General features: G+C 55.9%; 216 protein-coding genes, 2 tRNA genes, 1 pseudogene and 1 riboswitch (1 of these 220 running past the window's edge). Of the genes and pseudogenes, 123 read left to right on the top strand and 96 right to left on the bottom strand.

Going from position 1 to position 225,856, the window contains the following annotated elements:
* The 4 genes from PUV47_RS06485 to trpS all read left to right on the top strand — a co-directional run.
* Nucleotides 1-33: the 3' end of a helix-turn-helix domain-containing protein gene (locus PUV47_RS06485; protein WP_274217695.1), read on the top strand. It extends 339 nt beyond the left edge of the window; 33 of the gene's 372 nt are visible here — the last part of the coding sequence; the start codon falls outside the window, past its left edge; it ends in the stop codon at nt 31-33.
* A gap of 90 nt (nt 34-123) precedes the next feature.
* Nucleotides 124-2,952 (top strand): [protein-PII] uridylyltransferase, encoded by a 2,829-nt coding sequence (locus tag PUV47_RS06480; RefSeq protein ID WP_274217694.1) that lies wholly within the window; start codon nt 124-126, stop codon nt 2,950-2,952.
* Nucleotides 2,953-2,961: 9 nt separating this feature from the next.
* The gene (gene murJ, locus PUV47_RS06475) at nt 2,962-4,530 is read left to right on the top strand and encodes a murein biosynthesis integral membrane protein MurJ (RefSeq protein ID WP_274217693.1); all 1,569 of its coding nucleotides are present in this window, start codon (nt 2,962-2,964) and stop codon (nt 4,528-4,530) included.
* Between the two features lie 113 nt (nt 4,531-4,643).
* Complete coding sequence (gene trpS, locus PUV47_RS06470) at nt 4,644-5,732, top strand: tryptophan--tRNA ligase (protein ID WP_274217692.1); 1,089 nt, start codon at nt 4,644-4,646, stop codon at nt 5,730-5,732.
* Nucleotides 5,733-5,793: 61 nt separating this feature from the next.
* On the opposite strand, the gene PUV47_RS06465 is transcribed toward trpS, so the two are convergent.
* Together PUV47_RS06465 and PUV47_RS06460 are read right to left on the bottom strand one after the other, a co-directional pair.
* On the bottom strand, nt 5,794-6,921 hold the full coding sequence (locus tag PUV47_RS06465; protein WP_274217691.1) for an HlyD family secretion protein: 1,128 nt from the start codon (nt 6,919-6,921) through the stop codon (nt 5,794-5,796).
* Entirely contained in the window at nt 6,921-7,271 is a 351-nt protein-coding gene (locus PUV47_RS06460) for a DUF3302 domain-containing protein (protein ID WP_274217690.1), read from the bottom strand. Before PUV47_RS06460 ends, PUV47_RS06465 begins: the two co-directional genes overlap by 1 nt.
* Before the next feature lie 270 nt (nt 7,272-7,541).
* Between PUV47_RS06460 and trpA the strand changes: the two genes are divergently transcribed.
* The 3 genes from trpA to PUV47_RS06445 all read left to right on the top strand — a co-directional run bounded on the left by trpA (nt 7,542) and on the right by PUV47_RS06445 (nt 10,809).
* Nucleotides 7,542-8,372 (top strand): tryptophan synthase subunit alpha, encoded by an 831-nt coding sequence (gene trpA / locus PUV47_RS06455; protein WP_274217689.1) that lies wholly within the window; start codon nt 7,542-7,544, stop codon nt 8,370-8,372.
* 77 nt (nt 8,373-8,449) lie between these two features.
* A complete protein-coding gene (gene accD / locus PUV47_RS06450; RefSeq protein WP_274217688.1) occupies nt 8,450-9,391 on the top strand; it encodes an acetyl-CoA carboxylase, carboxyltransferase subunit beta in 942 nt (313 codons plus the stop codon).
* A 77-nt stretch (nt 9,392-9,468) separates the two neighbouring features.
* Complete coding sequence (locus tag PUV47_RS06445) at nt 9,469-10,809, top strand: bifunctional folylpolyglutamate synthase/dihydrofolate synthase (RefSeq protein ID WP_274217687.1); 1,341 nt, start codon at nt 9,469-9,471, stop codon at nt 10,807-10,809.
* A 63-nt stretch (nt 10,810-10,872) separates the two neighbouring features.
* On the opposite strand, the gene cysK is transcribed toward PUV47_RS06445, so the two are convergent.
* The 3 genes from cysK to dut all read right to left on the bottom strand — a co-directional run bounded on the left by cysK (nt 10,873) and on the right by dut (nt 13,165).
* On the bottom strand, nt 10,873-11,835 hold the full coding sequence (gene cysK, locus PUV47_RS06440; protein WP_274217686.1) for a cysteine synthase A: 963 nt from the start codon (nt 11,833-11,835) through the stop codon (nt 10,873-10,875).
* Nucleotides 11,836-12,040: 205 nt separating this feature from the next.
* Nucleotides 12,041-12,703, bottom strand: a complete 663-nt coding sequence (locus PUV47_RS06435) for an HAD family hydrolase (protein ID WP_274217685.1) — start codon at nt 12,701-12,703, stop codon at nt 12,041-12,043.
* A 12-nt stretch (nt 12,704-12,715) separates the two neighbouring features.
* A complete protein-coding gene (gene dut / locus PUV47_RS06430; protein WP_319622936.1) occupies nt 12,716-13,165 on the bottom strand; it encodes a dUTP diphosphatase in 450 nt (149 codons plus the stop codon).
* A gap of 202 nt (nt 13,166-13,367) precedes the next feature.
* On the opposite strand from dut, the gene PUV47_RS06425 reads away from it, so the two are divergent.
* Complete coding sequence (locus PUV47_RS06425) at nt 13,368-14,168, top strand: DODA-type extradiol aromatic ring-opening family dioxygenase (RefSeq protein ID WP_274217684.1); 801 nt, start codon at nt 13,368-13,370, stop codon at nt 14,166-14,168.
* On the opposite strand, the gene mutS is transcribed toward PUV47_RS06425, so the two are convergent.
* On the bottom strand, nt 14,165-16,900 hold the full coding sequence (mutS, locus tag PUV47_RS06420) for a DNA mismatch repair protein MutS (protein WP_274217683.1): 2,736 nt from the start codon (nt 16,898-16,900) through the stop codon (nt 14,165-14,167). The two genes, PUV47_RS06425 and mutS, sit on opposite strands and share 4 nt — an antisense overlap.
* A gap of 140 nt (nt 16,901-17,040) precedes the next feature.
* On the opposite strand from mutS, the gene PUV47_RS06415 reads away from it, so the two are divergent.
* The 4 genes from PUV47_RS06415 (at nt 17,041) to PUV47_RS06400 (ending at nt 22,044) form a co-directional block, all read left to right on the top strand.
* A complete protein-coding gene (locus PUV47_RS06415; RefSeq protein ID WP_274217682.1) occupies nt 17,041-19,317 on the top strand; it encodes an NADP-dependent malic enzyme in 2,277 nt (758 codons plus the stop codon).
* A gap of 176 nt (nt 19,318-19,493) precedes the next feature.
* Nucleotides 19,494-20,144, top strand: a complete 651-nt coding sequence (locus PUV47_RS06410; protein WP_274217681.1) for a phosphoribosylanthranilate isomerase — start codon at nt 19,494-19,496, stop codon at nt 20,142-20,144.
* Nucleotides 20,145-20,161: 17 nt separating this feature from the next.
* Nucleotides 20,162-21,376 (top strand): tryptophan synthase subunit beta, encoded by a 1,215-nt coding sequence (trpB, locus tag PUV47_RS06405; RefSeq protein WP_274217680.1) that lies wholly within the window; start codon nt 20,162-20,164, stop codon nt 21,374-21,376.
* Nucleotides 21,377-21,447: 71 nt separating this feature from the next.
* A complete protein-coding gene (locus PUV47_RS06400; protein WP_274217679.1) occupies nt 21,448-22,044 on the top strand; it encodes a glutathione S-transferase family protein in 597 nt (198 codons plus the stop codon).
* Nucleotides 22,045-22,134: 90 nt separating this feature from the next.
* On the opposite strand, the gene PUV47_RS06395 is transcribed toward PUV47_RS06400, so the two are convergent.
* Together PUV47_RS06395 and PUV47_RS06390 are read right to left on the bottom strand one after the other, a co-directional pair.
* A complete protein-coding gene (locus PUV47_RS06395) occupies nt 22,135-23,046 on the bottom strand; it encodes a methylated-DNA--[protein]-cysteine S-methyltransferase (RefSeq protein WP_274218295.1) in 912 nt (303 codons plus the stop codon).
* Nucleotides 23,047-23,184: 138 nt separating this feature from the next.
* On the bottom strand, nt 23,185-23,646 hold the full coding sequence (locus PUV47_RS06390) for a DUF2244 domain-containing protein (protein WP_274217678.1): 462 nt from the start codon (nt 23,644-23,646) through the stop codon (nt 23,185-23,187).
* A 114-nt stretch (nt 23,647-23,760) separates the two neighbouring features.
* On the opposite strand from PUV47_RS06390, the gene nth reads away from it, so the two are divergent.
* Nucleotides 23,761-24,525, top strand: a complete 765-nt coding sequence (nth, locus tag PUV47_RS06385) for an endonuclease III (protein WP_274217677.1) — start codon at nt 23,761-23,763, stop codon at nt 24,523-24,525.
* 40 nt (nt 24,526-24,565) lie between these two features.
* On the opposite strand, the gene irrA is transcribed toward nth, so the two are convergent.
* On the bottom strand, nt 24,566-24,997 hold the full coding sequence (gene irrA, locus PUV47_RS06380; RefSeq protein WP_274217676.1) for an iron response transcriptional regulator IrrA: 432 nt from the start codon (nt 24,995-24,997) through the stop codon (nt 24,566-24,568).
* A 379-nt stretch (nt 24,998-25,376) separates the two neighbouring features.
* Between irrA and fabA the strand changes: the two genes are divergently transcribed.
* From fabA to fabI, 3 genes are all read left to right on the top strand, one after another.
* On the top strand, nt 25,377-25,892 hold the full coding sequence (fabA, locus tag PUV47_RS06375) for a 3-hydroxyacyl-[acyl-carrier-protein] dehydratase FabA (protein WP_274217675.1): 516 nt from the start codon (nt 25,377-25,379) through the stop codon (nt 25,890-25,892).
* A gap of 120 nt (nt 25,893-26,012) precedes the next feature.
* Complete coding sequence (gene fabB / locus PUV47_RS06370; protein ID WP_274217674.1) at nt 26,013-27,230, top strand: beta-ketoacyl-ACP synthase I; 1,218 nt, start codon at nt 26,013-26,015, stop codon at nt 27,228-27,230.
* A gap of 62 nt (nt 27,231-27,292) precedes the next feature.
* Nucleotides 27,293-28,099: an enoyl-ACP reductase FabI gene (gene fabI, locus PUV47_RS06365; RefSeq protein ID WP_274217673.1), complete on the top strand. Its 807-nt coding sequence runs from the start codon at nt 27,293-27,295 to the stop codon at nt 28,097-28,099.
* 88 nt (nt 28,100-28,187) lie between these two features.
* On the opposite strand, the gene PUV47_RS06360 is transcribed toward fabI, so the two are convergent.
* A complete protein-coding gene (locus PUV47_RS06360) occupies nt 28,188-28,679 on the bottom strand; it encodes an SH3 domain-containing protein (RefSeq protein WP_274217672.1) in 492 nt (163 codons plus the stop codon).
* 292 nt (nt 28,680-28,971) lie between these two features.
* Between PUV47_RS06360 and PUV47_RS06355 the strand changes: the two genes are divergently transcribed.
* Nucleotides 28,972-29,958, top strand: coding sequence for a 2-hydroxyacid dehydrogenase (locus tag PUV47_RS06355; RefSeq protein WP_274217671.1), 987 nt, complete (start codon nt 28,972-28,974; stop codon nt 29,956-29,958).
* A 37-nt stretch (nt 29,959-29,995) separates the two neighbouring features.
* On the opposite strand, the gene dnaQ is transcribed toward PUV47_RS06355, so the two are convergent.
* Genes dnaQ through PUV47_RS06330 form a run of 5 tightly spaced genes read right to left on the bottom strand, consistent with a single transcriptional unit; the run spans nt 29,996 to nt 33,626 of the window.
* Nucleotides 29,996-30,700 carry a DNA polymerase III subunit epsilon gene (dnaQ, locus tag PUV47_RS06350; protein WP_274217670.1) on the bottom strand — a complete coding sequence of 235 codons (705 nt, stop codon included), beginning with the start codon at nt 30,698-30,700 and terminating at the stop codon, nt 29,996-29,998.
* A gap of 14 nt (nt 30,701-30,714) precedes the next feature.
* Nucleotides 30,715-31,302, bottom strand: a complete 588-nt coding sequence (gene coaE, locus PUV47_RS06345) for a dephospho-CoA kinase (protein ID WP_274217668.1) — start codon at nt 31,300-31,302, stop codon at nt 30,715-30,717.
* Nucleotides 31,302-32,135: a shikimate dehydrogenase gene (locus PUV47_RS06340; protein WP_274217666.1), complete on the bottom strand. Its 834-nt coding sequence runs from the start codon at nt 32,133-32,135 to the stop codon at nt 31,302-31,304. Before PUV47_RS06340 ends, coaE begins: the two co-directional genes overlap by 1 nt.
* On the bottom strand, nt 32,132-32,728 hold the full coding sequence (locus PUV47_RS06335; protein WP_274217665.1) for a Maf family protein: 597 nt from the start codon (nt 32,726-32,728) through the stop codon (nt 32,132-32,134). The genes PUV47_RS06340 and PUV47_RS06335 overlap by 4 nt, the downstream gene beginning before the upstream one ends.
* Nucleotides 32,729-32,780: 52 nt before the next feature.
* Nucleotides 32,781-33,626, bottom strand: coding sequence for a pyruvate, water dikinase regulatory protein (locus PUV47_RS06330; RefSeq protein WP_274217664.1), 846 nt, complete (start codon nt 33,624-33,626; stop codon nt 32,781-32,783).
* A 428-nt stretch (nt 33,627-34,054) separates the two neighbouring features.
* Between PUV47_RS06330 and hemE the strand changes: the two genes are divergently transcribed.
* From hemE to PUV47_RS06310, 4 genes are all read left to right on the top strand, one after another.
* A complete protein-coding gene (gene hemE / locus PUV47_RS06325) occupies nt 34,055-35,086 on the top strand; it encodes a uroporphyrinogen decarboxylase (protein WP_274218294.1) in 1,032 nt (343 codons plus the stop codon).
* A 25-nt stretch (nt 35,087-35,111) separates the two neighbouring features.
* Nucleotides 35,112-35,540 carry a protoporphyrinogen oxidase HemJ gene (gene hemJ / locus PUV47_RS06320; RefSeq protein WP_274217663.1) on the top strand — a complete coding sequence of 143 codons (429 nt, stop codon included), beginning with the start codon at nt 35,112-35,114 and terminating at the stop codon, nt 35,538-35,540.
* 254 nt (nt 35,541-35,794) lie between these two features.
* Nucleotides 35,795-37,060 (top strand): transcription termination factor Rho, encoded by a 1,266-nt coding sequence (gene rho / locus PUV47_RS06315; RefSeq protein WP_274217662.1) that lies wholly within the window; start codon nt 35,795-35,797, stop codon nt 37,058-37,060.
* Between the two features lie 87 nt (nt 37,061-37,147).
* Entirely contained in the window at nt 37,148-37,723 is a 576-nt protein-coding gene (locus PUV47_RS06310) for a GNAT family N-acetyltransferase (protein ID WP_274217661.1), read from the top strand.
* A gap of 123 nt (nt 37,724-37,846) precedes the next feature.
* Here PUV47_RS06310 and PUV47_RS06305 read toward each other — a convergent pair whose 3' ends face one another.
* A complete protein-coding gene (locus PUV47_RS06305; protein WP_274217660.1) occupies nt 37,847-39,844 on the bottom strand; it encodes a thioredoxin domain-containing protein in 1,998 nt (665 codons plus the stop codon).
* Between the two features lie 98 nt (nt 39,845-39,942).
* Between PUV47_RS06305 and mnmE the strand changes: the two genes are divergently transcribed.
* The 5 genes from mnmE (at nt 39,943) to PUV47_RS06280 (ending at nt 45,963) form a co-directional block, all read left to right on the top strand.
* A complete protein-coding gene (mnmE, locus tag PUV47_RS06300) occupies nt 39,943-41,304 on the top strand; it encodes a tRNA uridine-5-carboxymethylaminomethyl(34) synthesis GTPase MnmE (RefSeq protein ID WP_274217658.1) in 1,362 nt (453 codons plus the stop codon).
* Nucleotides 41,305-41,560: 256 nt separating this feature from the next.
* Nucleotides 41,561-43,441 carry a tRNA uridine-5-carboxymethylaminomethyl(34) synthesis enzyme MnmG gene (gene mnmG, locus PUV47_RS06295; protein ID WP_274217657.1) on the top strand — a complete coding sequence of 627 codons (1,881 nt, stop codon included), beginning with the start codon at nt 41,561-41,563 and terminating at the stop codon, nt 43,439-43,441.
* Nucleotides 43,442-43,445: 4 nt separating this feature from the next.
* Complete coding sequence (gene rsmG, locus PUV47_RS06290) at nt 43,446-44,117, top strand: 16S rRNA (guanine(527)-N(7))-methyltransferase RsmG (RefSeq protein WP_319622955.1); 672 nt, start codon at nt 43,446-43,448, stop codon at nt 44,115-44,117.
* Nucleotides 44,114-44,941, top strand: coding sequence for a ParA family protein (locus tag PUV47_RS06285; protein WP_274217656.1), 828 nt, complete (start codon nt 44,114-44,116; stop codon nt 44,939-44,941). Before rsmG ends, PUV47_RS06285 begins: the two co-directional genes overlap by 4 nt.
* Before the next feature lie 125 nt (nt 44,942-45,066).
* Entirely contained in the window at nt 45,067-45,963 is an 897-nt protein-coding gene (locus PUV47_RS06280; RefSeq protein WP_274217655.1) for a ParB/RepB/Spo0J family partition protein, read from the top strand.
* Nucleotides 45,964-46,110: 147 nt separating this feature from the next.
* Here the strand turns inward: PUV47_RS06280 and holA are convergent, their stop codons facing one another.
* Genes holA through leuS form a run of 3 tightly spaced genes read right to left on the bottom strand, consistent with a single transcriptional unit; the run spans nt 46,111 to nt 50,358 of the window.
* Nucleotides 46,111-47,145, bottom strand: coding sequence for a DNA polymerase III subunit delta (gene holA, locus PUV47_RS06275; protein ID WP_274217654.1), 1,035 nt, complete (start codon nt 47,143-47,145; stop codon nt 46,111-46,113).
* Between the two features lie 14 nt (nt 47,146-47,159).
* Entirely contained in the window at nt 47,160-47,756 is a 597-nt protein-coding gene (lptE, locus tag PUV47_RS06270) for an LPS assembly lipoprotein LptE (RefSeq protein WP_274217653.1), read from the bottom strand.
* Nucleotides 47,743-50,358, bottom strand: coding sequence for a leucine--tRNA ligase (gene leuS, locus PUV47_RS06265; RefSeq protein ID WP_274217652.1), 2,616 nt, complete (start codon nt 50,356-50,358; stop codon nt 47,743-47,745). Before leuS ends, lptE begins: the two co-directional genes overlap by 14 nt.
* A gap of 223 nt (nt 50,359-50,581) precedes the next feature.
* Between leuS and PUV47_RS06260 the strand changes: the two genes are divergently transcribed.
* Nucleotides 50,582-51,265, top strand: a complete 684-nt coding sequence (locus PUV47_RS06260) for a YggS family pyridoxal phosphate-dependent enzyme (RefSeq protein WP_274217651.1) — start codon at nt 50,582-50,584, stop codon at nt 51,263-51,265.
* Here PUV47_RS06260 and PUV47_RS06255 read toward each other — a convergent pair.
* The gene (locus tag PUV47_RS06255; protein ID WP_274217650.1) at nt 51,262-52,242 is read right to left on the bottom strand and encodes an alpha/beta hydrolase; all 981 of its coding nucleotides are present in this window, start codon (nt 52,240-52,242) and stop codon (nt 51,262-51,264) included. The genes PUV47_RS06260 and PUV47_RS06255 overlap by 4 nt on opposite strands.
* A gap of 400 nt (nt 52,243-52,642) precedes the next feature.
* Here PUV47_RS06255 and ffh point away from each other — a divergent pair, with 400 nt between their 5' ends.
* From ffh to rimM, 4 genes are read left to right on the top strand one after another with little or no spacing between them, the layout of a single operon-like run.
* Nucleotides 52,643-54,184: a signal recognition particle protein gene (ffh, locus tag PUV47_RS06250; protein WP_274217649.1), complete on the top strand. Its 1,542-nt coding sequence runs from the start codon at nt 52,643-52,645 to the stop codon at nt 54,182-54,184.
* Nucleotide 54,185: 1 nt separating this feature from the next.
* Entirely contained in the window at nt 54,186-54,509 is a 324-nt protein-coding gene (locus PUV47_RS06245; RefSeq protein ID WP_274217648.1) for a chorismate mutase, read from the top strand.
* 11 nt (nt 54,510-54,520) lie between these two features.
* Nucleotides 54,521-54,916 (top strand): 30S ribosomal protein S16, encoded by a 396-nt coding sequence (rpsP, locus tag PUV47_RS06240; protein ID WP_274217647.1) that lies wholly within the window; start codon nt 54,521-54,523, stop codon nt 54,914-54,916.
* A gap of 34 nt (nt 54,917-54,950) precedes the next feature.
* Nucleotides 54,951-55,502, top strand: coding sequence for a ribosome maturation factor RimM (gene rimM / locus PUV47_RS06235; RefSeq protein ID WP_274217646.1), 552 nt, complete (start codon nt 54,951-54,953; stop codon nt 55,500-55,502).
* A 4-nt stretch (nt 55,503-55,506) separates the two neighbouring features.
* Here rimM and PUV47_RS06230 read toward each other — a convergent pair whose 3' ends face one another.
* On the bottom strand, nt 55,507-55,965 hold the full coding sequence (locus tag PUV47_RS06230; protein ID WP_274217645.1) for a hypothetical protein: 459 nt from the start codon (nt 55,963-55,965) through the stop codon (nt 55,507-55,509).
* Nucleotides 55,966-56,169: 204 nt separating this feature from the next.
* Here PUV47_RS06230 and trmD point away from each other — a divergent pair, with 204 nt between their 5' ends.
* The 6 genes from trmD to PUV47_RS06200 all read left to right on the top strand — a co-directional run bounded on the left by trmD (nt 56,170) and on the right by PUV47_RS06200 (nt 62,523).
* Nucleotides 56,170-56,874, top strand: a complete 705-nt coding sequence (gene trmD, locus PUV47_RS06225) for a tRNA (guanosine(37)-N1)-methyltransferase TrmD (protein ID WP_274217644.1) — start codon at nt 56,170-56,172, stop codon at nt 56,872-56,874.
* Nucleotides 56,875-57,080: 206 nt separating this feature from the next.
* Nucleotides 57,081-57,542, top strand: coding sequence for a 50S ribosomal protein L19 (gene rplS, locus PUV47_RS06220; RefSeq protein ID WP_274217643.1), 462 nt, complete (start codon nt 57,081-57,083; stop codon nt 57,540-57,542).
* A 123-nt stretch (nt 57,543-57,665) separates the two neighbouring features.
* Nucleotides 57,666-58,547 (top strand): metallophosphoesterase, encoded by an 882-nt coding sequence (locus PUV47_RS06215; RefSeq protein WP_274217642.1) that lies wholly within the window; start codon nt 57,666-57,668, stop codon nt 58,545-58,547.
* A 245-nt stretch (nt 58,548-58,792) separates the two neighbouring features.
* Nucleotides 58,793-60,199, top strand: a complete 1,407-nt coding sequence (gene leuC / locus PUV47_RS06210) for a 3-isopropylmalate dehydratase large subunit (protein ID WP_274217641.1) — start codon at nt 58,793-58,795, stop codon at nt 60,197-60,199.
* 256 nt (nt 60,200-60,455) lie between these two features.
* A complete protein-coding gene (locus PUV47_RS06205) occupies nt 60,456-61,013 on the top strand; it encodes an HNH endonuclease (protein WP_274217640.1) in 558 nt (185 codons plus the stop codon).
* Between the two features lie 115 nt (nt 61,014-61,128).
* Nucleotides 61,129-62,523, top strand: coding sequence for a pilus assembly protein TadG-related protein (locus PUV47_RS06200; RefSeq protein WP_274217639.1), 1,395 nt, complete (start codon nt 61,129-61,131; stop codon nt 62,521-62,523).
* 86 nt (nt 62,524-62,609) lie between these two features.
* On the opposite strand, the gene acs is transcribed toward PUV47_RS06200, so the two are convergent.
* The 3 genes from acs to PUV47_RS06185 form a co-directional block, all read right to left on the bottom strand.
* A complete protein-coding gene (acs, locus tag PUV47_RS06195) occupies nt 62,610-64,556 on the bottom strand; it encodes an acetate--CoA ligase (protein ID WP_274217638.1) in 1,947 nt (648 codons plus the stop codon).
* A gap of 235 nt (nt 64,557-64,791) precedes the next feature.
* Nucleotides 64,792-65,208, bottom strand: a complete 417-nt coding sequence (locus tag PUV47_RS06190) for a DUF1761 domain-containing protein (RefSeq protein WP_274217637.1) — start codon at nt 65,206-65,208, stop codon at nt 64,792-64,794.
* Nucleotides 65,209-65,228: 20 nt separating this feature from the next.
* Nucleotides 65,229-65,873 (bottom strand): glutathione S-transferase family protein, encoded by a 645-nt coding sequence (locus PUV47_RS06185; RefSeq protein WP_274217636.1) that lies wholly within the window; start codon nt 65,871-65,873, stop codon nt 65,229-65,231.
* Between the two features lie 517 nt (nt 65,874-66,390).
* Here PUV47_RS06185 and yiaY point away from each other — a divergent pair.
* Nucleotides 66,391-67,539 carry an L-threonine dehydrogenase gene (gene yiaY / locus PUV47_RS06180; protein WP_274217635.1) on the top strand — a complete coding sequence of 383 codons (1,149 nt, stop codon included), beginning with the start codon at nt 66,391-66,393 and terminating at the stop codon, nt 67,537-67,539.
* A gap of 85 nt (nt 67,540-67,624) precedes the next feature.
* On the opposite strand, the gene PUV47_RS06175 is transcribed toward yiaY, so the two are convergent.
* Nucleotides 67,625-68,044, bottom strand: coding sequence for a lysozyme inhibitor LprI family protein (locus PUV47_RS06175; RefSeq protein ID WP_274217634.1), 420 nt, complete (start codon nt 68,042-68,044; stop codon nt 67,625-67,627).
* Nucleotides 68,045-68,370: 326 nt separating this feature from the next.
* Here PUV47_RS06175 and PUV47_RS06170 point away from each other — a divergent pair, with 326 nt between their 5' ends.
* Nucleotides 68,371-69,810 (top strand): D-alanyl-D-alanine carboxypeptidase family protein, encoded by a 1,440-nt coding sequence (locus tag PUV47_RS06170; protein WP_274217633.1) that lies wholly within the window; start codon nt 68,371-68,373, stop codon nt 69,808-69,810.
* Nucleotides 69,811-69,842: 32 nt separating this feature from the next.
* Nucleotides 69,843-71,084, top strand: a complete 1,242-nt coding sequence (locus PUV47_RS06165) for a CobW family GTP-binding protein (protein WP_274217632.1) — start codon at nt 69,843-69,845, stop codon at nt 71,082-71,084.
* Nucleotides 71,085-71,153: 69 nt separating this feature from the next.
* Here the strand turns inward: PUV47_RS06165 and PUV47_RS06160 are convergent, their stop codons facing one another.
* From PUV47_RS06160 to PUV47_RS06125, 8 genes are all read right to left on the bottom strand, one after another.
* Nucleotides 71,154-72,035: a 3-hydroxybutyryl-CoA dehydrogenase gene (locus PUV47_RS06160; protein ID WP_274217631.1), complete on the bottom strand. Its 882-nt coding sequence runs from the start codon at nt 72,033-72,035 to the stop codon at nt 71,154-71,156.
* Between the two features lie 144 nt (nt 72,036-72,179).
* Nucleotides 72,180-73,109: an electron transfer flavoprotein subunit alpha/FixB family protein gene (locus PUV47_RS06155; protein WP_274217630.1), complete on the bottom strand. Its 930-nt coding sequence runs from the start codon at nt 73,107-73,109 to the stop codon at nt 72,180-72,182.
* 25 nt (nt 73,110-73,134) lie between these two features.
* On the bottom strand, nt 73,135-73,884 hold the full coding sequence (locus PUV47_RS06150) for an electron transfer flavoprotein subunit beta/FixA family protein (protein WP_274217629.1): 750 nt from the start codon (nt 73,882-73,884) through the stop codon (nt 73,135-73,137).
* A gap of 307 nt (nt 73,885-74,191) precedes the next feature.
* Nucleotides 74,192-74,767, bottom strand: coding sequence for a cob(I)yrinic acid a,c-diamide adenosyltransferase (locus tag PUV47_RS06145; RefSeq protein ID WP_274217628.1), 576 nt, complete (start codon nt 74,765-74,767; stop codon nt 74,192-74,194).
* A gap of 47 nt (nt 74,768-74,814) precedes the next feature.
* Nucleotides 74,815-75,006 carry a twin transmembrane helix small protein gene (locus tag PUV47_RS06140; protein ID WP_274217627.1) on the bottom strand — a complete coding sequence of 64 codons (192 nt, stop codon included), beginning with the start codon at nt 75,004-75,006 and terminating at the stop codon, nt 74,815-74,817.
* A 30-nt stretch (nt 75,007-75,036) separates the two neighbouring features.
* Nucleotides 75,037-75,558, bottom strand: a complete 522-nt coding sequence (locus tag PUV47_RS06135; protein ID WP_274217626.1) for a TspO/MBR family protein — start codon at nt 75,556-75,558, stop codon at nt 75,037-75,039.
* Nucleotides 75,559-75,584: 26 nt separating this feature from the next.
* Entirely contained in the window at nt 75,585-76,448 is an 864-nt protein-coding gene (locus PUV47_RS06130; protein ID WP_274217625.1) for an SDR family oxidoreductase, read from the bottom strand.
* Nucleotides 76,449-76,488: 40 nt separating this feature from the next.
* The gene (locus PUV47_RS06125) at nt 76,489-77,700 is read right to left on the bottom strand and encodes a ubiquinone biosynthesis hydroxylase (RefSeq protein WP_425313747.1); all 1,212 of its coding nucleotides are present in this window, start codon (nt 77,698-77,700) and stop codon (nt 76,489-76,491) included.
* Nucleotides 77,701-77,843: 143 nt separating this feature from the next.
* On the opposite strand from PUV47_RS06125, the gene tesB reads away from it, so the two are divergent.
* Nucleotides 77,844-78,719: an acyl-CoA thioesterase II gene (gene tesB / locus PUV47_RS06120; protein ID WP_274217623.1), complete on the top strand. Its 876-nt coding sequence runs from the start codon at nt 77,844-77,846 to the stop codon at nt 78,717-78,719.
* 36 nt (nt 78,720-78,755) lie between these two features.
* Here the strand turns inward: tesB and tlpA are convergent, their stop codons facing one another.
* Nucleotides 78,756-79,415, bottom strand: a complete 660-nt coding sequence (gene tlpA / locus PUV47_RS06115; RefSeq protein ID WP_274217622.1) for a thiol:disulfide interchange protein TlpA — start codon at nt 79,413-79,415, stop codon at nt 78,756-78,758.
* Nucleotides 79,416-79,445: 30 nt separating this feature from the next.
* Here tlpA and argH point away from each other — a divergent pair, with 30 nt between their 5' ends.
* The 4 genes from argH to PUV47_RS06095 all read left to right on the top strand — a co-directional run bounded on the left by argH (nt 79,446) and on the right by PUV47_RS06095 (nt 85,193).
* Nucleotides 79,446-80,843: an argininosuccinate lyase gene (argH, locus tag PUV47_RS06110; protein ID WP_274217621.1), complete on the top strand. Its 1,398-nt coding sequence runs from the start codon at nt 79,446-79,448 to the stop codon at nt 80,841-80,843.
* 144 nt (nt 80,844-80,987) lie between these two features.
* A complete protein-coding gene (locus PUV47_RS06105; protein ID WP_274217620.1) occupies nt 80,988-81,215 on the top strand; it encodes a lipoprotein in 228 nt (75 codons plus the stop codon).
* Between the two features lie 51 nt (nt 81,216-81,266).
* Nucleotides 81,267-82,538 (top strand): diaminopimelate decarboxylase, encoded by a 1,272-nt coding sequence (lysA, locus tag PUV47_RS06100; protein ID WP_274217619.1) that lies wholly within the window; start codon nt 81,267-81,269, stop codon nt 82,536-82,538.
* Between the two features lie 99 nt (nt 82,539-82,637).
* Nucleotides 82,638-85,193, top strand: coding sequence for a TIGR02302 family protein (locus PUV47_RS06095; protein WP_274217618.1), 2,556 nt, complete (start codon nt 82,638-82,640; stop codon nt 85,191-85,193).
* 72 nt (nt 85,194-85,265) lie between these two features.
* On the opposite strand, the gene PUV47_RS06090 is transcribed toward PUV47_RS06095, so the two are convergent.
* The 3 genes from PUV47_RS06090 to PUV47_RS06080 are packed head-to-tail and all read right to left on the bottom strand — an operon-like array spanning nt 85,266 to nt 87,121.
* The gene (locus PUV47_RS06090; RefSeq protein ID WP_274217617.1) at nt 85,266-85,664 is read right to left on the bottom strand and encodes a response regulator; all 399 of its coding nucleotides are present in this window, start codon (nt 85,662-85,664) and stop codon (nt 85,266-85,268) included.
* A 12-nt stretch (nt 85,665-85,676) separates the two neighbouring features.
* Nucleotides 85,677-86,222, bottom strand: a complete 546-nt coding sequence (gene hpt, locus PUV47_RS06085; protein WP_274217616.1) for a hypoxanthine phosphoribosyltransferase — start codon at nt 86,220-86,222, stop codon at nt 85,677-85,679.
* Nucleotides 86,219-87,121 (bottom strand): MJ0042-type zinc finger domain-containing protein, encoded by a 903-nt coding sequence (locus tag PUV47_RS06080; protein WP_274217615.1) that lies wholly within the window; start codon nt 87,119-87,121, stop codon nt 86,219-86,221. Before PUV47_RS06080 ends, hpt begins: the two co-directional genes overlap by 4 nt.
* 282 nt (nt 87,122-87,403) lie before the next feature.
* Here PUV47_RS06080 and ftsE point away from each other — a divergent pair, with 282 nt between their 5' ends.
* The 5 genes from ftsE (at nt 87,404) to PUV47_RS06055 (ending at nt 91,387) form a co-directional block, all read left to right on the top strand.
* Nucleotides 87,404-88,063, top strand: a complete 660-nt coding sequence (gene ftsE / locus PUV47_RS06075) for a cell division ATP-binding protein FtsE (RefSeq protein WP_274217614.1) — start codon at nt 87,404-87,406, stop codon at nt 88,061-88,063.
* Nucleotides 88,064-88,067: 4 nt separating this feature from the next.
* Nucleotides 88,068-89,123, top strand: a complete 1,056-nt coding sequence (locus PUV47_RS06070; RefSeq protein ID WP_274217613.1) for a cell division protein FtsX — start codon at nt 88,068-88,070, stop codon at nt 89,121-89,123.
* A gap of 122 nt (nt 89,124-89,245) precedes the next feature.
* Nucleotides 89,246-89,998 (top strand): YdcF family protein, encoded by a 753-nt coding sequence (locus PUV47_RS06065; protein ID WP_274217612.1) that lies wholly within the window; start codon nt 89,246-89,248, stop codon nt 89,996-89,998.
* An 83-nt stretch (nt 89,999-90,081) separates the two neighbouring features.
* A complete protein-coding gene (locus PUV47_RS06060) occupies nt 90,082-90,879 on the top strand; it encodes a lysophospholipid acyltransferase family protein (protein WP_319622889.1) in 798 nt (265 codons plus the stop codon).
* 124 nt (nt 90,880-91,003) lie between these two features.
* Complete coding sequence (locus PUV47_RS06055) at nt 91,004-91,387, top strand: hypothetical protein (RefSeq protein ID WP_274217611.1); 384 nt, start codon at nt 91,004-91,006, stop codon at nt 91,385-91,387.
* Here PUV47_RS06055 and PUV47_RS06050 read toward each other — a convergent pair.
* Entirely contained in the window at nt 91,363-91,935 is a 573-nt protein-coding gene (locus PUV47_RS06050) for a gamma-glutamylcyclotransferase (protein WP_274217610.1), read from the bottom strand. The genes PUV47_RS06055 and PUV47_RS06050 overlap by 25 nt on opposite strands.
* A 63-nt stretch (nt 91,936-91,998) precedes the next feature.
* On the opposite strand from PUV47_RS06050, the gene PUV47_RS06045 reads away from it, so the two are divergent.
* The gene (locus PUV47_RS06045) at nt 91,999-93,057 is read left to right on the top strand and encodes a DUF2125 domain-containing protein (RefSeq protein ID WP_274217609.1); all 1,059 of its coding nucleotides are present in this window, start codon (nt 91,999-92,001) and stop codon (nt 93,055-93,057) included.
* Here the strand turns inward: PUV47_RS06045 and PUV47_RS06040 are convergent.
* The gene (locus tag PUV47_RS06040; RefSeq protein WP_274217608.1) at nt 93,054-93,521 is read right to left on the bottom strand and encodes a GNAT family N-acetyltransferase; all 468 of its coding nucleotides are present in this window, start codon (nt 93,519-93,521) and stop codon (nt 93,054-93,056) included. The genes PUV47_RS06045 and PUV47_RS06040 overlap by 4 nt on opposite strands.
* 206 nt (nt 93,522-93,727) lie before the next feature.
* Between PUV47_RS06040 and PUV47_RS06035 the strand changes: the two genes are divergently transcribed.
* The 4 genes from PUV47_RS06035 (at nt 93,728) to PUV47_RS06020 (ending at nt 96,996) form a co-directional block, all read left to right on the top strand.
* Nucleotides 93,728-94,621, top strand: a complete 894-nt coding sequence (locus PUV47_RS06035) for a DMT family transporter (protein ID WP_274217607.1) — start codon at nt 93,728-93,730, stop codon at nt 94,619-94,621.
* A gap of 79 nt (nt 94,622-94,700) precedes the next feature.
* On the top strand, nt 94,701-95,597 hold the full coding sequence (locus PUV47_RS06030; RefSeq protein WP_274217606.1) for an HpcH/HpaI aldolase/citrate lyase family protein: 897 nt from the start codon (nt 94,701-94,703) through the stop codon (nt 95,595-95,597).
* Between the two features lie 134 nt (nt 95,598-95,731).
* Entirely contained in the window at nt 95,732-95,938 is a 207-nt protein-coding gene (locus PUV47_RS06025; protein WP_274217605.1) for a DUF1737 domain-containing protein, read from the top strand.
* A 131-nt stretch (nt 95,939-96,069) separates the two neighbouring features.
* Nucleotides 96,070-96,996 carry an AEC family transporter gene (locus tag PUV47_RS06020; RefSeq protein ID WP_274217604.1) on the top strand — a complete coding sequence of 309 codons (927 nt, stop codon included), beginning with the start codon at nt 96,070-96,072 and terminating at the stop codon, nt 96,994-96,996.
* A gap of 4 nt (nt 96,997-97,000) precedes the next feature.
* On the opposite strand, the gene folE is transcribed toward PUV47_RS06020, so the two are convergent.
* From folE to PUV47_RS05995, 5 genes are all read right to left on the bottom strand, one after another.
* Entirely contained in the window at nt 97,001-97,639 is a 639-nt protein-coding gene (gene folE, locus PUV47_RS06015) for a GTP cyclohydrolase I FolE (protein WP_274217603.1), read from the bottom strand.
* Between the two features lie 138 nt (nt 97,640-97,777).
* The gene (locus tag PUV47_RS06010) at nt 97,778-98,818 is read right to left on the bottom strand and encodes an ATP-dependent carboxylate-amine ligase (protein WP_274217602.1); all 1,041 of its coding nucleotides are present in this window, start codon (nt 98,816-98,818) and stop codon (nt 97,778-97,780) included.
* 65 nt (nt 98,819-98,883) lie between these two features.
* Entirely contained in the window at nt 98,884-99,552 is a 669-nt protein-coding gene (locus PUV47_RS06005; RefSeq protein WP_274217601.1) for a LolA family protein, read from the bottom strand.
* Between the two features lie 111 nt (nt 99,553-99,663).
* Nucleotides 99,664-102,672 carry a DNA translocase FtsK gene (locus PUV47_RS06000; RefSeq protein WP_274217600.1) on the bottom strand — a complete coding sequence of 1,003 codons (3,009 nt, stop codon included), beginning with the start codon at nt 102,670-102,672 and terminating at the stop codon, nt 99,664-99,666.
* A 4-nt stretch (nt 102,673-102,676) separates the two neighbouring features.
* Complete coding sequence (locus tag PUV47_RS05995) at nt 102,677-103,873, bottom strand: aminotransferase class I/II-fold pyridoxal phosphate-dependent enzyme (protein WP_274217599.1); 1,197 nt, start codon at nt 103,871-103,873, stop codon at nt 102,677-102,679.
* 198 nt (nt 103,874-104,071) lie between these two features.
* Here PUV47_RS05995 and PUV47_RS05990 point away from each other — a divergent pair, with 198 nt between their 5' ends.
* Nucleotides 104,072-105,058, top strand: a complete 987-nt coding sequence (locus PUV47_RS05990; RefSeq protein ID WP_274217598.1) for a CorA family divalent cation transporter — start codon at nt 104,072-104,074, stop codon at nt 105,056-105,058.
* A 28-nt stretch (nt 105,059-105,086) separates the two neighbouring features.
* Here PUV47_RS05990 and PUV47_RS05985 read toward each other — a convergent pair whose 3' ends face one another.
* Nucleotides 105,087-105,353, bottom strand: coding sequence for a DUF1674 domain-containing protein (locus PUV47_RS05985; protein WP_274217597.1), 267 nt, complete (start codon nt 105,351-105,353; stop codon nt 105,087-105,089).
* Nucleotides 105,354-105,578: 225 nt separating this feature from the next.
* Here PUV47_RS05985 and htpX point away from each other — a divergent pair, with 225 nt between their 5' ends.
* The 7 genes from htpX to PUV47_RS05950 all read left to right on the top strand — a co-directional run bounded on the left by htpX (nt 105,579) and on the right by PUV47_RS05950 (nt 115,101).
* Entirely contained in the window at nt 105,579-106,559 is a 981-nt protein-coding gene (gene htpX / locus PUV47_RS05980) for a zinc metalloprotease HtpX (protein ID WP_274217596.1), read from the top strand.
* 217 nt (nt 106,560-106,776) lie between these two features.
* Nucleotides 106,777-108,198, top strand: coding sequence for an RsmB/NOP family class I SAM-dependent RNA methyltransferase (locus PUV47_RS05975; RefSeq protein ID WP_274217595.1), 1,422 nt, complete (start codon nt 106,777-106,779; stop codon nt 108,196-108,198).
* 128 nt (nt 108,199-108,326) lie between these two features.
* A complete protein-coding gene (locus tag PUV47_RS05970) occupies nt 108,327-110,045 on the top strand; it encodes a heparinase II/III family protein (protein ID WP_274217594.1) in 1,719 nt (572 codons plus the stop codon).
* Between the two features lie 149 nt (nt 110,046-110,194).
* A complete protein-coding gene (gene purH / locus PUV47_RS05965) occupies nt 110,195-111,811 on the top strand; it encodes a bifunctional phosphoribosylaminoimidazolecarboxamide formyltransferase/IMP cyclohydrolase (protein WP_274217593.1) in 1,617 nt (538 codons plus the stop codon).
* Between the two features lie 267 nt (nt 111,812-112,078).
* Nucleotides 112,079-113,488, top strand: a complete 1,410-nt coding sequence (locus PUV47_RS05960; protein WP_274217592.1) for an ArnT family glycosyltransferase — start codon at nt 112,079-112,081, stop codon at nt 113,486-113,488.
* Between the two features lie 75 nt (nt 113,489-113,563).
* A complete protein-coding gene (locus tag PUV47_RS05955) occupies nt 113,564-114,067 on the top strand; it encodes a hypothetical protein (protein WP_274217591.1) in 504 nt (167 codons plus the stop codon).
* 590 nt (nt 114,068-114,657) lie between these two features.
* On the top strand, nt 114,658-115,101 hold the full coding sequence (locus tag PUV47_RS05950; RefSeq protein WP_274217590.1) for a GNAT family N-acetyltransferase: 444 nt from the start codon (nt 114,658-114,660) through the stop codon (nt 115,099-115,101).
* Between the two features lie 1,140 nt (nt 115,102-116,241).
* Here the strand turns inward: PUV47_RS05950 and acnA are convergent.
* Nucleotides 116,242-118,920: an aconitate hydratase AcnA gene (acnA, locus tag PUV47_RS05945; protein WP_274217589.1), complete on the bottom strand. Its 2,679-nt coding sequence runs from the start codon at nt 118,918-118,920 to the stop codon at nt 116,242-116,244.
* 646 nt (nt 118,921-119,566) lie between these two features.
* Here acnA and ccmA point away from each other — a divergent pair.
* The 7 genes from ccmA to PUV47_RS05910 all read left to right on the top strand — a co-directional run bounded on the left by ccmA (nt 119,567) and on the right by PUV47_RS05910 (nt 124,498).
* Nucleotides 119,567-120,250: a heme ABC exporter ATP-binding protein CcmA gene (gene ccmA, locus PUV47_RS05940; RefSeq protein ID WP_274218291.1), complete on the top strand. Its 684-nt coding sequence runs from the start codon at nt 119,567-119,569 to the stop codon at nt 120,248-120,250.
* Between the two features lie 8 nt (nt 120,251-120,258).
* Nucleotides 120,259-120,918 (top strand): heme exporter protein CcmB, encoded by a 660-nt coding sequence (gene ccmB, locus PUV47_RS05935; RefSeq protein ID WP_274218290.1) that lies wholly within the window; start codon nt 120,259-120,261, stop codon nt 120,916-120,918.
* A gap of 119 nt (nt 120,919-121,037) precedes the next feature.
* Nucleotides 121,038-121,799: a heme ABC transporter permease gene (locus PUV47_RS05930; protein ID WP_274217588.1), complete on the top strand. Its 762-nt coding sequence runs from the start codon at nt 121,038-121,040 to the stop codon at nt 121,797-121,799.
* Nucleotides 121,800-121,811: 12 nt separating this feature from the next.
* A complete protein-coding gene (gene ccmD, locus PUV47_RS05925; RefSeq protein WP_274217587.1) occupies nt 121,812-121,994 on the top strand; it encodes a heme exporter protein CcmD in 183 nt (60 codons plus the stop codon).
* A gap of 4 nt (nt 121,995-121,998) precedes the next feature.
* Nucleotides 121,999-122,601 (top strand): DsbE family thiol:disulfide interchange protein, encoded by a 603-nt coding sequence (locus PUV47_RS05920; RefSeq protein WP_274217586.1) that lies wholly within the window; start codon nt 121,999-122,001, stop codon nt 122,599-122,601.
* Nucleotides 122,602-122,730: 129 nt separating this feature from the next.
* The gene (locus tag PUV47_RS05915; protein WP_274217585.1) at nt 122,731-123,474 is read left to right on the top strand and encodes a DUF1223 domain-containing protein; all 744 of its coding nucleotides are present in this window, start codon (nt 122,731-122,733) and stop codon (nt 123,472-123,474) included.
* A 136-nt stretch (nt 123,475-123,610) separates the two neighbouring features.
* Nucleotides 123,611-124,498: a cation diffusion facilitator family transporter gene (locus PUV47_RS05910; RefSeq protein WP_274218289.1), complete on the top strand. Its 888-nt coding sequence runs from the start codon at nt 123,611-123,613 to the stop codon at nt 124,496-124,498.
* Nucleotides 124,499-124,602: 104 nt separating this feature from the next.
* Here PUV47_RS05910 and PUV47_RS05905 read toward each other — a convergent pair whose 3' ends face one another.
* The 3 genes from PUV47_RS05905 to PUV47_RS05895 all read right to left on the bottom strand — a co-directional run bounded on the left by PUV47_RS05905 (nt 124,603) and on the right by PUV47_RS05895 (nt 127,188).
* On the bottom strand, nt 124,603-125,922 hold the full coding sequence (locus PUV47_RS05905) for an ammonium transporter (RefSeq protein ID WP_274217584.1): 1,320 nt from the start codon (nt 125,920-125,922) through the stop codon (nt 124,603-124,605).
* A gap of 28 nt (nt 125,923-125,950) precedes the next feature.
* Complete coding sequence (locus tag PUV47_RS05900; RefSeq protein WP_274217582.1) at nt 125,951-126,289, bottom strand: P-II family nitrogen regulator; 339 nt, start codon at nt 126,287-126,289, stop codon at nt 125,951-125,953.
* A 344-nt stretch (nt 126,290-126,633) separates the two neighbouring features.
* Nucleotides 126,634-127,188, bottom strand: coding sequence for a DUF924 family protein (locus tag PUV47_RS05895; RefSeq protein WP_274217581.1), 555 nt, complete (start codon nt 127,186-127,188; stop codon nt 126,634-126,636).
* A gap of 121 nt (nt 127,189-127,309) precedes the next feature.
* Between PUV47_RS05895 and PUV47_RS05890 the strand changes: the two genes are divergently transcribed.
* A complete protein-coding gene (locus PUV47_RS05890; protein ID WP_274217580.1) occupies nt 127,310-127,549 on the top strand; it encodes a sulfurtransferase TusA family protein in 240 nt (79 codons plus the stop codon).
* On the opposite strand, the gene PUV47_RS05885 is transcribed toward PUV47_RS05890, so the two are convergent.
* Nucleotides 127,546-127,836 carry a 4a-hydroxytetrahydrobiopterin dehydratase gene (locus tag PUV47_RS05885; protein ID WP_274217579.1) on the bottom strand — a complete coding sequence of 97 codons (291 nt, stop codon included), beginning with the start codon at nt 127,834-127,836 and terminating at the stop codon, nt 127,546-127,548. The two genes, PUV47_RS05890 and PUV47_RS05885, sit on opposite strands and share 4 nt — an antisense overlap.
* A gap of 302 nt (nt 127,837-128,138) precedes the next feature.
* Here PUV47_RS05885 and PUV47_RS05880 point away from each other — a divergent pair, with 302 nt between their 5' ends.
* Entirely contained in the window at nt 128,139-128,606 is a 468-nt protein-coding gene (locus PUV47_RS05880) for a low molecular weight protein-tyrosine-phosphatase (RefSeq protein ID WP_274217578.1), read from the top strand.
* 9 nt (nt 128,607-128,615) lie between these two features.
* Here the strand turns inward: PUV47_RS05880 and PUV47_RS05875 are convergent, their stop codons facing one another.
* Nucleotides 128,616-129,383: a phosphatase PAP2 family protein gene (locus PUV47_RS05875; protein ID WP_274217577.1), complete on the bottom strand. Its 768-nt coding sequence runs from the start codon at nt 129,381-129,383 to the stop codon at nt 128,616-128,618.
* A 163-nt stretch (nt 129,384-129,546) separates the two neighbouring features.
* Here PUV47_RS05875 and PUV47_RS05870 point away from each other — a divergent pair, with 163 nt between their 5' ends.
* The gene (locus PUV47_RS05870; protein ID WP_274217576.1) at nt 129,547-130,170 is read left to right on the top strand and encodes a 2-hydroxychromene-2-carboxylate isomerase; all 624 of its coding nucleotides are present in this window, start codon (nt 129,547-129,549) and stop codon (nt 130,168-130,170) included.
* Between the two features lie 246 nt (nt 130,171-130,416).
* On the top strand, nt 130,417-131,379 hold the full coding sequence (locus PUV47_RS05865) for an AEC family transporter (RefSeq protein ID WP_274217575.1): 963 nt from the start codon (nt 130,417-130,419) through the stop codon (nt 131,377-131,379).
* Here the strand turns inward: PUV47_RS05865 and gluQRS are convergent.
* The gene (gene gluQRS, locus PUV47_RS05860) at nt 131,376-132,233 is read right to left on the bottom strand and encodes a tRNA glutamyl-Q(34) synthetase GluQRS (protein WP_274217574.1); all 858 of its coding nucleotides are present in this window, start codon (nt 132,231-132,233) and stop codon (nt 131,376-131,378) included. The genes PUV47_RS05865 and gluQRS overlap by 4 nt on opposite strands.
* A gap of 83 nt (nt 132,234-132,316) precedes the next feature.
* On the opposite strand from gluQRS, the gene PUV47_RS05855 reads away from it, so the two are divergent.
* Together PUV47_RS05855 and PUV47_RS05850 are read left to right on the top strand one after the other, a co-directional pair.
* Nucleotides 132,317-132,958, top strand: coding sequence for a DNA-3-methyladenine glycosylase family protein (locus tag PUV47_RS05855; RefSeq protein ID WP_274217573.1), 642 nt, complete (start codon nt 132,317-132,319; stop codon nt 132,956-132,958).
* A 14-nt stretch (nt 132,959-132,972) separates the two neighbouring features.
* Complete coding sequence (locus tag PUV47_RS05850) at nt 132,973-133,626, top strand: alpha/beta hydrolase (RefSeq protein WP_274217572.1); 654 nt, start codon at nt 132,973-132,975, stop codon at nt 133,624-133,626.
* An 11-nt stretch (nt 133,627-133,637) separates the two neighbouring features.
* On the opposite strand, the gene PUV47_RS05845 is transcribed toward PUV47_RS05850, so the two are convergent.
* The gene (locus tag PUV47_RS05845; RefSeq protein ID WP_425313739.1) at nt 133,638-134,543 is read right to left on the bottom strand and encodes a polyprenyl synthetase family protein; all 906 of its coding nucleotides are present in this window, start codon (nt 134,541-134,543) and stop codon (nt 133,638-133,640) included.
* A 211-nt stretch (nt 134,544-134,754) separates the two neighbouring features.
* Between PUV47_RS05845 and PUV47_RS05840 the strand changes: the two genes are divergently transcribed.
* Nucleotides 134,755-136,002, top strand: coding sequence for an SAM-dependent methyltransferase (locus PUV47_RS05840; protein ID WP_274217571.1), 1,248 nt, complete (start codon nt 134,755-134,757; stop codon nt 136,000-136,002).
* Between the two features lie 62 nt (nt 136,003-136,064).
* On the opposite strand, the gene PUV47_RS05835 is transcribed toward PUV47_RS05840, so the two are convergent.
* Nucleotides 136,065-136,586, bottom strand: a complete 522-nt coding sequence (locus tag PUV47_RS05835; protein WP_274217570.1) for a carboxymuconolactone decarboxylase family protein — start codon at nt 136,584-136,586, stop codon at nt 136,065-136,067.
* A gap of 91 nt (nt 136,587-136,677) precedes the next feature.
* The gene (locus tag PUV47_RS05830; protein WP_274217569.1) at nt 136,678-137,229 is read right to left on the bottom strand and encodes a peroxiredoxin; all 552 of its coding nucleotides are present in this window, start codon (nt 137,227-137,229) and stop codon (nt 136,678-136,680) included.
* A 248-nt stretch (nt 137,230-137,477) separates the two neighbouring features.
* On the opposite strand from PUV47_RS05830, the gene PUV47_RS05825 reads away from it, so the two are divergent.
* The 3 genes from PUV47_RS05825 to rpmF all read left to right on the top strand — a co-directional run bounded on the left by PUV47_RS05825 (nt 137,478) and on the right by rpmF (nt 139,437).
* Nucleotides 137,478-138,401: a hydrogen peroxide-inducible genes activator gene (locus PUV47_RS05825; RefSeq protein ID WP_274217568.1), complete on the top strand. Its 924-nt coding sequence runs from the start codon at nt 137,478-137,480 to the stop codon at nt 138,399-138,401.
* Entirely contained in the window at nt 138,398-139,114 is a 717-nt protein-coding gene (gene mtgA / locus PUV47_RS05820; RefSeq protein ID WP_274217567.1) for a monofunctional biosynthetic peptidoglycan transglycosylase, read from the top strand. Before PUV47_RS05825 ends, mtgA begins: the two co-directional genes overlap by 4 nt.
* 137 nt (nt 139,115-139,251) lie before the next feature.
* Nucleotides 139,252-139,437 (top strand): 50S ribosomal protein L32, encoded by a 186-nt coding sequence (rpmF, locus tag PUV47_RS05815; protein WP_274217565.1) that lies wholly within the window; start codon nt 139,252-139,254, stop codon nt 139,435-139,437.
* A 170-nt stretch (nt 139,438-139,607) separates the two neighbouring features.
* Here the strand turns inward: rpmF and phbB are convergent, their stop codons facing one another.
* Both phbB and PUV47_RS05805 read right to left on the bottom strand, forming a co-directional pair.
* Nucleotides 139,608-140,336, bottom strand: coding sequence for an acetoacetyl-CoA reductase (gene phbB, locus PUV47_RS05810; RefSeq protein WP_274217563.1), 729 nt, complete (start codon nt 140,334-140,336; stop codon nt 139,608-139,610).
* Between the two features lie 112 nt (nt 140,337-140,448).
* The gene (locus PUV47_RS05805) at nt 140,449-141,633 is read right to left on the bottom strand and encodes an acetyl-CoA C-acetyltransferase (RefSeq protein WP_274217562.1); all 1,185 of its coding nucleotides are present in this window, start codon (nt 141,631-141,633) and stop codon (nt 140,449-140,451) included.
* A gap of 287 nt (nt 141,634-141,920) precedes the next feature.
* Here PUV47_RS05805 and phaR point away from each other — a divergent pair, with 287 nt between their 5' ends.
* Entirely contained in the window at nt 141,921-142,532 is a 612-nt protein-coding gene (phaR, locus tag PUV47_RS05800; protein ID WP_274217561.1) for a polyhydroxyalkanoate synthesis repressor PhaR, read from the top strand.
* A 77-nt stretch (nt 142,533-142,609) separates the two neighbouring features.
* On the opposite strand, the gene PUV47_RS05795 is transcribed toward phaR, so the two are convergent.
* The gene (locus tag PUV47_RS05795; protein WP_274217560.1) at nt 142,610-143,044 is read right to left on the bottom strand and encodes a GlcG/HbpS family heme-binding protein; all 435 of its coding nucleotides are present in this window, start codon (nt 143,042-143,044) and stop codon (nt 142,610-142,612) included.
* 126 nt (nt 143,045-143,170) lie between these two features.
* On the opposite strand from PUV47_RS05795, the gene ggt reads away from it, so the two are divergent.
* Nucleotides 143,171-144,766, top strand: coding sequence for a gamma-glutamyltransferase (gene ggt, locus PUV47_RS05790; RefSeq protein WP_274217559.1), 1,596 nt, complete (start codon nt 143,171-143,173; stop codon nt 144,764-144,766).
* A gap of 74 nt (nt 144,767-144,840) precedes the next feature.
* On the opposite strand, the gene PUV47_RS05785 is transcribed toward ggt, so the two are convergent.
* From PUV47_RS05785 to PUV47_RS05775, 3 genes are all read right to left on the bottom strand, one after another.
* Nucleotides 144,841-145,221, bottom strand: a complete 381-nt coding sequence (locus PUV47_RS05785) for a hypothetical protein (protein ID WP_274217558.1) — start codon at nt 145,219-145,221, stop codon at nt 144,841-144,843.
* A 191-nt stretch (nt 145,222-145,412) separates the two neighbouring features.
* Entirely contained in the window at nt 145,413-145,961 is a 549-nt protein-coding gene (locus PUV47_RS05780) for an IMPACT family protein (RefSeq protein ID WP_274217557.1), read from the bottom strand.
* Between the two features lie 17 nt (nt 145,962-145,978).
* Nucleotides 145,979-147,076: a 2'-deoxycytidine 5'-triphosphate deaminase gene (locus tag PUV47_RS05775; protein ID WP_274218287.1), complete on the bottom strand. Its 1,098-nt coding sequence runs from the start codon at nt 147,074-147,076 to the stop codon at nt 145,979-145,981.
* A 195-nt stretch (nt 147,077-147,271) separates the two neighbouring features.
* A riboswitch (SAM riboswitch) is annotated at nt 147,272-147,350 on the top strand.
* Between the two features lie 97 nt (nt 147,351-147,447).
* Here PUV47_RS05775 and PUV47_RS05770 point away from each other — a divergent pair.
* Both PUV47_RS05770 and PUV47_RS05765 read left to right on the top strand, forming a co-directional pair.
* Nucleotides 147,448-148,638 (top strand): O-succinylhomoserine sulfhydrylase, encoded by a 1,191-nt coding sequence (locus PUV47_RS05770; protein WP_274217556.1) that lies wholly within the window; start codon nt 147,448-147,450, stop codon nt 148,636-148,638.
* Between the two features lie 280 nt (nt 148,639-148,918).
* A complete protein-coding gene (locus tag PUV47_RS05765; protein ID WP_274217555.1) occupies nt 148,919-149,356 on the top strand; it encodes a glyoxalase superfamily protein in 438 nt (145 codons plus the stop codon).
* Nucleotides 149,357-149,414: 58 nt separating this feature from the next.
* Here the strand turns inward: PUV47_RS05765 and PUV47_RS05760 are convergent, their stop codons facing one another.
* The 7 genes from PUV47_RS05760 to gloB form a co-directional block, all read right to left on the bottom strand.
* Nucleotides 149,415-150,383: a glycosyltransferase family 4 protein gene (locus tag PUV47_RS05760; RefSeq protein WP_274217554.1), complete on the bottom strand. Its 969-nt coding sequence runs from the start codon at nt 150,381-150,383 to the stop codon at nt 149,415-149,417.
* Complete coding sequence (locus tag PUV47_RS05755; RefSeq protein ID WP_274217553.1) at nt 150,380-152,011, bottom strand: hypothetical protein; 1,632 nt, start codon at nt 152,009-152,011, stop codon at nt 150,380-150,382. Before PUV47_RS05755 ends, PUV47_RS05760 begins: the two co-directional genes overlap by 4 nt.
* A 15-nt stretch (nt 152,012-152,026) precedes the next feature.
* The gene (locus PUV47_RS05750) at nt 152,027-152,839 is read right to left on the bottom strand and encodes an FkbM family methyltransferase (RefSeq protein ID WP_274217552.1); all 813 of its coding nucleotides are present in this window, start codon (nt 152,837-152,839) and stop codon (nt 152,027-152,029) included.
* 153 nt (nt 152,840-152,992) lie between these two features.
* Nucleotides 152,993-154,345, bottom strand: a complete 1,353-nt coding sequence (locus PUV47_RS05745; protein WP_274217551.1) for an anti-phage deoxyguanosine triphosphatase — start codon at nt 154,343-154,345, stop codon at nt 152,993-152,995.
* Nucleotides 154,346-154,488: 143 nt separating this feature from the next.
* Nucleotides 154,489-155,721, bottom strand: coding sequence for an argininosuccinate synthase (locus PUV47_RS05740; protein ID WP_274217550.1), 1,233 nt, complete (start codon nt 155,719-155,721; stop codon nt 154,489-154,491).
* 474 nt (nt 155,722-156,195) lie between these two features.
* Nucleotides 156,196-156,630 (bottom strand): cupin domain-containing protein, encoded by a 435-nt coding sequence (locus PUV47_RS05735; RefSeq protein WP_274217549.1) that lies wholly within the window; start codon nt 156,628-156,630, stop codon nt 156,196-156,198.
* On the bottom strand, nt 156,630-157,403 hold the full coding sequence (gloB, locus tag PUV47_RS05730) for a hydroxyacylglutathione hydrolase (protein WP_274217548.1): 774 nt from the start codon (nt 157,401-157,403) through the stop codon (nt 156,630-156,632). Before gloB ends, PUV47_RS05735 begins: the two co-directional genes overlap by 1 nt.
* A 189-nt stretch (nt 157,404-157,592) precedes the next feature.
* Between gloB and PUV47_RS05725 the strand changes: the two genes are divergently transcribed.
* Nucleotides 157,593-158,378 carry a methyltransferase domain-containing protein gene (locus PUV47_RS05725; protein WP_274217547.1) on the top strand — a complete coding sequence of 262 codons (786 nt, stop codon included), beginning with the start codon at nt 157,593-157,595 and terminating at the stop codon, nt 158,376-158,378.
* Between the two features lie 19 nt (nt 158,379-158,397).
* On the opposite strand, the gene metW is transcribed toward PUV47_RS05725, so the two are convergent.
* Complete coding sequence (gene metW, locus PUV47_RS05720) at nt 158,398-159,024, bottom strand: methionine biosynthesis protein MetW (RefSeq protein WP_274217546.1); 627 nt, start codon at nt 159,022-159,024, stop codon at nt 158,398-158,400.
* A 50-nt stretch (nt 159,025-159,074) separates the two neighbouring features.
* The gene (gene metX, locus PUV47_RS05715) at nt 159,075-160,301 is read right to left on the bottom strand and encodes a homoserine O-acetyltransferase MetX (protein ID WP_274217545.1); all 1,227 of its coding nucleotides are present in this window, start codon (nt 160,299-160,301) and stop codon (nt 159,075-159,077) included.
* Nucleotides 160,302-160,491: 190 nt separating this feature from the next.
* On the opposite strand from metX, the gene PUV47_RS05710 reads away from it, so the two are divergent.
* From PUV47_RS05710 to PUV47_RS05690, 5 genes are all read left to right on the top strand, one after another.
* Complete coding sequence (locus PUV47_RS05710) at nt 160,492-161,379, top strand: chorismate mutase (protein ID WP_274217544.1); 888 nt, start codon at nt 160,492-160,494, stop codon at nt 161,377-161,379.
* Nucleotides 161,380-161,384: 5 nt separating this feature from the next.
* Entirely contained in the window at nt 161,385-162,488 is a 1,104-nt protein-coding gene (gene hisC / locus PUV47_RS05705; RefSeq protein ID WP_274217543.1) for a histidinol-phosphate transaminase, read from the top strand.
* Nucleotides 162,489-162,499: 11 nt separating this feature from the next.
* Complete coding sequence (locus PUV47_RS05700) at nt 162,500-163,435, top strand: prephenate/arogenate dehydrogenase family protein (protein ID WP_274217542.1); 936 nt, start codon at nt 162,500-162,502, stop codon at nt 163,433-163,435.
* Nucleotides 163,436-163,602: 167 nt separating this feature from the next.
* Nucleotides 163,603-164,196, top strand: a complete 594-nt coding sequence (locus PUV47_RS05695; protein ID WP_274217541.1) for a hypothetical protein — start codon at nt 163,603-163,605, stop codon at nt 164,194-164,196.
* 190 nt (nt 164,197-164,386) lie between these two features.
* Entirely contained in the window at nt 164,387-165,355 is a 969-nt protein-coding gene (locus tag PUV47_RS05690; RefSeq protein WP_274217540.1) for a sterol desaturase family protein, read from the top strand.
* Nucleotides 165,356-165,413: 58 nt separating this feature from the next.
* Here PUV47_RS05690 and typA read toward each other — a convergent pair whose 3' ends face one another.
* Together typA and PUV47_RS05680 are read right to left on the bottom strand one after the other, a co-directional pair.
* Nucleotides 165,414-167,237: a translational GTPase TypA gene (gene typA, locus PUV47_RS05685; RefSeq protein WP_274217539.1), complete on the bottom strand. Its 1,824-nt coding sequence runs from the start codon at nt 167,235-167,237 to the stop codon at nt 165,414-165,416.
* Between the two features lie 207 nt (nt 167,238-167,444).
* On the bottom strand, nt 167,445-167,825 hold the full coding sequence (locus tag PUV47_RS05680) for a hypothetical protein (protein WP_274217538.1): 381 nt from the start codon (nt 167,823-167,825) through the stop codon (nt 167,445-167,447).
* A 175-nt stretch (nt 167,826-168,000) separates the two neighbouring features.
* Between PUV47_RS05680 and PUV47_RS05675 the strand changes: the two genes are divergently transcribed.
* From PUV47_RS05675 to PUV47_RS05650, 6 genes are all read left to right on the top strand, one after another.
* Nucleotides 168,001-168,945, top strand: a complete 945-nt coding sequence (locus tag PUV47_RS05675; protein WP_274217537.1) for an AraC family transcriptional regulator — start codon at nt 168,001-168,003, stop codon at nt 168,943-168,945.
* An 89-nt stretch (nt 168,946-169,034) separates the two neighbouring features.
* Nucleotides 169,035-169,493 (top strand): MarR family winged helix-turn-helix transcriptional regulator, encoded by a 459-nt coding sequence (locus PUV47_RS05670; protein ID WP_274217536.1) that lies wholly within the window; start codon nt 169,035-169,037, stop codon nt 169,491-169,493.
* The gene (locus PUV47_RS05665) at nt 169,493-170,716 is read left to right on the top strand and encodes a multidrug effflux MFS transporter (RefSeq protein ID WP_274217535.1); all 1,224 of its coding nucleotides are present in this window, start codon (nt 169,493-169,495) and stop codon (nt 170,714-170,716) included. The genes PUV47_RS05670 and PUV47_RS05665 overlap by 1 nt, the downstream gene beginning before the upstream one ends.
* Nucleotides 170,717-170,828: 112 nt before the next feature.
* Nucleotides 170,829-171,677, top strand: a complete 849-nt coding sequence (gene folP / locus PUV47_RS05660; protein WP_274218286.1) for a dihydropteroate synthase — start codon at nt 170,829-170,831, stop codon at nt 171,675-171,677.
* Nucleotides 171,667-172,158: a 2-amino-4-hydroxy-6-hydroxymethyldihydropteridine diphosphokinase gene (folK, locus tag PUV47_RS05655; RefSeq protein ID WP_274217534.1), complete on the top strand. Its 492-nt coding sequence runs from the start codon at nt 171,667-171,669 to the stop codon at nt 172,156-172,158. Before folP ends, folK begins: the two co-directional genes overlap by 11 nt.
* A gap of 120 nt (nt 172,159-172,278) precedes the next feature.
* On the top strand, nt 172,279-174,714 hold the full coding sequence (locus tag PUV47_RS05650; protein WP_274217533.1) for a heavy metal translocating P-type ATPase: 2,436 nt from the start codon (nt 172,279-172,281) through the stop codon (nt 174,712-174,714).
* A 120-nt stretch (nt 174,715-174,834) separates the two neighbouring features.
* On the opposite strand, the gene PUV47_RS05645 is transcribed toward PUV47_RS05650, so the two are convergent.
* The 5 genes from PUV47_RS05645 to xth form a co-directional block, all read right to left on the bottom strand.
* A complete protein-coding gene (locus tag PUV47_RS05645) occupies nt 174,835-175,302 on the bottom strand; it encodes a translation initiation factor 3 (protein WP_274217532.1) in 468 nt (155 codons plus the stop codon).
* Nucleotides 175,303-175,484: 182 nt separating this feature from the next.
* A complete protein-coding gene (gene rlmN / locus PUV47_RS05640) occupies nt 175,485-176,738 on the bottom strand; it encodes a 23S rRNA (adenine(2503)-C(2))-methyltransferase RlmN (protein ID WP_274217531.1) in 1,254 nt (417 codons plus the stop codon).
* A 266-nt stretch (nt 176,739-177,004) separates the two neighbouring features.
* Nucleotides 177,005-177,559, bottom strand: coding sequence for an invasion associated locus B family protein (locus tag PUV47_RS05635; protein WP_319622839.1), 555 nt, complete (start codon nt 177,557-177,559; stop codon nt 177,005-177,007).
* A gap of 527 nt (nt 177,560-178,086) precedes the next feature.
* Nucleotides 178,087-178,635, bottom strand: a complete 549-nt coding sequence (locus tag PUV47_RS05630) for an RNA methyltransferase (RefSeq protein ID WP_274217530.1) — start codon at nt 178,633-178,635, stop codon at nt 178,087-178,089.
* Between the two features lie 114 nt (nt 178,636-178,749).
* Nucleotides 178,750-179,553: an exodeoxyribonuclease III gene (gene xth, locus PUV47_RS05625; protein ID WP_274217529.1), complete on the bottom strand. Its 804-nt coding sequence runs from the start codon at nt 179,551-179,553 to the stop codon at nt 178,750-178,752.
* 173 nt (nt 179,554-179,726) lie between these two features.
* Here xth and PUV47_RS05620 point away from each other — a divergent pair, with 173 nt between their 5' ends.
* Together PUV47_RS05620 and PUV47_RS05615 are read left to right on the top strand one after the other, a co-directional pair.
* The gene (locus PUV47_RS05620) at nt 179,727-180,101 is read left to right on the top strand and encodes a hypothetical protein (protein ID WP_274217528.1); all 375 of its coding nucleotides are present in this window, start codon (nt 179,727-179,729) and stop codon (nt 180,099-180,101) included.
* A 53-nt stretch (nt 180,102-180,154) separates the two neighbouring features.
* Nucleotides 180,155-180,580: an SH3 domain-containing protein gene (locus tag PUV47_RS05615; RefSeq protein WP_274217527.1), complete on the top strand. Its 426-nt coding sequence runs from the start codon at nt 180,155-180,157 to the stop codon at nt 180,578-180,580.
* A 9-nt stretch (nt 180,581-180,589) separates the two neighbouring features.
* On the opposite strand, the gene PUV47_RS05610 is transcribed toward PUV47_RS05615, so the two are convergent.
* Complete coding sequence (locus PUV47_RS05610; protein WP_274217526.1) at nt 180,590-182,578, bottom strand: methylmalonyl-CoA mutase family protein; 1,989 nt, start codon at nt 182,576-182,578, stop codon at nt 180,590-180,592.
* A gap of 153 nt (nt 182,579-182,731) precedes the next feature.
* Here PUV47_RS05610 and PUV47_RS05605 point away from each other — a divergent pair, with 153 nt between their 5' ends.
* The 9 genes and pseudogenes from PUV47_RS05605 (at nt 182,732) to PUV47_RS05565 (ending at nt 192,500) form a co-directional block, all read left to right on the top strand.
* Entirely contained in the window at nt 182,732-183,229 is a 498-nt protein-coding gene (locus PUV47_RS05605; RefSeq protein WP_274217525.1) for an RrF2 family transcriptional regulator, read from the top strand.
* Between the two features lie 29 nt (nt 183,230-183,258).
* A complete protein-coding gene (locus PUV47_RS05600) occupies nt 183,259-183,714 on the top strand; it encodes a carboxymuconolactone decarboxylase family protein (RefSeq protein ID WP_274218284.1) in 456 nt (151 codons plus the stop codon).
* A gap of 252 nt (nt 183,715-183,966) precedes the next feature.
* Nucleotides 183,967-185,256: a crotonyl-CoA carboxylase/reductase gene (gene ccrA, locus PUV47_RS05595; protein ID WP_274217524.1), complete on the top strand. Its 1,290-nt coding sequence runs from the start codon at nt 183,967-183,969 to the stop codon at nt 185,254-185,256.
* 437 nt (nt 185,257-185,693) lie between these two features.
* Complete coding sequence (locus tag PUV47_RS05590; protein WP_274217522.1) at nt 185,694-186,719, top strand: ABC transporter substrate-binding protein; 1,026 nt, start codon at nt 185,694-185,696, stop codon at nt 186,717-186,719.
* A gap of 250 nt (nt 186,720-186,969) precedes the next feature.
* Nucleotides 186,970-188,001 carry an ABC transporter substrate-binding protein gene (locus PUV47_RS05585; protein WP_274217521.1) on the top strand — a complete coding sequence of 344 codons (1,032 nt, stop codon included), beginning with the start codon at nt 186,970-186,972 and terminating at the stop codon, nt 187,999-188,001.
* Between the two features lie 72 nt (nt 188,002-188,073).
* Nucleotides 188,074-188,943 (top strand): ABC transporter permease, encoded by an 870-nt coding sequence (locus PUV47_RS05580; protein WP_274217520.1) that lies wholly within the window; start codon nt 188,074-188,076, stop codon nt 188,941-188,943.
* A gap of 10 nt (nt 188,944-188,953) precedes the next feature.
* Nucleotides 188,954-190,093: pseudogene (locus PUV47_RS05575) on the top strand (quaternary amine ABC transporter ATP-binding protein); the annotation flags it as partial.
* Nucleotides 190,094-190,364: 271 nt separating this feature from the next.
* The gene (locus PUV47_RS05570; RefSeq protein ID WP_274217518.1) at nt 190,365-190,874 is read left to right on the top strand and encodes a CAP domain-containing protein; all 510 of its coding nucleotides are present in this window, start codon (nt 190,365-190,367) and stop codon (nt 190,872-190,874) included.
* Nucleotides 190,875-191,468: 594 nt separating this feature from the next.
* Nucleotides 191,469-192,500 (top strand): ABC transporter substrate-binding protein, encoded by a 1,032-nt coding sequence (locus tag PUV47_RS05565; RefSeq protein ID WP_274217517.1) that lies wholly within the window; start codon nt 191,469-191,471, stop codon nt 192,498-192,500.
* A 63-nt stretch (nt 192,501-192,563) separates the two neighbouring features.
* On the opposite strand, the gene PUV47_RS05560 is transcribed toward PUV47_RS05565, so the two are convergent.
* Nucleotides 192,564-193,691 carry a GNAT family N-acetyltransferase gene (locus PUV47_RS05560; protein ID WP_274217516.1) on the bottom strand — a complete coding sequence of 376 codons (1,128 nt, stop codon included), beginning with the start codon at nt 193,689-193,691 and terminating at the stop codon, nt 192,564-192,566.
* On the bottom strand, nt 193,688-195,097 hold the full coding sequence (locus PUV47_RS05555; RefSeq protein ID WP_274217515.1) for a lipopolysaccharide biosynthesis protein: 1,410 nt from the start codon (nt 195,095-195,097) through the stop codon (nt 193,688-193,690). The genes PUV47_RS05560 and PUV47_RS05555 overlap by 4 nt, the downstream gene beginning before the upstream one ends.
* 243 nt (nt 195,098-195,340) lie before the next feature.
* Between PUV47_RS05555 and PUV47_RS05550 the strand changes: the two genes are divergently transcribed.
* From PUV47_RS05550 to PUV47_RS05540, 3 genes are read left to right on the top strand one after another with little or no spacing between them, the layout of a single operon-like run.
* Nucleotides 195,341-196,342, top strand: coding sequence for an ImuA family protein (locus PUV47_RS05550; protein WP_274217514.1), 1,002 nt, complete (start codon nt 195,341-195,343; stop codon nt 196,340-196,342).
* On the top strand, nt 196,227-197,792 hold the full coding sequence (locus PUV47_RS05545; RefSeq protein ID WP_274217513.1) for a DNA polymerase Y family protein: 1,566 nt from the start codon (nt 196,227-196,229) through the stop codon (nt 197,790-197,792). Before PUV47_RS05550 ends, PUV47_RS05545 begins: the two co-directional genes overlap by 116 nt.
* A gap of 15 nt (nt 197,793-197,807) precedes the next feature.
* Nucleotides 197,808-201,173, top strand: a complete 3,366-nt coding sequence (locus tag PUV47_RS05540) for an error-prone DNA polymerase (protein WP_274217512.1) — start codon at nt 197,808-197,810, stop codon at nt 201,171-201,173.
* A 5-nt stretch (nt 201,174-201,178) separates the two neighbouring features.
* Here the strand turns inward: PUV47_RS05540 and PUV47_RS05535 are convergent, their stop codons facing one another.
* The gene (locus PUV47_RS05535; RefSeq protein WP_274217511.1) at nt 201,179-201,592 is read right to left on the bottom strand and encodes a YchJ family protein; all 414 of its coding nucleotides are present in this window, start codon (nt 201,590-201,592) and stop codon (nt 201,179-201,181) included.
* 221 nt (nt 201,593-201,813) lie between these two features.
* Between PUV47_RS05535 and PUV47_RS05530 the strand changes: the two genes are divergently transcribed.
* On the top strand, nt 201,814-202,983 hold the full coding sequence (locus PUV47_RS05530) for an FAD-dependent oxidoreductase (protein ID WP_274217510.1): 1,170 nt from the start codon (nt 201,814-201,816) through the stop codon (nt 202,981-202,983).
* Here the strand turns inward: PUV47_RS05530 and PUV47_RS05525 are convergent.
* The 3 genes from PUV47_RS05525 to PUV47_RS05515 form a co-directional block, all read right to left on the bottom strand.
* Nucleotides 202,970-203,494 carry an AAA family ATPase gene (locus tag PUV47_RS05525; protein WP_274217509.1) on the bottom strand — a complete coding sequence of 175 codons (525 nt, stop codon included), beginning with the start codon at nt 203,492-203,494 and terminating at the stop codon, nt 202,970-202,972. The genes PUV47_RS05530 and PUV47_RS05525 overlap by 14 nt on opposite strands.
* A gap of 107 nt (nt 203,495-203,601) precedes the next feature.
* Nucleotides 203,602-203,676: transfer RNA gene (locus PUV47_RS05520), tRNA-Gly, on the bottom strand.
* Between the two features lie 66 nt (nt 203,677-203,742).
* Nucleotides 203,743-203,817: transfer RNA gene (locus PUV47_RS05515), tRNA-Gly, on the bottom strand.
* 261 nt (nt 203,818-204,078) lie between these two features.
* Between PUV47_RS05515 and PUV47_RS05510 the strand changes: the two genes are divergently transcribed.
* The 4 genes from PUV47_RS05510 (at nt 204,079) to PUV47_RS05495 (ending at nt 206,655) form a co-directional block, all read left to right on the top strand.
* Nucleotides 204,079-204,597 (top strand): prolyl-tRNA synthetase associated domain-containing protein, encoded by a 519-nt coding sequence (locus PUV47_RS05510; protein ID WP_274217508.1) that lies wholly within the window; start codon nt 204,079-204,081, stop codon nt 204,595-204,597.
* Between the two features lie 114 nt (nt 204,598-204,711).
* Nucleotides 204,712-205,701 (top strand): thioredoxin, encoded by a 990-nt coding sequence (trxA, locus tag PUV47_RS05505; protein ID WP_274217507.1) that lies wholly within the window; start codon nt 204,712-204,714, stop codon nt 205,699-205,701.
* A gap of 40 nt (nt 205,702-205,741) precedes the next feature.
* Nucleotides 205,742-206,422, top strand: a complete 681-nt coding sequence (locus tag PUV47_RS05500; RefSeq protein ID WP_274217506.1) for an LON peptidase substrate-binding domain-containing protein — start codon at nt 205,742-205,744, stop codon at nt 206,420-206,422.
* 41 nt (nt 206,423-206,463) lie between these two features.
* Nucleotides 206,464-206,655 carry a Trm112 family protein gene (locus PUV47_RS05495; RefSeq protein ID WP_274217505.1) on the top strand — a complete coding sequence of 64 codons (192 nt, stop codon included), beginning with the start codon at nt 206,464-206,466 and terminating at the stop codon, nt 206,653-206,655.
* A 1-nt stretch (nt 206,656) separates the two neighbouring features.
* Here the strand turns inward: PUV47_RS05495 and PUV47_RS05490 are convergent, their stop codons facing one another.
* From PUV47_RS05490 to PUV47_RS05475, 4 genes are all read right to left on the bottom strand, one after another.
* A complete protein-coding gene (locus tag PUV47_RS05490) occupies nt 206,657-206,980 on the bottom strand; it encodes a DUF167 family protein (RefSeq protein WP_274217504.1) in 324 nt (107 codons plus the stop codon).
* Nucleotides 206,981-206,985: 5 nt separating this feature from the next.
* Nucleotides 206,986-207,276: a YggT family protein gene (locus PUV47_RS05485; protein ID WP_274217503.1), complete on the bottom strand. Its 291-nt coding sequence runs from the start codon at nt 207,274-207,276 to the stop codon at nt 206,986-206,988.
* 257 nt (nt 207,277-207,533) lie between these two features.
* The gene (locus PUV47_RS05480; RefSeq protein ID WP_274217502.1) at nt 207,534-207,869 is read right to left on the bottom strand and encodes a hypothetical protein; all 336 of its coding nucleotides are present in this window, start codon (nt 207,867-207,869) and stop codon (nt 207,534-207,536) included.
* A 475-nt stretch (nt 207,870-208,344) separates the two neighbouring features.
* Nucleotides 208,345-209,469, bottom strand: coding sequence for an NAD(P)/FAD-dependent oxidoreductase (locus PUV47_RS05475; protein ID WP_274217501.1), 1,125 nt, complete (start codon nt 209,467-209,469; stop codon nt 208,345-208,347).
* A 59-nt stretch (nt 209,470-209,528) separates the two neighbouring features.
* Here PUV47_RS05475 and mnmD point away from each other — a divergent pair, with 59 nt between their 5' ends.
* A complete protein-coding gene (gene mnmD, locus PUV47_RS05470) occupies nt 209,529-210,230 on the top strand; it encodes a tRNA (5-methylaminomethyl-2-thiouridine)(34)-methyltransferase MnmD (RefSeq protein ID WP_274217500.1) in 702 nt (233 codons plus the stop codon).
* An 18-nt stretch (nt 210,231-210,248) separates the two neighbouring features.
* Here the strand turns inward: mnmD and PUV47_RS05465 are convergent, their stop codons facing one another.
* Nucleotides 210,249-211,661 carry an L-serine ammonia-lyase gene (locus PUV47_RS05465; protein WP_274217499.1) on the bottom strand — a complete coding sequence of 471 codons (1,413 nt, stop codon included), beginning with the start codon at nt 211,659-211,661 and terminating at the stop codon, nt 210,249-210,251.
* A gap of 389 nt (nt 211,662-212,050) precedes the next feature.
* Between PUV47_RS05465 and PUV47_RS05460 the strand changes: the two genes are divergently transcribed.
* On the top strand, nt 212,051-212,839 hold the full coding sequence (locus PUV47_RS05460) for a MipA/OmpV family protein (RefSeq protein ID WP_274217498.1): 789 nt from the start codon (nt 212,051-212,053) through the stop codon (nt 212,837-212,839).
* 46 nt (nt 212,840-212,885) lie between these two features.
* Here the strand turns inward: PUV47_RS05460 and PUV47_RS05455 are convergent, their stop codons facing one another.
* The 3 genes from PUV47_RS05455 to PUV47_RS05445 form a co-directional block, all read right to left on the bottom strand.
* Nucleotides 212,886-213,704, bottom strand: a complete 819-nt coding sequence (locus PUV47_RS05455; protein WP_274217497.1) for a pentapeptide repeat-containing protein — start codon at nt 213,702-213,704, stop codon at nt 212,886-212,888.
* Nucleotides 213,705-214,399: 695 nt separating this feature from the next.
* Nucleotides 214,400-215,422: a patatin-like phospholipase family protein gene (locus PUV47_RS05450; RefSeq protein WP_274217496.1), complete on the bottom strand. Its 1,023-nt coding sequence runs from the start codon at nt 215,420-215,422 to the stop codon at nt 214,400-214,402.
* 39 nt (nt 215,423-215,461) lie between these two features.
* Nucleotides 215,462-216,244, bottom strand: coding sequence for a 3-hydroxybutyrate dehydrogenase (locus PUV47_RS05445; RefSeq protein ID WP_274217495.1), 783 nt, complete (start codon nt 216,242-216,244; stop codon nt 215,462-215,464).
* 211 nt (nt 216,245-216,455) lie between these two features.
* Here PUV47_RS05445 and PUV47_RS05440 point away from each other — a divergent pair, with 211 nt between their 5' ends.
* From PUV47_RS05440 to PUV47_RS05415, 6 genes are all read left to right on the top strand, one after another.
* Nucleotides 216,456-217,472: a UDP-glucuronic acid decarboxylase family protein gene (locus tag PUV47_RS05440; protein WP_274217494.1), complete on the top strand. Its 1,017-nt coding sequence runs from the start codon at nt 216,456-216,458 to the stop codon at nt 217,470-217,472.
* A gap of 23 nt (nt 217,473-217,495) precedes the next feature.
* Entirely contained in the window at nt 217,496-217,657 is a 162-nt protein-coding gene (locus PUV47_RS05435) for a hypothetical protein (protein WP_274217493.1), read from the top strand.
* A gap of 5 nt (nt 217,658-217,662) precedes the next feature.
* The gene (locus tag PUV47_RS05430; RefSeq protein ID WP_274217492.1) at nt 217,663-217,905 is read left to right on the top strand and encodes a hypothetical protein; all 243 of its coding nucleotides are present in this window, start codon (nt 217,663-217,665) and stop codon (nt 217,903-217,905) included.
* A gap of 105 nt (nt 217,906-218,010) precedes the next feature.
* Nucleotides 218,011-219,300 (top strand): flavodoxin-dependent (E)-4-hydroxy-3-methylbut-2-enyl-diphosphate synthase, encoded by a 1,290-nt coding sequence (ispG, locus tag PUV47_RS05425; protein WP_274217491.1) that lies wholly within the window; start codon nt 218,011-218,013, stop codon nt 219,298-219,300.
* Nucleotides 219,290-220,207 (top strand): bifunctional hydroxymethylpyrimidine kinase/phosphomethylpyrimidine kinase, encoded by a 918-nt coding sequence (locus PUV47_RS05420; RefSeq protein ID WP_274217490.1) that lies wholly within the window; start codon nt 219,290-219,292, stop codon nt 220,205-220,207. Before ispG ends, PUV47_RS05420 begins: the two co-directional genes overlap by 11 nt.
* A complete protein-coding gene (locus PUV47_RS05415; protein WP_274217489.1) occupies nt 220,200-220,937 on the top strand; it encodes a DUF429 domain-containing protein in 738 nt (245 codons plus the stop codon). Before PUV47_RS05420 ends, PUV47_RS05415 begins: the two co-directional genes overlap by 8 nt.
* A 7-nt stretch (nt 220,938-220,944) precedes the next feature.
* Here PUV47_RS05415 and PUV47_RS05410 read toward each other — a convergent pair whose 3' ends face one another.
* The 4 genes from PUV47_RS05410 to PUV47_RS05395 form a co-directional block, all read right to left on the bottom strand.
* Nucleotides 220,945-221,964 carry a class I SAM-dependent methyltransferase gene (locus PUV47_RS05410; RefSeq protein ID WP_274217488.1) on the bottom strand — a complete coding sequence of 340 codons (1,020 nt, stop codon included), beginning with the start codon at nt 221,962-221,964 and terminating at the stop codon, nt 220,945-220,947.
* Nucleotides 221,965-222,154: 190 nt separating this feature from the next.
* Nucleotides 222,155-223,369 carry a L,D-transpeptidase family protein gene (locus PUV47_RS05405; protein ID WP_274217487.1) on the bottom strand — a complete coding sequence of 405 codons (1,215 nt, stop codon included), beginning with the start codon at nt 223,367-223,369 and terminating at the stop codon, nt 222,155-222,157.
* A gap of 241 nt (nt 223,370-223,610) precedes the next feature.
* Complete coding sequence (locus PUV47_RS05400) at nt 223,611-224,567, bottom strand: acetyl-CoA carboxylase carboxyltransferase subunit alpha (RefSeq protein WP_274217486.1); 957 nt, start codon at nt 224,565-224,567, stop codon at nt 223,611-223,613.
* Nucleotides 224,568-224,735: 168 nt separating this feature from the next.
* Nucleotides 224,736-225,566 (bottom strand): DUF3108 domain-containing protein, encoded by an 831-nt coding sequence (locus PUV47_RS05395; RefSeq protein WP_274217485.1) that lies wholly within the window; start codon nt 225,564-225,566, stop codon nt 224,736-224,738.
* Nucleotides 225,567-225,856 lie beyond the last annotated feature (290 nt).

Genomic DNA, 225,856 nt, shown 5'->3' with positions numbered 1-225,856 from the left:
CTCCGTGTGGTTTCTGCGCGCGATAACGTTTAGGGTGAATCGCCTCAGCTTTTTGAAACGATTTTGCGTTGAGTTGAGCTAAAGCGTCATTTTCTGCGTTGCTCGCTCCATGGAAGTTTAAAGATGACACCACGCGACCTTGAGATCGAACATCTGGTACCGGTCAACGACGTTCTCGTCTCTTTTGAGAACGTGATTTCCGAGCATGGTGGAGACCCATCAAGCCCCAAGGTGCGGAACGCCATCCTAGGTCGGCTGAAGGAACTGAACAGCGATGCCCGAAAGACCATCGAGCAAATGCTGTTTGCAGATGGGAGTGGGCGCCACTGCGCCGAGCGCCTGAGCTTCGTTCAGGATCTCCTCATCAAAGTGATTTACGAGTTCGCCACAAAACGCGTCTACCCCAACCCGACCCCCAGCAAAGCGGAGCGCCTCTCCGTGATTGCCGTTGGTGGTTATGGCCGAGGGACACTGGCACCGAAGTCAGACGTGGACCTGCTTTTCCTGTGGCCGTACAAACAGACCCCCTGGGGAGACCAGATCGTGGAGTACATTCTCTACATGCTCTGGGACATGGGGCTGAAGGTAGGGCATTCCACCCGAAACCTTGACGAATGCATGCGTCAGGCAAAGGCAGACATGACCGTGCGCACGGCGCTGTTGGAATCCCGCCTTGTCTGGGGCGATGCAGAACTGTTTGACGAGCTGGTCAAACGCTTCGACAAGGAAATCGTTGCGCAGACCGGCAAGGAGTTCATTGAGGCCAAGCTGGCCGAGCGGGATGAACGCCATGAGCGGCAGGGGTCCTCGCGCTATCTGGTAGAACCCAATGTGAAGGAAAGCAAAGGCGGTCTTCGCGACCTGAACACGCTGTTCTGGATCGGAAAATACTTCTACCGAGTGGATAATGGAGCCGATCTTGCAGAAATTGGCGTTTTCTCTCGGGGGCAGCTGAACCGCTTCCGCAAGTCTCAAGATTTTCTCTGGGCAGTGCGGTGCCATCTGCATTTTCTCACCGGGCGAGAAGATGACCGTCTGTCCTTCAACGTGCAGCGTGAGATTGCCGAGCGCCTTGGCTACAAAGACCATCCCGGAATGCGGGACGTTGAACGCTTCATGAAGCACTACTTCCTCGTGGCCAAGGATGTGGGGGACCTGACCCGCATTTTTGCGGCTGCGTTGGAGGAACAACATGTAAAGTCCGCACCGAGTCTGTCGCGTTTCTTGAACGTGATGGTACCGGGGCGCAGGTCGCGCAAGACCGCCATCAAGGGCACCAAGGACTTCTTCATTGAAAATGGCCGATTGGTGCATGCCTCCAAAGAAGTATTCAAAAGCGATCCCGTGAACCTCATCCGGGTGTTCTATCTGCTTGATCGCAACAATCTGGACATGCACCCCGAGCTGTTGAAGCTGATGCGCCGCTCTTTGCGGCTGATCGACAACACACTGCGGGAGGACGAAAAGGCGAACCGGTTGTTCCTGAAGGTGCTGACCTCACGCTCCGATCCTGAAATCGTGTTGCGCTCGATGAATGAGGCGGGCGTGCTGGGGCGTTTTCTGCCGGAGTTTGGCAAGATCGTCGCCATGATGCAGTTCAACATGTACCATCACTACACAGTGGATGAGCACTTGATCCGCTCTATTGGCGTGTTGTCCGAAATTGAGCGGGGCCTTGGCAGCGAAAACCACCCGCTTTCAACGGACCTGATCAAAACCATTCCGAACCGCACCGTGCTTTATGTGGCCACGCTGCTGCACGACATTGCCAAGGGCCGACCTGAAGACCATTCCGTGGCCGGTGCCCGCATTGCCCGTGCCTTGTGCCCCCGGCTTGGCCTAAGCCCGTCCGAGACCGATACGGTGGCCTGGTTGGTTGAGATGCACCTTGAAATGAGCAACGTTGCCCAGTCTCGGGATCTGAATGATCCGCAAACGATCCGAGACTTCTGCAACAAGGTACAGAGCCTTGAGCGCCTCAAGCTGCTGTTGATCCTGACCGTGGCGGACATCCGCGCGGTGGGGCCCAACACCTTCAACGGGTGGAAGGGGCAGCTGCTCAGAACACTTTATTACGAGTCCGAAACAATCATGAGTGGCGGCCATGGTCAGCTGTCTCACCGGCAGCGGCTCGACTATGCCAAACAAGAGGTTTTGGAACGTCTGGAGCACTGGCCGGAGGAAGAAAGGCAGGCCTACCTTGGACGTCATTACCCGGCTTACTGGTTACGGGTGGACCTGGACCGCAAACTGCGCCATGCCGAGCTGATCCGCACAACCGACCAGAAGGAAGAGCACCTGGCCACCATGGTCCAGCCGCACGCCTTTGAGGAAATCACCGAGATCACCGTGCTGGCACCTGACCATCCACGTTTGCTCTCCATCATCGCGCAGGCCTGTTACGCCGCTGGCGCCAACATCGTTGATGCGCAGATCGACACCACCAAGGATGGCCTCGCCCTCGATACCATTACCATTCGCAGAGAATTGCCGCTGGACGCTGATGAGATGCGACGCGGCAAGCGCATTACCGAGATCATCGAGAAAGCCTTGCACGGCACCAAACCGATTCCAAAGCCTAGTCGCAAGCAACAGAACGCCTTGCAGAAAAACGAGGCGTTTGATGTGCGCACTTCTGTGAGTGTCAGCAACTCCTGGTCTGAGCATTTCACGGTGGTGGAAGCCTCCGGCCTCGACCGCCCCGGCCTGTTGTTCAGTCTGACGAATGCGCTTTCGGAACTGAACTTGAACATTGCCTCCGCCCATGTGGTGACCTTTGGCGAAAAAGCGGTGGACGTCTTCTACGTGACCGACCTTACCGGGCAGAAAATAAGCAATGTTGGTCGTCAGGATGCCATAAAGGCGCGGATAACGGAGGCTTTCGACGGTGAAGCCGTCAAGAAGCCACGCCAAACCCGCCATCGCCGTCGCCGAGCGCGACTGGCCAGCTAGTGATACAAGATGCTGTTCAGAAACTTTGCAACCGTTGGCGGGGCAACCCTGCTCAGCCGTCTTCTCGGCTTTCTGCGTGATGTGATGCTCGCCGCCTTTGTCGGGGCCGGGCCGGTGGCGGATGCTTTTGTGGTGGCGTTTCGGCTGCCGAACCTGTTTCGCCGCCTGTTTGCGGAAGGGGCCTTCAACTCTGCCTTTGTGCCGCTTTTTGCCCGCTCCCTCGAAGAAAAGGGAGAGGAGGGCGCGCGCCAGTTTGCCGGGGAGATTGCAGCAGCGCTTTTCTGGACACTGGTGGTGGTCACGGCGCTGGCTGAAATCGCCATGCCGCTGTTGGTGTACGTGCTGGCACCGGGGTACTTCAGTGATCCGGCAAAGTATGACCTGACCGTGTTGATGGCGCGGGTGGCCTTTCCCTACCTTTTGTTCATGTCGCTGCTGGCCTTCATCAGCGGTATCTTGAACACCTTCCAGCGCTTTGCTGCGGCAGCCATGGCACCGGTCATGTTGAATGTGGTGATGGGCTTGGTGCTTGCCGGCATTGGGCTTGCCGGGCTGGAACCTGATGCCACAACAGGCGTTATTCTGGTAGCGGGTGTCGCCGTTGCGGGTGTGGTTCAGCTGGCGTTTGTGGCGGTGGACCTGAAACGCTTGGGCTTCAAAATCCCACTGTTTCGCCCGCGCTGGACACCCGGCGTCAAGCGCCTTCTGGCCCTTGGCCTGCCTGGCGTTCTGGCTGGAGGCATTACCCAGATCAACATTACCGTTGGCACCATTATCGCCTCCATGCAGGAAAGCGCCAACTCTTTCCTTTACTACGCGGACCGGGTCTATCAGCTGCCGCTTGGCGTGGTGGGCATTGCCATTGGCGTTGTGCTGCTGCCCAGCCTGACGCGCTCACTGCGTTCCGGGCAGGATGAAGAAGTGCTGCGCATCCAGAACCGATCCATGGAATTTGCTCTGGCGCTGACCTTGCCCGCCGCAGTGGCGCTGGTACTGATCCCACGAGAAGTGATCAGTGTGCTGTTTGAGCGTGGTGCATTTGGCCCGGAAGCGGTGGACCAGACCGCATGGGCCTTGATGGCGTTTGCCGTTGGCCTGCCTGCCTTTGTGCTGAACAAGGTTCTTTCGCCGGGGTACTTCTCCCGCGAGGACACCAAGACGCCCATGTACTTTGCTGGTGTTGCCATGGTGATCAACGTGGGTCTGGCGTTGGCCCTGTTCCCATTCATGGCCCATGTGGGCATTGCGGTGGCAACCTCTGTGGCCGGATGGGTGAACACGGCGCTGTTGGGCCTGCTGCTTTACAAGCGGGGGCACTTCAAGCTGGACGCCGCTGCAGTGCGCCGGGTGCCTTTGCTGCTGTTGGCGAGCGTGCTGATGGGCGGTGTCGTGCTGGGCTTGTCGACCTATGTGCCGGGGGCAACCTCGCCGCAGTTTCTGGTCAGGGCCGGGCATCTGGCGCTTCTGGTAACTGCAGGTATGATTTCCTTTGGTGTATTTGCCCAAGTTACCGGGGCGGTGAACTTTCTGGGATATGCCAAGCGGTTTGCAGGGCGGAAAACCTCCGGCACCAGCTAGTTTCGCCGTTTGAACACCTTGCCAGCACGAGGGCGAGCCGCTAACAGTGCATGCGCATATTGCATGCCCATCAGGCCCTTCCAACAGGCCGTAGTATCTAGGGAAACTTTCTAATGACGGCGTTTCAGCCCCGCGTTTTCTCCGGTGTTCAACCCACCGGCAACCTTCACCTTGGCAACTATCTTGGTGCCATCTCTCGCTTTGTTCCGCTTCAGGACCAGATGCCAGCGCTTTATTGCGTGGTGGATCTGCACGCCCTTACCGTGTGGCAAGACCCTGAAGACCTGACCCGCGCCACCCGTGAAGTCACGGCTGCCTATCTGGCAGCGGGCATTGATCCGAAGAAAGCGATCATCTTCAACCAGAGCCAGGTGAAGGAACACGCCGAACTGGCATGGGTGTTCAACTGTATCGCGCGCATGGGCTGGCTGAAGCGCATGACACAGTTCAAGGACAAGGCAGGCAAGAACCAGGAAAACGCAAGTGTTGGCCTGTTCGCCTATCCAAACCTGATGGCCGCTGACATTCTGGCTTATCGTGCAACCCACGTGCCGGTTGGCGAAGACCAGAAACAGCACCTTGAGCTGACCCGCGACATCGCACAGAAGTTCAACAACGACTATGCAGAGCGGATCAAGGAACTGGGCCTTGGCGTGCCAAACCCTGAGCCAAATCCGGAAATGCCGGATGAGCTGTACTTTCCGCTGACAGAGCCAATGATTGCAGGCACCGCGACCCGCATCATGAGCTTGCGGGACGGTACCAAGAAGATGTCCAAGTCCGACCCTTCTGATCTGTCCCGCATCAACCTGACCGATGATCAGGACGCCATTGCCAAAAAGATCAAAAAGGCGAAGACGGACCCGGAACCACTGCCAAGCGAAGTGAAGGGCCTTGAAGAGCGTCCAGAAGCCAACAACCTGGTTGGCATCTACGCAGCGCTGTCAGGCCAGACCAAGGATGAAGTGCTCGCCGAGTTCGGTGGACAGCAGTTCTCCGCGTTCAAGCCTGCGCTCTCCGAACTGGCTGTGGCAAAGCTTGCGCCCATGTGTGAGGAGATGAAGCGTCTTGTGGAAGATCCTACGCACATTGACGCCATTCTTGGCGAAGGTGCAGAGCGTGCAGCAGAGATTGCGGAGCCAGTTCTGCATGACGTGCGCCGCATTGCGGGCCTTCTTGAAGCGCGGTATGGCCACCGCTGACCTCAAGAAGACTACCAGTTGAGACAGAAAAGCCCCGGAAAACGCTCCGGGGCTTTTTGGTTTAGTGGTCGAAGGAGAGGTAGTGCAGCCAAGACTGCATGCGCAGCAGCACCTTGCGAATGATCGACACGTGGTGGAAGTAGTCGGTGTAAACCGCCACCTGCCCATATGAGCCGCCCGGCAAGGCGTACTCCCGCATGTCTTCGTCAAGATCGATGATCACATTCATGCGACCCGGATCACCCCTGTCTTCCGGGGAGATGATCTCGCCGCTGGGAGCGACCTGGCCTTCAGGAATGTACTCGATGACAGCCGAGATCTTGCCTTTGAAGATGCGGCCGGGAATGCCGAGGAACGCAACCTCCGCTTCATCGCCCACTTGAAGGCGCTGCATGTGAACCTGCAGGAAGCTAGCGATGACCTGATTGGGCTGCTCTTCGATGAACACCATGCTGGGGGCAATGCGCCGGGCCATGAAGCCGGGGCGGACCGCCAGACTGGTGACATAGCCATCTGCCGGAGCCTTGATCGTGGCTTGATCCAGCTCCCACTTGGCCTGCGCCAATTGGGACTCGATTTCTGCGATCTGGGCAGACTGACCGGAGGCGGTTTGGGCCCCCACATCAAGTTCGGCGCTGCGCAGGGCCGCTTCTGCGCTTGCCAGGCTGGCCTGCGCGGTTTCCAACTCACGGTCGCGGAATTCCAGAGAAGCAACGGACGCCACATCCCGTTCCACGAGAGTAGCGGCATCATCACGGCGGGTTTGCGCCAACTGAAGCGCGGCGTTGGCAGCCTGCACGTTTGCCTGCGCTTCTTTGACGGCTTCCTGCTTGGCATCAAAATCTGCCACGACCAGCGCCTTGCGGGCTTCCAGCTCCTGAACCCGGTTCTGGACCTCCGTGTCGTCCAGAACCAAGAGCGGCGTGCCCTTTTCAATGCGGACGTTGGGTTGGACGGGGACCTCGACAATGGGCGCGCGCAGGTAGGAAATGATGGGGGTGGTGCGGTAAAACGTGGTGGCGATGGTTGTGGCCGGGTGGCTGTAGTTCATCAACAAAAGCAGGCCGGCGATCAAAAACACGCCGCCAAGGCCGGCGGTGGTCAATGACCACTCGTTTACCGGGATGCGAAAGACCTTAAAGATGACCGTGCAAATGGCCACATAGGTGAGAATGAGAAGAAGGTCCATCAGTTGCCCCCCTGCTTTGCGTCATCAAACGCCTGCAGCCTTTGTTGCATGGCCGCGATCTGAGCAGTGAGTTCATCAACCTTGGCTTCCAGCTCCTCTTCTTTGCGCTTGAGGGTGCCAAAGCCATAGCCACGGTCCTTCTGGTACATGGTTGCCCAGATCCAGAGAAATGGCCAAATGGCATGAAGCGTGAACAGGGACACCCACCCGGCCGCATAGATGGCGTCCTTGTGGGGGTGTTCGCGTTTCTCGGCGATCTTGTAGGGAATGTCGTGGATGTAGACGATGCCGTACACCACAACCAAAATCACAAAGATGATGAGAAACAAGGCAAAATAGTTCAGAAACACTGCCAGCTCCTGTTACTTCAGGATTGTTTTTCTTTGATTACGTTAGGGCAACATCTTCCGCGAAAGGTGTAAACAAACCGATACTCTCTGTGACTTGCTATGGATGACCCTTGGGTTTTGGCCCGCGCATTAACCGCCAGTGGTAAAAAATCAGCCAAAACACCTCGTTTGACCGAGCTGTTTGTTGACAGCGCATAGGTCTCACCCCTACATCCATGTGCAGCGAATTCGTGGAGAACTTTCTCCAAGCACACCAATTGGTCGGGGTAAATGACAGAGACGCGTATTGATCGGCGATTTGCCAAACTCAAAGCCGAGGGTCGGCCAGCCCTCGTGACCTTCATCACGGCTGGCGATCCAGATCTGGAAACGTCCCAAGAGATATTGGAGGCCCTTCCAGCGGCTGGCAGCGATGTGATTGAGCTGGGCATGCCGTTCTCTGACCCCATGGCCGAAGGTGTGCCAATTCAGCTGGCAACGCAGCGTGCGTTGAAGGCTGGCCAGTCCATGGACAAGACCTTGGACATGGTGCGCAAGTTTCGCGAAAAGGACGATGAAACCCCAATCATCCTCATGGGTTACTACAACCCGATCTACGTTCGTGGCTCTGACAAGTTTGTCGCCGAGGCGAAGGAAGCCGGTGTCGATGGCTTGATCGTCGTGGACGTTCCTGCTGAGGAAGATGAGGAACTGTGCATTCCCGCCCTGAAGGGTGGTTTGAACTTCATTCGCCTTGCAACGCCGACCACTGATGAAAAACGTTTGCCTGCTGTGCTAGCCAACACTTCCGGTTTCGTTTATTACGTCTCAGTGACAGGTGTCACGGGGAGCGCCAGTGCTGATACGCAGGCTGTGGCGAGCTCCGTTTCCCGGATCAAACAGCATACCGATTTGCCGGTCGCCGTTGGCTTTGGCGTGAAGACTGCTGAACAGGCACGAGACATTGGCCGCCACGCAGATGGCGTTGTTGTTGGCTCGGTGCTTGTGGAAGCTATCCGCGAAAGTCTGGATGCAGACGGCCGGGCCACAAATGGAACAAAAGATGCTGTTATCGGGACCGTGCGCGCACTACGTGAGGGTGTAGAAAGCGCTCGGGGCTAAGCATTTACTTTTGCTGGAGCAGGGTCTGTTCCAGTCAATCAAATCGATCATAACATCAACAACTGGCAGGGTTGCCCGTGAACTGGATTAATAACGTCGTTCGGCCAAAGATCCGCAGCTTTTGGGAAAAGCGCGATGTGCCGGAGAACCTCTGGATCAAGTGCCCGGAAACCGGGGAAATGGTTTTCCATCGGGACCTGGAAGCCAACCAGTGGGTCGTGCCGAACTCAAACTTCCATATGCGCATCACCGCGAAGAAGCGCCTAGAGTACTTCTTCGACGAAGGTGCGTATACCAAGATCAAAACACCAGAAGTGGCTCAGGATCCTCTGAAGTTCCGCGATCAAAAGAAATACGTGGACCGACTGAAGGACGCCAAGACCAAGACTGAGCTGGACGATTCCGTTCTGGTGGCTCAGGGCAAGGTGCATGGCACTGACATGACCGTTGCCGTGCAGGACTTTGCCTTCATGGGTGGGTCTTTGGGCATGGCCGCTGGTGAAGCGATCATCAAGGGCATGGAAACAGCCGTTGAGAACAAGACACCGTTTGTCATGTTTGCTGCTTCCGGCGGCGCGCGTATGCAGGAAGGCATCCTTTCCCTGATGCAGCTGCCGCGCACAACCGTTGCGGTGCAGATGCTGCGCGAAGCAGGCCTGCCATACATCGTGGTTCTGACCAACCCGACGACTGGCGGCGTGACGGCGTCCTACGCCATGCTGGGTGACGTACATCTGGCGGAGCCGGGTGCGCTGATCGGCTTTGCCGGCCAGCGTGTGATTGAGCAGACCATTCGCGAAAAGCTTCCTGAAGGCTTCCAGCGCTCAGAATACCTGCTTGACCACGGCATGGTGGACAAGGTGGTGCATCGCCATGAGATGCGCGATACCATTTCCAACCTCTGCAACATCTTCATGAAGCGCGAACCTGCGCTGCCGAAGCTGGACGCAGCGGAGGACGAACCAAAGGCCCTTGAGGCTCCCGCAGAAAAAGAGAGCGCAGACGCTGCCAGCGCCTGACCTCGAAGCTGCCATTTGAAGCTTTAAAAGTCCGGCCTTTTGCCGGACTTTTTTGTAAGGCAGGAGTGTTCCCTGTGATGACGAAAGTGCAGACCCGCGTGCAAGACGCCCTGAAGCGCCTGATGACATTGCATCCTGCCGAGATTGACCTTTCGCTGGATCGCATTCTTCGGCTTCTGGAAAAGCTCGGCAACCCGCATCTCGCGCTGCCGCCGGTGTTTCATATCGCCGGAACGAACGGCAAGGGCTCCACGGGCGCGTTTGTTCGCGCGCTGCTGGAGGCGGAAGGAAAGCGGGTTCACGTCTATACCTCACCACATCTGGTGCGGTTCAATGAACGTATCCGCCTTGGCGAAAAAGGCGCGTTTGTGAGTGATCGCAAGCTTCTTGAAGCGCTGGAGGCGGTGGAGACCGCAGCAGACGGGCAGGCCATCACCTTTTTCGAGGCGACCACGGCAGCCGCGTTCTGGCTGTTTGCCAGAGAGCCGGCGGATGTTGTGGTGCTGGAAGTAGGGCTGGGCGGTATTTTGGACGCAACCAACGTCATCCCCGATCCATTGGTCAGCATCATCACGCCAATTTCTCTGGACCACGAAGACTTCCTCGGCAACGACCTTGCAGGCATTGCCAAGGAAAAGGCGGGCATCATCAAACCAGAGCGTCCGGTGATCAGCGCAACCCAGCAGGAAGCAGTTCTGCCAGTGCTGGAGCGGCAAGCAGCGCGCAACAAGGCACCTTTTCAGCTGTTCGGGCAAGAGTTCAGTGCCTATGAAGAGCGCGGCCGCCTTGTTTATCAGGATGAGAACGGTCTGTTCGATCTGGTACTGCCCAAATTGCCGGGAAGGCACCAGCTGGAAAACGCTGGAGTGGCTCTGGCTGCCGTACGGGCGGCAGGCTTTTTGCAAGATCCAACCGCGTTCTCACCCCAGGTTGAAAAGGCCCTGCGCAATGTGAACTGGCCAGCGCGCATGCAATCCCTTACCGATGGCGGCCTGGTGGACGAATTGCCACTGCTCACTGACATCTGGGTGGATGGGGGCCACAATCCGGGAGCGGGGCAGGTTGCCGCCACGTTCATGGCGGACCTGGAAGAGCAAAGCTCTCGTCCGCTGTTTCTCATTGCCGGAATGATGAAGACCAAGGACCCGGTTGGTTTCTTTGCCAATTTTGAAGGCTTGGCCCGCCATGTACTCACCGTGCCGCTGACAACCACCTCACTGGGACGCAGCCCCGCTGAGCTGGCACAGTACGTTCGGCAGGCCGGTATGGAGGCAACACCTTGCGAGACGCTGGATGAAGCGCTGAGAGAGCTGAAGGGCCATCTGGCGGATCAGATGTCGCCTGGGCGCGTTCTCTTTTGCGGTTCGCTTTATCTGGCAGGCGAGGTGCTTCAGGAAAACGGTACACCGCCAACCTGAGCCCCAAACGCACAAGGGAGGCCAATGGCCTCCCTATTTCACGTGAATCATCAATCCGTTGGCTTATTCGAGGCCTTCAAAAAGAGCGGTTGAGAGATAGCGCTCAGCAAAGCTTGGGATGATGACAACGATGTTCTTTCCTGCCATGTCCTCACGCTGACCAACGCGAACCGCGGCTGTAAGCGCTGCGCCGGATGAGATCCCAACCGGTACACCCTCCAGCTTGGCCACTTCACGGGCGCGGGCAAAGGCATCGTCATTGCTTACCTTGACAATCTCATCGTAGACCTCAGTGTCCAGAACACCCGGGACAAAGCCCGCGCCGATGCCCTGGATCTTGTGGGGGCCGGGCTCTCCGCCAGAAAGAACCGGGCTGTCTTCCGGTTCAACCGCGACAACATGAACGGAAGGCTTCTTTTCCTTCAGTACCTGAGAAACGCCGGTGATGGTGCCGCCGGTGCCAATGCCGGAGATGAACACATCCACTTCACCGTTGGTGTCGTTCCAGATTTCCAGCGCCGTGGTGTTGCGGTGGATCTCCGGGTTGGCCGGGTTTTCGAACTGCTGCGGGATGATTGCGCCGGGAATTTCTTCCACCAGCTCGTTGGCACGCGCGATCGCGCCTTTCATGCCCTTTGGCCCTTCCGTGAGCTCCAACTCGGCGCCCATCAGCTTCAGCATCTTGCGACGTTCTATGGACATGGTTTCTGGCATGACGAGGATAAGCTTATATCCTTTCGCAGCCGCAACGAATGCCAGCGCGATGCCGGTATTGCCGGAGGTTGGCTCAACAAGCGTGGTCTGGCCGGGCGTGATTGTGCCTTCCGCTTCCATGGCTTCGATCATGGCAACCCCGATGCGGTCTTTCACGCTGGCGATCGGGTTGAAGAACTCAAGCTTGGCGAGGATGTTGGCTTTGACGCCATACTTTTCGGAAAGGCGGTCGAGACGAACGAGTGGCGTGTTGCCGATGGTCTCGGTGATCGAACCAAAAATCTTACCGCGGCCAACTTCTGGATTGCTCATGACGGATCTCCAAGGTGTGAAACGCTGCGTTACTGCAACATTAATTGTCTTGGAGATCAATCTAGTGATTCAGAATGCAACCTGCGAGGTTTACGGGCGCGTCAGAGTTTCTATTTTGGAAAAACGAGATTAAATTTTCGCAGCTCCATAGAAATTCATTCCAATATGCGCGCTGATTAGAACCATCTTGCAGAACAAATGCGCTTTACGCGCCGGGCAGGCCGAGCAGGGCTGGCAAATCTTCCATGCGCTCGAAGGGGGTTGCCCCCAGTGCGCGAACCTTTTCCGGATTGGAAAGGGGATCGGCCACATAGCCAAACGCCGCCATGCCCGCATCTCGAGCAGCCTGAAGGCCAGGCAAGCTGTCTTCGATCACGATGCAGTCCTTCGGGTCGACTTTCATGCCCTTAGCCGCATAAAGAAAAATGTCAGGAGAGGGTTTGCCGTGTGGCACATCCTGCGCCGAGTAGAGCACATCCTTGAAGTAGTCGAGCAGACCCGCACTTGCCAGGGTCATGTTCATCTTCTCATATTTGCCGGAGGACCCAACGCAGTAGGGAATGCCGCTGGCGCGCACCTGTTCCACTACATCCTTGATGCCGGGGATGGCCTCAATGCCGCTCTGGAACGCCTCGAGATCGGCGGCGCGCACCTGATCGGCCCAATCCTCTTCCAGATCAAGACCTTCTTCTTCGATGAGAAGGCTCCGGATGGTGTCCAGCGTGCGGCCCGTGAAGCGCAGGTGGCACTCGTCCGGCGTAATGGTCAGGCCGGCTCGGGCGATGAAGCCGGAAAGCACCTCGTTGGCGACCTTTTCCGTGTCCACCAGAATGCCGTCACAATCAAAGATGATCAGTTTCGGTGTCATGCCTCTTGTTCCCTAGTGGGTGCCTGAAGAACCAAAGCCGCCGCCGCCACGCTCGGTGTCATCGAGATGGGCAACTTCCAGAATGTGGGCCTGTGTGACCGGCGCGATGATAAGCTGGGCAATGCGCATGCCGCGCTCTACCACAAACTCTTCCTGACCCAGATTGATCAGGATGACCTTCACCTCACCGCGGTAGTCTGAATCGATGGTGCCTGGCGTGTTGAGCACAGTGACGCCATGCTTGGCAGCAAGGCCTGAACGTGGCCGCACCTGACCCTCAAATCCATGGGGAATGGCCATGGAAAGGCCGGTGTCGATGAGGGCCCGCTCACCCGGCTTCAATGTAAGGGTGCTCTCGATGGCTGCACGCAGATCCATGCCCGCTGCTTCGCGAGACTCGTAGGCTGGCAGCTGCAAACCTTCTGCATGGGCCAGTCGCTTGATTTTCAATGATGGTGTCATGTGTCGCCCGGTCAGTTATTCGACATAGGTCTAACAGCAGACCCTGCATAATTCCAGAGGGCAAAACACGATGTTTGGAGCCCTCCAGATTGTACATATATAGTGAACAGTGATTTCAAAAATAACTCTATTAACTTATATTCAGAGACAATTGTAGAGTGGAGGCAAGTGATTTAAGAAAATATGGAAGCGCAGGTTTCACATGAAACAGAACCCTCTGTTCCTTCCCCATGGAGCACCTGATCTGGTCTTGAAGCCCGGACCTGCTACTGAATTCTTGAGCGGGATCGGAGACCGCATTCGAAGCGCCGCCTCTGTGGTGATGATTTCTCCCCATTGGCAGACCGATACGCTGAAGGTTTCCGCGCCCGGCGTGCTGGACACGATACATGATTTTCGCGGATTTCCCGATCAACTCTACAAGATCAAATATGCTGCAGAAGCAAAGCGTTGTCTGGTAGATCATGTGCTGCGCACCACCTGCCGGGCGGGCCTTGCCATTCAGGAAGACAGCGGCTGGGGCCTTGATCACGGCGCGTGGATTCCGTTGTCCTTGTCCAACCCCGAAGGTGGCATCCCCGTTGTACAAGTTTCGCTTCCGAAACATTATGATCTGATGGACAGCTACGAGCTCGGCAAGGCGCTGGCGCCGCTTGCGGAAAATGACATTCTGATCATCGGCACCGGTGCCACAATCCATAACTTCAAAGAGCTTGGAAGCGATGAAACCCCTACACCGCAGTGGGCGCTGGACTTTGATGAGCATGTGAAAGAAGCCATGGAGCGGGCGGACGCGAACTCCGTCATCAACCTGTCCAGCCATCCGGACTATACCCGCGCTCTACCAACGGACGAGCATTTGCTGCCGCTTGCGGTGGTTTGCGGGGCCGCAGGCGCCAATGCCCGCGGCCGTCGTATTCATCACAGCTACACCTACAGCACCCTGAGCATGAGCGCCTACGAGTTCGGCTCGTTTGAAGCCCAGCGCTCCAAAGCCGCTTAGCTTCCCAGTTCGCGCAGCTTCTGCTTCAAGGCGTAGAGGCTGTCGTGAGCTTGGCGAGGGGTCATGTCGTCTGGATCAAGTGCCTTGATCATCTCCTCCAGCTCCACAGCAGCAGGAGGAGGCGCTGGCGGCGTCTCCGGGATTTGATCCAGTGGCTTTGAGATGCCCGCAAACAGCGGCAGGTCGTCAATCAGCGCCTCGGAAGGGGCCTTGCGGTCCTGCTCTTCCAGCTGCTTCAAGACACCTTCGGCACGATGCACCACGCTCGCGGGCAGACCAGCAAGCTTAGCCACCTGAATACCGTAGGAGCGATCGGCCGCGCCGGGTACGATTTCATGCAGGAACACCACGTCGCCGTTCCATTCCTTGACCCGCACCGTCGCATTGTTAAGGCGGCTCAGCTTTTTGGAGAGCACCGTCAGCTCGTGGTAGTGGGTGGCGAAAAGCGAACGGCAGCGGTTTTGCTCGTGCAGGTGCTCAATGGCCGCCCAAGCGATAGAGAGTCCATCAAACGTTGCGGTGCCACGGCCGATTTCATCCAGAATGACAAGCGACCGCTCGGTGGCCTGGTTCAAAATGGCTGCCGTTTCAACCATTTCCACCATGAAGGTGGAGCGGCCCCGGGCCAGATCATCTGCTGCACCCACGCGGGAGAAAAGCCGGTCCACCACACCAATGTGGGCAGAGCTTGCCGGGACAAACGCACCAATCTGCGCGAGGACGGCAATCAACGCGTTTTGGCGCAAGAACGTGGACTTACCGGCCATGTTTGGACCGGTGATCAGCCAAATCTGCCCCAGATCTGCGCCATCCTGCGGTCCCAGCTGAGCATCGTTGGCGACGAACGGCTCGCCGGAGGACTTGGCCAGCGCCTGTTCCACGACCGGATGACGGCCGCCGACGATTTCGAAGGACAAGCTGTCATCAATCACGGGGCGGGTGTAGTTCTCAGCCTCAGCAAGCACAGCCAGTGAACTGGAAACGTCCAACATGGCGAGCGCATCGGACGCAGCCTTGATTTCCGCCGTCGCGGCAACGACCGCCTTGGACAGTTCGGCAAAAATCTCCAGCTCTATGGCGAGGGCGCGCTCGCCGGCATTGGCGATTTTGGATTCAAGCTCTGCCAGTTCAGTCGTGGTGAAGCGCATGGCGCCCGCCATGCTCTGGCGGTGAATGAAGCGCTCCGGATTGTTCTTCATGGCGTCGCACTGCGCCGTTGGCGCTTCGATGAACCAGCCAAGCACGTTGTTGTGCTTGATCTTCAACGAGCGGACATCCAGCTCCTGCGACAGATCGGCTTGCATCTGAGCGATCACCTTGCGGCTCTCATCGCGCAGGGCTTTCAGCTCATCCAAATCGGTGTTGTAACCGCGTGCCACATAGCCGCCATCCCGCTTCAAGAGTGGGGGATCTTCGGCGATTGCCTGATCAAGCTTTTCACCCAGAGCATGAGGCGCGGCTTCCAGAGCGGCAAGGCCACGCTGAAGCTCTTCCGGCAGCGCGCTGCTGGACGCGATAAGCCCGGCAATGTCACGGGCGGACTTCAAGCTCTGAGAAATGGCCTGAAGGTCGCGCGGCCCGCCGCGATCCACAGCGAGGCGGGAAAGAGCACGGGACATGTCCGGCGCGGCTTTCAAGAGGCCACGCACATCGTCCCGCAACATTGTGTCGGCCACGAAATAGGCGAGGGATTCCTGCCGCTGATGGATCTCAGAGGGGTTTGTCAGCGGGCTGGCAAGACGGCTGGTCAGCAAACGGGAGCCCGCCCCGGTGATGGTCTTGTCGATCGCAAACAGCAGGCTTCCTCGGCGGTCACCCGCAAGGGTGCGGGTCAGCTCCAGATTGGCGCGGGTCGCCGGATCGATCAGCATCTGACCGCTGGAGGATTCCTTTTGCGGCGGCTCGATGGGCGGGCGTTCGCCAAGCTGTGTCTTTTCGATGTAAGCCAGAATGCCAGCGGCGGCGCTAAGCTCGGCGCGTGAATAGTTGGCAAAGCCATCGAGTGTGCGCACGTTGAAGAACTGGGCAACGCGATCCGCAGCGGTGGAGCCTTCAAAGAAGGTGCGTGGTACCGGAGAGAGCGCCCCTGAGGCCTGTTCAAGGACCACGCGCAGTTCCGGCTCCTGCAACAGGCCGTCCGCCACAACAATTTCCGAGGGATCGATGCGCGCTAGGTCCGCGCCGAGGCGGACATCATCGGTTTCCGCCACGCGGAATATGCCGGTGGAGATGTCAATCCATGCCAGACCAAAGAGGCTTGCTTCACCAGAAGCGCCAAGCTTGGTGCGGGAAATGCCACAGAGGAAATTATGTTGGCGGGCGTCCAGAAGGCGGTCTTCGGTCAAAGTGCCCGGCGTGACAAGACGAACAACGTCACGGCGTACCACGGATTTGGAGCCGCGCTTTTTTGCTTCTGCCGGGTCTTCGGTCTGTTCACACACAGCAACCCGATGCCCCAAGCCAATCAGCTTTTGCAGATAGTCATCGGCAGCATGAACCGGCACGCCGCACATGGGAATATCGTCACCCTGATGTTTGCCGCGCTTGGTCAGAGTGATGCCCAGCGCCTGAGAGGCAATCTCCGCGTCTTCAAAAAACAATTCGTAGAAATCGCCCATCCGATAGAACAGAAGGCTATCTGGATTTGCGGTCTTTATTTCGATGTACTGAGCCATCATAGGGGTTACGCGCCCCTTGTCGCTCGCGGAGGTATTTGCTTCTGCTGTCGTCATGGCGCCGACACTAGCAAAACGAATTGTGCCTTTCACGAGGCTGCTTCCCTATATGACCTTGTTACCCGTTATTTCCGGGGATAATGTCACGGGCCAAACAAGAGTGAAAAGCTGCGAACAGGGTCGGGGGGACGTACCGAATGTCGGAAAAGTCGACGGGAAATAATGTGAGCTTCACAGATCAGGATGCATTGTTGTTCCATCAGGAAGGCAAGCCCGGAAAACTGGAAGTTGTACCAACCAAACCCATGACAACGCAGCGGGATCTGTCTCTGGCTTATTCGCCCGGTGTGGCGGTGCCAGTGCGGGCCATTGCAGAGGACCCCAACCGCGCCTTCGATTATACAACGCGTGGCAACATGGTTGCGGTCATCTCCAACGGCTCAGCGATCCTGGGGCTTGGCAATTTGGGGGCACTGGCCTCCAAACCGGTGATGGAAGGCAAGGCGGTTTTGTTCAAGCGCTTTGCGGATGTGGACTCCATCGACCTTGAAGTCGACACCAACGACGTGGACGAGTTCATCAACTCCGTTCGCTTTCTTGGCCCGTCCTTCGGTGGCATCAATCTGGAAGACATCAAGGCTCCGGACTGCTTCATCATTGAACAGAAGCTGCGCGAAGTGATGGACATTCCGGTGTTCCACGATGACCAGCACGGCACGGCGATTATTGCGGCCGCAGGCCTGATCAATGCGCTGCACCTGACGAACCGCGATGTTAAAGACATCAAGGTGGTGTGTAACGGCGCTGGCGCAGCGGGCATTGCCTGTATTGAGCTGATCAAGGCCATGGGCGTGCCCCATGAGAACGTGCTGTTGTGCGATACCAAAGGCGTGATCTACAAGGGCCGCGCAGAGGGCATGAACCAGTGGAAGAGCGCACATGCGGTGGAAACCGATCGCCGCTCATTGGCTGAGGCGCTCAAGGATGCGGACGTGTTCCTCGGGGTGTCCGTGAAGGGCGCACTGACGGCCGAGATGCTGAAGGGCATGGCACCAAACCCGATCATCTTCGCCATGGCAAACCCGGACCCAGAAATCACCCCGGAAGAAGCCCACGAAATTCGGGATGACGCCATTGTGGCCACGGGCCGGTCTGACTATCCGAACCAGGTGAACAACGTTCTTGGCTTTCCCTATATTTTCCGTGGAGCGCTGGACGTTCACGCCACGACCATCAACGACGAGATGAAGATTGCCTGTGCAGAAGCACTGGCGCAGCTCGCGCGCGAAGATGTGCCGGATGAAGTGGCCGCCGCCTACCGGGGGACCCGCCCCCGGTTTGGCCCGGAATACATCATTCCTGTGCCGTTTGACCCACGTCTTATCTCCACGATCCCGCCTGCTGTGGCGCAAGCTGCCATGGACAGCGGCGTGGCCAAGCGCCCAATCGTCGACATGCAGTCCTATGCAGCGCGCCTTCAGGGCCGCCGCGATCCGATTGCCGGAACCTTGCAGCGCATCGTTTCCAAAGTTCGCCAAGCGCCAAAGCGCATTGTGTTTGCCGAAGGGGAAGAGGATGCGGTCATCCGCGCCGCCTCTACCTTTGTGAACCAAGGGTTGGGGGAAGCGATCCTCGTAGGCCGTGAAGATGAAATCCGCGCCAATGCCGCCTCTGCGGGCGTGGACATCAACCGCCCGGGGATCAAGATCGAAAACGCGCGGGTGTCAAGCAAAGCCGGTTCTTATGCCGAGTTCCTGTATTCCCGCTTGCAGCGCAAGGGCTACCTGCAGCGCGATTGCCAACGCCTTGTCAATAACGACCGCAACTACTGGGCTTCCATCATGGTGGCGCGAGGTGATGCGGACGGCATGGTAACGGGCCTTACCCGTAACTACTCCGTGGCGCTGGAGACCATTCGCAAGTGCATTGACGAAAAGCCCGGTCATCGCGTGATCGGTGTTTCTCTGGTGATCAATCGCGGCCGCACGGTTCTTGTGGCAGATACGGCTGTGCATGAGATGCCAACCTCCGAGGAGCTGGCGGACATTGCCGAAGAAGCCGCCCACGTTGCGCGCCGCCTCGGCTATGAGCCGCGCCTTGCCATGCTGGCCTATTCCACGTTTGGTCATCCCGCCGGGGAGCGCACCACGCGCCTTCAGGAAGCGGTGAAAATTCTGGATCGCCGCCGGGTGGACTTTGAGTACGACGGGGAAATGGGTGCAGACATCGCGCTCAACATGGACAAGATGTCGAACTATCCGTTCTGCCGCCTGACCGGACCAGCAAACGTGCTGGTGATGCCGGCGTTCCACGCCGCCTCAATCTCTACACGCATGTTGCAGGAGCTGGGTGGCAGCACCTTGATTGGGCCGTTGCTTGTTGGTCTCGATCGTCCGGTGCAGATTGTACCGATGGGTGCGAAGGACAGCGACATCTTCAACATGGCGGCCATTGCGGCCTATAATGTGACCTGAACAATGCCAAGGGCGGCCGCGCGCCGCCCTCTTGGCCAGCGCTTTGTATGCTGCCGACGCGATACCCCTTAAAAATCTGAGTGATTTCGGGAGCATTGTTGAGGTCAGCACACCGTGACTTTGCTGGAAGTCTGGTCTAAGAGGCCTATATCGAGAAGACTAATCGGGATAAATCCATGACACCGCCTTTAATCAAGATCTGTGGTCTTTCGACGCCTGAGACCGTTGATGCAGTCGCCGAAGCGGGTGCAGATATGATCGGATTTGTCTTTTTCCCGAAAAGCCCGCGTAATGTTTCCACTGAAGCCGCGGCGCACCTTGCGGAGCCTGTGCGCGGTAAGATGCAGATTGTGGCGCTGACCGTGAACGCCAGCAACGAAACGCTTGAAGACATCGTCTCCACATTGAAGCCGGACCTTTTGCAGCTTCACGGTTCTGAAAGCCCAGAGCGGTGCGCGGAGGTACGCGAGATCTTCAAAACGCCCGTGATGAAAGCATTTGGCATCTCGTCCAAAGACGACCTGGACGCGGTGACACCCTACGACAGGGTGGTGGACCGGCTGCTGTTTGATGCCAAACCGCCAAAGGACGCAAACCGCCCCGGCGGCAACGGGGTTTCCTTTGATTGGCACCTATTGGAAGACTTGAAGCTGGATACGCCTTATATGCTGTCTGGCGGATTGACGATTGAAAACGTGGCGGATGCGCTTCGCATCACCCGCGCGCCCGGAGTGGATGTTTCCTCCGGTGTTGAACGCGAGAAGGGTGTGAAAGACGTCGCCCTGATAAAAGAGTTCGTGCAGCGCGCACGGACAGCACTTTCTTGAGAATTGGGATCGAGCCGATGAACCAACAGGTAAACACACTGCGTTCCGGACCAGATGAAGATGGTCACTTTGGAATTTACGGCGGTCGTTTTGTAGCCGAAACGCTTATGCCGCTCATTCTGGATCTGGAAAAGGCTTACAACGACGCCAAGAACGATCCCACGTTTACGGAAGAGATCAAGACGCTGAACACCCATTACACCGGGCGTCCGTCTCCGATGTATTTTGCAGAGCGCCTCACTGAGGAGCTGGGCGGCGCGAAGGTCTACTTCAAGCGCGATGAGCTGAACCACACCGGGTCTCACAAGATCAACAACTGTCTGGGCCAGATCTTGCTGGCAAAGCGCATGGGCAAGACCCGCATCATTGCCGAGACTGGCGCTGGTCAACACGGCGTGGCAACAGCCACGGTTTGTGCGCGCTTCGGCCTGCCTTGTGTTGTTTACATGGGCGCGACCGACGTTGAACGTCAGAAGCCAAATGTATTCCGCATGAAGCTTCTGGGTGCGGAGATTGTTCCTGTGACGGCAGGGGCAGGCACGCTGAAAGACGCCATGAATGAGGCGCTGCGTGACTGGGTGACCAACGTGGAAGACACCTACTACCTGATTGGGACAGCGGCAGGCCCGCACCCTTATCCGGAGATGGTGCGCGATTTCCAGTCTGTGATTGGTGATGAAGCCAAGAAGCAGCTTATGGAAATGGAAGGTCGTTTGCCAGACGCCATCGTGGCTGCTGTTGGCGGCGGCTCCAACGCCATTGGTCTTTTCCACCCGTTCCTTGACGACGATTCCGTCAAGATCTACGGCGTTGAAGCAGGCGGCAAGGGCCTTGAGGGCGAAGAACACTGCGCCTCCCTGAATGCAGGCAAGCCAGGTGTTCTCCATGGCAACCGGACCTATCTGCTTCAAGATGACGACGGTCAGATCCTTGAGGGCCACTCCGTTTCTGCCGGTCTTGATTATCCGGGCATCGGTCCTGAACACTCGTGGCTGCGGGATACGGGCCGGGTAACTTACGTGCCGATCACCGACAGCGAAGCACTGGACGCGTTCCAGATGTTGACCCGCGTAGAGGGCATCATTCCGGCACTGGAACCGAGCCATGCGCTGGCCCAGGTGATCAAGATGGCACCGCAGATGGACAAGGATCAGATCATCGTGATGAACCTATGCGGGCGCGGCGACAAGGACGTGTTCACGGTTGGCAATCTTCTGGGCTTTGATCTTTAAAAGATCACCGAGTTTTAAGCGGGGTTTTCGAGCCCCGCTGTTTTTTCGAGTATTTGATTAGCTGGCTTATTATGACCATTACACTTTACAGTGCTCTTGGGTCCAACAGTTCGGAACGCGTTGAATGGGTGCTTTCGCACAAGGCGCTTGAATGGGAGCGCGTAGAGGTTTCCAACGAGGCCTTGAAGACCACCTACCGGAACCAGATCAATCCGTTTGGCTTTGTGCCCGCCCTTGTTCATGAGGGGCATACCCTCGTCGAATCCATGGCGATCATTGAATATCTGGAGGAGTGCTTCCCGGAGAAACCCGTCCTCGGCTCAAGCTCCAGCGAGCGCGCAGAAATTCGGGCGATCTGCTCTCATGTGGGCTCGACCATTCACAGTCCGCAGAACCGGACTGTGCTGAAGTTTCTGCGCCCCGACCTTGCGGAGGCAGACAAGAAACAGCTGCGGGCAGGGTGGATTGGCGGCCAGCTACAGGCAATGACGCCCCTCTTGTGGCGCAAAAGTGCGTTCTGCTGCGGTTTGTCTTTCTCCGCCGCAGACGTTTTTGTGGCTACCATCTACCGAAAATATCTACAGCACGGCGGAGAGCCTATTGACCGTTTTGAAAGCCACCGCATTCATCTTGCCCATAAGGGACTGATCCCGGATTTTCTGCTTTGAGCGGTTTTGCCAAGGCATCGGTTTTTTGAAATTTGTTTGAGGTCACCACACAGCCAGGAGCTGGTGATCTCTCATCTCCATCCTCGCCTCTTAGAACGAAAACTGACCCTGAGATTCCATTTCAAGGACGGCACCACTCAGGCCAGCTTCCCAGCCCAGAATGGCGCGTTTTCGGGTGACGCCCCAGTGGTAGCCACACATATCGCCAGAGCGCCCGAGGACGCGATGACAAGGCACCACAAACGAGATCGGGTTCTTGCCAACAGCCGTACCTACCGCACGGCTGGCAGACGGTTTGCCAATGTTTGCAGCGATATCTGAATAGGTGGTGGCCTTGCCCATGGGGATCTTCAGAAGGGTTTGCCAAACGCGGACTTCAAAGTCTGTGCCTATGAAGACCAGCCGCAAGGGCGTCTCCGGCGACCACATATCCGGATTGAACACCCGATCGAGATAGGGTGCTGTCTTCTCAAGGCTTTCTTCATAGGCCGCAGCAGGCCAGCGCCGCGTCATGTCCTCAAGGGCGGTCTTCTCTTCACCCGGGTCGGCAAATGCAAGCCCTGCAAGGCCTTTATCCGTTGCCATGAGAAGTACATAGCCGAACGGGCAAGGGTGAAAGCCAAAGTGGATCACAAGGCCTTCGCCGCGCTTGCGATAATCACCGGGGGTCATGGCTTCGTGGGTGACGAACAGATCGTGAAGGCGTGAGGGGCCGGACAAGCCCACCTCATAGGACGTGTCGAGCACAGAAGCGGCATCCCGCAAAAGGGAGCGAGCATGGTCCAACGTGATCGCCTGAAGGAACTGCTTCGGGGTAATGCCAGCCCAGCGAGAAAACACCCGCTGCAGCTGAATTGGCTGGAGCTGAACATCTGCGGCGAGTTGCTCCAGAGATGGCTGACTGCGCCATGTTTCCGTGATGGTCTTCAGGGTCTGGCGCACGACCTGATAGTCCTCAAAGGTCTGATCAAAGGACACTTGCTCCAGGGCTTCCTTGTCCAACGCGCCTTGTTTCAACACCGAAGATACTCCTATGCCCCTGTTGGGTCGCTTCCCGTTCTCTTGAAGGAATGTGAGAGTAGGGGCATGGCGGGTGAATAGCCACCCGAAATGCGAGCGCGCCTTAACGCCGGGCCAAGCTCAACCGGCGTAGACCGAAAGCCCGTCGCGCTTTGCCATTTGGATGGCCTTCACAAAGGCATCGGCAAAACTGGCCTTGTCTGCGGGATTGAGGAATGCGCCGATGGAAAGCTGCTGAGCGCCGGCGATCAGTGAAATCGCCGTCACACCCTCATCCTCAAGCCTGCGGATCACAATGCGGGTGTGAATGGGGTTGAGCCTGAACTCTGCGGTTCGGCCCCGGCCACAGACACGGCGCACATGGATTTCGACCGGAGAAACCTTTACATGCTCATAGGCTTTGCCGGACTTGGTGCTGGAGGCAAACGCGATCCAGAGCGCCAACACCGGCACAGCCAGAAGGAGCGGTGCAAACCAGAGGCCGACAGCGGCCAGAAACACGGCATAGATGCTCGCAAAACCAGCGGCAACAAGAGTGACCCGAGAGAGCCCCAGGGGCGACATCGACCTGTGAGGGGTCAATACCGCCTCAAAAAAGGGGGGAAAACACTCATTAGGGTCGCTAACTTCCACCCGCTCGCGCTGTTGCGATTGGTAGTATTTGTCCCTCGTCATGGGGTGAAGTATAGAGGTTTTATGGCATACGAAAAGACCCTTACAAAGGCCGAGCCGACCAAAGCTCCCGAAAAGGCAAAAACGCCGGCAAAGCCACGCCGTAAAACGCTCTCTCGATCCAAGTACAACAAGGCAGAGATTGCGGCCCTGTTTGAGCGCTTTCACGAAGACAATCCGGAGCCCAAGGGCGAACTGGATCACGTCAACGACTTTACGCTGCTGGTGGCGGTGGTGCTTTCAGCGCAGGCAACAGACGTGGGCGTGAACAAAGCCACACGGCACTTGTTCCAAATCGCAGATACGCCGGAAAAAATGGTGGCTTTGGGCGAAGACCGCATTCGCGAGGAAATACGCACCATCGGTCTTTACAAGAACAAGGCAAAAAACACGCTTCTGCTCTCGCAGCAACTCATCGAAAAGCACGGCGGCGAGGTGCCTCAGACCCGCGAAGAACTGGAGGCGCTGCCAGGGGTGGGGCGCAAGACCGCCAATGTGGTCCTGAACATTGCCTTTGGCCATCCCACGATTGCGGTAGATACGCACTTGTTCCGGATTGGAAACAGGCTGGGGCTCGCGCCGGGAAAGACGCCGCTGGATGTAGAGTTGAAGCTGGAGAAGATCATTCCGCCGCAATACATGCGGCACGCCCATCACTGGCTGATCCTGCATGGGCGCTACATTTGCAAAGCGCGTGCACCGGAATGCTCCCGGTGCATCATCTCAGACCTGTGCAAAAGCCCCGAAAATTTCGTAGGCAACCCCGGCGCAGCCAAACCCAAGAAGTGAATCCCCAAAAGTATTCACAGGGTTTTTCTGCCCGTGTTGTTTAATGGGTGCGAGTCTTTCTGACGCGCACGACAACTTCCACTCGGGAAATTTCCATACCTTCCGGAGGGGTCGGCAAGGATTCCAAACGCAGGCCACTATCCGGAATATCAACTACACGGTTTTCATCTTCCAGGAAGAAGTGGTGATGCTCGTGGGTGTTGGTGTCGAAATATGTCTTGGTGCCTTCAACAGCTACTTCGCGCAAAAGGCCCACTTCCGTGAACTGGTGCAGGGTGTTGTATACCGTTGCAAGAGATACCGGCACGCTTGCCACGATGGCTTCCTCGTGCAGGACTTCAGCGGATATGTGTCTGTTTCCTTTAGAGAAAAGCAGCTCAGCCAGTGCCACACGCTGACGGGTTGGACGCAGTCCTGCTTCGCGAAGCATGTTCACTACGTCAAATTCATGGTTTTCTTCGATCGCGTTCATAATAACCCTGCAGTCAATCTCCCTTGTCAGAAGACTGCTTTCAGTTGGTCGAGAATGTCGCCACACATCGAAATCTCGACTCGTCGTCCTAAAGAACCCCGAGCCCTCTGCTGAAACCTGTTCAACACACGGAGCGTCCGGCGCGAATAGCTGGAATTCCGAATTGGTCCAGTTGCGCTTTACAATAATAATAAGAACAGTCTTGTGTGAACGCAACTGCGGACATTAGGCACACGCATTCTCCCATACGCTGGTCTTTCGTTGGCCGAAAGCGTGTGTTAGGAAAGCGCGAACAGAAAAAACTAAACCATCGTTTAGGATCGCCGCGCCGATACACGGCATGGTGGCCGATGACAGCGATTAAATATGCGGGAATGGGATGCATACAGGGCGTTCGAGCTTCGACTACGAAGACCTACTGAAATGCGGACGTGGAGAGCTGTTTGGCGCGGGCAATGCCCAGTTGCCTCTGCCTCCAATGCTCATGTTCGATCGGATCTCCGAGATCTCCGAGGAAGGTGGCGAATACGGCAAGGGCCTGATCCGCGCCGAACTGGAAATCAAGCCTGACCTCTGGTTCTTCGAGTGTCACTTCAAAGGTGACCCGGTAATGCCAGGCTGCCTGGGCCTTGACGCTTTGTGGCAGATGACCGGTTTCTTCCTCGGCTGGCTGGGTGAGCCAGGCCGCGGCCGTGCTCTTTCGGTTGGCGAGATCAAATTTACCGGTCAGATCACACCAGAAGTTAAGAAGATCGAGTATGGTGTAGACCTGAAGCGCGTCATGCGCTCCAAGCTGAAGCTCGCCATTGCGGATGGCTGGGTTAAGGCTGACGGTGAAAAAATCTACGTTGCCAAAGATCTGCGCGTTGGTCTGTTCCAGGACGACGCCAAGTAAACCTTCCTTTGCAAGGTAGCTACGAGAACAATAAGAGGCCTGAAAACAGGCCTCTGTCATGTGCAGTGATCGATGGGCGCCCTTGAGCGCCTCGTCGTGTTTTAACCACGGGAGTCCTTCATGAGGCGTGTGGTCGTTACCGGTATCGGTATTGTCTCTTCTATTGGTGATAATGCAGCTGAAGTGCAGCAGAGCCTTTACGATGGTAAATCCGGCATCGTTCGTGCTCAGGAATATGCAGATCTTGGCTTCAAGTGTCAGGTTCACGGTGCCCCAAAGGTGGACCCTTTTGAAGCGCTTGGCCGCCGCACAACCCGCTTCATGGGTGCAGGCGCCGCATGGAACTACATTGCCATGGAGCAGGCGATTGAAGACGCCAAGCTCTCTGAAGATCTGGTGAGCAATGAACGTACCGGCCTCATCATGGGGTCTGGTGGTCCATCCACCCCGGCGATTGTGGAGGCTGCGGACATTACCCGCGCCAAAGGCCCACGCCGCATTGGACCAACCGCCGTGCCGAAGGCAATGAGCTCCACCAACTCTGCGACACTGGCTACGCCATTCAAGATCCACGGCGTGAACTACTCCATCTCCGCAGCATGCGCGACCACCAACATCTGTATTGGTAACGCGGCTGAGCTGATCCAGTGGGGCAAGCAGGACATCGTGTTTGCCGGTGGCGGCGAGGAACTGGACTGGACACTGTCCAACATGTTCGACGCCATGGGCGCCATGTCCAGCAACTACAACGAAACCCCAGAGAGCGCTTCCCGCCCATACGACAAGAACCGCGACGGGTTCGTGATCGCTGGTGGCGCAGGCGTGCTGGTTCTGGAAGAGCTGGAACACGCAAAGGCCCGCGGCGCGACCATCTACGCTGAAGTTGTTGGCTACGGCCAGACCTCTGACGGCTACGACATGGTGGCTCCGAGCGGTGAGGGCGCTGCACGCTGCATGCGTCTTGCCATGGAAGGCCTCGACTGCGAGATCGACTACATCAACCCGCACGCGACCTCCACTCCAGTGGGCGACATCAAGGAAATCGAAGCGATCCGCGAAGTGTTTGGTGAAAAGATCCCACCAATCTCCGCGACCAAAGCGCTGACCGGTCACTCTTTGGGTGCTGCTGGCGTTCAGGAAGCAATCTATTCGCTGCTGATGATGAAGGGCGACTTCATTGCCGCTTCTGCGCACATCGAAGAGCTGGATCCAGAATTTGCTGACATGCCAATCGTTCGTGAGCGCAAGGACAATGCCGGACTGAACTGCGTTCTGTCCAACGGCTTTGGCTTCGGCGGCACCAACGCTTCCGTCGTGTTCAAGCGATACACCGACTAGTCTTATTGGGAACGGGTTGGACCTTATGAAACTCCAACCCGCTCCGACAACAGGAGTTTCATATGAGCAAGCTGATGCAGGGCAAGCGTGGTCTTGTGATGGGCATTGCAAACGACCATTCAATTGGCTGGAGCATTGCGAAAGCGCTTGCTGATGCGGGCGCTGAATTGGCCTTTACCTATCAGGGCGATGCCTTTGGAAAGCGCGTGAAGCCGCTTGCCGAGAGTGTTGGCGCTGATCTGGTGCTTCCATGTGATGTGGAAGACATTGCCACTGTTGATGCGGTGTTTGACCGCCTGAAGGAAGAATGGGGTTCCATCGACTTCCTCGTGCATGCCATTGCGTTCTCTGACAAGAACGAGCTGAAAGGCAAGTACGGCGATACCACGCGCGAGAACTTCTCCCGCACAATGGTCATCTCCTGCTTCTCTTTCACTGAAGTTGCCAAGCGCGCAGCAGAGCTGATGACCAACGGCGGTTCCATGCTGACCCTGACCTATGGCGGCGCAACCCGCGTGCAGCCGAACTACAACGTCATGGGTGTGGCCAAAGCAGCTCTGGAAGCCTCTGTACGCTATCTGGCGTTCGACTATGGTGAGAAGGGCATCCGGGTGAATGCGCTTTCTGCTGGCCCTGTGAGAACACTTGCAGGCGCAGGCATTGGCGATGCACGCATGATGTACAACTTCCAGCAGGTCAACTCCCCGCTGAAGGCCTCGGTAACCTCTGATCAGCTGGGCGGCTCTGGCCTGTACCTGCTTTCCGATCTGTCAGGTGGCGTAACCGGTGAAGTTCATTTCGTGGACGCTGGCTACAACATCATGTCCATGCCACGCCTTGAAAGCCTGAAGACGCTCGACAAGGCCTGATTGGGCCCAACATCCTTAGCATTCAACATGAAAAAGCGGCCTTTCGATCATCTCGAGAGGCCGCTTTTTTGATTGATACCGTCGTTTTTTAGAGGTCTTCGTCGGGATAGACGCCGAACAGGCGGGTTTGATCCACCCAGCCCTCAAAGTCTTTCCCGGAGATGCGGCAATAGCCATCCTCACATTCCAGAACACCTGCCAACACCAGCGGCTCCATGTAAGCGATGATGCGCTCGTTTGGACCGGGGCTTGCGCGCAGCGGAGTCGTTTCAGACTTTTCGGCCCATGGCGTTACAAGCGCTGAACGGTAGCCGGACAGCAGTGTCCTGAACACCCAGCCCGTGTTGCCTTCCCAATCGCGAATACGGCGCCAGTTCTCAAACTCCTGAATGATTTCCACCGGCACCCGACTCTTCACAAACGACCAGGCAATGTCGTGGTCGCGGCTTGGACCCACACGCACATTGACGCGGTCGGACTTGATGCTGACGTAACGGGGGATCGGCAAGCCGCTTGCACCGGTGCCTGAAGACTGTGCAAGAACGGGGGCAGAGACAGAACCCAGTGACGCCGCGATCATGAGGGTACTCAAGAAAAGACGAACAGCTCGGAATCTGTTATTTGGCATGGCTTTATCGGGACTTTCCAACAAGGAGTTTGGCGTTTGGGTTGTATGAGTGAGACTGAAGTATCATTCTACTCATGCTACAAAATCACTAAGCGGCTGCTAGAGTAAACAGGCTTGATTGACAACACTTGTTTTACACGGGCCATCTGCTTATGAAAACAGGTGGGGGCTACGGATTTCCAGTAGCCTATGGTGGACATCGTAGAGTTAACAAACTCTCAATTAATTTCAGAAGGCGGGGATCATGCCCAAAAAGAAGCCCGTTGTGGTGGTTACGCGTAAGCTTCCTGATGTTGTTGAGACGCGCATGCGCGAGCTGTTCGATACGCGGCTGAATGAGACAGACACGCCCTTTAGCCAGGCGGAACTGGTTGAGGCTGTGAAGACCGCCGATGTCCTGGTGCCAACGGTCACCGACCGCATCGATGCGTCCATTCTGGCGCAGGCGGGACCCAACCTGAAAATGATTGCGAATTTTGGCAATGGTGTCGACAACATTGATGTTGTGACGGCAAATAATCGCGGCATTGCGGTGACAAACACCACAGGCGTGATGACCGAAGACACCGCCGACATGACCATGGCGCTGATACTTGCAGTGCCACGCCGCCTTATGGAAGGCATCAAGAAGATCGAGAACAAGGAGTGGGAGGGCTGGTCGCCGCAGTGGATGCTGGGTCACCGGATCTGGGGCAAGCGCCTCGGTATCATCGGCATGGGCCGCATTGGTCAGGCTGTTGCCCGGCGCGCTAAGGCGTTTGGCATGTCCATCCACTACCACAACCGTATTCGCGAACCTCTGGACGTGGAAGAGCGGCTGGAGGCCACCTACTGGGAAAGCCTGGACCAGATGCTGGCGCGCATGGACGTGATTACAATCCACTGTCCGCACACGCCTGGCACTTATCACCTGCTTTCAGCGCGCCGCCTGAAGCTGATGAAACCGGAAGCTTATCTGGTCAACACAGCGCGCGGCGAGATTGTCGACGAGAACGCGCTGATCCGTCAGATTGAAGCCGGAGAACTGGCCGGCGCTGGCCTTGATGTTTTCGAGCATGAGCCCGCAGTGAACCCGCGTCTTGCCAAGTCTGACAAGGTGCTGCTGATGCCTCATATGGGCTCAGCGACCATCGAGGGCCGTATCGACATGGGTGAAAAGGTGATTATCAACATCAAAGCGTTCATGGACGGCCACCGTCCGCCTGACCGGGTGCTGCCTTCCATGCTGTGATGAAGAACCGGCCGCTTTCGAGCGGCCGTTTTTGGTCTCACTTCAGATACTTATTCCACATGGGTTCGCCCTTCATGCCTGCCAGAAAGTCCGCGTGGGCTTTTAGCTCAGCTTCAGTGGGCATATGAACCAGTGGGGCAGATCGCTGCTTTGCCGGTTTGCGCTGGCGCGGGCCACCGCCGTCTTCACCTTCGTATTGGTCATCCTCGTCCGAAAGGATCAGGTCGCGCTGTTTGCCGCCATTAAGCTCCAGATAAACCTCAGCCAAGAGCTCAGCATCGAGCAGCGCACCGTGCTTGGTTCGCTTGGAGTTGTCGATACCGAAGCGGGAACAGAGCGCATCCAGCGAGGCAGACCCGGTTGGGTACTTTCGCCGCGCCATGGTGAGCGTATCCAGCACCTGCTCGTTCGGGATGTTGGGCAACCCGCAACGTCCCAGCTCCATGTTGATGAAGCCCATGTCGAAAGGAGCGTTATGGATGACCAGACGGCCATCCCCCACAAAGTCGAGAAACTCCTGAGCGATCTCTGCAAATTTGGGTTTGTCGGAAAGAAACTCTTCTGAGAGCCCATGGACCCGGAAAGCCCCTTCCGGCATGTCCCGTTCCGGGTTGATGTAGACGTGATAAACGCGCCCGGTTGGAATAAAGTTGATCAGCTCCACGCCGCCAATCTCCACCAAGCGGTCGCCATCAAGAGGATTAAGGCCGGTCGTTTCGGTATCGAAAGATATTTCGCGCATACGTCTGATCCAGTTCAGGCCATGTAGGCCAACGTGTTCATTACCTTGGAGACATCAAAACGTGCGGTCTCCAATCCTCGCCCGCTATCAACGATGAAATGAGCGCGTTTCCTTTTGTCCGCATCGGGCATCTGCTTTGCAAGGATAGACTGGAACTTTTCCTCGCTCATCCCCGGTCTATCAAGGACGCGCTGGCGCTGAACTTCAGCGCTGGCAGAGACCACGCAGACAGCGCGAACCCGGTCCGGGACCCATTTTTCAAGCAGGAGCGGGATATCCAACACGGCAACGCGGCGACGCTCCTCACGGGCGCGCTGCAAGAAGGCAAGCTCTTCTTCATGCACCAAAGGGTGCACGATGGCCTCTAGCTGAGCCATTGCCGCCTTGTCGGACAAGACAATCTTGCCCAAAGCAGCCCGGTCAATGACGCCGTTTTTGGAAACGCCAGGAAACGCCTGTTCTACCGGCGCAACGGCGCGCCCAGAATAAAGACGATGAACAGCTGCATCTGCGTCATAAACGGCCGCACCCGCCTCAGCAAACATCTTTGCCGTGGTGGATTTTCCCATGCCTATGGAGCCGGTGAGGCCGAGTACGATCATCAGAGCAGCCCCATGTCCTTCAAAATGACCTCACGCAGCTCCTCTGTCACTTCCGGGCGCTTGCCGAACCATTTTTCAAATCCGGGAACTGCCTGGTGAAGCAACATGCCAAGGCCATCGACCACGCGATTGCCCCGCGCTTTCGCAGCAACGAGAAGGTCTGTCATCAACGGCGTGTAGACGATGTCTGTGACCACCGCAGTTGAGGGAAGGAGGTTTAGTTCGATTTCCAAGGGGCGCTGCCCCGCCATGCCTAGCGCGGTTGTATTCACAAGAAGATCACAGCGTTCCAGAGCTTTTGAACGACTTTCCCACAGTTCGCAGCGGACCGGTTCGCCAAAATGGCTTTGTAATCCTTCAGCTTTTTCCAGTGTTCGGTTTAGCAAGAGGATCTCTTGATAACCTCGGTGTTGCAAAGCCCACAGGATTGCACGGGCGGCACCACCGGCACCCAGAACAACGGCCTTGCCCTTGCGGTCATCCCACCCCGGCGCGCGCTGGTCCAGATTTCCGAGAAAACCAAGGGCATCGGTGTTGGAGCCATTCAGGCGTCCCTCATCATCTAGCCAGAGCGTGTTGACGGCACCGATCTGCCTTGCCGCACCATCAAGGATTTCTGCCGCCTCAAGCGCGGTTTCCTTGTTTGGAATGGTGACGTTGACGCCGACCAGTCCGTTTTCCTTCAAATTTTGAAGGAAGGAGAGGGCATTTTCTGGAGGCAAATCAACACGCCCATATTCGCCTTCAATGCCGTAGGTCTTCAGCCAGAAGCCGTGAATGAGGGGGGAACGCGAATGTTTGATCGGATGCCCGGTGACTGCAGCCTTCCTCATTTCAAGAGGCTTCCCTGTTCGCGCAGGAAATTGAGTACCGGCAGCAAAGGCAGGCCGAGGACAGTAAAGTAATCGCCGTCGATGCGGTCAAAAAGCTGAACGCCGAGGGACTCCAACTGATAGGCGCCAACGCTCGACAGGATTGGTTCGCCTGCGCGGGCGATGTAGTCATCCAGGAAAGCGTCTGACAGGTGTCGAACGCTTAAAGTGGCAGTGGACAGGTCCTCCCAGACAACTTCTCCATCTCGTGAGATGCAAACGGCAGAATGGAGGCTGTGGCTCTTGCCCGAGAACGCGGCAAGCTGTGCACGAGCCGCTTCAAGATCAGCTGGTTTTGTCAGGCGCTTTCCTTCAAAGTCCAGAATCTGGTCTGCCCCGATGACAAGAGCGCCGGGACGGCGAGAGGAAACCTCACAGGACTTTGCACGTGCCAGTTCTGCAGCGATCTGCGTTGGTGAAGCACCGCTTTCCAGCATGGGTTCTTCAAGGGCGCGTTCATCAACCTTTGCCGGATCAACATCAAAGGAAAGGCCGGCGTTTTTCAAAAGCGTGGCACGCACCGCACTACCGCTCGCGAGGATCAAATCGGTCATCTGTCACCTGAGGTTTGGCTCAATGGGTCTTCGGTTTTTCCTTAGATAGCGATCAGGGCGCATAATGTCGATCATGACCTTTATGCTCACGCAGCAAGCTCATGATTTCAGCGGCAGTTTCTTCAATGGAACGGCGCGTGACATCAATCAGCGGCCAGCCTTGCTCCTTACACAGTTTCTTGGCGCGAATGATTTCCTGAGCTATGAGTTTCCTGTCGATATAGCTGTCATCATCCGTTGAAGAAATTGTGGAGAGAACTCTGTTTTGGCGGATGTCGCGAATGCGCTCCGCGCTGGCTGTAAGCCCGACAACCAGCGGTTTTCTCAGCTTCATGAGCTGCCGTGGCGGCTTTATTTCGGGAACGAGAGGAACATTCGCAGCCTTGATGCCTCTGTTTGCGAGATAAATACAGGTAGGGGTCTTTGAAGTGCGGCTGACACCCACAAGAACCACGTCCGCCAGCTCCAGATCCTCTTTGATCTGACCATCGTCGTGCAACATGGTGTAATTCAGCGCTTCCATTCGCTCGAAATATTCATCGTCCAGCGCGTGTTGGCCGCCAACGCGCGGAGAAATGTCCACGTTGAGGAAAGAGCTGAAGACGTTATGGACCGGCCGCAGGACATTTACGCAAGGCGTGCCAATTCTCTGGCAGGCCCGCTCCAACTGGTCGGCGAATTTGGGCTCTACCAAGGTGTAAAGCACGATGCCGGGAGCACTCTCTATTTCGGAAATGACACGATCGAGCTGCCGTTCCTGCCGAATGAGCGGATAAACGTGCTCAATCGGCCTAGTGTTTTCAAACTGGGCGGTCACAGCGCGGACAACAGTCATCAAAGTTTCGCCTGTTGAATCCGAAATCATGTGTAAATGAAACACGTTAGCCTGGTTTCCCATATTGTAATCCCCACGGTCGTGAATGACTTCAGGATAACTCGCCCATTCGTTGAGTCGGCATGAAATTCATACCCGCAAAGCAAAATCGATCAACAGATGGAAATTCGTGGAACATCTCTCACGAAATGATCTTGGAACTCTGGATTGCACAACGAGCTCTTCACGTATTCACAGGATTCAAAAAAAATAATTCCTCGGTTATTCAGGGTAGGCCATTTTTCAAGCTATTGAAATTTCAAATTTTTCTCCCTTATTGACTCCATGGCAAACTTTTCCACGGACCTCGCGGTTCTGATTGTTCTTTCTCGATTGAGCTCTGGGTGAATTGTGGATGTGGTTTGATCCTTGTAATTCACTCCCTAATAGAAAAAACAGAGTCCTCATAAATGAGGATTCTATTAGAACTGGACTTGGATAAGGGTAAGGCGATGAAAGCTCAGGACAGGGCGCTCGTAAGAGTGTTGAACGGCGAAAAACTCGAACGACCGCCCATTTGGATGATGCGACAGGCAGGACGGTACCTGCCGGAGTACAGAGCAGAGCGGGCCAAGGCACCAAACTTTCTCGATTTTTGCTACAATCCGGACCTAGCCACTGAAGTCACTCTCCAGCCGATCCGCCGTTTTGGCTTTGATGCAGCCATTTTGTTTTCCGACATCTTCGTTGTGCCAGATGGCTTAGGCTATCCAGTTCGCTTTGAAGAGGGACGTGGTCCTGTTCTGGAACCCTTGTCAGCAAAGCTGGTGAACAAGCTCGATCAAGCGCGCACCATGAAGCACCTTGAGCCGGTCATAGAGACCGTTTCACGCCTGCGTGCTGAGCTGCCTACGGAAACAACCCTGTTGGGCTTCTGTGGCGCTCCCTGGACCGTTGCCTGCTATTCCGTGGCCGGTCACACCACCCAGGACCAAACGGCCGCCAGAATAGGCTCCTACACCGATCCGGTTCTCCTGCAGTCCTTCATCGATCATTTGGTGGACGCTTCCGCGACATACCTGATTGCCCAACACGACGCGGGCGCGGATGCACTGCAGATTTTTGACACCTGGGCGGGCGTTCTCGACGATCTTGGCTTTGAGCGCTGGTCTATCGCGCCAACCAAGGCCCTGATTGCAAAAGTGAAGGCTGAACGCCCTGAAGCCAAGATCATCGGTTTTCCAAAGGCCTCAGCAGCACGGCTGCATCGTTTCGCCGATGAAACCGGCGTTGATGCGCTTGGTCTAGACTGGAGCGTGCCGGCAGATGTTGCACAGGCTCTTCAACAGAAGCTTCCTGTACAAGGCAACCTGGATCCAATGCGTCTGGTTGCTGGTGGGCTTGCGCTTGATGAAGGGATTGACTATGTGCTCGATACCTTCAAAAACGGACCACATATCTTCAATCTGGGTCATGGCGTTACACCTCAAACAAATCCGGATCATGTTGCTCACATGGTCAAACGGGTGCAGGGCCGCGACTAATCACAGTTGTTAGGGGCCTCTCACCATGGCTGATCTTTATCTTTGGATGAAGACGCTGCATATCGTTTCGGTTATCGCGTGGATGGCCGGCCTGTTTTATCTGCCGCGCCTGTTTGTCTATCACACGGGCGCGGAGGTTGGCTCTGAAATGAGTGAGACCTTCAAGGTGATGGAACGGCGGTTGCTCAAGGCAATCATGGGGCCTGCTATGCATGCTTCATGGGTATTTGGTTCGATCACCGTCTACCTGCTTCATGCCTACCTGGACCTGTGGTTCCTGCTGAAACTATCATTAGTTCTACTAATGACCGTATTTCACGTGAGATTAAGTTGGCATGTTCGTCGTTTTGCTGAGGACAATAATAAGCATTCCGAGCGTTATTTCAGGATTATCAACGAGGTACCGACAGTTCTAATGATAGGAATTGTGATCCTCGTAATTTTTAAACCTTAGAGTTGTTTCAGTTTCACACCAAATCTCAGATATTTCTGAGTTCTTCGTGATTTTTAGGCCTTGAAGGAAGGCCTAATTGCCGCTATGTTCGATCCAACTTCAATCAGAGCAGTTTGGTAATCAAGCCTCAAAGGGAGGTCGCCGCAGTTTTCCGCGGTCCTGCCATTCTGTTTATTCCCCACCCATTAAAGTGTTCATTCGTTCTTGAGACTTCTCATCAAGCACAGAACCATTAGAGAAAACGACCCCAGTTGATGCGGGAAATGAAACTCAAAGATCTCAAATCTAAAACACCGACCGAACTTCTCACATTTGCTGAGGAGCATGAGGTCGAAAACGCAAGCACCCTTCGTAAGCAGGAGCTGCTGTTCGCAATTCTCAAGCGTCTTGCTGAGCAGGACATTGATATTGTGGGCGAGGGTGTTGTTGAAGTCCTTCAGGACGGTTTTGGCTTTCTGCGCTCTCCGGACGCAAACTACCTGCCGGGCCCGGATGACATCTACGTCTCTCCTTCGCAGATCCGACGATTTTCTCTTCGAACCGGTGATACCGTCGAAGGTCAGATCCGAAGCCCGAAGGACGGCGAGCGCTACTTCGCTCTTCTCAAGGTCAACAAAATCAATTTTGAAGACCCAGACAAGGCCCGCCACAAAGTTCATTTCGATAACCTGACACCTCTTTATCCAGAGGATCGGTTCAACCTCGAAATTGAAAACCCAACGAAGAAAGACTTGTCAGCGCGAGTAATTGATCTCGTCGCACCGTTGGGTAAAGGCCAGCGCGCCCTGATCACCGCGCCGCCACGTACTGGTAAGACTGTTTTCCTTCAAAACATTGCCCAGTCCATCACCACAAATCATCCTGAGTGCTATCTGATCGTCCTTCTGATTGATGAACGTCCAGAAGAAGTGACAGACATGCAGCGCACCGTGAACGGGGAAGTGGTTTCTTCCACGTTTGACGAACCTGCCGCGCGCCACGTTCAGGTGGCTGAGATGGTGATTGAAAAGGCCAAGCGGCTCGTTGAACACGGCCGCGATGTTGTGATCCTGCTGGATTCCATCACACGCCTGGGCCGCGCTTACAACACGGTTGTTCCTTCCTCCGGTAAGGTTCTGACCGGTGGTGTGGATGCAAACGCTCTGCAGCGTCCAAAGCGCTTCTTCGGTGCTGCCCGAAACATTGAAGAGGGTGGCTCGCTTACCATCATCGCAACGGCGCTGATTGATACCGGCAGCCGTATGGATGAAGTGATCTTCGAAGAGTTCAAGGGCACAGGTAACTCCGAAATCATCCTGGATCGCAAGATCTCTGACAAGCGTGTGTTCCCAGCCGTTGATATTCAGCGTTCTGGTACCCGTAAGGAAGAGCTGTTGGTTCCAGCGGACAAGCTGAAGAAGACCTTTGTTCTGCGCCGTATCCTCAACCCAATGGGTACAGTGGATGCAGCGGAGTTCCTGATGGACAAGCTGCGGCAGACCAAGTCCAACGAAGAGTTCTTCGATTCAATGAACACGTAGGCTTTGTACTGCGATCACGTGAAACAGGCCGGTCTCAGAAAATGAGGCCGGCTTTTTTGTTGGTGTACTATTGGGGAGGAGGGGGCAATGCCCATTCAATTGAAAAGTCCTGTCATTGAGACCGAGCGTCTGATCCTGAGGCCGTGGAAGCAGGAGGACCGAGAACACTACTTCACCTTGAGTAGCGATGAAGACGTGATGGCGTACTTTCCAAATGCGCAAATGCAAGAAGAAGCTGATTCAGTTTTTGCGCGTATCTTCGCGCGGCAGGAAGAGGTTGGGCAATGCTTCCCGGTGGTGGAAGAAAAGACCACAGGCGCGTTTCTTGGCTTTTGCGGTCTGAGTGTTCCACGTGGTGATTTGGGCTTGCCTGTGTGGCCTACCGTTGAAATCGGCTGGCGACTACACAAGGCCCATTGGGGCAAGGGCATCACCCTGGAAGCTGCAAAGGTTTGGCTCGAGTTTGCCTTCCATGAGCTGAAACTGGAAGAAGTGATTGCCTACACGGCTCACAACAACATGAAGTCTCGTCGCGTGATGGAGAAACTCGGCATGTCCCGTAATCCATCCGAGGATTTTCGCATCACCAGTTTGGATCGAGATCATCGCCTGAACCCTCACGTTCTTTACCGGCTTTCGGCTGAGGTTTGGCGGGAAGATTGATTTCTCAGGAAATCTTGTTTCACGTGAATCCTGATTGCGATGGTAAGTTTCACGTGAATCCTCCAAATTTGGAGAGGGGAGCAGGGGCTTATTATGCCTCTGCTCTTTGTTTTTCGGGACCATTCAGGAGACGCGCTGCATCTCTTCTTCAATGGCCTCAGCTGTTACGAGAGGAATACTGCAACCGTTTTCAGAACAAATCAAAACCTCTGATGCAGCTGCATCGGCTTTCGTCGTGACAGTGGCGAACCACGCGGGATCACCACTTTTCCAAGCAACGGAAACCTGTTCTGTCTCTCTATCAGGAGAGAGGGTGATCTCTGCCTTTTTGAACCGTGTGCGGGTGTCGAGGGCATTGAGCAGGGCGGCGGTTCCAAAGATGTTGGCTCTGATCTCTCCGGTGAAGCTGGCGATCAGCTTGTCTGCGCGCTCGCGATAGGCCGCATCATCAGTCAGCATCCAGTATTCGACCAACGCGTTAGCGGCGACCGCGTTATAGTTCGGGATGGCTTCATCCATCGCATGATAGGGCCGCACGAGAAGATCATCAGCGCTCTCTGAGGTCATATAGTAGCCGCCTTGAGGGTGGGCATAGCGCGCATCCAATTGATCGAGAAGTGCCTTTGCTTTGCCAATCAGGGCGCTTTTCTTTTCCGGTTCATCCTCTATCCGAGCCAGAGCAAGGGCTGCACGGGCGAGGTGGGCATAGTCTCCCGCAAAGGCGGCTGGGCCCTTCACTCCTTCCCGAATGGAGTGGATCATGGAGCCATCAGTCTCGCTCATGTGCGTTTCGATAAACTCAAAAATTCTGTGAGCTAAAGTCCTCAATTGGCTCTTCAACGATTCACGTGAAACAATTTGGTAACCATGCGCGAGGGCTGAGATCAGCATGGCATTCCAGTCGAGAAGCACCTTGTCATCTCGATGGGGACGGATCCGTTTTGCACGCTCCTCTAGCAGCAGAGCAAGACAGGCTGAGAGCTGACCTTCCTCTTCCTCCGTCAACGGGCGGGGCAGGGGGCGTGATCGGTTCAAAATGGTTGTGCCTTCCCAGTTGCCCTGTGGCTGAACATCATAGACAGCGCGGAACAGCTCGATGCTGTTCTCTGGGAGAAGGTTGGAGAGTTCCTCATCGGTCCAGACATAGAACTTGCCCTCAACGCCTTCGCTGTCAGCATCGAGCGCAGCTGAGACACCGCCTTCCGGCAGCACCATCTCACGCTCGATCCAGTCGACCGTTTCAGATAGGCGACGAATGAAGAGCGGATCCTGTGTGTGGCAGTAGGCCCAGCACAGATGATCAATGTACTGGGCGTTGTCGTAGAGCATCTTTTCAAAGTGGGGGACGAGCCAGTTCTCATCGACCGAGTAGCGGGCAAGGCCGCCGCCCACATGGTCGTAGATGCCGCCCTGGCTCATCATGCGCAGGCTTTCGGCATGAAGATCAATGAGGTCTTTGTTGTGCTCGCGATAGCCGGTTCTCAGAATGAGCTCCATGACAGAGGCTTGAGGGAACTTCGGCGCCCCACGCATGCCGCCAAGCTCGCGGTCTATCATTGAGGAAAGACGCTCTCCGGCTGCGCTGACTAGCCCCTGATCAACCGCGGAGGGTTGCTTGGGGCGTTCGTTCAGCACCATCAAAAGGGATTGCCGATTGGTCTCGACGGTGTCCTGATCATTGGCGAAAGTGTTGGCCACGGCGTTCAATACTTGCTTGAACGAGGGGCGTCCGTAGCGCGCTTCCTTTGGAAAGTAGGTGCCGCCCCAAACGGGTTCTGCCTCTGATGTGAGGAACATGGTCAAAGGCCAGCCGCCTTGTTCGCCCAAGGCATGAAGGGCGCGCATGTAAACCAGATCAACGTCGGGGCGTTCTTCCCGGTCAACCTTGATATTGATATAGAGATCGTTCATCAGCTCTGCGGTCTCATCGTCCTCAAAGCTCTCATGGGCCATCACATGGCACCAATGGCAGGCAGAGTAGCCGACAGAAAGAAGAATGGGCTTGCCCGTCCGCTTGGCTTCTGCCATTGCCTCAGGACCCCATTCCCACCAGTGTACAGGGTTATTTTTATGTTGAAGAAGGTAGGGGCTTGAAGTGTTTTTTAAGCGGTTCTCTGGCATAGCGAAAGCCTGTCCTGACACTGGTAGATGGCAATTGAAGTTCCTAGTTCTAGGGTAATGACAGTCCGGGCGAGAACAAGGTTTTGGAAGAAGATAATATGAATAATTTGAGTGCTGGCCGCAGAGATACGATTTTCGCTTTGTCCAGTGGGGCCTTGCCATCCGGCGTTGCTGTCATTCGTCTTTCAGGACCACAGAGCCGGGATGCGTTGCGCCTCCTGATAAAAGGTAAATTTCCTGTTTCACGTGAATCATCACTTCGGAAACTTTATCACCCTGTGGATGGAAGCGTTCTCGATGAGGCCTTGGTGCTGTGGTTTGAAGGCCCAAACAGCTTTACCGGTGAGGATACTGTTGAGCTCCATTGCCACGGTGGTCGGGCTGTGGTCTCTGCCGTGCTGCGGGCCCTGTCAGAGATGGAGGGCCTTCGTCCGGCAGAGCAGGGGGAATACACCCGCCGCGCCTTTCATAATGGCAAGCTGGATCTAACAGAGGTTGAAGGGCTTGCGGACCTCATAGACGCGGAAACAGAGGCGCAGCGACGCCAGGCTCAGCGACAAATGTCCGGCGCGCTGGGTGAGCTTTACAACGGATGGCGCGAGAGCTTGATCCGATGCCGAGCCTTTATCGAGGCGGAGCTGGATTTTGCTGATGAGGAGGATGTACCAGACTCCGTCTCTGATGAAGTGTGGAGCAAGGTCAGCACCTTGAAGGCTGATATAGAGGCGCACCTGAGCGACGCCCGACGAGGTGAACGCTTGCGAAGCGGTCTCGTGGTGGTTCTGCTCGGGCCACCCAATGCGGGCAAGTCCAGTCTCATGAACAAGCTGGCGCGAAGAGATGTGGCGATTGTGACCCCTGAAGCTGGCACGACCCGCGATGTGTTGGAAGTACATCTGGATCTGGGCGGCTATCCTGTGACCCTGATTGATACCGCAGGGCTGAGAGAAAATGCCGGTTTAGTTGAAAGGGAAGGGATTAAACGAGCGCTGGCTTCGGCCGAGAATGCGGACCTTATCTTATGGACGCAAGGCCTTGATGGCATCTCAGAGCCGTTACCTGAGCATTTGAAAGATGGTGCGGCAAAGGTCTGGATCGTGAAGACGAAAGCGGATCTGGCGGCAGAGGTGGGCCCCGTTGAGGGAGAAAATTTACCTTTTGTTTACTCTAGTACTCGCAGTGATGATGGCATGGATGCGCTTCTGGCGAAGCTGACAGCGTTCGCAGAAGAGAATATTGGCAATTTCGAAAACCCTCTGATTACTCGGGAGCGCTACCGTTCTCATTTGAGTTCGTGCGTTGAGGCGTTGGATCGGGCAATTGCTGGCGCGCATTTGCCGTTGGAACTGCGAAGCGAAGAGCTTCGCATGGCCGCAGAACAGCTCGGGCGCATCACTGGGCGGATTGACGTAGAAGATCTTCTGGACGTGATTTTTAGGGACTTCTGCATAGGTAAATGAGCGAGCCTGTTTCACGTGAAACCATCACATGTCAAGGCGCGTTGATTATCGTGGATAATTCAGTGGAGAATGTTGCCCGGTAAAACGAGTGTCACAGCACTGCGAATCGACTGCATCAAAGCTTTGACCTTAGGCACGGGCTCATGTATTTATCCTCCAACTTGTTGCAAGTCCGAAGCATATAAAGAGCCGGTCAGAAATCAGCGCCGACCAAGCGAGCTGCACGATAAACCGAGCCAACTTTAGGAAGAGAAGAGTGACCACAGATACTCTGCGCTTTGACGTGATTGTCATTGGCGGTGGCCACGCTGGTTGTGAAGCCGCGGCCGCTGCGGCCCGCACAGGCGCCAAGACCGCTCTGGTGACCCACCGGTTCGACACCATCGGTGTTATGTCCTGCAATCCTGCTATTGGCGGTCTGGGTAAGGGCCACCTCGTTCGCGAGATTGACGCTCTTGATGGCCTGATGGGGCGTGTTGCTGATGCCGCGGGCATTCAGTTTCGCATGCTGAACCGACGCAAGGGGCCAGCAGTGCAGGGGCCGCGCGCTCAGGCGGACCGCAAGCTTTATCGTAAAGCCATGCAGCGCGAGATCTCTGCGATTGAGGGTCTTGAAGTGGTTGAAGGGGAGGCGGATACGCTGATCCTGGACAGCGGCGTGTTGCATGGCATCTTGATGGCGGATGGGCGTCGGCTGGAAGCTTGCGCGGTGGTTCTTACCACCGGTACTTTCTTGCGCGGCATGATTCACGTGGGATTGGAGAAAACGCCAGCCGGACGTGATGGTGAAAAACCAGCCTTGGGCCTGTCTGCCTCGTTGGAAGCAATCGGCCTGCGTCTTGGACGCCTTAAAACCGGCACTCCAGCGCGTCTCGACGGCCGCACCATAGACTGGGACCAGTTGGTCGAGCAGCCGGGTGATGAGGCTCCTGAGCCTTTCTCTACGCTGACGGACAAGATTACAGTGCCGCAGGTTTCCTGCTACATCACCCGCACGACTATGGAAACCCACGACATCATTCGCGCGAACCTTGACCGCTCGGCGATGTACTCCGGTGAGATCAAGGGAAGGGGGCCACGCTACTGTCCTTCGATTGAAGACAAGGTGGTGCGTTTCGGGGATCGGGATGGCCATCAGGTATTCCTTGAGCCCGAAGGTCTTGATGATCATACAGTTTATCCAAACGGTATTTCTACCTCTCTTCCCGTGGACGCCCAGCTTGCGTTCCTGAAGACAATTCCCGGCCTTGAAAAGGTTGAGGTGATCAAGCCCGGTTACGCCATCGAGTACGACCATATTGACCCAACTGAACTGCGCCCGACACTGGAAGTGAAGAAGCAGAAAGGGCTGTTTCTCGCTGGTCAGATCAACGGGACGACGGGCTACGAGGAAGCAGGTGCCCAGGGGCTGTTAGCAGGCCTGAACGCGGCTCGGCTGGCAAAGGGTGAGGAACCAATCATTGTTGGCCGTGCTGATGCCTATATCGGCGTAATGGTTGATGATTTGGTGACCCGCGGCGTGACAGAGCCTTATCGGATGTTCACCTCACGGGCGGAATATCGCTTGTCCCTGCGGGCGGACAATGCTGACCAGCGGTTAACCCCTTTGGGGCTTGAATGGGGATGCGTTGGCGGGGTGCGACGCGATGCGTTTGCGACCAAAAAGGCTGCGCTGGACGAAGTGACAGCCTTGATGAAATCCCTTGTGATTTCTCCCAATGAGGGGCGCAAGTATGGCCTGCCGATAAACCAGGATGGGGTGAAACGCAGTGCCTTTGACCTGTTGGCCTATCCGAACATTACATTGGACATGCTGCTGGATGTTTTCGAGGAGCTGAAAAGCGTTGATCGGGCGATTGCAGATCAGGTGGCGATTGATGCCATGTACGCTGTTTACCTTGAACGCCAGTCTGCGGATATCGAAGCACTGAAGAAAGATGAAGCACTGAGCATTCCTGCGGATCTGGATTACAGCGTCATGGCGGGTCTATCTAATGAAGTTAGACAAAAGTTGGAGGCGGTGCGGCCAAGTACGATAGGGCAGGCATCGCGAGTGGATGGGGTGACCCCTGCAGCGTTAACCTTGTTGCTGGGGCATGTGCGCCGTAATGGCTTGCGCGCGGCACAAACTGGATAGTCTCGTGGCAATCGAAACAGACAAAGAACAAATTAAGGCAGTGCAGGCGATGTATCCGGATGTTTCACATGAAACATTCGAGCGCCTGTCCATTTACGTTGATTTGGTTCGAAAATGGCAGCCGGCACAGAACCTGATCGCGCCAAAGACAATGGATGAAATCTGGCTGCGCCATGTGGCCGATTCGATTCAGATCCAAAAGGCGCTACCGGAAGCCCGCCGCTGGATGGACTTTGGCAGCGGGGCAGGATTCCCTGGTCTTGTGACAGCAATATTGCTGGCAGATGAGCCGGATGCAGTTGTCCACCTCGTGGAGAGCAATCAACGCAAGGCGGCGTTCCTGCGCACGGTGGCGCGGGAGACGGGTAGCACTGTTAAGGTTCATGCCGGAAGAATCGAAGCCGTTACAAAGGGATGGACCGATCCCATTGATGGTGTTTCAGCGCGTGCCTTGGCTAATTTGCTGGTTTTATGCGGGTTTTCTGCCAGTTTGATTCAACAGGGTGCTACCGCTGTTTTCCACAAAGGACAAGATTTTCAGAGGGAGATTGAAGAAGCTTCTCACGAGTGGACCCTAGATCTGGTAGAACAGAGAAGTCGAGTAGATCCGCTAAGTCGCGTTCTGATTATTCGGGGTATAGAACCTGCGACGGCTGGACGGGGACCTGTCTCATGAATTTATTGCCTCAATCACCGCGGGTTTTGACGCTTGCCAACCAGAAGGGCGGCGTTGGGAAAACCACTACAGCCATCAATTTGGGTACGGCTTTGGCCGCCATTGGTGAGCGTGTGCTGGTTATCGACTTGGATCCGCAGGGGAATGCGTCCACGGGTCTGGGCATTGACCGGCAATCCCGTGAGTACTCTACCTATGATGTTTTATGTGGCGATTGCTCGCTTCAGGAGGCGCTTCAGGAAACAGCTGTGCCGCGCCTTTGGATCGCGCCATCGACCATGGATCTGTTGGGTGTGGAGCTGGAAATATCTTCCGCGTCTGACAGAGCGTTTCGGTTGCGAAACGCAATTAACGGTCTTGCCAAGATGGCAGAGCAGGGACGGGCGCAAGGGTTCTCTTACGTGCTGGTGGATTGTCCGCCATCCCTGAACTTGCTCACCATCAATGCGCTGAGCGCTTCGCACTCCATTCTGGTGCCGCTGCAATGCGAGTTTTTCGCGTTGGAGGGGTTGAGCCAGTTGCTGAGTACGGTGGAACAGGTCAAGCAGACGCTCAACGCAGAGCTGAGCATCCACGGCATTGTTTTGACCATGTATGACAGCCGGAACAACCTTTCCAGTCAGGTTGTTCAGGACGTTCGGGAGACAATGGGTGACGCGGTGTATGAAACCGTGATCCCGCGCAACGTGCGTGTTTCCGAAGCTCCGTCCTATGGCAAACCCGCGCTGCTCTACGATTTGAAGTGCTCTGGGTCTCAGGCGTATCTGCGTCTGGCCTCTGAGATCATTCAGCGTGAGCGGGATATGCGTATGGCAGCGGCCTGAGCCTGAGGGCAACAAGGCAGCTGCAGGTTTCGTTGAAAAATTAATGCGTAGTTTGCAAGGGCTGCGCAAAACAGGGGCGTTTGCGCGGCGCTTCGCCCCTACTGGCATCAATTAGGTGAAGAAGAATGGCTAAGTCTGAAGAAGGCGGTCGGAGCAACAAGCGTTTGGGGCGTGGTCTTGCGGCTTTGATTGGGGATGTAAACATCGAAACCGCAAGCCCTTCAGAACGGCCACGGGATGTGCGCAAGGTTCCGATTGAGAACATGCGCCCAAACCCGCGCAATCCGCGCAAATCCTTTGTCGAAGAAGACCTCAGCAGCCTTTCTGAATCGATCCGCGAAAAGGGTATCGTTCAACCAATTCTGGTGCGTCCTCAGCCGAATGTTCCCGGCCACTACGAAATCATTGCTGGTGAGCGCCGCTGGCGTGCCGCGCAGCGCGTGGGTTTGCATGATGCACCGGTGGTGGTTCGCGATGTGACGGATCAGGAAGCACTTGAGCTTGCGATCATTGAAAATGTTCAGCGTGCGGACCTGAACCCGATCGAAGAAGCATTGGGTTATGACCAGCTCATCGAAGAGTTTTCCTACAGCCAGGTTGAGCTTTCAAAGGTGATCGGCAAAAGCCGTAGCCATGTTGCAAATACCTTGCGCCTTCTGAAATTGCCGAACTCCGTCAAGGACTATCTGGCGGAGGGCCTGTTGACCGCAGGGCACGCGCGCGCGCTGATCACTGCAGAGGATCCTGCGGCGCTTGCTGATCTCATTGTCGAGAAGGGCCTGACGGTTCGCGATGCGGAACGCCTCGCTCAGGATCCGTCTTTGTTCGAAAAGAAAGATAAGGCGCCTAAGCCAGAAAAAGATGCAGATACCAAGGCTTTGGAAAAGCGCCTTGCTGATGGTCTGGGTCTGAAAGTGGCGATTGCTCACAAGCCTGAGAAGGGCGCTGGAGAGCTGAAGATCAAGTATGCATCGTTGGAGCAGCTTGATGAGGTTTGTCGCCTGCTGGGCATTGAAAACTGATTTAAACGCTATCTCTTAGCTCTAGGAAGCCGGTCTGTTTCACAGGTCGGCTTTTTTGTTTGCTCTCGCGTCTAGCCACTCAGTCCAAATATGTTTCGAATACGAAACGAATTAAGAAGAAAGTTGCGGCTGTGGTTTGGACAAGTCCTAGCGATTGGCACGATTGGCGTATTGGCCAATCATGAGGAGGGCGTGAGAGAGAATGGCAGGGCCCAGAACCGGATTCAAACGCGCTGCTTTTACTGTATCATTGAGACGCACCAGGGCGCGTTCAAGTTGCTCGGCAGGCCAGATCTCCACCTGACGGATCATTTTGGATTTGCGTTTCCAGAAAACGGGAGGACGTAGCCCCCCCACCACATCTTCGGCGCTGCGGCGCTTCATCACCTCCAGCTTGCAAAGGTGCAGGGTCTGAAAATGGCGCAGGGCCTGAGAGGCGATAACGCCTGCATCCATACCGCCCGCCTCTAGGCGCTCCAGGCCCTGGTCCAGTGTTTTCAGCTGACCTAACGAAGCGGCATCAATCAGTTCGTCCATAGCGAAGGCGGACGCGTCGCCAATGATCTCTTCAACATGGCGGCTTTCAATGCGCTGGTCTTCCATCGCATAAAGGCACAGCTTCTGGAGTTCACCACGGCTTGCCCGTCTATCGGCCCCCAGAAGGCTTTTGAGCGCCATTTTTGCTTCGCGGCTGATGGTGAGGCCAGCGTTACGCGTTTCCTCGTCAATAAGCCTGTCAACGTCTTTGTCGGTATCTGGAAAACAGGGCAGAGCGACAGCAAGCTTGTCGCTTTCAAACTTCTTGCGCAGCGGCGCGGTCTTTTTCAGATCACCCGCTTCGATCACGATGAAAGAGGGCTGATCGGGATTTTTGAGGAGCAGCTCGACGGCCGGAACAATATTCTTCGAGCTGCCGTCCTTCACCCATATGGTTCGGCGCCCGCCAAACATGGGGATCGTAAGCGCCTCATCAATCAAACGATTTGGATCGTTGCTGATATCGGAGCCGTCCAATTTGACCTGAGAGAACGGATCGTCGTTCTCTCCGGCCACCTGTTTGATCAGCTGACCCGCGCGTTCACTGACAAGGCCGGTGTCTGGTCCATAGACAAGCACAAGAGACACGGATTCTGGCGGTTTGGCGACAAACCGATCGACTTCCTGTGCTTTAAGCGCGACCATAACCGACCTGTCCGTTAAATTTGGCTGGCAAAGTAACCAGCCAGACGGGCCTGAATGTCCGCTGCCACCACCTTGGCCGCACGGTCTTCTGCATCGCGTTCCGCACGCAGGTTGGCAAAACGCTGGCTGGAGAAGTCATAGGATGCAGAGGCGAAGGAGCGGCCCGTGTAGAGCGTCTTTTCGTTTGCTGCATCAGACAGGATAAAGCTGGCATTCAAGGTCAGATTATAAGCGGAAGGCACGTCTGCCAGTTCTTCAACGCCGACTTCGCTCTCGATCTTGTTGACGAGGATCTTGATGCGATACTGGGTAGGCAGACCATCGCCGCCACGGCGCAGGTTGAACAGCAGTTCATTGCGCAGGAACTGGTTGACGCGTGAAAGGCTTTCACCGCCGATGTCCGCCACTTCCACGTCAATTGATGCCAGCTGCTGTTGAACGGATGTCTCGACCTCTTGACCGTCCGCAGTAAGTGTCACGGCTTTTACGCCATACAGCGGACGAACCTGACAGCCAGCAAGCAAAAGAGCACTTGCAACAACGGCAACACCGCCGAGCAGGGCCCGGCGGTTTGCAAAGGCAGTCTTCGCCTTTAGATCAAACAACGACATTCACGATCCTCTGGGGTACCACAATGACTTTGCGCGGGGCTTTGCCCTCAAGTGCCCGCTGCACAACCTCGTGTGCCAGAGTAGCCGCTTCGACCTCCTCTTTGGAAGAGTCTCTTGCAACTGTTAAGTCACCTTTTTTCTTGCCGTTGATCTGGATCGGCAAGGTGATGGTGTTTTCAACAAGCAGGTCTTCCTCCAGATTTGGCCAGTTGCTCTGGGAAATCAGAGTTGTGTTGCCCAGAACTGCCCAACATTCCTCAGCAAGGTGCGGCGTGATCGGCGCCATCATATGCAGAAGGTACTCGGCGCTTTCACGCAGGGCGAACACCATGTCTTCACCGGAGAGATCGCTCTGGGATGCTTTGCTGATGGCGTTGAGGAACTCATAGATCTTCGCTACAGCACGGTTGAAGCCCAGTGAATCGAAGTCTTTTTGAACACCGGCAAGCGTCTTGTGTGTTGTGCGACGCAGGGCCAGCGCATCATCACCGAAGGCGCCAGGCTTGGTCGCAACTGCCTCTGTTTTTTCTGCGATGTCGTTGATCACGCGCCATACGCGTTGAACGTGGCGCCATGCGCCGAGAACACCGTCTTCGGTCCAAATGATGTCGCGCTCTGGCGGGCTGTCGGACAGAACGAACCAACGGGCAGTATCAGCGCCATAGGTGTCGATGATGTCGGTCGGATCAACCACGTTCTTCTTGGACTTGGACATCTTCTCGACAGAGCCGATCAGAACGTCTTCGCCGGTTTCAAGAAGCGTTGCCTTGCGGCCGCTTTCCAGCTCTTCAATCTTGATGTCAGCCGGGGAAACCCAGCGGCCATCCGAGGAGGCCTTGTAGGTTTCGTGGTTCACCATGCCCTGAGTAAAGAGGCCCTTGAACGGCTCTTTCAGGTCCAGATGCTTGGTGATCTGCATGGCACGGGTGAAGAAGCGGGAGTAGAGCAGGTGCAGGATCGCGTGCTCAATGCCGCCAATATACTGGTCCACCGGCAGCCAGGCGTTTGCGGCGGCGGGATCGGTCGGATTACTGTTCTTCGGATCGGTGAAACGCGCGAAGTACCAGGAAGAATCCACGAAGGTGTCCATGGTGTCGGTTTCGCGCTTGGCGTCCTTGCCACAGCATGGGCACTTCACATCACGCCAAGTAGGGTGACGGTCCAATGGGTTACCTGGACGGTCAAACGTTACGTCTTCCGGCAGGGTGATTGGCAGGCTATCAACAGGCGCTGGCTGAGGGCCGCAATCATCACAGTGAATGACCGGGATCGGGCAGCCCCAATAACGCTGACGGGAGATGCCCCAGTCACGCAAACGATAGTTGATCTCGCGGGTGCCCTGAGGCTTGTCGCCAACCTTCTGTGCTTCCAGCTTTTCAGCAACGGCGTTTTTCGCATCAGAAATGCTGAGGCCGTTCAGGAAGTCAGAGTTAAAGATGCTGCCTTCACCTGTGTAAGCTTCATCTGCGACTTCGAACGTATTCGGGTCTTCGCCCTCAGGCAGAACCACAGCCTTGGCTGGCAGCCCGTACTTGCGTGCAAAATCAAGGTCGCGTTGGTCATGAGCCGGGCACGCGAAAATCGCGCCAGTGCCGTAGTCCATGAGGATGAAGTTAGCCACGTAGACCGGCAGCTCCCAGCTTGGATCAAGCGGGTGCTTTACGCGCAGGCCGGTGTCAAAACCCAGCTTGTCTGCGGTCTCAATGGCTTCTTCCGTTGTTCCGATCCGGCGGCACTCAGCAATGAAGGCCTGAAGCTCTTCATTGTCTTCTGCCAGCTTCTGCGTGATCGGATGATCCGGAGAAAGGCCCATGAAAGACGCACCAAACAAGGTGTCCGGGCGGGTGGTGAATATCTCCAGTGCGGTATCGCCGGTCGGTGCAGCCTCTGTGAACTCGAAGAAAACCTTCAGGCCTTCAGAGCGGCCAATCCAGTTCTTTTGCATGAGGCGTACTTTTTCCGGCCAGCGGTCGAGCGTGTCCAGACTGTCCAGGAGATCCTCGGAGAACTCGGAGATCTTGAAGAACCACTGGGTCAGCTCTTTCTGTTCGACAGTGGCACCAGAGCGCCATCCCTTGCCGTCGATCACCTGTTCGTTTGCCAGAACGGTCATGTCGACCGGGTCCCAGTTCACCTTGGCGTTCTTTCGGTAGATCAGACCGGCATTGAGAAAATCGATGAAAAGCCGCTGCTGTTGAGCGTAGTAGTCCTCATCACAAGTAGCGAACTCACGGCTCCAGTCCAGAGACAGACCCATGGACTTGAGCTGGCCACGCATGGTGGCGATGTTGTCATAGGTCCAGCCCTTTGGATGGACCTTCTTCTCCATTGCCGCGTTTTCCGCTGGCATGCCAAACGCATCCCACCCCATTGGGTGCAGCACGTTGAACCCGGTTGCGCGCTTGAAACGAGCTACCACATCCCCCATCGCGTAGTTGCGCACATGGCCCATGTGGATGCGGCCGGAGGGGTAGGGAAACATTTCGAGTACGTAGTACTTGTCCCGCGGATCATCGTTGTCCGTGGTGAAAACTTCCTGCTCTTCCCACTTCTTTTGCCAGCGCGCTTCCGTATCGCGCGCGTTGTATCGCTCCGTAGCCATCTATTCCGCCGTATGTTTGCCGTACCCGAAGGGCATTCAAATTCGATTGACCGGACTGTCACCAGAAATTGGTAGTCTGGTCAAGCTTCTGACTGCGGAAAAAACATCAATTGCCAGCGACAAAAGCTTCAGTAGTCGGTATTCATGGATAACCGACGCCAATCACTGTCGCTTCTCATCTGGAAGCGGTTCTAAACCCATTGGAAAAAATCAGAGGATCAAAATGAGCATGGAAGCCGAAACCCGTCTGAACTCGGTACGCGAGGCGATTGCCAAAGCGGAAAAGGACGCGGGCCGCGAGGCAGGGTCCGTGACTCTCATTGCTGTGTCGAAAACATTTGATGCGGACCACATTCGCCCGGTTCTCAGCGCCGGTCAGCGCGTCTTTGGCGAGAACAAGGTTCAGGAGGCCATGAAAAAGTGGCCTGAACTGCGCGATGAGTTTGACGCCGTGGAGCTGCACCTGATTGGCCCGTTGCAATCCAACAAGGCGAAAGAGGCGGTTCAGACCTTCGACGTCATTCACAGCGTGGACCGGGACAAGATTGCCAAGGCCTTGAAAGCCGAAATGGAAAAGCAGGGGAAGCACCCACGGCTTTACATTCAGGTGAACACAGGTGAAGAGAACCAGAAAGCAGGTATTGCGCCGCAAGATGCGGATGCCTTCATTGCCAAGTGCCGCGATGAATATGGTCTTACCATCGAAGGCCTGATGTGTATTCCACCCGTCGACGAAGCACCGGGCATGCACTTTGCGCTGCTTGAGAAGATTGCCCGGCGCAATGGCCTCGACAAGCTCTCTATGGGCATGTCCGCAGACTATGAGATTGCCGTCAAGCACTTGGCTACCCATGTGCGTGTGGGATCAGCCATCTTTGGCGAACGGGATTATTCGCATACCGCCTAGCTCACACCCAGAGACTTCAGCCAGTCAAGAATATCCTTGGTGACGCTGTCGTTGTTCTGAGGGCTTACAATATCTCCGGCGTTCACGTGGAATTCGGGATCGCCGGAGGTCTCAACAAGGATGCGCTCCTTGGTTCCGCCCCACAAATCGTAGGCCTCGTTGGTCTTTAGAGGATCTACCGTTTTGTCCTTCTCGCTGTAAATGAACAGGGTCGGGATGGTGTTTGTTGAGGGGTCCAGACGTTTGACCGCATCAACACTTGCAGCCATCGGAATGAGTGCTACAGAGGGGTAAGACAGTGTCCAGGCATAGTCTTCTTCCGGCGTTGCACCTGCAGAGCTGCCATAGGTCTGCCCCAGCAACATGGGCACGTAGTATTCGGCATAGGGCGCAGCCAAAAGGAATGCGCCAAAGGCGTTGGGGCCGAAGTTCGGTGAAAACAGCACCACCGCCTCTGTGCGTTCCATGATCGGGCTTTGTGAAAGAGCGCCCCAAGCGGCCAGTGAACCACCTGTGGAGGTGGCAATCACGATCGTTTTGTTTCCGATACGTCTGCCAATTTCCAAGGCTTCAGCCAGATCGTTCAGCCATGCCGGCAGGGATGACGCTGCCATGGCCGCGCTGCTGCGGCCGTGCCCGGTAAGACGTGTGTAATAAAGATTGGCGCGCAAGGTATCGGCTACCCGGTCTGGAACGGGGCGGATTTCCTCCTTGCTTGCAGAGAATCCGTGGATGTAAACGACGGCGTACTCTGTCTTTTCTTTTGTTTCCGGGTTCGCCCAGATTACCTGCTTCTCCAGCCCCTCGCGCATGTCGTTAAACTTGCTCTCTTCTTCTGCAAGATATGCGTCAATGTCCTCGCCAATGCTGCCGGGATCAAACGTAATCTGTGTATCATCAGAGGCGCGCGGGCCGAAAAAGAAGAGTGCAACCAATGCAATAGCCACAATTGCGATGAAAACGAAAAGATTGCGCATGATAAAGCCCTCGGTGTCCGCCGTGCAACCTTAAGCATATATGCTTATTTCACCAAGACCGTAGACTTGGAGATCCGACTTTCGCGGGGCGAAATTAGGGGAGAAAGCCTCGTTTTCCTTCGTGTTCTGTTCTGAAATGCCGCTTGACTCCCTTGGCCCGTTCGACTAGACCACCCTGAACTCCAGACTTGGATGTCATATGAGCCACTGACCGGGACCCGCAAAGGTATAAAGAGATCCCGGAGGTCAACACCCGACAGCGCGATGCGCCCTCGGGTGCTTTTGTGCTATGCGCTTTGCGTTTTGGCTGGGCTCGCGTGCTTTGGGGATGGAGCGGACCAAGGGGTTCGGTTTAGGATGGCCGACACCTTGAAACCGAACTGAGATTTAAAGGAACGCTATGTTCGATAACCTGTCAGATCGCCTAGGCGGCATTCTCGATAAGCTCACCAAGCGTGGTGCCTTGTCGGAATCCGATGTGAATGAAGCACTGCGCGAGGTCCGCCGTGCCCTCATTGAGGCCGATGTGGCACTGCCGATCGTTCGTTCCTTCACCGACAAGGTGCGAAACCGCGCCGTTGGTTCTGAAGTTGTCAAGTCCATCAAACCTGGCCAGATGGTCGTCAAGATCGTTCACGACCAGTTGGTGGAAATGCTTGGCACCGAAGGTCAGCCGATCGATCTGAATGCGCCGGCACCTGTCTGCATCATGATGGTCGGTTTGCAGGGCGCAGGTAAAACCACAGCTACCGGCAAGATCGCGCGTCGCCTGACCCACCGCGACAAACGCAAGGTGCTGATGGCCTCCCTTGATACCCGTCGTCCAGCTGCCCAGGAGCAGCTCCGGGTTCTGGGGGAACAGAACAGTGTTGATACGCTGCCGATCATTGAAGGTCAGCAGCCGGTTGACATCGCAAAGCGTGCCATCACTGCCGCCAAGCTGGGTGGCTATGATGTGGTCATGCTCGATACCGCGGGCCGCACGCACATTGATGAGCCTCTCATGGGAGAGATGGCGGACATCAAGGCGGCGACCAACCCGCACGAAATCCTTCTGGTTGCCGACGCCTTGACCGGTCAGGACGCGGTTAATCTGGCTAGCAACTTTAACGAGCGTGTTGGCATCACGGGTATCATGCTCACCCGTATGGATGGTGATGGCCGCGGCGGTGCGGCGCTTTCCATGCGCGCGGTGACGGGCAAGCCGATCAAGCTGATTGGTACCGGCGAAAAGGCTGAGGATCTGGAAGACTTCCATCCGAAGCGCATCGCCGACCGCATCTTGGGCATGGGCGACATTGTCTCGCTCGTTGAGAAAGCTTCTGAGGCGATTGACGCCGAAAAAGCGGCTCAGATGGCCAAGAAGATGCAGAAGGGTCATTTTGACCTCAATGATCTGAAAGATCAGCTGCAGCAGATGGAAAAGCTGGGTGGCATGTCCGGTCTCATGGGCATGATGCCGGGCGTGGGAAAGATGAAGAAGCAGCTTGATGCGGCAAACATCGACGACAAGGTGTTCAAGCGTCAGGTGGCAATCATCCAGTCCATGACCAAGACAGAGCGCGAGAAGCCCGAGCTACTGAAGGCGAGCCGCAAGAAGCGTGTTGCCGCCGGTGCGGGCGTTCAGGTTGCGGATGTGAACAAGCTATTGAAGATGCACCGCCAGATGGCCGACATGATGAAGGCCATGGGTAAGGGCAAAGGCAAGGGCATGCTTGGCAAGATGATGGGCGCCATGGGTGGCGGCATGCCAGGTATGGGCGGCGGAATGCCAAATGTTGACCCCAAGGCGCTGGAACAGATGGCTAAATCTGGTCAGCTGCCGGGCGGCATGGACTTGCCAGGTGGTGGCCTGCCGGGTGGAATGCCTGGTCTTGGCGGCCCAAAATTGCCGGGTATGGGCGGTCCTGGTCTTCCGGGACTAGGCAAGGGGAAGAAGTAACGTGAGCGGATCAGAGGAAACTGAACGTGCCAAGGAAATTCTTGGCGGTTTGCGATCCAGCATCGACAACATTGATGCGGCTCTCGTTCACATGCTGGCTGAAAGGTTTCGTTGCACCAAGGCGGTGGGCGAGCTGAAAGCGGCCCATGATCTTCCACCAGCCGATCCGGCCCGAGAGAAGTTGCAGATTGAGCGCCTGCGCCGTTTGGCGGCAGAGGCAAATCTGGATCCTGATTTTGCCGAGAAGTTCTTGAACTTCATCGTCAAGGAAGTCATTCGACATCATGAAGCCATTGCTGCTGACCGCGGCAAAACTGACTACTAGGAGAATAAAAAATGGCTACTAAAATCCGTCTTGCTCGCGGTGGCGCAAAGAAGCGTCCTTTCTACCGCATCGTCATCTCTGACGTTCGTTCCCCACGTGACGGTCGTTTTCTTGAAGTTGTTGGTCGCTACAACCCAATGCTTCCAAAGGACGACGAGAAGCGCGTTGAGCTGAACGAAGAGCGCATCAAGCATTGGCTGGGTCATGGCGCAAAGCCAACCGACCGCGTACACCGTTTCCTCGATGCAGCTGGCATCCTGAAGCGCGACGCACGCAACAACCCAAACAAGGCAAAGCTCGGCAAGAAGGCTCAGGAGCGTCTTGACGAGAAGCTGGCTAAGGAAGCTGAAGCCAAGGCTGCGGCTGAAGAAGCTGCTGCAGAAGCCGCAGAAGCTGCTTCCGAGTAATAGTTTGACCCAATCTGTGCGGAGTTGAGTGCTGATGGCGCAAGAAGCCGGTAAACGTATTCTGATGGCACAGGTTGGGGCCGCTCACGGCATCAAAGGTGAGGTGCGGGTCAAACCATTTGGTGATGACCCGCTCTCATTTACGGACTATGGCAAGCTGGAAACCGAAGACGGCAGCCGCAAGTTCAAGATCAAGCGGGCGCGGGTGCAGAAGAACGTGGTGGTGACCAAGTTCGAAGGCATCAATGACCGCAATGAAGCGGAAGCCTTGAACGGCCTTAAGCTCTATATCCCTCGTGAACGGCTGCCGGAGCCGGAAGACGAGGACGAGTTCTACCACTCAGATCTCATCGGACTTCCGGTCAAAGGCCCTGAGGGCGAAGACTATGGCAGCGTTGTCGCGCTGTTGAACTTCGGTGCGGGCGATCTCATTGAGGTCCGCGAGAAGAGCGGCAAGACCGTGCTGTTCCCGTTTGACAAGCAGACCGTGCCATCCATCGACCTTGAAGACGGCGTGGTGCACATCGATCCGCCTCTTGGTTTCTTCGAGGAGATCAAACAGGACGATGGCAAGGACGAGACCTGATCGTCTAGCGGTTCAACGGGCTCATGAAACGGCGCGGGCCTTGAACAGGTTCCTTTATTCTTATCGGGCGCAGATCGTGCTCTGAGCGTGCAATACAGCGTTGCAACGCCTCGCTCTCTGACCTTATCAATCCCATGAGTGACACGGTGGCGGTAACGCCCAGCCCATTGGCTACAAAGTCCATCACCTGAAACGGGTCGCTGGTGAGAAGGCCATGTAGGCATTCCCCAAGAATGCCGAGCGCGAATGCGCAAAGAAATGCAGGGATGATGTTTTTGTTCATGAGCCTGTACAAGATAACGGTGAGTGCGGCGAAGTAACAAAGATGAACCAGTTTATCTAACGGGTCGGGCAGGGGGCTAACAAGAAGTTGATCCCACATAACGCCTAGAATCGCTGCGGCACCAAGCAGTGCCAAGTTGACAGAAGACAAACAAAAATAACGCGTTACTAGGTGTTTCATTGTCCCTAACCTTCGGTTCACCTCAAGATTTGAAACCCGACTCGGTTAATGATACCTCAAAGTAAGACGGCTCATTTGGATGAATCTGCATCAATCAAAACCGCTCTGGAGCAACTTCCTCCATTCGTTGGTTTTTTCTGTTTTTGACCGGTCAAATGGGGTATTTGCACTCATAGCACCTCCAATCACACGTCAAAGGGCACCATGAGCTTTCGCGCAAGCATTCTCACTCTCTATCCTGAAATGTTTCCTGGCAATCTCGGCATGAGCCTCTCGGGAAAAGCCTTGGAGCGCGGAGACTGGTCGCTGGAAGCGAAGAGCATTCGCGACTACGCAACAGACAAGCATCGTTCGGTTGACGATACGCCTTCAGGTGGCGGGGCGGGCATGGTGCTGCGAGCCGACATTTTGGCCAAGGCAATTGACTATGTGACAGAAGAAGACGATCCCCGGCCGCGGTTGCTCATGAGCCCGCGCGGCAAACCTTTCACGCAGAACCGTGCCCGGCAGCTGGCTGAGGGACCCGGTGCCATCATCATATGTGGTCGATTTGAAGGCGTTGATGAGCGGGTGATCGAGGCGCGCCAACTGGAAGAGGTTTCCATCGGCGATTACATTCTTTCCGGCGGAGAGATGGCGGCGACGATTGTACTTGATGCCGTGGTTCGCTTGCTCCCGGGCGTTATGGGCAATCAAGAGAGTGGTGAAACGGAAAGCTTTGAGAACGGTCTTCTTGAGCACCCGCACTACACCCGCCCCGCGATTTTCGAGGATCGAGGGATTCCCGAGGTTTTGACCAGCGGAAACCATCGGTTGATCAACGAATGGCGGCTTGAACAATCCAAGAAACTCACAGAACAGAGACGTCCTGATTTGTGGGCAGCGCATCTGGCTCGAAACGCCAAGTAAAATCGAAAAAAAATCGCCGGAGACCGGTGACAAAGGGCCAGAAACCGGTTATTAAGCGCGCCAACCGGTGGGCAGAATCTGTCCGTACCGTTTTGAGAGGAGCTACTACGCTCCAATTCCCGGCATATGCCAAGGTTTGGTGAACCCGTCCCCCACGGCTGGACCGTTTGTGGACGCTCTGACCAATTGAAAGATGGAAAACTGCCATGAATATCATTGAGCAGCTGAACGCCGAAGAAATGGCGCGCATCGAAGGTCAGCGCAAGCTGCCAGAATTCTCTCCAGGTGACACCGTACGCGTAAACGTTCGCGTTACAGAAGGTACCCGCACCCGTGTACAGGCATACGAAGGCGTTTGCATTGCACGTTCTGGCGGCGGCATCAACGAGAGCTTCACCGTTCGCAAGATCTCTTACGGCGAAGGTGTTGAGCGTGTATTCCCAATCTACAGCCCAATGATCGAAGGCGTAGACGTTGTTCGTCGTGGTAAGGTTCGCCGCGCGAAGCTCTACTACCTCCGTGACCGTCGCGGTAAGTCCGCACGTATCGTTGAAGCAACCAACGCTCGCGCGAAGCGCCTCAACGAAGAGCAGCGCACCGCTGCTGCTGAAGCACGTGCCGCTAAGGCTGCTGCCAAGGCAGAAGAAGCTCAGGCTTCCGCTGAATAAGATAGGGATCGCTCAGAGCGATTTTTGGATAGCCCCGTAGTGCTGCTGCGGGGCTTTTCTTTTGTCATGTTCCTGTGGTCTCGGATTCTGGTTTTCTTAGGTCGTTGTCGTTAGGCTGCGGCCATGTTGATCGCATTTCTTGCACTTTCTCTGCTCGGCCTGTTCCTGCTGACCTATGCGGTTCTTGTGGAGCCGATGCGTGTGCCTGTGGTGCGGCGCTACACTATGCCCATGCGCGGTCTTGCGCATCCGCTGCGTGTTGCCGCTCTGGGTGACTTTCACGCTTGCGTGCCATGGATGAATGAGCAGCGCATACTTGGCATTGTCCGCCAAGTGAACGGTTTGAAACCGGATCTTGCAATGCTGCTTGGTGACTTTGAAACCGGCATCCATGCCCCCTTTCTTCTGCGCAAACTCAAGCCCGACGAATGGGCACGGCCGCTCGCTGAGCTGGAGGCTCCTCTGGGGCGTTTTGCGGTTCTTGGCAATCATGATTGGCTTGAGGACTTACAGGGCGCCAGGCAAGCGCTTGCTGAAGCTAAAATCCCTGTTCTGGAGAACGAGGCGCGGCTTATTCCTGTTGGCGGGAACGAGGCGATTTGGGTGGCTGGTCTTGCAGATCAGTACACCAACGGGAAACTTTGGCAGGGCCGAGAAGGGGCTGATGATCTTGACGGCACCCTCGCGCAAATCTTTGAAGACCAGCACCCCGTCCTTTTACTCGCCCATGAGCCCGACATTTTTGAAGAGCCGATGGACCGCGTCGGGCTGGTTCTGAGCGGGCATACCCATGGTGGGCAGGTGCGGCTGCCCTTCCTCGGGGCTTTGACCGTGCCTTCCCGGTTCGGCACCAAGTATGCTCAAGGATTGTTTAGGAGGGGCGGAACACGGCTTTTGGTAACAGCAGGTCTTGGTTGCTCGCGTTTGCCGCTGCGCTTCAATTGTCCGCCCGAAATCATGCTCGTGGACCTCATTCCTGAAAACACTGAGGAATTTCCCAAGTAACCACATTGCGTTGCCATCCAATGGTCTTGAGAGATTCTCAAGTTCAGGCTTCTTGCGCTTTTTAGCGGCTTAAGCACATTATAGCCGAACAATAGCGAGGGGTTATTGCACCTTCGCTCAGGAATTACTCGCCACGGCAAAGAACCGGGCGAGCTTTTAAAGAAATAAGGAGATGCTCACAGGCGGGTCCGGCATGATGCTTTGGAACCAAACCTTTGAGCCAAGGCTTTCCAGGAGATCGCGCAATGTCGCAGGCCAAAACACTCTATGACAAGATCTGGGATCATCACGTCGTCAGCACTCAGGAAGACGGTACCAGCCTGCTTTACATTGACCGCCATCTCGTTCATGAGGTGACCAGCCCGCAGGCCTTTGAAGGCTTGCGCATGGCTGGCCGGCAGGTGCGTCATCCAAAGCGCACGTTGGCCGTGGTAGACCACAACGTTCCAACAACCGACCGCTCCAATGGCATTGATGACCCAGAAAGCGCTTTGCAGGTGGATACGCTGGCAAAGAACGCTGCTGAGTTTGGCATCGAGTACTATTCAGAACTGGATGAGCGTCAGGGTGTGGTTCACATTGTAGGGCCGGAACAGGGCTTTACGCTGCCTGGCATGACCATCGTTTGCGGTGACAGCCATACCTCAACCCATGGCGCATTTGGCTCATTGGCGCACGGCATTGGTACTTCCGAGGTGGAGCACGTTCTGGCAACACAGACGCTGATCCAGAAGAAAGCCAAGAACCTGCGTGTGACCGTGAACGGTCAATTGCCCCATGGTGTGACGGCCAAGGACATTGTGCTGGCCATCATTGGCGAGCTGGGGACCGCCGGTGGTACGGGCTATGTGATTGAATATGCAGGCGAAGCGATCCGCTCCTTGTCCATGGAAGGCCGGATGACCGTCTGTAACATGTCCATTGAGGCGGGTGCCCGCGCCGGTCTGATAGCGCCTGATGAAGTGACCTATGAGTACCTCAAGGGCCGTCCAAAAACCCCGCAGGGGCAAGCTTGGGAAATGGCAAAGGCCTATTGGGAGACGCTGTATTCTGATGAAGGCGCAGCGTTTGACAAGGAAATCGTCCTTGATGCCGCCAACCTGCCGCCAATTGTGACTTGGGGCTCTTCGCCGGAAGATGTGGTGTCTGTAACCGGAGAAGTGCCGAACCCTGAAGGTATTGAAGACGAGAACCGCCGCCATTCCAAGAAGCGGGCGCTTGAGTACATGGGGCTGGAAGCGGGTCAGAAGATCACCGACATCGAGATCGATCGCGTGTTCATCGGTTCTTGCACCAACGGCCGAATTGAGGACTTGCGCGCTGCTGCCTCGATGGTGAAGGGCAAGAAGGTTTCAGACCGCGTCAGTGCCATGGTGGTTCCCGGTTCTGGCTTGGTAAAGGCGCAGGCAGAAGCGGAAGGCCTGGACGAAGTGTTCAAGGCGGCAGGCTTTGAATGGCGCGAGCCGGGCTGTTCCATGTGTTTGGCCATGAATGCCGACAAACTGGCTCCGGGTGAGCGCTGTGCGTCAACCTCAAACCGAAACTTTGAAGGCCGTCAAGGCTTTAAGGGCCGCACGCATCTGGTGTCACCAGCGATGGCCGCTGCTGCCGCAGTTGCCGGCAAGTTCGTGGATATCCGAAACTGGTCATAAGCCAGCTAGCAACAAGTCGTTTCAAACGGGCGTTACTACGTAATGCCCGTTTTTTTGTGGTTGCTCAGCAAAGCGCTAGAGGCTTGAAAACACAAAGGTATAGTCGCAAAAAATAACCTTTGGGTAAGTCAAAGTAGACCACAGGTTCACGTTCTGTCTTCACAAGACTGTCACCCAGCGCCTACAATAATCCACGCACCGAAGACATTCGTAGACTTAGTTGTTTGGTCTTTAGGTAGCAAACGAGGAGCAGGACGTGACTACTGCGGTTCCCGCAGGCACCCATCCGGCACTGGTGCTGAACGCGGATTACAGGCCTTTATCCTACTATCCCCTGTCGCTGTGGTCGTGGCAGGACACGGTCAAAGCGGTGTTTATGGACCGGGTAAACATCGTTTCATACTATGACGTTAGCGTACGAAGTCCGAGCTTCAACTTCCGACTTCCCAGTGTGGTCGCACTGAAAAACTTCGTAAAGCCGACCAGATACCCCGCCTTCACACGCTTCAATGTCTTTCTAAGAGATCGCTTTCAGTGCCAGTACTGTGGCACGCACCATGATCTCACCTTCGATCACCTGATCCCGCGCTCAAAAGGTGGTTTGACCACATGGGAAAACGTTATCACCGCTTGTTCCCCATGCAATGTGCGCAAATCCAACAAGTCCTGGCAGGAAATGAACATGCGGCCCATGCAGATGCCGTATATGCCTACTGTTCAGGATCTGCATAACAATGGACGGATGTTCCCTCCGAACTATCTGCATGAAAGCTGGATCGACTTCCTATATTGGGATACCGAGCTGGAACCATAGAGTAATGATTGGTTTACCAGTTTAACGAGTTTTTGCGAGACGCTAAAACTTTAACAGTTCCCAAACTCCCGATGGGGTAGAGCTACAACTACCTAACTAAATTTCGGGGGTGGGGATGGCTGTACATCTTCCTAGGCGGTTCGCGCGGTTCCTTCGCTGCGAACGGGGGGTTGTTCTCCCGCTTGTCGCGGTTTTGATTGTTGTCCTTATTGTGCTGGCGGGAGCTGCTATTGACTTTGCGCGTGCCATTAACACGCGTCAGGCAATTAATCATGCGATCGACAATGCGGCGCTGGCGGTTGCCTACAAGGCGTCTACGACCCTCATGACACAAGCCCAAGCGGAGAAGCATTTTGAAGACTACTTCAATGCAAACATCAAGGGGCTGTATTCAGATGTCACCTTGGGTGACAGAAATATCGAACTGATAAACACCGAGGGGCGTGTTGTTGCCTCAGCTTCCGCCGAAGTGCCAACTTTTTTTATCCATCATCTTGATTTGATGGGAGCTGATACTGATGATCTCCGGAAACTGGCGGTTTCTGCCAGTTCTGAAGCGTCATTCCCCACGAGAGACGCTGAAGTTGCATTGGTGCTCGATGTTACCGGATCAATGGGTGGCAACCGAATTACAAGCTTGAAAAAAGCAGCTAAGGGTCTGGTAGACACACTTCTGGACGATACCGTGCTTCCTGGAAACAGCCGGGTACGCATATCTGTTGTGCCCTATAGCGAAGGGGTGAATGCGCAGCTTCCCATCAAGTACCAAGCAAAAGACACAACTGTCAGTGCGGTGGTGTCCGACGGGCAAACAACAAAATGCGTGACCGAACGAATGGGCGCGGATAGCGATACGGATGCGCCCTTTTCTCAAAAAAGAAGTGGTAAAATCAATTACTTCGGTGGCGGATCCTCTACCTGCTCGAAAAAGCCACTCATGCCGCTCAGCGCAAAGAAAGCGGAAATTGAAGGGGCAATTGAGGATATGGCTACCGGTGGCGGTACAGCCGGGCATACCGGTGTCGCTTGGGGGTATTATACCCTTTCGCCAAAGTGGTCAGAACTCTGGACACTCGTGGATAAAGACAGTGCGCCTGGGGAGTATTTTGATGATGATCGCCTCAAGTTTCTTGTACTTATGACAGATGGCGATTTCAACCGAGTATTTAGGCCAAAAGGAACTAGGTACAATAGAAGTGGGAGATGTAAGACGTCTTCAGGTTGGGTGCGCGTATCTCGAAGTGGATGTGGGATCTCACCTACCACTGAGTCGGGTAATTCTGCTAAAGATATTTGTTCTTCTATGAAAGAGCAGAAAAACGGTCTTGAGAAAATTCGGGTATACACGATTTACTTTGGCAATAGCGAGACATCCGCTGCAGCAAAGATAATGAAAGATTGTGCTACGGATGAAAAAGAAACTTACTACAGCGCAAAGGATCAAGATGACTTGATCGCGGCATTTGCAGCGATTGCCAATGATATTCAGAATATTTATCTGTCTCGGTAATTGCTGAGCCAAGTTCACCAAAAAGGGCGCTTCGTGTGAAGCGCCCTTTTGCGTTGGTTTGAATGAAACGCGGATTTTTTGCGTTCTTATCCGTCACCACGGTTCTGGCGGTTGTCGATCAGGTCGCCAACCACGGATGGGTCGGCCAAGGTTGATGTATCGCCAAGATTGTCGAAGCTGTCCTCTGCAATCTTGCGCAAGATGCGACGCATGATCTTGCCGGACCGGGTCTTTGGCAGGCCCGGCGCGAACTGGATCAGGTCCGGAGAGGCGATCGGGCCAATCTCGGCGCGAACATGTTTCACCAGCTCCTTGTGCAGCTCTTCCGAAGGTTCTTCTCCCTCCATCAAGGTGACATAGGCGTAGATGCCCTGACCCTTCAGGTCGTGGGGATAGCCTACCACTGCAGCTTCCGAGACCTTTGGATGCGCGACGAGGGCGCTCTCTACCTCGGCTGTGCCCATACGGTGACCCGATACGTTGATCACATCGTCTACGCGGCCAGTAATCCAGTAGTAGCCGTCTTCATCGCGGCGACACCCGTCTCCGGTGAAGTAAAGGCCTTTGTAGGTGGCAAAGTATGTCTGGACGAAGCGTTCGTGATCGCCATAGACCGTGCGCATCTGGCCCGGCCAACTGTCGGTGATGACCAGATTGCCTTCTGTGGCCCCTTCAAGGAAGTTGCCTTCGCCGTCGACGATGGCGGGCTGAACGCCGAAGAACGGGCGGGTTGCAGAACCCGGTTTCAAGGCCGTTGCACCGGGAAGCGGTGTAATCAGAATGCCGCCGGTCTCGGTCTGCCACCAGGTATCGACAATGGGGCAGCGGCCTTCGCCAACCACATCGTGGTACCACATCCAGGCTTCCGGGTTGATCGGCTCACCCACTGACCCAAGAATGCGCAGAGATTTGCGCGAGGTCTTGGTGACATGCTCATCTCCAGCGCCCATAAGCGCGCGAATGGCCGTTGGTGCCGTGTAGAAGATGTTTACGTTATGCTTGTCGCATACATCCCAAAACCGGGAAGCGGACGGATAGGTGGGCACACCTTCGAACATCAGGGTCGTGGCCCCGTTCGCCAATGGGCCATAGACAATGTAGCTGTGGCCGGTGACCCAGCCCACATCTGCGGTACACCAGTACACTTCTCCGGGTTTGTAATCGAACACGTATTGGTGCGTCATGGAGGCGTAGACCAGATAGCCGCCTGACGTATGCAGAACGCCCTTTGGTTTGCCGGTAGAGCCGGAAGTGTAGAGAATGAAAAGCGGGTCTTCCGCGTTCATTTCCTCGGGAGGACACTCGGCTGAGACCTTTTCGATCTCCTCGTGATACCAGAGGTCTCGGCCCTCCTGCATGGCAACTTCGCCGCCGGTGCGCTTGACCACAAACACCTTGTCAACGCCGCCGCACTTGGCGATGGCCTGATCGGTGTTGAGTTTCAAAGGCACCTTGCGTCCACCACGCAGACCTTCATCGGCGGTGATGACAAAGCGGGACTGACAGTCCTCGATGCGCCCGGCCAGGCTGTCTGGAGAAAAGCCGCCAAACACGATGGAGTGTACCGCGCCAATGCGCGCGCATGCCAGCATTGCGAAGGCGGCCTCTGGAATCATGGGCATGTAGATGGTGACCCGGTCACCCTTCTTGACACCATTGGCTTTGAAGACATTTGCAAGGCGGTTTACGGAATCTGACAGCTCCGTGTAGGTGATGACTTTATGGTCGGCCGGGTCATCTCCCTCCCAAATGATGGCGGGCTGGTCACCACGTGTTGGCACATGACGGTCCACACAGTTGGCGGACACGTTCAACGTGCCGTCTTCGAACCATTTGATGGAAACGTTGTGATAGTCGTAGGAGGTATTCTTTACCTTGGTGTAGGGCTTGATCCAGTCAAGTCGCTGGCCATGTTCGCGCCAGAAGCCATCCGGGTCAGAAACTGATTGATTGTAAAGTTCCAGATAACGGTCGTTGTTGATCAGTGCTTCAGAGGCGATTTGCTCCGGCACCGGAAAAACTTCGCCAGACATGGCGTTCCTCCCCAATGAATGATGGGCCCTTGGTTGGGCCTGTTTTTCCTAGGGCGCATTATGGTTATCCGCAGGTACAGCGTCCAGACGTCAAGTATCGAACTTTGGTAGGTTACCTGTAAATTTTAGTATTCATCGCGTCCAATACGCTGCGTAATACCAATAGAAAATCGATATTATACATATTTAGTCTAATACCAATCTACAGATCGTCTTTATTAATTGAGTAATTCCCTCAGGATTGCACCATGATTGATGCTGTGTAGCCGTATACCGCTCCTTGAATAAGTAAAACACCTAGCCAGTGACCTGAGTCGATTATGGTCAGCGCCCAGCTTGCGCTTTGGTAGCGGTGGTTGATGATGAGGCCGGTCAGCATGAAGCCGACCCAGATCATCGCGGCTGAAATCAAACCGTTGCCTAATGTGACTTCCGCCGTGTGGTAAATGACACCCGCCAGCACAAAAGCCATCACGAACTCGCAGAACAAGGTGAGGGCGAGTGTGGTGACCTTGGGCTTTGCTTGCTCGGGCGACAGGCGTGCTGCGGATACCCAGGCCCTTGACAGAAGGCCATAGTAGGCCGCCCCAAAAGCAAAAGAGGCCAGCGCGGCGTAGGCAACAGCTGGCAGATAGACGCCATCGAACATCATGGGCTCATCCTCCAAGGGGCTTACTGTGCAAGTGACAGGCCGCGTTTGATTGCTGATTGATAGGCGGGGCGGGCGTGAAGGCGGTCAACATAGGCCTTGGCACTGCCTAGGGGCGCGGGGAACTTGAACTTCATGGCCCAATCCAGACAGTGGCCAATGAAGACATCGGCGAGTGAGAACTGGTCACCGCAGATCCATGTGTTGTCCGCTAGCAGGCTTTTCAGCCATGGCAGGGTCTGGGTTTCCCATTCCATCAGGCAAGTCTTTTTGGCGGCGGGAACGCGCAGTTCCTTGGGAAGGGCAAAAGAGTGTTTGGCTGCGGCCCAAAGGATGCCATCCATTTCCGTGTTGGCAAAGGCAAGAGCGGCATCCAGCTTTGCGCGCTCCAAGGTGGCAACGGGAAACGTGAGGGCTTCGTGCTTGTCGCAGAGGTATTGGCAGATGGCCGTGGAGTCTGTGATTACCTGGCCATCGTCCACCAGAACAGGCACCTTGCCAGTGGGGTTGAGTGACCTGACAAGATCTGAGCGCGGCTTTTCCGGTTCGATTTCATAGGGCGCTGCGATTTCTTCCAGAACCCACATGACCCTGAAGGTGCGGGTGAATGGTGCTCCGATGACGCGATACATGGTGCCTGATCCCTCGGAAAAGTTGTCCTTGTTCAACGATACCCTCAAGCGCTGCATAAGGCCATGTACTTATTGATCCAGATCAGAAAACCGGCCTCAAACTTAGAAAAATTCTTGTTTTCAAATTGCTTTAGCCAGCCAGTCTATCTTGGTTTCCGTCGCGGACTTTACTATCTTGGGGCGGTTCTTTATTGCCAACATCCTTTTATTGGATTTGGATTTAGATAAATTATGAAATAATCGATAGAGCTAGGGTAAGTTCTTGCGCTTGACGATTTCAGTCTCATTGAGCAATATTAGCGATAATTGAAATAAGAATGATTGAATTTTTTGCATTGTATACCGGTTAATACTATAACCCTTACTTACGGCGTAGGGAAAATACTAGATTTGCTCTAGATCAATTGTATCGATTTAGCCTGTGCTACCGTCACTCTCGAACGACTTAACAGGCAGGCCCCATGGCCCTTCATGATCTCAATGGGTTGAGATGTGTTGAGGCCATATGGGAGCGTTAAGCAGGGCCTGCGCATTGCTGATTGGGAGATGCACGATGACCAGCACGTTCTTTATTCCTAGTGTCAACATGATGGGCGCAGGCTGCCTGAAAGACGCGGTTGCCGAAGTTCAGGCGCGCGGCTTCAAAAAGGGTTTGATTGTCTGCGGTAAGGTCCTCAGCAAACTGGGCGTTGTTCAGTCTGTTGCAGAACTGTTTGGCGAGCACGGCCTTTCTACTGTCATTTATGATGGATCTCAGCCAAACCCAACCATCGGCAACGTGGAAGGCGGCGTGAAGCTGGTCAAGGAAGAGGGCTGCGACTTTGTGGTTGCGCTGGGCGGCGGCTCCCCAATCGACTGCGCAAAGGGCATTGCTCTGGTTGCGACAAACGGCGGGGGCATTGCGGACTATGAAGGCGTCGACAAGTCCTCCCTGCCTCAGTTGCCACTGATTGCCATCAACACAACGGCTGGTACCGCTTCTGAAATGACCCGCTTCTGCATCATCACCGATGAAGTGCGTCACATCAAAATGGCGATTGTAGACAAGAACACCACGCCGCTGATCTCTGTGAACGATCCTGAACTGATGGTTGGCAAGCCAGCCTCGTTGACCGCTGCGACCGGTATGGATGCGCTGACCCACGCCATTGAAGCTTATGTTTCTGTGGCAGCAACACCGATTACCGATGCATGTGCGCTGAAGGGCATTGAGCTGATCCAGCTTTACCTGCGCAAGGCCGTTGAAAACGGCAAGGACATCGAAGCACGTGAGCAGATGGCCTATGCGCAGTTCCTTGCGGGCATGGCATTCAACAACGCTTCTTTGGGCTACGTGCACGCCATGGCGCACCAGCTGGGCGGCTTCTATGACCTGCCACACGGCGTGTGTAACGCAATCCTGCTGCCTCACGTCGAGCGCTACAATGCCCAGGTCTGTCCTGAGCGTCTGCGCGACGTTGCCAAGGCGATGGGTGTTGATGTTGCTGGCATGAGCGCTGAAGAAGGCGCTGAGGCTGCGCTTGTGGCGATCCAGCAGCTGTCGAAGGACATTGGCATTCCGGCTGGTTTGACGGAGCTGGGCGTGAAGGAAGAAGACTTCCCGACACTGACCGAAAACGCTTTGAAGGATGCATGCGGCCTGACCAACCCGAAGCAGGCCACACCTGAAGAGATCACGGCAATCTACAAGGCTGCCATGTAAGGACTTTCAGGAAGGCCATTTCTGAATCCCTTGAAGCGCTGCGGGCCACACACCCGTGGCGCTTTTTGTTGTGTGGGGCGCGAAGCTATTGCGAGGACGCCTCGAACGCGGCGCCTTTTTCTCCAAGGCGCTTGAGCTGATCCGTGCGCGCCTGTGTTGTTTTGGTCAGGCACAGCGCCACTTGCGTCGCCTTGGCCTCATTCAGGTTGGCAACAATATCGCAGGTGCCGTTTCGATAGGCGACCCAATCAGACTGGTTGTTTTGCAGGCGCTGTAGGGCAAGGGCCTTGCGGTCGTCGGGAACGGAGGCGCTGCGAATTGTGGCTTCTACGGCGTTGTAGGCGTTGAGCATGTCCACGGCGGCCTTGCGGTAATCCTCATTGGCGCAGATGTGGCGCTGGGCCGCATTAAGAGTTGCCTCGCAATCGGGTTGTTCCTGAGCGCTGGCGCAAAATGCCGAGAGCGTCAGTGCCAAAGCCAGTAAGGGCGCAGCTGAGGTCTTCATCTGGGGCTTCCCTCTGTTGTTTTTCAGTGGTTGTAGCGTATTTCCCCTAATGCAACCTAACCGAAACAATTTTCCGCTAAGACTTGAAGGCCCAATTGATTTGATTGTTAGGGAATGCTGAACGCGGCGCGGCGTTCAGATCGCGTGCTCCCTTGAAATATCCTAGTGGATACCGGGGTTTTTGCCGTGCTTGACCCATATTCCTCCGAATTGAGCGGATATGGCCCCGGAAGTATTGGGAATATGCGTAGGCTCACGTTAGGGTGTGCCCTGATTTGCTCGCAGAAGAAATGCGGCCTCAGGGTGCTGAAAGGGTGGTTTCTGAAATGGTTCATGCCAGTTGGCACAAGTCGTTGCTCGAACTGAGACAGCTTCTGGGAACACTCGTGGTGTTGCTGTTTGTGCTGGCGCTGCCGCACAAGGCGCGCGCCGACGTGGCCTCCTGGATTGTGGTGGACGCGCAAAATGGCAGCGTTCTTGAGCAGTATCAGTCGACGCGGCAGTGGTATCCGGCTTCGCTGACCAAGATGATGACCGCTTACATTCTGTTTCGGATGATTGAGGGCGGGCAAATGACGCTCGAAAGCCCGATCACCATCTCCGAAAACGCCCACAAACTGCCCCCGAGCAAAATGGGTTTCAAACCGGGCACGCAAGTGACGGCCCACAACGCCCTCATGATGATCATGGTGAAGTCCGCCAATGACGTGGCGATGGCGATTGGCGAGAGTGTGGCTGGGTCTGAAGCCGCGTTTGTAAAGCTGATGAACCAGGAAGCGCAGCGCCTTGGCATGTACCAGACCAACTTCGTCAACGCCCATGGCCTGCCTGATGACCGTCAGGTTTCTTCTGCACGGGACATGGCGATCCTCTCTCTGGCATTGTGGAACGACTTTCCGCAGTACCGCGCGTATCTCAACAAACCCGGCATTCGTTTTGGCAACGTGACCATGAAGTCTGGCATTCGCGAATATCTGCTGCGGGTGCCAGGGGCTTCCGGCATCAAGACCGGGTACATTTGCAACTCGGGCTACAACGTTTCGCTGGCGGCGACCCGCCGCGGACGGTCCGTGATTGCCGTGATCCTTGGTTCGGCCAGCGCCATGGAACGCTCGGCTTTTGCGCGGCAACTGATCGAGACCGGGTTTGACCGGCGACAGGGGCCGCATGTTTCTTCGCTGAACACCGCTGGAGCGCTGCCGCCGCCGGAGCCAAACTACTGCAAGCGCAACGAAAAGCCGGATGCGCAGCAGCTGGTTGACCGTTTTGGTGAAAAGCGGCAGGGCGCAGGCATGCTGGCCTATGCCAATACCGAGCAGCCCGCGCCTGAGGGCATCTCGGTCTACAAAAGCAACAACAAGATCGACTGGACGTTGGTTTACAATCAAATCCTCGGACCGCGCCTTCACACCTATGAGCCTTATCGTGTGGTGGCCGGGTTGCCGAAAAGCGCCGTGGCTGCAGCCTCGCCGCTGGGCGCGCAGGTGCCGTTGCCCAAGCCGAAGCCAATCATCAGCTCAGCGCCTGCCATCGCGCCAAGCAATATCCCAATCCCGCCGCGCAAGCAGAGCTACCTGTCGCATCCGCAGCCGTTCCAACCGGTGGCTGGCAATGCGCGCAGTGCATCCCTGTTGTTTTCCAATGAGTTGAAGGGTGCAGTGCAACTGGTAGATCGGGATGCGGCGTCCGCACCGCTCGATAGTGGTTTCTTCGGCGCGCCGGGCGGCTTATACAAGTCTCAGAGCACTCAGACCCAAATCAACTAGGCCGCCGCATTTTCGGGCGGACGTAGGACCTTATGGCAGAAGAACAAGGGCGGCGGCGTCCGCCAGAACCGATACCGCTTACCGTCATCACCGGCTTTCTTGGATCAGGCAAGACCACGCTGCTGAACCGCGTTCTGAAAGAACCGGCCCTTGAGGATACGGCGGTCGTCATCAACGAGTTTGGCGAGATCAGCCTCGACCACTTGCTGGTCGAGAATATTGAAGATGGCATTATCGAGCTGTCTTCTGGCTGTTTGTGCTGCACCATTCGCGGTGACCTGATCAATACGCTGGAAGACCTTCTGCGCCGGATGGACAACGGCCGCATGAAAAAGGTGCGCCGGGTGATCATCGAGACCACGGGTCTTGCTGATCCGGCACCGGTGCTGCACAGCGTGATGCTGCATCCGTATCTGGTCATGCGCTATCGTCTTGATGGGGTGGTAACGCTGGTGGATGCGGTGAACGGCAACAACACGTTGAGCGCCCACGAGGAAGCCATCAAGCAGGTGGCGGTGGCGGACCGGTTGGTGCTGACCAAAACGGATCTTCTTGATACGGACGCGCGCAAGGCGGATTTTGCCGCTTTGGAGCGCCGGTTGCACGAGCTTAATCCCGGTGCAGAGCGGCTTGATGCCCATGAAGGGGCTGCAACGGCGGCGGCCCTGATCAATTGCGGGCTCTATGACCCGGAAACGAAAATCGCAGATGTGGCGCGTTGGCTCAAGGAAGAAGCCTACCTTGAGGAACATGGGCACCATCACCACCACCACCACGATCATGACCACGGTCACGGCCATGGTGCGGCCCATGCGCATGACCACTCCCATGACCACTCCCATGACCATTCACATGATCACGGCGACCACCATCATGACGTGAACCGGCACAGTGACAGCGTGCGGGCGTTCACTCTGTCGTCGACAACCGCGATCTCCGAAAGCACACTGGAGATGTTTTTGGACCTGTTGCGCTCGGCCCACGGGCCGAACCTGTTGCGCGTGAAGGGCATTATCAAGCTGACAGAGACGCCAGAACAGCCGCTGGTGATCCATGGGGTGCAGCACGTGTTTCACCCGCCTGTAAAGCTTGACAAATGGCCCGATGGCGATCAGCGCACCCGTCTGGTTTTCATCACCAAAGATCTGTCTGAGGGCTTTGTGAAGCGCATGTTCGCCGCCTTTGCGGGGGAAGTGCAGTTGGATACGCCGGACCGTAAGGCACTGACGGACAACCCGCTTTCCATCTCCGGGTTTTCAGGCTCTTTCAAGTAAGAGAGCTTACAACGAGAAAAGCCCGCTCCAGCGAAGCGGGCTTTATCTTTTGTCTGTGTGTCCGAGCCCTTAGCGGGTTGGGACCGGCACTTCACCGCGGTAATCGTAGAAGCCGCGCTGGGTCTTGCGACCGAGCCAGCCAGCCTCGACATACTTCACGAGAAGCGGACATGGGCGATACTTGGAGTCTGCCAGACCCTCATAGAGCACCTGCATGATGGACAGGCACGTGTCCAGACCGATGAAATCTGCCAGCTGAAGCGGGCCCATCGGGTGGTTGGCCCCAAGGCGCATGGCGGTGTCGATGGCTTCCACGGAGCCAACACCTTCATAGAGCGTGTAAATGGCTTCGTTGATCATTGGCAGCAGAATGCGGTTTACCATGAAGGCTGGGAAGTCTTCGGAAACCGCGACGGTCTTGCCAAGGCGCTCGGTGTAAACGCGAGAGGCTTCAAAGGTTTCATCTTCCGTGGCGATGCCGCGCACCAGCTCCACCAGCTCCATGATCGGAACCGGGTTCATGAAGTGAATGCCGATGAATTTCTCAGGGCGATCCGTGGCTGAGGCCAAACGGGTAATGGAAATGGAGGAGGTGTTGGAGCCGAGAATGGCCTCTGGCTTGAGGACCGGGCACAGGGCCGCGTAGACCTTCCGCTTGACCTGCTCGTTCTCATTGACCGCTTCCACGACCAAATCACAATCAGCCAGGCTGTCGATGTTTACGGACGGCGTGATCAAGCCCATCGCGCGATTGCGATCATCCTCGTTGATTGTTCCCTTACCGATCTGCCGGGCAAGGTTGCCCTCAACAGCTTCGATGCCGGCATCAACCTGATCCTGGGATACGTCGTGCAGGACTACTTCGTAGCCAGCAAGGGCTGAGACATGAGCAATGCCGTTCCCCATCTGGCCTGCGCCGACAACCCCGACCTTTTTAATCTCTAGCACCATCGTACGATCCAAACGCTTTTGGTTTCACAGCTCTAGGAGCTGCCTTGACGTGTTTGCCCATTCATTACAAGAGTTACCCAAAACAGCAAGAACCCCGGAAGGAAAATTAACATTCCGGGGCTCGTCATTAGGTTGTAGACGGGCCTACAGCGATTTTTCAAGCTCTGGAAGAGCTTCAAACAGGTCTGCAACCAGACCGTAGTCCGCTACCTGGAAGATTGGAGCCTCTTCGTCCTTGTTGATTGCAACAATGACTTTGGAGTCCTTCATACCTGCCAAGTGCTGGATTGCACCGGAAATGCCCGCCGCAATGTAAAGCTCTGGCGCAACGACCTTACCGGTCTGACCCACCTGCCAGTCGTTGGGCGCATAACCCGCATCAACCGCAGCGCGGGACGCGCCGATTGCCGCGCCGAGCTTGTCAGCCACCGGGGTGATCACTTCGTTGAATTTCTCTTCGGAACCGAGGGCACGGCCGCCAGAGATGATCACACGGGCAGAAGCCAGTTCCGGACGGTCAGACTTGGCGATTTCCTCACCGACGAAATAAGAAATGCCGGTGTCTGATGCCGCTGCAATGCTCTCAACGGCTGCGGAACCACCTTCACCTGCTGCCGCGAAGGACGCGGTACGCACGGTGATGACTTTCTTCGGATCGGTAGACTGGACAGTCTGGATCGCGTTGCCTGCGTAGATCGGACGCTTGAAGGTGTCGGCAGAGTCTACGGCGATGATGTCGGAGATCTGCATGACATCCAGCTTTGCTGCAACGCGAGGCAGGATGTTCTTGCCGTTGGTTGTGGCAGGGGCCACGATTGCATCGTAGCTTCCGGCCAAAGACAGGATCAGCTCTGCCACTGGTTCGGCAAGCTGGTGCTCGTAAGCATCGCCTTCTGCAACCAGAACCTTGGCGGCGCCTTCCAGCTTGGCCGCTGCTTCACCGGCACCGGCACAGCCTTTGCCAGCTACGAGAATGTGCACATCACCGCCCAGTGCCAGCGCGGCTGTAAGCGCCTTGGCTGTTGCGTCGTTCAGTGCAGTGTTGGAATGCTCAGCCACAAGAAGCGTGGTCATCGTGTTCAACTCCTCTTGTTGGGCCTTAAAGAACGCCAGCTTCGTTTTTCAGCTTGTCGACCAGCTCAGCAACGCTTGCCACCTTGACGCCAGCCTGACGGCTTGCCGGTTCAGCGGTGTTGAGAACCTTGAGGCGCGGCGCAATGTCTACGCCGTAGTCCGCCGGGGACTTCTCGTCGATTGGCTTCTTCTTTGCCTTCATGATGTTTGGCAGAGAAGCGTAGCGCGGTTCATTCAGGCGCAGGTCCGTGGTGACGATTGCTGGCATGTTCAGCTTGACCGTCTGCAGACCGCCATCGATTTCACGGGTGACGTCCACGGTGCCTTCACCCAGATCAACCTTGGATGCAAAGGTACCTTGTGCCCAACCCAGCAGAGCTGCGAGCATCTGGCCGGTCTGGTTGGCGTCGTCATCGATTGCCTGCTTGCCGAGGATCACAAGACCCGGCTCTTCGGCTTCAACGATGCCTTTCAGGATCTTGGCAACAGCAAGCGGCTCGGTGGTTTCGTCGGTCTTCACGAGGATGCCGCGATCAGCGCCCATCGCCAGGCCGGTACGGATGGTTTCAGTTGCCTGCTGAGGGCCGATGGAGACAACAACGATTTCGGTTGCCTTGCCAGCCTCTTTCAGACGCAGAGCTTCTTCAACGGCGATCTCGTCAAATGGGTTCATGGACATCTTGACGTTTGCCAGTTCGACGCCAGACCCATCTGCTTTGACACGTACTTTCACGTTGTAGTCGACGACCCGTTTTACGGGCACGAGAATTTTCATTTTCCTTGAACCTCCACCAGAATTGCAATGGCATTGGCGCTGCAGCGATCTGGCTCGCGCTGGTGCAACAGCATCTTGATTTCAACCTACTGCGGAACCCGTTGTGCATTGCAGTTTGGGCTGACGGTAGCCAGCTCAATCAGTACTGTCAACGATGGCCTAGGGTAAATTTCGTGCGGGTTTCAACCAATGTCTAAGGGTTGAAAACCAGATCGCAGAAGTTTGATAGACCTTGGAATGACCTGTGAATACAGAACCTAGACCATCGTTTAACGTAAACGTAAGTTCGTTGACGCAGTTGGCTGGCTCAGCGGTTTTTACCGGCCACCCAGAGCACGTCCGTTTCCCCCTTGTCGTTGGCATAACGCGCTGCAACAAACATCAAGTCAGAAAGGCGGTTGAGGTACTGCAACGCTTCTGCATTGACCTGCTCCTTTTCCCGAAGCGCGGCCACGAGGCGTTCGGCGCGTCGGGACACGGTGCGCGCCTGATGCAGGTAGGCGGAAAGGGCTGAGCCGCCCGGCAGCACGAAAGAGCGCAGCGGTGAAAGCTCGCTGTTGAGCTGATCAATGGTGATCTCGAGAAACTCGACTTGCTTGGCAGTGATGCGCAGCGGCTCATAGCCGAGGTCTTCATCTGTGTGCGGTGTGGCAAGGTCCGCGCCAAGATCGAACAGATCGTTCTGAATGTGGGCCAGTGCCTCATCGAGAGCTGGCATGGCATCAGCCGCATGAAGGCGGGCCAGACCGATGACGGAATTGGTTTCATCAACGGTGCCGTAGGCTTCGACACGCAAGTCATGTTTTGCCCGGCGCTCACCTGAGCCGAGGGCAGTGGTGCCGTCATCGCCCGTTTTCGTGTAGATCTTATTCAGTACGACCATCAAGTCCCCCGACCATGCTTGTGTTGTTCTGTTTGGTGATTGGCAGCTTAGCCACGCATGAAATAGATGCTGGCCATGATGAGAATGATTGCTGCGAATTGCAGGATGACGCGCCAGCGCATGAGCTGCTGGGAGCGGTTGGCGCTGCCACCGCGCATCATGTTCCATAGTCCCAGCACGAGCACCACTGCAACGGCTGCCACGGCAACCGGGACCATGGTATTGACCACTCCGCCCATGACCTGTTCCTTTCCCTGGACTTCAAGCTGTTAATTCAGGCTTACGATCGCAGCGTTCAGGAGACCGGCAAAGCCTAGCCATAAAAGATAGGGCAGGAAGAGCCAGGCTGCCAATGGACGCCGAATGGCGAATATACGTAAAGTTACGATGCCTGTTAAGAGCAGGATACCAAGGATTCCAAGGGCAAGTAGGGGCGACTTTAGGCCAAAGAAGCTCAAGGACCACAGGCCGTTGAGAAGCATCTGAAACACAAAGAGCAACTGAAGGCGCAGCTTCTGGCCTTTGTTCGTCCCGGAGCGGTCAAACTCTATGGCGACCCAGATGGCAATGGCAATGAGCGCGTAAAGGGTGGTCCAGACCGGCGCAAACAGCCAGTTGGGCGGGCTGAAGAACGGTTTGGTGAGGCCTGCATACCACTCGGGAATGGCGGGCGCAGTGACCACGCCGCCGTAAAGGCCGGTGGCGTAACACAACAAGACCCAGCCAAGCAGGCGGCTCCAGACTACGCGGTTCTTGAGCTTGGCCTTGGTTTCATCAGAGAAACTGAACATGTGCCTTACGCCTCCTGTTGTTGGGCTTATTCCTCAGCATCTGCCGCACGGATCAGGAACCGGTCGAGCAAGCGGTTCGGCAGAATGCGGCGGAGAACTCCCATGAGATGGGTTGGCACAGTGACGAAGTAACGGGGCTTTGCCTTTTTGGCTTCAATGGCGTGGATCAGCCGATCCACCACCGCTTCTGGCCCCAGTTTGAAACGGGTGGCTCCGCCGCTCTTCAAATGATTGAGGCGGCGATGGTAGGCCGCCTTGAACGGGGAGCGTTCGATCACCGCTTCACCCAACTCGCGGTGGAACATGGCCATGGCGTTTTCGTTGAACTTGCTCTCGATGGGACCCGGCTCAATGAGGCTGACCTGAATGCCCGAGCCATCCAGTTCCATGCGAAGGGTGTCGGTGAGCCCTTCCAGCGCGTATTTCGTGGCGTTGTATGCGCCGCGATACTTCATGGCGATCAGCCCAAGCACTGAGGAACACTGAACAATACGGCCGTGGCCTTGCTGACGCATGACGGGCAGGACGCGGCAGGTGAGATCGTGCCAGCCGAAGAAGTTGGCTTCGAACTGGTCGCGAAAGGCCTGAACAGGCAGATCTTCAACGGCACCGGGGAGAGCGTAGGCTCCGTTGTTGAACAGGGCATCCAAACGTCCGCCGGTTTGCGCCAGCACCGCTTCTACTGCCGCTGCGATGGTCTCCGGCTTTTGGTAATTAAGCAGGAAGGCGTTGAACCCTTCCGCCCGCAAGCGGTCCACGTCCTTTTGCTGGCGGCAGGTGGGATAAACGTCCCAGCCGCGCTCTTTCAAGATCTTGGCAGCGGCATAGCCAATGCCCGTTGAGCAGCCTGTTATGAGGATGCTGCGCCCGGAAACGGTCGGTGCTGACACGAGTTTGCCCCTACGTGGTCGCGAAATAATGAGAAGTGGCTCAGATCGGGTTGCCGATCAGCAGCTTTGGTGTGGTGCCGGTGGTGCCAGCGGCTTCGCCAATGAACATCTTTTTCATGAATGGCATGCGCTCTACCAAGCCCAGACCAAGGTCGCGCACACCGCGCACCACATCCAGATCGTTGGAGAACAGGCGGTTCAGCAAATCGGTTGTGACACCCATGCGGTAGGTGTCGAACCGGCGCCAGGTCTGATAGCGCTCCAGAATGTGGGCTGCGCCAATGTCGAGGCCAAGGCGGTGGGCATCAACCAACACTTCGGCGAGCGCAGCCACATCCTTGAAGCCGTAGTTGAGGCCCTGACCGGCGATCGGGTGAATGCCGTGGGCGGCGTCACCGGCGAGCACGAAACGGTTGGCGATGAAGGAGCGGGCGAGCGTCAGGCTGAGCGGGAAGGCGGCGCGCGGTCCATCAAGGCGCAGCTCGCCAAGGTGGCGGCCAAAGCGGCGCTCCAGCTCGATTTCGAAGGTGAACTCGTCGCCTTTCACGAGGCGCTCGGCTTCCAGCGTCTTTTCCGTCCAGACGATGGAGGAGCGGTTGCCGGTGAGCGGCAGGATGGCGAATGGGCCCGAGGGCAGGAAGTGCTCTTCGGCGCGGCCGTTATGCGGGCGCTCGTGGGCAACTGTTGTGACAATGCCGGACTGTTTGTAATCCCAGCGGTTGACGGCAATTCCGGCAAGACCGCGCAGCTTGGACTTTACGCCATCGGCGGCCACGAGCAGCCGGGAATAAAGCATTTCGCCGGAGCGCAGGCGGATGGTGACAGAAGCCGCGTCGGTGGAGAAGTCGTCGATGCTCTCTGGTGCGATGATGGTAACACCCTCGCGGACCGCCTCATCATATAGCGCACCAACCATGCGGTTGTTTGGGACCATGTGCGCGAACGGTTCGCCTTCCTCAACTTCACCGTCGAATGTGAGGTATACCGGGCGCACGCTGTCATGAAGCTTGCTGTCCGTTACGATCATGTCGTTGATGGGCTGGGCCTCGGGCTCAAGCTTGTGCCAGACGCCGAGCTGATCCAGCATGCGGGTCGCTGCAGCGGCGATGGCTGAGGCGCGCGGATCATTCTCGATGGCTGAGCGGGGGCGCAGGTCGACCAGAGCGACCTTCATGGAAGGCTCGGACTGCTTCAACGCCAGTGCCAATGACAGACCCACATAACCGCCGCCTCCGATGACCACGTCTAGCATTTCATCAGCAGCGGACATATTTTCTTCACTCATCGGTTTACCTGTGCGTTGTGGGCTGCGCTGTTGGTCCCATTGACTTAAGCTCCACGACCCTGCGTAGTCGTAGGCAACACTTAGTACATATCTGAAGTAGGAATGTCGTTATGACAAGCGCTGTTACAGCTCTTTTGGACATACTTGATCTTGAACCGCTCGAACACAATCTGTTTCGCGGACGCAGTCCACAAGCTGGATGGCAGCGTGTTTTCGGTGGTCAGGTGATCGGTCAAGCCCTTGTGGCGGCTTCGCGAACGGTGGAGGACAGCCGGTCCGTCCATTCGTTGCACGGCTATTTTCTGCGCCCTGGTGATCCTCAGGTGCCGATCATCTATGAGGTGGATCGCATTCGCGACGGCGGCAGCTTTACCACGCGCCGGGTGGTGGCAATCCAGCATGGCAAGGCGATTTTCTCCATGTCAGCCTCGTTCCAGGTGCATGAAGAAGGCATCGAGCACCAGATCGACATGCCGGATGTGCCCAAGCCCGAAGATCTGATCAGCGAGAAAGAGCTGAAGGAGAAGTTCATTGACCACGCGCCCGAGGCGGTGAAGCGCTACTGGCGCCGAGAACGTCCGATTGAGCTGCGTCCGGTGGACTACACCCACTTCCTGAGCAGCAAGAAGTTGCCGCCCTACCAGCATGTGTGGGTGCGGGCGACGGCGCCGCTGCCAGATGATCCGCGCTTGCACCAGTGTGTTCTGGCCTATGCCTCGGACATGACGCTTCTGGATACGGCGCTTTATCCGCATGGCCGTTCCGTGTTTGACAGCAGCCTGCAGGTGGCAAGCCTCGACCACGCCATGTGGTTCCACCGTCCGTTCCGTGCGGACGAATGGTTGCTCTACACGCAGGACAGCCCAACCACCACGGGCGCGCGCGGCTTCAACCGCGGCAGCCTTTATACCCGCGATGGGGTGCTGGTTGCGTCCACCGCGCAGGAAGGTCTGACCCGATTGCGGGACGATGCGAAGGAAAAATGAGGGTTATTTCGATATCGAAATGACCGAGGCTCAGAGTCAGCTCTGAGCCTCAATGGCGCGATTGACCAGTTTCAGTGCCTCCGGTGCAGCCCAATCTGCCGGACCATACATGGTGCCGATCTCACAGCCGTCCTCACCAACCATGATGGTGGTTGGCAAGCCCAGTGCGCGGGCCTTGGCCCGTAGGTCGTTGAACACCTTCATGCTGTTGTCAGAGTAGTAGGCGAGGTGACTGACACCGACTTCCTCAAGGAAGGCGAGTTGTTTGTCGCTGGTGTCGTTGCGGTCAACGTTGACCGCGATGACGTTGAACACGTCGCCGCCCATCTCAGCCTGCAGCTTGTCCAGATGCGGCATTTCCTTTCGGCACGGGGCACACCATGTGGCCCAGATGTTCAGGAGCTTGGTTCCTTCAATGTCTGCGAGGGAAATCGGGGTGCCGTCCGCAGTCTTGAAGGTGAGATCGCTTACCGAGAGAGGGTTTTGAGCTGGCAAAAAGGCTGCAACTTCACCGGTCGCGAGCGGTTTCAGCTGGGAGGCAGCCGTCATGGAAGACTGACAGACATTGGCAGTGGCGCTGCCCGCGATTTGCGTTTGATAGAGGTAGATCCCGCCCAGACCGACAATTAATCCGGCCAAACCTGCGACAAGGGCTTTTCGAAGTCCAAAGTTTCCGGTAGTGGTCGAACTCTTCATATCAATTCCCAAAGATTAAGAGGGCGTTACATGAGCAACCGCATGTGGGGCGGTCGGTTTGCCGAGGGACCCGACGCAATCATGGAAGAAATCAACGCTTCTATCGATTTCGACCAAAAGCTGTACAAACAGGATATCGCTGGGTCTCAGGCGCATGTACGCATGTTGGCAGAGCAAGGTATCGTTTCAAGCGATGATGCCGAAAAGATTGTCAACGGTCTAAACACAATCTTGTCAGAGATTGAGGCAGGAACCTTCAAATTTTCGCGTGCGCTGGAAGACATCCACATGAACATTGAGGCGCGCCTTGCAGAGCTGATTGGTCCAGCCGCTGGCCGCCTGCACACTGCGCGCTCCCGTAACGACCAGGTGGCAACGGATTTCCGCTTGTGGGTACGGGACACGTTGGATGATCTGGAAGCGCAGCTTACGGAACTGATTCAGACGCTTGCCGAGAAGGCGGAGCTGCATGCGGGCGATGTGATGCCAGGCTTTACGCACCTGCAGTCTGCGCAGCCGGTGACCTTTGGCCACCACATGATGGCGTATGTTGAAATGTTTGCCCGTGACCGGTCCCGTGTCCGCGACGCGCGCGAGCGCATGAACGAAAGCCCGCTGGGCAGCGCCGCCCTTGCGGGTACATCCTTCCCGATTGACCGTGAGATGACCGCCAAGGCGCTGGGCTTTGACCGCCCAACCGCCAACTCTCTGGATGGTGTGTCAGACCGTGACTTCGTGCTGGAAGCGCTGGCAGATGCCTCTATTTGCGCCATGCATTTGTCTCGTCTGGCGGAAGAGATCGTGATCTGGTGTTCTGCGCAGTTCAATTTCATCAAGCTTTCCGACAAGTTCTCTACCGGCTCTTCCATCATGCCGCAAAAGAAGAACCCGGATGCCGCCGAACTGGTGCGTGCCAAGACCGGCCGTATTTACGGGGCTTTGAATGCGCTTCTGGTGATGATGAAGGGCCTGCCGCTGACCTATTCCAAGGACATGCAGGAAGACAAGGAGCAGGCGTTTGACGCACTGCCGAACCTTTCTCTGGCGCTGGCTGCCATGACTGGCATGGTGCGCGACATGGAACCAAACACCAAGGTGATGAAGAAGGCTGCGGGGTCTGGCTACTCCACCGCAACCGATCTGGCGGACTGGTGCGTGCGCGTTTTGGGCATGCCGTTCCGCGATGCACACCATGTGACCGGTGCATTGGTTGCCAAGGCGGTTGAGAAAAATGTGGAGTTGCATAAGCTCACACTGGAAGAGATGCAGAGCGTGGAGCCAAACATCACGGATGATGTGTACAGTGTCCTGTCTGTCGACAAGTCCGTGCGCAGCCGCGTCAGCTATGGGGGCACCAGTCCGGTGAACGTGCGCAAACAAGCGCGCCGGTGGCTGAAGCAGTTGGAACGTGAGGCGAAACGGTCCTGAATCTTTACAGAAACTGGACCCTTGATGTTCGCCAAAAAGCGATGCATGGAATAACCAGTTGGCCCGGAGAAATTCAGGGGTCAGCGTCCGGCAGGCGAACACGGTTTAATGATGGGATAGCCATCAACTGGAGTTATGAAGAGAATGAGCAGTCAATTCTCGAAGGTCGCGCCGAAACTGGTCACTGTTGCTGTGGTGGCTGGTCTTGCCATGAGCGTGGCAGCTTGCGGGCGTAAAGGAAGTCTTGAGCCGGTTCGTGCGGAAGCGCCGCAGACGCAGGATCAGGCCGTGGTTTCCAAAACACCGGAGGCCCCTGAGGTCAAGGAACAGAAGTCCTTTTTTCTGGATCCGCTGATCGACCCGGGCCTCTAGTCGCTTTTCGGCCTATCAAGTGAGGGGATAGGCCATCTAGAGGATCTGGCAGTGCATCACTTCACTTACAAGAACGGCGCGTTGTTCGCCGAAGGTGTGTCTGTTCCCGAAATCGCCGAGAGCGTGGGAACTCCATTCTATTGTTATTCACGCGCGACGCTTGAACGCCATTTTGGTGTTTTCAAGGAAGCCTTTGCCAGCGTGGATCATCTTGTCTGTTATGCACTGAAAGCGAACTCCAACCTTGCCGTGTTGAAAGTGCTCGCCAATCTGGGTGCGGGCATGGACGTGGTCTCTGAAGGCGAGCTGCGCCGTGCGCTGACCGCGGGTGTGGCCCCTGAAAAGATCGTTTTCTCCGGTGTGGGCAAGACCCGCGCGGAAATGCGATTTGCGCTTGAGGCAGGTATCCTGTGCTTCAATGTGGAGTCCGAGCCGGAACTGAAGCGGCTTTCACAGGTCGCCAGCGATATGGGCAAGGTGGCACCGGTATCCTTGCGCATCAACCCGGACGTTGATGCAAAGACCCACGCCAAGATCTCCACCGGCAAGGCGGAAAACAAGTTCGGCATTCCGTGGCAGCGCGCCCGGGAAGTCTATGGACACGCCGCTGCACTGCCAGGCCTCAAGGTGACCGGCATCGACATGCATATCGGGTCGCAGATCACCACACTGGAACCGTTTGACAGCGCATTCTCTCGCCTTGGTGAGCTGATTGAAACGCTGAAGGCAGATGGCCACGAGATTGAGCACGTGGACGTGGGCGGCGGCCTTGGTATCCCTTATTCTGATGAGATGCACGCCCCTGATCCCCTTGCCTATGCTGAAGTGGTGCGCAAGCACGTCGAAAAACTCGGTTGCAAGGTGATCTTCGAGCCGGGCCGCATGATTGCGGGCAACGCGGGCATTCTGGTGACAGAGACGATCTACGTGAAAGAAGGCGAGGCAAAGAACTTCGTTATCGTGGATGCAGCCATGAATGATCTTATTCGGCCAACGCTTTACGAAGCGCATCACGATGTGGGTGCGGTGAGCGAAGCGCGCCAGAACGGTCCGACAATGAAGGCGGATGTGGTGGGACCGGTTTGCGAGACCGGCGATTACATCGCGCTTGATCGCGAGATGCCCAAGGTTGAGGAGGGCGACCTGATTGCGGTGTACTCCGCCGGGGCCTATGGCGCGACCCAATCTTCCACCTACAACACCCGTTTGTTGGTGCCAGAGGTCATGGTGGACGGCGACAAGTTTGCCGTGATCCGCAAGCGCCAAACCTATGAAGAGCTGTTGGCCCAAGACGTTATGCCGGAGTGGCTCACTGAAAACTGATAGGCCGAAGACACTTTCCTAGCGGAAGTTAATTGCTCCTTGTCACTGATCGCCCTATGCTCCACGTTAAAAGAGATAATAAGCGATCAGTGAGGCCCCGTGGCAGATAAGGCTCCGCAAGAAACACAGACCGCTCCACATCGGCGTTCTCATTCGGCGCTGGCCCTCCTGTTTTCGCGCAGCCTAGATGGACAGGTCTATCGGCTTCAGGTGCGAGCCGGAGCCTATCAGCTTTTCGAGCAGGTATGGCCCAATCTGGTGCCGCCTGCCATTCTCGCCGTTTTTTACATTGCCATCAGCTTTCTGGGCGTCTGGGCCTATTTGCCTTGGTTCCTCTCAGGGCTGGTCGCGGTCGGGTTCATAGCAGGCGGTCTGTGGTTGGCCCGCGGCCTGCTCGCTGTGCGGCTGCCGACGCGCACGCAGGCGATCCGCCGGATCGAGCAATCCAGCGGCCTTTCTCATGCGCCGCTGCAATCTCTGGAAGATACCATCGCTCTTGGCCGGGATGATCCGGCGTCCCAAGCGCTCTGGGCGTTTCATCAGAAGAAGCTGTTGGAACGGGTGAGGGCGCTCAAGGTAGACGGCCCCAAGACCAGAGGCTTTCTGAAAGACCCATATGGGCTGCGCGCGTTGGCGGCCATGGTGCTGGTGGTGGCGGTCGCTGTTTCCGGGCCGGACCGTTGGAACACCTTGAGCCAGCCATTCAGTCTGGGCCCAGCCGGGACGCAGATACCACCCCGTATTGATGCTTGGGTGACGCCGCCTGCTTACACCGGAGAAGCGCCGATTTTCCTTAGCGGGGTGGCGCAGGACCTGCGCGATGCCAACACGCCGTTTACCGTGCCCGAGGGCAGCGAACTCTTGGTGCGGGTACAAAACGGCCCGGACCTTGAAGTGGTGCTTGAAGGCGGGGCTGCGGAAGCGCTCACTCAGGATGAGGATGAAGCGGACAAGATCAACACCGGTGCCCGTGAGTGGCAGTTCAAGCTGACTGAGAACGTGGAGGTGGCCGTAAAGGATGGCGGTGACACCGCGCAGCTGTGGCGGTTTGCCGTGCAGCCGGACAGGGCGCCCTCCATTGCCTATCTGGCAGACCCGGAACCGCAGCTTTCCGGCAGCTTGCGGTTTCAGTACACCATCAGTGATGATTATGGCGTGGCCTCTGCCAGTGCCGTCATCCAACAACGCCCTGACTCGCGCGATCTGCAATCCGATCCACGTCCGCTGATTGAAGCGCCAGACATAGACCTGTCGCTGCCAGCGCGCCCTGCCACCGAGGGCAATGGCGAAACCTTCAAGGATCTGACGGCGCACCCTTGGGCGGGCTCTGAGGTCAACATTCAGCTTCAGGCGCGCGATCAAGCAGGCAAGATGGGCGTTTCCGAACAGCTGGCGGTGGTGTTGCCGGAGCGGCGCTTTTCCAAACCACTTGCACGGGCGGTTGTGGAGCAGCGCCGTGAGCTGGCCATGGACGCCAACCAGCATGTTCAGGTGATCGATGCGTTTGATGCGTTGATGATTGCGCCGGAAGAGTTCATTGACGACGCTGGCATTTATCTGCCGTTGCGGTTGGCCTATCGCCAGCTTGTGGCCGCTGAGACGGACGACGAACTGCGTGCGGTGATCGAGGTCCTTTGGACATTGGCGCTCGCCATTGAGGATGGGGATCTGTCTGTGGCCGAGCAGGCCCTGCGAGATGCGCAGGAGGAGCTGCGACGTGCCTTGGAAGAGGGCGCGTCGGAAGAAGAGATTGCCCGGCTAATGGACAACCTGCGCAACGCTTTGCAGGAGTACCTGCAGGCTTTGATGCAACAGATGCAGCAGAACCCGCAGGCCATGCAGCAGATGCCCATGGACCCAAACATGCAGCAGATCAATCCGCAGGATTTGGATGAGATGATGCGGCGCATGGAAGAACTGGCCCGTCAGGGCTCTCTGGAAGCGGCGCGCGAGCTGCTTTCCCAGATGCAGCAAATGCTTGAAAACCTGCAAACCGCTCGGCCGCAGGCTCCCAGCCAGCAACAACAGCAGATGATGGAGACCCTGAACCAGCTTGGCGAGATGATCCAGCGCCAGCAAGAGCTGATGGATGACACCCACCAGTATGCGCCCAACAAGCAGGACGACCGGATGCGGTCTTACCCCAACCAGTCTGGCGAGCCCATGAGCCCGGAAGAGCTTGAGCAGGCTCTGCAGCAACTGCAACGCCAGCAGGGCGACCTTTCCGATCAATTGCAGCAAATGCTTGATGAGTTGGCGAACAACGGCATGGGCCAGAACGACCAGCTGGAAGGAGCAGGCGAGTCCATGGATGATGCCCGCGGCGCGTTGGGCCAGTCGGAACCAGGGCAAGCGCTGGGCGATCAAGGGCGTGCTCTGGAGCAGTTGCGCCAAGGCGCGCAGCAGCTGGCCGAGCAAATGGCGGGTGAGGGCAACGGCCCGGGCATGACGCAGAACTCGCCGTTCAGTCAGGACCCATTGGGGCGGATGCGCCGGACAGAGGGGCCAGACTTTGGCGACCAGGTGAAGGTGCCCGATGAAATTGACATTCAGCGTGCCCGGCGCATTCTTGAAGAGTTGCGGCGCCGGTTCTCCGATCCGGAAAGACCGGAGCTTGAGCTGGACTATCTGGAGCGCCTGCTCAAACGCTATTGAAACTGAGCATCGCGCTTAAACGAAAAAGCCGCCTCATGTGGGCGGCTTTTTCTTGAACCTGATCTGGCCCGATTAGGCGTAGAGACGACGTTTTTCCGTCACCGCCACATCTGCGAGAGCATCTGAAACAGCACTGCGAATTTCCACCAAAGAGAAAGGCTTGGTGAGAACATCGCGAACGGCTCCGTTCAGCTCATCTGAACGTTCCCGTTGATCTGCATAGCCCGTCATCAGCAGGATCGGCAGGCCGGGGTAGCGCTGGCTTGTTTGCATGGCAAGCGCAATTCCGTCCATTTCCGGCATGCGGATGTCCGAGAGCAGCAGATCGAACGCGCCTTGCTCGTTGTTCAGAGCTTCGGCGGCTTCGCTGCCATCTGCCACTGCTGTGACGCTGTGGCCGTCCAGTTCCAGTGCGCGCTTCACAAATGCGCGAACTGCGTCATCATCCTCAGTCAGAAGTACGCGGGCCATAAAGTCCCCCTTCTAAGCGTCACCGTCCTGTGGCACGAATCCGATAAACGGTAGCTGTCGCCACGCATGACCCATGTCCATGCCATATCCGACCACAAACTTGTCTGGGCAGTCAAACCCGACATAGTCTGCCTCGATATCTGCCTTGCGGTGCATGGGCTTGTCCAACAAGGCAGCCACGCGAACGGATTTGGCGCCGCGCTCAGCGATCATGTCGCGAGCGAACTTCAATGTCCGTCCGGATTCCAGAATGTCATCGACAAGAATCACGTCCCGGTCCGTGACATCGCTCTCTATGTCACGCAATACCTTAACATGCCCTGAAGATACGGTGGCCGCACCGTAACTTGACAGGTGAAGGAACTCCATTTCCGGTGCAATTTTTGCAGTATGCAAAGCGCGGGCGAGGTCAGCGGCAAACATGAAGCTGCCCTTCAGCACGGCTACGACCAGCAGGTTTTCTGGCTGATCCTTTGCAATGGCTTCCGCAACGCCGGTAACGCGTTCGGCAATGGCTTTCTCATCGTATAGAACGCGGATTTCCGGGGTACCGGTCATCTTGTGCTCGCTCTTCTTTGTTGGCGCTCTACGAAGCGCATTTGAATGTCAGCGGCTCGATCCGGTGGCTGGGCCAGCCGAGTTCTGAACCTGGTTTTAGTCGCCGGATCCAACGTCATCAGGCGCGGTTCAACCGTCCATGCGTAAAGCTCACTGAAATCGTGAGAACGCAGGGACAACCTGACCGCCGGAATCTCGACGCGTCTGTTGGTGATGTTTTCGATGGAACCTTCGACCACAAGAACGGTCACGCCGTCCTGCACTTCGCGGAAGGTTCTCAAGTCCCGAAACTCCAGACCGCGCAGATTCACCGTGAGCCCGACCATCTGATAGAGGCCAGCGAGATCCGGGAACTGTCTTACGATCGTGTCTCTATAGCTTACTGTCATCACGCAGGCCAGCAGAGAAGCTGCAAAAAGTCCCAGCCCAGTTAGTCTGCGTAGACGTTTGCTTGTACTGTGTTTTGGCTTCGCCAAATGCGAGTAGCGCGAGCGCGTCTTTTCTCGGCTTTTGGTCTTGTCCTTGTCGCCTTCGTTGCCAGCTGAGGGCTCTGCGGCGTTTGCCGGTGTGCCGGGAACTGCCGTGTTACCGTCTTCATCGCCCGAAGCGTCATCTGGATCGGCTGGTTCCTCAGGAGGCTCAACGTCCTCCTCCTCTTCGTCGTCGGCATAAGAGCCTTTGTTGGCCTCGGCCTTGCGGGCGGCACTTTCCCGGTCCAGCTGCTGCCATTCGGCGTCGGCTTCCTTCTCATCAAGGGATTTGGAGAGAGGCTCTTCAGCGGTTGCCCGCCAGCTGGTGCCACAGCGGGTACACTTCACCGTCCGACCTTCCGCGCCAATCTTGTCGCTAGGAATTTCGTAGCTCGTCTTGCAATCCGGGCATTTGATCTTCAGTTTCATGGAAGACCTAGGGTTCCCCTGGCTGTGTTCTACAGTGCCCGTTAGCGCCAGCCACTTGGCAGACGGGTGTCTCGGCCTAACAGAATCTTCATATGATTAAGGAACTGTTAAACCCTGATTTCACATTAGCTATAAACCCAAATATGGAAATGCAAGTGACTGATTTATCCGAATTTAGCGGCCTGTCAAACATTTGGGGATAGTTGCAGAATGAAAGGGGATAGCCTTAACAGTCCATTAACAGCCACCATGTAGCGTTCCGCTAACATTAAGGAGCAGGCGGTGATTAGGTTTGAAAACGTGGGGTTGCGCTATGGCATGGGGCCGGAGATCCTCAAGGATCTGACTTTCTCCATTGAACCCCAGTCCTTTCAGTTTCTTACAGGGCCTTCGGGTGCGGGCAAAACCAGCCTGCTGCGCCTGCTGTTCCTGTCGTTGCGCCCGACCCGAGGTCTGATTTCCGCATTCGGTACGGACACCTCCCAGGTGACCAAGTCCCAACTGCCCGCCATGCGCCGCCGCATTGGCGTCGTGTTTCAGGACTTCCGCTTGCTTGACCACCTGACCACCTACGAAAACGTGGCGCTGCCGCACCGGGTGGCTGGCAAAATGGAATCGGATTATCGCTCCGATGTGATTGATCTTTTGAAATGGGTGGGCTTGGGCGACCGCATGCATGTGATGCCGCCGGTGCTTTCTGGCGGTGAAAAACAGCGTGCGGCGATTGCAAGAGCGCTGATCACGCGCCCTGAAGTGTTGCTGGCGGATGAGCCCACCGGTAACGTGGATGCGCCGCTGGCCCGCCGTCTTCTGCGTCTGTTCATAGAGTTGAACCGCCTTGGCACATCTGTGCTGATCGCGACCCACGATCTGCATCTTCTGGAACAAGTCAACGCGCGCCATCTGGTGTTGCATGACGGCCGGCTTCTAATCGATGAGTAATGGAATGGAACGACGCGAACCCTCCATGTCTTCTGAAGAGCGGCCCAAGCGCGCTGCCGGGCCTCGTCCTGCCAAGAAGGGCAATGTAGCGGCTGGCGTGAAAGCCAAGATGGCCCAGAAGCTTCCCAAAAAGGGTGAGGGACAAGGACGCAGGCCAAAGAAGGCCAGACAGGCACCCATCGTGCCGCCGCAAGCTGTTGCAGGGCGTGCGTTGATGCTGGTGGTGGCCATCATGAGTTTTCTTGCCTGCCTTACTGTGGGCTTCGTGACAGTCGTCAATGATGCGGCCACCGACTGGAGCAACGATCTGGTTCGTGAGCTTACCATCCAGATCCGTCCTGTGGACGGGATCGACATGCTTCAGCAAATTGATCGCACGGTGGCACTGGCTCAAGAGTTTCCCGGCGTTGGGCACGTGCGGGCGTTGTCGGACACCGAAACGCAGGAGCTGCTGCAGCCGTGGCTTGGCGCAGGGCTCGACCTGGAAGACCTGCCGGTGCCGCGCCTGATCATGGTGAAGGTAGACCAACCCGAACTGCTTGATCTGGGAGAGCTGAAACGCACTGTTGAAGACCAGATACGCGGCTCCAGTCTGGATGATCACCGCCTGTGGACCCAGCAGCTGTCGTCCATGGCGAACGGCGCTGTGGTGATTGGCTTTGGCATTTTGGTACTGGTGCTGGCCTCCATGATCCTGTCTGTGGTGTTTGCCACCCGTGCCGCCATGTCCGGTAACAAGGAGGTGGTGGAGGTGCTGCATTTTGTTGGTGCTGAAGACCGTTTCATCTCCGCCGAGTTCCAACGGCACTTTCTGGTGCTCGGCCTCAAGGGCGGTATTGTAGGCGGGGCGATTGCCTGCCTGAGCTTTCTTTTGATTGAGTTTTTAGGAAACACGAGCACCGAATTCGGCGCTGCCGGGCAGGCACAAGCTTTGCTTGGCACCATCTCTGTCAGCCTTGCAGGCTATATAGGCGTGGTGTTGGTGGTGGTGCTGGTCGCAATTCTTACTGCCGTCACGTCGCGGATTGCAGTACACTCACATCTTGCGGGGATGGACTAGGTTTACTCGATTTTGGAGTTCACTTTTGGCCACGATCTGGTGTTACATTGCCCTCAACAAGTCTGAGGTGAATGGTAAAACTGGATCCAGCGCAAGGTGGCGAGCGTTCGGATCATTCTAGAATGACGGATGAAAAACTTCTTGCTCCCGCTCGCAAGGACGACCAGAACCCCGAAGACAACAAGGGGCAATCTGGTGGCAACATGGCCTTGAGAGGGAGCGTCGAACATGATTTGGCTGAACTTGAACCGGCTGCGCCCCGCCGCCGGTCGCGCCTGTTTGCGCTGAAGCTGACGCTCGGGGTGATCCTTGCCAGTGTTCTGATCTGTCTGGCTTCCTTTGCCATCAGCTTTTACGGCTATGTGGCCATGCTCAACTCCAAGCCGACTGAGGCCATTCGCGCGGCAGATGGCATTGTGGTGTTCACCGGTGGGCGTGAGCGCATCTCCAAGTCGCTTTCATTGCTGGCCGAAGGCAAGGCGAAGCGCCTCCTCATTTCCGGCGTACATCCTGACACCACGGTCGAGCAGATTTCGCTCATGACCGAGCAGAAACTGGCGTTGTTCCGCTGTTGTGTAGACTTGGATCGCAAGGCGCTGAACACCATCGGCAACGCATCGGAAACGGCGAACTGGGCCCACGAAAATGGCTTTGCCAGTCTTGTTGTTGTGACCAGCGCCTATCATATGCCGCGCGCTCTTGCAGAGTTGCAGGCGTTGTTGCCGGAAGTGGAGCTGATCCCCAACTCCGTGTTCCATGAAGGCCTCGACTTGCGCAATTGGTATTCAGATCCTGCAACAACAAAGCTTCTCCTTCGTGAATTTGTGAAGTATACCCTCGTGCGGTTGCGGGTGTTTTGGTACTCCCTGACATGATGATCCGGCCTTGAGGCTGATGTTCCATGACGGCACCTTGCTGCGCCCTTTTGGACGCGCGGGTGCGATGACACTGACTGGGTATGATGATTTTACTGCGATCCATTTTATTTAACCTGTTGTTTTATCTCAGCACACTGGTTCTGATGATCGCATTCGTGCCGATCTTTTTTCTGCCGTGGCGTTGGGGCTTCTGGATCCTGCCGATCTGGTGCAACGTGAACCTGTTCCTGTTGCGATGGATTGGCGGTGTGAAATCAGAGTTCCGCGGCCTTGAGAACTTGCCGGAGGAAGGCTGCATCGTCGCAAGCAAACACCAGTCGGCGTGGGAAACCTTCGCGTTGCTGGCGCACCTGAAAGCCCCTTCGTTCATTTTGAAACGCGAACTGCGCCGCGTGCCTATCTTTGGCTGGTACATTACCAAGCTGCGTCAGATCCCGGTGGACCGCGGCAAGGGCTCAGCGGCCTTGGTGTCCATGGCGCGTGCTGCGGAGGAAGCTATTGAGGATGAACGCCATATCATCATTTATCCGGAAGGAACGCGCCGTCCGGCAGGGGCGGAACCCAAATACAAATATGGCATTTCGCATCTCTATAGCGCGCTGAACTGCAAGGTGGTGCCAGTTGCCATCAATTCCGGCGTTTATTGGCCGCGCCATCGCTTCTTTCGTTTTCCGGGCACCATTACGGCCGAAATCCTGCCGCCAATTGAGCCCGGTCTTGAACAAAAGGAGTTTCTGGAACGCCTGGAACGGGATATCGAGACCGCTTCCGACCGACTTTTTGAGGAAGCTGCAGCGGCAACACCGGATAATATTATCGTGAAGGAAGCGCGTGCGCGCATGGCGGCGCGTGCCGAAGCCCTTGAAACTGCAGAGTAAACTTGGATTAACATTTGCAGGTTACATTGAAAGCCGATCGTGATCCGTCACGGTCGGCTTTTTTCTTGCGTTAGTTGCTTTTCGTTCATATTTTGTTCCTATACTCTCTATCAGTGAGTGGGTAATGAAGCGAGTACCAGCTGTGCAATATTCCCTTTTTCGGTCCAATCAGAGTGGCGGGCGTGCCGCGCGTGTATCCGAACTGCTGTCTGCAGGGGATCGTTTCCGTTATTGGGAAGGCAAATCGGGCCAGCGTTATCTGTTTTCCAAAATCAAGGAACAGGAGCTGCTGGACTATCCCGGCAGCGTGGTGCTGATGGCCGATGAGCGCATGGACCATGTGGTGGTCTGGTTGGGGCATGCGGATCAGCATGGCGAGCTTCACGGGGCCCACAGTGTGCCAAAGCGTCGGCGGCAGATGGCGTTTTACGTTCACCTGCTGTGCACCACCGACGAAGAGCGAAAAGAGACCCTGTCGGACCTTCAGGCGGGGCTGTTCTCCGAGTGAGCGGACTGCGTGCCCTGATGCACGAGGCGGGTCAGCTCCTTTTCCAACCATTCCAAGCCGTGATCGCGAATGCCCAGTTCGCGCATATGCCGCGCCGTGTTGATGACGTATTCCGGGTTTGCACCTGACTGACCCTTGGCGGACAACACGATTTTCAGCTGTTCTTCAAGCGGTAGAGCCCCGGCATACTGGGCATGACTGCGGTCGGCCACATAGGTGAGGGCCTGCACCGGATCATGTGGGCGTCCGTCCAACTGCACCCCGCGTACCGTTTCACGGTAGACCATGGTCTGCTGTTCACGCTCGCGCAAATAGGTGATGGTGCGGTCTCGGTTCTTCGCCGCGACACGGAAGGCCATTCCACGACAGGAACCACCCCGATCCAGCCCGAATACGAGGCCGGGATCGTCTTGTGTGCCGCGGTGGACCCATGAGTAAACACAGAGCGAGCGGTGGGCACCGCGCAACAAGGCTGGCACCGCCTCTTCGTAGTCGAAGCCGGGACGCCAGATGAGAGAGCCGTAGCCAAACACCCATAAATCTCGCATAACGTGCTAATTCCGTGTTTCTTTTTGCAGGGCTTCGGGTAACAGTCCCGCCGAAGCGATGCAATGACCCGTCAGTATGAGGTGAAAATAACTATCATGAGCGCGACCGCCAGTCCTAAGAAGCCCTCTAAAAAATCCTACATTATTCTTGGCGTAATGGTGGTTCTGGGGATAGCAGCCTGGTCAACCTACTGGAGTATCGGCCGGGGAATGATCAGCGATACGCTGACAAACACGCAAAAAGTTGCGGCCGCAGAAGGCGATGTCTTTGACTGCGCCAACAAGCGGGTTGGCGGTTATCCCTTCCGGTTTGAGGTGACGTGTTCTCCGCTGCGCATCGAGCGCGATGGGCAAACCGTGTTTGCTCACGAAGTCCGTGGTGTGGCGTTGGCCTACCAGCCGATGCACATGATTTTTGAAGCAGACAGCCCGTTTGAAGCGGTAGCTGGGCCGGGTGGTCCGGGCTACGCAGCTACCTGGGACATGGCGCGTTTGAGCGCTAATCTTGCAGAGCGGAAGATTGAAAAAGCCGACATGGTGATTGAGAACCCGTCACTTTCCGTTGTGGCGCTGGATACGCCGCTGACCATGGCGGCGCGCAATGCAGAAGTGCACATTCGCGCCAATGGCGAAGAAGGCGAGGCGTTGGACGCGGCAATTTTGCTGCAACAGCTCACCTCTGAAACCATGGCGTTGGATCTTCCAATTGATCTGGAGCTTATTGTGACTGCGCCAAAAGGCGGGTCGGCGCTGGAAGGCAAGGTGCGCAGTCTTCAAGATCTGTTGGTGGATGGCAAGGTTGACCTGATTGTGCGCAGCGCGCGGCTCTCTTCTGGCACGTTTTATCTTCAGACCGAAGGACCGGTGACCGTAGACGAGCAGGGCCGTCTGTCTGGCACACTGCCGGTGACCATTTCCGGGGTGGATAAGTTGGCTGCCGTTCTGAAGCCGCTGTTTCCTGAAGGCTCTCAACTGCCGCAGAACCTGCAGGCAACGGCGCTTTCCATCGGAAAGAGCAATATGGTGGATGGGCAGCCGACCATTCAACTGCCCATTACACTGGATCGCGGGCGGGCCCGCATTGCGTTCATCAATCTTGGACGCGTGCCAAACCTGTTTTAAGCGTTGGCGAGGGACAGTCGGTCGATGGAAACGTTGTAGCTCTGTTTGTCGCCCGGCTCTCCCATCTGCTCATAAAGGCCGGTTTCGACCTCGTTTTTGGCCGGAACCATCCAGCGCACATGGGACCAGTCGCGGTCTTTTCCGACGCCTGCCACATGCGCCACCAGGTGACGGCCAATGCCTTTGCTCTGGTAGGAAGGCATGACGTAAATGTCTTCCAGCTGGCCGATACGGCGGCCTGTAATCAGGTCTGGAAGGTCGTAGAACAGGGCAAACCCAACCAGCACATCCCCCTCATAAGCACCGAGGAATTCAGCACTGCCTTCCGCCAGCAGGCGCTCGGCATAGACTTCATCCGGACGGCGCGGTGCACCGCGCTTCAAGGCTTGTGCGTTCTCTGCAATGAGAGGGGCAAGGGCCGGTGCATCGTCATGGACAAGTGGGCGAATGGTTTCAGCGCTCATGGTCTCTACGGTCCTGTCTAATTTCAAAGCTTTAGAAGCAGTGTCGCGAATTCAAACAGTAAATCAAGGGAGTGCTCGGCTTCTTTCGCTGAAACCCAAGGAAACTCCTCACCTGAGGTAAAAAATCCGGTGTTGATATATGAAAACACCGTGAAAACGTGTAGGACGCCTCACTGAAACCAAATGCGTTCAAGGGCAGGGCCTTCATGGGGCAAATCACCCGCAATCAGGCGACGGCAATCGGCTTTACTGCAGTGATCATGTGGTCTTTTCTGGGGCCATTCGGTGCGCTGTCTGGCGAGGTGCCGCCATTTCTATTGAACGCGCTGTGCTTTACGGTTTCTGCTTCGTTGGCTTTTGCCCGGCTTGCGATAAATCCCTCTCGCTTGATATTGCTTCGGCAACCGCTTCATGTGTGGGTGATGGGCACCATGGGCCTCTTTGGCTATCACGCGCTTTACTTCATCGGCATTCGAAATGCACCGCCGGTGGAAGCGAACTTGATCAACTATCTCTGGCCGGTCCTGATTGTATTGTTTTCCGCTCTTCTGCCGGGCGAGCGTTTGCGCGTTCACCATGTAATCGGTGCGGGACTTGGGCTGGCAGGCGCGGGTCTTTTGATTGCGCGCGGTGGGGCGTTTGATCTGAGTTCGGATTCTACGGTGGGCTATGCGGCCGCCCTTGCTGCAGCGCTTGCATGGTCCTCCTATTCGGTGCTGTCGCGGCGCATGGGCAATGTGCCGACCGAAGCGGTGGCGGGCTTCTGTTTGATGACGGCGATCCTCTCCTACCTTTGCCACTTTCTTTTTGAGCAAACGGTGATGCCGCAGGGTCCGACGCAGTGGTTCGCGGTGGTGGGTATGGGCTTGATGCCGCTGGGCCTGTCGTTTTTCACATGGGACATTGGCATGAAGCGCGGCGACATTCAGGTGCTCGGTGCGTCTGCCTATGCTGCGCCGCTTTTCTCCACATTGCTTCTGGTTCTGTTTGGCTTTGGCGCCTTTACATGGCCGGTGGCAGCGGCCTGCGCATTGATTGTGGCAGGCGCACTTTTTGCAGCTAAAGATATGATATTGCGAAAGAAATATTCAGCCTCCTAGGCGAAAGGCTGATTTAGTTCACCCCGCCCCGTAGGCTATGCTGTGTCGCAGATCAAACACCGTTTAGGGAGCGTGAACGATGGGACAGGCAGGGAACGGACCTCGGCCAAGGCGAAGTGTGTTGTATATGCCGGGCTCCAACGCGCGGGCGCTTGAGAAAGCCAAAACGCTGGACGTGGATGCGCTGATCTTTGACCTGGAAGACGCTGTGGCACCAGAGGCCAAGGCAACCGCACGGGAACAGGTGGCAAGCGCGGTCAAAGGCGGCGGCTATGGGCATCGGGAGCTGATCATCCGCATCAATGGGCTGACATCCGAGTGGGGCCGGGCGGATCTGGACGCTGCCATTGCCGCCAAACCAGATGCCATCGCGCTGCCCAAGGTGAATGGCCCGGTGGACTTGAAGCTTTTGGCTGGCATCATGCAGGCGCAAGGGGCAGATCCGGCAATCAAGCTTTGGGCCATGTTGGAAACTCCATTGGCCATGCTCAATGCCAAAAGCATCTGCCTTGCGGCGCGCGAAGAAAGCTCCCGGCTGGAGGCGGTGGTGATGGGCACCAACGACCTTTCCAAGGAAACGGGCACCCACATTACTAAGGGCCGCGCTGAAATGATGCCATGGCTGATGTCATGTCTTGCGGCAGCCCGAGCTGCAGGGATCAGCATCATTGATGGCGTTTACAACAACTTCTCTGATATCGAAGGCTTTTCGGAGGAATGCACCGAAGGGGCGCGTATGGGCATGGATGGCAAGACGCTGATCCACCCAAGCCAGATTGACGTCTGCAACAGCGCTTTCGCGCCCTCTGATGAAGCGGTTCACTGGGCGCGCAAGGTTATTGCTGCGTTTGAAGTGCCTGAGAACGCGGGCAAAGGGGTGCTGCAGGTGGATGGCAAAATGGTGGAGCGCCTGCATGCGGAGATGGGCCAGAAGGTGGTTGCCATCGCTGATGCCATTGCAGCGCGTGCTGGCTGAGCAGAGCGGCTGTCATCGCCTTTCAGCAATTGCTTAGGCCACTGGCATTGCAGGGGTTTAGCTGATAGGTTCCGCTCCCTCTGGTGCCGAACACAGAACAACTTCGGCTCAATTTGTCATAAAAGGGGTGCTGCATGCGCTTGTTTCGCCTGATCACTGAACCGGATTCCTCAGAGTTCTGCCACCGCGTCACACAGGCGCTCAACCGTGGCTGGGAACTGCATGGTTCACCGACCATGACCTACGACGCAACACGGGGTGTCACCATTTGCGGCCAGGCCGTGATCAAGTACGTTCCGGATGAGGAATACACCCGCGAGACGAAACTCGGCGAGTGGTAAAAGCTGTGAAATTTCAGAGACCTGCGGCGCACTACGCAGGTCTTTTCGCGCTCGTAAATGCGTCATAGCACGATCTCGTAAACTTCCCCGAAGTCTTGTAGGCCTAGGTCAACAAACCGGGGTACATCACCGTGCTATCAATCTTTCTGAATGCAGTACTGCCCGTATTCGCGGCGGTGGTACTGGGCTACGTTTTTGGTTGGATGAAGCTGTTCAGCAAAAGCGAATCCATCATCATCAACAAAACTGTTTTCTATGTTTTCCTGCCAGCCTTGTTATTTAAACTGGTAGCGCAGGCCCCCTTTGACAAATTTGAGTACCTTTATGTTGTGGGCTACATCCTCGCGGAGGTACTGGTTTATGGCGTGACTTTCGTCGTTGCCTACAAGGGGTTCGGGCGGTGTGTGCGTGAAAGTCTGCTTCTGGGCATGGGAGCGGCATTTTGTAACCACACGTTTTTCATTCTGCCCATTGCAGAGGTTCTTTATGGCCATGACGCCACCTTGCCGGTGATCTCCGTCATTGTCATCGACAACCTTCTGGTGCTTGGCGGAACGGTTCTTGCGCTGGAACTGATGAGCAAGAACGGCAACGGTTCTCCCTTTCACAATTTGTGCGCAACGTTTTACACGAACCCGAACATCATGGCGTTGGTCTTGGGTCTCATGGTCAATCTGGCTGGCATCTCCACCGATAACGGGATTGGCATCTACGCCGATTTCTTGGGGAGCGCGGCGGCACCCGCCTCCTTGTTTGCGTTGGGGTTGGTGCTCAGCACCCAGCAGCTCAATGTCACAAGCCCGCTTGTGTGGGGGGTGACCGCACTGAAGCTGGCGGTGGTTCCGGCCATGGGTTGGGTCTTGTTTGAACTTGCTTTCTCGCTCCCGCCGTTCTGGGTCGGGCCAGGTGTCTTGGTGGCAGCCGGACCAAGCGGGGTCCTCGCCTTTGTTATCGGCGTTCAATACGAGGTTCCTGAGGAGCTGCTCGCTCAGGTGATCCTGATGACGACCTTCTTCTCGGTGATCACGGTGACTGCCGTTGCCGCGCTGACCGTCTAGCGGCTTAGCCGAACTGCTCGGCTGGGGCGGCAAGCGCGGTGAACAGCTCAGTGCGCAGAGCTCTATCTGTTTTAAACTCACCGCTGATGTGACGAGTGATCATGGAAACGCCCGGTTTGCGGATGCCTCTGGTCGTCATGCACATGTGGGCAGCTTCAACGACCACGGCCACGCCGCGCGGTTTCAGGGTCTGCTCAATGGCCTCGCCAATCTGTGCAGTCAGGGTTTCCTGAATTTGCAGGCGCTTTGCGTAAAGCTCAACAACACGGGCAATCTTGGATACGCCTACAACCCGATCTGATGGCAGATAAGCCACATGGGCTCTGCCAATAATCGGTACAAAGTGATGCTCACAATGGGACTCGATGCGAATGTTGCGCAGCACGATCATGTCGTCGTAACCGTCAGTCTCTTCAAAAGTGCGTGAAAGGACCTCTCTCGGGTCTTCGTTGTATCCGGCAAAGAATTCCTCGTAGGCCCGGACTACGCGAGCGGGGGTGTCTATCAGGCCTTCGCGCTCCGGATTGTCTCCTGTCCATTTCAATAGGGTCCGAACGGCGGCTTCCGCTTCTTCGCGGGTGGGCCTGCTTTCTGCAGCATGGTGCGGTGTTGTTGGGCTTGGGCTGTTCTCGTTAAATCGCATCTCTAACAATATCCTTGATGGCGGCGGTATGTTTTCTGTTTTGGTATAACATTACGCGTCATTCAAGAGGCTCTATGCTGAGAAAATCAGAAGCGTGTGGCATCGCTACCTCAGAAAAACGGGGGTTTGTCGTTGTTTTCAGGCAAGAATAGCGTCGACCAGACGCTTGTAGACGCGCCGGACTCGCTTCTTGTTGGCGTCGGACGTGGCATAGAAGTTCGAAAGACCCGGCGCGGCATTGACCTCCAACACGCAGCAGCCTTCAATCGCGTTTTCATTGGTTACAAGAACATCTATGCCAGCATAGCGCAGGCCCAATGCGGCGGTGGCGGTGGTCGCGATCTGTTTTACCGCATCGCCCACATCCTCGGTCCTATCTAATGCCATGCCGCCGGTGGACAGGTTGGCATTTGGCAGCAGCTCTACTTCATCACCAGCCGCTGGAACGGTGTTCAGCGACAAATTCGTTTCCTTCAGATGCTTTGAAAGGCGGGGGTCATCAAGCGCGAGTTTGCGGCCCCCGGTTCGGGTGGCAGAGCGCGTCAGCTGGCGTTCGATGAGGGCGGCGAGCGAGGATGTGCCGTCTCCTGTGACGCTCAAAGCGCGGCGTTCGATCACCGCGAGCACTTCGCCGTCCAGTACGATCACACGGAAATCCCGCCCCGCAATCCCCTGTTGCAGCAGGGCGGAGCCATAGCGCGCAAGCACATGGTCAGCAGCCTCTTGCAACTCTGACCTCGTCGTTGCGCGCAACACGTCAATGCCTTGAGAACCTTCATTCGGCTTCACGAAAACCGGGAACCCAACTGTCTCAGCAAAGCCCATTGCAGATGTAGCGCCGTGCATATGGGCCGCCGCCGCAGGATTGCGCAAGGCGACAAGGTCAATCTCAGCGTCTGCATGAATGACAAGCCCCTTGGGGGTGTTCACACCCGCGTGCGCCAGCAGTCTTGAACAGAAGTCCTTGTCTGTGGCCACTCTGGCCGCCCCAAAGCTGTTCAGGGGCAGGCAGGTTCCCTTAAAAGGCAAGGGCCTGCCATCAGCGCACTGAATGACTCCCACGTGCTGGAAAGCCGGATCCACATAGACTTCGGCGCCATGGTCCGCGCAAAATTCGCAGAGCATGGCATTGCCCAAGGAAAGGCTTGGCAGTGTGGTGGCCAGAACAAATTCACCCATTCGAAGCTTCCAATAAAAAAGGCCCGGAAAACCGAGCCTTTTGATGCCTTTAGTCGACCAAAGCGTCAGTTGTTGCGACGGTTTTGTCGTGCATTGGCCAGATAGTCAATCTCGAAAAGTTCCGGGTTGGTCGGGCCATTTTCTTCAACGTTGTAGATGGCAACAGAGGTGTCGTAACCCTGATTGTCGCGGACGGTCCATTGCTTGAGCTTGAAGTCCTTGGTGTCGAAAATCAGTGTCAGGCGTCCTGAGGCAAAGCGCGTCTTGTCGTCGATCTGAACGGAAACAAGATCTTCTTCCACGTTGATGGCAGTCACATTGGCATCGCGGGTCAGGTCAATTTTGTCGGCCAGCAAGAAGCGCAGCGGCGTTTGTGACAGCGGCCATATGTCCTGTGTCTGCAGCTTGCGGTCCTTGATGGAGATCATGTCGCCATCGGCGATGATGTCCAGACTGGATGGCTTGTTGTAGTAAAAGCGCAGCTTCCCGGGACGGTGAATGAAGAACTGCCCTTCCACCCGGCCGCCCGTTGGGCCGAACTGGATGAACTCGCCGCGCATTGTCTTGACGGAGTTGAAGCTCTTGTTGATGGCCTGAATGGCCTGCGCCTGGCTTGGAGCCTGCGCCATGGCACCTGCCGGAAGCAGTAGGGCCGCAATGAGGCCAAGCACAATGCCGAGGGATGCAAAACCCAGCTTCATCCGCTTTGCATGTCCGGGGCGATTAGAAACCATCAATATAACTCCAACTCATCTTGGTAGCGCTACGCAGCAAACTCTGGTGCTCGTATAGGCCGGTCTCTTGGCAAAGTTTAGGCACGTCAGGTTAACTCTTGTTCATGTTCGCTACATCATTTCGTTATCGTCCGTGCGCAGCAGGATTTCACGCTTGCCGGCATGGTTTGCAGGGCCAATGATGCCCTCTTGTTCCATGCGCTCAATCAGCGATGCTGCACGGTTGTAGCCGATGGACAGACGGCGCTGGATGTAGGAGGTGGAGGCCTTCTTGTCCCGCGCCACAATGGCCACGGCCTGATCAAACAGGTCGTTGCTGGCGTTACCGCTACCCGCAGTCAGGGAATCGTAGCTGCCGCCTTCGTCCTCTTCTTCGGTCACTTCCTCCAGATACTGAGGTGTGCCTTGTGCTTTTAGGTGGTTCACGATCTCTTCCACCTCATCGTCCGAAACGAATGGGCCGTGAACACGTTGAGTCTTGCCACCACCGGCCATGTAAAGCATGTCACCCATGCCAAGCAGCTGTTCCGCGCCCATTTCACCCAAGATCGTACGACTGTCGATCTTGGAGGTTACCTGGAAGGAGATACGGGTTGGGAAGTTTGCCTTGATGGTACCGGTGATCACGTCTACGGATGGGCGCTGTGTCGCCATGATCAGGTGGATGCCCGCCGCACGGGCCATCTGTGCCAAGCGCTGGATCGCTCCTTCAATGTCCTTGCCCGCGACCATCATCAGGTCAGCCATTTCGTCGACCACAACGACGATGAATGGCATCTTCTCAAGCGGCAGTTCTTCTTCCTCGAAGATCGGCTCGCCCGTGTTGCGATCAAACCCGGTCTGAACGGTGCGGGTGAAACGCTCGCCTTTCTTCATGGCCTGCTCAACACGGGTGTTGTAGCCATCGATGTTGCGAACGCCCATCTTGGACATCTTCTTGTAGCGGTCTTCCATTTCGCGGACCGTCCACTTCAACGCCACAACAGCCTTGTTCGGGTCTGTTACAACAGGCGTGAGAAGGTGCGGAATGCCGTCATAAATGGAAAGTTCGAGCATCTTCGGGTCGATCATGATCAGCTTGCACTGCTCTGGCGTCAGGCGATAGAGCAGGGACAGGATCATGGTGTTGATCGAAACGGATTTACCGGAGCCCGTTGTACCGGCCACCAGCAAGTGCGGCATGCGGGCAAGATCTGCAATAACGGCTTCACCGTTGATGGTCTTGCCCAGCGCCATGGCTAGTTTCGCCTTGGACTTTTCAAAGTCGTTGGCGGCAACCAGTTCACGCAGGAACACGGTCTCGCGGCGCGCGTTTGGCAGCTCAATGCCGATGGCGTTTTTACCCGGTATCACCGCAACACGGGCAGAGATGGCGCTCATTGAGCGTGCGATATCGTCTGCAAGACCAATGACGCGGGACGACTTGATGCCCGGCGCAGGTTCCAGTTCGTAAAGAGTGACCACTGGTCCCGGCCGTACTTCGATGATTTCTCCGCGTACGCCGAAGTCTTCCAGCACACCTTCCAGAATGCGGGCGTTTTGCTCAAGTGCATCCTGACTGATTTGCTGACGGCCGTTGACTGGCGGCTCAGTAAGCAGCATCAGCGGCGGCAGTTCATAGTCGTTCTGGGGTTGAGCTGGCAGTGGCAGGCGGCCTTGGGCTTCCTGCTGGACGCGTTTGCCCGGCACCGGTGCAGGTGCCGGTGGGATTACGCGGCCACCTTGTTGGTCTTCCGGTTGAGCCTGAGGAGCGTTTATGTCCATTGGCTCTGGAGGACTGGCGATTCCGATTGGACGCAAAGGCGCGGCAGGGGTTGGAACCGGTGCTTGCAGTGGCTCTTCAAATGCCTGCTCATCAGCATCAAAGTCTTCACCTGAGGCGTCATGGAACGGATGATGCGACGGATCAGGATCTTCCCACGGTGCTCGCGGGGAAGGGCCATCGTGTTCGAAGTCGACCGGCGCGCCTTGCGGTGCCGCATGGCTTGCCGCGGGCTGCTCGTAGGATACTGCGCCACGCTCGTAAAACTCGCGCAGGCCGTCGTCCTCTTCAGGCAGCAGCTTGGCTGCCAGTTTGCGGCGCAGGTTGGTGATCAGACCGCCCTTCTGTTGTTCTGGAGCAGGCTCTTCCTCATAGTAGACAGGCTGTTCATCTGAGGCGGCGTAGTCTGCATGGTATGGCTGCTCATGGGGCTGCTGGTCGTAATGCGCCTGAGCATAGCCTTCGTGCTCGTAGGGCTGCTGATAGCCCTCGTGTTCGTAAACCTCTTCTGCATGCGCATACTCCGGCTCGATGGGAGCAGGGTGGGCGGCATAAGCATTGGCCTGTGCAGGCTGCTGTTTCTTCTTGAAGAAGGTTCTCTGAACAGCGCTGGTTGCCATCAACTTCCAATGGGACAACGCACCGATGGCCGCGGACAACCGGCCGTCTTCGTTGTCATCCTCGTCTTCATCGAAGCTGTCGTAGTCGTCATAGTCGGCGTCTTGTGCATTGACCGGCAACTCGGCCTGCGGTTCGTGCAACGGCGAGCGGCCGATCCATCCTGCGGCATGGGCCATCATGACGAGCGCAGGCAGGCCAAGGCCCACCGTACCCACCAACATTTTTGCACCATCCGTCAGACCGTTGAAGAAAGTATCTGGAACCGAAAACAGCCAGTCGCCCAAGAAACCGCCCATGCCCGTAGGCAGCGGCCAGCCTTGGGCAACGGGCAGAGCCGCAAGAGCGCCGGAGAAGATCAGCGTGCCGCACACCCAGGTCGCCAGTCGCTTTCGGTTGAGGCCTGAACGATGGTACCAGAAAATACGCCAGCCCCAGACCAGAACGGGAAACAGAACCACCGCTGTCGCCAGACCAATGGACTGCATCAAAACATCCGCCACAATGGCGCCGATGCCGCCAAGTGCATTGCGTACCGGCTCCGTGGTGGAGTGGCTGAGGCTTGGATCGCTCACCGACCAAGTTGCAAGTGCGGCAGCAAATGCAATCGCGACCGCGATTACAGCCAGTCCGGACAGGGAAACCATATTGCGTTTCAACATGCGCTTGAACGGGCTTTCGGTGTCCTCAAGCGAAATGTTGGTTTTGCGCGGGTGATGCATGGTTGAGGCTTGATGCATTCGCTTACTCCAGACAGGTCACGATGCGATTGAACGCTTCGCGGCTTGTGTCGAGGCTATCTACAAGGGCAAGGCGGATGTAGTCCGCGCCGGGATTGAAGCCCTCCGGCATGTCGGAGGCGATGTAAGCGCCCGGAAGCACTTTCACACCAGCTTCGCGCCACAGCTTTTCAGCGGTCGCAACACCGCCCCCCCAACGGGACACATCGAGCCACAGAAAGAAACCGCCATCATTCATGACAGAGCCGAACAGGGGAGACAGGATCTCTTCAGCGGCTGCGTACTTCTCATTGTAGAGGCGGCGATTTTCAACGACGTGGTCTTCGTCCGCATAGGCTCTAACAGCCAAAGCTTGCGCGGGCAGGGGGACTTGCGGTGCCGCGATATTGCGGAAGTTGGCAAAAAACTGAATGAACTCCGGATCACCAGCGGCAAAGCCACAACGCAGGCCCGGCAAATTGGAGCGTTTTGAAAGCGAGTTGAAGCTGACCACGTGGCTGAGCGTTCCATCCGTGGCGCTTGCAGCTTCCAGAACACCGGTTGGCGGCGTCTCGCGGTAGATTTCCGAGTAGCACTCATCGGCAAAGATGAGGAAATTGTGTTTGCGCGCCAAGCCTATGAGCTGCTTCCAGTAGGTCATGGGAGCGACGGTGCCTTGCGGGTTTGCAGGCGAGGCAAAGTAGAACGCAATTGTTCGGTCAAGCAGTGCCGGGTCCAGTACATCGAGGTCTGGCAGAATGCCGGTGCCTTGTTCCGGCAGCAATATTTCTTCTGCGCCTGCCATGTGCGCACCCGCGCCATAGGATTGGTAGAACGGGTTTGGCAGCAGAACCGCAGGGGTCTCAACGTCTTTTTTCAGATAATCACGGGCGCTAACGCAGGCAAAAACCAAACCTTCGCGTGAGCCATTGAGTGGAATGACACTCTTGTCAGCATCAAATGCGGCGTCCAGCCCATAGCGGGCTTTCAGCCATGTGCCGATGGCAGCGCGGAACTCCGGCGTTCCGTGAATGGGCGGATACTTGCGAAAACCTGCTTTGTTTTCGACCAGTACGTCCATGAAGAACGACGGCGGTTCGTGCTTGGGCTCGCCAATCGTCATTGTGATTGGCTCAAGCGCGGGCTCGATTCCCTCCAGCTGATCGCGCAGGCGTTGGAAGGGGTTGCCGCCCGAAATTGGTTTTTTCTGATTGTTGGACACCGGATTTCTCGTCCTACTACTCTTTTGAAACTAGCTTAGAGCCGATTTCTAAAGATTTTTGGTAAATCTGACCTTAACCATATTGTCGATCCAGTATCTTCCAGTTGCAATTTCCCGCGGATTTAAGGGAATTTTGGTCTGAACTTGGCAATTTGCGAGGCGAAAACGGTGAGGGCGCTAAGCAGGAAAGGGCCTTGAATGGAGAGGGTTAGATCACGAGAGCAGACTGTCTTTGCGTTTGAAATCAGTGCCGATGGAGTTCTCCACGAAACCGCAGTGGAAGATGTGATTGATGCTCATCTTGGTGCGTCCAAAGGCGTGCATTGGTTACATGTCAAGCAAGAGGGCCATTCAACAGAGGCGGTCCTGAACCAGTTGCCTTTGGATGCGGATCTCATTGAAAGCCTGAAATCCGCAGATGCGCTCCCAAGGTGCACCATTTTCGCTCAAGGCGTCTTGTTGAATCTTTTTGTATTCAAAGAACTTGATCAGTCATTTCTCCCCGATCTGGCGGTCCTTCGCATGTGGGTGAGCGAGCGGCTGGTGGTCTCTGTGTGTGATGACAAGTCCGGTATCATCCCCGCTTTGGGTGAGGAGGTAAAACGGGGTTTGCGCCTGCACAACGCGGCAGAACTGGTCTCCTTCATCGCCCTCAGTCTGGCCGATCGGGCAGAGCCACTTTTTGAAGCCTTGTCGGACCGAATTGAAAACATGGAGGATCTTGTGCTCCTGAAGGCCTTGCAGCCCTGGGAGACAGAACTGGCTCACATACGCCGGACGGCAACAATGATCCGGCGCAGTCTTTTCCCGCAGCGTGATGCCATTCGTGGCTTTGAGATTGAGAACATGGCCTTGATGAGCAGGGCGGCCCAGGTGCGTTTGAGAGAGGCGGCAGACCGCATTACTCGAATCGCTGAAGAAATGGATGCAATTCGGGAGCGAGCCGAAATCGTCCACGATCAGGTCATGTTCAACAGAGCCGAACAGACCAACCGATATATGCTCATGCTTGCAGTTGTTGCGGCAGTGTTTCTGCCGCTTTCGCTCATCACGGGTCTTTTGGGTATCAATGTTGGAGGTATTCCGGGCGCTCACAGTCCCTATGGCTTTGTCGTGGTGTGCCTTCTCCTACTCGCCGTCGTAGCGCTACAAATTTACATTGTGCGCCGCCTCAAAATACTCTGATTGGCATCCAAAACCGCGGGCAGAGTAGCTAGAAGTCGCTGGTAATGCCTTTGACTTCCCAGTCTTGGTAGCGCGCAGGGTCCAAGCCTCCACGTCCGTCCACCTCAGCTGGTCGATTTGTGGTGACAGCATCGATTTCTGCTCGGCGGGCTTCGGCTTCTTTCAGCGCGCGCTGGGCAGCAGGCGGCAGATCCTCAAAACGTTTGCGCTTTGGGGCTTCCTCCACTTCTGAGGGCGCTGCAATCTCAGTGGTGGAGTAGTTCAGTTTGGTGCCTGTGTCGTTATGTCCAGTCATTACCAAAGCCTTCCCGCTTCTCTCAATTTTGCTGGTCCGGGTCTTGTTGGTGAGATTAATTCTGCCTAAGTGACTTATATCCGTCAAAATTTTAGGTAGTCTGCTTCGTGGCAACTTTTAAATGGTATACCCACCTTTATTTGTCGAGCGAAGCACCATCACAAATCTCAGACGACGGGAAAAACGCCCGTTGGTCATAGTCCTAAGAGAGGGTCTTTAGTCATCATGAACTACTTCCGAACAGCCATGCTGCTCGCTGCCATGACGGCTTTGTTCATGTTCGTTGGCTTTTTGATCGGCGGTACGAGCGGCATGATGATCGCGCTCCTGTTTGCCGGTGCGATGAACCTTTTCAGCTATTGGAACTCGGACAAGATGGTGCTGCGCATGCACCACGCGCAGCAAGTAGATGAGCGCCAAGCGCCGGAACTGGTTGGCATGGTGCGCACCATGGCGCAGCGGGCGAACATGCCCATGCCCAAAGTTTATGTGATCAACAACCCGCAACCAAATGCTTTTGCAACGGGGCGCAATCCTGAAAACGCAGCAGTGGCTGCGACCACGGGCCTCCTCAATACTCTCAGCAAAGAAGAAGTCGCCGGCGTGATGGCCCACGAGTTGGCGCACATTAAAAACCACGACACGCTAATTATGACCATTACCGCGACCATTGCTGGTGCGGTTTCCATGTTGGCGAACTTTGCGTTCTTTTTTGGCGGCTCTCGTGACAACAACAATCCGCTGGGTTTTGTCGGCGCGATCTTGATGATGATCCTCGCGCCGCTGGCAGCCAGCCTCGTGCAAATGGCAATATCCAGAACGCGAGAGTATTCTGCCGATAAGATGGGTGCGCAGATTTGCGGCAATCCGCTCTGGTTGGCGTCTGCTCTGAACAAGATTGCAGGTGGTGCCGCTCGCATTCCAAATCCGGATGCGGAACACAACCCGGCAACCGCGCATATGTTCATTATTAATCCCCTCTCCGGTGAGCGGATGGATAATCTGTTCTCAACACATCCGAACACGGAGAACCGCATTGCAGCTTTGCGTAACATGGCCTCTGAGGCCGCCATGACGGCGTCAGGGTTTGCGTCGCAACAACAGGCGTCACGGCCAAGCACTGGTCCTTCTGTACCGCCTTCCAATGCTCCCAAGGGGCCATGGGGCGGGGAGCGACCCAAACGGCCCAAAGGTCCGTGGGGTTAACCCACCCTCCGCAAGTGGCATTTGCAGGCGCTCTCCAACAGAGCGCCTTTTGGATTCTTGAAGCGAGTTTGAAGGCAAGCCAGTCAAACAGCCATTTCCTTATGGCCGGTTTTGTGTCATTAGGCACACCACCGTTATGACAAGTAGATGAATTGGAAGGGCTTGGCCTTTCTATCGGGGCCAGTTCGCGGCCCCAATCAGTAGGATTTTGGCGTCGATGAGCGCAGACAACAACACAACACAGGCCGCCGCACGTAAGGCTTCTGGCAAGAAGCGTGGCAAACCTGCCGCCAAAGGCGCACAAGTACCTGCTGTGCAGCCGGGCACCGAGCCAGGCTATGCCGCACGCAAGGCTGCCACGGATCTTCTAGGCAAGATCATGTTCAAGCGCATGCCCCTCGATGGTGAACTGGATTTGCGCAATGGCCATCCGGGCTACAAGCGGCTTGAGCCCAATGATAGGTCTTTGGTGCGCGCAATTCTTGGAACAGCGTTGCGCCGCCGCGGTCAGATCCAAGGTGTTCTGGATGCGCTTCTGGAGCGCCCCATACCGGAGAAGACAGGTCGCGTTCTTGATATTCTCCATGTTGCGCTGGCTCAAATTCTGTTCATGTCCATTCCAGATCACGCTGCGGTTTCGCTAGCTGTGTCGCTTGCCGGACGAGATGGCCGCGCCAAGCCCTATAAAGGCTTGGTGAATGCCGTATTGCGGCGTGCAACTCGGGAAGGCAGTGCTCTTCTTGAAGAGCAAAGCGCACCCGGGATCAACGCGCCAGACTGGATGTACAAACGATGGATTGAGGTGTTTGGCGAAGAAACTGCTGCAGCGATTGCGGAAGCGCATCTGCTGGAGCCTTATGTCGATTTCTCAATCAAGGACGATGTGGCCAAGTGGCAGGAGCAGCTGGGCGGTGAGTTGAGCTGCGGCAAGTCCGTGCGTTTGGTGCCTGAAGGGGCAATCGATGTGCTCCCCGGTTTTGATGAGGGGGCATGGTGGGTTCAAGATTCTGCTGCAGCTGTTCCTGCGCGCCTTCTGGGCGATGTTGCTGGTCTTCGCGTGGCAGATCTGTGCGCTGCGCCGGGCGGCAAGACAATGCAGCTGGCGGCAGCAGGCGCCCATGTCACCGCTGTTGATGTGTCCGCGCGTCGCCTAGAGCGCCTTTCTGACAATATGGCTCGCATGGGTTTTGAAGTTGAGACAGTCGCCTGTGACCTTCGAAACTACGAGCCAGATCAAGAATTTGATGCCATTTTGCTGGATGCGCCATGCAGTGCCTCTGGCACCATCCGCCGTCATCCTGATGTTGCATGGCTGAAGCGGGAAGATGACGTCTCAAAGCTCGCAGACTTGCAGTACGAGCTGCTTACCAAAGCTGCGCACTGGCTGAAACCCGGTGGTTTGCTTGTCTACTGCACATGTTCGTTAGAGCAAGAAGAAGGTGAGCTTCAAATTCAGCGATTCCTCTTGGAATCCCCAGAGTTCTCCAGAGAAACCGTTGATGCAGAGGCATTTGCGCTTCCTGCCGCAACCGTCAACTCTCAGGGAGACTTCAGAGCTTTGCCCTGCCACAATCCGCAGAAAACGGCGAGATTGAGTGGCATGGATGGCTTCTTTGCGGCGCGGCTGCGCAAGTCCTGAGCTTACTGCGTCTTTTTGATCACACGCGGTGGCAATTCGCAATGATATGGTTAACGAGTTTTAAAGGCCTTTCAAGGCAATCCTGTGTCTCGTGGTTGAGACAGGCATGAAGGAGGCCTATAGCGGGTATGGCGTTGGGCGCGGTGTCTGAACAGGCGCTTCTTTGGCGTTTGATGGCGCAAAACATGGTGCAAGCAGCGGTTAGGGCCCTGCGTGGCGGTTCTGTCATGCGGTTTGGTTCCTTGCGCCACACACCATCGCGTCTGCTGATTGCCCCGCAAGATCTGCGTACAACCGATGCCACAAACGCGGCTGATATCTACGCCGGCCGGTTCCTGTTCTCCGGTCACCTGGTGGAAACTGGAGGCGAATCTCCTTTTGAAATTCCAGCGCCGAGCGTTGAATGGGCAAGGGCCCTGCATGGTTTTTCCTGGTTGCGCCACCTGCGCGCTGCGGAAACTGCCATGGCGCAGAAGAACGCCCGAGCGTTGGTCGAAGATTGGATCAAAGCATGCGGGCGCGGCGATCCCGTGGGCTGGCGGCAGGAAGTCATAGCTCGGCGCATCTTGAGCTGGATGGCCCAATCTCCCTTGTTGCTTCAAGGATGTGAAGCGGACTTTTATCGAAAGTTCATGCGCTCTCTTGGCAAGCAGGTCCGATATCTGCGCCGCACCGCCGGTGAAGCGCCGGATGGGGTGCCCCGTCTGACCGTTGCCATGGCAGTGGCTTGCGCCTCGGTTTCCATAGAGGGGCAAGAGCGCCATATCCGTAAAGCGCTGAAGCGGCTTGATATGGAGCTGCAGCGCCAGATCTTGCCAGATGGCGGACATGTCTCTCGCCATCCCGGCGCAGTACTTGACATTTTGGTGGACCTTTTGCCGATCCGGCAGGCGCTGGTCATGCAAGGCCAATCGGCCTCTCCTGCCATGATGGAAGCCATTGATCGAATGATGCCGATCATCCGGTTCTTCAGGCATGGCGATGGCTCTTTCGCGCACTTCAATGGCATGGGCTCCACGCCGGGCGACGTGGTCGCAACCGTGCTGGCTTATGATGATGCCCGCGGGGCGCCCTCGCCAAGTGCTCCTTACTCCGGGTATCAACGTCTCTCGGCAGCGGACAGCCTGGTCATAATGGATGCGGGCGCACCGCCCCCGATCCAGTTCAGCGGTCAGGCCCATGCCGGAACGCTGTCTTTCGAATTCTCCTCGCACCGCAACCGAATTGTGGTGAACTGTGGTGTGTCTCAACGTGACCGCATTGAATGGCGTGCGGTGGCGCGCTCCACAGCGGCGCATTCGACTGCTTCTGTGGGTGAGACCTCGTCCAGCCGGTTCCTGAACAACCCTCGCTACGAACGCTATCTCGGCACGCCGATCGTGTCTGGGCCGCGTTCGGTTAGCGTGGAACGCTACGATGATGAGCTGGCTGAACGCGTAATTGCCAGCCATGACGGCTATGCTGCTCGCTTTCACCTGATACATGAACGGGATTTGACGCTTTCTCGTGATGGTACTGTTCTTGACGGTGTTGATCGGTTTCAAAAAACCGGCGAACCCGGCGAAAATGACCACTACACCCTCCGCTTTCATCTGCACCCCACTGTGAAGTGCTCCATGCTGACCTCTGGCCAGGCGATTATCCTGCAGTGCCCGGACGGTGAAGCTTGGGAGTTCATGGCCGAAGACGGCGCCGTGGAGTTGGAAGAGTCCATTTATCTTTCGGATGTGTTTGGACACCGCCGGACAAATCAGATTGTGATTTACGGCCGCGCAAGTGAACGACCGAACGTAACATGGATGTTTCGCCGTGTTGCCGCTGCGAAAGGGCGGCGTAAATCGAACTAACCTTACCCGGCTTAGTAATAGCAACGATGTTTCCTTTCATTTCGTGTGCCGGAAAAAATCCATCCTCAGCCTTTATAATCCGCAGAAACCGTGGTACGGCGACGCCATCTTCGATGTGTAACCCTGCAAATACGTAAGGCTTGATGCTCATGGCTGTCCTGTCAAAAGGCATACCTGTTCCTGAAATGGTTCCGGTAAAGCGTGCTCTGTTGTCTGTTTCCGACAAAACTGGATTGATTGCGTTTGCAAAAGCGCTGGTAGATCGCGGTGTTGAACTCGTCTCCACGGGTGGCACGCGCAAGACCATTGAAGAGGCTGGTCTTGCAGTGAAGGATATCTCTGAAGTGACGGGCTTTCCTGAGATCATGGATGGTCGGGTGAAAACGCTTCATCCAAAAGTGCACGGCGGCTTGCTGTCCATCAGAGATGATGCGGACCATGTGGCGGCCATGGCGGATCACGGGATTACGGGCATCGACCTGCTCTGCGTGAACCTGTACCCGTTTGAGGAGACCGTTGCGTCTGGCGCCGATTACGCCAATGGCGTTGAGAACATTGATATTGGTGGCCCGGCCATGACGCGTGCCGCAGCCAAGAACCACGCCTATGTGACGACACTTGTCGACCCGGCTGACTATGATGCCATGATTGAAGCGCTTGATGCCAATGGCGGCCAATCGCCAATTGCACTGCGCAAGAAGTTGGCGCAAAAAGCCTTTGCCCGCACTGCGGCCTATGATGCGGCGGTGTCCAACTGGATGGCCGCGCAGATTGGTGAGAGTGCGCCGGACTATCGTGCCGTTGGCGGCAAGTTGAATGAAGTCATGCGCTACGGCGAGAACCCGCATCAAGCCGCTGGTTTTTACCTGACAGGCGAGAAGCGCCCCGGTGTGGCGACTGCCCGCCAAGTGCAGGGAAAGCAGCTTTCTTACAACAACATCAATGACACGGATGCTGCCTTTGAGCTGGTTTCCGAGTTTGATCCGGCCCGCACCGCTGCGGTGGCCATCATCAAGCACGCCAACCCTTGTGGTGTCGCCGAAGCGGCCACGCTGAAAGACGCTTATGAAAAGGCGCTTGCCTGTGACCCGGTGTCTGCTTTTGGCGGCATTGTTGCCTTGAATGGCACTCTGGACGCAGATGCCGCAGCAGAGATTACCAAGATCTTCACCGAGGTGATCATTGCGCCAGATGCGACTGAAGAAGCCATGGCGATTGTTGCCAAAAAGAAGAACCTGCGTCTTCTGCTCACCGGTGGCCTTTCCGACCCGCGCGAAGAGGGCGTGTTCGTGAAAAGCGTGTCTGGCGGTCTGCTGGTGCAAAGCCGTGACAACGGCGTGGTGGATGACCTTGACCTGAAAGTGGTGACCAAGCGCCAGCCGAGCGCGCAGGAGCTTGCAGACCTGAAGATGGCGTTTCGTGTTGGCAAGCATGTGAAGTCCAATGCAATTGTCTATGTGAAAGACGGGGCGACCGTTGGCATTGGCGCGGGCCAAATGAGCCGTGTGGACAGTGCCCGCATCGCCGCCCGCAAAGCTGAAGATGCCGCTGAAGCAGCGGGGCATTCCGAGCCTTTGACCAAGGGGTGCGTTGTCGCCTCTGACGCATTTTTCCCGTTTGCCGACGGTCTGCTTTCTGCTGCTGAGGCAGGAGCAACTGCGGTGATCCAACCGGGTGGCTCGATGCGTGACGACGAGGTGATCAAGGCGGCAGATGAGGCGGGGCTTGCCATGGTCTTTACCGGGATGCGCCACTTCCGCCACTGAGGATCCCTGATCAACTTTAAAGCTCTCAGAACCCGCAGCAAACGCTGCGGGTTTTTTTATTTCCGACATGAACTATGTTTAAAACGATTTTAATTTTAACGAGGTTGAGGGCACAGTCTCAGCGTGAAGAGTGTTTGACATGCCCCGTGACCGAGCAGACAAGGCAATCAATTGCTCTCCCAAAATACCGCACTCGAACTGACCGGGAATAACTCCGCCTGCAGGGTCAGGGCATGGAACCACTTCATTTCACATTGGTTCCCCGTTTTGCTTTGTGTCTACTTTGCCCTTCAAGTCGCCATTCGGCTCTTGAGTTCCGCCAATCTTGGGCTGGACGAGGCGGAACAGATCATCGCAGCGCAAAGCCTTGAGTGGGGGTATGGCCCGCAGCCACCGCTTTATTCCTGGCTTGTGGTTGCCTTTTTTTCAGTCTTTGGCAAGAGCCTGTTTGCTCTGTCGCTGCTCAAGAACGCAACCCTGTTGCTTGGGTACCTTGGGGTGTGGTTCACGGCAAAACGCATGGGTGGCAAGACCTTCGCCGCGCTTGCGACGGCCTCGATAATTTTCCTTCCTCAAATATCATGGGAAGCGCAGCGCGCCTTGTCCCACTCCGTGCTGTTGTTTGCGGCCGCTTCGTGGACGGTGTACGTGACGCTGCTCTGCATTGATAAACCAACTTTGCTGCGCGCTGCCGCCTTGGGCGGGGTGGTGGCAATTGGGGCGCTTGCCAAGTTCAACTACTTCTTCCTCCTGGCAGCGGTGCTGATCGGGTGTTTGGCGCAGCCCGCGGGGCGGCGTTTGGTCTTCTCCCGCTATGCTGTGATTTCCATTGGGGTTGCCGCCGTGCTGTTGTTCATGCCAGCGCTATGGATGGTACAAAATCAGGACCTTCTGTTCTCCCGCGTGCACAAGTTTGGCATTCACCGCGTTGAAGAGCCTTGGTATGCGGGGCCTTTCTCCCTTTTGCGGGCATCCATCAGCTTTATTGCAGTCTCACTGGCGGTCTATCTGCCCTTCCTGTTCTTGCGCAGGTCAGAGGATAAGGCCCCAAAGGCCGAGGTGAACAAGTCCGCCTGTCAATTTCTCCTGGCGACCTTGCTTGCCGCTATCACCGTGATCTTTCTGGCGATGGTGATGAGTGGGACCACTGTTGTTAAGGACCGGTGGCTGCAGCCAACGCTGTTTGTGTTTCCTGTCATTTTGGCCGGCTGGGCGTGGCCGCGCATGACGCCAAACCGGCTGGCTTATGTGTTCGGCATTGCCGGGGCGTGTACGCTGGCAATCATGATCGCGATGCCGATCAACATGAACCGGGACAGCACCAAACGCCCCAGCGCGCACAAGATCCCATCCTCTGCCATTGCAGAGCGGGTGAACGCAAATGGCGTAGCCGTTGTGCTTGGGGAACCCAAGGAGTTTGTGGGGGCGGTGGGGTACCATCTTGAAGATGTGACCATCACCAGCCATGAGTATGCTGCGCTGCGCATTCCGTTCAACCGGCCGGTGATGCTGATCTGGCGCCACCCGCGCGACACCGAAGCCCCGGACAAGCTGAAGCGGCTTTATGAGCGCCTCTATGGTGAACCGCTCTCCCCAACAACGGCAACCAAGGTGGAACTGCCCTATGAGGGGCGTTCGGGTGCAACATTCACCTATTACGAACTGTTGGTGGAGTGAAACGTCCACCAGCCTGCCTAACGCTTTGGGAAGGTGTTGCTGTTAGACTAGCGCGTCTTGAGGCAAAGGGAATTAATGAGCGCCATGATGGGTGAGGATGCACCGGGCCGGGTAAAGCGGACACTGAAGGATCTGCTGCTCGCGCTGATTAACGCGACGCTGGTGCTGGTGATCCTGGCCGCGCTGGCGGTTGGGTGGGCCATTTACGCGGTGATGGATGTGACCGAAACGGCCGCAACGCGCACGGCGTCTGCCGTGCTTTCTGCCAGCGGCATCAAGCCTGCCGAGTGGCAAGCGGAGCTGCGCCGCCTCAATGATGAGCTGACGGCGCTTCGCCGGTCTGCGAACACGAACCCTGAGCTGAACGCCAAACTGACCCGCATTTCCAACCAGCTTGGCAGCATAGAGCAATCCTTGCGCACCTTGAGCGAGCCGGAAAAGCTCATCGAGGGGGATGTGGTCGACCGGGCGCTGCTGATGCTACAGCAGCGGCTGCACCAGTTCCGCCAGCAGGTGAGGGGCGACGCCTCGGGCCCTAACACTCCGCAAAACGAGGCGCTGGGCGTTTCTGCCGACTGAGGCAAGCCCGCACCCCATCAAGCACTTTTGGCACCGCCGAGGCCCCCTCGCGGTGTATGGCGTCTGGAAGGAACCCGCCGGATGACGGGATGGCAAGGCGGGCAGGCTTTGCCTGCGCATTGTTGTGTTTGAGTCTTCGGCAAAGGCACAGCCGCCTTGCCCGGGCACTTTATCATGAAAGGCACTGGCCCCCAGTTGAACAGACGCGAAAGGCAGTTGCCTGCCACCGCTGAACGCCCTTCACTGCGGACAAACCCCCCAGGATCATGCGGTCTCCCCTGGGTTACCTTCCACCGGACCTCCTGGAAAGATGCGTTACCTCTTCCAGCAGCCCCGCCCAGCCCACTTCGCGCCAGTGGACGGTCCACCGGCGGCCCGTTCAAGTGGGCATGGGTTCAAAATTAGAGGCGTCAGGACCAAGGGGAATAAGTTTTTCAAAGGAAGCGGCCAGTCTATAAGCCGGAGGGGGAGGCGTCCAGCCGCACTGCACCTTCTGATTGTGATCCCTTTGGTTCAGTTGGGGGGCACCTTGTTTTGGTTTATCCTGACAACGGTCAGAGTGACGCAGCGTTTGCACCGGAGGGTTACCCATGTCAGTTCCAATTCACCGCAAGGCAACCGAAGCCGATTTACCCGTCCTGCTCACCCTGGAAGAGCGCTACATGGCGGAGCTGGAACCCCAGCACTATGAGCATTGGAAAGCGGCGGAAGCTGCCAAGAAGAAGATGCTGGCGGACCATTTGCCCCAGACCCACGTGTCCGTGCTCGCCGATCAGGTGGTGGGGTTTTGCAGTTGGGGCCTCGTGCGAGAGGAGCCCAAGATCTTGCATCTTTATGTGATGCAGGACTTCCGCCGCTATGGCATTGCCGCCCAGCTTCTGGCGCTGGCCGAAGAGCAGGTGAAGCGCGCGGGCTTCAACCGGTGCAGCTACGCACCCATCAGCACCCACCCGGCACGCACGTTTCTGGAACAAGGCGGCTACAAGCTGGTGCGCGAGGACGGCGAGCGCCTGCACCTTTTGAAAACGTGGTAGTGGCAGAAGAGCAAGGCTACAGTGGGTTGCCTGCGGATTGTGTGGCCGCGTTTTAGCGAGAGGCGCAAGTTTCTCCTTGTCGCTCTGGATCCCGCATCAAGTGCGGGATGACGTCCGAGGGGGAGGTGAGCGTGTTGGGATTCATAGCTGTTTTTCGATGAAATGAAGGACGCTCTTTGTTCAAGGGCCGGATGACCGGTTCACAGCGCTTCATTGTGCAACGTTCATGAGACCCACCCTCCTTGCCATTTCCCATGACTGTCATCCCGGCCCCCGAGCCGGGATCCAGCGGAAGGTGCAACGCGTTCGGTCGGTCGGGCGCGGGGGATGGCTTTCCCGTGGTGCTCTGGATCCCGCATCAAGTGCGGGATGACGGCTTGAATAAAGCGTTAGGCCGAGAGCAAATGAGACTCGCGGTCTTCTCCATAACCTCCCACTGTCATCCCGGCCTCCGAGCCGGGATCCAGCGGAAGGTGCAACGCGTTTGGGCGGTCGGGCGCGGGGGAATGGCTTTTCCGTTGTGTTCTGGATCCCGCGTCAAGCGCGGGATGACGCCAGCGGGGAGGTGAGGGTGTTGGGATTCCTAGCTGTTTTTCGATGAAATGAAGGACGCTCTTTGTTCAAGGGCCGGATGACCGGTTCACAGCGCTTCACTGCGCAACGTTTATGAGACCCACTGTCCTTGCCATTTCCCATGACTGTCATCCCGGCCTCCGAGCCGGGATCCATCGGAAGGTGCAACGTATTTGGGAGGTCGGGCGAGTGGCGAATGCCTTTCCCATGTTGCTATGGATCCCGCATCAAGTGCGGGATGACGCCTGTAGGGAGGCGCAAGGTAGGGCATCAATGAGCTTCGCCGTCCTCTGCACCCCGTACATTGGTCATCCCGGCCGCCGAGCCGGGATCCAGCGGGCGATTGCGACATGCTCGGGTGGTCAGGCGGGAGGCAAAGGTTTTCCCGGGGTGCTCTGGATCCCGCGTCAAGCGCGGGATGACGGCTTTGATAAAGAGCAAGGCCGCGAGAGATGCTGCGCTCTGAGATGACATTAGTGTGTGGGTTGGCCTTAAGGGATGAGCTGCCAACAAAAAACGGGCCCGTGGAGAGGGCCCGTTCTTGATCCGAAGTCTTTCTAGAAAGTCTTAGCTGGAAACGAGGTTGCGGAGCACGTAGTGCAGGATGCCGCCGGCCTTGATGTATTCCAGTTCGTCTTCCGTATCGATGCGGCAGAGGACTTCGATGGTCTTTTTCTCACCGCTGGCGTATTCCACCTCGATGTTCACCATCTGACGCGGTTTCAGGTCGGCAACGCCATGGATGCTGACTTTCTCTGTGCCTTCGATGCCGTGGGACTGCCAGCTTTCGCCTTCCTTGAAGGTGAACGGCAGAACGCCCATGCCCACCAGGTTGGAGCGGTGGATGCGCTCGAAGCTTTGCGCGATCACGGCACGCACGCCAAGCAGCTTGGTGCCCTTGGCCGCCCAGTCACGGGAGGAGCCAGTGCCGTACTCCTTGCCCGCAAACACCACAAGCGGGGTGCCTGCTGCCTTGTAGTCCATGCAGGCGTCGTAGATCCATTCCTGCTTGCCGTCCTTCATGGTGACGCCGCCTTCAACGCCCGGCACCATCTGGTTCTTGATGCGGATGTTGGCAAAGGTGCCACGCATCATGACCTCGTGGTTGCCACGGCGGGAGCCGTAGGAGTTGAAGTCCTTCACCGCGACCTGATGCTCGGAGAGGTAGGTGCCTGCCGGGCTGTTGGCCTTGATGGCCCCGGCCGGAGAGATGTGGTCGGTGGTGATGGAATCGAGGAACAGACCCATGACCGCCGCGTTCTCGATGTCTTCGAGCGGCTTGGGGTCCATGGTCATGTCTTCGAAGTAGGGCGGGTTTTGAACATAGGTGGAGCCTGCGGGCCAACCGTAGGTCATGCCGCCTTCAACCTTGATGGCCTGCCAGTGCTCATCGCCCTTGAACACGTCGCCGTAGCGCTGTTCAAACATTTCCTCGTTGATGGAGGTGCGGATGAGATCTGCAATTTCCTGCGTGGACGGCCAGAGGTCCTTCAGGTAGACTGGGTTGCCGTTCTGATCCGTGCCGAGCGGGTCCTTGGTGATGTCGATGTTCAGCGAGCCGGCAATGGCGTAGGCCACAACCAGTGGCGGGGAAGCCAGATAGTTGGCGCGCACGTCCGGGTTCACGCGGCCTTCGAAGTTGCGGTTGCCGGACAGGACGGAACAAGCCACAAGGTCGTTGTCGTTGATGGACTTGGAGATCTCCTCGGGCAGCGGGCCGGAGTTACCAATGCAGGTGGTACAGCCATAGCCGGTGAGGTTGAAGCCCAGTGCATCCAGATCTGCTTGCACACCCGCTTTTTCCAAGTAGTCGGTGACCACCTGAGAGCCGGGGGCAAGGGAGGTCTTGACCCATGGTTTGACGGTGAGCCCCTTTTCGCGGGCCTTGCGAGCCACCAGACCCGCACCGATGAGCACTGACGGGTTGGAGGTGTTGGTGCACGAGGTGATGGCGGCAATGACCACATCGCCGTTGCCGAGGTCGTGGTCGCGGCCTTCAACGGCTACCCGCTTAAACTCCTCGCCTGCCTTGTTGAACTCACTGGCCATGGTCTTGGCGAAGCCGCTGGAGGCGTCTTCCAGCGAGATGCGGTCCTGCGGGCGCTTTGGCCCGGCAAGGGAAGGCACAACGGTGGAGATGTTCAGCTCCAGCGTGTCAGTGAAGACCGGTTCTGGCGCGCTGGAATCGCGGAACATGCCTTGCGCCTTGGCGTAGGCCTCGACCAGTGCGATGCGGTCCTTGGCGCGGCCGGTGGCCTCAAGGTACTTCAGGGTGTCGGTGTCGACGGGGAAGAAGCCGCAGGTCGCGCCGTACTCTGGTGCCATGTTGGCAATGGTGGCAGCGTCTTCCAGCGACAGGTTGTCGAGACCGGGGCCATAGAACTCCACGAACTTGCCGACAACGCCCTTCTTGCGCAGCATTTCAACCACGGTGAGCACAAGATCGGTGGCGGTGATGCCTTCGTTCAGCTTTCCGGTGAGCTTGAAGCCAACCACTTCCGGGATGAGCATGGAGATGGGCTGGCCAAGCATGGCGGCCTCCGCCTCAATGCCGCCCACGCCCCAGCCCAGAACAGCCAGGCCGTTGACCATGGTGGTGTGGGAGTCGGTGCCCACCAGGGTGTCTGGGTAGGCGATGGTTTCACCGTTTTCTTCCTTGGTCCAGACGGTCTGGGCCAGATACTCAAGGTTCACCTGGTGACAGATGCCGGTGCCGGGTGGCACGGCGCGGAAGTTGTCAAACGCGGACTGGCCCCAGCGCAGGAACTCGTAGCGCTCCTTGTTGCGCTCGTATTCCTTCTCCACGTTGAGTGCGAAGGCGGAGGCGGTGCCGAAGTAGTCCACCATCACTGAGTGGTCGATGACCAGATCCACGGGGACTTGCGGGTTCACTTTCTTCGGGTCGCCGCCGAGCTTGACCGCCGCATCGCGCATGGCCGCAAGGTCCACAACGGCGGGCACGCCGGTGAAGTCCTGCATGAGAACGCGTGCCGGACGGTAGGCGATTTCGTGGGTGGAGGTGCGGGAGACCAGCCACTGTGCCACTGCGGTGATGTCTTCCTTGGTTACCGTGCGGCCGTCTTCAAAGCGCAGCAGGTTTTCAAGCACCACCTTCAGGGAGAAGGGAAGCTTGGAAACACCCTCAAGGCCGTTCTTTTCAGCATCGGGAATGGAGAAGTAGGTGTAGCTCTTGTCGCCGACCGTCAGGGTCTTCTTGGCGCCAAAGCTGTCCAGGGATGTGGTCATTGCGAGCGATCTCCTTTTGGTTTGACAGTCTGGCGCATGGGTGTGCCCGACTGCGGAGCGGGTCTCTCTGGATCACCTTTGAAAAGGTGTTTTTGATATGCCCCTTTGCGGAGCGTTTTATTGAACCCCTCCGTGACGCGCTTTTGCAGTGGCGGCTCGAGAGGGGCGAAAAATCAGTTGTTGTCCCTATAGCGTTTTTTCGCAGTTCGTGCCAGATCCGCGACGTTGGGTGATGATGTCATCCCATCGGACAGCGGGGGTATTCGGCACGTGTTTTGCCAATAAAAACAGAGGGTCACCGCCTTCACTATATTATATACATATGTATACAATAATTTCCAAGAGTGGATTGGCGATATTTTTTGTAAGCGGGGGCATCCTGAGAAAAGCGATGAGATGGGCGCGTTCATCTCCGGGGTATCACGTAACAGGATCAACCGCGTGCGCTAGCCCTTGAGGGTGTGGCTAAGCAATAAGTCTGGAAACCGCCGGAAAGACGCGTGTTTTGCGGAGAAGCCTCTGGAAATTTGCCGGTGTGGAGTGGTATTCCACTGAGCACGGGCCAACCCACCGTGCCCGCCCGCAAGGCATTTAGGACAGACCAAACGTGGCAGCTGAAACCAACACCACTTCGACGCAACCGGGCTTGCGGATCGAGTGCCGGGCGCTTTCGTGCGATCGCGGCGGACGTGAGGTGTTCCACGGCCTGTCCTTTGCGGTTGGCGCAGGGGAAGCGCTGTTGGTGAAGGGGCCAAACGGGGTTGGCAAGTCCACTCTGCTGCGGGTGCTGGCCGGTTTGGTGGTGAAATCCGGCGGTGAAATTTCGCTGGAGGGCGGGGAAGCCGAACGGCCATTTGCAGAACACTTGCATTACTTCGGCCATCTGGACGGGCTGAAGCCTGCCCTGACAACCCTCGACAATCTCTCTTTCTGGAAGACGTTTTGCGACCCGGTTCAAGGGCGTCGCGGTATTGATCCGCTCGAGGCGCTGGGTGTGCTTGGCATAGAGCATACGGCGTCGCTGCCTGCCGGTTTCTTGAGCGCGGGCCAAAAGCGCCGTCTGGCTTTGGCGCGGCTTTTGGTGGTGTGGCGTCCGATCTGGCTGCTTGATGAACCCAGCTCCGCGCTGGACAAGGCATCGGAACAAACGCTCCATGACCTGATTGAAGCGCATCTGGAAGCTGGCGGCATTGTGATTGCGGCAACGCACCTGCCGTTGAAGCTGAAGCGGGTGCAGGAGTTGCTGATGGAACCCGTCACCGCCGACGCGGCTCAAACCGAAGCTTATGCAGGAGGCGCAGTGTTCGGCGACGAAGAGGGATGGGGCTGATGAGCTGGATGGCTGCACTCTTCCTGCGGGACTTCAAACTGGCCGTGCGTGTGGGCGGGGGCGCGCTGATTGGTGTTCTGTTCTTTCTTGCCGTTGTCACCGTGTTTCCGTTTGGCGTTGGGCCGGATCTCACGCTGTTGGCGCGCATTGGCTCGGCGGTGCTGTGGATCGGCGCGTTGCTTTCGACGCTGCTCGGCCTTGACCGGTTGTTCCAGGCGGACCGCGAAGACGGCACGCTGGACCTTTATTTGCTGGCCGGTCGCCCCATGGAGCTGGTGGTGCTGGTGAAGTGTGCGGCTCACTGGGCGGCAACCGGCTTGCCGTTGGTCATTGCAACGCCGCTGTTCGCGCTGTTTCTCAATCTAGAGCCAATGGCCATCGCCGCCGTCACCTTGACGCTGGTCATCGGTACGCCGGCGTTGACGCTGATCGGGGCGGTGGGAGCCGGGGTGACGGTGTCGCTGCGCCGGGGCGGGGTGCTGCTTGCCATTCTGGTGGTGCCGTTGTCCATTCCCGTGCTTATCTTTGGGGTGAGCGCAGCCACTGCGGTGTTGTCCGCAACGGCCCCATTTCTGACGCCGTTCTTGTATTTAAGTGCCATCAGCCTTGTAGCGCTGGTGGTTGGTCCGGTCTCTGCCGCAGCAGCGCTGCGCTATGCGAGTGATTAGAGGGGGAAGGCTGGGCACGCCCCGCCATAATGCGACAATTTCGCGCAATCGCATCTTGGTGGGAACGGCGATCGATCTATCTTATTGATGGTCGCGGCGTCCCAGTTTAGAAGAGTTTCATGAATTTCTACGATCTGGCAAACCCAACTTTCTTTTTGAACCTCGTGCGGCGTGTGCTGCCGTGGCTCGTGGGGATTACTTTGATCTTGTTTGCGGTGGGGCTGTATCTGTCCTTTGCCGCGCCGCAGGATTACCAGCAGGGCAACACGGTTCGGATCATGTTCATCCATGTGCCGTCCGCGTGGCTGGGCATGTTTTGCTATGCGATGATGGCCATGTCTTCCATTGGCTCGCTGGTTTGGCGTCATCCGCTGGCGGATGTTTCTGCCAAGGCCGCGGCGCCCCTTGGGGCCTGCTTCACCTTTCTGGCGTTGTTCACCGGTGCTGTGTGGGGTCAGCCCATGTGGGGCACATGGTGGGTTTGGGACGCGCGCCTGACCTCTTTCCTTGTGCTTTTCATCATGTATCTGGGCATCATTGCGCTCTGGAAGACCATGGACGACCCCAACAAGGCGGCACGTCCAATCGCGATCCTGACCTTGGTGGGCGCTTTGAACCTGCCCATCATCAAGTTCTCCGTGGACTGGTGGAACACCCTGCACCAGCCAGCGAGCGTGTTCCGCATGGACGGTCCGACCATCCACCCGTCCTTGTTGACGCCGCTCATGGTCATGGCGCTGGCGTTTACGTTCTTCTTCATCATGATGCACCTGATGTCCATGCGAAATGAAATATACCGTCGCCGTATTCGTGCCATGCGCATGCGTGCTGCAGCTGCTCCAAGTGCGCGCGCCACTGTCGCGTCCGCCAAGAACGCGTGAGGAGAGGTGATCATGGAAAGCTTCCTTCCGGACCTTGGTCGACACGCTGGTTTTGTGATTGCAGCCTATGTGGTGGCAACACTGGTGATCGGCGGCATTGTTCTGTTCGTTCGCGCTGATCAGAAGAAGCAGGAAAAAGATCTGCAAGAGCTGGAGGCCATGGGCCTGCGCCGCAGATCACAGAAGAAGGGGTGAGGCTGTGAGCGATAACTCGGAGATCGAAAAGCCAGAACCCCGGCGTTTGTCGCCGTTTGTGCTGTTGCCAATTGTGGTGTTCGGAGCGCTGGCTCTGCTGTTTTTCTATCAACTGGTATCCGGCAATGATCCGCAAAAGCTGCCTTCGGCTCTGATCGACAAACCAGCACCCGAGTTTGTGTTAGGCCCGGTTGAGGGACTGATGAAGGACGGCAAACCCATGCCGGGCTTTGCCCATGAAGACCTTCTTGGTCAGGTTTCTGTGGTGAACGTGTTTGCTTCCTGGTGTGCGCCGTGCCGAGCTGAACACCCATACCTGATGGAGCTTTCCAAGGATGATCGCTTCCAGATTGCGGGTTTGAACTACAAGGACACAGACCCGAAGGCCGTGCGCTTCCTGACCGACCTGGGAAATCCTTATGACCGGGTGGGCGTAGACAGTGGCCGTGTCGGTATCGACTGGGGGGTGTATGGCGTGCCGGAAACCTTCATTGTCGATCGGGAAGGGCAGATCCGCTACAAGTTTGTGGGTCCGCTGGACGCGCGCAGTTTCAAAGAAGTCTTCTTGCCAGAACTTGAAAAAATCCTCTCAGAAAACGCCGGTTAAAGGCAGTCTGTAGCGTGAACATCGGGCGCGTGTGCGGTCTCACCGTCTTGTGACTGTCACTTTAAGTGGGATGCCTATAGGTTGCTAATCCGACGCAATGGCAAGGATTCTGGCACTGACATGATGTTGATGGTGAAACGCATACTGGTTTTAGGCGCGGTTTTCGCAGGGATTTCCATCGCACCTGCAGTGCATGCTGCTGAAGCGCAGAAGCCAAAAGCCATTGTGGAGCTGTTCACCAGCCAGGGTTGTTCCTCCTGCCCGCCAGCAGATGACATTTTGTCGGAGCTTGCCGATAAAGACGGCATTCTGGCACTGGCGTTTCATGTGGACTACTGGGACTACCTTGGGTGGGCGGATACATTTGGCTCTGCTGACAACACCAAGCGTCAGAAGATGTATGCGGAAGCCAATGGTGAGCGGAGCATCTACACGCCGCAAATGGTCGTGAACGGGCACCGTTCTTTCGTTGGCAGTGATCGCGCCAGCATCAAGAAAGCGCTGGAACGGCATGTGAGTTTGCCGCTGTCTGTGGAGACCTCTGTTCATGACAACATGTTTGAGGTCAGCGTCGATGGCGCTGTGCCCGGCCCCAAACTGATGGCGAGCGTTTATCTGGTCAAGGTAAGCGACCGCGCCACGGTAAGTATCCGGCGCGGTGAGAATGCCGGGTCCAAGCGCGAATATCGCAATGTCGTTCGGGGGATCATGCCGATCGGCGTTTGGGATGGGGGGCCGGAGACCTACAAGTTGCCGCTATCTGAAGTGGGCGGCAACGGTGTTGAGCGTATCGTGGTGCTGGTCCAGAAGATGGTGAACGGTAACCCCTCTGACATCCTTGGAGTGGCGACGACTGCGCAGGTCAGCTTCTGAGGATTTCCCGCTGATAACCTATGGCTAAGTTCCTATGGATGTTTGGTTAGGTTTGATATACCTGCCAAACCTGTTAGGCATGCGCGTGATTGCGAACGGTGGCGCACTCACCAAACTATCAGATGGGCCAGAAGTTATGAACGAGAGCATGCGCTTTGCGCTCGGCAGCATTGTTGTCGGTTTGATTGTACTGGCGACAAAGTACGCGGCTTACCTCTACACCGGCTCTATTGCTTTTTACTCCGATGCGCTTGAGTCCATCATCAACGTGGCCTCGGCGCTGGCTGCAGCAGGCGCGCTGCATCTTGCCCAAAAACCAGCGGACCACAACCACCCTTATGGGCACACCAAGGTTGAGTACTTTGCTGCTGTGTTGGAAGGGGTGCTAATCGTTCTGGCGGCGGTGACCATCTTGCGGCAGGCCTATATCAGCATCATGGAAGGGCCGCAGCTGGAGTACTCCCTGTTTGGCTTCGTGCTGAACGGGGCGGCGTCTGTACTGAATTTCATCTGGGCGAGCGCGCTGATGCGTGTGGGCCGCAAGCACCGCTCGCCGGCACTTGTTGCCGATGGCAAGCACATCATGACGGATGTCTACACCTCTGTGGGTGTGATTGTAGGCGTGGGGGCTGCTTACGCGACGGGCTGGACCATTCTTGACCCCATACTTGCCATTGTGGTTGCCGTGAACATTCTTTGGTCCGGCTGGCACCTTGTACGCGAGTCCATTGGCGGGCTAATGGATGAAGCGGCTCCGGAAGAAGAGCAGGAGCTGTTGCGCACCTTGATCTCAAAGCATGGCGAAGGGGCAATTGAGGCCCACGATTTGCGCACCCGCCATTCAGGGCATGTGACTTTCGTGGACTTTCACCTGGTGGTTCCGGCGGACATGACCGTGCTGGACGCCCACGAGATTTGCGATCGGATCGAAGAGGGTATTGCCAAGGAGTTGCCCGGCGCGCGGGTCACCATTCACATCGAGCCGGAAAACCACGCCAAACATTCGGGCATCGTGGTGATCTAGGCCTGCTCCGGAGACGCACTGCAAATGAAAAGGCCCGGGTGGGAGAGCCCGGGCCTTTCGTTTTTTGGGAAGGTGATTGCTGGGAGTTTATCTCCCTTTGATGTTTAGAGGCGCTGAGAGCCCTGGCCGAATTCTGGGTAGGCTTCGACGCCAATTTCGACCTTGTCCAGACCCATTGCTTCTTCTTCTTCGCCGACACGGATGCCGATGGTTGCCTTGAGGGCGAACCAGACCGCCGCAGAAGCAATCACGGTGAAGACACCGTATGCAGCCACACCAAGCGCCTGAGTTGCGTAAGACGCGTCGGTGTTGGACAGCGGCACGATGAGCGTGCCCCAGATGCCTGCGATCAGGTGAACCGGGATTGCGCCTACAACGTCGTCGATCTTCAGCTTGTCCAGCAGCGGCACAGTGAAGACAACGAGCGCGCCGCCAACACCACCGATGATGATGGACTGCAGAACGGATGGTGCCAGTGGCTCAGCGGTGATGGACACGAGGCCAGCCAGGGCGCCGTTCAGGGCCATGGTCACATCGACCTTCTTGTAGAGGATCTGGGTCAGAACCACTGCAACGATCACACCACCTGCTGCTGCCATGTTGGTGTTCGCGAAGATGCGAGAGATGTCGGTCACGTCGCTGATGGTGCCCATTGCGAGCTGGGATGCGCCGTTAAAGCCGAACCAACCGAGCCACAGGATGAACGTGCCCAGAGTTGCCAGAGGCATGGAGGAGCCCGGCATGACGTGAACCTGACCGTCTGCGCCGTATTTGCCTTTACGGGCACCAAGGATCAGCGCGCCAGCAAGCGCGGCCCAGCCGCCTACGGAGTGAACGAGTGTGGAACCGGCAAAGTCAGAGAAGCCTGCTTCTGACAACCAGCCGCCGCCCCACTGCCAGGAGCCTGCGATCGGGTAGATGAAACCGGTCAGTACGACAACGAAAGCAAGGAACGGCCACAGCTTGATGCGCTCGGCCAATGTGCCGGACACGATCGACGCTGCTGTTGCCACAAACACCATCTGGAAGAACCAGTCAGATGCAGTGGAGTAACCGGTGTCGAGAGCATCGCCGCCGACCGGGTCGAAGGAGTAAGGACCAAAGGAACCCATGAAGCCGCCATCAACGCCGGTGTACATGAGGTTGTAGCCGGTGACCCAGAACATGAGGCCCGCGATGGAGTAGAGGCTGATGTTCTTCAAGCACTGCATGGATACGTTCTTGGAGCGAACGAGGCCTGCTTCGAGCATCGCAAAGCCTGCTGCCATCCACATGACGAGGAAGCCGCCAATGAGGAACAACAGGGTGTTGAAGATGTACTGAGTTTCAGGTGAGACCGGCGGTGTTTCCTGAGCCAAAGCCGGTGCAGCCATGGCGGCAAGGGCCGCGACTGACAGGCTTGAAAGGGTATAGATGCGCTTCATTTTTTCAGTTTCCCCTCGATTTTTCTAATTAGAGTGCGTCGGCGTCTGCTTCGCCGGTACGGATGCGAACGACCTGGTCGATGCCGTAAACGAAGATCTTGCCGTCGCCGATCTGGCCGGTCTTGGCCGCGCCAGCGATGATTTCGACAACCTTGTCCGCCAGATCTGCATCCACGGCGACCTCGATCTTCAGCTTTGGCAGGAAGCTGACCGCGTATTCCGTGCCGCGGTAAATCTCGGTGTGTCCCTTCTGACGGCCGTAGCCCTTCACCTCGGTGACGGTGAGGCCTTGAACGCCAACGCTCGTGAGGGCGTCGCGCACCTCGTCGAGCTTAAATGGCTTGATGATCGCCATTACAATTTTCATAGTCAGCTCCCGCTCTACTGTTGACCAATCGGGAAATTCGTTCCCTGTGTTCCCCCGCGCTCTCCCGGTCCAAAACTGACTGCGCTCAGTTCAGGACCAGCAGGTCCGCGTTCGGCCTATTACATACAAGGAGTGTGCCAACTCGATTTTTCGGCGGAATTCTGCTGTTTTTGGGATGTTGGTACTTCTTAAAAACCTATTAAAAACAGCGTTCTATCCGGGGCATCTAGGTCGAGAGACTAGGTTTTGGGCAGGGCGACGCCGCGGCAGGTATGGTGATAAAAAAATAGGCAGAGCACAAAATTTGCTCTGCCTAAAAAATAGTCAAACTGTAGAGGGAGGGGTCAGGCTCTAAAGCCGCCTTCCTCTAAAAAGCGCTGTTCTTCCGGTGTCGTTTCCCGGCCGACAAGGGCATTGCGATGCGGGAAGTGACCAAAGCGGCGGATCACGTCCATGTGGATCAGGGCATAGAGGTAGCCGTTCTGATCACCCCAGCGGCGGAAAGCATCCACTGCAGTGGTTTGGTCCTCAATGTTTTCGGAGTGCTCAAACGGCAAGAAGAAGAAAAGGCGAACCTCCCGTGGGTAGGCCAGGTGGTAGTTCTTTTCCATGGCTTGTCTGGCGATGGCGAGGGCCTTGGCATCATAAGCGAAGCTCTCGGCGGAGCCTCGGAAGAGGTTTCGCGGAAACTGGTCCAGAAGCAGGAGCAATGCCAACGCGCCATGGGGCGTTTCTTGCCAGCTATCGTAGTCGCCCTTAGCGGCTTTGCGCAGATCACCTTCAAACCGGCTTCTGATTTCCTCGTCGAATTCCGGCGTGCTTTGAAACCATTTTTCTCGGCCAGCTTCCCACCAGAACTCGAGGATCTCGTAGATTTTGTTAGACTCTGTTGTTGTCATGGGCCCCCCGACAGATTACAGAACCCGCCAGAGCACAGCGGGACTATTGGACTGGTGCGCATGTTACAGCCTGTTGGCAGCATCAGCATCACCTGATACCGTTCCAAATGGGAATGTCGTGATGGATTTTAAACAGCTTGATCTAAAAGGACTTAACTGTCCGCTGCCGGTCATGAAAGCGCGCCGGGCGCTGGCGCGCATGCGGGCGGGTGAGGGCCTTGAGGTGCATGCGACAGATCCGATGGCGCAGATCGACATACCGCACATGTGCAATCAGGACGGGCACACGCTGCATGGCGTGGAAACACAGCAGGACATTCTCGTGTTCCGAATTACCCGCGGCGCGGTTGAGGGCGCCTAGGTCAGCAGCTTTTCAATGGATGTGGCGAGGCGAATATCGCGTTTCGTCAATGCATTCACGTCATGGCTGCTAAGCGATATCTGCACATCTCTATAGTTGTTGGACCAGTCCGGGTGATGGTTCTGCTTTTCGCAAAGCAGGGCGACTTGTGACATGAAACCAAACGCCCGAACGAAGTTTTTGAATCTAAACGCTTTTTGAATTGATTTGCCGTCTATTGAAATTTTCCAGCCTGGAAGGCTCTCCAGCGCTGCGTCAATCTCTTGCTGGCTAAGCACGTCGGTCATCCAAAACTCCTCACAGCCTCGTGTTCGATATATTACCGCGCCAACAAGAATTCTGAGAAAAGGCGCTTATATTCAAGCCAATAATAACAAGAAAGGATTTCCCAATGTCCAACACGTGGTTTGCGTTTGCTCTCCTCCCAGCCATCAGTCTTTTTGTCGTGACTGTTGGTTTGAGCATGGCCGTCGCGTAACGACCTCCTTTTGTTTGACGTGGATGGGTATGCTCTGGATATGCGCAGCGCTTGCGATTGTGTGTATCATCTCGTCGTCTGATCCCTGATTTGGCGAGCGAGAACCCATCCATGTCAAAGACCCGCGTTCTTTTTGTCTGCCTTGGCAATATCTGTCGCTCTCCCTTGGCGGAGGGCCTGTTTACCCATCATGTCACAACCCACGGTGTGCAGGACCACTATGAAATTGGGTCCGCTGGCACGGGAGGCTGGCATGTTGGCAACCCGCCAGATCCACGCAGTATCGCCATCGCAGCGCAGCACGGCGTCGATATTGGCATGCAGCGGGCGCAGCAAGTTCACCCCAAGCACTTCACGAACTATAACTATCTGATTGGTATGGACGCCAGCAACGTTGAGCGTTTGCATCATCTAGCGCCCGCTGGCGCGCTGGCGCAGATCCGCATGCTGTTGGATGAGCAGCGCAAGGATGTGCCGGACCCTTACTATGAGGGGCCTGAGGGATTTGCGCTTGTCTATCGCATGGTGAACGAAGGAACGCTGGCCCTGTTTAAGCAGCTGGAAGCACGGCGCCTGTGACTGGCGCGCCTAGCGAAACATGCTGGCGAATTGTTGAACCTGTGTGCTGCCGATGCCGAACAGTTTGTTAAGCTTGGCATGCAGCCAGATCCCGGCATGGGTGAAGGCGTTTTCCAGGGTTTCTGGTTGTGCCCAACTTGGGGTCTTTCGGTAGAGCAGCCAGTAGACGGCCCAGATCACGAAAAACGTCACGCCCCAGGATATCATCGTGTCGGACAGGAAGTGCCCGCCGAAGGCAACGCGATTTATCGAGAACACCAAAGCCGGGCCAATCGTGCCGATGGCGACTGGGAGCTTCCATTTTTTGGGGACGATGAAGACCAGAGCGACCAGCCAGATGGAAGAGGATGCCTCGCCTGACACAAAGGAGCAGTTGGTCTGGCAATAATCGGAGCTTTGCCACACGCCGACGAAGGGATTGGAGCCGCCGAAAGACTCCACGTGACGAGGGCGGGGGCGGCCAATATTATTTTTGAGCAGGGCGTTGACGACGAGCCCGGGACCAATGATCAGAGTGCTTATAAGAAACAAGGGGGCGCGCAGATCAACCAGAGCCCTTAGCTTCGGCAAAAGCAGTTTAATGAGCAGAACGGCAAGAGAAAGGCCCACAACCCACGACACCAGGTAGTGTTTCATGTAGCGAATATCTTGCAAGAGTGGGCTTTTTGCCGCTGGGAAATAACCATCTGAGCTGTAAAACATCTGGCTGGCCCAGATATCTACTGCAGGAAACGCCAAAAAGAAAAGTGATACAGAAATAATGTATGCCGTTGTCAAGACAAACGGACACCTAGCGGAAATACTAGGAAGGTTTACATATGTACGCTTCACCCCAATGCCCCCATTGCGAGCGTCTAATGTTATTTTTGTATAATAAAATTCTGACGCAATGCGCAAGGGTATATAATCGATACGTGACGATAAATTAAATGAACGATGAATGTTTGATGGAGTTGCGCTGATGCCCCGGATCGCTTTCTGGTATGATTTTGCTTCCACCTATAGCTATCTCAGCGCCATGCGCATTGAGACCCTCGCAGTTGACCGTGGCATCTCCGTAGAATGGCGTCCATTCTTGCTCGGGCCAATCTTTAAAAAGCAAGGGTGGGAGACCTCGCCATTTAATCTTCAGCGTTCTAAAGGAAATTACATGTGGCGGGACATGGAGCGTCAATGTTCTGTTCTCGGCCTGCCGTTGGTACGCCCCAACCCGTTCCCGCAGAACAGTCTTTTAGCGGCGCGGATCGCCTATTGCGGGCGCAATGAAGACTGGATCGGCGCATTTACCCGTGCGGTCTATCACATGGAATTTGCGCTGGGCGAAGACATCTCAAACCCTGAGCTTCTTGCCGCGCTTCTGGTGGAGTTGGGAGCACCGGCAAAACGGGTGATGAATGAGATTGAGACGGCGGAGGTGAAAATCGGCCTGCGGGCGGAAGTCGCAACCGCAGAGTCACTTGGTATCTTTGGCGCGCCCAGTTTCGTGACAGAACATGGAGAGCTGTTTTGGGGCAATGACCGCCTGGATGATGCGCTGGATGCGGCGTTCATGAGATTTGGCTAGAAATCCGCAGTGGTGTAGAGGCAAAGGCGAGCTGCAAACTGGCTTGCTCTAACGGGTTTGACGCCTACGCCTTCCTTTTAAGCGCGCTGTTTTCAGGGGTGTTCTTTCCTAGCCTGTGTGATCAGGGGACATTTTCTCAAGAGATTGCCTCTGGTGGGCGGGGTTTGGAGGGCTTATAAGGTCTTCTCTTCCTAAACGAGTATCCGTGGCATGGTCTTCGACTGGTGCCCGGTACAAGAGAGCCTCATGTTTCAGCAGACCATCCAGCTTGTGTTGCCCATATTCATCTTGATCGGGTTGGGCTATGCGTGCGCCTCCCTAAAGCTCCTCAAGGAGGGCGTGGGGCAGGCGCTTGGCTCCTTCTGCGTGACAATTCTGGTTCCTGTGCTGATCTTCAGGACGTTGACCGGTGCTGAGTTGGGTGACGTGTCGCCTTTTCCGTTTTGGCTGGCCTACTACTCGGCTTTGACGCTGGTTTACTTTGTTGCGGCCGCCATCGTGCGTTGGGGCTTCAAGCGCGAGGCCCGTGCGGCCGTTGTGGCTGGCCTTACCGCCGGGTTCAGCAATACAGGCCTTATCGGCATTCCATTGATATCGTCTCTTTTCGGGCCCGAAGGTCTGGTGCCGCTTTCCCTGATCATTGCGCTGCATATCCCGTTTGTGACAATCCTCTCCGTCTCTTTGATGTCCCGCGCTGTGGTGATTGATGGCTATGAGGAAGCGCGTCCGATCAAAGAGGTGCTCCAGTCGGTCATAAAGAGCCTGATCAGCAATCCCATTATCATTGGTATCTTGAGCGGCGTTGCGGTGAACCTCGTTGGTCTCCCCGTTCCGTCTATCGCCGAAACCGTGTTGACCTCCATGGCGACGGCGGCAACGCCCGTTGCGCTGTTTGCGGTAGGCATGGGACTGGTGGACTACGGCATTCGCGGCACGCTGAAGATTGCAACGGTGCTTAGTGTGCTCAAGATTGGCCTTTTGCCGCTGACCGTTTTCATCTTCATGAGCCAGTTCACGGATCTGCCGCCCCTTTGGGTGGCTGTGGCAACAATGGGCGCTGCCTGCCCAACGGGCTTGAATGCGTATCTTCTGGCTGTGCAGTTCGGCACTGGGCACGCTATGTCTTCAAACGCGATCACAATCACCACCTTCACCGCAATCTTTACAGTGAGTGGGTGGCTGGCGTTCCTTCAGGCGTTCGGCTACTAGCTGAAGCCAAGGCGGGTGCGGATTTGCCGAGCCGTCATGCCATCAGCGCGGAGTTCGCGCAAGGATGTGTCTCGGGCTGATTTTGACAGCTTGCGCCCGTCATCATCCAGGATGAGTCCGTGATGTTGATAGGTCGGGCATGGGAGGCCAAGCAATTGCTGAAGCACCCGGTGAACTGCCGTGGCATAAAAGAGATCCTGACCGCGCACTACATGAGTGATGCCCTGAAGGGCATCATCCACCACCACAGAAAGATGGTAGCTGGTGGGCGTGTCCTTGCGGGCCAGAATGACATCTCCCCATTCGCTCGGCACGGCCGGGACATCGCCGGTCTCGCCTTGCGGGCCGACGCCCGTTTCTGGCCAGAACACTAAATCAGCAAGCTGCGCCAGCGCTTTTTGCATGTTGAGGCGCAGGGCAAAGGGGCGGCCCGTCACCGCGGGCTCTAGCGAGCCACCGGGATAAAGAGGGGCGCCATCCGGATCGCGAGGCCAAGGTGTCCCGGTTGCAAGTTCCTTCTCGGCAATGGCCTGCTTGATCTCAGAGCGCGTAAGGTAGCCTCGGTAAAGGAGGCCCTTCTGCTCAAGCTTCTTGAGGGCTGCAGTGTATGCGCTCAGGTGTTCGGATTGCCGGCGAACGGGTCCATGCCACTCAAGACCGAGCCACTCCAGATCCTCAAGGGCATCCGCGCAAAGCTTGTCTGTGCAGCGCACGGTGTCTATGTCTTCTATTCTCACAAGGAACCGTCCTCCCAGTTCTCGGGCAATGTGCTGATTGAGCAATGCTGAATAGGCATGGCCAAGGTGCAGGTGGCCATTGGGAGAGGGGGCAAAACGAAGGACGGGCGCAGACATTCAGGTTATGGTCTTTCTGTTGGAAGGCTGCTCAGGCTTGTTGAAGTTTAGTTTGCCGCACGCAGCTGGCAAGGGGAAGTAGTGTGAAACCCATTGAAACAGAAGAAGATATTGCACGGGAACTGCAGAGCCTGTTGCTGCTGGATGAACGGCTGCGCGGCGTTTTCGAGATTGCCGGGGTGGTGCCCTTGCGTCGGCGCGCGGCGGATTTCAAGGCGCTTTCCAACATCATCGTCTCACAGCTGATTTCTGTTGCCGCTGGCGCTGCCATTTTCGGGCGTTTGGAAGCGCTTGTGGATCCGTTTACACCGGAGGTCTTGCTGTCGAAGTCCCATGAGGAGCTGAAGAGGGTTGGCTTGTCCGGTTCCAAGGTCAACACCATTCGCAGCATTGCCGAACACATGGAAGATGGGCTTGATCTTATGCATCTTGCAGAAATGCCTGCCGATGTAGCCCAAAGAAGGCTGTGTGAAATCAAAGGCATCGGCCGTTGGACCTCTGACATTTTTCTTTTGTTTTGCGCTGGGCACCCAGATGTGTTCCCATCAGGGGATGTGGCTTTGCAAAACGCAGTGAAGGATGCCTTCGGGTTGGATGAACGACCGAAGGGCAAAGAGCTGGATCTGATTGCAGAAGCGTGGGCCCCGCATCGCGGCACTGCAGCGCGGCTTTGGTGGTCTTATTACAAGGCCCGCCGCGAAGGTCGCGAAACGCTGCCCATCTAGTTTGGGAGAGGCATATGGAAAGCCATGGTGTCCTTCGCCACGGTGCCAAGGAGACACCCGCTGAAAGTCTGGTGGTGTTGCTTCATGGATATGGAGCGGACGCATCCGATCTGATCACGCTTGCAGACGATCTGACAGAAGCGTTGCCGCGTTGCGAGTTTGTGGCCATTGAAGCGCCGCAGGTCTGCGACGTTTGGGCCGCAGGACGGCAGTGGTTTCCGCTCACGGAGCGGACGCCAAAGGAGTACCGCCTTGGTGCTGAGGCCGCAGCGCCTTATCTGGTTTCTGCAGTGGAAAAGGAAATGGCACGCGTTGGCGTGGAGCCGAGCTCAGTCGCGCTCTTCGGTTTCTCACAGGGCGCGATGATGGCCCTTCATGTGGGGCTTCATTACCCCAAGACATTTTCCGGCATTCTTGCATATTCTGGTGCGCTGCCTGCACCGGATACGCTGTGCCGGGAGGTGGCCAGCAAGCCGCCGGTTCTGCTGGTGCATGGCGAGGAAGACGACGTGGTGCCGTTCTGGAACTTGTCTGTGGCTCAGACAGCCATGGAAAACGCGGAGGTGCCGGTGACTGCACAGGGCCTGCCGGGACTTGGCCATGGCATCAACGTGCACGGGATTGAGCTCGCGCGCACGTTCTTGATGGAAGTGTTCCACGAAAGCTGACAGGCGCTGTCCTAATTGGTACGGCTTGCGACGAAGTGCGCCAGCTCTGACAGAGGCTTGCCGCGTTCGCCGAACGGAGCGAGCAGCGCATCGGCCTCTGCGATCAAGTCTGCAAGCTTGGCGCGCGCAGCGTCTTCTCCCAACAGGCCGACAAGCGTGGCCTTCCCCATTTCCGCGTCTTTGCCGGTTGCCTTGCCGACGACCTCAGCGTCGCCAACAACATCGAGAATGTCATCAGCCAGCTGGAAGGCAAAGCCGATCACTTCCCCGAAACGGGTCAGAGTGTCGACGGTTTCTTGCGGTGCATCGGTCAACAAAGCGCCAGCGCGGCAGGCATAGCGGATCAGCGCGCCGGTCTTCATGGACTGGAGGAGCCGGATTTCGGCCTCGGTGCGATCGCGGTGTTCGGACTCCAGATCCAGCATCTGGCCGCCAGCCATGCCACCGACACCGGAAGCGCGGGCAAGCTCCTGAGACAGGACCAGGCGCACTTCGGCGCTTTCGGAGACTTCCCGGCGGGCAATCAAATCGAATGCGAGGGTCAGCAACCCATCACCGGCCAAGATAGCGGTGGCCTCATCAAAGGCGATGTGCGTGGTGGGCTGGCCGCGGCGCAGATCATCATCATCCATGGCGGGAAGGTCATCGTGCGCCAGGGAGTAGCAATGAATGCACTCCAGCGCCGCCGCAGCTGTGAGGACGCCGTCATCCTCGCGGCCCAGCATCTTGGCCGCTTCCACAATCAAGGCGGGGCGCAAGCGCTTGCCTCCTGCAAGGGCGGCATACTTCATGGCTTCAACGAGACGACTTGGGCGGGCGACTTCCTGCGGCTCTGGCTGCAGGGCGAGGGCGTTGGTCAAGGTTTGTTCCACACGCGCTGCAGAACTGGCGAGTAAGGTGCGGGCCGCGTCGCTCACGAAGTCTCTCCCGGAAAAGGTAGTGTGCCTGATTGGTTGCACTGCTGTCGCCTGAATGCCAAGCCGCGTCAAGCCCATGGCGCGGGAGGGGCTCCAATTTTTGAGGGTGATAGAAGCAGCAGCTACGAAAAATGCGAGGGCTTCCGTTAGGAGAGTTGCGAAATTTCTCCGTTACAATACTCTTAAGTGTGGATTGCTTTGGAAGGAAGAAATGCGAGCTCTTGCCAGAATGCTGGAGCCCTTCCTTGAGAAGGGCCAGCTTATCATCATTGACGCAGAAAATGTACGCCATGAGCTTGGCGGGCGCGCGCCCGGCCCAAAGGCAGTGATACGCTTTCATGATAGGTGGCTACCCCTAAAGATGTTGTGGGATCCGGAGCTTGTGGGTGCAGAAGCCTATATGGATGGGCGTTTGACTTTGGAGAAAGGCACTCACGTCAACGATCTGATCAGCGTGTTCACGGTCAATCGCGGCCCGTTTAACGCGACCGCCCTGCAGAAAGTTGTTTGGTCCTTCAAGGATGGTCATGCGCGTAGAAAGCAGCGCCTTGATCTTTCGCGAAACAAGGCGCAGGTGCGCCACCACTATGATCTGAACACGGATCTCTACCGGCTGTTTCTTGATGACGGGCTAAATTACTCATGTGCTTATTACAGAACACCGGAGGATACACTTGAGCAGGCGCAGGCTGCCAAGTTGGACCATCTGATCGCCAAGCTCGACCTGAAACCCGGTATGCGCGTTCTGGAAATTGGCGGTGGCTGGGGTTCGTTGGCGATCCGCATGGCGCAGGCGGGGGCTGACGTAACATCGCTGAACGTGTCACCTGAGCAGATCCGGATTGCCGAAAAGCGCGTTGAGGCGCTTGGTTTGCAGAACAATGTCGAGTTCATCTGCAAGGACTACAATGAGTTTTCCGGGGAGTATGACCGGGTTATCTCGGTCGGCATGATGGAGCACGTGGGCATTGGCAATTTCGATGCCTACTTCGCCAAGGTGAAGGAATGCCTGCGCCCCAAAGGCTTTGGCGTCATCCATTCCATCGGACGCTACACGCCACCGGGCACGACAGGCCCGTTCTTGACCAAGTACATCTTCCCGGGCGGGTATGTGCCATCCCTCTCTGAGGTTTTTGCAGCAACGGAACGGCAGCGTTTATGGGTGTGCGATGCCGAAATTCTGCGCCTGCATTACTATTATACACTCAGAGCGTGGCGACTTCGGTTTGAGGCCAATTGGGACAAGGCCAAAGCGCTTTACGATGAACGCTTCTGCCGAATGTGGCAGCTCTATCTGAGCGCATGCGAGATGGGCTTTCTGGAAGGGAGCACAATGGTGTTCCAGCTTATCGTGTCACGTGAGCGTGACGCGGTGCCGCTGCTTCGCGACTTCATCGGCGACAATGAGCGCAAACTGCAGGCGGCGGCAGGGCACGACACTCGGTTTCAACGCGCTTGAACAAGAAAACCCGAGATGCGGGCGCACCTCGGGCTTTCAAGGGGAGGAATGTGTGAGCCGCGTTATTCAGAGGCTTCCAGCGCAATTGCGGCCGACTGAATGATCGACGCGTAACGCACGGCGGTCTGGATCATTTCGGAGGTCATGCCTTCTTTGCGCAGAACAGCTTCGTGGCTGTCGATGCACATGCCGCAGCCGTTGATGGCGGAAACGGCGAGGGACCAAAGTTCGAAGTCTGCCTTGTCAACGCCGGGCTTGCCAATCACGTTCATGCGCAGCTTTGCAGGCATGGTGCCATACTGTTCGTTGGAGGACAGGTGAACAAACCGATAGTAAACGTTGTTCATGCCCATGATGCTGGCCGCTGCCTTGGCGGCTGAAAGCGCTTCTGCAGAAAGATGCGGCGTTGCTTCAGCGATCATGGCGTCCTTGACGGTCTTGTTGCGGGAGGCAATGCCACACGCGACGAACAGGCCGTACTTCTGCTGTGCGGTCAGGCTTTCATCAGAAGCCATCGTGCCAAGATTCAGACGAACGTCCTTGGCGAAGTCACCAAGAGCGGATTTCAGGCTATCAATGGACATGGATTTTACTCAGCAATGTTCTGGGAACAAATAGGGCGGGGGCAGAGGAGCCGGATGAACCGGCTCACTCTTCAATGCAGGGTGTCGCGGCTTATGCTGCGAGAACGTCGCCGCCAACTTCACGGTTACATGCGCAAAGTTCGTCGGTCTGCAGAGCGTCGAGAACGCGCAGGGTGTCCTTCGGGTTACGGCCAACGTTGAGGTTGGTCGCGTAAACGTGCTGGATGGTGTTTTCGTTGTCGACGATGAAGGTGTAGCGGTATGCAACGCCTTCTGGAGCGCGAACGCCAAGACCGTCTACGAGGGAACCATTGGTGTCTGCGAAAGACCAGATTGGGAGCTTGTCCAGATCTGGGTGATCGCGACGCCATGCCAGCTTCACGAATTCGTTGTCGGTGGAGCCGCCGAGAACAACTGCGTCACGGTCTTCAAACTCGGAAGCCAGACGCGCAAACTCAGCGATTTCAGTTGGACAAACGAATGTGAAGTCCTTTGGGTAGAAGAAGATAACCTTCCACTTACCGTCGAAGCTCTTTTCGGTGAGCGTTTCGAAAGCGGACTCGCCGTTTTCTTCGTGCTTGTTGAAGCCTGGCTTAACACCGGTTACAGAGAATTCTGGAAGCTTATCGCCAATACCGAGCATGATCGTCTCCTGCATGAAATGTGGGCCACATGACGGTGTGACCTTATCGAAACCTTTATGCTGCGCTGCACAGCGCCGCTTACGGGTTTTTTATGGGGCAGGATTGTTGTTCGGTCAAAACGATAATTGCGAACATTGCTATCGGAAAAAACGATACCACATGTTGCAATTGTTATAATTCGCTGAAAACTGCCGTTTTTTAGAATCGTTCTGAAATGGCACTGAAATCTGTGACACGCTGACGCATCATGTTACCCACACTTAGACAGCTCCAATACTTCAAAGCACTGGCGGATCACCTGTCCTTTTCCAAGGCGGCAGAGGCTTGTCATATTACCCAGTCAACGCTCTCGGCTTCAATCAAGCAGCTGGAAGACATTCTTGGTTGCGAGTTGGTGGACCGCTCCGGCCGCGCGCTGGTTTTGACCGAAGCCGGTGAGCATGTGCTGCAGCGGGCAACCGAGCTTTTGCGCGATGCAGAAGACCTCGTGCACGGTGTGCAGTCTGATCAGGAACCGCTCACTGGCCGTTTCCGCTTGGGGGTCATTCCTTCAATTGCGCCGTTTTTGTTGCCGCGTTTTCTGCCAGCGCTGCGCGGTCGGTATCCCAGATTAAAGCTGTTTTTGCGTGAGGACCTCACCCGCAACCTGATCTCTGCTCTTCGAGAAGGGCGAGTTGATGCTGCGTTAATTGCCTTTCCCTACAATGCGGAGGGATTTGAGCAGATGGTTGTGGGCCGGGATGAGCTGATTTTGGCTGTGCCGGGTGCGCATCGACTGGCGAATGCTGCTGTGATTGATGTTGATTCGATTATGAATGACACGTTGCTGCTGCTGGAAGACGGGCATTGTTTGCGCGACCACGCACTTGCAGCAACTGGCGGGCGTTTGAGTGTTGGCGGAGAGGATTTCCAGGCAACATCCATGACGACCTTGATCCAGATGATTGACAATGGGCTTGGTCTCACATTGGTGCCGTCTTTGGCTGCAAAAGCAGGGGTTACATTGGGAACCAATTTGAAGTTGGTTCGGTTGAACAATGAAACAGCCTATCGGGACATCGGTCTGATCTGGCGCAAGAAGTCGGCCTTTGACAAGAATGCCCGTGTTTTGGGGCGGGCTGTAGAGGAGTTTTTGAGCGGGGAACCGCTGAGTGCCGAGGAGGTAATGTGACACTGACACGCTCGGGCAGCCGGTCCCGCCGCAAGAAGGGGCGCATCAAGCGGTTTTTGCTAAAGGTGCTGGCGATCCTGTTGGTGACGCCGGTTGTGTTGACGGTCGTCTATTCCGTGGTCCCGCCCGTCTCAACCTTGATGCTTGGGCGCTATGTGACGTTGCAATCCGTGGAGAGGGATTTTGTTCCGCTGGAGGAGATCTCGGTACATCTGCAACGCGGCGTGGTGATTTCGGAAGACAGTTTGTATTGCGAGCATGGCGGCGTGGACTGGGCGGCGATGCAGACTCAGGTCGAATCGCTTCTTGAAGGGGAGCGGGCCAGAGGGGCCAGCACCATTCCAATGCAGCTGGCAAAGAACCTTTTTCTTTGGAACAGCAGAAGTTATCTGCGCAAAGCGGTGGAAGCGCCGCTGGCAATCATGCTCGATTCCATGCTTACCAAGCGTCGGTTGCTCGAAGTTTATCTGAATACTGTGGAATGGGGTGAAGGAATCTTCGGCGCTGAGGCCGCCGCGCAGCACTATTTTGGGGTGTCAGCGAAGAATTTAAGCAGGCAACAGGCCGCTTTAATGGCCACAACCCTGCCAAACCCTATCCTTAGAAACCCAGCGAAACCTAATGCTGGACATCGCAGACTTGCCAGTGTAAATCAGCAGCGAATGAAGGTGGCCGGGGACGTTCTTGCTTGCACGTCCGCCGAACGGCAGTGATGTGAAATTTATTTCTCAAAGGCACTGGCGTTACGGTGAATTAGCCTGTATAACCCCCGCCATTCTGACACTTTTGTGTTTTCGCACGTTGAGGCTACGCGCCCGGCGCGTGAGTATTGACGAAAGAGAGAGCTACGATGGCAGTTCCTAAGAGAAAAGTTTCGCGCATGAAGCGCGGCTTTCGCCGTTCTGCGGACGCCCTGAACCAGCCGACTTACGTGGAAGATAAGGATTCGGGCGAACTGCGTCGTCCGCACCATGTCGACCTCAAGACCGGCATGTACCGGGGTCGTCAGATCCTTCAGCCAAAAGACGACGTCTAAGGCTGAACGCGAAGAACGCGACTGACTTATAAAAGACGAGGCCGTCCATTTGGGCGGTCTTTTCTTTTTTGGATTGATGCCTTGCAAACCCTGTTTCAGGGCATCGCAAGTGAAAAAAAAGCCGCCCGGCATAGCGAGGGCGGCTTTTTGCATTTCATCAGTTCAAGCCTTTAGCCATTCGCAATGTACTGAGCACCGTTGATGGTGAGCACTGCGCCTGTCATGAAAGCGGCTTCCGGTGAAGAGAGGTAGCGCACGAGACCTGCGATCTCTTCAGCCTTGCCAAGGCGGCCGACCGGGATCTGGCCGATAATGCCCTCCAGTACCTTTTCCGGCACTGCAGCTACCATGTCGGTATCAATGTAACCGGGACAAATGCAGTTGACGGTAATGCCTTTACGGGCAGTCTCCTGTGCGAGGGCCTTGGTGAAGCCAATGACACCTGCTTTTGCAGCTGAATAGTTGGTCTGGCCGAGTTGGCCCTTCTGCCCGTTGATGGAGGAGATGTTTATGACGCGACCGGAGCCCCGGGCCCGCATTCCCTCGATCACTGGCTTTGTCATGGTAAACATGGAATCGAGGTTTGTGCGGATAACCGCGGACCATTCTTCAAAACTCATTTTATGAAACCACCCGTCGCGGGTAATGCCCGCATTGTTAACGAGGACTTCAATATCACCCAATTCTTCGCTTACTTGTTGTATTCCAATTTCGCATGCTGACGCGTCCGACACATCCCACTTGTAAACCTTGATGCCGGTTTCAGCGCTGAACGCTTCCGCCTTCTCAACGTTACCCGCATAAGTGGCCGCGACAGTGTATCCCGCCTCTTGCAAGCCCTTTGAGATCGCTGCACCTATTCCGCGTGTGCCGCCAGTTACCACTGCAACTTGTCCCATCAACGCATCCTCAACATCTCTTTGAAATTTTTTAAGTACCGTAGAGTACAAATGCATAATGGCGGAACGTCAAGCGCTCCGCCATTAGGTAATGGTATGGGTTTTTAGAGGCTTAGATGCGTTCTACGCACATTGCGACACCCATGCCGCCGCCGATGCAAAGTGTTGCAAGTCCTTTGCTGGCTTCAGATCTTTTCATTTCATGTAAAAGGGTTACAAGAATTCTTGCGCCTGATGCGCCAATTGGGTGACCGATGGCAATAGCGCCGCCGTTGACGTTTACTTTCTCAGGGTCAAGTCCGAGGCCAATATTTACCGAACACGCCTGAGCTGCAAACGCTTCGTTGGCTTCGACAAGGTCCAGATCTTCCACGGACCAGCCGGCCTTCTCCAGTGCCTTCTTGGAGGCTGGGATCGGGCCTGTCCCCATAATGGCCGGATCAACACCCGCAGTTGCCCAAGACGCGATGCGGGCCAGTGGAGTGAGACCGCGCTTTTCCGCCTCAGCCGCTGTCATGAGAACAATGGCGGCAGCGCCGTCGTTGATGCCGGAGGCGTTGGCTGCTGTGACGGAGCCGTCCTTGGCAAATGCAGGGCGAAGCTTCTGCATGGCTTCCATGGTGGCACCGTGACGAATGTATTCGTCATCCTCAACGATGCGTTCGCCTTTGCGCTCCTTCACCGTGACAGGGGTGATCTCTTCCTTGAACTTGCCAGCCTTTTGAGCAGCCTCGGCCTTGTTCTGTGATTTGACTGCGAACTCGTCCTGCTGCTCACGGTTGATCTGGAATTTTTCGGCAACATTCTCAGCGGTCTGCCCCATGTGGTAGCCGTTGAAGGCATCCCAGAGGCCGTCCTTGATCATGCTGTCGATCATCTTGTAATCGCCCATCTTCACGCCGGAGCGCAGGTGCTGGCAGTGTGGAGACAGGGACATGTTTTCCTGACCGCCTGCAATAACGATGGAAGCATCACCGGACTGGATCTGCTGCATGCCCATGGCAACGGTGCGAAGACCGGAGCCGCAAACCTGGTTCACAACAAGCGCGGTGGAAGTGTCTGGCAGGCCAGCATTGATTGCAGCCTGACGGGCTGGGTTCTGACCCTGGCCGGCGGTGAGCACCTGACCGAAGATCACTTCATCAACATCCTCAGGAGAAACCTGGGCGCGTTCCAAGGCGGACTTAATTACTGCAGCGCCGAGATCGTGTGCTGGCACATTGGCGAAGGATCCATTGAAAGACCCGACCGGGGTGCGGGTTGCACTTACGATTACGACATCATCTGGATTGCTCATGACAAAACCCATGCTTCAAAAAGGACAAAAGGCAGCACGCACGCCCACGTTTAATGAACAAGGGGTGCGGCTAATGAGAAACACCTGCGGATGATACCTAGAGTTATTAGTGTTTTTCCAGTTTAAAAGAGGCGCTTTCTTTTCGACTATAGTGCACCACGGAAAACGGTAGCGCTCGCATGGGTAGATGACGTAAGCTATCGTTTTGAGGGAGCTTCCTGCCTTTTCAGTAGGATTTTAAGAATAACGCTGGCGGCAATGCCAGCACCGGAGCACAAGTTACACAGATGGCCAAAACAGACGCGCCGACCATCATCAAGAAGTACGCCAACAGGCGTCTCTACAACACGGGCACCAGTACATATGTGACGCTTGAAGATCTGGCCGTCATGGTCAAGGACGAGGAGGATTTTGTCGTCTATGATGCCAAGTCAGGCGACGACATCACCCGCTCGGTTCTCACGCAGATCATTTTTGAGCAGGAGAGCAAGGGGCAAAACCTGCTGCCGATCGCATTCCTTCGCCAGTTGATCCGGTTTTACGGCGACAGCATGCAGACACTGGTGCCAAGTTATCTTGAGTACTCCATGTCGTCTTTGACACAGGAGCAAGACAAACTGCGTGAACACATGACGCAGGCATTCGGCTCGTCAGCGCTTGATGTGATCGAAGACCAGACCAAGCGCAACATGGAGATGTTTGAGCGCGCCATGCGGATGTTCTCGCCGTTTGATCCGACCGGCAACCCGTTCGCAGGTGCAGCGCCAACTCATCAAAGCGCGCCAAAGCAGGCCGAGCCTAAAAAAGAAGAGCAGTCTTCTAATGATCTGGCTGACTTAAAGCAGCAGCTTGCCGACATGCAAAAACAAATCGCAGCGCTGGCGGATACAAAAAAGTAAATCAGGCTGCGAAATAGGCGAGCCGGTTTGAGCTATTGAAGGGGCTGCCTCTGCGGTACGGGGCAGCCCTTTTCGTATCACCCCACGTCCGCGGTGAAACCAGCTGCCTCGATACCGGCAATGGCGCAGATTTCGTCGTTGTCTGATGTGTCTCCGGTTACTCCGGCGGCTCCAACAACCTTGGCTGTTTCCGGATCCCGAATGAGCACCCCGCCCGGTACCGGCACGATGCCGCCCCCTGCCACGCCGTTAAGCGCCTGGACGAAGTGCGGCCGCGTTTGAGCGTTTTCGTTGAGCCAGCGGGAGCCTTCTCCTAAAGCGACCGCGCCATACGCCTTTCCGATGGCAATTTGCGGGCGCATGAAGGAAGAGCCATCTTGCCGCTCCACTGCAATCAGGTGCCCACCTTCGTCCAGCACCGCGATTGTCAGGGGTTTGAAGCCTTCCTCGCCGCTCTTCTGATAGGCGGTCGCGATGATGTTGCGCGCGGTGGCAAGATTTAAAACAGGCATTTCCATCCTCATGGCTGATTTGTTTTGTGTTCTGATCTGGCTTAGCATCTCTACGTATTTTCGATTAGTGTTTGTTTTCGAAAAACACTGATGCCGAAAAATGCTCGGTATAGTGGGGGATAATTCATGTTCAGAGATTTTCAGGCACCCGGGCGTTCGCCGGTGTATGCGCCCAATGCCATGGCGGCCACGTCACATCCGTTGGCAACTCAAGCGGCCCTCGAAATTTTGAGAGACGGGGGAAACGCAGCAGATGCTGCCGTCGCGGCCATCGCCGTGCTTGCCGTTGTTGAGCCGCACATGACGGGCATTGGCGGTGACTGCTTCAGCCTGGTGGCGACGCCTGATGGCCGTCTGCATGGCATGAACGCCTCCGGTAGGGCCGCCCAAGACGTCTCTGCTCAGAAGCTGCGCGATGCAGGGGAAACAGAGATCGCCGCTGACTCCGTTCACTCCGTCACCGTGCCTGGTGCCATTCGCGGCTGGGAAAAGCTGCTCAAAGACCATGGCCGTTTTGGCTTAGCCAAAGTGTTTGGCCGTGCCATCGAGTATGCCGACAAGGGCTTTGCGGTTGCGCCGCGCGTGGCAGCAGACTGGCAGCAAAAGGTAGATCTGTTGCGTAAGGATGCGGGATCGACACGGTTTTACCTGAAAGACGGAAGAGCCCCGCACACCGGTGAAGTGATGCGCCTGCCTGCGTTGGCAGAGACGTTGCGGGCAGTTGCGGAGAGCGGTTCCTCGGCTTTCTACGAGGGCGCAATTGCCGAGGATATGGTGACCACGTTGCGGGCAAAGGGAAGCTATCTCACCCTTGATGACTTTTCTGCGATGGAAGCTGATGATCTGACGCCGATCACAACGGACTATCGCGGTGTGACGGTGGCGGAGTTGCCGCCGAACGGGCAGGGCATCATTGCGCTTGTCATGCTGGAAATCCTGAAGCGCTTCGATCAGGAGGGGCTTGATCCGCTGGGTGGCGATCGGTTCCACTTGCAGATGGAAGCAGCCAAGCTGGCCTATGCCGGGCGAGACCGGTTTTTGGCCGATCCGCAATCCATGCGTTTTTCAGCGAGTGAGTTTCTCCAAGAGAACTACATTGACCGTCTTGCAGGCATGATCCGCATGGATGCTGCGCTGCCACGGCAGACTGAACAGATCCTCTGCCCAAGCTCCGATACGGTTTATCTGAGTGTGGTTGATGCCGATGGCATGGCGGTGTCGCTTATCAATTCCCTCTATAATGGCTTCGGATCCGGCATTACTGCGCCCAATTCCGGTGTCTTGCTTCAAAACCGGGGCTCTTGTTTCTCACTGGAACCGGGGCATGACAATGAGCTCTCGGGAGGCAAGCGGCCATTGCACACCATCATTCCGGCGATGGCCATGAGGGACGGCAAAGCGTTTCTTTCTTTCGGGGTGATGGGCGGCGGCTATCAACCTTGCGGTCATGCGCACGTCCTTTCAAACATGTTGGACTACGACATGGACGTTCAAGCTGCCCTTGATTGCCCCCGGCTGTTTTTAAATGAGCGCAACCTCTCGCTGATTGCGGAAATGCATGTACCTGAGGCGACAATTGCCAGCCTGCACGCACGGGGGCACGAAGTGGAACGGACAAGCGCCGCCATCGGGGGTGGACAGGCCATTTTGTTTGACCGTGTCAATGGCGGCCTTGTTGGCGGGTCTGACCCGCGCAAAGACGGCTGCGCGCTGGGCTATTGAGGCGGCGCAAAAGAAAATCCCCGAAGCGTGTCCCCGAGGCGTCCGACCGAAGTGTGCCAAGGGGATTTTCGGGTTCAAGCTGAGTGCGTGAGGATGCGGCCGCAGCCAAATCGTCGGGTCGATTTAAACGTTGCCTTATAGCTCATGCTTGAGGTCTGCGGATCGGCGCGCCGTTTCTCACGGGTTTGCGGATCCTTGTCTCTCACGGCAATCAGGTGCGCTACAAAAGGTGCGTTGCTGCGGTACGAGACAATCTGGCCAAGGTTGTCTTCCTGAGCTGTGGCGCCGTCAGATGGCGTGCCATCAACCGGGACAAGCGCACGGCCTGAGCGATGAGGACGATTTGGGACATGGGTTGCACGGTGTTGGTGTGCCGCGCGTTGGGTCGGGCCTCTACGCACCGTGGCACGGTCCGCATGGTACTCAGTACTGGCAGTCAGTCGGGTTACTCGCATACATCCTCCCCGCAGGCGCTGTCCCAATTTGGGGCAGGCCGTGGCCTTGCGATGTATGCTCCGCAAGCCCTGTGCCAAGCGTTAATCTTTGCTTAACGATTTCACGGCGACCAACAGGGCGACAGTCCCGACTTGTTGCCCGAGACTGGTTTGGGGTGAATAAGCAGGTTCTGAGATCTTGAGGGCTGTGCTTAGAGCTGGGCGAGGGTCTCTTCTGGCCCCTCGATGAGCAGTGTGGCACCGTCCTCTGTGAAAGTGCGGTCCAAAACTCTCAAGGATAGCAGGGAGATACGGCGTTCAAGCTCAGAGGTGTCGGCAAAGGAAACGGAGACCTTCTTTGTCTTGATCGGGAACCATTGTTCCAATTCGGCACAGTTTATGGCCGCGTTTGCAGCGCCGGAATACGCCCGTGCCAAACCGCCTGTGCCCAGCTTTGTGCCGCCGAAATATCGCACTACGATAATGCCGCAGTTGATGAGCCTGGCGCCGATCATGGTCTTGAGCATAGGCATGCCGGATGTTCCGGCGGGCTCGCCATCATCCTTTGCCCCTTCATCAATACGCCCCTCATCCAGCATGCGCCGGAACGCGGTGACATGATGGTTGGCTTTGCGGTGTTGATCGCGCAGTTCGGCCAGTCGGGTTTCGAAGCGGTCATAGGGAACCAGAAAAGCGAGGAAGCGAGACTTCTTCTCTTCCAGCTCAGCCTGAAATTCCCGAGTGACCGTGTAAAGCGGCATGTGTTTCCGTGAGTTGTCTAGTTCTGCTTCTGAGGCTTTTTAAAGTGCTTGGACAGCTTCAGGGCCTGGCCCTGGTAGTTGGAGCCAATGCCTTCACCATAAAGGGTATCAGGCCGTTCCTGCATGGTTTCGTAAACGAGACGTCCGACTGTCTGACCATGCTCCACGATGAAAGGGACTTCATGAGAGCGTACTTCGAGAACAGCGCGGGAGCCGGAACCTCCGACTGTGGAGTGACCAAAGCCCGGATCAAAGAAGCCAGCGTAGTGCACGCGAAACTCACCCACCAGCGGATCAAAGGGTACCATTTCGGCGGCGTACATGGGCGGCACGTGAACGGCTTCCTGCGACACCAGAATGTAAAACTCGTTGGGGTCCAAGATCAGCGAGGCATCGCCGCGGTTATAAATCGGCTCCCAGAACTCCTCCGGGTTTTGCGCTTCTTTCTTGTCCACGTCGATGACGCCAGTATGGCGTTTGGCGCGGTATCCGATGAGGCTATCCTTGCCCGTGCCCTTCAAGTCGATTGAGAGCTGCACGCCGCCGCCGATCAGATCGTCCCCGCCCGACACCAGTGTGTGCTCTTCATGCACCTTGAGAAGCTCTTCATCTGAGATCAGGGCATCTCCATTTCTGAAGCGGATCTGTGAGAGGCGGGTGCCTTCACGCACGAGGACAGGGAAAGTGCGCGGGGATATTTCAGCGTAAAGCGGGCCGGAGTAGCCTTCGCGGACACTGTCAAAGGCGCGGCCTTCATCGGCAATGACGCGGGTGAACACATCAATGCGGCCCGTGGAGCTCTTTGGATTTGTGGTGGCGGACAGGCCCTCAGGCAGCTTGAGGGCTTCCTGAAGCTTTACGATGTAAACGCACCCGGTTTCCAGCACGGCGCCTTTGGTCAGATCAATTTCATGCAAAATGAGGTTTTGCAGCTTGTCTTCCACAAGGGCACCGGGACCCGGCAGGAAAGAGGCACGAACGCGCCACGCCTTGGCTCCCAGCCGGAGGTCCAGGCTTGCAGGCTGGATCTGGTCTTCATCTGGTTTGCGCGGCGCCGAAATGGCCCCGGTTGCAAACATGTTGGCGATTGTTTTCGCAGGAAGAATTCCACCCATACCGGAAGGTCCCATGATCTGATTAGCTGTCTGCTCAACTGCAGTAAAGCGCAGCTCGTGTTTTCTCAAGTGACTTCCGTGATTACAGGACAATGAGGCACAGGCCAAGGCTTCTGTGATCTGGTTTTGAGGATACTTCAAGAAAGCAGGGCCACAAATTTGTTTGACGCACCCTTGTCTTTGGCCTAATCAAAAGGCCTGTTTTGTGGTGATTTGGGCCGGCCGGCTTGCTGCCACGTAAAATAAGTTGCTAAAGGGCCGGGTTCTTGTAGCAAGACCCTGGCTATTTCGGCCGGGGTTTTTTGTTTTCAGAAACGAGCCACTCTACGAGCAGGGCAGTTCTCGAAAACCGATGATGGCAAGGACGCATAATGAGCACAGACAACAAAGACACTTGGAAGCCAGCCACCAAACTCGTGCATGGAGGGACCACGCGATCCAGTTTTGGTGAAACGTCTGAAGCCATGTATCTGACACAGGGCTTTGTGTATGGCAGTGCTGAAGCGGCAGAGGCTCGTTTTCTGGGCGAGGAGCCGGGCTACATCTATTCTCGCTATGCAAACCCCACCGTCTCCATGTTTGAAAAGCGCATGTGCGAGATCGAGGGCGCAGAGGCTGCGCGGGCGACCGCCTCCGGTATGGCAGCTGTGCATTCTGCCCTGATGGCTTCAGTGAGGGCGGGCGATCACGTGATTGCACCGAAGGCCCTGTTTGGGTCTTGCCGATACATCATCGAGCAGTTGCTGCCTCGTTTCGGGGTCGAATCGACCCTTATTGACGGGACTGATTTTGAGCAGTGGAAGGCAGCTCTGCGCCCGAACACCAAAGTCGCCTTCATGGAAAGTCCAACCAACCCGACGTTGGATGTGATTGATATTCAAGCCGTTGCAGATCTCATGCACAACGCCGGTGCGCGTCTGATCGTCGACAATGTGTTTGCAACTGCTATTTGGCAATCGCCTCTGGCGCTGGGCGCTGATGTAGTGATTTATTCTGCCACCAAGCACATCGATGGGCAGGGACGCTGCCTCGGGGGCGTGGTGCTTTCTGATGAGAAGTGGATCACCGAAGAATTCCATGATCCTTATAAGCACACTGGCCCGGCCATGAGCCCGTTCAATGCCTGGGTGCTGCTGAAGGGGCTTGAAACGCTGCCTCTTCGCGTTGAGCGCCAGACCTATACTGCAGGCAAGGTCGCCAATCTGCTGGCCGAGCATGACGCTGTTTCTCGCCTTGTCTATCCGGGCCGTGACGATCATCCTCAGGCGGAGATCGCCAAGAAGCAGATGCGGGGTGGTTCGACCATGTTGGCGTTTGATCTTGCTGGCGGCAAGGAAGCCGCTTTCAAGTTCTCCAACGCGCTGAACATCGTGCAGCTTTCCAACAATCTGGGTGATGCCAAGAGCCTGATCACACATCCGGCAACCACCACACACCAGAGTGTGGCGGAAGAAGCGCGACTTGAGCTGGGTATTTCTGACAAGACCCTGCGTCTCTCCATCGGCATTGAAGACACGGATGATTTGCTGGCGGATGTAGAACAGGCATTGGCGCAGGTTTGATCCGTCCTACGCCAGGGAACTCAAGGGCGCTCAGGCGCCCTTCTTGTTCATGCGCAAGAGGTTTGACGTGAAACCACCAGTGCGGCGCTGTTGGTTGACAGGCTTGTCCGTTGTCCCTATCACGGTGGACAGGGTTGAGAGGCCTGCCGCTCACGAGCCAATGGGCTTATGGTGAAGCTCTCTGTCATCACGGCATAACAAGCAGATCCCTAGTTTTCAGCGGTCTGCGGTAATGTGGGCACCCGCAGAGTAATGCTGATGACAATGAAAGGATGCTTTCATGCCCGCAGCTCTGTCTGTTCCAACCTTGAGCACTGCCAAGAAACGAGCCCGTGAAGTGCGCGCTGACCTTGCACGGCTTGGTAAGGTAATCACCCATTCCGAAGCCTTGGAGCTCGTTGCAAAGGAGCTTGGTTTTCGCAACTGGAATGTGGCCGCCGCACGCCTTTCCAACAGACCACAACTTCAGCTTTCCATCGGGGACCGTGTCTCGGGCCGGTATTTGAAGCAGCCCTTCGAAGGTACTGTGCTCTCGGTTCACCCGATTGGCCACGGGGATGCCTATCAGTTGACGCTGCACTTTGACGAGGCGGTTGATGTGGTCAGGTTTGAGAGCTTTTCTGCCTACCGGCAAAGAGTCAACGCCACCGTGTCACCAGAGGGCGTGACGTGGGCCAAAACCAGTGATGGCGCTCCGCATCTAGCGCTCGATCTATAAAAGCGAAAGGGGCTGGCAGGAAGCGCAAGCGACTACTTCTGTCAGCCCTGATTTGAAGCTATGTGGTTGAGTTTGCTAATTCTTTTGGCTCGCCAGCGGAGGCGATGCCGGAAACCGTGCGATAGATGTCAATATGGCGGGAGATGACCTCGTTCCAAGTGATCGCCTTGTTGGACAAATGTGCGCCTTGGGTCAATCGATCGAAAATACCGTTTTCGTTGTTCATTACTTTAAGCAGGGTTTCCCGATCTTGCTTGAAGTCCCCTGATAGGAACAGGCCGTTCTCGCCGTCGACAATCAAGTCTCTTGTCAGTCCAACAGGCGTGGTCAGGACTGGCGTCCCAGAGGCAATAGCTTCCGGAATGTTCGCTGGCCCTCCTTCATGCGCACTGAGCATGAGAAGGAAGTCAATCTCCTTGTAGACCTCGGGAAAAAGCTGGTAGGGCAGGAACTCATAACAACGGCAGCTAAAGCCAAAGCTCTCTAAAAGGGCGGCATCCTGACTTCGCCCTTCCCCAATCAGATAAAACTCTGCGCTGCCCGGTGGAAGGGTTTGAAAGATCTCCTCCAAAAGGACCTCCCCCTTGACGCGGCGGCCATAGCGCCGTGAGATGAAGCCGAGCTTCAGAGGTTCGCCAGTTTTGTATGTACGGAGAGGCTTTTTGCTGAAAAGCTTGGGATCGTAGCCATGGGGAACCACCACCGTGTTGTGTATTCCGTGTTGGGCTAGAAACTTCGCTTGACCCGTGTTCAGGCAGACTATGCGCTCTGCTTGACGGTACTTTGACTCGAAGCGGTCAAACGATACAAAGGGGTCGCTGTCCTCCAGGTCGTGATGGACTGTCACAACGCTGCGTGCAGGCAGGTGCTCTTCAAGCTGCGGTCTGTGAAAGTGATAGATGTCCGCTCCTGGAAGTGCCTTTTCTGAGATGGCAAGGTCAAACCGGCCGTCTCTGGCAAATCTCCTGAAAAGGTCCGCGAAAATCTTGCTGCCCAAGTCCCGGGTTATGACGAAGTTCACTTTCATGCCAACGCCTCTTCGAAGGTTGGGCGAATGCTGATTTCGCTGGTCTTGGATTTGATATGTGGGAGGCTTTGGGGCTCCTGGAGCATCGCCAAAATCCGATGTAAAGGGCAGTTGTTGGCGAGGAACAGGTGATCCAATATCATGAATGAGAGATACGCCTCCAGACCTTCGTATTCCTCCAAGGAAAGCGTGCAGACGAGCTTGTTGTCTTCCACAATTTTCCGCAGTTCACCTGTGGAACTAAGATTATTGGTAAACCCACCTTGGTCGTAGAAGGCACCACCTATTACGAAAGGCTTGAAGCCTTCCAGAGCGGCCTCAATCGCGCCTTGCGAGCACAGCGTGAATACGCCGCTGCATTCTCTTAGAAGCTGCCGCAAGTTCGAGTTTTCCAAAAGCACAAGGCGTTCTTTTTGGTGAGCTGGCAGGCATTCTTGCCAGTCTTGGAGATACTTGAGCGTCACGTTGCCGAGATCACCGTACTTTGCCGTTTCCCAAGGATGAGCCTTGAATACGACGAGTGCATCTTCATCTGCCAGCAAGGCCTCAATCATTTTCTTGTAGGCAGGAATCGTGGACAAAACCGTGCCATCGCCCGAGATGATGGAGTAATCATTGATCACTTGTCCGAGTATCAGATGGACGTTTCGGTAGCCTTGTGTAAATGAAAGAGCCTGCTCTGGTGGCTGCGTAACATTCTTGTTCTTCATTGAGCGAAAGGCATTGTGGGCCTGAATGGCTCTGATGCGCTTTGCCTTACTGTCGAGATCTGAGTTCAGATCAGCCACGATGTGATTGGAATGTCGGCTGTTCGAAGCGTTAGAGATTGGTGTGTATCTGTGCTCCAGATAAAAGTGATTTCCCGTGAGAAATGTTTCGGCTACACAACACCTGACTTGTGTTTTTCGCAGTATTTGCATGAGTGTCCTGCAGTATATTCGGGACCCTGAAAATATGACTGCGATATGTTGTTTGTCCAAGTCAGGTATTTTCTGCCAGAAATCGAACCAAAAAAGCGCGGCGGCATAGCAATTGTACAGAGTGGTGCGGTCATGCTCCCAAGCAATATCGAAAACAACTGCGCTGTCTTTCTCTACTTGTTGGCTTTGCCAGTGCTTGAGGTGAATGCGGGCACATAGCAGCTCCTCAAACACCAGTTCTCTGATCGGAGTGCCGTGCCGCTTTAAAGCCTTCAACTCGGCGGATGATTTGTTTTCAATAATCTCCAAGTATGAGGATAGTGCTGAACTGTGTTCGTCATAATTGCCGTTGGCTTGCATCAACTGGAAGGCATAGGTGTCTGGCTTGATGCCCAGTGTTACTTGGGCTTTTGAAGCCTCGAGGTACTTGTGAAGAGAAGAGAAATTTCGCCGGTTTAGGTGGAAGTCTTCTGTGAGCAGTAGTTTGGTTCGCCGCGATGACAGGGGTGCATGAAGTTGGTGGTTTAAGCGCTCGCTACTCCTCCCATACTCCCTAGCGAAATATTGATCAGTAGTGCCAGTTGTAAACGGCACTCCAGCATTGCCGTCTGCAACTTTTTCTTCTAGGCGTTTGATGTTAAGTCGCATGGTGCGAAGTTCAATCAGACTTTTCAAATACCCGATGAAGCGCAAATAGAAAAACTTCAAAGCAAAGCTCCTGTCTTAAACCTTGACGTTTCTTCCTGCCAACTCGTTCAGAACAGATAGTTCTTTAAAGTACAGCGCTATTCTGCCTCTATAGGCGCGCGAAAACGCAAGTTCATTCCGAAGGAAAAACACGTTGTACTGACCTGGTGTTTCAACGTCCCGCGTTACAGGCGAAAACCCAGCCTGTTTGAGGAGCTCATAGTTCTGAAAAACTGTTTTTTGGCCGGACCAGATTTCGTAGTCTTCAACTTCAGCATAGATTGCTATTGTATTTTTGAGGGTCTCTGTCGCACCTCTGAGCACTTCAAAAAGGTGCCCCTCGACATCTATTCGCAAAACAGTCGGGCGCTTTAGTTCCGGTTGGGAGATGGCATCCAGAGTTACGCACTCGACATTGGTGGTGTCGTACAGCTCTCCGGGTTTACGCATCAAAGAATTGTTTTTGTACAGGTCGCTCTGGGTTTCTTTCTGTTTTTGCTTGAAAAACGGAATGACGCCAGAGTGGTCAGAGGCGGCTTTGTTGATGTATTGAAAGTTGGGTGGCGGTGGAGAGCGATCAAACTCCATTTCGAAATGTTCGAAGACTTCAGGATCGGCTTCAAGCGCCAAGGCAGTGCAGTTCTCAAGCTTTTTTGCCAGAGTAAGTGACGTGTCTGCCTCGTGGGCGCCGACCTCAACAAACAGTTCGGGTTTTGCGACCCGGGTAACGATATCCATGAACAAGCGTTCGTGGCACTCGTTTGATCTGCGCTTGTAGTGCATATCAGTTGTATTGTAGAGCAAATTGCACAGCAAAAACTGATTGGTGTACTCAAACGCCTGCCACATGAATGCCCCGAACTGATTTAGATACCAGTGATTGATAGGTAGTGGCGGGCAGTATGGTATCCGCGGTCTGTGTCGAACAAACCTCTCATTTTCGCACCGTGTTTGTCGCTGGTCTGAAGTCAAGGAGTCCAGCGCAATGGATCGGTGAGCGCGTTACAGGCGGTCGAAGATCGAGCCCATACGTGGGCTAAAGAGGCGGTCGTAGGTTTTCAGCAGGAAGTTATCTGTCATTCCAGCGATGTAGTCGCAGATGACACGCGGATCGTTATCGGCCTGCGTCCATTTTGCATAAGCATCTTCCGGTAAGAAAGATTTGGGGTCGGAGGCAAAGACCTCGAACACCGAGACCACCATTTTTTGGCCTTTGAACTCCAGATGCTGGACACGCGGTGTGAAGATCACGAAATCAGCGACGAGTTTCTGCAGAGCTGAAAGGAACTCGTTTGGTTGATCCTTCAGCTTCACGCGGTACTTCAGCAGCGGGTGCTCGAATGCATCCAGCTGCTTCAGTTCAATATTTGAAATGAAGTGATGAACGAGCAATGAGATGTACATCTTCCGCCGGGAGCCATCGCCAAACAGGCCTTCGACCATCTTCTCGAAGGCGTTGTTGCCGATCTTGTCGGAATAGCGTTCTGCCTGCTCGTCCAGAAACGTTGTGCAGGTGTCATCACGAATGTGGTTGCGGAACTGATCTTCCGTAATCAGGCCCAGGGCAATCGCGTCTTCCAAGTCGTGAACGCCGTAGGCAATGTCATCGGCCACATCCATGATTGAGCAGTCAAAGCTCTTGTGTTTCGCTTTGCCATGTTTTCCCGCGCGAGGTTGCACTTCAACGAACGCTTCTCGGTCGGTGGTGCTGAAGGGCGCAAGCAGCCAATCAACCACATCTTGTTCCGTGTCCATGTATGCCTTTGGCGGAACACATGCCTTGTGGTCGATGAGTTGCACGGCTGTGGTGTTCGCGTGAAGGCGCGGTTTGACGTCGCTGTTGCTCGCGGCGCTGAATGAAACGGGGTACTTCAGCAGGCCAAGAGCAACGCGGCGAGTGAGGTCTGCGCCGTTTTCAGGCGAGAAGGCTTCCAGCTTGGAAAGGATGCGCAGGCTGTGCCCATTGCCCTCGAAGCCGCCATTTGCGCGCATGCAATAGTTCAGCGCCACTTCACCCCCATGCCCGAAAGGGGGATGGCCCAGATCATGGGCAAGGCCAAGCGTTTGAACGAGGTTTTCGGCGGGCAGCCAATCGGCCGCTGGATGCTGTGCGTTGGAGAGAAGACCACGCAGCTGTTTGACGAGGCCGCCTGCAATCTGTGCCACCTCCATGGAGTGGGTGAGGCGGGTTCGGTAGAAGTCGCTATCCCCCAGATTGAGGATCTGCGTTTTTCCTTGAAGGCGCCGGAAAGAAGCTGAATGCACAATGCGGGAGTAGTCGATATCGAACGGATCCCGTGGATCGTCCACGCGCTTTTGCTTGCCGCTTTTTCGTTCTGTCCAGCTGCTGTTCATTCTGCCCTCGCGCCGCCTACGTGAACCAACGTGCCCTCTATGTGCAAGGGAAAGAAGCTGAAAGCAAGCGACGGAAAAAGTTAAACCCGCCTTCATTTCCGAAGGCGGGTTCATTTTGTTCCCCAGGACGGTGATTTGGTTTTTTACTGTCCTTTGTCCGCCAGCTGTTTGCGCTTGGCCAAAGTGCGAAGACGCAGAGCGTTGAGCCGGATGAAGCCTGCCGCATCCTTCTGATCGTAAGCGCCGTTGTCGTCTTCAAAAGTCACCAGCTCTTCAGAGTAGAGCGAGAGCGGAGAAGACCGGCCGACAACCATGACATTGCCCTTGTAGAGCTTCAGGGTCACCGTGCCGCTGACCATTTCCTGGCTCTTGTCGATCGCCGCCTGAAGCATCTCGCGCTCTGGAGAGTACCAGAAGCCGTTGTAGATGAGCTTGGCATAGCGAGGCATCAGCTCGTCTTTAAGGTGTGCTGCGTCGCGATCAAGAGTGATGGATTCCATCGCACGGTGGGCCTTGATCAAAATGGTGCCGCCTGGCGTTTCATAGATGCCGCGGGACTTCATGCCGATGAACCGGTTTTCCACCAGATCCAGACGTCCGATGCCGTTCTCGCGGCCAAAATCGTTCAGCTTGGCAAACAGAGTTGCCGGAGACATGTGAACGCCGTTGATGGAAACGGGGTCACCTTTCTCAAAGCCGATCTCAAGTGTTGTTGCATGGTCCGGCGCATCCATTGGATCGACGGTCCGCTGGTACACATAGTCCGGCGCTTCTTCCGCTGGATCTTCCAGAACCTTACCTTCTGAAGAAGAGTGCAGCATGTTTGCGTCAACGGAGAACGGCGCTTCGCCGCGCTTGTCTTTTGGCACCGGAATCTGATGTTTTTCCGCAAAGTCGATCAGATCGCTACGAGATTTAAGCGTCCAGTCGCGCCAAGGGGCAATCACCTTGATATCCGGGTTGAGGGCATAGCAGGCCAGCTCGAAGCGAACCTGATCGTTGCCCTTGCCTGTTGCGCCGTGGGCAACAGCGTCGGCACCGGTTTCCTCTGCAATCTCGATAAGGCGCTTGGAAATCAGCGGCCGTGCAATGGAGGTGCCGAGGAGGTACTCGCCTTCGTACAGAGCGTTGGCCCGGAACATCGGGAACACAAAATCCCGAATGAACTCTTCCCGGAGATCATCAACATGGATCTCTTTTACGCCCAGAAGCTCCGCCTTTCGTCGTGCTGGTGCAAGCTCTTCGCCCTGACCAAGGTCAGCAGTGAAAGTTACAACCTCGCAGCCGAATTCGGACTGGAGCCACTTGAGAATAATCGAGGTGTCGAGCCCGCCAGAATAGGCAAGCACAACCTTTTTGATGTCGCCTTGGGCCATGATTAATTCCAGTTAAAAGATACGCGCCGGGCGGCGTTTGTGCCGTCCAACGCGGCGCACAATACCCGGCCTACTCTTTAAAGCAAGAGGGGCAAGGGGCACGCTGACGACCCTTTAGCTGTCAAAGAGCGCCAATCAGGCCATTATAGCATGAGCAGCGTTTTCCTTGCGTGGAGAAGGGCTGTATTTTGGTCAAATTGTAATTCCATGAAAAGTATAGGTTTTTGATTTGGTAAGTATAGCTTTTTCTGAAAAAGGATAGGTTGGTGAAGGTGTTCGTGAGATATGCGCCAGTTGCATGTCTTAGCTATTGGTTGCGGCAAAAAAACATGAATAAAACTACCGCAACGGCCTAAATGTTTGGTCTTGTTTGTAGTTTTTATCGTCTCTTGGCTGACGGAATTTGCAGAAAAACACCGCAAATTCCGTTTCCAGGGGAAATGTCGCCCTGTTTTTTAGGGGGTCAAGGGCGACTCATTTGGCACCTGGCACCCACCCTTTGGGCGCAAGTTCAAACCCTTCAAACTGAAACCCTGGTGCGACAGTGCAGCCGACAAGGGTCCAGCTTCCGAGGGCGCGCGCTGATTGCCACGCCCCTGCCGGAACCACGCCTTGCGGGCGCTGCCCAGCGAAAATATCCGTGCCGAGTTCAAGAACTGAAGGAGCCGCCTCACCATCACTGATGGACAAGGCGAGGGGATCGCCCGCATAAAAATGCCAGATCTCGCAGGCATCCACCTTATGCCAGTGAGAAAGCTGCCCTTCCTTCAAGAGGTAATAGATGGCCGTACAGGCCCCGCGGGGCTGTGGGCTTCCGCCATCGCGAAAGGTCTCCACGTAGTAGCCACCTTCCGGATGGGGCTGCATGTTCAGCTCCCGAATGATGTCGTCAGCAGAAATGGGGCTCATCACGCCATATCCTTCCTCTGGCGAATTTCCGCAAAGACGTCGGAGAGCGGGGCCCCCTCCATGCCAAGATGCTTCTGGATGGCGGGGTTCGCAGCGCGCAGGAACGGATTTGTAGCCAGCTCAAGTTTGAGTGTTGTGGGTAGCGTTGCCTTGTCCTCGCGGCGTAAGGCTTCGATTTCTGCCACACGCTTGATCAGCTCTGTGTTTTCCGGATCTATGGTCAGGGCAAAGCGTGCGTTTGACAGGGTGTACTCATGCCCGCAAAACAAAACAGTTTCCTCAGGCAGCGTGTCAACGATATGGGTTAGAGAGGCCCACATCATTTGCGCATCGCCTTCAAACAGGCGGCCGCAGCCCAAAGCAAACAGGGTATCGCCAGTGTGTGCGAGACCTGCGTCTTCAAACCACCAGGTTATGTGGTCCAGTGTATGGCCGGGCGTCGCCAGCGCGCGAACTTTCAATGGGCCAGCCATAATGTGGTCGCCGTCTTCCACGCCAACCTCGATCTCCGAGAGTTTTTGCTGGGTGCGCGCCGGTCCGACCACGCGGGCGCCGGTCTTTTCCTTCAGCTCGCCAAGACCACCGACGTGATCCCAGTGGTGGTGGGTGATGAGAATGTCGGTGAGGTTCCAGCCCTCGGCCTCAAGCACAGCGAGGTAAGGGGCAGCGTCCGGCACATCCAAAGCGATGGTCGTGCCGCTCTGCGGGTCGTGGACAATGACGCCGAAGTTATCTGAAAGGCAGGTAAATTGCCGATATTCGACCTGACTCATGACGGGGCTCCCGGTTTTAGGCAAGTTCGGAGGGGCGATCATCGGGGTAGGTCCATTGAAATTCAACCAGCAATTATGGGAAAGGCGGCGATAAGGTGTCGCGATGGCTGGCTGGCACCTTGATCCGGCATTGCGCAAACACTGCGCTGACCCCATAAAGGAAGTGTTGCACTACACACGGACGGCTGCATGTATCTTGATGTTCGACATCTTCGCGAGTTCTACGATTTGCCGCTTGGGCGCACACTTCGTGTACTCGTTGGAGCGCGTGTGCGCGAGATTTGGCCGGAAATGCGTGGGCTCAGCATGCTCGGCATCGGGTATGCAACACCTTTCATGCGTCAGTATCTGAAAGAATCCAACCGTCTCTTTGCAGCAATGCCTGCGGCACAAGGCGTCATGCGCTGGCCACGTGAGCACACGCGGCCCAACTCTGCGTTTCTAACGGAAAACGACGCGTTGCCGCTGCCAGATGCGAGTATTGACCGGATTATTCTGGTGCATGGGCTGGATATGGCGCATGATCCTGATGGTTTGATGACGGAAGCCTATCGGGTTCTGGCTCCCGGAGGGCGCCTTCTGGCGATTGTCCCGAACCGTAGAGGGGCATGGTGCCGTTCTGAGGTGTCACCGTTTGGGTATGGCAGGCCCTATTCCCGGCCCCAGTTGGAGAGCTTTCTGACAAGCCATATGCTCTCAGTGGTCACGCGAGAAGAAGCGCTTTATGTGCCACCCACGAAGTCACGCATGATTTTGAAGTCGGCGCGTTCATTTGAGCGCATTGGACAGGTTTTGTGGCCTGCTTTTGCCGGTCTTCTCGTGGTAGAGGCTGAAAAGAAGGTCTACCGTGGCATTATGAACCGCAACAATCGCTTTGCCCGCGTGTTGCAGCCCGTGTTCTTGCCGGACGGCAAAACGGCGGGTGTTCAGGCGATGGATGGTTCTGGGAAACAGGACCCACACCCCAGCTGCTGAATGGTGTTAAGCGGAGCGGCTACTTGCGCTTGAGAAGAAAGACGGCCTGATCACCAATAAGGTTCCACACCCACCATGGCGCATTGAAGCCAATGGGTTCACCCTTGGCGTTGAGCGCTTGTGCCTTCAAAACCTCGGCGTCCACTTCCTTTGACAGCTCAACAAAATCGCGGATGGTGCAGAAGTGAATGTTTGGCGTGTCGTACCATGTGTACGGCAGATAGTCGGTTACGGGCATGCGGCCTTTGGTCAGTAGCTGCATGCGGTTGCGCCAGTGGCCGAAGTTTGGGAAGGACACGACAACTTTTTTGCCGATGCGCAGCAGCTCCTGCATGACCTGCTTTGGGTCTTTTGTTGCCTGAAGCGTCTGGCTGAGGATTGCGTAGTCAAAACCGTCATCTGGGTAGGCGCTCAGATCCAGATCCGCGTCGCCTTGAACGACGGATAGGCCTCGGGCCACGCATTTGTTGACGCCAGCCTGAGAAAGCTCAACACCGCGACCATCAATATTGTGACTGCGAATAAGGTGATCCAAAAGGTCTCCGTTCGCACAGCCGATGTCGAGAACTCGCGCGCCGGGTTTGGTGATCAGATCGCTAATGAGGCGGTGGTCGCCGCGAATGGTGTTGGGTACGTGCTTGTTCATGTCGATTTCGAAACCATTTGAGAAACAGGGAGCTGGCCACGCATAGCGCTTCAGGCGTTGAGGCCGCGCGCTTCTGCAGCACTGTTCAGGAAGCCGGATACGGTTGCAAACATCTCTGGTTCGTTCAGCAGAAATGCGTCGTGCCCCCGGTCGCTGTCAATCTCGACGAAGGAAACATTGGCTGCCGCGGCATTCAGAGCCTGAACCACTGCCTTGCTCTCTGATGTGGGGAACAGCCAGTCTGTTGTAAATGACACAACGCAGAAGCGGGTCTTGGTGTGCAAGAAGGCGTTGGCCAGCTTGCCCCCGTGCTGAGCTGCCAGGTCGAAGTAGTCCATGGCGCGTGTCACATAAAGGTATGAGTTGGCATCGAACCGGTCCACAAAGGTCATGCCTTGATGGCGCAGGTAGCTCTCGATCTGGAAATCGGCGTCGAAGCCGAAGGTGATCTCGGAGCGGTTCTGCAGGTTGCGCCCGAACTTGTTGTGCAGCGACATGTCAGACATGTAGGTGATGTGCGCCGCCATACGGGCTACGGCAAGACCCTTGGTTGGACGTTTGCCATGTCTTTCGTAGTCGCCATTTAGCCAGTCCGGATCGGCCATCACGGCCTGCCGACCAACTTCGTGGAATGCGATGTTTTGTGAAGAATGGCGCGGTGCAGTAGCGATTGGGACGGCTGCGAAGACCTTTTCCGGATAAGCTGCGGCCCATTGCAGGACCTGCATGCCACCCATTGATCCACCAACAACGGCGAACAGGGTTTCGATGCCGAGCGCTTCCACAAGCTTTGCTTGGGAGCGGACCATGTCGCCAATTGTAACCACCGGCATGGTGAGGCCGTAGGGTTCGCCAGTTGCAGGACTGGTTGAGGCCGGGCCTGTGGTACCCATGCATCCGCCCAGAACGTTGGCGCAAATAACGAAGAATCGATCCGTATCCACGGGCTTGCCAGGGCCGACCATCATTTCCCACCAACCGGGTTTGCCGGTCACGGGACTGGTGGACGCGACGTATTGGTCGCCGGTCAAGGCATGGCAAATGAGGATTGCATTGGTCTTCTCCTCGTTGAGACTACCGTAGGTTTCGTAGGCTATTTGCCAAGGCGCAAGTTCGGTGCCGCCGTCGAGTTTCAAGGGCATGTCCAGACCAAATCGCATGACCTTGCTGGATGGGTGATTCACTTCATCCTGTTGGCCTATCGCATCAACTGCGCTTTCTGTTGCAGTTGCTTCGGTCTCGCTCGCCCCTGTGGCAGTACCAGCGCTGTCGGTCATTTTATCTCCGGCATGGAAACGGATCGTCGTTCCATCTTATCTTTGTTTTGACAAGAATTTTGCAAGTTTGCTATGGGCCGGGGCTAAGCGTGTCAATGTTTTCTTTTGATTTCGCTCGCCGAGTTTTCTATGTCTGTGCGGTAACTTCATCAGCCCTGAATGGTATGGTATGGCATTTCCAACTGAACCTATGAAAAAGATTGAAGGTTTGAAAGAGGTGCGCGCCCGCGTCGATGCGGTTGATGCGCAGCTACACGAACTTTTGATTGAGCGTGCAGCCCTTGTGGGACAGCAACGGGCTCTTGAAGAAGCCGCCGGTTTGTCACAGCCGCTCCACCATCCAGCGCGCGAGGCTGAAGTTCTGCGCGCGCGCGTGGAAGCGCATGCTGGACCATTGTCGCTGCTGACAATCGAGCATTTATGGCGTGAGATCATTGCCGGATCCGCTTCGGCGCTGGGCGGTGTCACACTGCACATGGATGGTGCCAGCAATGCAGCAGCGTTGATGGAAAGCGCTCGGTTCTATTTCGGTTTCGACGTGCCGCTTTCTGAGGAGATTGATCCACCGGCGGTGCTGGCTGCAGTTCATGAAAATGCCGGGGATCTGGGCATTGTTGGGCTTGAAGAGCGCGCTGAGCAGCCGTGGTGGCGCGGCCTTGGCATTCGCAGCGATGGCAGCAGCGGTCCAATGGTTGTGGCGCGGTTGCCGTTCCTGGTCATGGATGAACGTGCAGCGGACTTGCCCGCTTTGGTGATTGCCGGGGCATATGACACAGAGGCTGTTACAGATGTGCGGGTGTATGATGCTCGCTGGAACGGCACGCCCCCCGTCTCATTGATGAGCCAGGGTATTGAAGTGTTGAGTTTTTATCGCACTTACGAAGGCGTTGATGCATTGCTTGCCGTCTCAGGTGATTTAAGCTCTGCCGACCTTCAGGAGGCCTTCTCAGCTTCCGGGGCCCTGCCGGACAAGCTGCGCCTTGTGGGTGGCTATGCAGCCCCAATCGACATTGATGGTGAATTTGATGGTGACCCGGAGGCCGATGAACGGTCCGACCGGGATAGTGAAGAGGACTAAGTCTTATGGATCAGCCGGTTTTACGCCCTGTTCCCCGCCCTGGTGTTATGCAGATTGCACCATACGTTCCCGGCAAGTCCAAGGGCAACGGGCATGGAAAGCTCCATAAGCTGTCCTCCAATGAGACGCCGCTTGGTGCCAGCCCCACCGCACTGGAAGCCTACGCCTCAGTGAAGTCACTGGAGCTATACCCAGATGGCTCGGCTACGGAACTTCGCGAAGCTATTGCCAAAGTAAATGGCCTCAATGCAGGCAACATCATTTGCGGCTGCGGTTCTGACGAAATCTTGAGCCTTATTGCTTATGCCTATCTTGGTGAAGGTGATGAAGCGATCTACTCGGAGCATGGCTTCCTAGTTTACAATATCGCCATTCTGGCTGCAGGGGCGACGCCTGTTGTTGCGCCCGAGACAGACTGTACGGCCAATGTTGATGCCATCCTTGAGCGGGTAACAAGCAAGACCAAGATTGTCTTTCTTGCAAACCCGAACAATCCAACCGGCACCTATCTTCCTTTTGATGAAGTGCGCCGTCTGCATTCCGCTTTGCCAAAGTCGACGCTGCTGGTTCTGGATGCAGCCTATGCGGAGTACGTGCGCCGCAACGATTATGAGGCCGGTCTGGAGCTTGTTGCCACCTCTGACAACGTCATCATGACCCGCACGTTCTCCAAGATATATGGTCTTGCTGCTCTGCGTGTTGGGTGGGGCTATGCGCCAGATCACGTGATCGACGCTCTGAACCGCATTCGCGGTCCGTTCAACATGAACAGTGCGGCCATTGCGGCTGGCGCTGCTGCGGTGCAGGATCAGGCGTTCGTTGAAGCGGCGGTGGCCCACAATGAAAAGTGGTTGCCATGGGTAACTGAGGAATTGACCAAGATTGGCCTCAGGGTAACCCCAAGCGTCGGCAATTTCGTTCTCATCCATTTCCCGGAGGAGGACGGGAAGCGAGCAGCTGATGCAGATGAGTATCTGCTGGACCGCGGCTGTGTGCTGCGGCAGGTGCGCGCTTACGGCTTCGACAACGCGCTTCGCATGTCCATCGGCACAGAGGAAGCGAACCGTGACGTTGTTGCCGCTCTCACTGAGTTCCTTAATACCAACTGATAGAAAGCCATATGTCTGAACCCTCCTTTAGCCGTGTCGCGCTGATTGGCATCGGTCTGATCGGCTCGTCGCTAGCCCGCGTCATGCGCCGCGAGAATATTGCGGAAGAAATCGTGATCTCCACTCGGTCTGAAAGCACCTTGCAGCGTGCTGAAGAGTTGGGCCTTGGCGACCGATATTATCGTGACGCGCGGGAGGCCGTGGAGGGCGCAGACCTCGTGATCGTGTGCGTGCCGGTTGGTGCCTGTGAGGCTGTGGCAGAGCAAATTGCGCCGGGCCTTGCGCCGGGCGCAATCGTCACGGATGTGGGCTCGGTGAAAGCCAACGTCATTAAGGCCATGAAGCCCTATATTCCGGACAACGTACACTTTATCGCGGGGCATCCGATCGCAGGTACCGAATATTCGGGTCCTGATGCTGGCTTTGCGTCACTCTTTGAAAACCGTTGGTGTGTTTTGACCCCGGAATTGGGCACTGATGAAAAAGCGGTGGCAAAGCTCAGTCAGTTCTGGCGACGTTGCGGATCCGACGTGGAGACGATGGATGCCGAGCACCATGATCTGGTGTTGGCTGTTGTCTCCCACCTGCCGCACATCATTGCCTATAACATCGTCGGCACCGCAGATGACCTGGAAACGGTTACCCATTCTGAGGTGATCAAGTACTCGGCTTCAGGTTTTCGTGACTTCACCCGTTTGGCTGCATCTGACCCGACCATGTGGCGCGATGTCTGCCTGAACAACAAAGAAGCCATTCTGGAAATGCTCGCTCGTTTTTCCGAGGATTTGTCCGCGCTACAGCGTGCTATCCGTTGGGGAGATGGCGACATGTTGTTTGACCTGTTCACGCGCACGCGCGGCATACGTAGCCAGTTGATTGAAGCTGGTCAGGAATCCGCCGCCCCGAACTTCGGTCGTCAGAACGAACGTGGTGAGCCGGGCGAGTAAGGCTTTTCGCAGGAAGAAGATATCGGGGCAAGGTGTGGCAACCGCACCTTGCCCCCTTTTTTATGGGCCGCGATTTCACTCACCATCTATTAATCCTGTATGGCGTGAACGGCTCACGTGCATTGGTGTGGTTCGTCTTCAGGTTTAGCAACCCAGGAGACAAAACCATGAATTATTGCGTGATCCCAGCGAACACTTACGGCTCGATCCAAAGTGGCGACTTTAATGACATTCAGTTTCTTACAGGTGGGCAGGCTTCGTGCACCGTGATTGTCGTAAAGCTGCCAGACCAATCTACTGCGATGGCCCATATCTTGTCTGCAAACCTCAATGGCGCGGGAGGTAATCCGATCGCACCTGCCGTTTGCGCCGAGCGATTGGCCGGATTCTGGGATAATTATCTAGCCGTATCCAACAAGGGCAATGTCCAGTTCATCAAGGGCGCCCAACCTGGTGACTCAACAGATATCGCAATCCAGGCTGTAAAAGATGCGCTGGAAGACGCAGATAGGCCGGGTGAATTCAACGATGTTCAAAATGAGGGCAACCCGGAATATGCGGTGGCGGGCGATGGGAACATCATAACGGACGGCATTCCTACTTGGGCGCAGGCCAAGAATGCTCTGCTGGGGCTTACCGACAACGCAGCGGTGCAGGGTAACATCAATGTTGCCATGTTTGTTGGCATGAATGGCAACACACTGCATGCCAATACAGAGCTTGTTGTCGGGATCAATAACGTGCCAATCAACGTGGGTTAGTGCGTCCAAGGTTGCAGTTTTGGCCGCTTTGCCTCTGAATTGAGGGCTTTACTCAGATCGTCAACTCGCTAAGGTTGAAACCCCAAATGGACGCAGCGTTTATCGGAGGATAGGCGCTGCCTGCGGCTGTCGTGGTGGAGGCGACAAGGCGTAGTGGGGCAACTGAGTGTTCTTGGGAGGGAGCTGCTCAATGGGCTTTATAGATCCGATCGCGTACTCTGTACCGGCGTTCGTCATTCTGATGATTATCGAGGGTGTTGTGGCCCTGCGCGGTCAGTGGCGCGGATATACTTTCAAAGATACGGTGATCAGCCTGTCGATGGGTGTTGGAAGCCTTGTTGTGAAGGTCGCGTTTGGCGCAGCCGCCAGCTATGCGGCACTGAGCTGGGCCTATGAAAATCGACTGCTTGAGGACATTCCAGTGGCGTGGTGGAGCGTTGCCATCTGCTATCTGCTCTACGATCTGGCGTATTACTGGGAGCACCGGTTTGGCCATGAATATCGTTGGTTTTGGGCGAGCCATGTGAACCACCATTCATCCCAGCACTATAACCTCTCCACGGCGTTGCGGCAGACATGGACCGGCACCATCGCGCTAACCTTCATTTTCGGCATGCCCGTCGCCTTTCTCGGTTTCCCGCCGGAAATGGTCTACTTCGTGGCCTCACTGAACCTCGTCTACCAGTTCTGGATCCATACGGAGCTGGTGGATCGGATTGGGCCTCTGGAATATGTGCTGAACACCCCAAGCCACCACCGGGTGCATCACGCGACCAATCCTCGTTATCTGGATTCCAACTATGGCGGCACGCTGATCATCTGGGATCGCATGTTCGGCACCTTCACCGAGGAAGTAAGGGAGGAGCCGCCGCGCTATGGCATCGGTAAGGAGCTGGAAAGCAACAACATCTTTTACGTCGCTTTCCATGAATGGATGGCGATGCTGAAAGACCTCAAAGGCGTGCGGAGCTTTCGTGAGCTTGTTGGCTACACGTTTGGTCCGCCGGGCTGGTCGCCAGATGGATCTCGCATGACCACAGCCCGGGCCAAGGCAAACTGGAAGCGCCGCCAAGCCAAGAAGAAGAACGCTCAAGAAAACATCAGGGTAGACGAGGGGGCGCTCAAGAAAACGCCGGTCGCGGAGGATGCCGCTGGTTGAATGCAAAAAAGGGAAAGCACAGAGCCTTCCCTTTTTCAATTGCTATGAGGCCACGAGCTTACGCTGCGCCTTTGTTTGCTGCACGTTCGGCGCGTTTGCGCTCATGCGGGCACAACAGAGCCTTGCGAAGGCGGATTGACTCCGGGGTCACTTCCACAAGCTCATCGTCGGCGATGTAAGAGAGCGCACCTTCGAGGCTCAGCTTCATCGGCGTGGTCAGCTTTACGGCATCGTCCTTACCGGCAGAACGGATGTTCGTGAGCTGCTTGCCCTTGAGAACGTTCACCTCAAGGTCATTGCCACGGGTGTGCTCGCCGATGATCATGCCCTGATACACCTTGGTGCCCGGATCGATCATCATTGGGCCGCGGTCTTCCAGGTTGAAGAGCGCATAGGCAACTGCTTCACCCTGACCGTTGGACAGAAGAACACCGGTGTGGCGACCCTGGATCTGACCCTTGTAGGGTGCGTACTCATGGAACACGCGGTTGAAAATCGCGGAGCCACGGGTGTCAGACATCAGTTCAGCCTGATAACCGATCAGCCCGCGTGTTGGCGCATTGAACACCAGACGCGTACGACCACCACCGGATGGACGCATTTCAAGCAGCTCAGCTTTACGCTCAGTGAGCTTTTGAACCACTGCACCGTGGTACTCGTCATCAACGTCGATGATAACTTCTTCGATTGGCTCCAGGCGGTTGCCAGCTTCATCTTCCTGATAAACCACACGCGGACGGCCAACGCACAGCTCGAAGCCTTCGCGGCGCATGTTTTCAATCAGGATCGCCAGCAGAAGTTCGCCACGACCAGAAACGATGAAGGCATCGGCCTCGTCGGTCTCTTCGACGCGCAGCGCCACGTTACCTTCAGCTTCCTTCAAAAGGCGCTCACGGATAACGCGGGACTGAACCTTCGAGCCTTCGGTGCCAGCCAACGGGCCATCGTTCACACGGAACATCATGGAGAGGGTTGGCGGATCGATTGGCTGTGCCTGGATCGGCTCTGTCACCTGTGGGTCGACAATGGTGTCTGCAACGGTGGCCTTGGTCAGACCTGCGATGGAGACGATATCGCCCGCTTCGCCTTCTTCAATGGGCTGGCGTTCCAAACCACGGAAAGCGAGAACCTTGGAGATGCGGCCGGTTTCAATCAGCTTGCCATCACGTGACAGTGCTTTGACTGGCATGTTTGGCTTGGCGGTGCCGGAGGCGATACGACCGGTGAGAATGCGACCGAGGAACGGATCAGACTCAATGGTTGTTGCCAGCAGGCGGAAATCGCCTTCTTCGGATTCCGGTTCCTGAACCTTGTCGAGGATCATGTCGAAAAGCGGTGCCATGTTCTCTTGCGGGCCGGTTGGCTCAAGAGCCATCCATTCCTGCTTGGCAGAACCGTAGACGACAGGGAAGTCGAGCTGTTCTTCGTTCGCATCCAGAGATGCAAACAGGTCGAATACCTCGTCCAGCACTTCGTCGGCACGCTGTTCTGGTTTGTCGATCTTGTTGATCGCAACGATTGGCTTGAGGCCAAGCTTGAGGGCTTTGCCAAGCACAAACTTGGTCTGAGGCATGGGGCCCTCAGCCGCGTCTACCAGCAACACAACGCCGTCGACCATGTGAAGGATGCGCTCAACTTCACCGCCGAAGTCGGCGTGGCCAGGGGTGTCGACAATGTTAATTCGTGTATCGTTCCAAACGAGAGAGGTGTTCTTGGCAAGAATGGTGATGCCGCGTTCACGCTCGATATCGTTGGAATCCATCATGCGTTCTTCGGTGCGTTGGTTTTCGCGGAAGACGCCGGATTGCTTCAGCAGTACGTCGATCAGGGTTGTTTTGCCGTGGTCAACGTGGGCAATAATCGCAATATTGCGAAGTTTCATGAAGGCTCCATAAGGCCATAAGGAAGTTTCGTGCGCGCAAGCATTTTGCGGCACATGCTTCTTCCTGCGATTACTCTCTATGAAAGACGGGTTCTTCTATCCTATTTATGTGACAAAATGAACTGCTCTACAGTCTAAATTGTACCCGTCTTTGGTTGGGGCAAGAAACCTAAGGTCATCTCGCCAAAACGTCTCGGAGGCCCTCAACTAGCTGCTATGGTAGAAGGTCCAATCTTCTTCCAAGAGTAACCCGCCCTTACGCATTACGCGTAGCAGCGGCTCTGTGCCCGCTATTTCGTAGCCGTAGACCCACTGGCATTCGTGCCAAGAGGTTCCGACAATGTCAAACCGAGTACGGGGCTCCAAAGAAAATTCTTCAAAAGGTCGTACTGGCTTAAGCGCGCCTTTAATAGCCAGTGTCAGCCCCGGGGTCAACGCCACAAACACCTCTTCGCTCTCCGTGAAAAGGTTGCGCCAAATACGTCCAGGATTATCAATATGATGGTGGAACGAAAACCCGCGCTCATCGAAGCTGAGGCGCAGTTCGTCAAGCTCCAAGTCCGTTCGATTGGCTTCAGGCAGATGCACGCATGCCTCCCGGGCGTACCCCGATGAACTTAAGTATTGCCTAGTTACGTATAGATCAGGTGTGTCAGTTCTATGGTCGCGCAACAATTACGTAGGGCCGAATGCGCTTCATTAGACTGCGTAGTTTATCGCATTGCAATCCTGACTATTTGAGTCAACTAGAAGTCCTGATGGTATGTTGGATTGGCTGTGCCTCCTGAAAAAGCGGGCAGCCTCAGGCTATGGTGGAATGCTCCTGTCCTCAATGGATTGGCTCAATGACGGATTGAAAAAGCTGGCTTCGAAGGTGGGGCCAAATCAGACGTTGCACGAAAATATCGCCGTCTACCGGTTCGACAACCCCACCGTGGTGTCCCTCGCCGAACATCAACCAGCCTTGCTTGTCTTCGCGACCGATTCCATTGTTGGTCATGTCGCTGGCCAGCAAAACAACTATGCTGCGCTCACTTGCCTGCTATTGAGCCCCGCTGAGGCAATCGATCTGGAAGTATCTGCGGCGTCGCGAGAAAAGCCTGCTTGTTTCCTGAAAGCCGAGATTGATCGCGGTGCGGCGTCAGATTTGTTTCTGGAACTCACCGATGAGTTCAGCCCTATGCCATCGGAACAGTCTTTTGGGCCCTCATTCGAGCTGGAGAGTGCGGCGCGCCATTGTGTCTGGCGTTTGGTTCAATGCTTGTCCAACGAGAGGGATGCGAGCTTTCTGACCAAAGGCTATTACCGCGAGCTCTTGTACCATTTGGCTTTGTCGCAGCAAGGGGCGGCGTTTCGGCGTCTGTTCCATGTTTCTGAAAAGCGGCAGGGTATCAACCGCGTGCTTCAACTGCTCAAAAGCGAGTATTCCAACTCTGCGTTAACGGTGGAGGAGATGGCCCGCATTGCATGCATGAGCACGTCTTCTTTTCATGAGGGGTTCAAGGCTGCCACCTCAAAGTCCCCTCTGCAGTACATCAAAAACATTCGCCTTCAAAGAGCACGATCAATGATGTTGTCGGAGGGGTTGAGTGCCAGTCAGGCTGCCTTTCGTGTTGGATATGCCAGCGCATCGCAGTTCAGCCGCGAGTATAAAAGGTTATTCGGCTACTCACCTTCGCAAGACCTTTCGAGGTTTCGCAACCTGTGATCCATGGTATGTTCACTTTACGTAATGACAATTTGCAGATATAAATTTGCGTTATTTATAAGCTTACCTTACAAAATTTCAGAGGGCGTATGTCGAAGACAGAGCGAGAAAGTTTCGGATTTGTACTTCTAGATACGGCGCGGGCCTATCGCCGCGCATTTGAAGCAGAAATCACAAAAAAGGGTATGGGGATTACGCCCGGCATGGCTCGGGTTCTTGCCTATATCTACCACTATCCAGGACTGCGTCAGAACCAGGTCGCAGAGGGCATGATGGTGGAACCCATGACGGTCGTCGGTCATCTGGATGCGCTGGAACGTGCTGGCTTTGTGGAGCGAAAGCGGCATCCTGAGGATCGGCGGAGCAAAATGACGGAGATCACTGGCAAGGGTTTGGAGCTGGTAGAGCAGCTTAAGCGTATTGGAGAGCAAGTGCGTGGGATGTCAGGGCCGCATATGTCAGCTGAGGAGTTTGATGCACTTCAGGATCGGCTGCGGGAAATGCGTGATCAGTTAAGTGTCGGGGCCAAGTCGGAGCTCAGATCGTAATGCACTCTCCGCTCGTGAGCGAACGACGCGCATCAATTATTGGGGCCGTGCTTGTTGCACTTGGCCCCATTTCTCTTGCGCTCTACACACCGGCCATGCCGGAGCTTGTTGATGTGTTTGGCACCCAGATGTCGACCATCAAGCTCACAATGACGTGCTATTTTGTTGGCTTCACAGTCGCGCAATTGGTATGTGGGCCGCTGTCTGATGCCTATGGACGCCGACCCATCCTGCTATGGTTTTTAGGAACGTACCTTGTCGGCAGCCTAATGGCTTTTGCGGCCAGCACCATCGACTGGCTGCTTATCGGCCGATTTATTCAGGGCCTTGGTGCCTCCTGCGGAATTGCTGTCTCTCGCGCCATCATTCGAGATCAATTCACCGGTGACAAGGGCGCGGCGATCATGAACCTGATCGGCATGATGCTGGCCGCCGGGCCGGCTTTTGCGCCGCTTATTGGTGGGGTCACTCTTGAGCTCCTAGGTTGGGAGGCGATTTTCGCGTTCATGGTGCTCTACGGGCTCGTGGTGCTGGGTATTGTTTTGGTGTGGTTGCCGGAGACCAACCGATACAAAGACCCGGCGCTGATAAACCCGAAGCGGCTCGCAGCCTCATATGGCTTGCTTCTCTGCCACCCGGTGTTTCTGATACCTGCATTAATCCTAGGTTTAACCATCGGTGGATTTTACATGCTCGCCACGGTATTGCCGTTTGTTCTGATTGAAGTTGTGGGTCTGACCCCTACAGAGTTCGGCTTGGGCATGCTGATGCAAACCGGGTGCTTCTTTCTTGGCGGTGTGTTGACTCGCCAGCTTATGAAGCGTCTGCAATCCGACACTGTGGCGGCTTTGGGGTCTATGTTCGGGGTCGCAAGTGGGCTAGGGCTGATCTATGGCTATTTCTATCTGGAGCCCGGTTACTTCAGCATCATGCTTCCTGTGGGCGCGTTTGCCTTTGCAAATGCCTTGATCTTGCCGTCCATGACTGTACGCGGCTTGCATCCGTTTCCCCGTATCGCAGGTGCCGCTTCGGCCATGATGGGTTTTGTTCAGATCGGCGTTGGCTTGCTGGGCAGCGCCATTGTGGCGGTTTTCATTCCGGACCCGCTGCTGGCACTTGCGGTTGTATTGCCCGGCATGACGTTCCTAACCGCGATTTTGTATTGGGGAGGCCATGCTATCCTTCCAAAAGAAGTCCCCGTGATGGACCAGGTGGCGCCTTAGAATGCATGAGGTGAAACAACTCTTGTGCGGTTTGCCGGCACCACACCCTGCCTTGGCTTGATTTCTTGCCGAAAAAAGAGCATGTCCCGTGATCAATGTTGCTGCTGATGCCATGATCACGGGGGTGCCCTTGACCGCAGTTTTCTCAAGTTCTTTACTCGAGGCCTCCAAGCGCCCGCTGGTGATGGGCATTTTGAATGTCACTCCGGATAGTTTCTCGGATGGCGGGTGTCACGACGGCCCGGCAGAGGCTTTGGCTCACGCTCAGCAAATGATTGCAGAAGGTGCCGACATTCTAGATGTTGGGGGCGAGAGCACGCGGCCTGGAGCGACGCCAGTGGCAGCTGATGAGGAGTTGTCGCGCGTACTGCCTGTACTGGAGCGCATCAAGGGTCTGGGCGTTCTCATTTCAATTGATACGTACAAGGCGAGCGTGGCACGGGCGGCGGTTGCCGCAGGGGCTCATATCATCAACGATGTATGGGGGCTGCAAAAAGACCCGGATATGGCGGCCGTGGTGGCTGAGGCGAATGTGCCGGTGATCATGATGCATAACCGGACCGAGGCGGATCCTGCCCTTGATATCCTCTCGGAACTTGATCGGTTCTTTGAGCGCTCGTTGAAGTTGGCGGATGATGCGGGCATTCCCAGTCACCACCAAATACTCGATCCGGGGTTCGGGTTCGGCAAGACCCTTGAACAAAACTATCAAGTGCTTCAGAACTTTTCCGCGTTGAAGAAGTGGGGACGTCCGGTCCTGGCTGGTGCCTCGCGCAAGCGCATGGTGGGGCATGTGTTAAATGTGGAGACGGAGGAGCGCTTGTTTGGGTCGCTCAGTGTACATGTGCTGGCGTTGCAGGCTGGAGCACAAATTGTGCGGGCTCACGATGTGAAACCGCACGCGGATGCCGTGCGAATTGTGCAAGCCATGAATGAAATGGGCGGGCGATATGCAGAGTAATGTGGTGATGGCCGCCTTGGGCCTTGGCTCCAACATGGGCGATACCAAGTCCTACATTGAGGCGGCGATTTCAGCTCTGTCTGCGTTTGAGGGCATTGAGGTGGTGGGAAGGTCCTCAGACTACCGCACCCCTCCGTGGGGGCCCGTGCCGCAGGACGACTACCGCAACTGCTGCGTTACCGTCAAAACCCATTTGTCACCAAAGCGCCTGCTTGAGGCGTGCCTTGGTATCGAGAAACAGCTTGGGCGTGTGCGTGATGAACGCTGGGGCCCACGGACCATTGACATTGACGTTCTGCTTTATGGGGAAACCCGAGTGGAAGATGACGTTCTCAGCGTGCCCCATCCGCGCATGATGGAGCGGGCTTTTGTGCTGGTGCCGCTGGCGGAAATCTGGCCGAATGCGCTGATTGGCGGCGGTCTCACCGTGGCTGGTGCGTTGGAAAAATGCCCGGATAAAAACGGCATCAGCAAGCTTTAAAAATCGTCTGCTCCTATCCGGCTCATTGCTTATCTGCGAGTTTTTCGCAAATAGGGGTTGAAGCTACAGCGACTAGAGGTCCTATCTCTAAGTGCGAAGTGATTTGCATGGAGAAAAAGGATGTCTGACAAGATGGCTCACGCTTCCTGTTGTGGTAGCTCTAAAGCACATGTTGGTGCGCATCATCACGTCGCGCATGTCGGTTCTGACTGCGGCTGCAGCGCACATGTTCACGCCGCCGAACAGGGGGCTAGTGGCAGCGAAGCGAAAGAAGGCGGGGCGAAAGCCGACACCTGCTGCAGTTCGGAAGCTGAACCCGAACCACGACCCATAAAAGCCTCGGAGAGTTGTGGCTGCTGTAGTGGTGAAAAAGCCCTTCCGGACGTGAAAGACTGGAACGGGGCGCGTTCTTTCCGAGTAGAGGGTCTGTGCTGCGCGGAGGAAATCGGCATTTTGCGCCGAGCTGTCGGGCCTGTTGTTGGATCCGCCGACAATCTTGGCTTCGATATCCTCAACACCAAGATGATAGTCTCACCAACAGCCAGCAATGTTAGCGATCAAACCATCATCAAAGCCGTGAACGCTACAGGCATGAAGGCTACGCCATTCGTCGACAGCGAAGCCGATGAAGCACGAGAGCGGATGCACAAGCGCCTTGGTTCATTCACGCTGGCCTCAGGCATCCTGTGGGGGATCGCTCTTGTTCTGCAGGCTGTTCAGTACCTTGGATCGGGTTCACAGCCTGACCTCCTTCAGGTTCTTTCAGGCACGCCGTCACTGGGCGTTGAGATCGTTTATCTTGCTGCGATTTTTGCAGGTGCTCGGTTGGTTGCTCCCAAAGCCTGGTACGCGCTGAAAACGCTGCGCCCGGACATGAACCTTCTCATGATGGTGGCCGTGGCTGGTGCCATCGGGATTGGCGAGTGGTTTGAAGGGGCAACAGTCGCCTTCCTGTTCTCTCTATCGCTGTATCTGGAGAGCTGGAGTGTCGGGCGGGCCCGCAAGGCTGTTGCCGCCTTGATGGATATTGCGCCAAGCACTGTACGCATTAAGCACTCTGATGGTCGGGAAGACGTAGTGGACGTCAAGTCCGTTGTGCCAGGGACGGTTTTTGTGGTGCGCGGCGGAGACCGCATTCCTCTGGATGGCGTCGTTCGGTCAGGCATCGGCAGCGTGGATCAGGCTCCGATCACAGGTGAAAGCGTGCCCGTGATGAAGGAAGTCGGTGCGGACGTTTATGCTGGCACGATCAATGGTGAAGGCACCTTTGAGGTTGAAGCTACCAAGGGCGCAGACGATACCATGCTGGCGCGCATCATTCGCATGGTGAGCGATGCTCAAGGGCGACGTGCGGCAGCTGAGCAATGGGTAGACAAATTTGCTCGAGTTTATACCCCGGCTGTCATGGTGCTTGCGCTTTTGATGGCGGTTGCGCCGCCAGTGCTGTTTGGCACCTCGTGGGAGGAGTGGTTTTACCGCGCGCTTGTTCTGCTCGTGATTGCCTGCCCCTGTGCATTGGTTATTTCAACACCTGTTTCAATCGTGGCAGGGCTCACCTCTGCTGCCCGCAATGGCGTGCTCATCAAGGGTGGTGTTTACCTGGAACTGCCCGCGCACCTTACAGCGCTTGCCTTTGACAAGACCGGAACGATTACTGAGGGACGACCAACGGTCACTGATATCGTGCCGCTGAACGGCCATGGCGTGCATGAATTGCTGCGAAGAGCAGCGTCACTGGAGGCGCGCAGTTCCCATCCCCTTGCGCAGGCCATAGCGGAATGCGCAAATGAGGAGGGCGTCGAGTACGAGCCCGCCGAAAACGTGGAACTGTTGCCGGGGCGTGGTTTGTTGGGTCAGCGGGATGGCAAGACCTACTGGCTCGGATCGCGCCGCTTCCTGCAGGAAAAGCGTTTCGACATTGGAGAAGCCAATACGCTCGCTGCCGAACTTGAAGCTGATGGCAAGACCGTGGTTCTGGTTGGAACGGATCACCATGTTTGTGGGGTAATTGCTCTTTCGGACAAGATCCGCGAGACTGCGGCTGCCTTGGTCAAGGACCTCCATGACGCTGGCGTTCAGAAGCTCGTCATGTTGACTGGCGACAACAAGGCGACAGCCGAGAAAGTGGCGAAGGCCGTCGGCATTGATGAAGTGCGCGCCGAACTCCTGCCGGAAGACAAGGTGGCGGCAGTCGAAGAGTTGGAACGCACGCATTCAATTGTCGCGATGATTGGCGATGGCGTCAACGATGCTCCGGCCATGGCTCGGGCGAACTTTGGGGTCGCCATGGGCGCTATCGGCTCTGACGCCGCCATTGAAACCGCGGATATCGCCTTGATGAAGGATGACTTGTCGCGCTTGCCATGGCTGATAGGTCATTCAAAGCGAACGCTTGCAATCATCCGTCAGAACATAGCGTTTGCTTTCGTGGTGAAAGGCTCGCTGGTCGTGTTGACAGCGCTGGGTCTTTCCAGCCTATGGGCGGCCATTCTGGGAGATGTGGGCGCCACGCTGGTCGTGGTTGCAAACGCTCTTCGGCTGCTAAAGGACCGCTAAAATTTGATGAACTTGAGAATTGGCCGCTCTGGGCGAATAGATCGGCCAATTCCTGTCACGCGGGTATCGTGTTGCAGAGGTCAGTTTCTGGTCTTCCGCCCAGTTCATGAACAGCGGATGCTAGCGCGGGTGGCGGTTTTGATCGTTTTGCTGACCAATCCACCAGCATCCGGACTTGCGTCCGGCGACCAGCCAGTAAGCAAAGCCTGCGATGAAGCCTGCAGATGTGACAATGGATGAGCCCGGGCGAAGGGCAAGCGATGTTCCATCAGAGGGCAGTTGATCGCCTATGGACCAGATGGCCAAGGCGATAAGGCCAGCTGCGCCCACATGATAGACAACACCTTTCCAGCGCATTGTCTCAGCAAAGCCGACGGCAAATACGGCCGGAATCAGGGCGAGGGAGCCGATCATACTGGCAGAGACGACGGTTGAGCCCATCATGGCGATAAAACCAATTGGGTCTGTGTCCGGACCGCTGGCGCGGAAATAGCCCCATGAGAAAAACAGGCCAGCAGCGATCACTGCGGCGATGAACCCGCAGATTATCCTCATTAGCTGGAAAAAAAGTTTGCTGCTATCGACCATCTCATGCCCCAAATTTTGTTGGTCTGAGCAGGCGCTCCGCGCAACTTTCAAGAGTGCCGAACCCCTGCTGCAAAACAGATCGCAAGTTCATGCCTGAATGTCCAGCGGGGAGAGCGGAGAAAAGGGGGAGATCTCGGGCGAGCGTTTTGCACGCCCGAGAGAAAGCATTGTCTAAGAAAAGCTTAGGCTTCGCCAGCCGCTTGAGCTTTTTCGAGTGCTTCGCGCTCAGTCTTGCGAAGACGTTCGGACGCGGACTTCAGCTGGCCACAAGCCGCGAAGATGTCCCGGCCGCGCGGGGTGCGGATTGGGGACGCATAGCCTGCACGATTAACAACATCAGCAAACGCTTCAATCTGTTCCCACTCTGAGCACTCATAGGGCGAGCCCGGCCATGGGTTGAATGGCAAAAGGTTGATTTTCGCCGGAATGCCTTGGAGCAGCTTCACCAGTTTCTTGGCATCGTCGAGACTGTCATTAACGCCCTTCAGCATCACGTATTCAAAGGTGATACGCTTGGCGTTGGACAGGCCCGGATAGTTGCGGCAGGCGTCAAGCAGCTGTTCCAGCTTGTACTTGCGGTTGATTGGTACAATCTCGTCGCGCAGCTCATCATTGACGGCGTGGAGAGAGATCGCCAGCATGCAACCGATTTCGTCACCGGTTCGCTCGATCATTGGAACAACGCCGGAAGTTGAAAGAGTGATGCGGCGCTTTGAAAGCGACAGGCCGTCGCCGTCAGACGCAATCAACAGTGCCTTCTTGACACTCTCGAAGTTGTAGAGCGGCTCACCCATGCCCATCATTACAATATTGGTGATGCGGCGGCGGTTGGAGTTGTTCTCCAGCGCACCTTCCGGGGCATCCGCGTCAGGAAAGTCGTTGAGGCGGTCTTTGGCAATGAGGAGCTGGGAGAGAATTTCCTCAGCAGTCAGATTGCGTACCAGCTTCTGTGTGCCGGTATGACAGAAAGTGCAAGTGAGGGTGCAGCCGACCTGAGAGGAAATGCAGAGCGTGCCGCGGTCTTCCTCCGGGATGTAAACTGTCTCTACTTCCACGGGCTTACCAGCGCCGCGGGAGGGGAAACGGAATAGCCATTTGCGGGTGCCGTCTACAGAAACCTGTTCACTGACGATTTCAGGGCGGGCAATGGTGTAAGCGAACTTCAGGCGATTACGCAGCTCTTTTGAGACGTTCGTCATCTTGTCGAAGTCGGAAATGCCGCGAACATAGAGCCAATGCCAAAGCTGGTTGACACGCATGCGCACCTGCTTCGGGGCTACGCCGACCGCTTCCAGCGCCTTGCCGAGGTCCGTCCTGTCCAAGCCGATCAGGGTTGGTTTCTCATCGGCAGATTTGGCCACAGCTTCGTCGTCTACCGCAGCAATCTTGATGAGTGGGTCGCTATGCTTGTGCGCGATGTCCAGCGAAATCGCCATGGGGTCTACTCTTTAAGCTCGTTTATTGTCGTTTGCAGCGCAGCTGCTCGCAATGTGCGGCGCGCTCTGCGTTCCTTGCAAATATAATGGGCGGCAGCGTTTTCGCCACCGCCCGTTAGGCGTCGTTATACCTGAATTTGCGGAGGTTGAAAGGGCTTTTGATGGTTTAAAGCCCAAATCGTGCGCCGAGTTTTGCTAAGTTTCTGTTTGAGAATATAAATCAGAAAATCGCGTCTGCCCGTTTTGCCTCTGCCAATACCTAGTGTTTAACGGCAAGCCGCATTCGCATCATTGATGGAAGCTGTAATGCCGCTCAAAGAGAACTTGTATGTGGTCTGAGTGCCGCGTCCGGATACACCGGAAATGGTCATTTCTCGACCGGCTTTCATAGCGTTTATCAGACGCTGCTCTTCTGCAGCGTTCTGCACCCAAGCGCCGTCGCCCTTGGTAAACATTGTGAATGTGGTGCCGTCCACGTTTGCTGTCACAGTGGAGCCTTCACGGAAATTGTAACCTACAATGACGCTTGGTTCGTTGTTGACCTGCTCGTTAGGGCGGGTCGAGACGAAGAAAAATACGTCGCCGTGGTTACGGTCCGTGGGCAACAGCTGCGTTGGCTTTGATACCGCGTAGCAGATTTTGCCGTTCTGACCGCTAAACGTGTAAGCACCCCAGTCCCGGTTCTGTTTAACCAGATTGGCTGACTGCGCATGGGCCGCTGCGCCAGAGATACCTAGAGCCATAATGGCAGTGATCAGGATACGTGCTTGCATCTTCTCCAAACCGCTTCGTTTGCGCTGCTCAACATTTGGTGCGCGCATGAAACACACCATAAACTTAGTTTTAAGGTTACCTTAAAGATGGTTACTAAAGGGTTGAAGACCCTTAGCCTGTCGTGGAAACTTAAAACACTGTGATTTCTAGCGTTACGCTGGCAGCATAAACTTGGCGACAGTGTGGCGTGGTTGCATTGTCCTCCAGACAATCCGCAGAGGCCCGGGCAAGACTTCGTGTAACTCCTTATCCGTCAAAAAAAATGGGTCCGTTTTTGACGGCGACGAGCCGGCGCCACGTCCTGCTTCAGAGCGCAAAACTGCGCTGATACCGATGTATCTGGCGCGTTTTCAGGAAGGCTTTGGAGCTGGGCCGATACCCTGTTCATGCTACGGAAAACCGTAAGCCAGCACAGAAAGCCTCTACAATTCAGGCGGGTATTGCCGTTTAAGTCAAAAGAGGTGCCGTTTGGGAATGCGCGTGTACGGCAGGCTGTTTTTCCGGCATGCGAGCGCCTGTGAATTTGGTTGATGTGCGTGGAAAGCTGCATTTCCACGCTCGAATCACGCTTAATTCAGCTGGTTCCCGGCACTTTTCGCCCGGTGCGAAACAAGGGAGCGCCGTGAACATGCTCAAGCATGGGGTCCTTGGGGGCACCTGCGGTAAGCGAGCGCTCCGCATACTTGCCATGAACCTTGAAGCGGTCATAGAGCACGATGCCGGCCGCGATGCCGATGTTTACGCAAAACTTGGTTGGGATTTTCACCATGAAGTCGCAGCGTTCTTGCATCTGCGGCGACAGAGAACCACGCTCAGGCCCCAAAATGTAAGCCGCCTGCAAAGGGTGACCGAAGCTTGGCAGCTCCACTGCGTCGTCAGTCAGCTCCACGCCAATCAGTTTGCAGCCACGCGGAAATATCATTTCTTCCGGTGATGACCATGCAAAGTAGGGCAGGTGGTCCGGGCTTTTGGAGGTGTCGGCTTTCATGGCCTTACCAAGTCGCGGATCCGCATCAACGGAGAAAAAGTAACTGGCGCCGAATGCATGAGCGGTGCGCATCAAGGTGCCGAGGTTCATGGTTTTAGACAGGCCTTCAGAGCCCACTGCAAAGTAGCCGCGCATGCGTCTCGTTCTTTTTGGTTGTTCCTTGGGCATCCTTTACCCCCAAGCGCCTATGGGGATCAAGAGTGGCAGGCAAATGAAAGGCCCGGAGGTTTGCCGGGCCTTCAATAAAACTCAAGCTTCGAGAACGGCAACCACCGGTGCGTGATCCGATGGTTTTTCCCAGCCGCGCGCGTCACGCATAACGGTGACATCCTTGGTGTGGTTCGCGGTGCCTGCGGTCATCCATACATGGTCCAGACGGCGACCCTTGTCGGCCTTGGACCAATCCTTGGCGCGGTAGCTCCACCACGTGTAGACCTTTTCTTCCATCGGTATGTGCTTGCGCATGGTGTCTACATATTTGCCAGCGTTGCGAACCGCTTCGAGCCGTTCACACTCCAGTGGGGTGTGGGACACCACTTTCAGCAGTTGCTTGTGAGACCAGACGTCTGTCTCATAGGGCGCGATGTTGAGATCTCCAACTACAATGGATTCACCTTCAAAGGTGGAGAACCAGCCTTCCATTTCATCCAGGAACTTGAGCTTGTGCGCAAACTTGTCGTTCAGTTCGGGATCTGGAATGTCGCCGCCCGCTGGTACATAAAAATTGTGCAGGCGGAATGAGCTGCCGTTGAACGCGATGTCAGCCGCAATGTGGCGGGTATCGCCCATGCCACAGAACTCTCGACGCTCCACGTTTTCGAGAGGAACGCGGGAAATCAAGGCTACGCCGTGGTAGCCCTTTTGGCCATGAAACTCGATGTGACGGTAGCCCAGTTTCTCCAGTGCGGCAGACGGGAAGCTGCCATCTGGACATTTGGTTTCCTGAAGGCACAACACATCCGGTGCGTGGTCCAGCAGCATTTTCTCAACGATTGGCAGGCGCAGGCGCACCGAGTTGATGTTCCAGGTGACGATTTTCAGTCTGTTGCTCATGGCGGGCTTGGCGTTCCGGTGGTTCTGAAGGGACGGACGTTTGAGCCCCGCATATGGATATGCCGTCGCGCGGGCTCAATGGGCTGTTAACCCAATGCACAAGTGTTTTACTAGCGAAAAAATGGGGTCTTCGATACACTTGGTCTAAACAATAAGATCCCTAGGAGGGGACGATGCCCAAACCATTGGGAGTTTCAAGAGTTTTAAGCATCTCGTTTGCTCTGAGCGTGCTGGCCTCAGCCAGTTGGGCACAGATGCCAAGCTCACCGGTTGGGCCCGCAGGCGGCGGGTTCACGCCCAGTTACGGTTCTGGTGGGTCCTCGAGCTTTAATGCGCCGTTGGGCGCCTATCCCGAGGCGCTGGGACCGGCCAGCGACCGACCTGTTGGTGCCTATCCTGATGCGACTGTTCCCAACCGAAAGCCGCCTGAGGTGGTGGGCATTCCCAAGCCAAAGAATGATGGAACTCCGCTTGTCATTCCGTTTGGCAATCGCGCTGACCCAAACTCTCCTAATGCCGATCGGGAGGGGGCGGGCAACATCAAGTAGCTTTGAACCGGGGTGCAGTTCAACCGTTCGGGCATGAGACATGGAGATGGCTCATGAAACGCATTCTGTTGCTCGCCTCTGGCTTGATTGTCGGGATGATTATGTTTGCGCAGGTGTCGGCCTATGCTTCCTGGACCGCCTATGCCACCACGCGCGTCAACATGCGTACTGGACCCGGCACGCAGTTTCCAATCCTGTTGCAAGTACCTCAGACCGGTGTGGCTGTCGTGCACCGCTGTTTGCGCAGTAGGTGGTGTGATGTGTCTTTTCGGGGAGTCCGCGGTTGGGTGTATGGTCGCTATCTGAAATCCGGACCCTTGCCGCGCACTTTTGTACAGCCTCGCATCTATGTGCAGCCCGTGCCTGTGACGCCCTATTACAGTTATCAGTTTGGGTTCGGAACGCCGCTTTATTACCGGCGCCACAATCCATGGCGTAAAAGGTATTACAAGCGGCGCTATTACTACCGGCATTGGTAGGTGTGACGCTCAGCCTTGTTTGCGTTCTATGAGAGCGACAATGTCGGATATGATTTCCGTAATGTGAAAGTCCTTTGGCGTGTAGACCGCCTCAACACCCTTCTTTTTGAGGACTGCTGCGTCTTCTGGCGGGATGATGCCGCCTAGAATGATAGGTACATCCTTAAGGTTCCGGTCTAGCAGCGCTGCAAGTATTCCGTCCATGAGCGCTCCGTGAGAGCCGGAGAGCACAGACAGTCCGATGACATCCACCCGTTCTTTTTCTGCGGCTTCGGCAATCTGTGCAGGTGTCAGGCGAATGCCTTCGTAGACGACCGACATGCCGCAGTCGCGCGCCCGCGCGGCGATCTGCTCCGCGCCGTTAGAATGGCCATCGAGCCCCGGCTTCCCAACAAGTATCTTAACTCTGCGTCCCAATTTCATGGATAGCGCATCGACCCGCGCCTTGATCCCCTCAAGCCCGCTGGTGTCGTTGCGCATTGCAGTGCTAACCCCGGTGGGAGCACGATACTCTCCGAAGACACTGCGCAGAGCAAAGCCCCATTCCCCTGTTGTGACGCCAGCCTTGGCGCAGTCAATGGACGGGGGCATGATGTTTTGACCGCGTGAAGCTGCTGTTTTTAGCGCGGCGAGTGTTTCTTGCACCCTTCGCTCGTCGCGTGTGGCACGCCATGCTTGAAGGTTTGCGATGGCTTCTGCTTCAACCTCCCGAGAGACGCTGAGGATGTTTTCGCTGTTGTTGACAGTAAGCGGAGAGGGCTCGGTTTCGGTCCAGCGGTTTACGCCAACAACGACCTGATCGCCGCTCTCGATCTGTTCTACTCTGGCGCCATTTGCCTCCACCAGCTGTCGCTTCATGTAGGCTGTCTCAATTGCCTTTACCGCGCCGCCCATCTCTTCAATGCGTTGAAGTTCTTCGCGCGCCTCTGACTTGAGTGCCTCAACTTTTCTCGTAATCTCGGTGGAGCCATCAAAAATGTCGGCGTATTCCAGAAGGTCGGTTTCATAGGCCATGATTTGCTGCATCCGAAGCGACCATTGCTGATCGAAAGCGCGTGGCAAGCCAAGAGCTTCATTCCATGCGGGCAGCTGCACTGCACGTGCGCGCGCATTTTTCGAGAGTACAACAGCCATCATCTCGATAAGGATGCGGTAGACGTTGTTTTCCGGTTGCTGCTCAGTCAGGCCCAGCGAGTTGACCTGAACGCCATAGCGGAAACGGCGGTACTTTTCCTCGTTCACGCCATAGCGCGTCAGGCAAATTTCATCCCAAAGTTCGGTAAAGGCGCGCATCTTGCACATCTCAGTGATGAAGCGCATGCCAGCGTTTACAAAAAACGACATGCGGCCCACCACCATCGGAAATTCTGCTTCAGGGACAGTCCCGGACGCCTTGAGGTGATCGAGCACCGCTATTGCAGTTGCCAGTGCGAAGGAAAGCTCCTGAACGGGTGTCGCGCCTGCTTCCTGCAGATGATAGGAACACACATTCATGGGGTTCCATTTTGGCATGTTTGCGTAGGTCCACGAGATCACATCGGTGGTGAGCCGCAGTGACGGCGCAGGCGGGTACACATAAGTTCCTCTGGAGAGGTACTCCTTGATGATGTCGTTTTGCGTCGTGCCACTCAGGGCATCTCGGGCAACGCCCTGCTCATCTGCCAAGGCCACGTAAAGCGCCAGCAGCCAAGGCGCGGTGGCGTTGATGGTCATGGAGGTGTTCATCTGGTCAAGGGGAATGGCGTCGAACAGGGCCCGCATGTCTCCCAAGTGGGCTACGGGCACACCTACCTTGCCAACTTCACCAGCGGCGCGTGGATCATCAGGGTCATAACCGAGTTGGGTGGGCAGGTCGAAGGCGATGGAAAGACCTGTTTGTCCCTTTGCCAGATTGCGCCGGTAAAGGGCGTTGCTCTCTTTTGCAGTGGAGTGACCGGCGTAGGTGCGAAACATCCAGGGCCTATCTTTCGACCGAGTGGTTTCGCTATCTGGCGTCATTGATCTCTCCTCCGTTCACTTGCACCAGTGTAGCGTCATTTTTCGGCAGATTGGATCTGCCCAAAAGGCGCAAGTTTCTGCGGTCCACTTTTTAGCTTGAATAAATATCGAATCACGGATAAAAAATATCCATGAATTGCAGAGGAGTTGAACATGAAGTTTGGGGACGGTGTTGAACAGGCCATCCATTCTGTTGCGATGCTCGCGGGGCTGGAGAAAGGACAGGTGCTTTCTGCTGCCGCCTTGGCAGAGTTTCACGGTATCTCTCCCAGCTATCTTTTGAAGCACCTGCAGGCGCTGTCTCGAGCCGGGATTGTTGCAACAGTTCCAGGGCCCAAAGGGGGGTATCACCTCGCCAAAACCCCGAAAGAGATATCCCTGTTGGATGTTGTTCTTGCGGTTGAAGGTCCAGAGCCAGCGTTTCGCTGCAAGGAAATTCGGCGAAACGGCCCCAACCCTCTGCCTGAGAAGTATTATTCTGCGCCGTGCCAGATCAATGCCGCCATGTTGCGTGCTGAGAGGGCATATCGCGCCGAGTTGAGACAAGTGACGATTGCGGATCTTCTGGCACAAGTGACCAAAGACGATGATGGCTCGTTGGCTGCCCGAAGCTGCGCTTTTCTGGATGCGAATGTTCGCACCCAGTCTTAACAATCCAATGAGGAAGAAAAGGAATGCCGATGGAACCCCGGATTGACTACATGAAGGCTTCGCCAGATTCATTCAAGGCCGTTTGGGCTTTGGAGCAGTTCGTCTCCAAAGAGGCCGGCCTTGATCCTCGTCTTCTCCATCTCTTGAAAATTCGAGCTTCTCAAATCAATGGATGCGCGTTCTGCATTGATATGCATGTGAAGGAAGCGCGTAAAGATGGGCTTGGAGAGCAGTGGATCGCGCTCATCTCGGCTTGGCAAGAATCTCCTCTTTATGACGAACGGGAGCGCGCTGTTCTTGCGTGGACAGAGTCGCTTACCACTGTTTCAGAGAGTGGTGCGCCGGACGCGCACTATGAGATGTTGAAGCCTTTCTTCTCAGAGGACGAAATCACAAAACTGACCGTCGCCATCGGCACGATCAATGTCTGGAACCGTATTGCGATTGCATTCCGCGTTCCGCATCCAGTAGACCCGACCAACTGAGAAGATTGAGGCTGCCCCACGTGGGCTTCTTCGAGCGAAAAGGTGTGCTGCCCTGCGTTATCGTGGTGCAGCATGCTGCAAACTGACTAGCGAACCTAAGCAATAGTATCATAGGCACGGGCTCTCCTCCGGTCCGATACTCTGGTTATGCCCTCGTCCTCAAAAAATGAATATTGCGTCGCAATATGGCTGGCGTAGGGTGTTCATGCGCGGATCCATCTCTGGACGCATGTAGCGAGTGAGGAGGAAACCATGAGTTCAATTGCGAATGTCGATCCTGCGAGCCTTGATGAGGCTGCAGGGGAACTCAAAGACCTCTATGAGATTGGTGAGATACCGCCTCTCGGCCACGTTCCCAAGAACATGTACGCCTGGACCATCCGCAAGGAGCGGCATGGTGCGCCTGAAGACGCCATGGTGAAAGAGGTGATCCCTACATGGAAACTGGACAGCCATGAAGTGCTTGTTCTCGTGATGGCGGCTGGCGTCAACTACAACGGTATCTGGGCTTCGCTGGGTGAACCCATGTCGCCGTTGGACGGCCATCAGATGCCTTACCATGTGGCCGGATCGGATGCAGCAGGCATTGTCTGGGCTGTTGGCTCCAAGGTGCGCCGCTGGAAAGTGGGCGATGAAGTGGTCGTACACTGCAATCAGGATGATGGCGATGATGAGGATTGCAATGGAGGCGATCCTATGTTTTCCGCCAGTCAGCGGATTTGGGGGTATGAGACACCGGATGGTTCGTTTGCGCAGTTCACGCGGGTGCAGGCTCAGCAGCTTATGGATCGACCGCGTCACCTGACCTGGGAGGAATCTGCTTGCTACACACTCACACTTGCGACGGCCTATCGCATGTTGTTCGGCCATGCGCCGCATATTCTGAAGCCGGGGCAGAATGTGCTCATTTGGGGTGCTTCAGGTGGTCTTGGTGTGTTCGGTGTTCAGCTTGCGGCTGCTGCGGGCGCAAATCCCATCGGCATCATTTCTGACGAAGACAAGCGCGACTACGTCATGTCGCTTGGGGCCCGTGCGGTGATCAACCGAAAGAACTTTAATTGCTGGGGGCGTTTGCCAACGGTGAACTCTGAGGACTTTGAAAACTGGCAGAGCGAAGCCCGCCGTTTTGGCAAAGCCATCTGGGCTGTAACCGGCAAAGGCAACGACGTAGACCTGGTCTTTGAACACCCCGGCGAGATGACATTTCCAGTATCTACAATGGTGGTCAAGCGGGGCGGCATGGTGGTGTTTTGCGCTGGCACCACTGGTTTCAACCTCACCTTCGACGCCAGATATGTCTGGATGCGCCAAAAGCGCATTCAAGGCTCGCACTTTGCTCACCTCAAGCAAGCCAGCGAGGCGAACCAGTTTGTGATCGACCGGCGCATAGACCCCTGCATGAGTGAAGTTTTCAGTTGGGAAGATATTCCCAAGGCGCACACCAAAATGTGGAAGAACCAGCACATGCCGGGCAACATGGCCGTGTTGGTAAACTCTCCTCGCCCGGGTCTGCGCACATTTGAAGATGCGATCGCCGACTAAGATTTTACTGCGAGGCCCTTCTAAGGGAAACCGCGTGCCTTAGGTACACCTCCGTGGTTGGGGGAAGAAGGCTGTCTGCCGTCAACTAAAGCTAGATGTTGTGGTGCGGTTTACGATGCGATGACTTGAAGGTTTCGTTTAAAGGCATCTTAAATCAGTATTTCCAATTCTATTGCAGTATATCGTAGTGATGTGGGGTGTAGTAGCAATGTATTAACTGGCCTGGGCTGAGGTCCTTCATGTTGCTCTGATGTTATACCTTGACATATCGATAACATAAACTATGCTCTCGGCCGTCGTTGGGTGAACTCGGCCGCAAAAGGTCTATTTGTCCGATGCAATTTGTCGTGGGCGTTGGCTCAGTCTGTGTAGCTAATACCGGCACACTATTTGGAAACGCCGGTATCCTTGCATCCCCGTTTATGGGAGAGTATCTCTTGCGAAAATTCAATGTTGCGATTGCCGCCTTAGCTTTTGCTGTGCCGGTCAGTGGATCGATTGCAGTTGCCGCGGAGCCAGTTTGTGAGATTGATCGCCCGGTTGTATTTGCTGGGCTTGATTGGGACTCCAGCGCTTTTCACAATTCGGTTGCCAGCTTCATCCTGGAAAATGGATACGGGTGTGAGACTGACATCATTCCGGGTTCAAACATTCCGTTGATCAACGGGTTGGCTCGCGGCGATGTTGACGTACACATGGAAATCTGGCCAACCAACGTTTCTGATGCGCTGCAGAAGGGGCTGGACGCGAACGCGTTTGTTGATCTTGGCGTAAACTTCCCGGATGCGACACAGGCGTGGTATGTGCCAAAGTATCTGGTTGAAGGCGAAGATGCTCCAGCCAAGGGACTGAAGTCCGTCTATGACCTGCCTAAGTACAAAGAGGTGTTTACGGACCCAGAAGAGCCTGGAAAAGGCCGGTTCTATAACTGCATTGCAGGCTGGGTTTGTGAGGTGTTCAATACCAAGAAGCTGCATGCCTATGGGCTGACGGAAGATTTTGTAAACTTCCGCAGTGGTACAGGCGCGGCCTTGGCCTCCGCCATTGAATCCAACATTCTGCGCGAAAAGCCGATCCTGTTTTACTACTGGGGCCCGACATGGGTCATGGGCAAGGTTGGCGATCAAGTGGTTGCGCTGGAAGAGCCAGCTTTTGACGAGGCCATTTGGCAGAGCGTTACAGAAGAGAGCGACCCGTCTCAGGTGACTGAGGCGACGGAATATCCGATGTCTGCTGCCCACATCTTCGTGAACACGGAGTTCAACGAGGCTGCGCCGAAGCTGAGCGCGTTCCTGACCGCGTACGATACGAACAGCGCAATTGTTTCTGAAGCACTTGCATACATGCAGGAAACGGGCGGTTCATCTGACGATGCAGCAGCTGATTTTCTTCGCAAGAACAAAGAACTATGGACAGGTTGGGTTCCAGAGGACGTAGCTACGCGGGTTGATGCGGCGCTCTAGACGACAACTTTTAAAGGATTTCACCTGAGGGCTACCCCCTCAGGTGTGGTAGAGTTAGGGCTGTCAGGGGATGAGACGCCCTGTTCGCACACTTGTTTGGGTCTCTGCTTTGGGAGGTCTGCTTGTGCCGCGTACAATGACAAGCATGCACCTCAGGTGCTGTGCAACGAATAGGTGACCTTTTTTGGGCGCCAGGGGATTTTCGAGGTTGGTGCATGGAGTGCGTAACCTCCTATTGGAGTTAGGTCTGTTGTCAAAGGTAAATGCTGTATTTGCCGCATTGGTGTTAGCCCTGCCATTCTCGGCGGGTTCGGGTGTTGCTGCTGAACGCACCTGTGAAGTAGAGCGCCCTGTGGTATTTGCGGGTCTCGATTGGGATTCAAACGCATTTCATAATTCTGTAGCGGGCTACATTATCGAACATGGGTATGGCTGTGAGACCGATATCATCCCAGGGTCCAGCATTCCGCTCGTTAACGGCATGGCCCGGGGCGATGTCGACATCACCATGGAGATTTGGCCGAAAAACGTTTCCGAGGCCCTGACAAAGGGACAGGAGCGCGGGGACTTTGTTGATCTCGGCATCAACTTCCCGGACGCAAAGCAGGCTTGGTATGTTCCCAAGTACATGGTTGAGGGCGACGACGCGCCTGCGAAAGGTTTGAAGACCGTTTTCGACCTGCCGAAGTACAAGCATCTGTTTGAAGACCCGGAAGAGCCGGGAAAAGGGCGGTTCTACAACTGTATCGCAGGATGGGCTTGTGAGGTTTACAACACCAAGAAGCTCAATGCTTATCAACTGAACGACCACTTCGTTAACTTTCGCCCTGGCACAGGCGCAGCACTTGCAGCTGCCATTGAGTCAAACATCAAGCGCCAGCGCCCAATCGTCTTCTTCTACTGGGGGCCGACGTGGGTAATGGGCAAGATTGGTGATCAGGTCGTCGAGCTGGAAGAACCCGCTTTTGATGAAGCAATCTGGCAGGCCGTGACGGATGAAAACGACCCAACCAAGGTCACTGAAGCCACCGCTTATCCGCTAAATCCGGCTCATGTTTACGTGAATACCGAGTTCTCCAAGGAGGCACCCGACCTCGTGGAGTTTTTGACAGCTTATGAGACAAGCAGCGCAATTGTGTCTGGCGCCCTGGCCTACATGCAGGACACGGGTGGCACCACTGATGATGCCGCGATTGAGTTTCTTAAGCAGAATAGGGACCTGTGGACTGCATGGGTTCCTGAGGATGTTGCCGCAAACGTCGATGCTGCTTTGAAGCAGTAGTTGGCTGCGGCCCTGAGTGCGCGGAGCACGGGCTGACCCGTGCTCTTCTATTAATAACTGTGAGAGGAAATTATGGACTCCGTCCTATTCCCAGATATCGGAAGACCCATACGTGTTGCGACCAACAATTTTGTAGACTATTTGGTCATAAATTACGGAGACGGCTTTGAGGCCTTCTCGAACTTCATCCTGTTCTTCTTGGTTCAGCTCGAGCGTTTCTTGCGCTCCGCCGATCCTGTTGTTGTCTTGCTGTGCGTTGCGTTGCTTACCTACGCTGCCAGCCGCCGCATTGGACTGACCATCGGAATGGTTGTTGCTATGTGGCTGGTAGGCGCGTTGGGGCTGTGGGAGCAGGCCATGCAGACCATCGCTATCATGCTGGTCTCGGTTGCTCTTTCTGTGATGATTGGCATTCCGGCAGGTGTATTGGCGTCACGGTCCGAGCGCTTCCGCGCCGGTTTGAACCCCGTGCTCGACCTCATGCAGACGATTCCAAGCTTTGTGTACCTCATTCCAGCGGCCATGCTGTTTGGCCTTGGTAAAGTGCCCGCAATTCTGGCGACCGTAATTTACGCTGCGCCGCCTCTGATCCGTCTGACCGACCTCGGTATCCGAATGGTTGATTCAGAAGTGGTTGAGGCCAGCCGCGCGTTCGGCGCTACCCGCTGGCAGGTGTTGAAAGGGGTGCAGATCCCGTTGGCGCTGCCTTCCATCATGCAAGGTGTAAACCAGACAATGATGATGGCGCTCGCGATGGTCGTGATCGCATCCATGATTGGTGCCCGCGGTGTGGGTGAAACCGTGCTGCTGGGGCTGCAAAGAAACGACTCTGGTCAGGGCCTTGTTGGTGGTATCGCCATCGTTATCCTTGCAATTCTCTTCGACCGTATCACGCAGTCCGCAGGTCAGCGCATGCAGGCCTATCGCAAAGTGAACGGATAGGAGAAGCATCATGGTAAAAATTCAAGTCAAAAACATTACCAAGATCTTTGGTCCGCGCTCCGCGGAGATGCTCAGCAAGGTCAAGGCTGGCATGGGCAAGGAAGAGCTTCTTGCCGAAACCGGACATACGCTTGGTCTGGACAACGTATCCCTGTCCATCGGCAAGGGCGAGATCTTCGTGATCATGGGGCTTTCCGGTTCTGGTAAGTCCACCATGATCCGTCACTTCAACCGCTTGATCGATCCAACTGACGGCCAGATCATCGTTGATGGCACGGATGTAATGTCTTTGAACCGGAAGGAGCTCGAAGACTTCCGTCGCCACAAGATGAGCATGGTGTTCCAGCGCTTTGGCCTTTTGCCTCACCGTACTGTTGTTCAGAACGTTGCCTATGGCCTGGAAGTGCAGGGTGTGAAGCGCGACCAACGTGAAACCAAAGCGCGTGAGTGGATTGAAGCTGTGGGTCTGGCCGGTTTTGAGGACCAGTACCCAAGCCAGCTTTCTGGTGGCATGCAGCAGCGTGTGGGTCTGGCCCGTGCGTTGGCTACGGATGCTGACGTTCTCTTGATGGATGAAGCGTTCTCTGCTCTTGATCCACTGATCCGCTCCCAGATGCAGGACCAGCTGGTGGAGCTTCAGGAGAAGCTGCACAAGACCATCGTCTTCATTACGCACGATCTGGATGAAGCACTGCGCATTGGTGACAAGATTGCGATCCTGAAGGATGGCAAGCTGTCTCAGGTGGGTACGCCGCCAGAAATTCTGTTGCAGCCAGCTGATGACTACGTTCGTGCCTTTGTACGCGATGTGAACCGTGCTCGCGTTCTGACAGTGGACACCGTAATGCAGCCGCCAGAGTGGCGCATTACGCATGACAACATGGAGCGCGCTCTGGCTGATATGCGCCGCAAGGGTGAAGAGTTTGGCTACGTTGTCGAGAACAAAGAGTTCCGTGGCGTGGTTACTCAGGAAGCGCTTGAGGAGGAGATTGCCAAGCCAGGTGATAATCCTTCGCTCTACGAGTTTGCTGATGATAGCGGCAGTGTCGATCTGGAAAGCACCATTGAAGAGGCGCTGCCAGCAACGCTGGAAAGCGATTATCCGGTGCCAGTCGTTGATGAGTCCGGTCATTTTAAGGGCGTTCTCAGCAACGAAGAGGTTGGCAGCATTCTAACGCCTCCGGAAGAGGAGGTAGCAGAAGGTGATGCGACTGAAAAGGATGGTTCCGCCTCAGGTGCCGACGCGGAAGAAAAGAAAACCTCTGGTGAGAGCGTCAAACGCGCTTCTTGATGATTGTCGCCAGAATAGTTGAGGGAAAAGGCCGGAAGTCTCCGGCCTTTTTCTGTTTTGTCGTTGTATCTCCCCAGATCCGCCGTATTGGTGGCTAGGGTTTGCCCACTACGCTCTGCAGGGGAATAGAATGCGGAAATTGAACTGGAAGCTGCCGGCTTTGTTCGCGGCTATGTCGATGGTTTTGGGAGCTTGCGCGATAGCGCCTGACGAACCTGCCTATTATCGCAGTCTGGAAGCATCAGATGCGATGATTGACCAGCAGGTGGTGGCGCAAATGATTTCCGGTTACCGTGAGCAGCATGGTCTTGGTCCAGTGCGCGTTGACGCCAAACTCACCTCTTTGGCTGAGGCCAAGGCAAAGGACTTGGCTGTTTCCGGAGGCTCGAATGTGTCCGGCCGGGAGGGGGAGGCGCTTGCGCGGCGTATGAGCCAGATCGGGGAGGGCGATACCTATGCAGTGGAGAACACCAGTGCGGGCTATCGACGTTGGGCAGAAGCCTTCTCTGGGTGGCGGGACTCCCCAAAGCATCAGGCGGTCATGCTCGATCCTGATATCACCCGCATAGGGATTGCCACCGCTTACGCCCCGTCTTCCAAGTACAAGGTGTTCTGGAGCATGATTGCGGCCTCTGATTGATGTATCTATCATAGATTTTGATAGGTATTGGCTGCCTTGCAGCGTGTCTCTGAAGGGACTGGAATTGATTTCCCACTGAAACTTAGAGAAACCTATAAAAATCAACCAGTGCTTCTAAGCCCGCGTGAGCAGGCTTTATTTTTTTACTATGCTTCCTCGACTTGTCTGAGGCACCCAGCTTATTCGTCGAAAACGCGGGCAGGGCTGGGCCGCTAATGCGGTACCCGCGTTTTTGCTTGGCGCGCACACAAGAACTACTTCGAAGAAATCAGGTAGTACTTTTCATGATTTTTCTGCTGTAGATTTTCTATGTAAATCTGTCAATTAGATATGTATATTTGTACAAAACATAAGTATTTATTGAAACTGCAAAAAGTATGAATATCCTCATACCAAAGACCAGTTAGCCTAAAAGTTGACAATGATAAAATTGTGACTATTATCACGTCTGCTGAATCGGGCTCTTGCGGACTTTGAAGTCTTTTGAGAGTCCATATTAAACTCGGGTCCCGGCCCGAATTGAACGAGTTCGTCTCTCCTTTTATTTGATAATGGGAGATGGATGACTATAACCTCGTGTACCGGAGATTTCTCTTGATTAGAGCTACACTCACGCTTGCTGCTGCTGCAATTGCGTTGCCGCTGTCCATTGGTTCGAGCGCCGCTTCTGAAGCGCAATGCGAAATCGATCGTCCAGTTGTGTTCGCAGGTCTCGATTGGGATTCCAACGCGTTCCACACGTCTCTTGCCAGCTACATCATGGAGCACGGCTACGGATGTGAAACGGATGTCATTCCCGGCTCCACCATTCCCCTGCTGAACGGCATGGCCCGTGGTGACGTTGATGTGACCATGGAGATCTGGCCCGACAACGTGACTGAAGCGTTGCAGAAAGGCCAAGAAAACGGCGACTTCGTCGACCTTGGCATCAACTTCCCTGACGCACTTCAGGCTTGGTTTGTGCCGAAGTACCTCGTGGAAGGGGATGACGCACCAGCCAAGGGCCTCAAGTCCGTTCAGGACCTTCCAAAATTCAAGGATGTTTTTGAGGATCCAGAAGAGCCTGGCAAAGGTCGTTTCTACAACTGTATCGCAGGTTGGGGCTGTGAGGTCATCAACACCAAGAAGCTGAATGCTTATGGTCTGACTGAAGACTTCGTCAACTTCCGCCCAGGTACAGGTGCGGCTCTGTCTGCAGCGATTGAAGCCAATGTGAAGCGCAAACAGCCAATCTTGTTCTACTACTGGGGTCCAACTTGGGTGCTCGGTAAGGTTATCGACGATCTTGTGATCCTGGAAGAGCCTGCCTTCGATCAGGAAATCTGGGATCAGCTTTCCGAAGAAACCGACCCGACAAAGGTAAAGGAAGCTGTCGCTTACCCGCTGTCCAAGGTTCACGTCTACGCAAACTCAGAGTTTGCTGAACAGGCTCCGCAGCTGGTTGAGTTCCTGACCAACTATGAAACCACCAACGCGATTGTGTCTAAAGCTTTGGCTTACATGCAAGACACGGGTGGCACCACTGACGATGCGGCCATTGAGTTCTTGAAGACCAACCGCGACATCTGGGTGCCATGGGTGCCGGAAGAGGTTGCGGCACGTGTTGAGGCTGCGCTGGAAAGCTAAGCTTTTCAAAGCTGCTAGAGTTTACAGAAGGGCACTCAGAGTACTGGGTGCCCTTTTTTGCGTCTATCGTCTGCCAAGTAGGCCTTTGATCTTGGCGACGGCATATTGTTTTGCGAGGCTCGCTTGAGTGAGTATCGCGTTTGCAAAGGTAAAGCGCAGACCTGATCCAATGGTCAACGTCGCGTGCTCAAACCGGTCCTGCCACACCACGTTGGCCATGCGATTGTCAGTTGAGGTCAGTGAATCCGCGCCATTGAAGCCCGGATCGCGCAAATTGACGGCGCTGCTGTAGAACAGAAGCTGGGTCCCTGGAGAAACCTTGCTGTAGGCTTCGTTGAAGGCGGTTTTCCAGCCAAACCATCGCTTGCCTGCCGCCAGCCAGAGCTTGATGGCAACGGGCTCGCCGGCCAGCGTCATTTGGTCAACGCGGGCCTGTTGGTTTTGGGCTGCCTGCGCGAACATCTCTCGCGTAAAGGCGAGGGCGTTTGAGCGCTGTATGAGAGCGGAGCCTTGGTGCCCTTTCCAACCTTTCTGCTCAAGGTCCAGAAAGGCCTCCAGCCCTTCGAGAGCTTCTTCAGCGGTTGAGCTGGCAGAAAAGGCAAGCTCTCCCTGTTTTTGCAATTGCCGCCCATAGCGCTGGATGCGCTTGCCAGATTTGGAGGCTAGTGCCTGCTGTAGTGCCTCGAAACCTGCCTCTCCACCTCGTTGAAAGGCGCGGTCTGTCTCTTGACTGCGCGCGACTTGCCAGCCCCTGGTCTTTGCAACTTCTTTCAGTTGCGCTTGCACGAGGCCTCCATTGCTGTGGAATGGCAGTACCAACATGTTCCAGGGCGAGAGCTGCAACGCGGTTTCAATCACCTGTTCGAGCGCCTCTTTTGGGGCCTCAGGTGCCAACAATAAGGTTCCGAGTGGACCATAGTTACCTGCAAGGCCTTGCGGCACCTTCAGCAGCGGCAGCGGGCCTTTCATCAGAACTGGCAGCGTGGCCAGTGCGCGGCCACTCCCCGTCTCTCGTGCCATGATCAGCTTCAGGCGGCCTTTTGTCATATGACGCTGATAGGCCTTTATGAACGCGGGGCCGAAAAAGGGATTGGGCTCTATGGCTTCTTGCGTCAGCGCGGCCCACTCTGCCTCGACCTCCTGCCAGTTGGTCTGGTCATAGATGGTTACGGTGAGCGCGGATTGCTTCATGAAATCGCAGCCGGGCTGGCAGATTGGGCGAGAAAGAACGGGCGCACGCCGAGGCGCTTGAGCGTTACGCTGTAGACGAGGGCAGCTTCTGTAAAAATAGCAAGGGTTGTCGAGAGCGCTGCGCCCATCAAACCCAACTGAGGAATGAGGAGGACATTCAAAGCAACGTTCACGGCAAATACAAAGGCATAGATCCATGCGCATCGCATTTGGTTGCCTGACATGATGAGCAGCGCATCTGCCGGTCCAAGGGAGGCGCGCGCAAGGACGCCGAGGATCAGGATGTAGAGCGCTGGCAGGCCCTCTGTGAAGTCTGAGCCGAACAGGCTGAGCAGAAGGGGCGCAACGGGCACCAAAAGAATGCCCAAAAGCAGCGTGGGATAGAATGTCATCTGCGCTGCGGTGCGGGTGTAGGCATGCAGCCCATGGGTATTGCCGCTGTGATAAAGCCGTGAGAGCCGGGCGGCGCTTACCGAGCGTACGGCGTAGAAAACGAAGTGCAGAAGTGCCAGCGTGCGCGATGCCGCGAAATAGATGCCCACCTGATGCGGATCAAGCCAGTAGCCCACCATCAACACATCGGCGCTGGTGATGAGCTGAAAGAACCCATCCACGAGCAACATCGGACCGGAAATCAGCAGCCAGTATTTGAACTCGAACACCTTTGGTGCCTTGGTCACCTTGCTTTTCAGTCGTTTGTGCATCATGAGCGTTTGCAGCGCTGCGACAGCCCAAGCGGAGAAGATAACACTCAGGCAGGCAGTGGTGGCTGTTGCTGCAAAGCCCAAAAACCAGGCTGAGACCATGGCGAGGATGATCAGCAGGGGGCGCCAGATGAAAATCGGCATCATGGCCACCAGTTGCCAATCATAGGCGCGGGCAATGCCCTCCAATACGCGGGAATAAACCGTGATGGGCAGACAAATCGCCATCAGAAGCAATGGCAGCACGAAGTGATTGTCCAGCACGTCTGAGAGTGCCCAGGTCAGCAGCGCGCCAAGCCCTGCGATCAGGGTTGCGCTTGCAAAGCCGACTGTTTTGGCGGTGTAGAGCAGTCCGTTCAGTCGGCCGTGGTCTTGGCTGGCCTCATACTCCGGGATGAAACGCAGCACGGAGTTTGAGAACCCGAAGCAGGAGAACAAGCTGAAAATGATCAGCAAGGTCCATACGGTGACGAAAATACCGTATTCGGTGCCGCCGAGGAAACGTGCCAAGAACACCTGCAGTGCATAGGCCAAGGCCGCGCTTGCCACACGAATGAAAAAGACAATCAACGCGCCCCGGTTTGCCGCCGCTTGGTCATCTGTGCCCCATATCGCGCTGTCAACCTTGGCGGCATAGGGCAGCAAGGCATGCAGGCGGTTTGGCAGCATCTTTTCAGCCAGTGGGGCGAGAAGGATTCGCAAGAAGAGCTCCCTGGGATTTGGCGGGTCAAAAGATGTTGGGGTGCAAAGATTAATATTTTAATCAATGAAGCGCTCGATCTGCGCGCCGGGCATGCTGCTCTTTTGCTTCGTGTTTTTGCGTTGCGGCGCTGAATTTTGGTTGCCCATAAAAACTGGGGGTAAATGAGCGCTTGACTCTCGAGTGTTCTCGCGGAATCAATATAAGAACATTACAAGAACAAATAGCGAATACGGCGAGATTCGATGAGCTCTCGAACGGCAGAAATTGAAGTCTTGCGCCGCCGCCTCGCGGTTCTGGAAGGACGCCTCCCTCAGGAATCGCAGATGAGTTTGGCTCCTGCACCCGCCGCCTCGATTATGCAGGAGCCAACTCATACCCCTTCCGGTTCTGAGGTTGAAGGGGCCGCGGGTGTGTGTGTAGCGCCTGCAGGTCAGAGCCGGCACCGTTTGTGTCTGGGCGTTGAAGAGCTGGACCAGCTCTCCGCACAGCATGGTTTCAAGCTGGGTACCTTACATGAATTCACATCAACTGAAGTGCGCCAGAGCGGAGCGCTGACCGGCTTTGTAGCCGCTTTGGCGACCCTGTGTCTGAAGCAGCGCGACGGCATGGTTCTGTGGGTGCTGGATGAGATGGTGCAGCGCGAGGCAGGCCTGCCCAGTGCGCAGGGCTTTTTGCAGTTTGGTCTTGATCCGGCGCGGCTTTTGATTGTTGCCCCCCATCGGGTTGAAGAGGTTTTGTGGGCGCTGGAGGAGGGCAGCCAATGCCGTGCTCTGAGCGTGGTTGTGGGCGAGATGCAAGGGGATTTCAAATCGTTGGACCTTACGGCAACGCGCCGGTTGGCGTTGCGTTCAGAGCGGTCCGGGGTGCCTGTGTTTTTGATGCGGCACAGCGGTCAGGCTGCGGTCAGTGCAGCCATGACCCGCTGGCGGGTGACGCCTCTGCGGTCTGAAGCGGTGGGTCTGCGAAACAAGGGAGCGTTTGTTCCTGCACGTGCCTTGATGGCGGCACCGTGTTGGCATGTGGAACTGGAAAAGAACCGGGACGGGCGGCCCGGTTCCTGTGAACTGGAGTGGAACCATGCAGAGCAACGGTTTAAACGCATCTCCCGCCCTGAATGCGGGACTTCCCTTGGGACCCCGGCGCCTGAAGCAACGCATCCTGTGTCTATGGTTCCCCGAGCTGGCCACAGACCGCATCTGCCGCAGGGATCGGGGCAGGTCGTGGCGCTCCGGCGACGCGGTTGAACCCCTTGCCGTTTATGGCAAGCGCCGCAATGCGCACCGTCTGATCTGCATTAATGCGCCTGCGCGCAAGGCGGGCATAGCGTTGGGCGAGGGGCTGAGCGATGCCTGTGCCCGTGTCCCTCACTTGCGCACAGAAGAAGAAATTCCCGAAGCAGATGAAGCGCTGCTTGCTGCTCTGGCAGATTGGTGCGATCGCTATACCCCCCTTGTGGCACTGAGCGGAGATGATGGTCTTCTGCTGGACATTACAGGCTGCGCCCATCTGTTTGAGGGTGAAGAAGCGCTTCTGGAAGATTGTGTGACGCGCCTTTCTGCGCAAGGCTTTACCGTTCGCGCCAGCGTGGCGGACACGGTTGGGGCCGCTTGGGCGTGTGCCCGCGCCAAGGGCGGGGTCATTGCGCCGGGTGGCCAGCGCGAAGTTCTGGAGCCTCTGCCGCTGTCCCTGCTGCGCCTTGAAGAAAACTGTGTTGCCGCGCTCAACAAGGTCGGCCTGAAACGCATTGTAGATGTGCTGGACCGGCCTCGTGCTCCTCTTGCCAGCCGCTTTGGCGGGGAATTGGTGCGCCGACTCGATCAGGCTCTGGGCCTTGAGGGGGAGCCGATCTCTCCGCGGCTGCACATCCCGGCGCTGGTTGCGGAGCGTCGGTTCTTTGAGCCGATCTCCCGGCAGGAGGATATGGAGGCCATCATCTTGGCACTTGGCGACCACATCAAGGCTCAACTGGAAGAGCGGGGGCAAGGTGGCCGCGCGTTTGAAGTGGCGCTGTTTCGCGTTGATGGTGTCGTTAACCGCTTGATGGTGGGCACCAGTGGGCCCATCCGCGAGCCTTCCTTCATTCTGCGTCTTTTCAGGGAGAAGCTGAAGTCTGTCGGCGATGAGCTGGATGCCGGGTTTGGCTATGACCTTGTGCGTCTGAGTGTGCTTGAGGCCCAGTCCTGCACCCCCGGCCAGTTGGACCTGAGCGGAGCGCGAGACGAAGATGAGGATTTGGCGCAGCTGGTAGATCGTCTTGGCGCCCGGCTCGGCATTGCGCGGGTGGCGCGGTTTCTGCCCGGCGACAGCCACATGCCGGAAAAACGTGCAGCGCTGGTTCCAGCTGCTACCGTGCGAGAAGACGCGATCTTTTGGCCGGATGAGCATCTCTTATGGGACAACACATCCCTCGAGCGGCCGTTGCGGTTGCTGGCCCGCCCGGAGCCGGTGGAGGCCGTGGCCATGGTGCCGGAAGGCCCGCCCTTGCGGTTTCGCTGGCGCAAAGCGCTCTACGAGGTTGCCCGATCGGAGGGGCCAGAGCGCATTGCGCCGCCGTGGTGGCAGGGGCCCCAGCCCACGCGGGACTATTTCCGTGTGGAAGACAGCGAAGGGCGGCGTTTCTGGCTGTATCGCGAGGGCCTGTTTGAGCGGGAGGTGCCGAACCCGCGCTGGTTCCTGCAGGGCTTGTTCAGCTAGGTTGGGGAGGCGCGGATGAGTGGACATCTCTTGCGCCAGTCCTTTGTCGAGTTGGGCTGTGCCACAAACTTTTCTTTTCTGCATGGGGCTTCACACCCGGAGGAACTGGCGTTTACCGCTGGCGAACTTGGCATGCCGGCGCTCGGTGTGACGGATCGCAACACTTTGGCTGGCGTGGTGCGCGTGCATACCGCCGCAAAGGAAGCGGGCATTCGCACGCTGGTGGGATGCCGACTTGTTTTTTTGGATGGCACGCCGGACATTCTTGTCTGGCCTACGGATATTGAGGCTTATCAGCGGCTGTCTCGCCTTCTCACCATCGGCAATCGCCGTGCGCCGAAGGGTGAGTGTCATCTGCACCTTGAAGACCTGATGGGGTGGGGTGAGGGGCTTATCATGGCGCCGGTGCCGCTGGCGCTGCCACGCCAGGCAGATGAAGCTGCGCTTTGCCGGGTGCTGGGGCGTTTGACGGACGCGTTTGGAGCTCGGGTCCGGCTTGCGGCCCGGTTCCTTTATTATGGTAGCGATAGACGTTGGTTGGGGCGTCTTCAGGAAATTGGTGCCCAGCAGGAAGTGGCGCTGCTAGCCACCAATGATGTTCTCTATCACAGGCCGGAGCGCCGCCCCCTTCAGGATGTCATTTCTTGCATTCGCCTTCACAAGACGCTGGAGACCGCAGGCCGCCTGCTGGAAGCCAATGCAGAGCGTCACCTGAAACCCTATGGCCCCATGCTGGACTTGTTTCAGGATTGCCCGAGCGCCGTGTCTGAAAGCCTGCGCGTGGCAGATGAAATCACCTTCTCGCTGGATGAGCTGGCCTACACCTATCCGGATGAAACCTTCGCGTCAGGCTTGCCGCCACAGGAGGAGCTGTCACGCCTTGCCGAGGAGGGCATGCAGCGGCGCTATCCGGGCGGGGTGCCGGACAAGGTGCGGGCTACGGTGGCGCGCGAGCTGGAGCTGGTGGAGGCGTTGCAATACGCACCGTACTTCCTGACGGTCTATGACATCGTGCGTTTTGCCCGGTCCCGAGGCATCCTGTGTCAAGGGCGCGGTTCGGCGGCAAATTCGTCGATCTGCTTTTGCCTTGGCATCACGGAGGTGGACCCTGATCGGGCAGATTTGTTGTTTGAGCGGTTCATTTCGCCTGAGCGCAAGGAGCCGCCGGACATTGACGTGGACTTTGAACACGAGCGTCGCGAAGAGGTGATCCAGTACATCTATGAGAAGTACGGGCGGGAACAGGCCGGGCTCGCCGCCACGGTGATTTGCTATCGCTCCCGCTCTGCCTTGCGGGAGGTGGCCAAGGTTTTTGGCTTTTCAGAGGACGCGATGAACGCCCTCAGCGGCACCATCTGGGGACGATCCGACCGAGGTGGCACGCCGGGGCAGATCCGAGATGCCGGACTGGATCCGGAGCAAGTCGTTATGACACAGGTCTTGAAGCTAGCCCACGAGCTCATCGGCTTTCCCCGCCATCTGTCGCAGCATGTGGGAGGCTTTGTCATCACGCGGGGGCGGCTTGATGATATGGTGCCTATTCAAAATGCTGCCATGGCAGATCGCACGGTAATCGAATGGGACAAGGATGATCTGGACGCTCTTGGCATTTTGAAGATCGACATTCTGGCACTGGGCATGTTGTCGGCCATTCGCCGAGCGTTGGTCATGCTCAAGGAAGATTATGGCGTCACCCATTCGATCGCCAGCATTCCGGCGGAGGAGAGCCAAGTCTATGACATGATATCGCGGGCCGACACTCTTGGCGTGTTTCAGATCGAGAGCCGGGCACAGATGAGCATGCTGCCGCGCATGAAACCGCGCACCTTCTACGATTTGGTGATTGAGGTCGCCATTGTGCGCCCGGGTCCCATTCAGGGCGACATGGTACACCCTTACCTGCGTCGGCGTCAGGGGCTTGAGCAAGTGAATTTCCCCAAGGAAGAGTTGCGCGAGGTGCTGGGCAAAACATTGGGCGTGCCTCTGTTTCAGGAGCAGGCCATGAAGATTGCCATTGTGGCAGCTGGATTTGAGCCCGCGGAGGCGGACCGCTTGCGCCGCGCCATGGCCACGTTCCGCCGGGTTGGGACCATTGGCACCTTCCAGCGCAAGATGGTGGAGGGCATGGTGGCCCGCGGCTATGAAGCGGACTTTGCTGAACGTTGCTTCAAGCAGATTGAAGGTTTCGGGGAATATGGTTTTCCAGAGAGCCATGCGGCCAGCTTTGCGCTGCTGGTTTACGCGTCTGCCTGGATCAAGGCGCGCTATCCGGATGTGTTTTGTGCGGCGCTTCTCAACTCCCAGCCCATGGGCTTTTATGCACCAGCGCAGTTGGTGCGCGATGCCAGAGAGCATGGCGTTGAGGTGCGCGAGGTAGACGTGAACATGTCCGAGTGGGAAACCATTCTGGAACCGGGCAGTCCGGCCCGCAACAAGCTGCATTATCGTCATCGGGAGATGGCTGAGACTGTATACTCAGACCGGGCGGTACGGTTGGGGTTTCGCATGATCAAGGGTGTTCGTCAGGAAGATATGGCGCGGCTCGTTGCCCGGCGTGGCAGAGGGTATGATTCGGTGCGTGATCTGTGGCTGCGTACCGGACTGCCGCGCGCGGTGATTGCGCGACTTGCGGAAGCGGATGCCTTTCGCTCCTTGGGGTTGGACCGGCGCACGGCCTTGTGGGCGGCTCAAGGGCTTGAGCAGGGCGGGGCCGCAGAGCGGTTGCCGCTGTTTGACCGGGCCGATCTAGATAATCTGCGTCCAGAGCCGGACGTGAATCTGCCGCCCATGCACCTTGGAGAGCACGTGGTGCTGGATTATCAGAGCCTGTCGTTGTCTTTGAAGGCGCATCCCGTTTCGTTTGTGCGTCCCGCTTTGCAGCGCATGCGTGTCACGCGGGCGGCGGATCTTGTGAACCTGCCATCAGGGCGGCGGGTTACCGTTTCGGGTCTGGTGCTTGTGCGTCAGCGGCCCGGGTCAGCCAAGGGTGTGATATTCATGACCCTTGAGGATGAAACCGCCGTGGCCAATGTGATCATCTGGCCAAAATGCTTTGAAAAATACCGACCCATCGTGCTGGGTGCCCGTTTTGTGAAGGTCTCTGGCCATCTGCAAAACGCAGAGGGGGTCATTCACGTGGTTGCGGAAAAACTTGAAGATGCCAGTGGTCTGCTGTCCCATCTGTCCGCCCAAGGGCTGGAGGATGCGGCGCTTGCCCATGCAGATGAGGTCAAGCGACCGGTGCAGGAGCTTGCGCCAAAGATCCGCCCAAAGCGTGGATTGGCGCAGCTCATTCAGGAAGTGCCGGAAGTTGCGCAGGATTACGAAAACCTCTCCCGCACGGCTCAACGGGTCATGCCGAAGGGGCGCAACTTCCATTAGGCATCTTAAACGCCGTTTGGCAGTGGAAGTGGCTCAACGTAGAACCAGCGGTCCTTCTTCTTGCGGAACAGGCTGAGTTCCTTGTGTTCGTACATCTGGCCACGGGCAAGGAACTTGGCCTTGAACAGCACCAGGCCTTCCTTGTCCTGCGGGCTGCCCTTGGCTGCATCCAGAACGTCGAGGGTAAGCCAGTGGGTCTCATTGGCCCATTCTCGCACTTCCATCTCGTTCATGGTTTTTTGAAGCGGTGGCCACAGGGTATCGCGAATGAACTTCACGTTCTTCTGCGTGTAGGCCGTGTACCGGGCGCGCATCAAGTCTATGGCTTTCTCCGGTTCCGCTGTCCCTTCAATGAAAGGCTGGCAGCATTTTGCATAGGCTTCACCTGAATGGCAGGGACAGTTTTGCGAAGTCGTCATTGTCTCTCTTCTTAGCTTTCAAGATCAGTGTCTTTCGACAGTCTACCGTGCCTGTCTGGTCATCAAGCCGGACCCAACAAGGGCTCAGGTGCCCGTAATTGAGAAGCCCCTTACTTCTTATCCAGTTGATTTAAAGGAGGCATGGTTTCAAAGTGCATACCAAACTTTCACGGCTCGTCGAATAGTCTTTCGGGGACTATGGGCATGAAAAGGTTGGATTGATGCCAAATGACATCTTAATCGTGGGCGCGGGGCCCTCTGGATTGACTGCCGCTATTGAACTGTATCGACGTGGCTACCGTCCGCGCATCATTGATCAACTGCCAGAGCCGAGCCCTTATTCGAGAGCGCTTGCCATCAATCCGCGGACGTTGAAGATCCTTGGTCCTTGTGGGGCGCGAGAGGCTCTTGTCCGGCGCGGAAACAAGATCCGGACTGCCCGTCTGTTCGGGCCAGAGGGAGAGCTGGTCAAGATTGACCTCGGTCAGCTGCCTGCGCCCTATGACTTCATGCTTATCTTGCCGCAGACAGAAACGGAGGAGGTCCTTGCTGAAACTCTTCAGGACTATGGCGGCACTATTGAGCGCGGCACCACGCTGAAATCATTGCACCAGATCGGTGGGCGCTCTCAAGTCGTCTTGACGCTGCCGGATGGCTCGGACCAGCATGTCTCGCCGGATGTGGTTATTGGAGCAGATGGCGCACATTCGCCGACACGCCACATGATCGGGCAGTCTTTCAAGGGCTCTGCCTACGAAAACGAGTGGGGCCTTGCCGATGTGGAAGTGGAGACGGATCTGCCGCTGGATGGCATCAGCGTCTTTGACCGCGCTCCCGTGCTGTTCGCTTTGTTCCCGCTTGGAGGTAAACGGGTTCGGCTCATGTCGGATCAGGCGGATATTCTTGAACATGTCCCCGAAATGCTGCGCATTGCAGAGGTTCACTGGCACAGCACCTTCAAGATTTCCCATCGTTTGGTGGACAGTTATCAAAGCGGCTCCGTGTTCCTTGTGGGCGATGCAGCGCATATCCACTCGCCTTTTGGTGGGCGCGGCATGAACATGGGCATTGAAGATGCCGCTTGGCTTGCCTGGCAGATCAGCACGGGGCGCACGGATGAGTACACGGAGGACAGACGGCCCGTCGCTCATCAGGTCATTGAAAGCGTGGATCCTTCCACGCGGCTCATGGCCTCGGAGCGTTTTTGGGCGAAGTTTGTCCGGCGCACGCTCATTCCTCTTTATGCGCGGTCTCATCGGTTTCAGGATCGCTTTTTGCCGGTCATTTCTGCCAGTGACACCCCGTTTCCGCCGTGGCTTTCCGTTGAGGGCATCGGGTCAGGCGATCATACCGAGATGGAAACCTTGCCCCGCACCGCTAGACACGGCTGAGAATAAAATTCACGCGCGCAGCAACTGGGGCCTTGGGTATAAGGACCGTGCTGTAACCGAACGCTTGATAGGCATGTTCGAGGCGGACGAATTCAGCTTTTGCGTCTTCCAAGCCATGCCTGCGCTCAGCGTCGGGTTTGTAGATTTCAGGCCAGGGCGGGGCGAGAAACACTGTCTGCGCATAGCGATACATGTGAGCGTGTGCGCGATATTCCGTTGACCCAGTGGCGTGTTCAAACGCGGTAACCGCATCAATCAGAGAACGGTCAAAGAACACCGGACCGCTCAGTCGAGCAGCTGCCGAGTAATCTCTTAAGCAGCAAGCCATGGCTTCTCTTGCAAAAGCCGCGAGATCGATCCAAGGCAGAGCAGTGCCGCCGTTTTGCACTTGATCTTTCACAACTCTGCGTCCCGGCTCGCAGATGGTCGCGTGCCCTTGGCGATCCAGAGCAGAGAGAATCGTTGACTTCCCACCGCCGGAACAGCCTGAAATAACGAAGAAATTTTGCATGAAAGATCCAGCTGCCAGCACAAAATTGCGATGCAGAAAACCAAGGGATAACCAAACGCCGAAAGCGCAGGACTAGGTCAATTTTCGGGAACAGATATTTAGGGAATTGGAGCGGGCGATGAGATTCGAACTCACGACATCAACCTTGGCAAGGTTGCGCTCTACCCCTGAGCTACGCCCGCATTTTCCAATGCGTCTCACCGAAACTGGTGTGGGTATCACCAAATTTCTCACGGGTGATGAGAAATTGGAGCGGGCGATGAGATTCGAACTCACGACATCAACCTTGGCAAGGTTGCGCTCTACCCCTGAGCTACGCCCGCATTCCGTTTCGAAGAGCCCCGGTGTGGAGCCCGTCGGTGAGGTGGGCGTTATATGGCAAAAGCTTCTGACGAATGCAATAAGGAATTTTCATTCTCGTGATTTCTTTTGCAACTCCTGTGGATTTTATTTGCCAGCACCATGCAACGTTGGTCGGCCAAAATATCTGTTTTATAAGGAGAATTCTTGCTTCTTGCGGTTGTTTCAAGCTAAAAACATCCGCTGATTGATCAGGGTTTCTTTTTATAGGGCGGGAGAGCTGAATGGCTGCGACACGTGAAGAGCTGATGGCCTTTTTCGATGAACTGGGGATCGAGACATCCACAGTGGAGCACAAAGCTGTCTTCACCGTTGCTGAGTCCGATGAGGTCTTGGACCACCTTCCAGGTGGGCACACCAAGAATCTGTTCCTGAAGGACAAGAAAGGAAACCTGTTCCTAATTGTGGCGGAGCAGAGCGCGCGGATTGACCTCAAGGCGGTCGGCCCGCTAATCGGTGCATCTGGGCGCGTGTCTTTCGGCAAGCCTGAGCTACTTATGGAAGTGCTTGGTGTTGAGCCGGGATCCGTGACGCCGTTCTCGCTGATAAATGACCGGGGGAACCAACGCGTTTCTGTGATCTTTGATGCTCACATGATGGGTCATGAACTCTTGAACTACCATCCGCTGAAGAATACGGCGACAACATCAATCAAAGCCGAGGACTTGATGAAATTTGCCAGAGCTTGTGGTCATGAACCGCGAATTCTAAAGGTTTCGGAACAGTCCCAAGATATCGAATAGGCCTCATACGGGCGAATGATTGTATTTCAGGCGCCAAGACGCCATGTTAGGCCTTAACGACCAATCGATTTCAGCCGCAGAGTGTGTGGCAAAAGAACAAGGGATCAGTGCAACATGAGTGGATCCGGATACTCAGTGAGTGGCAGCTTTGGCGGTGCAATGTCAGGTGGTTATGGCGGCGGTTATGACACCGGCGCGGCAGGCTCGGGCTCAGCGCCTGCTTCCGCAGCAGCAGGCGACCTGATCAAAGACACGACGACGCAGACCTTCATGCAGGATGTCATGGAGGCATCCATGCAGACACCTGTTCTGGTGGACTTCTGGGCACCATGGTGCGGCCCATGCAAGCAGCTTACCCCCGTGTTGGAATCCGTTGTTACCGAAGCTGGCGGGGCGGTGAGGCTGGTTAAGATGAACATCGAAGAGTTTCCGGAAATCGCCGGGCAGATGGGCATCCAGTCAATTCCGGCAGTTGTTGCCTTCAAGCAAGGTCAGCCTGTCGACGCTTTCATGGGCGCGCAGCCGGAAAGCCAGATCAAATCCTTCATTGAGCGACTTGGTGTGAAGATTGGCCCAAGCGATACGCAGGTTATGCTGGAACAGGCTGAGGCTGCTCGTGCCGCTGGTGATGTGACTCAAGCGGCTCAGGCCTACGCGGGTGTTCTGTCCATGGACAGCGACAACGTAAAGGCTATTGCTGGTTTGACCCAGTGCTTTGTGGCGGCAGACGAACTGGACCGCGCCAAGCAGACGCTGGAGATGACGCCGGAAGACAAGCGTGATGATCAAGACTACATTGCTGCGCTCAAGGCTATTGAGCTAGCAGAACAGGCCGGTCAGGTGGATGATCTGGCGGACCTGCGCGCACGCATTGAAGCCAACCCCGCTGACCATCAGGCGCGTTTCGACTATGCCATTGGTCTCAATGCGCGGGGTGAGAAGCAGGAAGCAGTGGATCAGCTGATCGAGATCATGCGGCGTGATCGTGAATGGAATGAGGATGGCGCTCGTCAGCAGTTGCTTCAGTTCTTTGAGGCTTGGGGCTTCAAGGATCCGGCTGCAACGTACGGTCGACGCAAGCTGTCATCCATACTCTTTGCTTAAACGTAGAAGCGTCATCAGACAGTCCATGGAAAGTGATGAAATGACAGTTGGCAATGCAACCTACGCTTCGATAGAGGATGTTCCGAAGGTTGTTCCCCTGTTTCCGTTGCAGGGCGCATTGCTGCTGCCTCGCTCACATATTCCACTCAATATCTTCGAGCCGCGCTACATTGCGATGATCGACGCTGCCATGCGCACAGATCGGGTGATCGGCATGATTCAGCCGGATTTGGGTATCGATGAAGAGGACCCAAATCCGCGCCCGCCGCTGTGTAGTGTCGGATGCCTCGGCAGGATTACGTCGTTTCAGGAGAGCGGGGACGGGCGCTATCTCGTCACTCTGTCTGGCGTGACGCGCTTTGATCTGCTCGGCGAGGTGGAAGATCGCGCACCTTTCCGCCGCGGTGCCATTGACGCGACCCGGTTTCTGGAAGACCTAACGCCCGGCGTGGGGGAGGAAGACGTTGACCGGGAAAGCGTGCTGAGCGCGTTGCAAACTTATCTGGATGCGAACGAGCTGGAAGCGGATTGGGAAAGCGTCAACACAGCGTCGACCGAGGTGTTGATCAACGCCCTTTCCATGATGAGCCCTTATGGGCCCAAGGAAAAGCAGGCGCTTCTGGAAGCGGACTCGTTGAAAGTGCGGGCCGATACTCTGATTGCGCTGGCGGAGATGGAGCTGGCGAGGGATAACCCAGGGCAGGGTCCGTCCATCCAGTAGGGTGGGCCTTGGTCTTTGTTCCAGAGAATTGAAAAGAAGCTATGACTGAGAAAACTGCTCACAAACTTGATCGCCGTCTGCTCGAATTGCTCGTTTGTCCGGTCAGCAAGACCACGCTCGAATATGACGAGGAGAAGCAGGAGCTGATTTCCCGGGCAGCAAAGCTTGCTTATCCCATCCGAGATGGCATTCCGGTGATGTTGGCTGAAGAAGCGCGCAATCTGGAAGATTAAGCTAGAGTTTCAGAAGCCGTTTCAATGCGGCTTCTATCTCCCCGGCATCGCCCTCGACCCTCAACGTCTTGAATCGAGATGTTGTTCCCGCTTCAACATGCACAGATGACTTGGGTGTTTTCAGGCTCTTGGCCAAAAGCTGCTCAAGTGCTTTGTTGGCGGCCCCCTTCTCGGGGACTGCGCGCACCTTTGCAGCCAAAAACACCTTGCCATCTGATTGCTGGAGAAACCCTTCTACCGCGTCCTTGGAGGATTTTGGTGTGAGGCGGACCTTTATGAAAAGCCCGCCGTCAGTCGGCGTCCAAGGGAGGTCTTTGGGTGCCAAGGGACTTAAAATACGTTTGGATAGACATAGCGCACGATCACGTTCTGCAGGAAGAAGATCCCGATCAGCAGGACGATCGGCGACAGGTCCAGTCCGCCCATGCTTGGCAGGAGGCGGCGTATCGGCCGCAGAAGAGGCTCTGTCAGATTGTAGAGCATCTGTCCAATCATGGAGACAAACTGGTTGCTTGGGTTGACGATGTTAAAAGCGTAAAGCCATGAAAAGATTGCGCTCGCGATGATAACCCATGTGTACAGGTTAAGGATGAGCATAAGGACGTCAAGAATAGCCAACATGGATTGCCAGGTCTCCGAATACTAATAGGCAGGTGTATTGTGCTTGTCGCCATCGCCCACTCTCAGCCAATGACAACGGCCCTTGGTCTGATGTAGCTGCGAAAAACCACTGCTGCAAGAGCGAGCATGGGCCTTTTGCCTTTAAATTGCGTTGAAATGCCTTGGGTTATTCGCTTGGCAGCTGGTGTTCAGCGGGCGTTGAGCAAGCCGAGCGCGTGCCCTGACAGATTTCGCAGCCGCTAAACGATGTGCGCGCTTCAGCAGAAAGTAAACTGTGAGAGAGTCCAGCTCTCTGGAGACCATGTTGAACAGCTCGTGGCCGTGTTGGGTGAGAACACCTCACCCAACACTTGAATGGGGCCACGTGAAACTGTTGATGGCGCGCCCAGCTGAGTGTGCTGAAATACTTCCGCCTCGATCAGGCGGGTCGGACGCTGCTGTTTGTCTTCTGCGCGAATGGTCTGCAGAAGGGTGTCAACAGCGTCGTGCGCGCGTGCGTCCTCCTGCGGCTTTCCGAGTGTATGCACGGAAGCCAAGGCAAGCGTGCCAGCAATAATTGCTGGCACAGCAAATTTGAACCAACGGAGAGACATATAGAGGTCTTTATAGATGTGTTTTTGTGATTTTTTTTCTTAGTTCCCAACTGCGGCAATTTTGGGGTGTCGCAGAGGATTAGTGCAACTGTTGAAAAATCCTGAAGGGATGAGGCTTCGGGTTTTTACAACAGATCTCCAGTTTATTTCCAAGCGTCCGCACGAAGAGATGCGTACCAGGTAATAGCTGGCTTTTCTTTTACTACATCTTGACTATGCGCCTGTGAGGCAGGAGCAAGTAGAAGGGGGAGTGCCAATGCGGCAATTGCAGGAACTACAATCTGTAACCAACGAAGAGATTTCATTTTTTGTTTCCCTTTCTTTGTTGTTGACAAGGAGAGAGATAGTCCAAACTTTCAGCTTTGGCTAGAGGTCCTCTGTGGAATATCAGAGGGCAAAAACCCTAAAAAACGGCAGAATTCTGGGATACTTAGCCGTGCTACTAGTTTTCTCAAGGGCAGCTATGCACTAATCACTACCACTTAAAGTGGCTTTCTGGCCGGAAAGTCTGGGGGATGTGAATATCTTTCGCGGAAGTAACGCCAAGTTGTTGCATCAGAGCGTCGGCGATGCGGTGCGCGATTCCATAAGAGATCTTGAATCCACCTGTTGCGATCCAGATTTTCTCATGAGTCGGCATTTGACCGACAAGCGGGTCGCGCTTTCTGCACTTCGGGCGTATGCCTGCCCATCGGTCGATTATTGGCGCATCCTTCAAAACAGGGCAGAAGGCAATGGCCTTGTTCAGCATACCCTGAAGCGTGTCTTCTTCTGTCTTTGTATCTTGCCATTCCCGCTCTGACGTGGAGCCGACGGCCACACTTCCGTTTTCGTGGGCAATGACATAGATGCCGTCGTCATAAATCACGGGCAAGTCATGGGGCAGGTCCAGCTTGAGGGACAGGGACTGGCCCTTTACGCCGCTGCCGATGTGCTGACCTGTGAGGTCCTCAATGAGGTCAAACCCTTCATACCCTGCTGAAAGAACCAGATGGCCAGCGCTCACGGGCTCGGCGCTTGAAAGCGTCAGCTTGCCTGTTGCTTCATCAAAGCTCTTGAACTCGGTGTGTTCCATTAAGGTGATGCGCGGCTGGAGGTAGGCTTTAAGCGCTGCCGAAACCAGGCGCGGGTTGGCACGGGCTGCCAATGTGTCCCAGATGAAGCCAAGCGGTGCTGCTGCGGCAGCTGGCCAGCCTGCGTGAGGCGACGCGTCCAAGACGGAAAAGCTGAAGCCGGTTTCCGCTGTTGCCCAGCGGGTCTTGCTTTCCTCCTGTCGATGCAGGGCGTGGTCGAGCTTGTCTTGAGTATAAAGTGGCATCAGTCGCCCGACGCGGCGGTAACCGGTAGACAGGCCGGTGGCATCTTCAAGCTGAGCGATGCCATCCGAGAGGGTCTTCAGAGCCTCGAATTGAAACTGCTTCTTGTCATTCCACTGGCTTGGAATGTGCGGCATCAAAGCGCCAAGCAGGCCGTGGCTGGCACCGCTGGCAACCGTGTTTTTTTCAATCAGGACAACACTCAGGCCGTGGTCGCAGGCGGCTTTTGCGACAGACAGGCCGAAAATTCCAGCGCCTACAATGGCGATATCAAAGGCTTTCATGTATTCATGCCTCGGTTCTTAAGATGCTTGTGCTTACACAGTGAGAATTGGCCGTTCATATGACAGAAAAAGCTGAATTGGAATGGCGCAACGAGGATGTGCCGTTTTCGTCCCGTTTCGACGATACCTATTTCTCCAAGGCCGGAGGTCGTGAAGAGACAAACTATGTGTTTGTTCAGGGCAATGGCCTGGAACAGCGGATGACACAGGTTTCCAGCCTGGTTGTGGCAGAACTGGGGTTCGGCAGCGGCCTTAATTTCTATGAGACTGTCTTGCACCTTCGCCGACTGCCCAAGGACACGCGACCTGAGCTCACGTTCATCTCCTTTGAGCTTTATCCCATGGCGGAGGATGAGATACGCAAGACCATCCGGCCGTGGCCAGAGTTGATGCCCGTTGCCGAAGAGGTGCTGTGTCACTGGCAGCTCACTCAAGGATGGATGGAGGTTGCTCTTGAGGACGTGACCCTTTGTCTTGGCGTGGGAGATGCCAATGAGCTGATCAAGACCATGCCTAAAGCGGCAGATGCCTGGTATCTGGATGGGTTCAATCCCTCCAAGAACCCGGAGTTGTGGTCGGAAGAGCTACTGCGAGCTGTGTTTGATCAGACGAACGAGCAGGGCACCTTTGCCACGTACACGGCTGCTGGCTGGGTGCGGCGAAATCTGCAGGCAGCAGGCTTTGCGGTAGAGCGTGCCAAGGGGTTTGGCACCAAGCGGGAAATGCTCAAGGGGCGCAAAATCGCAGGCCCCTCGAGCTAGTGTTGTTTCAGAAGGGGTTCAGCACTCTGGAAGGTTCACAGCCAAGCCGCCAAGGCTTGTTTCCTTGTACTTGTCGTTCATCTCCTCGCCAGTCTGGCGCATGGCTTCGACGCAATTGTCGAGCGGCATGTAATGAGAGCCGTCACCGCGTAGAGCCAATGATGCTGCGGAAACGGCCTTGATGGCGCCAAGCCCATTGCGTTCAATGCACGGTACCTGCACCAGTCCCTTCGCCGGATCACATGTCATTCCGAGGTGGTGTTCCAGAGCAATTTCAGCTGCATTTTCAATCTGCTCATTGGTGCCACCCAGAGCCGCGCACAGGCCAGCTGCCGCCATTGCAGCTGCAGAGCCCACTTCACCTTGACAGCCGACTTCTGCGCCGGAGATTGAGGCGTTGTGCTTGATGATGCCGCCAATAGCTGCTGCGGTCAGCAGGAAGGTGCGAATTCCTTCATCATTGCTGCCTGGGCAGTGGTCTCTGTAGTATTTGATGGTCGCCGGAATGACACCCGCAGCGCCGTTGGTTGGAGCTGTTACGACCTGACCACCGGCAGCATTTTCTTCATTGACCGCCATGGCATAAACCGAGAGCCAATCATTGGCCACATGGGGCATGGACATGTTCAGGCCGCGTTCTTCCTGAAGTTGGCGATAAATGGCAGCCGCGCGGCGTTTTACCTGAAGGCCTCCCGGCAGGATGCCCTCTGTTTGCAGCCCGCGTTCAATGCACTTGTCCATTACAGACCAAATGCGCCAAAGCTGCGCGTCCAGATCATCTACCGCCTGCCGGGCCTGTTCGTTGGCAAGCTTCATTTCTGCAACGGACTTGCCGGAGGTGGTGCCCAGCTCCAACATTTGTTTGGCTGAGGCAAACGGGAACGGTACCGGCGGGAGCTCGCCGTTGGTCGCGAGGGTGGCTTTGCCTTCCTTCATCGCTGACAGCTCGTCTTGGGTGAGAACGAAGCCACCCCCAACGGAGTAATAGATTTCACGAAAGTGAAGCGCTCCTGCAGCATCGTAGGCCTCCAGCACCATGCCGTTGGCGTGCCCCGGCAGGTTCGCTTCGAAGTCGAACACCACATCTGTTTCCGGATTGAAGGCTAGCGCAGGCAGACCTTCTGGTGTGATTTGCTTGTGAGCGGCAATGGAGGCTTCAATGGCTTCCGTTTCTTCCGGATCCAGTGTCTCCGGTGTGCAGCCAGCCAAGCCAAGGACCACGGCCTTGTCTGTTGCATGGCCTTTTCCGGTCCACGCCAAGGAGCCGTGAAGAATGCACTTTACAGCAGCAGCATCTCCTGCCCCTGGCCACCTTCTGGAGCCATCGCGCAGTTCATCCAAAAACTTGGCAGCGGCGACCATGGGGCCCATGGTGTGGGAAGATGAGGGGCCAATGCCGACTTTAAAGATCTCGAAGATGCTCAAAAACATAAGTGGGTGCTCGGATATTATGCCTGAGAAGACTCAGGTGGTTTCGTTTCGCCTTAGATAGGCGGTTTGGCGTGTCAGCGCCAGCGTTAGAATGCCGGTCATGGACAGTCGCTTCGGTGATCGTTGGATTTAATAATGAAAGCATCATGCATTTAAATGTTGCAAAAGATTCGGCCGCGGGTCGATTACTTCACTTATCCACCTCCGAAAAGAAGCTGTTTCGAGAATTTCACCAGTTGAAATTGGGGATCATGTAGAGCTGGTGCACGCGAAAATGCAGCAGTAGGCGTGCAAATTCGCAACACTCGGCCTTAGATCTGCTTTTTCATAAAACTTACAGGTGTTTTGCGGATATAGTTGCCGCAGAGATTCTACAGGTGGGATTTATCATGAAGCTTCTTGCCAAAGTGGCGTTGACCGCCGCTCTGATGGCTGGCGTGAGCGCGCAGGCTCTGGCTGACGATGGCATCTTGGTTGATGACCTGACGCCAACCGAGGCCAGCAAACAATATGTAGTTGATATCGGTGTGGCCGGTGTCATCACTCCAAAATATGATGGCGCGGATGATTATGTGGTTTATCCGCTGCCTTTGTTTGCCTTCAGCCGCTTCTACTTGCCGGGCTTCGGTCAGGTTAAGGATGGCGGTACGCAGAGCCTTTTCTTCTACCCATCGTTTGGTTTTGTTGGTGAGCGTGAGCCTTCAGACGACGCGCGCCTTGCAGGGACCAAGAAGGTGGACTGGGCTGGTGAAATCGGCTTTGGTGGCGGTTTCCGCTATGATGCGTTCCGGATGTTTGCCGAAGTTCGCCACGGCTTCAATGGCCATACCGGCATTGTGGGCCGAGCTGGCATCGACTACATCACAAAGCCGATGGACAAGCTCACACTTGCGATCGGTCCGCGTGTCGATTTTGCCGACTCTGATTATATGGAGACCTACTTCAGCACGGCATCCAGTGCGGTCGTGGGTGCCTACAGCGCCGATGGGGGTTTCAAGAGCGTAGGGGCCATTGCCCGTGTCAGCTATGAAGCAACTGAGGATGTGTCATTGCACCTTCAGGGCGGTTGGGATCGCTTGATTGGTGATGCCGCAGACAGCCCGATCAGCTTGGACGACGATCAGTTCACCGTCGCGATCGGCGCAACATATCGCTACGACTTCAATATCTTTGACTAAGAATTGAAGCTCTGAGCAGATTTGTTTTTTTAAAGCCCTGCTTTGATCACTCGGGATCGGAGCAGGGCTTTAGTTTGATGTCCTCGGAGATGATAGTGGTTTCGTCGCCGCAGGCCAGCAGGAAGGTTGCGTCGTTCAAACCTCGGGCGTTGGTAAAGTTAGCGCCGATCAAGCGGCTTCTCCTGAAGAATGCACCGCTCAGGTCAGCTCCCGAAAAATTTGCGCCTGTCAGGTTGGCACTTGCGAAGCTGACGCTCTCCATCTTCGCATTGGCAAAGTTCGCCCCTTGCGCCTTCACCCGGTCCAGATCAGAGCCTTTCATACGGGCGTTCGTGAAGTTGGCGCCCACAAGATTGGCGCGCTGCATGTTTGCTTCACGCATCATGGAGTTGGTGAAGTTTGCACCTTGCAGAGACGCCCGAATGAACATGGCATTGCGCAGGTCTGTTCCCTTGAAGCTGGCCTTGTCGCCCATGGCGCCGTTCAGGTCAGCATCGCGCATATCGGCTTCACCAAAGTCTGCGTTGCTGACGTTGGCTTTCTCCATGTCGACGCCGCGCATCTGGGCGATTGCGAAGTTCGCACCGGTGAGGTCTGCTCTTTCGAGCTCTGCACGTCTTAAATCCGAAGCCTGAAAATTCGCGGAAATCAGAACGGCATTTTTGAGATCGGCATCTCTAAAGACGCTGCCCTGCAGGTCTGCATTTTCTAGGTTCAATTCGCGCAGATCAGCCAGCCGTAGATCGCACTCGATGCATTTTCCGGTATCGAGCAACATGTCTACAGTCGTTACCTGAGCGTCGACCAATGTTGGGCCGGATGGGTCGCACAGGAAAAACAGCGTGGCGCAAGCAGCAGCTTTCATGGGTGTGCACTTCTTTCGAGTTTATATGAGCCCGTAGCCATCCAATTTTACAGCACCACAGGGCACGGTGCCAATAAAATCACATGAGGGTTTCAAGTCTATCTAAGCCACCGCATTTTCTTTCACTTGTTTCTCACAGTGCACCTGCGGGACACGGATTGGACAAACTTTTTGATATTCAATTTTATGGAGTATTGGGTGCGCTCTGGCATCATCAACTAAAGCGGGAATGTGCGATGACGCAGCGGCCATGAAGTAATGGCAGCTTCAGGTGGAAGTCACAGATAGGGTCGCGAACATCTGTGACTTCCACCTAAGTGCTGACTACGCAATACCTAATGTCAGCATCACCTTGATACTCAACAAACCTTTCCAAATGGTTGGCAGACATGATTTTTCGCTGTCAGGGAAAAGCCGGAATGCCGGGGTTTCCACTGGAAAGAGATCAGTCGAGAGGGGCGAAATGAAAGAGCCTCCCGGCTTTTTGCCGAGAGGCTCTTTTTGAAACTAGAGGCTGAAGACGCACTACCTGACATCAGCTGACGCACAGGTTGCAAAAGGCTTGCCAGATGTGGACGCAGTGGCGCGGCCCAGATGTAGCCATAGTTTCTGCTTGGACAACAAAATCGAGGTTAATTTAACAGGGTGTTAAAGTGTGGTGAATTGCATAATGCGATGCGCTCTGCCTTAGACCCTTAAGAGAATTCTCTCTCGAGATCCAATGTGCTTCGTTCTCCCAGGTGTTCATAGTTCTCAGCGCTCCACTTCTTGGCCGCGTTGCGCCCAATCTCAAAAAGCAATTCTATAAATTCCAATTGAGGATTCAATTTTGAAGAGGAGCCGAACGGGAGTAGATCGTGGGTGGCTTCGATGCGGTGCATAAACACTTTCGTGTAGTGATTCGCATCCAGCTTTCCTTGCTCCAGCAGGCGGGAGACAAATTCGATGGCGCGCAGCTCTCGGAGCAAGGTTGAGTTGAACGTGATCTCGTTCAGCCGCTCGGCAATCTCTTGGGCTGTTTTCGGCAATTCTTCGCGTGCCACTGGATTGATCTGAATGAGCAACACATCTGTCGTGGGCGACCGCTTGAATAGCGGAAACAATGGGGGATTGCCCATGAAGCCGCCATCCCAATAGGCCTCGCCATCAATCTCTACCGCCTGATAGACTGTTGGTAGACATGAAGAGGCAAGCACCGCGTCAGCGGTGAGTTCTCCATCGGTGAAGATCTTGATTTTGCCGGTGCGCACGTTTGTGGCTGCCACATACACTTCCACGCGATCGCAGCGACGCACGCGCTCGAAATCGATCTGGCTTTCCACCAACTCCCGCAGTGGATTGTAGTTTAAGGGATTGAGCTGATAGGGAGAGGCGACGCGGGAGACAAGATCCCAAGCCATGAAGGGCACGGAGTTGTCCAGGCTCCAGTTTCCGAAAAAAACATCAATTGGACTTCGTTGAAAAGGGCTCATGTGACTGGCCTTACTGACAGACTGCCAGAAGTTCCGTAGCGCCTCTCTCGCGCCGTCTTCTCCGCCTTTGGCAAGGCCATCTGCCAAGACGACCGCGTTCATGGCCCCAGCGCTGGTGCCCGAAATCGCCTCAATCTGCAGTTTTTCATTTTCCAGAAGCCAGTCCAAGACGCCCCAGGTGAAGGCGCCGTGGGCGCCTCCACCTTGAAGAGCCAGTTTGATTTTCTTCTGGTTTTCTCGTGCCATGCTGCGCACTCCTTCGCAGATGTTCAAGGGTCAGGAGGGCTATTGAGCAGTCCAGCCGCCATCAATCGGGATCATGGATCCGGTTATGGAGGAGGCAGCGTCCGTACACAGGAACAGGGCCACGCCAGCTACTTGTTCAACTGTAACGAACTCTTTCGTTGGCTGAGCTGCCAGAAGCACATTTTTTTTGACCTGTTCCTCTGTCAAACCACGGGCCTTCATGGTTTCAGGGATTTGCGCTTCAACCAACGGCGTCCAAACATAGCCCGGGCATATAGCGTTGACGGTGATTTTGTGCTCAGCCACTTCCAACGCTACCGTCTTGGTCAGGCCTGCGATGCCATGTTTTGCTGAGACATACGCTGACTTGAAAGGCGAGGCGACCAGCGCGTGGGCGGATGCAGTGTTGATTATCCGTCCCCAACCTTGCTTCTTCATATGCGGAACTGCTGCACGCATTGTGTGGAATGCGGAGGAGAGGTTGATGGCGATGATGGCATCCCATTTCTCGACCGGAAAGCTCTCGATGGCCTCCACATGTTGGATGCCTGCGTTATTGATTAGAATGTCTACCGTATCGAACGTGGAGACAGCCGTCTCAATCATGTCTTCGATTTCCGCCGGCTTAGTCATATCCGCACCGTGGTAGATGCACTTGACGCCAAACTCGCTCTCGATTCCTGCTCGTTCGGTTTCAATCGCTTGTGGGTCTCCAAAGCCGTTGATGACGATGTTCGCCCCTTCAGCTGCAAGTGCCTTGGCATAGGCAAGGCCAATTCCTGATGTCGATCCTGTAATTACCGCGGTTTTCCCTGTCAGCATCACGTTGCTAAGCTCCCTCTCTGGTGGCGCTGCATTCTTTCAGCAATTCTACGTAATATATGTGTAAAGCCGTAGGTTCGTGCTGCAAAGCACAAAAAACCCTAGGGAAGGTAATTTGTTAGGGGGGCAGAATTGCAAAGCGGCTGTTTTCTTCACCTTTGGTTTGGTGAGTCCGTATGCAGATGTTAGAACTTTAGGGATCGGTGATTAGATGAGTGCAGTTATTTCTGCGGCCGCTGGCGGGGCAGATCGGCGAGGCGCCAAGCGCGTTTTGGTTGCTGGTGGCGGCGGTTTTATCGGTGCCAACTTGTGTCGCGTTTTGCTTGCTCAGGGACACACCGTTATTGCGCTGGACAACTACTACAGTAGTGCGCGCCGGAACCTTCTGGATTTGGAGTCGCAGACCGGTCTGACGCTCATTGAACATGACATTATTGAACCGCTGCTGCGCCTTGAGGTGGGTGAGCTGGATGAAATCTATAATCTCGCCTGTCCGGCCTCTCCGCCACACTATCAGCGAGCGCCGCTGTTTACGCTGAAAACTTGTTTTAATGGCACCATGAATCTTTTGGATCTGGCGGTCCTAAAGAACGCGCGGTATGTGCAAGCTTCAACTTCCGAAGTTTATGGCGACCCGCAGATTCATCCGCAGCCCGAGAACTATTGGGGCTATGTGAACCCGGTTGGTATTCGTGCCTGTTATGATGAAGGAAAGCGGGCCGGTGAAACGCTTTGCATTGAGTACATGCGCCAGTATGGCGTTGACCTCCGAATTGCCCGTATCTTCAACACTTATGGCCCGTTCATGGATCCCAATGACGGCCGTGTGGTCTCGAACTTCATTGTCCAAGCACTGTCCGGGCAAGATCTGACGGTTTATGGCGATGGAAGGCAAACGCGTTCGTTTTGCTACGTTGATGACATGGTTCGCGGACTCTTGGCGCTCATGAAGGCACCAAAGGCCCCGGATGGACCGGTGAACCTGGGTAATCCATCGGAGTTCACCATGTTGGAACTGGCGGAGCTTGTTCTTGCCAAGGTTTCCTCGAAAGCTCGTCTCCGCTTTGAGCCCTTGCCGCAAGATGACCCTCAACGCCGTCAGCCAGACATATCAAAAGCGCGTGAGCATCTCTCGTGGCGACCTTCTGTTTCTCTTGCTGAAGGACTTGAAAAAACAATCAAGTACTTCGAAATGCGGTTGCATGCTGACATTGCGGCTGCGGAATAGACCTTTCAAAAAGAGAAGTATAAATGACTGTGGAATTGGGGCAGCCAGTGCTGCCAAAAGTGCTTGTGGTTCTTGGCAATTACAAGCAAAGCAACTTTATCGCTGACGCAATTCACTCCATATTCAAAGCCCGTTGGGCTATTACCGTATCCATGGCAGCAACGGCTTTTCTTTCGGCAAGTTAACTGGAATGGGCGGGTTGAAAGGGCACTACAAACCCAGCGTTGCCGAAGCAATCAAAGCTGAGCTGGATGCATGGATTGCGCGCAACTCCGACTTGCTTAAATCAAAGGGCCGCTTAAAACCGCTCCGTCGTCTGAAGACTGTTGAAGAGCTTCGGATGCGAGAGCCGAAATGGCTGTTCCGTGGTGTTGCCTCTGTTTTCAAGCGATATTTGCGCTTGAGGGATTGGTTGAGAGGGAAAAAGTATTAAGTAAGGCGGGTCGGGTGCGTAGTTGACCTTATGGTGGTCTATTGACACGCCATTGTAACTGCGGCACTCCGTGTGTCGACGTTTAGCACTGCCAGTGGACCAAAGATGACAAAACCTGCCGGGGATTACTTTTCGAAACCATTTCCACGCCGCAAGTCAGTTGGTGTGAATGTCGGCGGCGTTGTGGTGGGCGGAAATGCCCCTATCGTTGTGCAATCAATGACGAATACGGATACGGCGGATGCGGATTCCACCGTGGCTCAGGTTGCTGCGCTCGCGCGCGCCGGGTCAGAGTTGGTGCGCATAACCGTCGACCGGGATGAGTCGGCCGCTGCGGTTCCCCGTATCAAGGAGCGGCTGGAGCGCATTGGCATCGATGTACCGCTGATTGGTGACTTCCATTACAATGGCCACAAGCTCTTGGCGGACCATCCGGGCTGCGCCGAGGCGTTGGACAAATACCGGATCAATCCCGGAAATGTTGGCTTTAAAGCCAAGCGGGACAAGCAGTTTTCCCAGATCATCGAGATGGCGATCAAGCATGACAAGCCGGTTCGCATTGGCGTCAACTGGGGCTCTCTTGATCAAGAATTGCTCACGCATTTGATGGACCAGAACCAGAAGAACGGTTCTCCGATGACGGCTGAGGAAGTCATGCGGGAAGCCATTTGTCAGTCCGGTCTGCTGTCCGCACAACGGGCTGAGGAGCTCGGGCTGGGGCGTGACAAGATCATCCTCTCGGCAAAAGTTTCGCAAGTTCAAGATCTTATCGCTGTTTACACCGATTTGGCGCAGCGTTGTGACTACGCTCTTCACTTGGGCCTGACGGAAGCGGGCATGGGTACGAAGGGGATTGTTGCTTCGGCGGCGTCCATGGGTGTCCTGCTCCAACAGGGAATTGGTGACACGGTTCGCGTATCTCTGACACCAGAGCCGGGTGGCGATCGAAGCCGAGAAGTGCAGGTTTCTCAAGAGCTTCTACAAACCATGGGCTTCCGCAGCTTTGTGCCGATCGTCGCCGCGTGTCCAGGATGTGGGCGGACAACCTCCACCGTCTTCCAAGAGCTGGCCCAGGACATTCAGGGGCATATCCGCGAAAGCATGCCTGTATGGCGCGAAAAATATCCTGGTGTCGAGAGCCTGAATGTGGCGGTTATGGGCTGTATTGTGAACGGTCCGGGCGAATCCAAGCACGCCGACATCGGCATTTCGCTGCCGGGCACAGGGGAAGAACCTGCAGCTCCGGTGTTTGTAGATGGCGAAAAAACGGTGACCTTACGCGGCCCGAACATCGCCAACGAGTTCAAGGCGATGGTGCTGGAGTACATCGAAAAACGCTTCGGGACCGGCGCATCTGGCGCGGATGAAAAAGAGATATCCTCTGATGTCGCTTGAGCGCTTCATAAAGAAGCCGGAGGATTTTCGGTCTCATGAAGGCGATGGGCTGAAGCCTGTCGTGCTGCTGATCGGCGCGCAAGGGGTACGCACCACCTGCGGCCTCCAGGGGGCCGCCTTTGCCCTTCAGCGCCTCGAACATCAGGTCTGGCAAGTTCCAACGGCCATGATCCCATGGCCAAGCAGTCATGGTCCAAGTGCAGCCTTTGTTCCTCAAGATACTGATTTCAAACGGCTTATCGATGACACCATCAATGCGCCTTGGCTTGATCAGGTGGGCGGTATTTTCACTGGCTGCCTTGCGAGTGCCACGCAGGTCCACGAGGTTGCGCGGCTGATACAAGCTGTGCGTGGCTTGAACCCAAGCGTCACCTGCCTCTGCGATCCGGCGCTGGGCGGCACTGAGGAAGAGGCGGTCAATCCAGACTTGCTCAGGAGCTTGATTGAAAAGTTATTCCCGCTCGCCGATTGTGTGACTCCCAACCGTGAGGAACTTGCGGTGCTGAGTGGCTTCAGTGCCGAGACGGAACAGGAAGCGGTGGCAGCGGCCCGCCTGCTGGATGTGGCGCATGTGGTGATAACTTCGGCACCAGCTCTGCGCCGGAACAGCATGGCCAACATTCTGGTCGAGCCTGGATTGGCCACGATCATTGAACATGCGCAGGTTCCCAACGCGCCCAAAGGGGCTGGGACGCTTTTGTCAGCGCTGTTTTATGCCCGCTGGCTAGACGGCGCAGCGCCTGCGGACGCGCTGAAAAAGGCAACAGCATCAACGTTTGAACTGGTGGCCCGGTCCGTCAAGATGGCGGGGGATGAGCTTCTTATCCCACAGAACCAGGGCGTCTTGCTGCAGCCAATGGCGCTGATCAACGCTCGCCGAATTGTGGAGGCGCCCGCCCGTGCCTGATGGCGAACCCGTTTGGGTCGCGGGAGTTGATGGGTGCCGGGCAGGGTGGTTAGCCATCTTTCGAGACGTGAACAAGGTGGCTGAGCCAACTTTGCGTTTGTTTGAAAGATTTGCGGATATTCTGCGTTCGCCAACGCAACCAGCCAAAATCGCCGTGGACATGCCCATTGGACTTCCCGATCACATGGGCTCGACGGGACGCGGTGCGGAGAAGGCGGTGCGCGCTCATCTGGGCATGCGACAGTCCACGGTGTTCGCTATCCCCTCTCGGAAAGCCGTTTACTGCGAAGACTATTGGGAGGCTTGTGAGGTGGCCATGGCAACCTCCAGCCCACCCCGGAAGGTTTCCAAGCAGGCATTCTATCTGTTCCCGAAAATACGCGAGCTTGACGAAGTTATGCTCCCTGCGCTGGAAGAGACTATCTTCGAAGTTCATCCGGAGATGGCGTTCTGGCGGCTGAATGGGCAAGCGCCGATCCCTCTTCCGAAGAAGGTCAAAGGGCAACCGAATGGGGCCGGGTTGGATATGCGACGGGATTTATTGACACAGTTTGACTATTCAAAGCGCTTTCTTGATCAGAAGCCGCCGAAGGGCGCTGGCAGAGATGATGTGCTGGATGCCTGTGTGAACGCTGTCATCGCTGAAAGGCTCTATCACGGCGAGGCTGAGCCGTTCCCGCAGGACTTTCGGCGCGACGGGCGCGGCTTGCGCATGGCGATCTGGGCGTGAGAGCTGCCTAGTTGATTGGCGTGCCGACAACAGCAAGGTCTGCAGTGGGGATGTCCGCATAGGGCCTCAGGTAGTCAGCGGAGTAAAGAGCCGTATCGGATTTGACGCTGGTGGGACGCGAGGCGTGGGTGACGGAAAAACCGGCTCGGGTCATGGTGTCTATCAGGCTCTTTAGTGAGAAATGCAGGGTGTGCGGTTCAAACAGAATGCCATCTCGGCTGCCCGCTTTGAGCCGCTGGATGTGATCTGCCCCGTCTGGGACAAAGATGACCAGTTTCCCCTCCGCCTTAAGCAGGGCGCGAAACTTGGCCAAGGTGCCCATCAAGTCCTCAGCTGCCAAGTGCTCAAGGACATGGCTGGCGTAAATGGCGTTTAGTTTCAAATCCGGATTTTCCAGTGCGGTAACAGTGACCCCCAGCTCCCCTTGCAGAATTCGCAGGGCGTACTGATCGCTCTCAACGGCGTACTTGGTCCGGGCTTCAGATTCATGCAGGAGGATACCCACGCCGCATCCAAAGTCCAATATGGCGTGGTCTTCATGATCGCCTGCGAGCGAGAGCATCAGCTTGGCCCGGTTTTTCATGCGTTCGTAGGTCTTGCTCTGCAAGAACTCGTTTTCTGGGCCGAAAAAGGGTTTGCCGGAGGTTCTGAACTGCTGCACGTCATGCGCATATTGCGCGCTGTAATATTTGTCTAAATCGAATGTCATTTTAGGCACATGCGCTGAACCGCAGGTCGCGCATCGCACCAGCAACAAGGTTGAAAACAGATGGCTGCGTTGCGGATAGGCGCCTACTTCTAAGCTGGTGGCGTCCAAGCAGTCGCAGAGCTTGTGTTCCAGCAACTGCTCCATGTTCAAAAAGTGGGGAACGGACTGCTTGAGCCGAGAGAGTTCACCGACGTTGGCATCATACCGTTGCTTGAAGGCGGTCAGGCTCGTCTTCATGTCGTCGAAATGTCTTGCCTTGAACAGGCTCTTTTGACACTTCTCGAGGCTGACGAGAGCGTCCTTGAAGTCTTTGCTCATTGACCACTATCCAATCCTGCAAGGCAAGCATGGCATGCAATTTACTAAGGATTCGACGTTCATCAACTCGGTGCTTTTGGCACCACGGTTTCCCGAGGGCGTTGGTTTGGGCCAGGTAAGGCTCTAGAAAATAAAGGAAAGGGCCGCAAACGGTGTTTGCAGCCCTCATGTCAATTGGTGGTGTTTCGGCTTATGGCTTGGCAGCTGGGATCGGGGCGTTCGGATCTGGTGTGCCGATCTGTGCCACCTTGGCCTTGTCACTTTCCCCGCTCTGACCGAATGGGAAAATGCTGTCAAAGAAACCGAAAGCACGTGAGCCCGAGCCCTCATCGGCAGTCTCTGCAGGAGACGGTTGGGCGGTGAGAGCAAGCGGTGCCACGGTGGCTTGAGCGCTTGGTGTGCTTGCCACGGTGGTTGAGGCTGGTGCTGAACGCGCAACAGATGTTGGCGCAGGTGTATCGGTTGCCACTGGCGCTTCGTCAGCCTGATCGTTGCCAAAGAAGGCTGCGATTGCCGCCTTGCGACGGGCGCTTTCTTCCTCAGCCAAAATAATTTTGGCCATTTCCTGAGCGTCGCTCTGCTGCTTCTTGTTGAAAGCAACCGCGATGCCCTCTGGCAACTGGTAGTCTGGGCAGGCTATGCGTGGGCTGAACTTGGCTCCGCGCTGGGTCGGCTGCGCGTTAAAGACATAGCGGCTGTCACAGACGTCGATCTTTGGCGGTACCTTGGCGATCTCGAAGTGGTCGTAACCTTCCTTCAGAATCTGCCAAAACTCGAAGTGTTCGTTGTGACGGTGGCGTGCCATGTTCTCCGGTGTCATGCGGAAGGGGAACGCCTGTACCTGAAAATCGCGCTGACCGCCCATGAAGCTGTCACGAGCCAAGGCGTAGATGTCAGCCATCTGTTCGTCAGTCATGGCATAACAGCCACGGGATGAGCAGGCACCATGGACCATCAAATGTGACCCTGTGCGCTCGTGGGCGCGGTCAAACTTGTTAGGATAGCCGAGGTTGAAAGAGAGGTAATAGTTCGAGTTCGGGTTCATAAGACCCGGCGTAACGGTGTAGAACCCTTCAGGCGCCTGACGGTCACCCTCTTTGAACTTCGGACCGAGCTTGCCGGACCATTTGCAGATATCAAAGGTATCGAGCTTTTCGTAGGTGCCGTCACGGGTCTGCTTCCAGATCTCCAGTTCGGACTCTTCCTTGAAAATGCGCACGAGAATAGGAGAGGTCTTCTCCATGTTTTCGGCTTTCATTTTCCGCTGAAGGTCGGCGCTGACAGGGCGCTGATGCTTGGCATCTGTAAACTCTGAGGCCTGACAACCGGCGAGAAGTCCTGCAACCGCCAAAACGGCCAGTTTCTTCATCGTACCTGCATAGGCACTTTCAAGCTTCTTCTTCATGCAGCGCGCCCCATTTTTCCGTTTTTGGCAGAGCCCGACACAGTGAACCCGACACTGTGTCCGCAGGAAAAATCTTAGACAGGTATAGTTGATAGGTGGTTACCCGTCGAGTGAACAGAATTGCATTGTTAATATCTTGTTTGAAACAAACTTGCTTTCCCAGAGTAATTGCAGTCCCTAACGAAGAAAAGGTGCCAAATTGTGGCACCTTTTCCTAATAAAACCGACTTGTTGCCGTGGGCTAGCCCAGTTCGCGGCCAATTCGCAGGAATTTCTCGCGGCGATGGGTGCGCAGGCTGGCGCCGTCCATCTGGGTCAGAGAATGCAGCGCGTTTTCAAGGGTCTTGCCAGCGCTGTTCACCACGGTTTCCTTGGCGCGGTGGGCGCCGCCAATTGGTTCATCGATGATCTCATCAATGATCTTCAGCGACATGAGGTCCTGAGCGGTGATCTTCATGTTGGTGGCCGCTTCCTGTGCCTTTGCGCTGTCGCGCCACAGAATGGAAGCACCTGCTTCTGGAGAGATCACGGAATAGATGGAATGCTCCAGCATGGCGACATGGTTTGCTGTGGCAATGGCGATCGCGCCTCCGGAGCCACCTTCGCCAATAACGAGGGAAACGCTTGGAATGGTCAGACCCAGACAGGTATCTGTTGAACGGGCGATGGCTTCTGCCTGACCGCGTTCTTCGGCACCAATGCCAGGGTATGCGCCGGCGGTGTCAACGAAGGACACCAGCGGAATGTCGAAGCGGTTTGCCATTTCCATGATGCGCACGGCCTTGCGGTAGCCCTCCGGGCGGGCCATGCCGAAGTTGCGCTTCAGGCGGCTTTCCGTGTCGTGTCCTTTTTCCTGACCGATAACGGCAATGGACTGACCACGAAAACGACCAAAGCCTGCGATGATGGCATTGTCCTCGGAGAACTTGCGATCACCGGCAAGTGGCGTGAAATCTGTGATCAGACCGCTGATGTAATCCACGGAATGCGGACGGTCCGGATGGCGGGCGATCAGGGTTTTCTGCCAAGGAGTCAGCTTGGAATAGATATCCCTCAAAGCTGCGTCGGCTTTTTCCTGAAGGCGGGAGATTTCGTCATCAACGTCAACCGCTTCACCGCCCTCGGCCAGGATCTTGAGTTCCTGGACCTTGCCTTCAAGGTCGGCAACCGATTTTTCGAATTCTAGGTAACTGCGCATATAGACATTCACTCGTAACAAGCTGCAGGTTCAACCTGTCATGGTTGGACAAGGAACCGCGCGTAATTTTTGGCGCGACACTGGCGTTGAAGGGCCTTTGTGTCAAGGTCTCCGGAGATAAAACTGGGTGTGCGTTCGGCCGAGCGCAATATGTGACAGGTATTTTTGCTAGTTTCCAGCGTTGGATGCTGTGCTGAGCGCAGAAACCATGTCGAGGCGCTCAGCTTGTATCAGCAGGGTACCTGTGGGGGTGGGAATAGAAATCCGATAGGGGATCAAAACCCGCGAAGAACCTACCGGCGCAAACCACGCTTCAATATCATTTGCTTGTTGAAGCATTTTCACGTTCTTGCGCTCAGGGCGGTGTCCTGCGACCGGATCCCATCTCACTTTACAGACAACCACATCACCGTCATAGCCGCGGCCGGAGACGGACTTGATTGTTTTATATTCCATTTTTACGTCGAAGCGGGTCCAGCCGTCATAAATCGGCAGCGTGCGATTGCAGACGGAGGCATCCAGCACCTTGGCGCGTGATGGTGCGGGCACCACAGCCGCGCTGAGCGGGTCCATGGCATTTCGCTTGTGACGCTTTGTCATTTTAATACGCGTCTTGGAGGGTTTGAACTGGGGCACCACTTCAGCCTGACGCACATGGCCAGAACCTTGACGCAGGTTTACGAAAAAATCTCGGTTCGCTGCCTGAGACGCCATGGTGTAGCGCGATGGCAGAACTCGCTTGCCTTTGAGCCAGCCGGTTGCCTCTGCACCGCCTTTACCTGTGGAGAACAGGGTGCCGATTCCCGCAGGCTCCATTCCCACCTTTGCGGAGTATGCGTTGCCTTGCAGAACCAGAGACAAAGAGCCACGTCCAACAGTGAAGCCAGCTATGGAAATGTCATAGGTGCCACCCACCTGCTGGGTTTTAGCTTCTGTAGTAGTTGTGGATAGTGTTGCAAAAGCGAGAAGAGCACAAACACTGGACACGACTTTGCGCATGTGGGAATGCGCCCGAGACTTTATTGGGAACACGATCCAATACCTCCATGGCCCCTTTGTTTTTATGTGGGCGGCCGACTTTCTCTGGACTACTCCATTGTTCCAGAGATTTCTTGACGACAATAGTGGAACAAGGTAACGCCGAGGTTAAGAGCACGAGAAATGTTCTATTCCGCTTGAAATGCGAGGCGGACTCGTGCAAAGCCTTGACGAAATCGCCTGCACTCTTTATAGCAGGCCGACTTTTCATTACAGCGCCGGATGTGGCACCGCTGGACTCGTAGAGGTCC

Origin of the sequence: Pseudovibrio exalbescens (genome assembly GCF_028737195.1) — a bacterium.
GTDB classification, from domain to species: domain Bacteria; phylum Pseudomonadota; class Alphaproteobacteria; order Rhizobiales; family Stappiaceae; genus Pseudovibrio; species Pseudovibrio zosterae.
Note: the sequence above shows the minus strand (reverse complement) of the source record. Positions and strands in the feature narration are given on the sequence as shown.

What these genes read in the sequence shown, in the direction of transcription:
- PUV47_RS06480 (WP_274217694.1), top strand. Translation starts at nt 124, where the DNA reads ATGACACCACGCGACCTTGAGATCGAACATCTGGTACCGGTCAACGAC.
- murJ (WP_274217693.1), top strand. Translation starts at nt 2,962, where the DNA reads ATGCTGTTCAGAAACTTTGCAACCGTTGGCGGGGCAACCCTGCTCAGC.
- trpS (WP_274217692.1), top strand. Translation starts at nt 4,644, where the DNA reads ATGACGGCGTTTCAGCCCCGCGTTTTCTCCGGTGTTCAACCCACCGGC.
- PUV47_RS06465 (WP_274217691.1), bottom strand. Translation starts at nt 6,921, where the DNA reads ATGGACCTTCTTCTCATTCTCACCTATGTGGCCATTTGCACGGTCATC.
- trpA (WP_274217689.1), top strand. Translation starts at nt 7,542, where the DNA reads ATGACAGAGACGCGTATTGATCGGCGATTTGCCAAACTCAAAGCCGAG.
- PUV47_RS06445 (WP_274217687.1), top strand. Translation starts at nt 9,469, where the DNA reads ATGACGAAAGTGCAGACCCGCGTGCAAGACGCCCTGAAGCGCCTGATG.
- cysK (WP_274217686.1), bottom strand. Translation starts at nt 11,835, where the DNA reads ATGAGCAATCCAGAAGTTGGCCGCGGTAAGATTTTTGGTTCGATCACC.
- PUV47_RS06435 (WP_274217685.1), bottom strand. Translation starts at nt 12,703, where the DNA reads ATGACACCGAAACTGATCATCTTTGATTGTGACGGCATTCTGGTGGAC.
- dut (WP_319622936.1), bottom strand. Translation starts at nt 13,165, where the DNA reads ATGACACCATCATTGAAAATCAAGCGACTGGCCCATGCAGAAGGTTTG.
- PUV47_RS06425 (WP_274217684.1), top strand. Translation starts at nt 13,368, where the DNA reads ATGAAACAGAACCCTCTGTTCCTTCCCCATGGAGCACCTGATCTGGTC.
- mutS (WP_274217683.1), bottom strand. Translation starts at nt 16,900, where the DNA reads ATGACGACAGCAGAAGCAAATACCTCCGCGAGCGACAAGGGGCGCGTA.
- PUV47_RS06415 (WP_274217682.1), top strand. Translation starts at nt 17,041, where the DNA reads ATGTCGGAAAAGTCGACGGGAAATAATGTGAGCTTCACAGATCAGGAT.
- PUV47_RS06410 (WP_274217681.1), top strand. Translation starts at nt 19,494, where the DNA reads ATGACACCGCCTTTAATCAAGATCTGTGGTCTTTCGACGCCTGAGACC.
- trpB (WP_274217680.1), top strand. Translation starts at nt 20,162, where the DNA reads ATGAACCAACAGGTAAACACACTGCGTTCCGGACCAGATGAAGATGGT.
- PUV47_RS06400 (WP_274217679.1), top strand. Translation starts at nt 21,448, where the DNA reads ATGACCATTACACTTTACAGTGCTCTTGGGTCCAACAGTTCGGAACGC.
- nth (WP_274217677.1), top strand. Translation starts at nt 23,761, where the DNA reads ATGGCATACGAAAAGACCCTTACAAAGGCCGAGCCGACCAAAGCTCCC.
- irrA (WP_274217676.1), bottom strand. Translation starts at nt 24,997, where the DNA reads ATGAACGCGATCGAAGAAAACCATGAATTTGACGTAGTGAACATGCTT.
- fabA (WP_274217675.1), top strand. Translation starts at nt 25,377, where the DNA reads ATGCATACAGGGCGTTCGAGCTTCGACTACGAAGACCTACTGAAATGC.
- fabB (WP_274217674.1), top strand. Translation starts at nt 26,013, where the DNA reads ATGAGGCGTGTGGTCGTTACCGGTATCGGTATTGTCTCTTCTATTGGT.
- fabI (WP_274217673.1), top strand. Translation starts at nt 27,293, where the DNA reads ATGAGCAAGCTGATGCAGGGCAAGCGTGGTCTTGTGATGGGCATTGCA.
- PUV47_RS06360 (WP_274217672.1), bottom strand. Translation starts at nt 28,679, where the DNA reads ATGATCGCGGCGTCACTGGGTTCTGTCTCTGCCCCCGTTCTTGCACAG.
- PUV47_RS06355 (WP_274217671.1), top strand. Translation starts at nt 28,972, where the DNA reads ATGCCCAAAAAGAAGCCCGTTGTGGTGGTTACGCGTAAGCTTCCTGAT.
- dnaQ (WP_274217670.1), bottom strand. Translation starts at nt 30,700, where the DNA reads ATGCGCGAAATATCTTTCGATACCGAAACGACCGGCCTTAATCCTCTT.
- coaE (WP_274217668.1), bottom strand. Translation starts at nt 31,302, where the DNA reads ATGATCGTACTCGGCCTCACCGGCTCCATAGGCATGGGAAAATCCACC.
- PUV47_RS06340 (WP_274217666.1), bottom strand. Translation starts at nt 32,135, where the DNA reads ATGAGGAAGGCTGCAGTCACCGGGCATCCGATCAAACATTCGCGTTCC.
- PUV47_RS06335 (WP_274217665.1), bottom strand. Translation starts at nt 32,728, where the DNA reads ATGACCGATTTGATCCTCGCGAGCGGTAGTGCGGTGCGTGCCACGCTT.
- PUV47_RS06330 (WP_274217664.1), bottom strand. Translation starts at nt 33,626, where the DNA reads ATGGGAAACCAGGCTAACGTGTTTCATTTACACATGATTTCGGATTCA.
- hemE (WP_274218294.1), top strand. Translation starts at nt 34,055, where the DNA reads ATGAAAGCTCAGGACAGGGCGCTCGTAAGAGTGTTGAACGGCGAAAAA.
- hemJ (WP_274217663.1), top strand. Translation starts at nt 35,112, where the DNA reads ATGGCTGATCTTTATCTTTGGATGAAGACGCTGCATATCGTTTCGGTT.
- rho (WP_274217662.1), top strand. Translation starts at nt 35,795, where the DNA reads ATGCGGGAAATGAAACTCAAAGATCTCAAATCTAAAACACCGACCGAA.
- PUV47_RS06310 (WP_274217661.1), top strand. Translation starts at nt 37,148, where the DNA reads ATGCCCATTCAATTGAAAAGTCCTGTCATTGAGACCGAGCGTCTGATC.
- PUV47_RS06305 (WP_274217660.1), bottom strand. Translation starts at nt 39,844, where the DNA reads ATGCCAGAGAACCGCTTAAAAAACACTTCAAGCCCCTACCTTCTTCAA.
- mnmE (WP_274217658.1), top strand. Translation starts at nt 39,943, where the DNA reads ATGAATAATTTGAGTGCTGGCCGCAGAGATACGATTTTCGCTTTGTCC.
- PUV47_RS06285 (WP_274217656.1), top strand. Translation starts at nt 44,114, where the DNA reads ATGAATTTATTGCCTCAATCACCGCGGGTTTTGACGCTTGCCAACCAG.
- PUV47_RS06280 (WP_274217655.1), top strand. Translation starts at nt 45,067, where the DNA reads ATGGCTAAGTCTGAAGAAGGCGGTCGGAGCAACAAGCGTTTGGGGCGT.
- holA (WP_274217654.1), bottom strand. Translation starts at nt 47,145, where the DNA reads ATGGTCGCGCTTAAAGCACAGGAAGTCGATCGGTTTGTCGCCAAACCG.
- lptE (WP_274217653.1), bottom strand. Translation starts at nt 47,756, where the DNA reads ATGTCGTTGTTTGATCTAAAGGCGAAGACTGCCTTTGCAAACCGCCGG.
- leuS (WP_274217652.1), bottom strand. Translation starts at nt 50,358, where the DNA reads ATGGCTACGGAGCGATACAACGCGCGCGATACGGAAGCGCGCTGGCAA.
- PUV47_RS06260 (WP_274217651.1), top strand. Translation starts at nt 50,582, where the DNA reads ATGAGCATGGAAGCCGAAACCCGTCTGAACTCGGTACGCGAGGCGATT.
- PUV47_RS06255 (WP_274217650.1), bottom strand. Translation starts at nt 52,242, where the DNA reads ATGCGCAATCTTTTCGTTTTCATCGCAATTGTGGCTATTGCATTGGTT.
- ffh (WP_274217649.1), top strand. Translation starts at nt 52,643, where the DNA reads ATGTTCGATAACCTGTCAGATCGCCTAGGCGGCATTCTCGATAAGCTC.
- rpsP (WP_274217647.1), top strand. Translation starts at nt 54,521, where the DNA reads ATGGCTACTAAAATCCGTCTTGCTCGCGGTGGCGCAAAGAAGCGTCCT.
- rimM (WP_274217646.1), top strand. Translation starts at nt 54,951, where the DNA reads ATGGCGCAAGAAGCCGGTAAACGTATTCTGATGGCACAGGTTGGGGCC.
- PUV47_RS06230 (WP_274217645.1), bottom strand. Translation starts at nt 55,965, where the DNA reads ATGAAACACCTAGTAACGCGTTATTTTTGTTTGTCTTCTGTCAACTTG.
- trmD (WP_274217644.1), top strand. Translation starts at nt 56,170, where the DNA reads ATGAGCTTTCGCGCAAGCATTCTCACTCTCTATCCTGAAATGTTTCCT.
- rplS (WP_274217643.1), top strand. Translation starts at nt 57,081, where the DNA reads ATGAATATCATTGAGCAGCTGAACGCCGAAGAAATGGCGCGCATCGAA.
- PUV47_RS06215 (WP_274217642.1), top strand. Translation starts at nt 57,666, where the DNA reads ATGTTGATCGCATTTCTTGCACTTTCTCTGCTCGGCCTGTTCCTGCTG.
- leuC (WP_274217641.1), top strand. Translation starts at nt 58,793, where the DNA reads ATGTCGCAGGCCAAAACACTCTATGACAAGATCTGGGATCATCACGTC.
- PUV47_RS06200 (WP_274217639.1), top strand. Translation starts at nt 61,129, where the DNA reads ATGGCTGTACATCTTCCTAGGCGGTTCGCGCGGTTCCTTCGCTGCGAA.
- acs (WP_274217638.1), bottom strand. Translation starts at nt 64,556, where the DNA reads ATGTCTGGCGAAGTTTTTCCGGTGCCGGAGCAAATCGCCTCTGAAGCA.
- PUV47_RS06190 (WP_274217637.1), bottom strand. Translation starts at nt 65,208, where the DNA reads ATGATGTTCGATGGCGTCTATCTGCCAGCTGTTGCCTACGCCGCGCTG.
- yiaY (WP_274217635.1), top strand. Translation starts at nt 66,391, where the DNA reads ATGACCAGCACGTTCTTTATTCCTAGTGTCAACATGATGGGCGCAGGC.
- PUV47_RS06175 (WP_274217634.1), bottom strand. Translation starts at nt 68,044, where the DNA reads ATGAAGACCTCAGCTGCGCCCTTACTGGCTTTGGCACTGACGCTCTCG.
- PUV47_RS06170 (WP_274217633.1), top strand. Translation starts at nt 68,371, where the DNA reads ATGGTTCATGCCAGTTGGCACAAGTCGTTGCTCGAACTGAGACAGCTT.
- PUV47_RS06165 (WP_274217632.1), top strand. Translation starts at nt 69,843, where the DNA reads ATGGCAGAAGAACAAGGGCGGCGGCGTCCGCCAGAACCGATACCGCTT.
- PUV47_RS06160 (WP_274217631.1), bottom strand. Translation starts at nt 72,035, where the DNA reads ATGGTGCTAGAGATTAAAAAGGTCGGGGTTGTCGGCGCAGGCCAGATG.
- PUV47_RS06155 (WP_274217630.1), bottom strand. Translation starts at nt 73,109, where the DNA reads ATGACCACGCTTCTTGTGGCTGAGCATTCCAACACTGCACTGAACGAC.
- PUV47_RS06150 (WP_274217629.1), bottom strand. Translation starts at nt 73,884, where the DNA reads ATGAAAATTCTCGTGCCCGTAAAACGGGTCGTCGACTACAACGTGAAA.
- PUV47_RS06145 (WP_274217628.1), bottom strand. Translation starts at nt 74,767, where the DNA reads ATGGTCGTACTGAATAAGATCTACACGAAAACGGGCGATGACGGCACC.
- PUV47_RS06140 (WP_274217627.1), bottom strand. Translation starts at nt 75,006, where the DNA reads ATGGGCGGAGTGGTCAATACCATGGTCCCGGTTGCCGTGGCAGCCGTT.
- PUV47_RS06135 (WP_274217626.1), bottom strand. Translation starts at nt 75,558, where the DNA reads ATGTTCAGTTTCTCTGATGAAACCAAGGCCAAGCTCAAGAACCGCGTA.
- PUV47_RS06125 (WP_425313747.1), bottom strand. Translation starts at nt 77,700, where the DNA reads ATGCTAGACGTGGTCATCGGAGGCGGCGGTTATGTGGGTCTGTCATTG.
- tesB (WP_274217623.1), top strand. Translation starts at nt 77,844, where the DNA reads ATGACAAGCGCTGTTACAGCTCTTTTGGACATACTTGATCTTGAACCG.
- tlpA (WP_274217622.1), bottom strand. Translation starts at nt 79,415, where the DNA reads ATGAAGAGTTCGACCACTACCGGAAACTTTGGACTTCGAAAAGCCCTT.
- argH (WP_274217621.1), top strand. Translation starts at nt 79,446, where the DNA reads ATGAGCAACCGCATGTGGGGCGGTCGGTTTGCCGAGGGACCCGACGCA.
- PUV47_RS06105 (WP_274217620.1), top strand. Translation starts at nt 80,988, where the DNA reads ATGAGCAGTCAATTCTCGAAGGTCGCGCCGAAACTGGTCACTGTTGCT.
- PUV47_RS06090 (WP_274217617.1), bottom strand. Translation starts at nt 85,664, where the DNA reads ATGGCCCGCGTACTTCTGACTGAGGATGATGACGCAGTTCGCGCATTT.
- hpt (WP_274217616.1), bottom strand. Translation starts at nt 86,222, where the DNA reads ATGACCGGTACCCCGGAAATCCGCGTTCTATACGATGAGAAAGCCATT.
- PUV47_RS06080 (WP_274217615.1), bottom strand. Translation starts at nt 87,121, where the DNA reads ATGAAACTGAAGATCAAATGCCCGGATTGCAAGACGAGCTACGAAATT.
- PUV47_RS06070 (WP_274217613.1), top strand. Translation starts at nt 88,068, where the DNA reads ATGGAACGACGCGAACCCTCCATGTCTTCTGAAGAGCGGCCCAAGCGC.
- PUV47_RS06065 (WP_274217612.1), top strand. Translation starts at nt 89,246, where the DNA reads ATGACGGATGAAAAACTTCTTGCTCCCGCTCGCAAGGACGACCAGAAC.
- PUV47_RS06060 (WP_319622889.1), top strand. Translation starts at nt 90,082, where the DNA reads ATGATGATTTTACTGCGATCCATTTTATTTAACCTGTTGTTTTATCTC.
- PUV47_RS06055 (WP_274217611.1), top strand. Translation starts at nt 91,004, where the DNA reads ATGAAGCGAGTACCAGCTGTGCAATATTCCCTTTTTCGGTCCAATCAG.
- PUV47_RS06050 (WP_274217610.1), bottom strand. Translation starts at nt 91,935, where the DNA reads ATGCGAGATTTATGGGTGTTTGGCTACGGCTCTCTCATCTGGCGTCCC.
- PUV47_RS06045 (WP_274217609.1), top strand. Translation starts at nt 91,999, where the DNA reads ATGACCCGTCAGTATGAGGTGAAAATAACTATCATGAGCGCGACCGCC.
- PUV47_RS06040 (WP_274217608.1), bottom strand. Translation starts at nt 93,521, where the DNA reads ATGAGCGCTGAAACCATTCGCCCACTTGTCCATGACGATGCACCGGCC.
- PUV47_RS06035 (WP_274217607.1), top strand. Translation starts at nt 93,728, where the DNA reads ATGGGGCAAATCACCCGCAATCAGGCGACGGCAATCGGCTTTACTGCA.
- PUV47_RS06030 (WP_274217606.1), top strand. Translation starts at nt 94,701, where the DNA reads ATGGGACAGGCAGGGAACGGACCTCGGCCAAGGCGAAGTGTGTTGTAT.
- PUV47_RS06025 (WP_274217605.1), top strand. Translation starts at nt 95,732, where the DNA reads ATGCGCTTGTTTCGCCTGATCACTGAACCGGATTCCTCAGAGTTCTGC.
- folE (WP_274217603.1), bottom strand. Translation starts at nt 97,639, where the DNA reads ATGCGATTTAACGAGAACAGCCCAAGCCCAACAACACCGCACCATGCT.
- PUV47_RS06010 (WP_274217602.1), bottom strand. Translation starts at nt 98,818, where the DNA reads ATGGGTGAATTTGTTCTGGCCACCACACTGCCAAGCCTTTCCTTGGGC.
- PUV47_RS06005 (WP_274217601.1), bottom strand. Translation starts at nt 99,552, where the DNA reads ATGGTTTCTAATCGCCCCGGACATGCAAAGCGGATGAAGCTGGGTTTT.
- PUV47_RS06000 (WP_274217600.1), bottom strand. Translation starts at nt 102,672, where the DNA reads ATGCATCAAGCCTCAACCATGCATCACCCGCGCAAAACCAACATTTCG.
- PUV47_RS05990 (WP_274217598.1), top strand. Translation starts at nt 104,072, where the DNA reads ATGGAGAGGGTTAGATCACGAGAGCAGACTGTCTTTGCGTTTGAAATC.
- PUV47_RS05985 (WP_274217597.1), bottom strand. Translation starts at nt 105,353, where the DNA reads ATGACTGGACATAACGACACAGGCACCAAACTGAACTACTCCACCACT.
- htpX (WP_274217596.1), top strand. Translation starts at nt 105,579, where the DNA reads ATGAACTACTTCCGAACAGCCATGCTGCTCGCTGCCATGACGGCTTTG.
- PUV47_RS05975 (WP_274217595.1), top strand. Translation starts at nt 106,777, where the DNA reads ATGAGCGCAGACAACAACACAACACAGGCCGCCGCACGTAAGGCTTCT.
- PUV47_RS05970 (WP_274217594.1), top strand. Translation starts at nt 108,327, where the DNA reads ATGGCGTTGGGCGCGGTGTCTGAACAGGCGCTTCTTTGGCGTTTGATG.
- purH (WP_274217593.1), top strand. Translation starts at nt 110,195, where the DNA reads ATGGCTGTCCTGTCAAAAGGCATACCTGTTCCTGAAATGGTTCCGGTA.
- PUV47_RS05955 (WP_274217591.1), top strand. Translation starts at nt 113,564, where the DNA reads ATGAGCGCCATGATGGGTGAGGATGCACCGGGCCGGGTAAAGCGGACA.
- PUV47_RS05950 (WP_274217590.1), top strand. Translation starts at nt 114,658, where the DNA reads ATGTCAGTTCCAATTCACCGCAAGGCAACCGAAGCCGATTTACCCGTC.
- acnA (WP_274217589.1), bottom strand. Translation starts at nt 118,920, where the DNA reads ATGACCACATCCCTGGACAGCTTTGGCGCCAAGAAGACCCTGACGGTC.
- ccmB (WP_274218290.1), top strand. Translation starts at nt 120,259, where the DNA reads ATGGCTGCACTCTTCCTGCGGGACTTCAAACTGGCCGTGCGTGTGGGC.
- PUV47_RS05930 (WP_274217588.1), top strand. Translation starts at nt 121,038, where the DNA reads ATGAATTTCTACGATCTGGCAAACCCAACTTTCTTTTTGAACCTCGTG.
- ccmD (WP_274217587.1), top strand. Translation starts at nt 121,812, where the DNA reads ATGGAAAGCTTCCTTCCGGACCTTGGTCGACACGCTGGTTTTGTGATT.
- PUV47_RS05915 (WP_274217585.1), top strand. Translation starts at nt 122,731, where the DNA reads ATGGTGAAACGCATACTGGTTTTAGGCGCGGTTTTCGCAGGGATTTCC.
- PUV47_RS05910 (WP_274218289.1), top strand. Translation starts at nt 123,611, where the DNA reads ATGAACGAGAGCATGCGCTTTGCGCTCGGCAGCATTGTTGTCGGTTTG.
- PUV47_RS05905 (WP_274217584.1), bottom strand. Translation starts at nt 125,922, where the DNA reads ATGAAGCGCATCTATACCCTTTCAAGCCTGTCAGTCGCGGCCCTTGCC.
- PUV47_RS05900 (WP_274217582.1), bottom strand. Translation starts at nt 126,289, where the DNA reads ATGAAAATTGTAATGGCGATCATCAAGCCATTTAAGCTCGACGAGGTG.
- PUV47_RS05895 (WP_274217581.1), bottom strand. Translation starts at nt 127,188, where the DNA reads ATGACAACAACAGAGTCTAACAAAATCTACGAGATCCTCGAGTTCTGG.
- PUV47_RS05890 (WP_274217580.1), top strand. Translation starts at nt 127,310, where the DNA reads ATGGATTTTAAACAGCTTGATCTAAAAGGACTTAACTGTCCGCTGCCG.
- PUV47_RS05885 (WP_274217579.1), bottom strand. Translation starts at nt 127,836, where the DNA reads ATGACCGACGTGCTTAGCCAGCAAGAGATTGACGCAGCGCTGGAGAGC.
- PUV47_RS05880 (WP_274217578.1), top strand. Translation starts at nt 128,139, where the DNA reads ATGTCAAAGACCCGCGTTCTTTTTGTCTGCCTTGGCAATATCTGTCGC.
- PUV47_RS05870 (WP_274217576.1), top strand. Translation starts at nt 129,547, where the DNA reads ATGTTTGATGGAGTTGCGCTGATGCCCCGGATCGCTTTCTGGTATGAT.
- PUV47_RS05865 (WP_274217575.1), top strand. Translation starts at nt 130,417, where the DNA reads ATGTTTCAGCAGACCATCCAGCTTGTGTTGCCCATATTCATCTTGATC.
- gluQRS (WP_274217574.1), bottom strand. Translation starts at nt 132,233, where the DNA reads ATGTCTGCGCCCGTCCTTCGTTTTGCCCCCTCTCCCAATGGCCACCTG.
- PUV47_RS05850 (WP_274217572.1), top strand. Translation starts at nt 132,973, where the DNA reads ATGGAAAGCCATGGTGTCCTTCGCCACGGTGCCAAGGAGACACCCGCT.
- PUV47_RS05840 (WP_274217571.1), top strand. Translation starts at nt 134,755, where the DNA reads ATGCGAGCTCTTGCCAGAATGCTGGAGCCCTTCCTTGAGAAGGGCCAG.
- PUV47_RS05835 (WP_274217570.1), bottom strand. Translation starts at nt 136,586, where the DNA reads ATGTCCATTGATAGCCTGAAATCCGCTCTTGGTGACTTCGCCAAGGAC.
- PUV47_RS05830 (WP_274217569.1), bottom strand. Translation starts at nt 137,229, where the DNA reads ATGCTCGGTATTGGCGATAAGCTTCCAGAATTCTCTGTAACCGGTGTT.
- PUV47_RS05825 (WP_274217568.1), top strand. Translation starts at nt 137,478, where the DNA reads ATGTTACCCACACTTAGACAGCTCCAATACTTCAAAGCACTGGCGGAT.
- rpmF (WP_274217565.1), top strand. Translation starts at nt 139,252, where the DNA reads ATGGCAGTTCCTAAGAGAAAAGTTTCGCGCATGAAGCGCGGCTTTCGC.
- phbB (WP_274217563.1), bottom strand. Translation starts at nt 140,336, where the DNA reads ATGGGACAAGTTGCAGTGGTAACTGGCGGCACACGCGGAATAGGTGCA.
- PUV47_RS05805 (WP_274217562.1), bottom strand. Translation starts at nt 141,633, where the DNA reads ATGAGCAATCCAGATGATGTCGTAATCGTAAGTGCAACCCGCACCCCG.
- phaR (WP_274217561.1), top strand. Translation starts at nt 141,921, where the DNA reads ATGGCCAAAACAGACGCGCCGACCATCATCAAGAAGTACGCCAACAGG.
- PUV47_RS05795 (WP_274217560.1), bottom strand. Translation starts at nt 143,044, where the DNA reads ATGCCTGTTTTAAATCTTGCCACCGCGCGCAACATCATCGCGACCGCC.
- ggt (WP_274217559.1), top strand. Translation starts at nt 143,171, where the DNA reads ATGTTCAGAGATTTTCAGGCACCCGGGCGTTCGCCGGTGTATGCGCCC.
- PUV47_RS05785 (WP_274217558.1), bottom strand. Translation starts at nt 145,221, where the DNA reads ATGCGAGTAACCCGACTGACTGCCAGTACTGAGTACCATGCGGACCGT.
- PUV47_RS05780 (WP_274217557.1), bottom strand. Translation starts at nt 145,961, where the DNA reads ATGCCGCTTTACACGGTCACTCGGGAATTTCAGGCTGAGCTGGAAGAG.
- PUV47_RS05775 (WP_274218287.1), bottom strand. Translation starts at nt 147,076, where the DNA reads ATGGGTGGAATTCTTCCTGCGAAAACAATCGCCAACATGTTTGCAACC.
- PUV47_RS05770 (WP_274217556.1), top strand. Translation starts at nt 147,448, where the DNA reads ATGAGCACAGACAACAAAGACACTTGGAAGCCAGCCACCAAACTCGTG.
- PUV47_RS05765 (WP_274217555.1), top strand. Translation starts at nt 148,919, where the DNA reads ATGCCCGCAGCTCTGTCTGTTCCAACCTTGAGCACTGCCAAGAAACGA.
- PUV47_RS05760 (WP_274217554.1), bottom strand. Translation starts at nt 150,383, where the DNA reads ATGAAAGTGAACTTCGTCATAACCCGGGACTTGGGCAGCAAGATTTTC.
- PUV47_RS05750 (WP_274217552.1), bottom strand. Translation starts at nt 152,839, where the DNA reads ATGTGGCAGGCGTTTGAGTACACCAATCAGTTTTTGCTGTGCAATTTG.
- PUV47_RS05745 (WP_274217551.1), bottom strand. Translation starts at nt 154,345, where the DNA reads ATGAACAGCAGCTGGACAGAACGAAAAAGCGGCAAGCAAAAGCGCGTG.
- PUV47_RS05740 (WP_274217550.1), bottom strand. Translation starts at nt 155,721, where the DNA reads ATGGCCCAAGGCGACATCAAAAAGGTTGTGCTTGCCTATTCTGGCGGG.
- PUV47_RS05735 (WP_274217549.1), bottom strand. Translation starts at nt 156,630, where the DNA reads ATGAGCCCCATTTCTGCTGACGACATCATTCGGGAGCTGAACATGCAG.
- gloB (WP_274217548.1), bottom strand. Translation starts at nt 157,403, where the DNA reads ATGAGTCAGGTCGAATATCGGCAATTTACCTGCCTTTCAGATAACTTC.
- PUV47_RS05725 (WP_274217547.1), top strand. Translation starts at nt 157,593, where the DNA reads ATGTATCTTGATGTTCGACATCTTCGCGAGTTCTACGATTTGCCGCTT.
- metW (WP_274217546.1), bottom strand. Translation starts at nt 159,024, where the DNA reads ATGAACAAGCACGTACCCAACACCATTCGCGGCGACCACCGCCTCATT.
- metX (WP_274217545.1), bottom strand. Translation starts at nt 160,301, where the DNA reads ATGACCGACAGCGCTGGTACTGCCACAGGGGCGAGCGAGACCGAAGCA.
- PUV47_RS05710 (WP_274217544.1), top strand. Translation starts at nt 160,492, where the DNA reads ATGAAAAAGATTGAAGGTTTGAAAGAGGTGCGCGCCCGCGTCGATGCG.
- hisC (WP_274217543.1), top strand. Translation starts at nt 161,385, where the DNA reads ATGGATCAGCCGGTTTTACGCCCTGTTCCCCGCCCTGGTGTTATGCAG.
- PUV47_RS05700 (WP_274217542.1), top strand. Translation starts at nt 162,500, where the DNA reads ATGTCTGAACCCTCCTTTAGCCGTGTCGCGCTGATTGGCATCGGTCTG.
- PUV47_RS05695 (WP_274217541.1), top strand. Translation starts at nt 163,603, where the DNA reads ATGAATTATTGCGTGATCCCAGCGAACACTTACGGCTCGATCCAAAGT.
- PUV47_RS05690 (WP_274217540.1), top strand. Translation starts at nt 164,387, where the DNA reads ATGGGCTTTATAGATCCGATCGCGTACTCTGTACCGGCGTTCGTCATT.
- typA (WP_274217539.1), bottom strand. Translation starts at nt 167,237, where the DNA reads ATGAAACTTCGCAATATTGCGATTATTGCCCACGTTGACCACGGCAAA.
- PUV47_RS05675 (WP_274217537.1), top strand. Translation starts at nt 168,001, where the DNA reads ATGTTGGATTGGCTGTGCCTCCTGAAAAAGCGGGCAGCCTCAGGCTAT.
- PUV47_RS05670 (WP_274217536.1), top strand. Translation starts at nt 169,035, where the DNA reads ATGTCGAAGACAGAGCGAGAAAGTTTCGGATTTGTACTTCTAGATACG.
- PUV47_RS05665 (WP_274217535.1), top strand. Translation starts at nt 169,493, where the DNA reads ATGCACTCTCCGCTCGTGAGCGAACGACGCGCATCAATTATTGGGGCC.
- folP (WP_274218286.1), top strand. Translation starts at nt 170,829, where the DNA reads ATGATCACGGGGGTGCCCTTGACCGCAGTTTTCTCAAGTTCTTTACTC.
- folK (WP_274217534.1), top strand. Translation starts at nt 171,667, where the DNA reads ATGCAGAGTAATGTGGTGATGGCCGCCTTGGGCCTTGGCTCCAACATG.
- PUV47_RS05650 (WP_274217533.1), top strand. Translation starts at nt 172,279, where the DNA reads ATGTCTGACAAGATGGCTCACGCTTCCTGTTGTGGTAGCTCTAAAGCA.
- PUV47_RS05645 (WP_274217532.1), bottom strand. Translation starts at nt 175,302, where the DNA reads ATGGTCGATAGCAGCAAACTTTTTTTCCAGCTAATGAGGATAATCTGC.
- rlmN (WP_274217531.1), bottom strand. Translation starts at nt 176,738, where the DNA reads ATGGCGATTTCGCTGGACATCGCGCACAAGCATAGCGACCCACTCATC.
- PUV47_RS05635 (WP_319622839.1), bottom strand. Translation starts at nt 177,559, where the DNA reads ATGCGCGCACCAAATGTTGAGCAGCGCAAACGAAGCGGTTTGGAGAAG.
- PUV47_RS05630 (WP_274217530.1), bottom strand. Translation starts at nt 178,635, where the DNA reads ATGCGCGGCTACTTTGCAGTGGGCTCTGAAGGCCTGTCTAAAACCATG.
- xth (WP_274217529.1), bottom strand. Translation starts at nt 179,553, where the DNA reads ATGAGCAACAGACTGAAAATCGTCACCTGGAACATCAACTCGGTGCGC.
- PUV47_RS05620 (WP_274217528.1), top strand. Translation starts at nt 179,727, where the DNA reads ATGCCCAAACCATTGGGAGTTTCAAGAGTTTTAAGCATCTCGTTTGCT.
- PUV47_RS05615 (WP_274217527.1), top strand. Translation starts at nt 180,155, where the DNA reads ATGAAACGCATTCTGTTGCTCGCCTCTGGCTTGATTGTCGGGATGATT.
- PUV47_RS05610 (WP_274217526.1), bottom strand. Translation starts at nt 182,578, where the DNA reads ATGACGCCAGATAGCGAAACCACTCGGTCGAAAGATAGGCCCTGGATG.
- PUV47_RS05605 (WP_274217525.1), top strand. Translation starts at nt 182,732, where the DNA reads ATGAAGTTTGGGGACGGTGTTGAACAGGCCATCCATTCTGTTGCGATG.
- PUV47_RS05600 (WP_274218284.1), top strand. Translation starts at nt 183,259, where the DNA reads ATGGAACCCCGGATTGACTACATGAAGGCTTCGCCAGATTCATTCAAG.
- ccrA (WP_274217524.1), top strand. Translation starts at nt 183,967, where the DNA reads ATGAGTTCAATTGCGAATGTCGATCCTGCGAGCCTTGATGAGGCTGCA.
- PUV47_RS05580 (WP_274217520.1), top strand. Translation starts at nt 188,074, where the DNA reads ATGGACTCCGTCCTATTCCCAGATATCGGAAGACCCATACGTGTTGCG.
- PUV47_RS05570 (WP_274217518.1), top strand. Translation starts at nt 190,365, where the DNA reads ATGCGGAAATTGAACTGGAAGCTGCCGGCTTTGTTCGCGGCTATGTCG.
- PUV47_RS05560 (WP_274217516.1), bottom strand. Translation starts at nt 193,691, where the DNA reads ATGAAGCAATCCGCGCTCACCGTAACCATCTATGACCAGACCAACTGG.
- PUV47_RS05550 (WP_274217514.1), top strand. Translation starts at nt 195,341, where the DNA reads ATGAGCTCTCGAACGGCAGAAATTGAAGTCTTGCGCCGCCGCCTCGCG.
- PUV47_RS05540 (WP_274217512.1), top strand. Translation starts at nt 197,808, where the DNA reads ATGAGTGGACATCTCTTGCGCCAGTCCTTTGTCGAGTTGGGCTGTGCC.
- PUV47_RS05535 (WP_274217511.1), bottom strand. Translation starts at nt 201,592, where the DNA reads ATGACGACTTCGCAAAACTGTCCCTGCCATTCAGGTGAAGCCTATGCA.
- PUV47_RS05530 (WP_274217510.1), top strand. Translation starts at nt 201,814, where the DNA reads ATGCCAAATGACATCTTAATCGTGGGCGCGGGGCCCTCTGGATTGACT.
- PUV47_RS05525 (WP_274217509.1), bottom strand. Translation starts at nt 203,494, where the DNA reads ATGCAAAATTTCTTCGTTATTTCAGGCTGTTCCGGCGGTGGGAAGTCA.
- PUV47_RS05510 (WP_274217508.1), top strand. Translation starts at nt 204,079, where the DNA reads ATGGCTGCGACACGTGAAGAGCTGATGGCCTTTTTCGATGAACTGGGG.
- trxA (WP_274217507.1), top strand. Translation starts at nt 204,712, where the DNA reads ATGAGTGGATCCGGATACTCAGTGAGTGGCAGCTTTGGCGGTGCAATG.
- PUV47_RS05500 (WP_274217506.1), top strand. Translation starts at nt 205,742, where the DNA reads ATGACAGTTGGCAATGCAACCTACGCTTCGATAGAGGATGTTCCGAAG.
- PUV47_RS05495 (WP_274217505.1), top strand. Translation starts at nt 206,464, where the DNA reads ATGACTGAGAAAACTGCTCACAAACTTGATCGCCGTCTGCTCGAATTG.
- PUV47_RS05485 (WP_274217503.1), bottom strand. Translation starts at nt 207,276, where the DNA reads ATGTTGGCTATTCTTGACGTCCTTATGCTCATCCTTAACCTGTACACA.
- PUV47_RS05480 (WP_274217502.1), bottom strand. Translation starts at nt 207,869, where the DNA reads ATGTCTCTCCGTTGGTTCAAATTTGCTGTGCCAGCAATTATTGCTGGC.
- PUV47_RS05475 (WP_274217501.1), bottom strand. Translation starts at nt 209,469, where the DNA reads ATGAAAGCCTTTGATATCGCCATTGTAGGCGCTGGAATTTTCGGCCTG.
- mnmD (WP_274217500.1), top strand. Translation starts at nt 209,529, where the DNA reads ATGACAGAAAAAGCTGAATTGGAATGGCGCAACGAGGATGTGCCGTTT.
- PUV47_RS05465 (WP_274217499.1), bottom strand. Translation starts at nt 211,661, where the DNA reads ATGTTTTTGAGCATCTTCGAGATCTTTAAAGTCGGCATTGGCCCCTCA.
- PUV47_RS05460 (WP_274217498.1), top strand. Translation starts at nt 212,051, where the DNA reads ATGAAGCTTCTTGCCAAAGTGGCGTTGACCGCCGCTCTGATGGCTGGC.
- PUV47_RS05455 (WP_274217497.1), bottom strand. Translation starts at nt 213,704, where the DNA reads ATGAAAGCTGCTGCTTGCGCCACGCTGTTTTTCCTGTGCGACCCATCC.
- PUV47_RS05450 (WP_274217496.1), bottom strand. Translation starts at nt 215,422, where the DNA reads ATGGCACGAGAAAACCAGAAGAAAATCAAACTGGCTCTTCAAGGTGGA.
- PUV47_RS05445 (WP_274217495.1), bottom strand. Translation starts at nt 216,244, where the DNA reads ATGCTGACAGGGAAAACCGCGGTAATTACAGGATCGACATCAGGAATT.
- PUV47_RS05440 (WP_274217494.1), top strand. Translation starts at nt 216,456, where the DNA reads ATGAGTGCAGTTATTTCTGCGGCCGCTGGCGGGGCAGATCGGCGAGGC.
- PUV47_RS05435 (WP_274217493.1), top strand. Translation starts at nt 217,496, where the DNA reads ATGACTGTGGAATTGGGGCAGCCAGTGCTGCCAAAAGTGCTTGTGGTT.
- PUV47_RS05430 (WP_274217492.1), top strand. Translation starts at nt 217,663, where the DNA reads ATGGGCGGGTTGAAAGGGCACTACAAACCCAGCGTTGCCGAAGCAATC.
- ispG (WP_274217491.1), top strand. Translation starts at nt 218,011, where the DNA reads ATGACAAAACCTGCCGGGGATTACTTTTCGAAACCATTTCCACGCCGC.
- PUV47_RS05420 (WP_274217490.1), top strand. Translation starts at nt 219,290, where the DNA reads ATGTCGCTTGAGCGCTTCATAAAGAAGCCGGAGGATTTTCGGTCTCAT.
- PUV47_RS05410 (WP_274217488.1), bottom strand. Translation starts at nt 221,964, where the DNA reads ATGAGCAAAGACTTCAAGGACGCTCTCGTCAGCCTCGAGAAGTGTCAA.
- PUV47_RS05405 (WP_274217487.1), bottom strand. Translation starts at nt 223,369, where the DNA reads ATGAAGAAGAAGCTTGAAAGTGCCTATGCAGGTACGATGAAGAAACTG.
- PUV47_RS05400 (WP_274217486.1), bottom strand. Translation starts at nt 224,567, where the DNA reads ATGCGCAGTTACCTAGAATTCGAAAAATCGGTTGCCGACCTTGAAGGC.
- PUV47_RS05395 (WP_274217485.1), bottom strand. Translation starts at nt 225,566, where the DNA reads ATGCGCAAAGTCGTGTCCAGTGTTTGTGCTCTTCTCGCTTTTGCAACA.